We start from the raw sequence: 230,686 nt of genomic DNA on the forward strand, positions 1-230,686 counted from the left end.
ATCGACAAAGGTGTGAACTTCATCACCACCAATGAACCTGAACAACTTTTCGAGCTTTTGAAATAATGTTTGATAATATGGAGGATAAATACTTTCTCCTTTTGAATGAGGTGGTTGTATTCCGAAAATAATGGCTGCGCCAAACAACATGACAGAGCCAGCTGCTGCTGGCTTTGTCATCCCATCCGTTTCTCGGAAAAAGGTCCCATGGGTATATATCACGGCCATTGACCCACAATGAGTTTCATCAATTCAGTTAAATCCGGGCTTTTTTCCAAAAAGAAATCCGCACCTCCTTCTATTACCTTCTGAATTTTCATGGCATCCGTGATCCCTGAAAATGCAATAATGGCAGTGCCAGGCCAATTTTCTTTTAATATCCCAACCGAATCAAAACCAGACATCACCGGCATTTCAAGGTCAGTGATAATAATATCCGGAGCTCTGCTGGCTTTCCGCATTTTCTCAATACAATCCAGGCCGTCAATCGCTTCAAAAACAACGTCAATTTTATTGCGGATCAGGGTTTGCCTGATCAGAATTCTTACCATAGGATTGTCGTCTACGATACCGACTTGAGGAGAGGAGGGGGATAAATTCATTGGACTTCATTTAGGGTTAGCAAAATTGTTCAATTCCAGTCTCCGTATCTTTTGAGCCAACTGGACAAAGTGCTGGATTTCTTAAAACCGAGCTTGTTCGAAATTTCCTTGAGCGTAAATTGTTTATTGTTCAGCAGGCTTATGGCATAAGCTACCTGAAGCTGGCGATAGTAGAGCAATGGTGTGGTATGGTAAATCTGCTTAAAACATGTCTTGAACTTGGTAGGTGACATGTTAAACTCATAGGCCAGGGACGCAATCCCCGGAAATTTATCCAGCAAGTTCCTTTCAAATTTTAATACCACTTTCGCCATCGCTTCGACGTCGTCTTTTAGCAAATGGTTACTTTTCTGCCCCCGGAACGGCCCCCGGAAAAACGAGTCGGCAATATTGTATACACAGGAGCTGAGAGAAAAAAAATAGGTACATTCATTCTGAGAGTATTTAAATAAACTGTGTAACCTCTCCAGAGCCAGTTTCTCCTGCGGTGTCGGATCTTTTATAAAGATCGGTTTATGTTTGTAGAGTACCGTCCACACATTGCAGTCCATCAGAAAGGTATTAGACAGATTCAGCGTGTTTTTCAAATATTTCTCCGAAAAAACAAATCGAAAATGCCTGATACTATCAGACTTGCTTACGTAGATTTCGTAGGAACTTGTGGGGCCCGAGAAAATGGCAGCCTGCTTTCGCCAGGATATACTTTTGTCGATGGCATAACCAGTGGTTGCGGTAGAAATGTAAAAATTAATGGCGAAGTATTTGTTGGAGCCGCTTTTGGGCTGAATGCAGAAACATTTGTCAATATTTTCCCTGGATTCTATCAGGAAAACCCAAAATCCGTTACTGATTTTCTCACTAAAAACCTCAGAGTAGTCATATTGCGCATCCGAGTTAGATCGAATCCCATGCCTTGGATAGGGCAAAGGTTCCAGCAGCTGCCGCACATATTGCTGTGGCTCAAACCTTTTAATAGGCACTTTTTTAAATTTGGTATTCATTTAATCATTCAAATGGTATTCAGGAGGGCCAACTCTGGCTATTATTCACAACCAAAAGCTATATTGGTGCAATAGTAGTGTATTTAATGAACTTAATAGGACAAAAAAAGTACCTGAAAAGACAAAGTTATTTGGCTGTTTCAGCAGTGAAATTCTGTAATATTTCATACGTCCGGCAGCTGCCATGCTACCCGTTTCCGCCGCTGGCTGTGACCAATTTCATTTACGGAATTACCTCCACCCGTAATCACCAGCCTGATTCCGAAGGTTGTCCACAGCAGCCCAATGGTGCATCTCCAGCCCAGTTCCTTACGGGATATGCTATACGGCATCGTTTTGTTTAAATAATGACCTGTGCAGGTGGAAAGCAACCCTGCCCCTTTTACCGATAGCCAGCCCAAAGAATGGCGTGAGGTCACTAGTTTATTTCATGATCTCCTTGATTCTATCAGGCCAGTGGATTGCGCCAGGATGTGAGGTGAGGTATGACGGCCTTTTTTGCATTTCAGATTCCTGGGTCTGTAAATGGGTTATTTCGGGAAAGGCGCCCGGATCATATTCCGCAAGACGCATCAACTTTATTGCAAAAACATCGGCTTCCTGCTCGTCATCAAGTCCATAACGCATCTTGGCGAGGCTGGCGATATATGCTTCTGTTTCCGAAGCGGTATCATTCTCTTTTGCCAAGCTGTCGGTATCAGCGCCCCCTTGTATCAGGTTCCATTCCGACAACCGCTCCCCGGCATGCCTGCCGATCACATGACCGATTTCATGCCCGAGAACGACGGCCAGTTGATCATCCGTTTTGAGCTTACCGAGCAATCCCGCAGTGATAAAAATCTGACCGCCCGGGAGAGCAAAAGCATTGATGGTACTGCTATCTGCGAGTATGTGAAAATCAAACTTGAATGGTAATAGGCTCGGCCTTGCCCTCGCCACAAGTTTGTTCCCCACCGATTTCACCCTTTTCCGGATCGCTTCATCCGGATGCAAACCTCCGAACGAAGCTGCCATTTGCGGAGCTGCATGCAGGCCCTTTCGGACTTCCTCCTGAGGTGTTAACGCAATGTACTGCTTTCGGCCAGTGGCAGGATTTACCAGCCTCCTACCTGAATACCATTGCAAAACTGCAAATACCACCCCCGCAAAAAGCAACAGACCAACCAGTCTTCGTATTTTGATATTATCCGATTTTGGCCAGTTCCAGTTTACCATTACTTTCCTGCCAGGCTTTAATGACCTGTGTAAGCTGTTTGTACTCAATCAGAAAACCATCATGACCATACAGTGAATCAATTTCCTGGAAACTTGCATCCGGGATGTGCCGGGCTAGAAACTGCTGCTCGGACAACGGAAATAACAGATCGGACTTGATGCCCAGCACCAGTGTTTTGGCTTTCACCAAACCAAGCGCATGCACGATCCCTCCCCGGTTACGCCCCACATTGTGCGAGTCCATGATTTTGGAGAGTACCCAATAGGAAAAAGCATTAAATCTTTTGACAAACTTATCTCCCTGGTACTGCTGATAGGACGACGCACGGAAATCATCTATCTGGTCAGGATTGTCCCGGGCCTGGGTAAAGTTGTAGGTATCATAATTGCGGTACGAAAGCAAGGCAATGGAACGTGCTGCCCGCATACCCATTGCTCCGGCAGTATCGGAATCTTCCTGAAAACTAGGGTCTGCCTCAATGGCCATTCTTTGCGACTCATTAAAAGCAACTCCCCAGGGAGAATGCACGGCGTTGGTGGCGATCAGGATAAGCTCTTCAAAAAGATCGGGTACTTCTACTGCCCATTCCAGTGCTTGCTGTCCTCCCAGTGAACCTCCGATACAGATTTTAATTCTGTTAATCGCCAGTTCCTGGCGTAATATTTCCAGAGCGCCCACCACGTCCTTAACGGTTATTACCGGAAAATCGCGGTGGTAGGCTTTGTTCGTCCTGGGGTTAACCGATAGCGGCCCTGTAGAACCATAAGCCGATCCCAACACGTTGGCGCAGACAATAAAGTGTTTTGCCGGATCAAAATATTTCCCCTCACCTACCAGCCCGTCCCACCATTCTGCCACATTGGAACTGCCCGTTAATGCATGACATACCCACACAATGTTATCATCCGCCTCATTCCGTGTTCCGTAAGTCGTATAGCTAAGTTCAAAGCCGTTAAGCTCACGTCCGAGTTCGAGCGCATAAGGATAGGGATACCTGAATATTTTTTGTTCTGCCTGCATATTTGCAAAAGCACTGGTTAAAATGTCAAATTAAATAAGAACCATCAGTCAGCGGATACCTCAGCATGCCAACAAGAAAAACCTCATCACGAGACGGAAATGTTCGTAAAAGTGACAGGTACGCAGCTAAAGCCTTACGGCTTACGGAATCATAAAATAAATTCATTTTTCGAATTGAGTTTATATCTCCTAATTGCTTAGGTGGGAATTAGCACCTTTCTCCAATGCGGTAGCAGGTTGCCAGAGGTTCGTAGAGCCCATTCTCTCGCCTCTTCTTTATAAATCAATTACTAAACAGTGCAGCAATTGACTTGATGGTACAATATTAAGGCTGGAAGCCCGAATATGCAAATATTAGTTAAAATCCGGAAAAGAATTTGCCAGAGTGTTTATCTTTGTCGCAATCTCACCACAATATATGGCTCAACATTATCGGTTCGACAGAGAAAAGGCATCGCGCCGGCCAGGTATCACTCCCCTTAAGGATGCGATAGATCAGATGCTCGAGCGTTACCACATCCGCAACCGGTTCGATCAGTCCTATGTCGTAGCACATTGGGATAAAATAATGGGAACCGCCATTGCATCCCGTACAAATAAGGTTTACATCCGGGACCGGACACTCTTTTTACAGATAGAATCGGCACCATTAAGAAATGAACTGGCCAGGGCAAAATCCAAAATCATCGAACTCATCAACCGGGAAATGAAATCGGACCTGGTTGAGGACGTGATTTTTATCTGAACTGCTGTCACGATGGCCTGTGGCTGGCAATTGCCTAATCGTTTTATCCATCCTATGACTCCAATAATAACCCCTCCCTATTTAAAACCAGGTGATTCCATCGGAATTATTGCGCCTGCCAGTGTGGTTCAGTACCAGGACCTGTTACCGGGAATTAAAATACTACAGGACTGGGGACTCAACGTTGTGGAAGGCTTTACACTTAAAACCTCCCACAACCAGTTTGCCGCCACCGACCAGGAACGCTTACAGGATTTCCAAACCATGCTCGATAATGAAAGCCTGAGTGCCATTATAGCCGCAAGAGGCGGATATGGCTGTTCCAGGATCGTGGATGAGCTGGACTTTTCCTCCTTCATCAAAAAACCGAAGTGGATCGTCGGATTCAGTGACCTTACCGTCATTTTGTCCAGAACTTTTTTGCTCGGCTATCAAAGTGTTCATGGCCCGATGGTAAAATCCATGACATTGGACGGCGCGGAAAATGCGGCTGACACTTTACGAAAAATATTGTTCGGGGAGGCTGTTCATTATAAAATTGAAGGGAGCGAACAAAACAGAAACGGAACCGCCCAAGGGCAGGTAGTTGGTGGAAATCTTTGTCTGCTGGCTCACATGATCGGCACGGGGACGGATATTGATACCAAAGGGAAAATTCTGTTCATTGAAGATGTGAATGAATACCTGTACAACCTCGACAGAATGATGATACAGCTGAAACGCTCAGGAAAGCTGAGCCACTTGGCTGGGCTGGTCATAGGCCAGTTTACAGATGTGAAGGATAATGCAGCCCCTGCTTTCGGTAAAAATATAGAAGAAATCATCCACGAGCATGTTGCGGAATTTAGCTATCCCGTATGTTATAATTTCCCGGCAGGGCATGTCGCCGACAACCAGCCGCTGGTGATTGGGGCGGAGGTCTCTCTGGAGGTTTCTGCAGAGATAGTTTCTCTCAATTTTTTGCCTGACGTAAACCATGCAGTTCAAATCTGATCACCATGCATTATTTCGAGGATAAAGTAGTATGGATCACCGGTGCTTCCTCTGGCATAGGAGAAGCTATGGCCCTGGCATTTGCCAAAGAAAATGCCAGGCTGGTACTTACGTCCAGGAGGCCCGAAGAACTGGAAAGAGTAAAAAAACTAACGGGCCTGCCCGACTCTTCCGTGCTGATTCTTCCAATGGACGTCACCCAGTATGACAAAGCAGTGCCCGCCGCCGAAACAATCGTTGCCCATTTCGGAAGGATAGACGTGATGGTGCACAACGCCGGTGTAAGCCAGCGCTCTTACATCCGGGATACCGATTTCGAGGTGTACCAAAAAATAATGAATGTAGATTTTTTCAGTACCGTTGCCATTACAAAAGCCGTGCTGCCCTATATGACCGCCCAACGAAGCGGGCAGTTTATTGTTATCAGCAGTGTGGCGGGGAAAATCGGCACCATCATGCGGTCGGGATATAATGCAGCCAAGCATGCGCTGCACGGGTTTTATGATGCTCTCCGGGCAGAGGGGTACCAGGATAACATCAGGGTTACCACTGTTTGCCCGGGCTACATCAGAACCAACATTTCGGTTAATGCCCTGGACCAGTCTGGAGGGAAATTCGGCAAAATGGACACCAACCAGGCCAATGGTATTCCGGCAGAGGAATGTGCCAGCAAAATTCTTCTGGCTGTTAAAAAGAATAAAAAGGAAATTTACATCGGCGGATTTAAAGAAGTTGCCGCAATTTATCTGAAACGTTTCTTTCCAGACCTGCTTTTTGATCAGGTAAGGAAAAACATTCCTGAATAAGCATTTAAGAATTAAATACAGTACCTTTCCAGCTATCCACCTGTTGCAAAATGTCATTCATTTCATAAACGGGTATCATTGTCTGTTAAACCCGCTCTTTTAAATGAATTGGTACGAAGAAGAAATACAATACTTGGAAGCATGTAAAAATAAGCTGACTTTTGATCCCCAGATTATTTTCTACGGAAGCTCATCCATCCGGTTGTGGACAACACTTTATGACGATTTCGTAGCGTATCTGCCGCTTAACCTCGGTTTCGGAGGATCAACGCTGGATGCCTGTACATGGTTTTTCGAAAGGATGTTACTCCCCTATCATCCAGCCCATCTTGTACTGTATGCCGGTGACAACGATTTAGGGGATGGCAGAAATCCGGACGAGGTCTGTTTATTCTTTTGCCGGTTTGTGGAGAAATTCAGACAATCGTTTCCCCACACTTCGCTAACATATATTTCTGTAAAGCCCAGCCCTGCACGGTGGCCAATTAACGGGCAAATTATGCAGACCAATAAACTTATAGCCGGGAAGATAGCAGAACTGGGCACACCCTATTATTTTCTGAACGTATATGACCTGATGGTGGAAAATAACGGGACACCCAAACCCGAATTGTATGAAGCCGACGGGCTGCACATGAACGCAAATGGTTACGCAATATGGAAGGAACTGACGTTGAACCATTTCCGTGAAAATTTAAAAATAAGATAATACCGCCTTTAAATCCATTCAGCCATTTTACCTGTTCTTTGCTTAAGAATGAGAAGAGTATATAACAAATGGTTTAGTGAATCACTCTCCAAGGAAATGGAGCTGCTGGTTTTCGGTTATTCGGGCACTCCCGTGCTCTTTTTCCCACCCCGCACCGGTCGTTTTTATGACTATGAAAACTGGGGGGTAATTGCAGCGCTGCAAAACAAAATAGAAAGGGGGTATATACAGGTTTACTGCGTGGACAGCAACGATATCGAAAGCTTTTACGCCGCAACCCATCCCGCTGAAAAAATTTCAAGGCACCTGCAGTATGAAAAGTACATTGTTGAGGAGGTGCTGCCTTACATCAGGGACAGAAACCCCTCGTCTTTCACCATATCGGCAGGCTGTAGCCTCGGGGGATATCACGCCCTCAATATTGCCCTGAAGCATCCGCTGGAGTTTACCAAGATCGTATCCATGAGTGCACGCTACGACCTCTCTCTGTCGAGCAGCACGTTTCCCAATCTGTTCGACGGCTATTACGATGAGAATATATATTACAACATGCCGAGCATGTACCTACCCAATCTTGTAGACGAAATTATACTGGAAAGTTTACGCAGAATGGATATCACTCTGGTGATCGGCAAAGAAGACCCTTTTCTTCCCAATAACATGCACCTTTCGCAATGCCTCTCTGACAAGAAAATTGATCACAATTTGTTCATTTGGGATGAAGAGGCGCATAGGCCCAGATACTGGCGTAAAATGGTGCCGATTTACTTATAATTGCATGGCAGCCGACGATTAATAACCGTAAATTACTGCCATTTCCCTGATATCGCCAGTAGCCTCCTTATCCCAGTTAACGGCATCCACCCGCTTGATATAGACAATATGCCCCCCCAGGGAAGCTGCGTTTCTTTTCACCCTGTCCATTTCTTTCCGGCTGCCGCCTTTTCTTCCATGAAAATCAGAATTACTGCCTAACGAGGAAGCAACCTCTCCTCTTTTTTTCAACCCCGTCACATCCAATGGATTAAAAGTGACTACCACTTTTTCCCAGTCTCCTTCTCCCCTGACATCCACCTTAGCAGATACCATTTCTACCATACCCGCCTGGTATATGATCCGTTCCACCTCCGGCTTTCCAACCGTTCTGATTCCTTCCACTCCCGGCTCTGAATACGCCACGCCACTTTCGGTCAGGTAGTTTACTTTCACTTTCAATTTTTCGCCATTATGCTTCACGATGATATCCTGTGCCCAAACCTGAACGGCGCACAAAAAGAGTAAAATTAAAGCCCCTAAAATTTTTTCCATAGAAACGTTACTACCAAAAGAAATACAAATAAAGCATAAAAAGTCTCGTAGTACAGATTCTATACTCTTTTATAATTACTTTGAAAAATTAATCCATTTTTCAAGAGCAAACACACTGATTTAAAGAGTCTTACCAAATAATAATTGTTCAGGAATTATATTTTTCTACCTGAATCTTTGTTTACATTTGCATCAAATTCGTTCAAACCCTCGTTTTTATAAAATCTTTAATGGAAAAAGTAATAGTAAAAATTCTCAAAATAATCCTAGCATCTATCTTATTTATAGCAGGCATTCTTACTTCCATTTTACTATCCCCTTTCATCTTTTTTTCCTGGCTCTCAAAGGTGCTGAACAGCCATGAAAACCTACCGGAAGGAGAGGATGAAAGGTCGCTGGAATAACTTGAAGTATGCTGGCCCCCGTATTATCATGGCAAAGACACTCGCCTGCGCATCACGCCGGAGGGATTCGCTTTAGCTATTCCAATGGAAAACGGGCAACCGTGCAGCATGGATTTGCATCTCACCGGTAACAGAAGAAAGGCCCCCGGAGGGGTAATAATGAGAGCGCAACAATACCCCGTTATCCTGAATCAGGGTTCGAGCCGAGACAGAAAGCGTTCATAAACGGAGCCTTTCACGCCGAGAAACTGATTCGCTTCTTCCTCGGAATAAACGACCTTTCCCATCTCGTAAAAGTCAGGATATTTATTATAGGGATAAGGTTCAAATTTAATCCGTGCCGGGAACAGAGCATGGGTGACGACGTTCTCCTGTAAGGCTCTTTTAACGTGCATCACCGGAACGACTGACCCAAGAATAAAAAGACCAATGATCGGGTAAGAAATTTTGTGTTTGTACCAGCCGGGCTGTTGACTGATCCATGCTGAGAACTTATTGACCACAAAGAGCGATAGAATAACCATCAGCGGTACGCTGCCTCTGAGGAACCAGTCGTTCCATCTGCCCATCCGGAACAGAGAAACCGCTATCAGCATCACAAAAATGCCGCATATGAGTACGGCATAGGGTCCTTTATGCAGCTTTAGGCGAATTATAATGGTAAGAAGTATCAGGACATCCACCAAGACTCCAAAAAAATACTGGTACGCTATCTCCTTGAAGGGTGCAAATTTCCAGACAAAACCGTTGACAACGGAGCCTCCGCCAGAAAGAAAAAAGAAGAATGTGGGAATGAAGATAATACCCGGAAAGATAATCTGCCGTAAAACCTGAAAACTGATAAATGATTTTATCCGGCTCAGATAATGATAGGCGAGAATACCCGAAAAGATCAAAACCAAAATTACTGACGGGAATATACCCCATGTAAAAATGGAAATTATAAAAAGAAAACTACGCTCCGGCCTTTTTTCAAAAACAAGATCATTAAAAAGGACTGAACAAACAATAATTACCGGAATCAGCTGATTGGGAGCCCATTGTGCCTGATATAACACCGGCCAGAGTTCTATAAAAAAAGGAGGAACCTGGTAATCAAGACCGGCTACCTGTATGAAAATCACTTTGAGCAAATGACCTATGCCACCAAGAGACATAAACAGGGCAACGGCGAAAAAGGAGCGCAAAGAAATAATATATAGCCAGCACATTCCAAGGAAAAAGCCTAATAATGCCCATATGAACAATGCCTCGTCAGATACATGTCCGAGCATTTTGGAGAGCAACGCAGGAGCCAGAAAAAAACCGAAATAGTGACAGGCCAGCCTGCCATTCTCCTGAAAAACAACCGGCCAGGAGTGGCTGAACAGGGTATAATATTTGGAATTGTGCGCCCAATAGTCTAGGATCTGAAAACAATAACCACCTATCCCCGAATAGGCTGTAAGAAACAGGGCGAGTATTCCCAAGGTCAACAATTCTTTCCCTGATAACTTTTTTGCGTCATCCTTCAAACCTCCCTGCGTATTAATATATGCCGCATAGATAAGTCCCACAGCCAGAATGACTGCAAGCGGAAACCTGAACCACCCCAGATAAAAGATCAGATTGGGTAATAACAAATATCCCAGGCTAAGATTTCGGAGTACAATTCTGGACATAGATTTAACCTTTTAATCATATAATTCTCCCAACTTATTCTTACCGATCATACGAGGGTTAAATTTTAACTAATTCTACAACAAAGTACTACAATTTAACTTTAATTTTTCTACAAATCATAAAATTTTACCTGTCCAACAACTAACTATGCCGCCTCTTATGAAACTAAGCATAGTCTTTCTAATCCGGCTGGTTTTTCTCAAGAATTTATTTACCGGGACACGGACCTTTAAAGACAAAATTGTGACAAAATAGGAAATCGCATAGTAATACCTGGCACGCAGTTTCTTTTGTTAAAAGATATAACCTTGAATCTTAATGAACCGAAGAAAATTTATTGCGCTTAGCACAGTTTCTACGTGCACTTTTTCGATGACCCGTTTTTCGAGTAAAACGTTGCAATCTGACCCAGGGAAAATTCCGGGTTGGCTCGTTGAATTAATTAAGACTAACGACAAAGGGCTGGAATCCCTGCTTGGCTACCAGATCACCGACCAGACGGATATAAATTTCGGGGGCGTCAAAGATTATCAGGATATCCTTAATCCGCACAGCACAGCAGCGATTATACAGGCAGGTGCTTGTTCTCTTTTCTCGGATTCCTCTGAATTCTACAATTCGGCACGAGTTATAGATGCCCTGGCAGCAGCAGCAGGCTATCTCGTAAAAACCCAGCACAGCGACGGGACGATAGACCTTCTTTCTACCAATTTTCATTCCACACCAGATACCGGCTTCCTTGTAAAAAGGCTGTCCAACTCCTATTCCCTTTTAAGCAAAGCGAACCCTCCGGGTGTGGAAAAGATATTAGTACCTTTAAAAAAATTCCTTCAAAAAGGTGGCGAAGCGCTCATTTCAGGCGGAATACATACCCCCAACCACAGATGGGTGGTTTCTGCTGCACTTACCAAACTCAACGGCTTATGGCCCGACCCACGTTACGTGGAACGCGCCGAACAATGGCTGGGAGAACATCTGGATATTGATGCGGACGGCCAGTTTAATGAAAAAAGTACATTTATCTATTCGCCCCTCACCGACCGCCTGCTGATCACCATAGCCAAAGGATTAAACAAACCGGAAATTTTTGATGCCGTAAGGAAAAATCTCAGCATGACTATGTTCTACATGCACCCTAATGGAGAAATCGTTACGGAAGCTTCGGGGAGACAGGATAAAGCCATTGTAGGCACGCTCGAAAACTACTATTACCCTTACAGGTATATGGCACTCAAAGACGGAAATGGGGAATTTGCTGCCATGTGCAAACGCATTGAGGAAACTGCTGGCCAGAAAATAAGAGGTTCGCTGGATTATCTGCTGGACGACCACACACTCTGGAGGCCGCTTCCTGCGAGCAAGGCTTTGCCCGTTAGTTATGCCAAACCGTTTCCAAACTCGGGCCTGGTTCGGATTCGGAGGAATAACTGGGATTCCACCATTATTGCCAAAAACGCGGTGTGGCTGACATATATGAACGGGAGTGCCGTGTTACAGGGTATCCGGTTTGCATCTTCATTTTTTGGAAAAGGTCAGTTTAAATCAGAAAAAATCAACGAAGAAGGAAACAGGTGGGTACTCACCCAAAAACTGGAAGGGCCCTATTACCAGCCATATCCGAAAGCCTCCATTTCACCTGATGGCGACTGGGAAAAAATGCCACGAGAAAACCGTCCCCAGAGCGAAATACAGGTGCTCGAAACCACTGTTACCATCCGCGAAATGGACAAAGGGCTGGAAATAGAGATATCCTCCAAAGGAACGGACCGCGTACCGGTTGCCATTGAACTTATTTTCAGGCAAGGCGGAGTATTAGCGGGGGTTGTAAAAGCTGATCCCGACAAAGATCAGTGGCTTTTAAAGGAGGGCACAGGTACGTACACATCAGGTTCGGACACGATCACTTTTGGACCGGGAACTGCACTTCATAAAAATATAGCCCTGCGCGGATCGCTTCCGGCCATGGACGCACCAACCGTTTATCTTACGGGTTTTACCCCTTTTCAGCATACTTTGAAAATTTCCTGAGATACTTAATTCTCCCGGGGTTACCTGCCCCGGGAGAAAATGCAGGCAAATCCTCCCGTTGCAGCTAAAATCATCTTATATGCCTGATTATCAAATAGAATTATTCATTTCAATTTGTTAAATTTGATATTGTAACGCTATTTGATACAAAACAAACCGGTGCTGATGATGAAAAGATTGTTATTGCTGCTCCTGGTTTCAATGCCTTTTGCGGGTGTTGCCAATTTTTTACTGATCCCCATGGATCATTCCCAGACCAATCATTTAAAAGCATACGGGCTCGCATATATATTGCTAAAAGAAGAAGTTGATGTGGATTGGCTGCTTAACTACCGCGGAGGGAGTTTTATGGTCCGGTATACCAAAACAGCTGAAAGGGAATGTAAACTGAGGGCGATATCCTACGAGGTATTGTCAGATGCCGCCGGAGGGGAAATTACCAGTGGGATCGAGCATCCCAATGTGAATATGAGCACCGTAAAACTTCACAAAGCCGCAAAAATTGCAGTTTACTCCCCTATTAAGATCAGCCCGTCGGAGTTCGAGAATACCGATGCGGTGTTATTGGTCCTAAAATACGCCGAAATCCCGTTTGACGTTATTTATGATGAAGAGATACTTAAAGGGGAATTACCTAAATACGACTGGCTGCACCTGCATCATGAGGATTTCACCGGGCAGTTTGGCCGCAATCTCAGAAGAACAACCGAGGTCGATATCAAAGCACAGGAAGCCATTGCCAACCGGCACGGGTTCAGGAAAGTTTCTCAGATGAAACTGGCCGTAGCCAAAGCTATCAAAGCGTTTTGTGCGGGGGGCGGTTTCTTGTTTGCGATGTGCTCAGGTGCAGAAACTTTTGACATTGCCCTGGCGGCCGAGGGAATAGATATTGTGGAGAATCTGGATGGGGACGGTGTGGATCCTCAGGCCCAGTCCAAGCTGGACTTTAATAAAACTTTTGCATTTCATAATTTCAAATTACAACTGGACGAATACGACGGAATGGCCTTTTCCAACATCAATTCTTCCGCAGGAGGCAGATTCTGGGATGGTGGAAACGAAGACTTTTTTTCCATTTTTGACTTTTCAGCCAAATGGGACGTCATACCAAGTATGCTGGTACAGAATCATGAACACCTGATCCGCGAATTTTTTGGACAAACCACCGCATTTTCAAAACAGACCGTCAAACCGAACGTCCTGATCATGGGTAATAGTAACCGCTCCGACCGTTACATTTATGGCGAACTCGGGCGCGGGCAATGGACGTTTTACGGGGGACACGATCCCGAAGGACGGGGGGGCGGTGGAAGGAGGATGCCCACCGACCTGAATCTTTACCCGAATTCTCCTGGTTACCGGCTTATCCTAAACAATGTTCTATTTCCGTCGGCAAGGAAGAAAAAGCGTAAGACCTAAAAGCAAAAGCGCGGATGCAGTACCCACGCTTTTGCATTCGGTTTCTCTTATTTCACCACCGGAATAGCAAAGAATAAACTCAGCTGAATGACACTGTTTTTAAAATCAGGCGATGTAAAAGCGGAATTATCGAAATCACCTACTTTGGAAAATCCTGCCACATACCTGGCCCCTACACCCAGACCGAAACCAGACTGGTAACCTATTCCAAATGCGCCTGCCAGGTCAAGGTTTTTTGCAAAATGGTCAATGGTTTGATCAGGAATATCTTCTGAAGTTCTGAAACCTGCTTGCGGGCCAGCCTCTATGTAAAAGCCCCCGTTGGCTCTTAGCTTGAACATAACAGGTAACGTTACGTAGGAAGTTTTGTATTTGGCCTTGTCGACCCCGCCATCAATTTTTGCACCTTGTGTGGAGAAAAGCACCTCGGGCTGAATCGAGAAGTTTTTACCGATCCCAAAATTAAGCAAGCCCCCCAGGTGAAAGCCAACCAAGGCGTCAGACTCAATATCCTTACCCGTATAGTTACTTATATTAACACCTGCTTTGGGACCAAAACTAAAAGATTGACCGTAGGAAATAGAACCAACAGCGCAAAGCACCAGAATTAAACAAAGCTTTCTCATAAAAAGTAATCATTAAAAATACTCAGGAAAATACCCTTGAATAATTCAAATAAAAAACCATGCCATTTTCTGTGCGTCTTGTTAAAGTTTAAAATAGAGGAAACTGCTCCGCGGGAGAACAAACACACAAATGACTAACTATGAGTATTTTATAAAAAATAAATGAAAAATCTGGTTTTATAGATCAAGCCACAGTCCAGTAAGTAAAGCCATGGCCGCCAGCATAAATAACAATAATAAAACCGGCCAGATGAACCTGATCCATGCCTTCATGCCCACCCCTGCCAAGGCCAATGAAGGTAAAATGAGGCCAGTTGGGGTAATAAATCCCATAATCCCCATTCCCAGCAGATAACTGTTTACAATTTCACGCCCGGGTATGCCTGCAACAATCGCCAATGATCCCAGGATGGGCATGGTCATAACGGCCATGCCAGAGGAAGACGGAATAATAACCGTCAGCAATATATAAATCAGCAATAGCCCAATGATAAACAGAGCAGGATGAACATCCTGAATAGCAGTGGAGGCCCAATGTAACACCGATCCGCTGATGTTTCCCGCGTCCAGAACAACTGTAACACCACGGGCCGCACCTATCACAAAAGCTACCCCCAGCAGGCTTTCAGCTCCCTCGATAAACTTTTCGATAAATAAACGCTCGCTCATCCTTTGTACCACAGCAACCAGAACCGAAGCCACTAAAAACAGTGCGGACATTTCCAGCAGCCACCAGTCCAGCGCAACCACACCGATAATGAGCAGCACAAATGTTGCGGCAAATATAAAAAGTAACCCGGCCGTTTTACCTTTTAAGGGTACCATAGCAATACCATTCCCATCCGCGATGGATGATCGACCCTCGTCGGCCGTCACATAAGAAGCATGTGGATTACGCCTCACCTTTTGCGCATACCACATGACATAACCAATATAAATTACCGAGGAAACCAGAAGCATGGCAAGTCTGCCGTACAACCCGTCTGTCCAGCTGATACCCGCCGCGTTGGACGCGATAATGGTTGAAAAAGGATTGGAAAAAGAAGACAGATAGCCCAGCGTATTTCCTCCATGAATAACCGCAACGGGAATAAGAAGGTCGTACCCGGCTGCCAGAAAAAGCGGAATCAGAATCGGGTAAAACACCAGTGATTCCTCCGCCATACCATAGGAAGAGCCTCCAAGCGCAAAGAGGAATGTCAGCACAACAATGAGCCAGGATTCCCGTCCTTTCATGCCGGCAGATAGTTTTGCTATGCCTGCCTCCATGGCGCCGGTAGCATAAAATACCTGGATAAAAGAACCGATAATCAGAATAAAGAGAATGACATCGACCGTTTCATAAATACCCTTCAACGGAGCCTGAACGACATCAATAACCGACTGGCCGTTTTGAAGTAATGGATGAAAACTTCCTGGAATAGAGACAGGCTTTTTAATTGCTCCGTTCAGAAACTTATCCGCCTTCACCATGATTCCCAGACTGTCCAGTATGTGCTGTGTGGCCGGGAGTTTCGTTTCTTCACTGCCAGAAATCACAAAAGCATTGTTCTGGTAACTTAGGGATTCAAATTTACCTGCGGGCATCAGCCAGGTTGCAATCGCAGCCAGAACGGTAACCGCCATCAGAATGGTTAGAGGGGTAGGTAGCTTTATAAGAGAGGGCATAACCGCTGATGTGTTAATATTTCGGACCAAGGTACTTTATATTCTAAATCTCAGGATTTCCCTTTTCATAGTTACTATAAACCGCAAAAGTTTTTGTGATCATTTTAAAGTAATTTCAGCTGTTATCCGTCTGCCGAAAGGAGTTACTCTTTTAGATTAAAATATTGTCAGAAAAAAAACCAAATATAGTCCAGACCGTTAAGAGCTACGGCAAGCAGCTTCTTGGCTTTATCCGTAGCAGGGTAAATTCCGACGAAGATGCTGAGGATATCCTTCAGGATGTTTGGTATCAGCTCAGCAGCCTGCCCGAAGTGGAGGCTATTGAGCAAATGAGCAGCTGGCTGTACCGGGTGGCCCGCAACCGGATTGTGGACAAATACCGCAAACAAAAGCCTGATTCGCTGGAAGAATATACCTACGAAGACGATGATGGCGAACTATATATTAAAGATATTCTGCTTGCCGACGATCTTACGCCGGAAACGGTTTATTTGAAGGAGCTTTTCTGGGAACAGCTGACGGTTGCGCTGGATGAACTTCCTGAAAACCAGCGGCAGATTTTCGTATGGAATGAACTGGAAGATCAGACGTTTCAGGAAATTGCTGACAGGACCGGCGAAAATATTAAAACACTTATTTCCCGGAAACGTTATGCTGTCCGGTATCTAAGACAAAGACTTGAAACAGTGTACCAGGAGTTTGTAAACTATTAACTTTGTGAATTATGAAACCACGGCAAGGATATAGAAGAAATTTCAGGGCATTTCCATTGTTTTTTATAGCGGCACTGCTTGCGCTAGGCGCCATTGTAAGGCTTTTGTGGAATGCCGTTTTACCTGCTATTGCCCCCGTCAACTCTATCTCCTATTGGCAGGCCGTAGGATTACTGGCATTATGCCGGATTTTGTTTGGCAACTTCGGAAACAGGATGGGACCGGGTGCAGGCTGGCGAGGCGGCCCATGGCAAAGGGACAGGCTTGGCGGTGACCATCCCGGATTTGGCGGTGCCCGGTGGAGGAAAAAATGGATGACCATGAGCGACGAGGAACGTAAAAAATTTCGCGAAGAAATAAGGGACAGATGCAGAAAGAGACCGGAGTAAAATAATGCCAACCAAAAAAAGATACTTGTTAAAGTAATTTTCAAGACTAAACGTCAGCTAAACTGTACATCCGGCATGTGCAGTTTTTTTTGTTTTAACTCAAACTTTCAAGCCATGATATTCCTTATTCTGCGATCAATAGGTAGCGGTATTCTGGGCGGTGTTTTACTGTTTGCGGCTTCCCTTTTATTTTCAAGGCTTTTCTTTTTCCTCCTCTTCACCGGACTCGCCTTCTGGTTTGTCACGGGACGGCCCAACACACGAAGGGATAACTACGTTCCTCTGCAATCCAAAAGATATGATGCAGGCTCTGAAAGAAAAAGTTTGAACATCGTACCTTTCAATCCACCGGTAAAAATTAAGCTATGAACAAAAGATCCCGATTTTTCCTAAGCCTGGGCATTGCCCTGATGACTGCCCTTACTCTTCATTTTACAGTGGGGGACAAATTCCGTGATGAACTGGGACGCCCCCTCTATCACGGCTGTAACGGTTATCTGAATGCCGAAAGGCACCGCAGCCAATATCCTGTGCAACGCATCCAACCTATTACAAAAAAGGTAAGATCGTTGTGATACCAAGGGCACATGATCCCGACTAAAGAATGATAGCTTCGAACGCAGCAAACAAGCTTATAAGTCTCTGATCCAGTCTGCAGGCAGCAAATTTGCAAAGCGATCATTCCCCAGGTCTCCGGCTATTTCAAACCCCATTGGCATGGATACCCAGCCCTGCGGAGTAATTACTATATAACCTCGCGGCATAGTGATCTGGGTATAGCCATAAGGCATATCGGGATAGGGCGACTTCCCTTGCTTCTTCATGTTAAAAATCTCTAGCTGGGTGTAAGAAACGACCAACCGTTCGGTAGGCAATTCCCCCGGCTGTACCAGGCGAAACCCACGGGTTTCTTCAATGCGGTTGTGAATGTGGTGGGAAATACTGTTATAGCCGTTAGGACTTCTTACGGTTTTAAACATACGCATGGAATCCGGAATGGCCTGATATACCTTGAATCCGTTTTCCGTCAGACTGTCGGACACCATGCTGGCCAGCAGATGTTTAAGCGATCCCTGGTATGCCAGTTTCTGATTGGCCCGCCACAGTTTCTTCTGTATCTCATCCTTTGGAACAAGTAACTCAAAACGTGTTGATCCGCCGTAGTATAATTTGCCTGCATAATAATCAAAATCATCCAGATCCTGATGAATGCGATACCCCAGCGCATAGTTTTCGATGATCAGCGGGTTGTTGGTCTGCGCACTCAAATGGCCATCGTCTTCCATGGAAATGCGCAGTACTTCGGGGTTTACTATTTTACACTGTTTACTGAACTTGCTGTTCCCTAACAATTCCCTTGTGATGATTTTCAGGTATTTCTCCCGCTTTTTATTTTTTTTCGCATACACCACTGCTTCTCCAAGCTGCATACCTTCCCGCATTTTAAAAACAATGGTTTTGTTTCCGGCCTGTTCAAACCTCAATGTTTGTTTGATTGTTTCGTATCCCAGAAAAGAAACCGCTATTTCAATTGTTCCGAGGGGCAGATTGGGCAGTTTGTAATTTCCGTTCACGTCTGCATTGGTACCAATGGATGAATTATTTACAAATACATTTGCAAAGGGCAACGGCTGCCCGCTTTTCTCATCCGTTACTCTACCTGACAGTGTAACCGTGGTTTGCTGCGCACGGGATACTACCGATAGAAACAATAACAGAGCCCATAAAGCATATTGCGCACTCCTTTTTGTTTTTCCGCTCATTCCTTGCGCATTACTGTGTGACATGCTCACCAAAATACTTACTTCCAACGATGATAGATAAGGTCTTATATTCAAAAACTAAATTACCATGCGTTTTCATTACTTGTTGCAAATGAAGCTAATCTTTTGAAAAATGTTCATAAAAAAAGGTTGAAACGTTATCGGGAGATAACCATTTCAACCTTTCCCTTATCCCTGAAAGATACGATTATTTGAGATTCAGCTCTGAACCAATTCCCTTCACTTTATCTTTGAGTCCTGCATATACCTGGTCAAAATCTTCATTGTTGATCAGTTCCGCTCTGACACCCACATAAAATTTAATCTTCGGCTCAGTTCCCGAAGGGCGGCAGGTAAATTTAGTACCATCCTCCGTAAAGAACTGAAGTACGTTGGACGGCTCAATACCCATTTCACCCGAAGGTATCTTTTTGGTTTCATGGGTCCCAAAATCGGTGGACGTGAGGGCTTTGTAGTCATCCATTCGGATCACCGGCGAGCCCGCCAGGGTTTTAGGTGGATTAGCCCGAAAATCCGCCATCATCTGCTGTATTTCATCCGCCCCTGCTTTTCCTTTTTTAGTCAGAGAGATCAGTCCTTCATAATAGAACCCGAACTGCTTGTAAATCTCCATCAGCATATCAAAAAGGCTCAGTCCTTTGTCTTTTGCGTAAGCTGTAAGTTCGGCGATCATAGCACAGGAGGCTATCGCATCCTTGTCCCGCACGGCATCGCCGATCAGGTATCCGTAACTTTCTTCCCCTCCGCCAATAAACTGCTCCACGCCCTCCTTCTCTCTGATCACCTGAGCGATGTACTTGAAACCTGTCAGCGTATTGTAGCATTTTACGTCATAGGCGGCCGCCATCCGATCAATCAGATCCGTTGTTACAATGGTTTTACAAACGAACTGGGTACCGGTCAGCTTTCCGGCATCTTTCCATGCATTCAGCAGATAGTAAATCAGCACACTTGCGGTTTGATTGCCATTCAGTAATTGAATTTCACCATGATGGTTTTTAACAGCAATCCCTACCCTGTCTGCATCGGGATCGGTACCCATCACCAGATCCGCATCTATTTCTTTGGCCTTGTTCACTGCAATAGACATCGCTTCGCTTTCTTCCGGATTCGGGTAAACCACGGTAGGAAACTGCCCGTTGCCGTCTGGTTCCGCCTGTTCAGCAATGACTGTCACCGACTCAAAACCCATTTTCCCCAGTAACTTCGGAACCAGCGTTACCCCTGTTCCGTGCAAAGGCGTATAAACGATTTTCAGATCCTTCTGGCGTGCGATGGCCTCTTTGGAGATCGAAAGTGAGAGGATATGCGCCAGGTATTTTTCGTCTACCTCTGCCCCTATCTTAAATATTTTTGAAGGATCACCTTCAAATTTGATATCATCAATGGACTGAATTGCATTTACTTCATCAATGATATTGACGTCATGCGGTGCAACCACCTGTGATCCATCGTCCCAGTAGGCTTTATAGCCGTTGTATTCCTTGGGGTTGTGTGAAGCCGTAACCACCACCCCACTTTTGCAGCCCAGCAGCCGAATAGCAAAGGACAACTCAGGTGTAGGGCGTAAAGCCTCAAAAAGATATACCGTAATACCATTGGAAGAAAAGATATCAGCAATAATGCCAGCAAATTCATCAGATTTAATCCGGCTGTCGTAGGCAATGGCTACCTTTTTCTCTTCATTCGGGAAAGCTTTGTTGAGATAATTTGCCAGTCCCTGCGTAGCAGTACCAACGGTATATCGGTTCATGCGGTTAGAACCCACACCAATCAGCCCGCGAAGTCCTCCTGTTCCAAATTCAAGATCTTTGTAAAATGAGTCCGTCAATTCTGTTTCATTGGCGTCGTCAATTAATTTCTGAATGTATTGTTTGGTATCAATATCATAATCGCCATTAAGCCAGCTATTTACTTTTTCTAATACATTGGGTTCTAATTTTGTTGTCATACTTGTAGCGTAAAATTGGTTTAGAGTAAGTGCTATTATTAAGAAGTCCCTTTTCGATCCACAAAACCATACCAGGTTATGTTTCAAAAAGGGACTAAAGATTAAGTGCTTAATCCGTTAGCAGCATAAATGTAAAAATATACTGTAATTATTTACTTATTTTCAGTTCTTCTTTTGCAAAATCTTTGGCGGATTCTTTCGCCGTTTTACGGATAAGCTCGGCAATCAGACCCGTCCAGCCGGTCTGGTGGCTCGCGCCGCATCCTCTGCCGTTGTCGCCGTGAAAGTATTCATAAAATAAAACGTGGTCTTTGAAATTCGGGTCTTTCTGCATTTTAGCATCATGACCATAAACAGCACGGTTTCCATCACTGTCCTTTTTAAAGATATCGATCAACCGGCTGGCGATCCCAACGGCCGCATCTTTAATGGTGGCCATGTTGCCCGAATTGGTGGGGTACTCTACGGTAAAATCTTCTCCATAATAATTATGAAACTTCATGAGAGAATCGAATATCAGGTAATTCAAAGGAAACCAGATGGGCCCGCGCCAGTTGGAATTCCCGCCCATGATATCCGTGAGCGCCTCGGCAGGGGTATAATCCACCTGAAGCACTTCCCCGTTGATATAAAATTTATATGGGTTTTCCTCATGAAATTTGGACAATGCCCTTACGCCATATCCCGAAAGGAATTCGGATTCATCCAGCATTCTTTTCAGGATCATTTTCATCCGGTGACCTCTCAGGATAGAAAGTAACCGGTTCTCCCCCTTGCCGGATTCAAACCAGCGGGATATCAGGCGGGCCAGATCAGGCCGGTTAGCAAGTACCCATTCCACCCGGCGCTTGAAAACCGGAAGCTTATCAAGATTCTGAGGATCAAGCAATTCCACAGCAAACAAAGGTATCAGGCCGACTATAGAACGAACCTTTAAGAGGATACTCTGGCCGTTCGGGATATGTATCACATCGTAATAGAACTGATCTTCCTCGTCCCACAGGCTGATCGAAGAATTTTTTCCGCCAATGGATTCCATTGCACCTGCTATGTGCAGGAAATGTTCAAAGAATTTGGAAGCCATATCCTGGTAAACCGGATGTACCAACGCTATCTCGACAGATATCCGGAGCATGTTAAGGGTATACATGGCCATCCAGCCGGTAGCATCGGCTTGCTGTAATTTCCCTCCGAAGGGCATCGGCGTCGACCGGTCGAAAACACCGATATTATCAAGCCCCAGGAAACCTCCGCTGAAAATATTATTGCCGGTATCATCTTTCTGGTTAACCCACCAGGTGAAGTTCAGCAGGAGTTTATGGAATATTTTTTCAAGAAATTCCACATCTCCCACGCCATTGTTCTGCTCTCTGTCTATCTCATATACTTTCCAGGTAGCCCAGCCGTGAACCGGAGGATTGACATCGGAGAAGTTCCATTCGTATGCAGGTATCTGCCCATTGGGATGCATGTAATATTCCCGCAAAAGTATTTCCAGCTGGCGTTTGGCAAAATCTGCATCCACACGCGCAAGCGGAACGCAATGGAATGCCAGGTCCCACGCCGCAAACCACGGGTACTCCCACTTATCAGGCATGGAAATAAGATTGGCCGCATACAGATGTTTCCATCCCGAGTTCCTCCCCCACTTTCGTCCCTGGTTCGGGCCGGGCTGGGCAGGGTCACCTTTCAGCCATTCATAAACATTATAATAGTAAAACTGCTTGCTCCAGAGCATCCCCGCATACGACTGCCTGGAAATGGACCGAAGATCCGGATCGGCAACATCTTTGTGCAGATCATCATAAAACTCGTCTGCTTCCCGTATCCTTTTGTTAAACAAATCTTCAAAACCACCAAAGGGCTCAGAAATGGTATGATTCACAAAACGCATCCTGAATGTCACCGTTTCGCCCGCCTTAACGGTTCGGGTAAACCGGGCAGAGGCCTTTGTACCAATACCATTTGGATTGATGGTGTTGCTTTTGCCTTCGCTGATCACGTAATCATTAATCCCATCCTTGGGATATGCCGTACTGTTTGCGGTGCCGTATAGTTTCTTGAAATTTGTTTCGTTTTCACAGAAAAGCAGTTCGTCTGCTTCTTCCAGATACAGGTTATACTTGCCGTGTTTTCGGTGCGTAAGTTCAATCAGACGATTCGAAATGCCGTTCATCATCGGTTTGTAGTTGAACGACTCATAACCCCACGACCACGTATTACGGAAAAGGATGGTCGGTAAAACCGTAATCGGTGCATCCTTAGGTCCCCTGTTGATGACAGTAACCTTCATCATGATATCCTCCTGATCAGCCTTGGCGTGCTCTATGAAAATATCAAAGTATTCGTCATTATCAAAAACACCGGTATCTGTTATTTCATATTCTGCATCCTGCTTGCCTCTCCGCTGGTTTTCTTGCCTGAGCTGTTCGTAGGGAAAGGGTTGCTGCGGATATTTATAAAGCATTTTTGTGTAGGAATGCGTAGGAGTACTATCCAGATAGTAGTACATTTCCTTTACATCTTCCCCATGGTTAGACTCTCTGTTCGTCAAGCCAAAAATCCGCTCTTTCAGCAATTTATCCTGATGATTCCAGAAAGCAAAAGAAAGACAAATGTGCTGTTTATTATCTGAAAAACCTGCGATGCCGTCTTCTCCCCAACGATAGGTTTTAGAATAGGCCATTTCATGCGTGATGTAGTTCCAGGCATCTCCGTTTCCGCTATAATCCTCCCGGACAGTACCCCACTGGCGTTCCGACAAATAAGGTCCCCATTTTTTCCAGCCTTTATTTTCCTTCTGCAGGCTTAGCCTTACTTTTTCCGCGCCTTGTGCCATTTAATTTGCTGATTTTTGTAGTGCTATGAATTAAAGTAAAAATACATGAACGGGCCTGGGCTTTTGCTGCCTGCTGCGATGACCTCAAAATGGAAATTAATAAAAAAGAGCTTTTGAAAGCTCTCTTTTATTAATAATAATACAATAATTATTAATTATCCACTTTCACTACAATCCAATCATTGATGGATGCAATTGACTCCTTGTTCTCAAATTCATGTACAGCATAATCCACGGTACCTGCATAAAAACCAGTGATTTCTTCCGCCCTTTTGGCCGTTTCAACCAGTACTTCATTTCGATTACCGTGAAGTAATACTTCGATATCAGAGATAAATTCTTTAAACATAGCGGGGTTGGGAAGTTTATAATATTTCCCGTCCGCTCCATGCAGTACTGCAACAGGTTTCACCTCTCCGCTTGCATTAAGCTGGCCATATTTTCGCCGCGCGGCAATGTATTCTGCATCACTCGCTCCAAAAAGAATACCCACTTCCGGTTTCGGACTGCTGCGTTTTTCCACTATTTTTTGGTCCAGCTTAGCTAGTAATTGCCTCAAAGCCCAGGTATTTTTACCAAGCCTGATCCTTTCGCGTAACGACTGCCTTACCAGATAAGTAAGTGCCTGCGTTACATTGAGACCTATTTCGGCCATTTGCTTGAAGATGAAGGAAGTTGGAGACATGCCCGGAATCGTATTCGGGTCATGCAGCAAAATAGTACCGTCCGGTGTCAGAAAGCCGTCGATGCGCACGCAGGCCGTAATGCCAAGCTGTTGAAATACACTTGCAATCATGTCCTGAATTTCCCGGTTTTTTTCAGCAGTAGTATCTACCGGGATACGTTTTCTGCTCGCTCCGGGTTTGTATTTGGCATTAAAGTCAAAAACCTCCACCATTTTGATCACCTCACTGGGAGGCAAGGCAAGCGGCTTGCCGTTATCAAACTGTATGCACCCGCAGGAAAACTCCTGCCCGGAAACGAACTCCTCAATCAGCACCTGGTCTTCGGCATTACTGCTGCTCAGAATAATATCCTGCAAACCTTTCTCAAAGTATTCATCCAGTGTTGCGATAAGTTGTGATGGATGATAAACGGATTCCTCCCCATTTACCACCACTGGAAAGCCTATCCCTTCATCCAGATTGGCCATGCGCTGTGCCCATACTTTCTTTTCTTCAGCGTCCATCAACTGCCACTGCTCCGCAGAAAGCTCAGTCTGAAAAAAGCATTGATTAACGGCCGCTACAAATGCTTCGGGTGAATCTTCCTTGACAATGGCAACACCAATGGACGAACCCTGGTGCGGTGCTTTGATCACCAACGGAAGGCCCAGGTGTTTTTTGAGTACCTGAAACAATATGCCATATTCCGAAGGTATCCACTGACTATACCGAAGTGTCCAGCTTTTTTTCTGCTGTCCGTTGACCAATGCGATCATGTCATTCTGAAGTATCTTATCTATCCCGACGGCAGAACCCATCAGACCGGGGCCACTGTACGGGATGCGGTACCACTCCAGAAGGCCCTGTATGGCACCATCCTCACAGTCGGGACCGTGCATGGCAAGAAAGGCGAAATCAAAATAGGACTTAAAATCCGAAGGCGACAGCAAAGTACCTATACTTTCGGGGATTGGCTCACGGCCAAGCTCTGGTAACGATTCAATATAAACTTTGAAACTTCCGGTCGTGTTGGCCTGTGCGGGGTAAAAGTCCCTGATCTCATTCCTGTACATAAGATCGGGAACCAGTTTTATAAACCTGCCGAAACTGTCTACAAAAATGGGTATGGGCTCGAAGAGAGATTTGTCAAGATATTCAAAAGCGGTTTTACCGCCTGCGAAAGATATTTCACGTTCACGGGAAGGGCCTCCAAAAAAAATTCCGATACGCATATATAAATGGTGTAATTGATTCACGTCAAATGATAGTCGCAATATAAGGTACTATTTGAGACGAACCAATTACATCGGAGAAGGCTTACAAAATTTAATCCTGGAAGAATGTTTTGATGTAAAGATATCTTCGGGACGCGAAATTGCCGGTTTTAACCAGTATTACGAAGCGAGCGCCGGAACGTTTTGTGCTACTACTTTATTGACAGAAGGAACGGCCTTACGGATAGATTCTTCCAGACCTGCCCTGAAAGTCATGGCACTCATGGGACAGCTTTGGCAAGACCCCTGCAATTCCAATACCACGGTCAGATCATCGGTAAGGTCCACTAATTTAACATCTCCTCCGTCTGCCAGCAGATAGGGACGTACCGATTCGAGCGCCTGCTCTATTAATTCAATTGTTTTTTCTTTTGACTCCATTTTAAAAGATATTCTATTCGCTAATATGCAAGAATTTATTCTTAAAATCAAATATAAGTACCCAAATGTAGGTTAAGAATCCATTTCCACAACCTGCGTTTTAACTTTTTCTGCATTTCTGATGGCCACCTGCCGGGCAAGGGCTTCGGATGCATTTCTGAAGGCATCGTTAACCATTTCGTTCTGATTCATGAACGCGGGACGCCCGTCATCACCTGCTTCCCGGATACCCTGCACCAAAGGTACTTGTCCCAGCAACGGAACGTCAAACTTATCTGCCAGCAGCTGCCCTCCACCTTTTCCAAAGATATGATACTGGTGGTCGGGTAATTCTTCCGGCGTAAACCAGGCCATATTTTCCACTACTCCCAGTACAGGGACATTGATCTGCGGCTGTCTGAACATCGAAAGGCCTTTGATGGCATCAGCCAGGGCAACTTTCTGCGGGGTTGTCACAATCACCGCACCCGCCACAGGTACTGTTTGTACCAGGGTAATATGTATGTCACTGGTTCCAGGAGGAAGGTCAATCAAAAGGTAATCCAGATCACCCCAGTCTGTATCTGCAAAAAACTGTTTCAGTGCCTGGCTTGCCATGGGACCGCGCCACACTACAGCACTTTCCGGCGGAGTGAGAAAGCCAATAGACATCAATTTAATGCCGTACTGCCGAATGGGATTGATAAGATTTTTACCATTTTTTGGTGTAATAGTGGGCTGCATATGCTCCACTCCAAACATCACAGGTATTGAAGGGCCAAATATATCTGCATCAATAATGCCCACTTTGGCTCCGGACCGATGTAAGGCCATGGCCAGATTGGCCGTAACGGTGGATTTCCCTACGCCCCCCTTCCCGGAAGCAACCGCTATCACATTTTTTACTCCGGGCAACAGCGGACCCGTTTGTCTGGATGTGGTCACGTTGGCCGTCAGATTAATGATAACCTCTATATCAGGACTAATCAGGTCATGGATGGCTGCCACACAATTCCTTCTTATTAATTCTTTGAGCGGACAAGCTGGGGTTGTTAATACCACTGTAAATCTGACCTGATTAACGCCTATTTCAACGTCCTGAATCATACCCAGCGTCACAAGGTCTTTCTTAAGATCGGGCTCCTCAACTGTACTGAGCGCCTGTAAAACTTTTTCTTTATTGACTGTAAACTCTCCCATTTTCAAATTTTAAATCCGCCCATTCTGCTACTTTCCGGTAAGATACTGCCTCGGAATACCTGGATCAGCATTTTCCTTCCTGATTTGTTTTAACACCAAAAAAACGCAATGAGTTTAACCCGACACGGGAAATTCCTCAATTCTTCGGTTCACCTCGGCTATTTCCCGGGAGACATCAGCATCAGCCGAAATAGAAACCAGCTTTTGTTTAATAGACAACAGCAATTTATACTGACTTGGGGTATTACCATACTGAGGCCGGTGGTCAAGCATTTGCCGGATGCTTTCCCATTCCTGTATAAATCTCTGCACCTCAATATCCAGATAGGTTTTCGTAAAAGTGCGGAAGATATGGTCTTCTGCCAATTTGTTAGGATGAATAAGATCCTCCTTGTAATAACGATAATCTCTCAGTTCATCCACCATGATCTCGTAAGCAGGGAAATATTCGATATGCCTGAACTTCTCGGAAAGCCGGTGACATACCAGTCTTAAAGTCGACTTACTTACCTGGTTCAGTGGCAGGGTATCCCTGGTGTGCCGTACCGGGCTGACGGTCAGGATAATCTTCAAATCCCTGTTAACAGAAAGTAATTTAAAAACCAGCTGTTCAAAAGGGATGAGTATCTGATCCGGATGTAAAAGTTCCTTTAAAAACCGTTCGGCAGGTACTTTATGACAGTTCCCGATCAGCTGATTAACAGCCCGGTGGCGGTAGGCATAGGCGGTTCCAAGGGTGATCACCAAAACTTTTGCACTTCTGAGAAAATCTCCCGTTTCTCTGAACCTTCCCGAAATCTCAGCATCAAGCGAGGCACGTGTTGTACTCCATAAAGAAGAATGAAAGTCGTGATGAAGCCATATCTTGTCCTGAGTCTCAATATACAAGGATTGATCCGGCACTTTATTGCCCAGTGCGCTATCCAGAATTTTGATGATCGCCAAGGGATTAAAAACCGTTCCGAAAGGGTTATTCATCACCCGAAATTTATTTTCCGAAAGCTGGCTGCCAATTACATCCGCAAAGCAGGAGCCAATGGTCAGTATACCTGTCCCTAAGTTTATTTTCCAGTTTGCAGGAACTGTATTTACTTCGGTAAAGATGGGTAATGCTTTCATGAGGTAATATGATTAATCAGCCCACAAAGGTATCCTTGTTAATATCTACATCGTAAGACCATCTACAAAATTTTGCACCCCTTTTACGCTTTAATATGTTTCAAATATTTACTTGTATTTTTACGTTACATTTTTATTTACCTTGAAATCAATACCGATGAAAAAGTCATTTCTGCCCTTGTTTCTGAGTACTGTCACCATTTTCCCGGCCTGCTCGCAGGATAACAGCAAACTTACCACCAGGGAATTTCTTTTTTCCGATAAACCTGTCTGGCAAGATGAATTTGATTATCAGGGTGTGCCGGATCCAAAAAAATGGAGCTACGACCTGGGAGATCATGGCTGGGGAAATAACGAGCTCGAGAATTATACCAACCTGAAAGAAAATGCGCGTGTGGAGGGCGGTTTGCTGATCATAGAAGCAAAAAGGGAAAAATCAGGCAAGCGCGATTACAGTTCTGCCAGGATACATACAAAAGGCAAAGGTGATTTCCTCTACGGAAAAATGGAGATCCGCGCAAAACTTCCGAAAGGAGTTGGCACCTGGCCGGCAATATGGATGTTGGCTAGCGAAAGCAATTATGGAAACAAAGGCTGGCCTGATAACGGGGAAATAGATATCATGGAACACGTTGGTTTTGACCAGAACCGAGTCCATGGTAATATCCATACCAAAGCCTTCAACCACGCCATTAAAACAAACAAAGGTAACAACACAATAGTCGACAACGTCTCTTCCGAATTTCATATTTATTCCTGTGAATGGACGCCAGACCGCATTACCATGCTGGTGGACGGGAAAGAATTCTTTTCTTTCAAAAAGGAACCGGGTTATGGCTGGGCCGAATGGCCCTTTGACAAACCGGAGCATTTGATACTGAACATAGCCGTAGGCGGCAACTGGGGAGGCCAGAAAGGGGTTGACGAAAGTATTTTCCCTCAGAAAATGGAGGTGGATTATGTCAGGGTTTTTCCGCTCGTTACGAAAAAGTAACTTTGAAATTCGCGTGCAGGGAGGTAACTTGCGCCCATGGATCATTTTGTAGTATCGGCCAGAAAATACCGTCCCGTTACCTTCGACTCGGTTGTAGGGCAGTCGCACATCACCACTACTTTAAAAAATGCAATACGTACCAATCACCTGGCGCAGGCCTTTCTTTTCTGCGGACCCAGGGGGGTTGGTAAAACAACCTGTGCCCGGATTCTGGCAAAAACCATTAATTGCCAGAACCTCGGAGAAGATGTGGAAGCCTGCGGAGAATGTGAGTCCTGCGTCAGCTTTCAGAACAACGCATCCTTCAATATCCACGAACTGGATGCTGCTTCTAACAATTCGGTGGAAGATATCCGCAATCTGATCGACCAGGTAAGATATCCTCCCCAAACAGGGAAATACAAGATCTATATTATTGATGAGGTTCACATGTTATCGCAGGCGGCCTTCAATGCCTTCCTGAAAACACTGGAGGAACCACCGGGTTATGCGATTTTTATCCTGGCAACGACCGAAAAACATAAAATTCTGCCCACGATACTTTCGCGTTGTCAGATATTCGATTTTAACAGGATACAGCCCAGGGATATTGCAGGGCACCTGGAGAATATCGCATCCAAAGAAGGAATAGATGCAGACAAGGAAGCCCTGGAACTCATTGGCCAGAAAGCTGATGGCGGGCTGCGGGATGCTCTTTCGATGTTTGACCTGAATGTGACATTTTCTACCGACAGCAGACTTACCTACGCTGCTGTACTGGAAAACCTGCATATCCTGGATTACGACTACTACTTCAAAGTGACGGATGCGTTATCAGCAGGAAGTATTTCAAAATCGCTCGTGCTGTTTGACGAGATTTTAAGAAAAGGATTCGACGGCCATCTTTTTGTGGTTGGCCTGCTCGAGCATTTCCGGAACCTGCTCGTATGTAAGGACGCCATCACGGTTTCTTTGCTACAGGTGTCGGAATCGGCGGAACGTAAGTATCTGGAGCAATCCAGGAATGCCGATATGAGTTTTCTGCTATCGGCCCTGAGTATTACCAGCCAATGTGACATCCACTACAAAGCGGCCAAAAACCAGCGGCTGCACGTAGAACTGTGCCTGATGAAACTGGCCAATCTCCCAAATGTCCTTCAGCTTAATTCCCTTGCAGCCGTTGATGAAACGGCAAAAAAAAAAGTTGAGCCCGAACTAAAAACACCTCATACGGACACGTCAATCACTACCGAGGTTAAATCCATCGCCCCTGAGCCAGTTGCTTCCGTTGCTGTCCGCACCGCCCCGGCAACGGAAACCAGCCCGGTGAAACCAACCCGCTTAAAGAGTACCCAACTCATCCCTTCCCTACCGGTAGCTTATCAGCCCGCACAGGAAAGTGTGAAGGTACCTGCGGACACAATTGTAAATAGCAATCCGCCGAAAACCGTACTGGAAGAACTCACCCTGGAAAAACTTCAGATGGCCTGGTATGAATTTGCCGAACGCCGCCGTCAGCAGTATAATTCTACAACAGAAGAAATTACGCTGAGGAAGGAGTTTAAACTGGCCGACAATATTATCGAAATTGTACTGGACAACGATCACCAGCTTGATGCGATCCAAAGCATGCGGTATGATCTGTTGGGTTTTCTGAAGTCCCGTTTCAATGTCGCAAAACTGGAGATCAATGCCCGCGTAGCGCCGCAGGAAGTAAACCGGATGCCCTACACTCCAGCCGAAAAGTTCAACTACATGGCAGAAAAAAATCCCCATTTACTAAATCTAAAACAGGCACTCGGGCTGGATGTAGATTTCTGACAATAACCATCGGGTGACAAAACTGTTCAGGAATTATTCCTTTGCTGCTCCCTAAAAAATTCGTGGAGTTTCAGTACCTGGGGTATCAGCGGCACCCTGCCATCATTGTTGATTTTGAAATCGGCAATGCGGCCCCGTTCCTCGTCGGATACCTGCCGCTCCATAATAGCCAGGATATCCTGTTCCGTACGGTTGTCCCGTTTCAGGATTCTTTGTATCCGGATATCTGCCGGAGCCTCAACCACTACTACGAAATCCAGCGCATTGTCCTCACTGGCGGCTTTCATGATAGCGGCTTCTTTGATCAGATACAGGCTGTCGGAATGATTCTCCATCCAAAGCAGGGTATCCTGCATGACGGCCGGGTGAATAATGCCGTTGAGTTTTGTAAGCAATTCCTGATCATTGAAAACCTTTGAGGAAACATAAGCACGGTCATATTGTCCCCGTGCGTCGTATGCCTTCTCACCCAGCAATGCTATCACCTTGTTTCTGATCCCGGGATCATGGTTGGTGAGCCATTTGGCCCTGGTATCGGCTTCATACACCGGGATACCCAGGCAGCTGAATATTCTGCATACGAGGCTCTTGCCAGAACCTATGCCTCCGGTAATACCAACCCGTACCGGTAGTGTGCTCGGTGCTGACATTGGAATATTATTGAGAAATGGCGTTCAGATACTGGGCAACCTCGAAACTGACGTAAACATCGCGGTGGCTTACCTCCACCATAGGGGATACCGGAAGCGGAATAGGTAAACTCTCATCAAAATTATTCTGGATCTTGGGCGTCGGAATGGAAACGCGGATGGTATCCGGGTAGGATTGTATCAGAGAAACAGGCCCGTCAACGGAAATCAGGGAAGGTGATACGTTTATGATACTGGATATTACGTACCCCTCTCGCATATTGATACCGAGGCTATCCACTCTAATCGGAATGATTTTCCTGATCTTTCTTTCAAAGCTCAGTTCGAAGGTATCTGCCACCACGTAATTCACCTTCAGATTGGGGAAAAGTTCGGTGATCTGATCCGTGAGCGTGGTGGAATTTATAAAACTGGCCTTGTTCGGATTTCTCACTTTGTAAGTAACCGGCTGGGCGTTGAAATTGAGCCATGATTTCTGCAAAAGACTCCAGCCGTCTCCTGATACATTTACAGAAATCCGTTTAGGCAAAGTCTGCAGGGGTACAAATGCGGAGTAGTCATACTCTATCCTCAACGGATAACTCAGTTTGATGGAGTAGTTATCCTTGTTAAGGACATTCATTAACCAAAAAAACGTAGCCGCTAAAAAACAACCTATAAAGGTTTTTATTTTACTTTTTCCTGATGGAACTTCACTCACAGCTCGTCAATAGTTAGTTCTTGAAAAAACTGATGAAGCCTTCTTAACACCGGCTTCATCAGCCAAACACCTTATGCGGCAATGGTACGGGCCACCGCCGACTTATCAATTGTCAGTTTCACTCCTTTGTCCAGTTCCAAAGTTACGGTTGCGTCTTCCACCGTATAAACCCTGGCATGAATTCCACCTATGGTCACTACGTTATCACCTTTCTTAAGATTATTGATAAGCTCCTTTTGCTCCTTCTGTTTTTTCTGCTGCGGACGTATCATGAAAAAATAAAATACTCCGATGATACCCACCCACATCACAACCTGATAAATCATGGCCTGAGAGCCACCTGATGTTGCCTGAGCTAATAAAGAAATTTTCATCACTGACGATAGATAAGGATAATTTGAAATTTAAAAATCTGTGTCCGGAACCTGATCACTACTTCTTCGCCTCAGGCTTTGGAGCAGCGTTTACAATCCCCCGGAGTCTTAATTCCGAATAAGCAGGTTCAGTGTTTGCGTATACGGTAATGGTTTTAACCTGTGGTCCCGACTTGTTCTTGCTGTCGAACCGCACCTTTATGCTGCCGGTAGCTTTTGCTTCGATTGGCTCACGGGGCCATTCGGGCGTGGTACACCCGCAGGAGGAGGTGATATTGTTGAGTATGAGCGGGTACTCTCCGTCATTTCTGAACCTGAAAGTATGCTCCACCACGGCACCTTCAGCTATGGTACCAAAGTCATAGGAGGCACTGTCGAGCAAGGTTAAAACAGGTAACTTATCATTCACTTCTTTGTCTCCTCCTTTCTTGTCTTTATCAGAAGCACAGGAGGATATCAGTATGATTGATCCAAAAATTAATAAGATAGCCGCTACTCTTTTCATAGTACTGTTCAGAATTATCAGTTTGCCTGGCCTTTGATCTGTGCCATCAGGCGATCCACGTCTTCCAGCAATTTTTCTGCCTTTTCACGGGCATCGTTCACTACGCGTTCTCCTTCCGTGCGGGCGTCGCTGTCGGGCTGGTCTTTCTTATCTACAAGATCGGCAATTACTTCAGAAAGCTTTTCCCTGTATTTGGACAAACGGTAGGTCAGCTGAGTGCGCAACACCTCACCTCTGTCGGGTGCGTAAAGTATTCCCAGTGCAGCACCGGTGGCGATTCCTGTCAGAAAAGCGATTAAATTATTGGTACTTTTACTCATGACCTTTTAATTATTATTGCCAGCAGCAGCCGCGCTGGCATGATTAAAATTAATTTATGTCAAATTTATAAAAAACCATTCCATAGTTATACCCTTTTGACATTACCTTTTCAGTATTACTATTTATTGTCTATCAGGCCTCGTCCGCTTTTCCGGATGATACCTTCTTTCATAAGTTTCACCGATAGCACATCCAGAACTCCGTTCACAAACTTTCCGCTTTTTGGCGTACTGTACCTCTTCGCAATTTCAATGAATTCATTAATCGTCACTTTCACGGGAATACCCGGGAAATGGATCAGTTCGGCAAGCGCGGTTTTCAGAATGATCAGATCAACCAATGCTACACGTTCGAGTTCCCAGTTTTTCAGCTGATCTTCCAGATATAGATCATATTTGTCACTTTCCTCGATCACCACATTAAACAGCTCTTCCACAAAAGCACGGTCCTCATCCCAGTCTTTTGTCAGCGGTGCCAGCTGAAAAGTATCTGCATGATCCGCCGATTTCAGCGTTTTGATGGCCAGGCTTCTGATCAGTTCGTTATGATCGTCCCAGTACAAATCGCGCTGCTCGAAAAACTCTAGCGGAACTTCATGCTTCAACAGGATCTGCCGCAAAATATGCTGAACCATCAGTTGGTCTTCTTCCTCCGTATGACTGGTTTGTTTGCAATAAGCTTCATAATCGGCATCTTTTCTGAGCCCTTCACGATAAGTTTTGCGAACCACCGCCATATCATTGCTCCAGTTAATGCCACTCCGGATAATTTCTTCCTGTAAGGTTTTATTTTCTTTCAGGATCGTAACCACCCTGTTCGTATCCAGTCCGGAATCTTTCGGAAAAGGTGCTTCGGGGTCCTCATAAGTCCGTTGCCTGTCAATCTGCGCCTGATAAGCCACTTCAATCAATAACGACAAAACTCTGACAAAATCTGTATTGATCAGCTCGGTTTCATTCAAAACGCGGCGTAGCATTTTTTCTCTATCGGAAAGCGTCTGCCTTTTGTAAGTTTCAAAGACCTGCCGGGCAACCTTAAGTACTTCCGCCGGGACTTCCTCATCTTCGCTGGGTTTGCCGGTTTTGATCAGTTCGTCGAAAGTCAGCACGGCCAGTTTTTTCATCCCCGCAAGCTTGGGGCGGTTCTGAGGCTCCATGGAGTTAAGATCCGGGGCAAATGCCTCATCAATACGATCAATCCCCAGCAAACGGTTGGCGTCGGCCGCTAACTGACTGGCATACAGCGCTTGTACAGCCTTTGTTCTTAATAATCTTCTATTCAGCATAAGCCGCAATACTAATTGGATAATAGGTACAGTAAATCAAAGAACGTGTCTGCATGTGGTGCAAGGTTTTGAATTTACCTTACCGCTTTAATTTAAAATTGACCGCAAAATTAGACTATTTTGTTCACAAACGGAAAAATGACCTCCTAGGTTTTAATTTTGTAACGTGCCGGGCGGGGAAATCCTTGCTTTGTCACGAATCAAAAAGCGCATTTGCGACGTTAAAACAGAAAGAAGGGGCTGATTGAACCGATTCCCCGAAAATTGTATTTAACTATGTACCTGTCCAAAATATAAACCTTATTGCGTGAAAGCATTAAAGTACCTCAACCAGTACTTATGGAAATATAAGTGGTACCTGATCCTGGGAACACTTTTCACGATTATTTCCAATTTGTTCGGTATTATCCCTGCCCAGCTGGTGCGTTACGCCCTCGACCTGGTGATTGAGACGGTGGATATCTATTACCTTTTCAACGGAACCGGCCTGCAAAGCCAGATGTACGACATCTTCGCTTTCAGTATTTTGCTTTACGGACTGCTGATCCTGGGAATGGCGCTATTGAAGGGAATTTTCCTTTTTCTGGTGCGTCAGACCATCATCGTTATGTCACGCCATATTGAGTTTGATCTTAAAAACGATGTTTATCGCCATTATCAGACGCTTCCCACCAGCTTTTTCCGCAAACATAATACGGGTGATCTGATGGCCCGGATTTCGGAGGATGTCAGCAATGTCAGGATGTACGTAGGACCAGCATTGATGTACGGCATCAACCTGATCGTCCTTTTCTTCCTAGTGATATCTTATATGCTGACTGTGAGTACCAAACTGACAGCCTATGTTCTGCTACCGCTGCCGGTTCTGTCTGTGAGTGTTTATGTGGTGAACAACATGATCATGAAACGTTCCCAGGAAATTCAGAAACAGTTGTCGGGGCTTTCAACGTATGTGCAGGAAGCATTTTCGGGGATCAGGGTAATTAAATCCTTTGTCCAGGAAAAACATTCGTTTGACAATTTTGAAAAAGAAGCTGAGAATTTCAAGCGGAAATCCCTGAAACTTACCCGGGTCGATTCTTTTTTCTACCCAATTATTCTTTTACTGATCGGATTGAGCAATATCCTGATCATTTACATTGGCGGACAGGAAATCATTAACGGGAACCTTACGCCGGGTAACATCACCGAGTTTATTTTATATGTAAACATCCTTACCTGGCCCGTAATGGCTCTTGGCTGGACCACCAGCCAGATCCAGCGAGCGGCCTCTTCTCAGGCACGGATCAATGAATTCCTGAACGAAAAGACCACGCTGGTTTCTGAAAAAAACCTCATCAAAAGCTTGGAAGGTGGTATTACTTTCAGAAACATCGGATTTATCTATCCCGATTCCGGCATCCAGGCTCTGAAGCATTTTGATCTGGAAGTAAAACAGGGCGAATCGGTAGCGATATTAGGTACCACTGGCTCAGGAAAAAGCACACTGGCTCATTTGTTATGCCGCCTGTATGATCCTACCTCAGGCGAAATTCTGATCGATGGTATCCCATTAAAAGATTATGATGTACATGCCTACCGCCGCCAGATCGGCTATGTTCCGCAGGACGTTTTCCTGTTTTCCGACAGTATCCGGAACAACGTGCGGTTTGGCAGCAGTGATATGCCCATGGAAAGAATTGAGCAGGCCGTAAAAGATGCTGATCTTTACAGGAACATTCAGGACTTCCCCCAGGGTTTTGATACCGTACTGGGTGAACGAGGGATCACTTTATCAGGCGGGCAGAAACAGCGTCTTTCCATTGCGAGGGCGATTGCCCGTGATCCGAGGATACTGATCCTGGACGATTGCCTCTCCGCTGTAGACACGCATACTGAAAACATCATTCTTAATAACCTGAAGCGTATCATGGATCATCGCACTTCGGTGATCATTTCACACCGGGTATCCTCTGCAAAACTGGCAGATACCATTGTAGTACTGTCTGATGGAGCCATCATTGAAAAAGGTACCCACGCCGAACTAATGGGCAACAACGGGGCCTACCGCGAACTTTATGAAAAACAGCTGGTAGCAGAAGAAATATAGGTAAATGAAGGGCTTGATAATATCCCTGAAATACATGTAGATGTAGCCAAAAAACCGCTTTCGGGAAGCGGTTTTTTTGGCTGGTAACTTGCTAATATTTATTACATCGCTCCCACCGTCCGTTGGATGAACTGCGTCAGGTCGGTACCTGTAAGGAGCCCCTGCGACAGCAGAGCCAGATCATACACCTGTTTGGCAAGCGTTTTCTGGTCTTCCGCATTCTCAGCATGCAGAATACGGCTGATCAGTGGGTGATTTGCGTTCAGAGAAACGGTATACATCAGCGGCATATCCCCAAACATTGACTTTTGTCCCGAGGTAGCCTGCATATCCGTCATACGGCGCATAAATTCAGGGAAGGTAATTACCACGGGAAGCTCATCCACAGGCATAGCTTCTACCTGCACATGGGCACTCTTGCTTCCTGCCACTTCTTCAAACAGCTTTTTGACTGTATCCTGATCTTCGGTTGAAAGTACACTTTCCAGTGCTACTTCCTTCTCAATGAGCTTATCCAGCGTGTCAGCGTCAACACGTTTCACAGAAATCTTTTCCAGTTTTTGTTCCAGCGCATTGATGAAATGAGAATCAATCACACTTGACAGTGAAAGGACATCATAACTTCTCTTCCTGGCCGACTGCACAAAGGCATCCTGCTTCTTCTCGTCGGAGGTGTAGAGCCAAACCTGCGTATCGTTTTTGTCTGTCTGATTTGCCTTTACAAACTCGCGGTATTCTTCGAAAGTAAAGTACTTGCCGTCCACGTTTTTCAGCAAACAGAAATCTTTGGCTTTTTCATAAAACTTATCATCGCTGATGATGCCGTACTTCACAAAAAGGCCTATATCGTCAAATTTCTTTTCGAATCCTTCGCGGTCGTTCCTGAAAATTTCCGAAAGTTTGTCTCCCACTTTCCGGGTGATGTACCCATTGATTTTTTTCACGTTACCGTCGGCCTGCAGATAACTTCTGGATACGTTCAAAGGAATGTCGGGGGAGTCGATCACACCGTGCAGCAACTGAAGGAAATCAGGAACAATGTCCTTTACCTCATCGGTGATAAATACCTGGCGGCTGTAAAGCTGGATTTTTTCCCTTTGTCCCTGAAAGTCGTTTTTCAGTTTAGGGAAATATAAAACCCCTGTCAGGTTAAATGGATAGTCAACGTTCAGATGTATCCAGAACAACGGATCTTCCGAGTAGGGATGCAGCTCTTTGTAGAAAGCAAGATAATCTTCATCCTTCAGATCTGAAGGACTTTTGGTCCAGATGGGATTCGTATTGTTGATGATCTTCTCTTCAAATTCGATCTGGATCGGCAGAAACTTACCGTATTTTTCAAGAATTCCTTTCAGCCTATACGATTCCAGGAATTCCTCCGAATCCTCAGCAATATGCAAAATGATATCACTACCTCTCTCCTCTTTCTCGACAGACGACAATTCATATTCCGTTGAACCGTCACAGATCCACCTTACCGCTTCCGATCCTTCCTTGTAGGATTTGGTAATGATTTCTACATTGCTTGCAACCATATAGGCGGAATAAAAACCAAGCCCGAAGTGACCGATAATCTTTCCGTCCTCCCCTTTGTCTTTATACTTTTCAACAAATTCGGTAGCGCCCGAGAAAGCGATCTGGTTAATATATTTTTTGATCTCATCGGCCGTCATACCAATTCCGTTATCACTGATGGTGATGGTTTTGGCATCTTTGTCCAGTTTCACAACCACTTTCAGCTCTCCGAGTTCTCCGTTATACTCGCCGTAGGAGGCAAGTTTCTTAATTTTCTGAGAAGCATCTACGGCGTTTGAAACCAATTCTCTAAGAAATATTTCGTGGTCCGAGTAAAGGAATTTTTTGATAATAGGAAAAATATTTTCCGTGTGAATGCTAAGGCTTCCTTTTTCCTGAATCACTGACTCCATAATGATGAATAGTTTTAGATTTATATTGATTATTATATTTCCGTTGCAATACGGCTCTCAAATTTGCGTTCCAATAGCAATTTGTCCAGCATCCGACTGACACATTGTCATTAAAAATGAAGCGCCCGGGTAACTTGGTATCTGTATTGCTTTTTATTAATATTGCGCTTGTGCCCATCGCTTAAAATTCGAAACACTAACAATCAACATGAACCGAGTAAAAAAACTAATAGCCGGAATCATATTATTTTCAGGGGTGACTGCCTGCACCACTATGAATTCAGTACCATTATCAAACTATACCGTTTTCACAGAAGACCTGAGGAGAGACCTTGAAGCGGCGAATATTCCGTTAAGTAAAGTACAGTTCTTCAACGACAAACCCATTACCATCCGCCGTGAAGTGTCTGACCCTAACGACATCAAGGTAAACCCCGAAGGACAGATCACCATGAGCAACGGCAAAAGCATACAGACGATCAACGTATTGCCCTTTACGCCGGGGGTTTCGCTGTCGTCGGATCCGGCATCTATCCACGTTTCATGGGACGATACCCAGCAGGATACCAAAGGAATGAAGTTTAACCTGAGCGGACAGCATTATTTTATCGATGTATTGTCCAACAATAAGTTTCAGTATAAAACCTGGGTTTTTGACCTGCAGTCGGGTAACGGAACACGCCTGTTTGTAAAGAAAGATCTGCTGAAACAGGTGAAAAATTCGAGAGAGACTTTAAAAGGACGTAAGGTGGGCGAATAACCTGCACCCGATAAGATTTTAATCAAAAATAGCTTCCTGTTCGGGGAAGCTATTTTTGATTAAAGCATACTCATTCAGTTCAAATTAAACTGATGTTCTTTCCCACCTTTGCCGCCAGGGTGTTTGATGATCTGAGCGCTCTGTATGACAGCCAGAATGATCAGCCCGATTACCACCGCCATGGAAATCTGGAATAGCAGAATATTATCTACATTCGCTATATCGCTCTTTGATTCTTTGATCAGTTCCTGCCCCACGCTGGACTGTATCGTTGTCAGCTCATTCAGATTCATGATGGTACTCTGAAAGGTACTCGCGCCAGCTCCTTCGAATAGCTTTTTCCCTTCTTCATAATGACCCGAGGTATAAAAATTCAATATCATCTTCTCTAAAAGTGCATATTCGTTCATCCGGTTTTTAAGAGCTACAAGGCTCTTTGCTTCCTGATCGACGAGGTAAGTACCTTCAAAGGATGTAACCAGAGAATCTATTTTCGCATTATGATGCTGCAGGCGTTCCTTCAGATCTCCGACGGGCATATCCTGTCCGGAAAGCAGATATCTTTCCAGAGTTAAACGTTTCCCGTATAAATTCTCGGTCATGTAAATAATGGTGGTGGTAGGCAACAGCCGGTCCTGATAAATCGAAGAAAACGATTTGTTGATCCCTTTAATATTCTGGCGGGACACCAGCGTACCTAAAATAATTGCCAGCATAATACCCGTTAACAGGAATGCTGCTTTTAACTTTTGCTGAATTACAAATGACCATTTCATCATATCACACGATCTTTAACATACTGACACCTGAGCTATGTTAAATATATGCAATCAAAAGGTATCCACCGAATATTTATTTGTAAATCAAAAACAAACGAGACTCACCGTCGCCGGAAGCCTCGCTGTTGGATCAAGGGTTTATTAGGAAGCTCTTACTTTTGCTCTCCGCCTACCACATCGGTATTGTTTACAGATTTGGTTTTCTTGCGGGGTGCATCAAAACTCATTTTCCCGATTGAATAATTAAATGTTATTTTAAAATTCCTGTTGTACAGCTGGTTTACGCCTGTCTGATTAAACTGTTCGGATTTCAGATTGGAGGTAAGGCGTACTCCTTTGCCCAAAAAGTTTTCAGCGCCAAAACCAATGCTTCCTTTTTTATTAGGAAAGTCCTTCTTGAATCCCAGTGAATACATATAGAATCCGGTACGGTTACCTTGCAGCTGAATCTCTTTGCCGCGGTAAAAGCCAAAGGCCTGAAGGCCCCAGCCTTGTTTCAGGGAAATTTGAGACATAATCCTTCCCCCGTAATTCCATCCTGAATTGTTCGCAGGTACCGAAGTGCCGTCCGCTCCGGTAGTTTGCCCTTCCAGATAGGAGTGTAATACATCCAGACTTCCGTTCACTGTCCATTTCGGAGTAAGGTAAACATTGGCAAAAACATTAAAACCGTACGCCTGCTGTTTACCGACATTATCATAAGTCGTAAGAATAGCCCCGGCGAGGGTATCTACCGTGGTTCTGATCTGTGTAATGGAGTTGTTGGTCTGCCGCGCAAAAGCCGATACGTTCACATAGGTTTTCTTGATGTTGGTACTCAGCCCCAGTTCAAAATTATCGGTCAGTTCGGGGCTCAGGGCAGGATTACCCATGCTGATGCTCTGCGGATTAGACAGGTTCACATTGGGGTTGAGCTGCTGAATTCCCGGCCGTTGGATCCTTCGGTTGTAGGCAGCTTTGAGCGTAGAAGCGCCAAAAGTTTTTGAGACATTGATACTGGGTACCAGATTACCGTAATCGGGTATACTTACCGAACCCTTTTCTCCCAGGTCCGCCACAATCCCGGTATACTCGTAACGTGTACCCAGTTTGAATGTGTACTTTTTAAGGGTTGTAAGCGTGTAGGAAACATATCCTGCGCCTACGTTCTGGTTATAGTTCAGCGCCCCGGCAGGATTGTTCGGATCCAGGACAAAATTGCCTGATTCTCCGGCCAACAGGTATCTATAGTCGCTGTTCACTGTCCTGAAAATCCCCTTGGCTCCGAATTCGATCAGCTGATTCTTCCCAATGGGGGTTTGATAATCCGTTTGCAGGGTAAATTCTGAATTGTAATTTTTATTCTCGTTTTTGATCTGACTGGAAACAGCGCCGCTTTCATTCAAAAGGTCGGTATTGAAATTGTTGGTGAGTCCCGTACGGCTGTATAAAGTAGATATGCTCCATTCCTGCTGTGGCTTAAAAGTGCGGATATAATCCACATTAAAATCCACCGTTCCGGAAAGATCCTTGCGGTCTACCTTACGCTGGGTGGTGGCATCAAACACGTTGTTGCTATACTGATCTATGGAAAGGTTTTGTTTTTGGATAAAATTCCGGGTTCCATATCTCAACCCGGCAGAGAGTGCCTGGTTTTTACCCAGATCGTAATCCCAGCCCAAAGCGTATTGCCCGAAAAGCCCCCGGTCTCTGGCTGTTGAACGCTGGTGTGTCTGAGAAGCGTTAAGACCCGAAAAAGTGGTCTGATCCAGAACACTTTCAGCTTTATTATAAAAGGCACGTCCGAAGCCTCCCAGGGTGAAACCCATTTTCCCCTTCCGATAACTGCCGTTGAGCCCCAGGTTGGTACCTCTGTTTCCAACGCCAGAGTCGACATTCAAAGTAAGTCCCTGCAGGTTATTCTTTTTTGTAATGATATTGATGATCCCTCCCGAACCTTCCGCGTCATACTTCGCAGAGGGGGATGTGATCACCTCCACCGACTTGATCATGTCGGCCGGTATTTGTTTCAGCGCATCCGCAACATTGCTGGCAATAATAGTAGAGGGCTTGTTGTTAATCAGTACGCGGATGTTGGAACTCCCACGCAACGATACATTACCATCCAGATCAACGGATAACATCGGTACCTTTCTGAGCAGATCAGCCGCATCCCCACCTTTGGAGGTAATATCTTTTTCCGCATTGTAAACCAGCCTGTCCACTTTCTCTTCCACCATGGATTTTTCGCCCGTGATCGTTACTTCCTGAAGGGTCTGCACATTTGCCGCAAGCCGAATATTGCCCAGCTCAACATCCTTTCCCTTTTCTACTTTAATGTTATTGACCGTTTTATCTTTGAAGCCAATAAAAGAAATGAGAAGACGATAGCTTCCGGGCGCGATTTTGGTCATGGAAAATTTCCCGTTCTCATCGGCTACCGTTCCGTCAACCGCTTTGTTATCTGCCATGGTAAATAGCGCAATACTGGCAAACTCCACTCCTTTGGACAATGTAGAATCGATAATTGCTCCCGAAATTCTGGAATTTCCTTTTGAGGTGGTCGCACCAACGGTTACCGGCACATTCCCAGGCGCTTGGGCAAATCCTTCCGCATGACACAGTAAGGATGAAAGAAAAACAAAGACACCGACTTTAATACTCGAATGATTTTTCATGGTTCTTAAAATAAAATAAAGAAGGGAGGTGATGAAGGTACCTTTTCCAGGGCCGAATTCCCTATGCAAATAACCTACATGCATTTCTAATATTTTTTAATAATAGACAAGCGTGACGTTTTCATCTGCCAATTGCCCCTTAAGTACAGACCAGTAGGATGGAGAGAAATGGAAAGAGCTTGCTCACCAGACGAAAACTCTTCCCTAACGACCGGCTCTCTGGCACAACTGTTGCATATCCTTCAGGATTTGTAGTTACTTTTAGCAATTATTAAAACAAAACTCCTGTTCAGCAGCGCAAGGATACTATTTTTATGAATGAGGTTACTATAGATTTCAGCAAGGTTCACCAGATCAAAATTTTTGGAGTAACAGTAATGGAACCGTCCACGGTCCTTTCAAGCCTGGCCATGACCGTCGTTTGTTTATACGCTTTTATCCACCTCAACCGGCTCGGCCGGGCACATAGAATGTACAAGCAGATCCAGTACTTTTTTCTTTTTATGGGAATTGCTACGGCTATTGGCGGGGTACTGGGTCACGGATTTTTGTATGTCACAGGAATGAGGGGAAAAATACCAGGCTGGTTTGCCAGTATGATTGCCGTGGCCTTATTTGAACGTGCGGCCATCTGGCATATCAAGCCTCTGCTTGCCAGGAAAAGCGGATTGTTTCTGGGCTGGCTTAACTATGCTGAACTTTTCATATTTTTCGTACTGACCTTTATAACATTGAATTTTGTGGTCGTAGAAGTCCACGCGTTCTACGGGCTTTTCCTCATGCTGTTTCTGATAGAACTTTACGTATACAAAAAAAAGCGGGACCCCGGAAGCCCGTATATTTTTATTGCTACCGCTCTGGGAGCCGTTTCAGCAGGTCTTCATGCGCTGAAATTCAGCTTTGGCCCCTGGTTTAATTATAATGACATCAGCCACATCAGTATGGGAGCTTCCATCTGGTATTATTATCAGGGTGCACGGCATATGACTTTTTACGGTGAAGAAATGGCGGAAATCGAGGAAATAAAACAGGAGCTGGACATAACGGACTAAACAAGAAATGGGTTCATAGCCTACCCGACCGTGAACCCATTTCCTTGTCTAAATCAGCCTGTAGAATTATTTATTGGGCTGTGGCGTGTAACGCAAATAAGGTTTCACAATTTTCAGGCCCTTTGTGAATTTTTTCTGTGCATCCTCGGTACTAACCGCCGGAACTACAATGACATCTTCTCCTTCTTTCCAGTCTGCCGGTGTAGCAACCGAATAGTTAGCCGTTAACTGAAGAGAATCAATAACCCGCAGGATCTCGTTAAAATTACGTCCGGTGGAAGCAGGATAAGTCAGCGTAAGTTTTATTTTCTTATCCGGCCCGATCACAAAAACCGACCTTACCGTTGCTTTTTCGCTTGCATTGGGATGGATCATGTCATACAGTAAAGCCACTTTTCGGCCTTCATCTGCAATGATCGGGAAATTAACCTCCGTATCACTTACTTCATTGATATCCGGAATCCAACGGTTGTGAGAATCAAGATCATCCACACTCACCGCCAGTACCTTCACATTACGTTTCTCGAATTCACCTTTCAGCAAAGCTGTTTTTCCCAATTCTGTGGTACATACCGGCGTAAAATCGGCTGGATGTGAAAACAGTAACCCCCAGCTGTCTCCCAACCATTCATGAAATTTTATTTGTCCCTTGGTGGTATTTGCTTCAAAATCGGGGGCGATATCTCCTAATCTTAGTGACATGACTCATGTTTTTTAGTGAATGAAAATAATTAATCTATTAAGCTTATAGACTTAACACAAAGTTAAATAATTTGTTCCATTCGGGGTCAAATTATTATTTAGATCATCGGAAGGATAAACTGTCCTAAAGCCCCGAAAAATACCCCTGATTTCCCTTTTTAACCGCATTTTAAGTTGTCTTTAATTGCGTTTTAATTGTACCGTGCATCCTTTGATACATAATTTCAGGTTAGAAATTATCCCTTCCTTACAACAAGAACATAACAACCTGGTAGCCAATACAAAAAAGTGATTATACATTAAGATATACTTCCTCAAAAACCTTTCCAATTTGTAAAATGGAAGCAAAAAACCAAATGTTCGATGAGCGGGAAGTGTTGCACAGGTTAAAACACTACCTGCCTGCTCAGGCCCCTTTAAAGGACTTTGTACATCACAATACGCTACAGGCATTTCAGGTTTCTAAATTTCATGACGGGATCCGCCAGGCCTCCCAAATATTCGGATACAAAGTTTCTCCTTCACTGGAAGAATACCGTTCCTTTTTTAATGCAAAGAAAATCAGCCCGGATATACTTGAGAAAATAATCATTGCACAAAAAGGCTTTAAAAATGCCGCCGTCTGGCGGGATAAAGCTTTATTAAAAAAATTCGATGATACATCTGTACCCCGCGTAGGCAGGGTGAAGGCAAACTGGAAAAAGCAGTATCACATCGACCTGGATGCGCAGGTACATCCGATCCTTTTCAGGATACTCTGCAGTTATCTTGACCAGGGTATTGCTGTCTGGAGTTTTCCCGCCAACGGCAATGGATTACTGGCCTCTCTGCGTGAGATGGAGAAAGGCAGTTTCAGCAGTATTTTCAAAACACGCCGCGCCCGGAACCTGCTGCTCAGCGAAGATACCGCACTGACAGAACTCCTGGCAATGCTGGTGGGTGAGGCGGCACTTTACGAACATTATCTTTTTGACCAGCAATTTGCACATCAGGGATGGTCAGGCATGGTTTCCACGCTGGAAGACCGGCACGAAACTTTGCTTATACGCAAAAAGATCAGTTTGTATGAGCTCGTCTTACTGGAATGTCTGCTCGAAATTGATGCACTTGATCATTCTTTCGGTAAAAACTGGCAGCCGCTGGTTTCACGTATGGACTCAAAGCCTTCAGAACTTTTTGCGGCTGTACCTGAAACCGAACTGAATGAGGTACTGAAAATTTTACAGGAAGCGTTGGAATGGACCTATTACGACTGTGTTTTGGCTGCAATCCAAAAACCCAGAATTGAAAAAAGGCCCGTAGCAGGCAAAAGCTTTCAGGCAATGTTTTGCATTGACGACCGCGAGGGTTCATTGCGCCAGTATCTGGAGTTTACGGATGATCATTGCGAAACATTTGGAACCCCGGGATTTTTCGGAGTTGAGTTTTACTACCAGCCTGCCGACGGGAATTTTTACACCAAAGTATGCCCGGAGCCCATAACACCCAGGTACCTGATCAAAGAAGTAGGTGCGATCAGAAAAAAATCTACTAATGTACATTTCAGCAAGCTACCCTTTTCGTTCCATAGTGGCTGGTCAATCTCTCAAACCCTTGGGTACTGGTCGGCATTCAAGCTTGCCGCCAATATTTTCAAGCCATCGGCAACGACTGCTGTGGCATCGTCTTTCACACACATGGACCGGTTCTCCAGACTTACGATAGAAAACCAGAGTACAGAACATGTTGAAAACGGCCTTCAGATCGGATTCACGGTGGAAGAAATGGCAACGCGTGTGGAAAACCTGTTAAGAAGCATTGGACTGCTGAAAGACTTCGCTCCCATCGTTTATGTGATCGGACACGGGTCCAGCAGTGTCAACAATCCTCATTATGCAGCCTATGAATGCGGGGATTGCTCAGGAAGAGCGGGGTCGGTCAATGCACGCGTACTGTCGCACATGGCGAACCATCACGGCGTAAGGAACATTTTAAATACCCGGGGAATCGGTATACCCTCCACAACACAGTTTGTTGGCGGCTTGCATGATACTACCCGCGACGAAATCGTATTTTACGAGGAAGCAGCTCTCTCACCCGCTAACTTCGACCGGCACGATAAAAATATTTCGGTATTTGACAAAGCGCTTGACCTCAATGCAAAAGAAAGGTCCCGTCGTTTCCAATCGGTTGATACCAGCCAGTCTGCTGAAAACGTTCATGACAAAATCCGTCTGCGCTCAATCTCGCTATTCGAACCCCGCCCGGAACTAAACCATGCGACCAACGCACTTTGCATTATTGGCCGACGTGAGCTGTCAAAAAATGTATTTCTGGACAGAAGAGCATTTATAAACTCTTACGATTACGCCATTGACCCGGAAGGAAAATACCTTTTTGATATTATTAAAACAGCCGTGCCCGTTTGCGGAGGTATCAATCTTGAATACTATTTTTCGCGGGTTGATAACCAGAAACTTGGGGCCGGTACCAAACTGCCGCACAATGTGATGGGGTTGTTCGGCATAGCCAATGGCTATGAGGGCGACCTGAGGCCGGGCCTCCACAGCCAGATGATCGAAATCCATGACCCACTGAGAATGCTCTTTATTGCAGAACATTTCCCGGATGTATTACTGGATACCATTCAGCGGCTGGATACAACTTATGAATGGTTTATCAACGAATGGGTACACCTGGTGGCGGTTCATCCTGAAACCCAGGAGCTATTTGAATTTAAGGAAGGTGCTTTTTATCCATACAAGTCTTACACTGACACGATAGAAGCTGATTTTGACCTTTCAGACCTGTTTATTACACATCCGGATAACCTCCCGGCCTATTCACTTCATTAAAAAATCAGCCCTTGTCAAACCCATTCACCAAAGACGCACTTTTTTCTGGTGAATGGCTGCCAAAGGACCACTCTGAATACCTTAAGCATGATATTGATTATTGAACTCCTTATCGTTCTTCCGTTGCTGGGGTTTTTCCTGAGTATGCTGGTACCTTCCCAAAAAGAAGGCCTGGTCTCTCGGGTAACTTTTGTTACGGTAGGGATTCATATGATCATTTCCATGTTTTTTCTGGTTTACTGGTTATTACATAGCAGGCCAGTATTGGATGAAAAAGCTCTCCTTCTGTTCAAATCCGGTACCTTCGAATTCTTTATCGATTTCCATTTTGATAACGTAACCGCCACTTACCTCCTTGTGGGCTCCTTCCTTACCTTCCTGGTTGCCCAGTACAGCAGACATTACCTCCACAGGGAAAAAGGATACAAGCACTTTTTTAACACGATACTTTTCTTCTATACCGGCTATATTATCGTGATTTTTTCGGGAAATCTTGAAACACTTTTTATTGGCTGGGAGATGTTGGGCGTTTCGTCGTTCCTCCTCATCGCATTCTACCGCGAGCGTTATCTTCCCGTCAAAAATGCCATAAAGGTTTTCTCCATTTACAGGCTCAGCGACCTGGGGCTTCTTCTGGCCATGTGGGCGAGCCATCATTTTTGGCATGAAAACATTACTTTTCTAAAAATGGGAGGCTATGGGGTTTCGCACAAACATTTGCTTACACACAGCCACATCGGCCTTTTTATATCTCTTATGTTCCTGGTTGCAGCCGCTGCGAAATCTGCCCAGCTTCCCTTTTCATCCTGGCTGCCAAGAGCTATGGAAGGGCCAACGCCGTCCACGGCCATTTTTTATGGCTCGCTGTCCGTCCACTTGGGGGTATTTCTTTTATTAAGGACATTTCACTTCTGGGAGCATCAGTTGCCGGTCCGGATACTCGTCCTGATGCTGGGGCTGGTTACCGCAGTCATCGTTACGGGAATAGCCCGGGTGCAGGCATCCGTTAAAAGTCAGATCGCCTATGCTTCCATTGCACAGATAGGTCTGATATTCATGGAGATAGCCTTAGGTTTACAAAACCTTGCGCTGTTCCATTTTGCGGGTAACGCATTTTTAAGAACCTATCAGTTATTAGCGTCCCCGTCTGTGGTAAGTTACCTCATCCGGGAACAATTCTATAGTTTTTCTCCAAAGGCCGCGACCATTGAAACTTCATTTCCTAAAAGGCTCCGGCACACCCTGTATATATTGTGTCTCAAAGAATGGAACCTGGATTCCTTCCAGTTCCGCTATTTTTGGAACCCTCTCAAAACGGCGGGCAAGAAGCTCCGTTTTCTGACATTCAAGCGGGTGATCATCATCTTCATCCCCGTCTGTCTTGCAGTCCTGTTCTGGACTTATAACCAAGCAGCCATACCTCCACAGATCAAAGCTTACCTGCCCGTCACGTTTTCATTCATAGGACTGCTAATGGTCCTGAAATCCTTTACTGAAAGACTCAGCAGCAGAATAAGCTGGCTGCTGGTCATCATCAATCACTTCTGGGTAGCGCTGTCCGTTCTTGTTAATGAAAATGTTGGATTTGAACCGATGTACCTCTACTTGAGCGGGGTGGTTGTTTCCGGTATACTGGGTTATTTATGTCTCAACAGATTATACACACTAGAAAGAGATATTAGCCTGGACCAGTTTCATGGGCATTCTTATAAACATCCGAAAATGGCCCTGGTATTCCTGCTTTGCTGCCTGGGGCTTTCGGGTTTCCCGATCACTCCTACTTTCATAGGAGAAGCTCTGCTTTTTAGCTATATCCGTGAAGACCAAATCGTACTGGCATCTTTGACGGCATTAAGCCTCATTACGGACGGACTCGCCATCCTCAGAATATATGCCCGGGTGTTTCTGGGGCCGCCTGTTAAATCATTAGACGGAATGGCCTACCGGTCGTCTTAAAGATAAGTTAACCTGTTCATATTTAGTAAAATTAGAAATCGCCCGGTAATCTGAAACCGGGTGGTTTTTTGTATTTCAGCCCTTTCCTTTTCAGCTTCATCAAATAATTTTGCCGTAATTCTGCCAAAATGATTAATTTAATGAGTTAGAAATTTACATTAAAGTACCGGCCATCATGAACCTGCAGCTTCCTGTTTACCTGGATAACAACGCAACCACTCCTATGGATCCGCGCGTGCTGGAAGAGATGCTGCCCTATTTTACGCTGAAATTTGGAAATGCGGCCAGCCGTTCGCATACCTATGGATGGGAAGCGGAGGAAGCCGTTGAAGTGGCCCGTGAAAGAATCGGCGAGCTGATAGGGGCCCGTCCGCAGGAAATCATTTTTACCTCTGGAGCAACGGAAGGGGTGAACCTCGCGCTAAAAGGAGTACTGGAAAATACGCTTACCGGCAAACATATCATTACCTGCGAAACCGAACATAAGGCCGTTCTGGATACCTGTCAACATCTTGAAAAACATGGTTACGAAGTCACACGGCTGCCGGTAAAACCAGATGGTGTAATTGACACGGACGAACTGCAAAAATCGATTCGAAAGGATACGGTTCTGATCTCCGTTATGTATGCCAATAATGAAACGGGTGTGGTTCAGCCGGTATCTGAAATTGGTACCATTGCCAAAAAGCACAGGATCTTGTTTTTCACGGATGCTACCCAGGCCATTGGCAAGATACCCGTTGATGTCCGAGACGATAACATTGATATACTGAGTTTCAGCGGACATAAAATTTATGGACCAAAAGGTGTGGGTGCTTTGTATGTAAGAAGAAAAAACCCGGCTGTTTCACTCACCGCTCAGATCGATGGCGGCGGGCATCAGCGCGGAATGAGGAGCGGCACGCTGAATGTTCCCGGTATCGTCGGCCTCGGAAAAGCCGCTGAATTATGCATGCAGGAAATGGATCAGGAATATCACAAGCTCCGTGCATTCCGGGACATATTTGAAAACAAAATGCTTGATCTTGGAAATGTAACGGTTAACAGCCAGGATGCTGCCCGGCTGCCTCATTGTCTGAATATTTCCTTTGGCGGAATTGATGGCGAAAAACTGATGATGCAGGCGAACAGGGATCTGGCGTTTTCCCAAAGTTCGGCCTGCACTTCCGCTACACTGGAACCCAGCTACGTACTGAAAGCAATGGGACTGGAAGACGGGATGATCCATAACTCGTTTCGTTTCAGCTTCGGACGTTTTACCACAGACGAACAGGTAGATTATGCCATCCGGATCATAGCCCAACTGGTCACACAGCACAGGAACGAAATGACCAGCAACCTGACCGGCAATTCCGTATTTTTCTAACTATTGATTGACTATTTCCGGTTGCCCGAGTAATATATGAAAGAGATCCGCGATATTATAAAAGCTTACGAAACTGCCTTGCTGGAAGGCAAACGAATGGCGCTAGCCACTGTGGTACATGTAGAAGGATCGTCTTACAGGCGGCCCGGTGCCCGTATGCTTGTGACAGACGACGGCCAGCTGACAGGCGCCATCAGCGGCGGCTGCCTGGAAGGTGATGCCCTGCGAAAAGCTCTGCTGGCCATATCCCAGCAAAAAAACAAACTGGTGACCTACGACACAACCGAAGACGATGACACCGCGCTTGGTGTGCAGCTCGGCTGTAATGGTATTGTCCATATCCTCTTTGAGCCGATCAGGCCAGAAGAGAAACATCATCCGCTTGAGTTACTGAAAAAAGTGCTGGCTCAAAGGCAAAATTCCGTATTGATTACCCTTTTCTCTCTCAATGGCAGAAACAACGAACAGCCAGGCACCTGTTTTTTGTATCAGGAAAAAGATGATGTCATCACCACGACACCGGAAAAGCAGCATTTCAGCTCCTCGTTCAGCCGACTGAAAAACGAAGCATTTGAAAAAAATGATTCATTTTTCCAAACCATCAATATTGACAATCAGAACATTACTTCATTTGTTGAGTTTCTTCCTCCTGCACCTTCTCTGATAATAGCAGGTGCAGGAAATGATACCATACCGCTCACACAAATGGCTTCCATACTCGGCTGGGACGTAACTGTGGTGGATGGCCGGGCGGGCCACGCCACCAGGCAACGTTTTCCGGCAGCGAACCAGGTCATCATTTCCAGGGCGAGTGATGTACTGAATGATATCGTCCCCGACTCCCGTACCTTTTTCGTACTGATGACCCATAACTATAATTACGACCTGGCACTGTTAAAAACACTGATACCAATTGACGACTGTCCGTATATAGGTACCCTCGGCCCGAAAAAGAAGCTGGAAAAAATGTATGACGATCTGTTAAAACAGGGAATTTCCGTAACGGAAATTCAGAAGAGTAAAGTCTTCGGGCCCGTTGGACTTGATATTGGAGCCGAAACTTCTGAAGAAATTGCGTTGTCGGTACTGGCAGAAATAAAAGCTGTGCTTCAGGGAAAAAGGGGGATATCATTGCGGGAAAAAAATGAGCCGATCCACAGCCGTTCAAGCCAAACGGTGCAATACTCGAAATCCGTAGAAGAAAGCTTCCTCTGCGCCATCCAGTCCGAGCAGTTTTGAATATGAAAACGGTACCGTCGACAGGGATTGTCATCCTGGCTGCAGGCAGTTCATCCCGATTAGGTGAGCCAAAACAATTATTACAGTACCGGGGCAAAAGTCTGATCAGGCAGGTAACAGAATCCGCCTTAATGGCTATCGGGTCGCCGGTCGTTGTGGTCACCGGTTGTTATCAAAAAGAAATATTAGAGGTCCTGGAACCGCTTCCGATATTCCCCATCCGGAACGATGCCTGGCAGGAAGGAATGGCCTCTTCGATCCGGACAGGATTGGAAGAATTGTTCCGGTTATTCCCTTCCATTCAACAGGTTATCCTCGCCGTAAGCGACCAGCCTTTTGTAACGGCAGAGCTGTTGACGGCTCTGATAACGAAGGCCATTGAAAATGACAACGGCATCATTGCCAGTTATTACGATGATACCGCAGGAACGCCGGTTCTCTTCAAAAAAAAATATTTTGCCAGCCTGATGTCCCTGGAAGGTGCACAAGGTGCTAAAAAAATCCTGAAACAGTTTAAAAATGACATCACATATCTCTCCTTCCCAGCGGGAGGAACCGATATTGATACCCAGGTTGATTATCAGAACCTGATCAATGGGATACCTCAGTAACCCGGAAGAAATCATCCCCGCTCCCTCGCTGCGGTGTTACCGGAGATCAAATCATGAGTCTAATAGGACCGTCAGGCCGTGCTTTCAAACATGATGACAACGAGGTTAAATTAAATCCGATCTGACGCCCGAAATTGATTTTAATCCACTGATAATCAAAAGTATAATAGATCGGTTTAAGCTGTTACCGCACCGGCAGCCCGGCGTTAATGTAAAATGACATACACTATAAACGATTTATTCATGATGCTGGGTGAAAAAATACGGGACATTCGTACATTAAAAAGACTTTCTCAGGAAAATATGGCGGATTTGCCCGGCATTGCCACCACGGCATACGGCGATATTGAGCGGAACAAAACCGAGCTTTCCTTTCAATGTCTTCTGCAAATTGCAGGTATCTTAGAAGTAGATATTAGCTGTATCCTGTCATTTGGTGAGGAGATTCCCCATCTTTTTCCCCGGCCCGCAACCAAAGCTCGCCACTACAACAGAAAAGAACTCCTCTTTGCCCTTGAAAACCAAAAACTGGAAATTGAGAAACTTCTGGCAGCTATTGCACAGCTCAAAGCAAAAAAAGAAAAAACCGAACTTGAGCTTAAATACCTGATGGAGAAATTAGACCTCGCCCTACTAAGCATCCGAACAGTTACACGCTCACCTGACATATACCAGGATTATCACCACTTGCATGTTGCCGCCGGCAGCCATTCCTGCCTGTTTCCCCAATCAGCTTTCCAGGAAAAGGTTAAAAAAAAATTAAAATATGTCAATCAACCGATTTGCTATTTTTCATTATTCCGGCGCGATATATCTTTGGATCAATAACCCATCTCTAACAAAAAATTATGAAACGATTGTCTGAGTTCTTCTCTCGTGAGAAGATCATTCTGGGCGTCTATATCCTGCTGAGTATCGTCGTCGGTATACAGCACTATAAAGGAGGGCCTGCCAAATTCAACAATTTCCAGATTTTCAGGGCAGCGTTCGGCCACCTTGTTTCACACCAAAATCTTCACCTGGAATACCCCAAGGAGTATTTTGATCTTTTTCTCTACCACCCCTCTTTTTGCATTTTTTTCGCACCGTTTTCTTTGCTGCCATTACCCGTCAGTCTCATGCTCTGGCTGGTCTGCTGCTCTGCCGCCCTTTTCTATGCCATCCGGAGCCTGCCGCTTGCCCATCATCGTAAGGTATTTTTCTGGTGGTTCATTCTCTTTGAACTGGTGACATCCCTGCATAGCCAGCAAACCAACCCACTCATTGCAGCGTTTGGCTTGCTATGCTTTACATTTCTTGAAAAAGGCAAAACCCGCTGGGCGGCATTATTCCCACTGCTGGCCTTCTGCATCAAAGGTTATGGGCTCATATACGCAGCAATGTTTTTATTTTACCCGCGTAAAGGACAGTATATAGGTTATTCGATACTTTGGGCCGCAGCACTGGCGCTGCTGCCGTTGCCGTTCACCGGCACAGACCATTTCTTACAAGTTTACCGCGACTGGTATACGATCCTGATCGAGGATCACCAGGTAAACTACGGATTTTCAATCATGGGTTTACTCAAAGTGTGGTTCCCTGCCTTCTCCCCGGGCGACGTCACAGAAGTTCAACTGGCTGGGGTGGTTTTGTTTGGGATTACATGGCTTTTGTGCCTTTACCGAAAACAATACCTGACGCTGGAACAACGGCTGCTGCTCCTTGCCTATGCGTCGTTGTGGGTGATCGTGTTCAACCACGCAGCGGAATCGCCTACGTACGTAATAGCCATTCCCGGCGTAGTGCTCTTTCATATTGTGAACCGCGAAAGGCTGAACCCGTGGTCGACTGTACTAATCGTGCTGGTGTTCCTCTTTTGCATCCTGGCTCCTACCGACGTTTATCCGCCTTCCCTCCGCCGGAATTTTTTCCAACCGTATCTTATCAAAGTGATCCCTTGCGTGCTGGTTTGGACTGTTTTACAAATACAATTATTGCTTCCTCATCATGAAAACTGAAAAACAGGTAACAATCAGCATTGTGTTGCCCTGCTACAACCCTGCACCTGGCTGGAGCCGGATATTGCAAACCTGCATCTGCGAACTAGAAGAGAAGCTCCCTGATGTAACAATCGAGTATATTGTTTCTAACGATGGCTCCACAGGTCTGGACAGTAACGAGGTAGATCATTTGCTGACACTCCAGAATGTAATATTTCAGGACAACGCGGTGAATGAAGGAAAAGGATCAGCAATCCGCAAGGGTACGCTGGTGGCCCAGGGTGACATTATCATATATACGGATATTGACTTTCCCTTCGGTACTGACCCTGTCGTTGAAATGGCTCAAATATTTGAACAAAACCCTGACTGCTGGTTTGTGTATGGAAACCGTAACAGCGAATATTTCCGTAATCTGCCTCTTAAAAGGAAACTGTTTTCGAAAGGATTACAACTGATGAACCGTATTTTCCTTAACAAACATATTACAGATACACAGGCTGGCATCAAAGGCTTGCGGCGTGAGGTGCTGCCAGAGGTACAGGATACCAAAACAAACACCTTTGTATTTGAAGTGGAGCTAATACGAAAGTTAATACGGAAGGGAATAGGCATCGACAAAGTAAATGTTTCGGCCAAACCTTCTATTGTTTTTACCGATTTCAGTATGAAGGTGCTTTTTCGGGAAGCGGTTAATTTTGCACGTATTACTATTTTGAGTGGGCTATGGAGCGATCTTTAGTAATGCTGACTTTTGACCTCGAAGAATTTGACATTCCGGAGGAGTATGGCCAGAAGGTATCTGAAAAAGCTCAGATGGAGGTAACACTTGACGGAATGTACCGCCTTCTGGCAATACTGGATATGCATGACATCCGTGTGACATTTTTCACAACGGGCCATTTCGCGAAACAAAATCCGGAACTTATCCGGAGGCTTGCCAGCAGACACGAGATTGCCTCACATGCGCTTTACCACTCTCCGGCACACGCATTTGAAGAGAAGGACATTCTGCATGCACGTGGCATTTTGGAAGAAATAAGCGGACAAATAGTGAAAGGATTCAGGATGCCCAGGCTGGCACCGTTTAACAGGGATGTGTTGCGCAAATGGGGTTTCCGGTACGACTCTTCCCTTAATCCGACCTGGTTACCAGGACGCTATAACCTGCTGAAAGAAAACCCCCTTCCTTCTGTTACCGATGGGCTGATCGAACTTCCCTGCTCTGTTACCCCATGGTTACGGTTTCCGCTTTTCTGGCTGTCGCTTAAGAACCTTCCTGCTGGTATATATGCCTGGCTTTGTGTGTTTACCCTCAAAAAGCGTAAAAATCTGATGCTCTATTTCCATCCCTGGGAATTTGCCAACCTCAGGGAATACCAACTCCCCGGTTATGTCAAAAACCCGGATGGTGACCGGCTGGCCTCGAAACTCAACAAGCTTATTTACGAACTTAAAAAACGAAACGCTACTTTTGTAACATGTGATACGTATTGCGACCATTGGGAACAAAACAAAAAGCCGGTTGTGTGACAAAGAGGATTTCTTCATACCATACGAGGGAACAATATCCCTTTTACAAATGCTGAGTTTGTAGAATAGATCATACCGGAAAGACCACCACTTACCAGAAGCGACAAACTGGTGACCTGTTTAAACTGGCAGAGCCCTACCCGGATCCTTGAATCTCAGGATCTCAAATTCGGGTAAGGCTCTGTGGCCGGTTAACAACTTTCGGCCATATCGGCTGATGCAATCAGTTATGGTTTAATTTACCCAGTCCGGGTTTTGCAGAAGTACCCCGTCCGAATTATCTATTTCTATTTGTGGCAAAGGCTGGTAATAGTTTTTCGGTCTCACCCATTTTGTCCTTCCTATGTCGGCGGGATACACTTTTTCCGGCTTCAGCAAAAACGTTGTAAGATCGTATATGCCCGCCTTATCCCAACGCAGCAGGTTCTGATACCTGAAATTCTCACCTGCCAGTTCCACTCTGCTTTCGTGTATCAGCGCCTGGATATCTGCGCCTGCCACCGGACCAATACCAGCCCTTTTGCGCAAAGCATTAATCTCCGCATCTCCGGCACCTTTTCCATTAAGGCGAATCTTTGCCTCAGCTACTAAAAGATATGTTTCCCCGGCCCTAAGGAAAGGAATATTGAGCCCGTGATTAAAGGTTTCCGGTGTTACCCAATCCATGTATTTAAAATAACTGTGACCGGTGTTAGATAACCCCGGGATATGCACAACCTTCACGCCGGCCTGATTCACGGATTCTCCGTCCGACACGATCGTAGTTGTTTTACGTTTATCTCCTGCTTCAAACTCTTTCACCAGGTCGGTCATTGGCTCGTTAAAGCCATACATGCCCCAGGGACGCGGACCACGATGCTTGGAGAGTAATTCCTGGTTAATCCACGACATATCATTCATCATCAGAAAAAGATTTTCCTCAATATTCTCGTTGCCGGTTCTGAAAAGGGTCAGGTAATCGCTGGCGAGTGCGTAGTTATCAATCACGTTTTTGCCAACCGTAATTGCCTTGTTCAGATTTTCGCTATCCGCATAACTCTTTGCCAAATGCATGTAAACGGAAGTCATCAGTGCCCATGCCGCACCTTTGCCTACGCTGCCCGCAATGTTGTGCAGCGGCAGCAAGCCTACAGCTGTGTTCAGATCCTCAAGAATGAATTTCGCCAGCACTTCAGGCGACTCACACTTGGGCAGGTTGTATTCATTATTCAAAACATGCTCTTCCTTGATGATAGGCACCTGTCCATGAATAAGATACAATCTGTAATAGGCATAAGCCCGCAGAAAATAAGCTTGCCCCATAATAGAATTATACGAATCGTCACTGATAGCACCTGCTGCTTTCACCTTTGGTCCGTTGATAATTACACCATTAGCGCGGCTGATCACCTCGTATTTATACTGATACGTATCTTTTATTTTAGCGTTAGAAGGGTCTGTATTATAGGTTTCGATCTCTTCGTCTTCGGCATGGTCGCCAGCTCGCCAGTGATCATCACTCTGGTTATCGAAAAACAAATCATCCATACCCAGTGCCCTTGTGGCCCATGGCCCATATACGCCCGCAATCGCGTCGCGCAAATCCGCTTCGGTTTGCCAATAATCCTCGTCGGTACGGCTGCCTACCAACTGCTGATCGAGGATACTGTCACAGGAAAAAAACAGTAGCCCGATTACTACCAATACTGTATATTTTTTCATTTTAAATATGGCTTTATAGTTTTTAAAATGTGATATCTACCCCAAATACAAGGCTCTTGGACTGGGGTGTGTTGTTCAGGATCACACCACGATTCAGGTTATCGCTTCCACTTTCTTCCGGGTCTACACCATCGAATTTTGTAAACGTCAGCAGGTTACGACCAGACAGATAAAGTCTTAGTCTGGAAATACCAATCACTTTAGACGCAGGCTCAGGAAATGTATACCCCAGCGTGGCATCTTTCATTCGCACGTAATCTCCGTTTTTAAGCCCGAGTTCTGAAACCCGGTAATTGTTATTGGCACGAATGGTGGACATTCTGGGATATTTGTTAGTTGAGCCCTCACCAGTCCACCGCTCATAAGACACCGCATCCATATTACCGCTCTGGGTTGGGTCAATCCCGCGCACCATCATGGCGTCATAAACCTGGTGCCCCAAAGAGCCGCTGAATACAGTGGAAAGATTGAAACCATTGTAACTTACACCCAAATTAAACCCAAGAAGCATTTTTGGGTTGGGGTTTCCAATCTTCACCCTGTCCTTCTCATCCACAATATGGTCCCCATTAAGGTCTACAAAACGAACGTCTCCCGGCGTAATGTACACTTTACGAGGATCTTCCGAAATATTGGGGTCGCTGTTTACTGCTGCCTGATTCTGATATATCCCGTCCGTTTTCCAACCATAAAATGTACCCACAGCCTGGCCCTGATAGGTCCTGTTGTATTCATTGGATGAAATATATTTGGCTTCACCATACAGCTTGGTTACCTCATTCTGCAGAAAGGTCAGGTTCAGGCCCAGGTCAAAATTAACCTTTCCAACCTGACCGCTGTATGAAGGTTCAATCTCAAGTCCGTAATTACGCATTTCACCGGCGTTAAAATCTGGAATAGACACCGTTCCGGACGCCAGAAGGCTTGGAAGCGGTATCAGCATATTCTTGGTTCTTTTATCGAAATATGCTACGTCCATGTTCAGTTTGTTATTGAACAATCCCAGTTCAAGCAGGACGTTCAGCGAACTGGTTGTCTCCCAGGTAATATTTGCGTTGGCAAACGAAGCAAGCCTGGTTCCAGTCAGGTTGGTACCTCCCAGCACATACTTAACATCTTTCTGGTATACGTTCAGGTACTGGAATGCATCTACATTCTGGTTCCCGAGCTGTCCCCAGCCGACATTCAGTTTCATGTTGGATATCAAATCGTTGTCTCTCAGGAAACTTTCGTTTGATATACGCCATCCTGCGGAAATAGAAGGGAAATAACCCCACCTTTTCCCCTCCGCGAATCTGGAAGAGCCATCCGCCCTAAAGATACCGGAGACATAGTATTTATCCTTAAAACTATAGGTACCCCTGAAGAAAGCCGAGGCAAGTCCGGTGGAGGGATACTCACTGCCTTCTACTCTGGTACTTGCCGCATTGGACATCACCAACTGGCTATTGATGGTGGAGGCAAACCCCATACCCACCATCCTGTTCCAATTGCTGTTGTCAATCTGGCCTGAAACACCTAAAGTTACCCCGATGTGGTGCTCACCAACCGACTTGTCGTAATTGGCAAAAACCTCTCCCAACTTCGTCGTAGCTTCATAATTATTATCTTCCAGGGTTGGTGCAGACTCACTTCTGGATTGTTCCGGTGTAATGTTCTGAAATCTGTCGTTACCCGAAGTCGTCCGCTGATAGGAGGCTCTTGCACTCAAAGTGAGGGCTTTGGTCACATCAAAATCTACCTTGGTTGTTACAATAGTTCTGATTTCGTTGGTATACCACCATTCTTCCCTGGCCTTATATACAGGATTCCACATGTCACCAAGCTGCGTACTGGCTTTGCCGGAACCATAGCTACCATCGTCGTATTTCACAGGGATAGCGGGCATATAGCGGTAGGCCGAATAGATGGTCGTAGAAGTACCGGAGCTCCCGAGATCGTCCTGTACGATACGGTTTTTCTTGCTTGAAATCCTTACATTTTCCTCTATCCGTAAACGATTCGATATTTTCTGGGTGCTTCTGAGGGAAAGGCCAAGGCGCTTCATATCTGTTGTGATGAGTGTCCCCTCTTCATCTCTGTAGAAAACATTGGCGTTAATGGTTGCATTGTCGGAACCTCCGCCAATATTTACGTTGTAATCGGTAAATAATCCGGTGCGGAACATTGCATCCTGCCATTCGGTGCGGGTTTTGTTGTAATATTCGTCGGCCCAGGGTGAGTTCTGGTCTATGGGGAGGCCATCCATCACATAACGCTCACGTTTAAGCTCGTAGAGTTTTTCCGCATTAAGGACAGGATATTTTTTAATCAGCGAGTTAATCCCTGTCGACGCATTTAACCTTACCGTCGTTTTTTGATTGAACCCTGCTTTTTTAGAAGTAACCAACACAACCCCATTGGCTGCACGCGTACCATAAATAGCACCGGATGCAGCATCTTTCAAGATCTCGATCGACTCGATTTCGGCTGGTGCCAGTTGTCCGAGTATATCCGAACTTACCGGCACACCGTCCAACACAATCAGCGGCTGGGTATTGTTAATCGTACCTACACCCCGAATCCTAATGCTCGGCGTTTTTCCGGGGAGTCCGGAAGATACAAACTCAACGCCGGAAGCCCTGCCCTGCAATGATAATGCGACATTTGATGCAGTTGACGTTTCGATATCCTTGCCATCTATTTTTGCAATGGAAGAGGTTATTTCACTTTTTTTCTGCGTGCCATATCCTACCACCACCACACCTCCCAGCATGGTGGCGTCGGCTATCAACGTAATTGTTAATTTACTTTCATCTTTGATAGTGACCTCCTGGGTCTGCATTCCGATAAAAGATATCACCAGAACATTCCCAACTTCTGCCTGAATTGAAAAATTGCCGTCAGCATCGCTGACCACCCCTCTGGAAGTACCCTGTAACACAACACTGGCTCCTGGAAGCGGCGCATTGGTGTGGTCTACAACAGTTCCTGTTATGTTGAGTAAAATAGTTTCAGACGTACGCCTGGTTCCTGGAAAGGTTGAGCCTGCCTGAAGGGATAGGCTTGTCAGCGCACAAAAAATCAGAAAAAATGATCGTATCCCAAACTTTAATTTCTGCCCGTTTGTAAATTTAATTACCATTTTCTTTACATTTTAGATGAGTTGAATTTTCTTTAAAAAGCACATTCTGTGTTTGCATCATAGTTTCTTAGGTTTAGAGTTAAATAAATTCATTTTATAATTGTTTGTATAAAATAGAAAATCGAAAACGCAGAATAACTACTCTAATTAAAAATGAACTTCTAAAAATTAACATTTTGATAATATTGCTAAGCGAGATGCTGTTGTAGCAGCTTACGATATTCACCGGTCCTAAGTACGCGAAGTCAAGGGATTATCTATCTGTTCAGATATACCTGAACGGTAATAAAATTCGAAAAAAGACGTAGATATTCTTTCAGAAATTCTTCTTCCAAAGGATATGGTTCATTCAAAAAGAGAAGGCAAACAACTTGAAATCCCAAATAAGAATCAATTAAATCACTGAATATCAAAAATATAATAAATAAACACATTATAAAATCGATAAATCTGTTGAGAATTTCGAAAAGCAGGTTATTGCTCAGGTATTATGATCATACCGTATCCAGCCGGCGTCAATAAAAATTTTACTGCTCCCCACTAGGTGTAATTTATTTTCAGAAAATCCAGAAAATAATAATATTATGAAAATTTAAACTTATGCTGAAAGACAGGTACCTCCTAAGTTGAATGGTAGGGTACGGCCAAGAATTTTATAATCAAAAACACTTAAGGTACTGCCCGCCTTAATTTCTTTCTAAGCGGGATTTTTAAATCCGGAATTACACCATTTCTGATTCATAAATTTCTCTCTCCCTCAAAAGTGCAAAACCAAAAACTTATCTTTTTCAGATATGAAATTTCAGATCTTTTCTTACCACAATGCTGACCTGATTTCACCCATTCCCTTCCACCGCCTCTTGACAGGATACTTCTCTGAACTGGTACCATCTCTGAAATACAAAAGCCATCCAAAAGAAAAAGTGCGGACATTTTTTTAGCGCCGTGCAAATAATAATTTTTACCTGGCGAAACCATTTATCAACTCGTTTTAATCCTTACACTCACACATGAAGAAGCCTCAAGTCCGGCATTCTTTTTAATCGCTTTTTTCGGTCAACCTCTTGCGTCAAAACTTTTTCCTGATCAAAATTTGCAAACCTCATTTTAAAAACATACGTTTGTAGTGTACTATCATACTAGAACACTAAACCATTAAGCTATGATCCGCCTGAATAATGTCTCCTTTGGATATAGTAAGCATCAGAAATTGTTTGAGAACCTGTCCATGCAGCTTGAGCCAGGCCATATTTACGGTTTGTTGGGGAAAAATGGTGCAGGAAAGTCCAGCCTGCTGCGCAACATAGCAGGGTTGCTGTTCCCCACGAGCGGTAAAATTGATGTAAATGGTTTTGAGCCCTTGAAAAGGCTTCCTGCTTTCCTCCAGGATATATATTTTATGCCGGAGGAAATTTACCTTCCGTCTATTTCTATTCATAAATATCTGGAAACGCTGGCACCCTTTTATCCCAAATTTGACGAACATCAGTTTTTCAGGCACATGAAGGATTTTGATATGCCGGAAGGAAATAAACTTACCGGCATGTCATTTGGGCAGAAGAAAAAAGTAATTACAGCATTTGCCCTGGCCACCAATACCAAAGTCCTGATCATGGACGAGCCTACGAATGGACTGGATATCCCTTCCAAAAGTCAGTTCCGAAAGATTGTCTCCACAGCTCTTGACCCTCAGCGAACTATTCTGATATCTACCCACCAGGTACGTGATCTTGACAATCTGATCGACAGCATTATCATTCTGGAAAACAGCCAGATACTCATTCAGCATAGCCTCGATGCAGTGGCCGAACGCCTTCACTTCGGAACGCTGGCTCATGTAGACAATGACGCACGTGTACTTTATTCGGAACCGTCACTGCGTGGATACAAAGCGGTTTCTGAAAACTACGACCAGGAAGAAAGCCGCGTTGATCTGGAACAGTTGTTCCACGCTGTGATGGAAAATACGGGACGTATCCGACAAATTTTCAGCTAACGCTTATGAGAATACTATGGCTGCTCCTGATGGTGCTGGTTACGCTGCTCTGCCGCACGCTCCCGATTATCAATCCCATTCTTCCATTTTAAATAATACGTAATGAATCAGATATTCAGTTTTCACCGTTTCGTGCTGTTGATAAGGCTCGATATTTCAGAAAAAGGCAAGAATTACCTGTTAATGGGTAGCTTATTAACCAGCCTGCTGATCTTGCTGACATTCCCCATCCTGTTATCAAAAGAGCATAGTGAGATTCTTTATCTTTTACATCCGCTTGCGCTTTTTATGCTTGTGATTTTTGGTGGAAGCCTGTATACCAATACCGCTTTCAACCAATACTCCTCTCCCGAAACCGGTATCTCGGCATTGATGATCCCGGCTTCCCGGCTTGAAAAATACCTCACCGCCTTACTTACCAATTTACTTTTCACCATTCCGTTTTTGCTACTTTTTCTCAAACTGCATTACTTTACAATTGGCCTGGCAAACAAAAATATTCCGGCAGATATGCTCGGGTATCAACCTATCCCCTATCCGCTCCTGCAATATTTCATATCGATCCATATCATTGTTCAGGCGGCGGTATTTTTAGGTTCTATTTATTTCAGAAAACTTTCTTATATCAAAACGGCCGGGATTCTACTCGCTGCAGTAACAGTTATTTTTTTTAGCAATTGGGTATTTGCGTATTCTGTGACCAATCATCCGACCAACATCGTAACATTTCCATTTTCCGCCTGGCGTATCTGGTATGCCCATTCAGGCCGAAGTTATTATGTAGACCTCCCGAAAAATATACAATATGCAGTTTATTCTTTTCCGGTATTGTTTCTGCTGGCCTGCTGGTACATAGCCTTCGTTCGGCTTCAAGAAAAAGAAATTTAATTCAGCTTAATGATGGAATTTAAAGATAAACAATCCATATATCTCCAGATCGCCGATTATATCTGTGAGCAGATCCTGCTCGGAAAATGGCCACCTGGTGAAAGGATACCTTCAGTCAGAGACCTAGCCGGGATGCTGGAGGTTAACCCCAATACGGTTATGCGTACCTATGATTTTTTACAGGGTAAAGATATTATTTTTAACAAACGGGGAATTGGTTATTCAGCGGCTGAAAACGCCAACGAACTCATACTTTCCTACCGGCGTGAACGCTTCCTGGAAAGTGAACTCCCTGAATTTTTCAGAACGCTGTACCTGCTTAACGTCAGCATGGAAGAGTTGCAGACCAGGTATCATTCATTCATTAACGAGGCGTATCCTACCACTCATTAATCTGTTCAAATCATGAAAAAAAGTAATAAATTAATTATTTCGTTGTTTGCCTTTTCATTACTGGCGATTATCGGCTCGGGGTTTTCACTTCAATCACAATTCAACAAAATTAACATCAATGATCCTTATCATGGGTATACCCGCCAGGCCCTGAAGCCCTTCAAATATGTAAAGTTATCCGGAGACCCGTTTGGCCTGGTACAGATCAACCCTGGAAAAACCTATGAACTTAGGACGATACATACCCGCAATTATACCGACAACCCGCAGGTAACCCAGGAAATAAAGGGAGATACGCTGATGGTAAACTTTACAAAGGATAGTAACAAAATGGCTTTTCGAAAAGAAACCGGCTTTCGTAATATCCCCTACATCTATATTACCGCACCTGCCTTGTCGGGCGTGCAAGCTGATAAGGTTACAAGTGTGCTGAAAGGCTGGAAAAACGCAGTTTTCCGGATAAAACAAACAGGTGACGGAATGCTATTAAAGGACAATCATTTTGAGAAGCTGACAGTTGACATTGAAGCAGGAGGTTATGTTCAAATTACCGATGACAATCATATCGGGGTCACTGCTATCTCCGCAAGGGATTCCAGCAGCCTGGTTGCAGAAAAGAATATTTTCAAATCGTTCAGTCTGAAAATTGACAGTACCGCACATGCCGATCTGCCCGGCAATCTGCTCCTTAGGACTTCCGGCCTGTAGTACATCCGTTAGCCATGAAACTCTTCAAACCAGCTTCACTCAAATTCACCATAAATTATCGCCATAAATTCCGGGGATTGGTACCTTTGTGTCCTTATTAATATCGGAATTACTGTGATTGAAAATACATCCGGGCCCATTGACACCAAGGCCGCATATCTTTTGACGGACAGTCGCCAATTATCCTTCCCGGAACAAAGCATTTTTTTTGCCATTAAAGGTGACAGGCACGACGGTCATCAGTTTTTACCTGAATTATACCACAAAGGCGTCAGGGAATTTGTAGTGGAAACGGCCGGTTTTACCGGTAAAACACGCGAGCTGGCCGAAACCTGGGCAGACGCCAGAATATGGCTGACGCCGTCCAGTATCCGCGCCCTTCAGAAAACCGTTGGCGAACACCGCAGGAGGTTCAATATTGACGTAGTGGGCATTGCCGGAAGTAACGGTAAAACCATTGTAAAAGAATGGCTCAGCCAACTGATGGCGCCAGGGCAGCGGGTAATCGCCAGCCCTAAAAGTTACAATTCCCAGATAGGCGTCCCGCTGTCGGTCTGGAACATGGCGCCAGAACATACGCTGGCCATATTTGAGGCAGGAGTGTCCAGAGCACATGAAATGGAATACCTCCAGCCCGTCGTGCAACCTACCATTGGTATTTTCACGAACATCGGTTCGGCGCACGATGATGGGTTCAGGAGCCGGAAGCAAAAAATCACCGAGAAACTCCGGTTATTTACCAAAGCTCGTAAACTGATATACCGGAAAAATTACACGGAGGTAGACGAGGAAATTAAGCTGATCCTGAAACCGGTTAATCCTTTTCTAAAAACCATTAGCTGGGGAACTTCCCAGTCAGGAGCCGACATACAGGTTGTTTTTAGTCCTCAAAAAGACAAGACCTTCATCGCACTGGCGGGTATACTGGGCGATCATCGTTTTGAAACGGCGTTCAGGGACGAAGCCTCACTCGAAAACCTGGCTCATTGCGTGGTGTTTATGCTCGACTGGGGACTAACGGACGTAGCCATTCAGGAACGCATTCAAATGCTCCGCCCGGTATCCATGCGCCTGGAGCTGAAAGAGGGTATCAACAGAAATTATATCATTGACGACGCCTACAATAACGATATACAGGGTGTTACCATGGCGCTCAACTTCCTGGCTCAGCAGGAACAGCGTACGCAACGGACGGTGATCCTCTCGGACATACTCCATTCCGGGCAGCCTGCTCCTGAATTTTATGGAACCATCTCAAAGATACTGAAAGAAAAAAACATTCACAGACTGGTGGGTATTGGCCCTGAAATGCTGAAACAAGCCGCCCTTTTTGACATTCCGCAACAAGATTTTTTCCCGGACACTGACAGTTTCCTCAAAGAATTCCCCTTTGCCACTTTGTCCGACAATCTGATCCTCGTCAAAGGAGCAAGGCCATTCTCTTTTGAAAAAATTGTACATCGTCTGCAGCAAAAAGTGCATGGGACTGTGTTTGAGATCAACCTGGATGCGCTGACCCACAACCTCAATTATTACCGTAACAAGGCAGGAACCAACACTAAGATTATGGCCATGGTAAAAGCCTTTGCTTATGGCAGCGGAAGTGCCGAGGTGGCAGGTTTGCTGCAGTTCCACAGGGTCGACTACCTTGGTGTGGCGTATACCGATGAAGGAGTCGTACTCCGGCAAAGTGGTATCAGCCTGCCTATTATGGTCATGAATGCTTCAACAGCCACGTTTGACCTCCTTTGGCAGTATAAACTGGAACCCGAAATATTCAGCCGCCGGATTCTTACCGACTGGATCAATTACCTCACTGAAAAAAACGAACCATCCCAGGCTCCGGCCATCCACTTAAAACTAGATACCGGCATGCACAGGCTGGGGTTTGTGGCAGACGATTATCCCTGGCTTAAGGATACCCTCCAGGCGAATCCCTCCCTGCGGGTTGCAACAATTTTCACGCATCTGGTGGGAGCCGATGAAGGTGTTCATAATGAATTTTCCAGAAAGCAGTATGCGGCTTTTATAACCGCCGCCGAATTCCTGGAAAATATACTAGGCTATCAAGTGATCAAACATATCTTAAACTCAGCGGGCATTGTCCGTTTTCCCGAGTATCGCCTGGATATGGTCCGGCTGGGGATAGGGTTATACGGTGTAGAAGCTACGCAGCAGGAACAACATCTTTTGCAGCCGGTTGGCAAACTGAAAACCGTGATATCCCAGATCAAATACCTGCCTGCTGGGGAAACAGTGGGCTATAGCCGGAATGGTCAGCTGGAACAGGACGCTGCCATTGCTACCCTCGCCATCGGATACGCCGATGGCTACGACCGGGGCCTGGGCAATGGCGTCGGGCAGGTTTGGGTAAATGGCAGACTTTGCCCTACGGTTGGGAACATTTGTATGGACATGACCATGGTGGATGTTACCGGCGCCAATGCAGAAGAAGGAGATGAGGTGATCGTGTTTGGCCCCGAAGTACCCATCACGGAAATGGCGAAGAAAATCAACACAATTCCGTACGAGATACTAACGGGGATCGGAGAGCGGGTGAAAAGGATTTTTTACAAAGAGTAAAAGATGGCGCTATGGAAACAGAACCCCCATAGCGCTATGGAAAAGCTACTGTTCTGACTCCGCCGGAGACGATTGCTCCTCCGGATGAATATTGATATTGGCGTTACAATCCTGAACCATCGATGCCCTGTCTTCAAAAAGTTTTGTAACCATCACCTGTTCAAGTGTGACGTCATAAAAAGCCTGATGGATATTGAGGGCACCCTCTCCTTCCTTCACCTCACATTTGATATAGGTACCATCTTCCTGCATTTCATAGGCATTCACATTATCCTGCAGGCTGTAATAAAGAATATGAATAGCTTCCTGCCTTACACGGGGATCCACCAGCTTGAACAGAGACTCAATCCGTTTATCAAAGCTTCTGACCATGGCATCGGCACTGCCGCCGTAAACGAGCGGATTGCCGTTCTGATGAAAATAAAAAATGCGGGAGTGTTCAAGAAAATCGCCTACGAGCGAGCGAACCGTGATATTTTCACTTAATCCTGCCCTGCCTGGCCGAAGACAGCACATACCCCTTACAATCAGTTTCACCGGCACACCGGCCTGCGATGCATTGTAAAGAGCCCGGATTGTATCCCGGTCTTCCAGTGAGTTAATTTTGATACAGATACCACTTGGCAGACCGGCTTTTGCATTTTCAGCTTCCTGCCCAATCAGCTCCAGTAATTTGGCCCGCATGTACCTTGGAGCGGTGATCAGATTCTGGTATTCGGTTGGAATAGAATGCCCGGTAATAACATTAAAAAACTCCGAGATGTCGTGGGTATATGCCTCATTCGTGGTCAGCAGTCCGGTATCGGTGTAAAGCCGGGAAGTATCCTCATTGTAATTACCGCTCGACAAGTGGGCATAACGCAACACCTTATTCCCTTCATTTCGGACAATGAGCAACAGCTTCGTGTGCGTTTTCAGCAAGCCAATTCCGTAGATTACAAAACACCCGGCTTTTTGTAATCGCTGGGCCTCTTTGATGTTATTCTCTTCATCAAACCTTGCTTTAACCTCAAACAGAACGGCAACGCTTTTCCCATTTTCGGCAGCATGTAACAAGGCCTCTGTCACACGGGAATTTTTAGCAAGTCTGTAAATCGTCAGTTTGATAGACAACACCTTGGGATCCTCAGCCGCCTGTTCAAGCAACTGAAGAACCGGTTCAAAATTATTGTAGGGATGATGCAGGAGAATATCCCGCTCTTTCATTGCTTCAAAAATATCCGGGATTCTTTCACGTTCAAGGCCCAGCGGCGGCACGGGAGGGTGTGTCGGGGGGATCTGACCCTTGAACTCCGGATGGCGGATGATACTCCACAGCGCCGTATAGTCAATCAGCCCCCGGATCTCAAAAATATTATAATCGTCAACTTCCCAGCGCTTTTTGATCAGGCTGAGGAGTTCGGGATCAAAACCGGGCTCTACGGCTGCCTGCACCACCCTGCCCAATCTGCGGCTTTTGATTTTCTGTTTTATTTCATCAATAAAATCAGACTCCATATCGTCACTTTCTTCCAGAGAAAAATCTCCATTCCGAATAATCCTGAAAAGATTGGTGGAAACGATATCCACATTCCGGTACAACTTGTGAATATATACCCTAACGATTTGTTCAATGGGTAGGAAAAGGATTTCTTCCTCGCGCTCAATCACATAAAAACGCGGAAGATTAAGTGGCAGCTGTACGAAAGAGAGTTTTCTGTTGTCTTCCGAGCTTGTACCTTTCACCTGGGTGATCACACCCAAAACCAGCACTTTCCCCAATAACACCGGAAATGCATGTGTATAGTCAAAAAGCATCGGAGTGAGCATTGGATAAACGGTACGCTCGAAATACTCCTCCACATTTTCTTTCTCCTTGTTGCTAATATCTTCCAACCCAACGATTCTGAAACCATGACGGTTGAAAAGCGGTACAAGCTGCCCGGTAAAGCATTCATCCTGGCGCCGTACAAAATCCTGAGATTCCTTCATCAGCAGCTTCCTGAACGGCACCTCCCGCAATCCGGAATAGTCCATTCTTTCTTTGCCGAAATCAAGATAATTGTACAGGCTCCCTACCCGGATGGTGAAGAATTCATCCAGGTTGGAAGAGGTAATGGCAAGAAATTTAAGCCGGTCGAAAAGATTACGGTTGGCATTCTCCGCCTGGTCTAAAACGCGGTCGTTAAATTTAAGCCAGCTCAGATCCCGGCTGATCAGCTCGCTCTGTTGCACCAGCGTATTTGCTTTCTCAACAGAACTCAACATTTTCGACTCCTCCATGACTGACTCTTCCTTGTTATTTTTAAAAAAGGAAAACAAATTAGAGAATCTACCTCTTTTATCGCTTTTATATGTGGTATTGGAAGACTCGGACATAATTCAAACTAAAATACTGAATGTAACGATGATTAGTGTGAGGATTTAAAATTTAACGAATTACAACATCTATTGTTTTCGAAAAATGTCCCTTTTGTTACCATTGTGTAAATAAAAACAAACGGATGACTGCTGGTTACAGTCATCCGTTTGTTTTAGATCAACCGACGACTATCGCCCTACACGTCAACTCTGGCATATTTGGCATTTTTCTCAATAAAATCCCGGCGTGGTGCAACCTCGTCGCCCATCAGCATTGAGAACAAATGATCTGCCTCTGCTGCCGACTCAATGGAAACCTGCTTGAGACTTCTCTTATCAGGATTCATGGTAGTATCCCACAACTGCTCGGCGTTCATCTCCCCTAAACCTTTATATCGCTGCACATTCACTGATTCCTCCTTCCCGTTTGCGATTTCCTGCACCGCTGCCTCACGCTGTGCTTCGGTCCAGCAATACCTTTCTTCACGACCCTTTTTCACCAGGTATAGCGGTGGTTGGGCAATGTAGATATACCCATGATCGATGAGTATCTTCATATAACGGAAGAAGAAAGTCAGGATCAGGGTCCTGATGTGGCTTCCGTCAATATCCGCATCCGTCATGATCACAATTTTATGGTATCTCAGCTTATCAATGTTCAGCGCTCTTTCGTCCCCATCCTTACCTATCTGCACACCAAGTGCCGTAAACATGTTTTTTATCTCCTCGTTCTCATAAATCCGATACTCCTGCGCTTTTTCCACGTTAAGGATTTTACCTCTTAACGGGAGTATAGCCTGATAGGCCCGGTTACGGCCCTGTTTGGCAGTTCCTCCTGCCGAGTCCCCTTCTACCAGGTACAATTCGCAGATGGACGGATCGGTTTCCGAGCAATCGGAAAGTTTTCCTGGAAGGCCGGTTCCGGTCATTACGTTTTTACGCTGTACCATTTCCCTGGCTTTCTTTGCCGCAATACGTGCTTTGGCGGCAAGAATCACCTTGTCTATGATCACCCTTGCTTCTTTTGGGTGTTCGTCCAGATAGGTATCCAGCATTTCGGCCACCACCTGGCTCACCACACTCACCACTTCCGAATTCCCCAATTTGGTTTTGGTTTGTCCTTCAAACTGTGGCTCGGCAACTTTTACTGAAATAACGGCTGTAAGCCCCTCACGGAAATCGTCCCCGCTGATTTCGATTTTTTCCTTCGCAAGCACACCCGACTTCTCCGCATAGTTTTTCAGAGTACGTGTTAAGGCCGCGCGGAAACCTTGCACGTGGGTACCTCCTTCAACGGTATTAATATTATTGACGTAGGAAAAAACATTTTCACCATACGATGTATTGTACATCATAGCAATTTCCACCGGCACCACCCCCTTGGTATTTTCCATGTAAATAGGCTCCGGTATCAAAGGCTGACGGGTACCTTCCAGATAAAGAACAAACTCGTTAAGCCCTATTTCCGAATGGAATTCCTCCCCGCGGAATGCTCCTGTTTCATCCTCCTCACGTTTATCGCTTAATGTGATCCTGATTCCCTTGTTCAGATAAGACAATTCGCGCAACCTTGTGGCCACGGTTTCATATTTGAACTCCGTTACCGAGAATATGGTAGCATCTGGCTTAAAATGAATGAAGGTTCCGGTTTTTTCAGAATCCCCAATAACGCGTACCGGATATAACGGCTTACCTTCACTGTATTCCTGTTCAAATATTTTTCCTTCCCGGTGAATTTCTACACGAAGATGGATCGAAAGCGCATTTACGCAGGAAACCCCCACCCCGTGCAAACCTCCGGAAACTTTATATGTATCTTTATCAAATTTACCCCCAGCGTGCAGTACGGTTAATACTACTTCAAGTGCAGACTTCTTTTCTTTGGCCATCATCCCCGTTGGGATACCCCGGCCGTTATCCTGCACTGTGATGGAGTTATTTTTTTCAATTGTGACATTAATCGTGTCACAATATCCTGCCATTGCTTCATCTATGGAGTTATCTACAACCTCCCAAATCAAATGGTGAACTCCCTTAAATCCTGTATCACCGATGTACATCGCCGGACGTTTACGTACGGCCTCTAAACCTTCAAGAACCTGGATGTTATCTGCTGAATATGAATTTACTTCAAGCACTGTTTCGTTTGACATATAGTTTGTTTTACTCTATAATTTTTACAGCCTTTTGAACGCCGTTTATGAAGTGTAAAGATACTACTTTTTACCAAGGATTCTATCCTTAGAATCCCTTTTAACCCTACTTTATGAATACTTTATCAAACAAAAAGACGTTCTCTTACCAGAACTTACAAAAGCCCGCCAAACTCCCCTGTTTCACAAAGCCTCCAAAACCCTGTTCTTTAACACATGGAAGCCATCCATTTTCCCAGCGCCAGCAGCACCTACATCAGCCGATGGCCTGCGCCACAAAAAGCCCAACCGCATTCACATTCCTACCGACCTACAAATCAACCCATTAAATCAAAAAAATATCCCTACTGACGCTTGCCCCGAAACGCTAACGATACTTCATCCACCCTTCGAAGTACAGAGATCATTCCAATATATAACTTGTGCCGGTCTGCCGGAGAGACTTATCCAGCCTGTAGAATTTTTTGTCCCCATTCGCTTCAATGTCCATTACAGCAAGTTCATAAACACCTGGTTTCAGATCATCCTTCCTCAGGGTTACATGGAAGCCATTTTTATAATAAAAGCCTGTTGTCAGCAGCACCTTCCTGGACTCTACTTTTGCATTCCCCCCCATCAGGTAGCAAATCCCGCTGGTATCACGGAGAACCAGAAAACGGTCCGTCAGAAATCCTTTCCGCTCAGGAAACTTCAGGCTTGAAACAAAGGATAAATTGATAAAACCATTATTCTGAAAATCCTTCAATTTCCAGACTTCAACAAATATTTCAGAATCAGTATCCGGTCTTTGGCTTACCGTGTACATAGAATCAAGCTCATGCCTGTTTACCACTGGAGGCGGTAGTTTAAAAATCCCCTTTTCATAGGCCGGAAACAAATAAAAAGCTCCATACTGTGTAATGGTTTTTTCAACCGAGAACATATCGCTGTGGTCCTCCCAGTTGTATACATCAGCCAGATAAACCATACGTTTGTTTGCAACAATATGGGTATGCATGTAATAGGAATAGCTCCAGTAAAAAACGCTTAGCAGCAACAGGGTATAGAAGACACCTTTTTTTCTAAAAACGGCAAAATAGTCAAGCAGAAGCACATAGCAAATAATAGTAGCGAGGGAGGTGTATATCTGAAACCGGCTGGCAATGGTACTACCCATCCAGGACCGAAAAACAGCGATGACCAAACTTGTAATGAAAATAAAAACAAAAAAGGTAAGCAGTTCGACGGTACCAGGCTTTATTACCACCTCCCGGTTAAAGTACACGCCGGCAACGCGGACCACGAGAAATAAAATGAATGCTACCATAACCGCCCCCAATACGGCAGACCAGAACTCGGGAGCAGCCCACATAGACACGGAAGAACCAATAAAGCCGAACAAGGAATAGATAAAGGTAAGTATATTGGTTGGCAGATGCACCGCCTGTCCTGATTCATAGCCAATAAGGTATATACCTAACGCAAGAAACATGACCGCAGCTGTAATGGCCGCTTTCCAGAATTTTTTGTAGCAAAGAAAAAAGAAAATAATGGCCGGAAACGACAAAATTCCGTTGCCATGGCTAAACGTAGCAAGAAAACAGCAAAGTAAAGCGGCTGCAAAAGCTACACGCCTGCCGCGGGATACCAACATAATGGCTGTAACGGTGAAGGCTGTAAGATAGGAGTGCTGAAGCCCATTGAGTGCCCAACCTGATACATCATGAAAAAGTGGTTGAAAAAAAAGGAAAAACGCAGGCAGGAGATAGTACAATGGCATTCCCGTTTTTTTGAACTGCAGGTAAATGAAATAAAAAATGTAAACGATATTTAAAGAAACTAAAAGAATATAGAATCTGAAGTTCAGATGACCGGTGAGGAGATAATCGACAAAAGCAATCAGTCTGGAAACGACGGGCTTATGATCGTTAAATGTCCTGAACAATTCTTTTACAAATCCCCAGAGACCTATTTCTCCGCGAGAAACACCGTCCACAAACTGAATGAGCAAAAAATCATCCTGAAAGGGAAAATTGACTGAAAAGTAAAAGTTGTATAACAGAAAAATGAAGATAACAGCTGCAATGGTAATCCAGATAACAAATCGAGGCATGAGGTACTAGTCTTAACAATAAATTTTCGGATCAAATAATATTCAGTAATTACACAGTTCTCCTTTGCACTAACATAAAAATCTAAAACCCTATGTTCTATAACCAGAACAAAATAATCATTACAAAGCTAAAAATTGTTTCTGGGAGTGTTTTTACCAATAGCTAATATACAAAAAGGGTGCCTGCATGAAACAGGCACCCTCAAAACTGGTAATTTTCTAGTTTATTTTTCCATCGGATATTCCTTCAGAAGCTGGTCCGGAGAATAAAAATCCATTTTAGCCGCAGAAGCTGCTCTTACTTTCTTTACTTTTTCAGGAAGGATAGCTGGCGCCTGATTTCCAAAAGAATTTCTCACATAGGTCAGTACGGCGGCAACCTCGGTATCATTCAACAAGCCAGCAAATGGCGTCATAGGTACCTGGCCGGGATACTTTTTACCCACTACTTCAATAGGCCCGAGCAAGCCCTTTAAGGCAATTTTTATCAGACGGTCTTCATTGCCCGTCACCCATTTGGTACCTGTTAAAGGCGGAAAGCCTGATGCAGTAAGTCCTTTGCCATCGGGCTGATGACAGGTTGCGCAATATCCTTCCTTGGCGTAAATTTCTTTACCGGTGTTATAGAGTTCAAGCTCCTTTCCTTTCAGTGTGGATTTGACCACCCGCTCTTTTTCCCTTTTCACATTTTCTCCTTTCAAATGTGCCACTGCGGTTTCATGGGCGTGGATCATCCATTCGTCCAGCGGCTTTTTGGCAGCCTCCGCCAGGATCGGAAGGCCTTTTTCTTTCCCAATCCATGAGGCAGCCACGATCGCATCAAGCCTTACCCTGCTATTTTCATCTTTTACGGCCTGCATCAGCAAATCAGCCTGGTCTGCCACCTGGTGACCCGTGTAACGTACTACCTGCACGGCAGCAGCCCTTGCGTGATAATCTTTTGCTTTAAGTACCTGGCGCAACAAAGGCTGATCCACCTTATTCATCCCCCAGCTGACCCACAGTCCCTCAAGTAAATGGTGTTCATATCTCGGGTCATTTTTATCCAGTCCGGCCACCCACTTTTTCAGCTTGGTAAGTACCTGGTTTACGTCTCTTCCCCTCAGTTCCCTACGGGTTCTGTACCGGGTACGGTATTCGGGCAGCTTAAGATTTTCAAAAAGCTCTTCAATACTAGCCCCATCTATTTTCGCAGGTTTCACCAACGGTCTGGAAGGATAGGTGATACGGTAAACACGGCCGTGAGAGTGGTCACGCAGGGGATCCCTGGCGTTGTGTTGCATGTGCCCGATCAGGATGTTGTGCCAGTCAATAAGATAAAGGGAGCCATCCGGGGCAAATTCCATATCCACAGGCCTGAAATTCCTGTCTTCACTTACCAGCAGATCCTGGCGGTGTCTGCTCTTGTAGCCCGTACCGTCATCCACAAGGGTATGCTCTTTGGTCCCCAAAAATCCAATGGTGTTATTGATCAGGAAATCACCCTGGAGTTCATCGGGGAAATGGCGACTGGAAACAAACTCCAGACCCGAAGTGGGCCGTACCTTGTGTGCTTCCTCAATGAGCTGTTCAGACTTATGAGTAGCTTGCCCGTACCTGGGCAGAACAGATCCTGGCATCATCCAGCGGACATCAGGACCGGAGGTTTCGGCAAAAAATGGCTGACCCCAGTCATCAAATGCGATACCCCATGGATTGGGAATTGAGAGCTGAGCGGTACGTTCCAGCTTGTGCAACTGAGGCGCATACCTGTAAAACCCGCCGTTGGTTGCCCGTACCGGGCCATAGGAAGTTTCCACATTCGTATGCAGAAACACCCCTTCACCTGAGTAAATCGCTCCCGACGGGTCCACCGTAAATGCATGGCTGTTGTGGTGTGTATCATGGTCGTCAAAACCACTCAGGAGTATCTCCTTTTTGTCAGCTTTATCATCTCCATCTGTATCCGTTAATAACACAAGATTGGTTCCCTGAGAAACGTATACGCCTTCGGCAGCTATTTCAAATCCAACCGGAAGATGCAGGTGATCTGCAAAGACGGTTTGTTTGTCAGCTTTGCCATCATTATTGGTATCCTCCAGAATGATGATTTTGTCATTTGGCTTGGAATCTCCCGGTTTGTAATGCGGATAGCTTGGCATGGTAGCAATCCATAACCGACCTTTGTTATCAAAAGACATCTGCATGGGTTTGGCAAGATCTGAGAACTCCTCTTCGGATGCAAAAAGCTCAATTTTATAACCTTCCGGCATTTTCAATTTTTTGAGGGCATCCTGTCCATAAAGATATTCCAGACTTCCGTTTTTCTCCGGGTTGAAATTGGTTTTTACGGGAGGAAGCGGAGTGGTATGTTTATCCGCTATGGAGAGATCCAGCTTTTCTCCTTTGGAAGCTGCCAGCCAGATGGCCGTATCACGGATGGCCGTAAGCTCCCGTATCTTTTGAATTTCAGCAGGATAGTTATCCTGCCCAAAAGGATTGTATCGGCGTCCATACACATGCACACCGTTGGGTACCTTGATATCGTTGTGCCACATCCAGTTTTTTTCAAGTACTGCCGCGTCGACCAGCCCTCTGTTTGCCTCCGCCTTGGGGGTTACTTTACCGAAGAGCTGGTCGGCCAGCAATATCCCAAGTTTTTTATATCCTTCTTCGTTAAGCTGTGAACCGTCAATCGTCAGGTACTCTTTGGTATCGGCATACCATTTCTTTGAAGGTGTGAAAGCATCCACAAACAATACGTTGTTCTGGGCTGCCACTTCTTTCATCGCTTTGGTATAAAGGGCAAGGTTTATATTTTCCTTTTTCCCGTCTGGCAGATCATATTTTGCGGTAAGATCCTCAAAAGCGATCGGGGATACGATGGCAAGCTGCGGGGCCGTACTTCCATTGTATTTCTGACTGAGCGTGTATTTGATAAACGCGTCAAGTTCAGCTTTATAATTGGCCAGCCCGGCAGGTCCCTGAAAAGATTCATTATAACCAAAAAAGGCAACAATCACGTCGGTTTTAAGGCGGGTCAGCCATTGGTCAGGATATTCAAAATGACCTTCGCTGGCAGAGTTATTGGCATACTCGGTCTGAAATTTTTCGGCCCCTGGGAATGCCCACGGCGAATTACGGCTGGCATGGGGCCTGAATCCCGGGGTATCGCCTCCATCGCACATATTTCGGATGAAAAGAGAGCGATCCGGATATCTCACCTGCATTTCGGTTTCAAACGAACCGTAGTTCATCATCCTGGATCCGAGGTTATTACCTAACAATACAATACGGGACCCATTACCAATTTTCAGTCCGCCGGGTTCACTGGACTGAAAAGCACTGAATGCAATAATCGTTAGTCCGACAACGATGATTAAGAGGTTAAGGCTGATTCTTCCGGGTTTAGTCATTTTGATTTTTTTATAATTTTCGCCAGATATTCTAGTAACACTTTATATTCAATGCGGCGCGCTATTTTGCCTCGCGGTACGGAACTTCAATATTAAGTTTCCCTTTCCATGTTTTCGGAATTTTCAATCCCAAATCCCAGTGAATGGCATTAATCACCAGCCTTTGGAAGGATTCCTCACGGAAGTCTTCTGGATGGCCAAGAGTGGTCATGAATACCTTTCCTCCAAAAGAATTGGTACCCGTCCATGCCACAGGGTTCTCGATGGCCTCTTTATCGGGATTAACCGACTTCCCCATGAGCAGCCAGGTTGAACCTTTTACCGGATAATCGGGAAGTACCCTGTATAACCATGAGCGTGCATGGAAAGGACCTACGCCGGTGAGGATCGGATTTTTGGCTTCACCAGGAATAACGGAAACATCGGTACTGCTGCTGTGGCCGTAATGCGTATGTTTGGCGGCTCCACCCCAGCCCGGAGGCGAATTCAATGCAAACTCCCCGAACGCATTCCACTTCTCACTTTCATGTCCTTTGGGGAAATTGAATGCATGGGTGGTGGTCCGAAAGCCCATGACCGGTTTGCCAGTTTTCAGATAGGCTTCAATATGCGCCAGCTGGTCGGGTGGGAGTTGGCGCCACCTCAGATAAAAAACCGCAAGATCGGCATCCTTCAGGGCTTCAAGGCCGGGGATATTTTTTTCACTGTTATGATCAGGATAGGCTTTGAGTACTATAGTTCTCATTCCATAGTTTTTTTCAAGTTCCTTGGCAATGAGCGGCAGGGTTTCTTCACCACTGTATTCGTGGTCTCCGGTTACAAAAACCACCAAAGGTTTCTTTGCCAGCTTCCTGGGCGGGGTTCCGGAATAGGAACTAGCCCCGGTCAGCATCAGGGAAAGGACCAAGGCTAAAAATTTACATTTCATGATTTCTGGATTAACTTCTGGGCTGGTAATATGAAAAAACGAACTTCCTCAGAATAGTGAAGTCAATCATGGCTGCTTTCTACCTGTAATTGCAGGCAGAAATAAGATTGGCTTATTCTGGATTAATGACAAGACTTTTTTATCCAAATTTTCCCTTATCAAGTACTATCCTGAATAAGTCAGCATGAACCTGTCATCACCACTCATTTTGAGCCTGACTCGGGCCAGATCAAGCTGGCTAATTGAATTTCAAACCCAGTGTCAGAGAGGCGCGTGAAAGGTCTTCGAAGCGATCTGAGGAAAAAGTTATTACTTCAGTAGTGCCCCCCACTTCCCTTTTTAATTTATAAGAGGAGCTCAGAAAACATTGTCCAGACAGGCTAACGGCGCATTTTTTACCAATACGCTGTTCCAAACCTATGGATATTCCCCAGGCCATGGTGTTGGCGGAGAGCCGTGTATCCACTCCATCGACAACTGCATTGTTTCTGAAAGGCTGGTACCCAAGCCAAAAACCTGTCAGTACGGAAGTCTTCTGAAATTTCAAAGGCGCACGGTAAAGCAGACCGGACCCGAGAAAACTGATCATGATATTGTCTTTATTCCGGGCGTCGCGGGTTCCTGTACTGAAATAAGTATCGTACCTCCATCCTATCCCTATTTTCCGGCATGGAAAATAACCGGCATCCAGACCAAAGGATACTCCAGACCTGAGTTTTTTATGATAATTGAGCGCTGCTTTGCTCATTCCAATGCGGGAGCGGTTGAGCCGGTATCCTAAACCACCGTAAAATCCAAATTGCCATTTCGGAAGTTTTTTCCAGGAAAGCAGCGTATCCGCCAATGTAGTGCCATGCAGAGGAATTTCTACTTTTACGGGATGGGCTTCAACCATTTTTGTTGTATCATGTACCATGGTATTGCTTTTCTGAGTGTAGTACCCGGGTGCCAGGGTGCTGATCTCGCCCTTTTTAAGTTCCTGAACGGAGTCAGGTTTGCTAGCTAAAAAAAAACGAACGAGTTCCGTTGTTTGCTCCAATATACTACAATTGATTGAATCCTGTCGGACCGTCACGATCAGATCCTGTGAAAAGGCATGAGCGGTCGAAAGAAAAAATAGGACAATGAGCGTAAAACAGTTCTTCACGTATTCCAGCATTCCATGGTTGAATATAGGCTCAAAGATAAAAGAATATCATTGCCAGGTTATATCCGTTTACCAGGAAATTGCTTGCAAACAAACACAACACGTATCTTTTTTCATTTTTTGCAGGATAATAACAAACATCCTCAGCCTCGGGGAGACCCCGTTCACGGAGCCGCCGGAAGCAAAAAAAAGATATGTCCATTTTAACAATTAATATTATTCATACTTACGCCACGCTCCGATGACGGCCCCGTTTACCCCATAAACCAATATGCTGGAGCCTCCGTTGATTACTGACAGCAGCAGCGGTTTCATTGCAAACATATCTTTAACAGTACCTTCAAAACCAATAAAAACAGTCCCGATGAGTACCCCGGTAATGAATCCCGAAAGCATGGAACGGACAGGTATTTTGGTATACAACCAAGCTAGGGTATACATGGAAAACGATGTGGAGACGATACTGGCAAGGTAGGGCACCGGGCTGGATGCCGATTTGACCTGCTCAGGCGAAAGACCGCTCAGGCTTACCCAAATTTCGGAGAAGGCATTATACCACAAAGCAGGTATGACCTGGCCAAGCACCACACACACCACAACAGCCCACAAATTGACAGCTTGTTTTCTCATTTCAGAACGATTATCGCGTTATAAAAAAGAACCAGTGAGAGCCAAATATAATGTATTTATGAATGGGTGGTATTTTTTCAAACAGGTTTAACAAAATCTATATTCCGTTTCAGCCCCTGGTATTTGGATCGTTTCACCGGCGATTTCCTGAAAACTTCCCGGAAAACTTCTTCTGTGATTTCTTCCCAATCTGATTTCGTAAAGCCAGCCAGTTGCTCCGACAACGAAAACGCATTGGTCTTATGCGGTGTGGCAAAGCGGTTCCACGGACACACATCCTGGCATATATCACACCCGAATATCCAGTTATTGAATTTTCCTTTGACCTCTTCCGGAATCGCCTCTTTCAGTTCAATGGTAAAATAACTGATACACTTGCTCCCATCCACAACGTAGGGTTCTGCTATGGCGTCGGTAGGGCACGCATCTACACAGCGGGTGCAGGTACCGCAGTAATCCTGGATCTCCCTGTCGGGTTCCAGATCAAGGTCACAGATAATTTCCCCTATAAAAAAGAAACTACCCATATCTCTGTTCAATAAATTGGAATGCTTCCCCACCCAGCCGAGCCCGCTCCTGGCCGCCCATACCTTATCCATCACGGGAGCAGAATCTACAAAAATCCGCCCGGAAACCTCCCCAATCTCTTCCTGGATCAGGATGAGTAATTGCGCCAGTTTTTCTTTCAGGACATAATGATAGTCAGTCCCGTAAGCATATTTGGATATTTTCAGATCGTCGGCACCTTCCGCAAGTTTTTCTTCCGGGTAATAATTCAGGAGAACCGAAATAACACTTTTTGCCCCATCTACCAGCCGGGTGGGGTCAAGGCGTTTGTCAAAATGATTAGCCATGTACCCCATAGCCCCATGGCGGTTCTGGTTCAGCCAGTTCTCCAGCCTTGGAGCCTCTTTTTCAAGGAATTCCGCTTTTGAAATACCACAGAAATCAAAGCCTGCCTCGGCAGCTTTCACCTTCACAACCGCACTCCTTTCCTGGCGTATTATATCCGCTGTAGTCATGCTCCAAAGTTACAAATTGCTCTTTAAAATGTCATCTTGTCAGTTTTTTAACTTCTGGCAAAGTAATTTAGCAGGCAGAAACATATTAATATGTTATCAAAATTGTGGTGAATTATGCCGGAAAATACAGAATACAACCTCGATAAAGAGGAACTGAACGAAGATACTGACAAGATTACCAGCGAGGGGGAAATAATAGACGCCGAATTTGCGACGGCGGAAGAAGAAGCTCCACAGGAAAAAAATACGGACGAGAGCCACAAAGCCGAAGTGGCAGAGCTGAAAGAGAAATATTTAAGGCTCTATGCCGACTTCGAAAACTTCCGCAGAAGAACTGCCAAAGAAAAACTTGAGATGATTTCCGGTGCAGGAGCCGAAATGATGAAAGCAGTACTTCCTGTAGTAGACGACTTTGAGAGAGCAAAAGTTTCTTTTGATTCCTCTACAGACATAGATGCGTTACGGGAAGGTGTGGACTTAATTTACACCAAACTCTTGAAAACACTGGAATCAAAAGGACTGAAAGCCATGGCGTCAAAAGGAGAAAGTTTTGATGCAGATCTGCATGAATCCATTGCCCAGTTCCCTGCCCCTTCGGATGATCTGAAAGGAAAAGTGATTGACGAGATCGAAAAAGGATACTATCTCAACGACAAGGTAATCCGTTACGCCAAGGTAATCGTTGGTTCGTAAGAAAAAATTATGGCAATAGGTTTATGCCTGGGGCTAATGAGAAGTTCAGTAACAATTTGCCTGCCGGGGTGATCCGGCGGGCAATCATAATAATATCAAAACTAAATGCATGATGTAATGATGACCACTCATCATTAATTTTTCATGATGACAGATTACTTCGTTACATTATACATTTGATCATATTACAATGGCTAAGAAAAGAGATTTTTACGAGGTGTTGGGTGTAGACCGCGGGGCTTCGGCTGACGAAATAAAGAAGGCTTACAGAAAACTTGCTATCAAATTTCACCCTGACAAAAATCCTGATGACCCATCGGCTGAGGATAAATTCAAGGAAGCAGCCGAGGCATATAGTATACTGAGCGATGAAAGCAAACGTCAGAGATATGATCAGTATGGTCATGCCGGTGTGAGTGGTGCAGGCGGTGGGGGAGCTGGCGGGTTCAGCGGCGGATTTTCAATGGATGATATCTTCTCTCAATTTGGAGATATCTTCGGAGACAGCAGCCCTTTCGGAGACATTTTCGGACGCGGCGGAGGTGGTGGCGGACGCCGCATGAAGAAGGGCTCAGACCTCCGCATTAAGCTTAAGCTGAATCTGGAAGAAATCGCCAATGGGGTTGAGAAAAAAATAAAAGTAAAACGCCACGTTACCTGCAACACTTGTGGCGGAAACGGTGCCAAAAACGGAACATCACTTACCAACTGCGGCAGCTGTAACGGTACGGGTCAGGTTAGGAAAGTAGTGAGCACCATGCTTGGGCAAATGGTATCTACCAGTACCTGCCCCACTTGTAACGGGGATGGTAAAATCATCAGTGAAAGATGTGACTCCTGTGCAGGAGAAGGTCGTTTATTACAGGACGACCTGATCACCCTGAATATTCCCGGAGGGGTTGCCGAAGGTATGCAGCTCTCCATGTCTTCAAAGGGGAACGTACCTCCCCGTGGCGGCATAGCAGGTGATCTGCTCATTGTGATCGAGGAAGAGGAAGACAGCCAGCTGAAGCGTGATGGCAATAATGTGGTATTTGATATGCACCTCAGCTTTATAGATGCAACGCTGGGAACGTCTACCGAAATACCCACTATTGACGGGAAAGCCCGCATTACCATTGACGCCGGAACACAGGCCGGGAAAATTTTAAGGCTGAAAGGAAAAGGAATCAAGGATATTAACGGATATGGAAAAGGGGATCAGCTGGTACATATCAATGTATGGACTCCTCAGCAACTTACCTCGGATGAGCGGCAAACGCTGGAATCACTACGGCACTCACCGAACTTCCAACCCAAACCGGGTAAAAACGAAAAGGGATTTTTTGACAAAATGAAAGATTTCTTCCACTGATGATCCCAGACTATACGAGCCGCTTTTCACAAGGCGGCTCTTTTTTTGTCACAGGCTCTGTTCCATCATACTGCGTTTGTTAACTTGCCCTTGATATAACCTGTTCATCAATAATGGTATCCCAAATATGAAAATCATCAAAAAATTCCGTTCCGGATGTATGCTCCTTTCCGGCATGCTGTTTTCTCTCCCTATGTTATACGGCCAAAATCAGACAGAAAAAGATGTTGTGACCTTTGCTACCTACAACGTAAGTATGGAAGCGCAGAACTACGTAAAAAGTAAAGACATCACGTTATCGGAACAAATTTTGGTGAACGAACTTGCCAAAGGCACCAATGAACAAATCCGCAACATCGCCTCCATTATCCAGACCGTAAGACCTGACGTTATTTTACTGAATGAATTTGATTACATCCAGGACCCAAAGTCCGGTATCCTGCAATTTATAGAGGGGTATCTGAATCAGGGACAAAACGGCAAACAGGGTATCGACTATCCCTATTATTATTACACCACCGTAAACACGGGCCAGCCGAGCCCATTTGACCTGGATAACAATGGCAAGTCCGAGAAATTTGGGTCGGACGCCTGGGGCTTCGGTCTTTTCCCAGGACAATACGGAATGGTACTCCTGTCAAAATTCCCCATCCTGACCGACCAGGTACGTACCTTCCAGCACTTTAAATGGAAAGATATGCCAGGAGCACTGCAGACAAAAAAAGCAGATGGTACCGACTGGTATTCACCTGAGGCCTGGAACCAGTTTCCGCTTTCTTCCAAATCTCACTGGGATATACCTGTCGGGATAGGGAAGAAGGTAATACATATACTGGCAAGCCATCCCACCCCACCCACTTTTGACGGTGCCGAGGATCGTAACGGCAAACGGAATCACGATGAGATCCGGTTTTGGCAGGATTACATCCACCCGGCAAAAAGCAGTTATATTTATGACGATAAGGGAAAAACCGGTGGACTGGCAGAAAAAACAAGGTTCGTGATCCTGGGTGATCAAAACGCCTCACCGGATGAAGGAAATGCCATCTCCTCAGGAATCCGATCCTTACTGGCAGATTCTAAAATTAATGCAGAAAATAGTCCCGCTAGCACGGGCGGGGCGCAGCATTCGGCCAACAACGTATTTGCCAAAAACCATACTGCTTTCTGGCGGATGCGTGCCGATTACGTTCTTCCCTCCCGATGGGGATTTAAAGTCCGGGAAAGCGGGGTTTTCTGGCCTGCCAAGGGAGAACCGATGGCTGAGCTGGTTGAGAAACGGGAAGCCAGTTCGGATCACCGCATGGTATGGGTAAAAGTGGCACTAACCGACTAACAGGCAACAGTCCATAAATGAAAAAGTGCCGGAAGCATCATTTGCTCCGGCACTTTTTCATTTACATGTATCTTTCCAATCGCGAACCGCTATTCCTTTTTACTCACCTCCGTACATGTTAAAAGCGGCAAGGTGTTTCTGGAAGATGGCCTCATACTTTTTGGCCGCCGCTTCCTGTTTAGCTTCCCTGCTTTCCTGAACGATGGTCTGTAAAATGTATAGATGAATCCGGAATTCCCCTCTTTTGGTAGTATTGTGATCTCTGGACCAGGTCAGCATTTCGTCTGCTCTGCTGGCCATAACTTCAGATATTTCCAAAGCACGTTTGGTTTCACCCATGTCAAACAACGGACCAATGAAACTGGCCGAAATCTGGTCATAAGGTATGCTCTTGTCCGGCATGACAGCCAGCGCCTTGTCTACTACTTTCTTAGCATCCGCCTTCCTGCCTTCCGAAATAAGCTGCCCGGCAAGTTTCAGGAATGCAATACGCGCCGTGTAGACCGGTGAACCCAGGTAAGTTGCATCATAATAAACTTTTGGGTTATCCAGCTCTCTCCAGAACATCTTGTTCATCATATTGCTGTACATCACATTCGAATTGATATAGCCGTCGGTTGCTCCGGGCACTTTCACAGGAAGCAGACGGTACGCATACCCTTCCAGCTGCATGAATTCCTTTAGATTCAGGTAACTTGAGCCGCCCAGGGTTGACGAAAAGTAAATAGGGCGCTTCCATTCGTTGGTTGAAATGATATCAAGCATGATCAGGTCAGACTTGTAAAGGTTGCCCTTCCCGATTGTCCAGCTGATAGAATCGCTTACAAACGGCAGCAGCTCAGGTTTGATGATATTCATCTTCTTGACGGCGTCCGTATTGACGGATAGAAGCAGTACCGAGGATGGAAGTATGGAGGTCATGTCACCACCAACCAGGGGAACCTGAATCGCCTTGTTTTCCTGTTTTACCAGCTCCAGGTACTCTTTCAGGTTAATGCCACTCTTTACGCTTTCTACTTCGTAAAACGGAACGTAATCATTTTTCCCGAATGCGTAATTATTCTTTTCCAGAGAGATCGGCAAAGCCTCGGACTCATAGGTCTTTCGTTTCATCTGGTCGATATACCAGTCGGTTCCGAGCAGGCTCAGGTTACAAACCCTTACGTCAGTGCGGAAACCTTCTACCTCCTGTACATACCACAGAGGGAAAGTATCGTTATCACCACCCGTAAAAAGTATAGCATTGGGTGCACAGGAATTCAGAAGATTCTTGGCAAAATCAACCGAATGGTACCGGTGATTGCGGTTATGGTTATCCCATCCTTTCAGCCCCATAATGGCCGGAACAACAAGTCCGATTGCCGTGGCGACTCCTGCACTGACGGTGTCTGTGAAGAACTTGCGGAGACCATCAGCAACAGCTACCACCCCCATGCCGATCCAGATACAGAAAATATAAAACGATCCTACATAGATATAGTCCCTTTCACGGGGTTCGGTCGGCGGAGAATTAAGGTAAACCACCAGGGCCACACCAGTCAGCAAAAATAAAAGACCTAATACGAGTAAATCCTTCTGGCGTTTGAAAAACTGGACCACCACCCCGAGCAAACCCAGGATAAAAGGCAGCATAAAAAAGTTGTCGTGTGCTTTGTTATTCTCGATTGGCTCCGGAAATTTCTTGAACGCATCCACCGGAAGCAGGTTGCCCGCACCTTCCTCGTCACTTTCTCTTCCCACAAAGTTCCAGAGGAAATACCGCCAGTACATGTGCCCGATCTGGTACGAAAACATGAATTTCAGGTTATGCGCCATCGTAGGCTTTTCACCTTCTCTCAGCCCCGTGAGCTGGTAATATAGCTGTGCATGCCCCGGCTGTGTACTGTACATCCGTGGCAGCAGCATGCTACTGCCTGGTTCGTATTTGTATTCGGTGCGGTAGTCATAAATGGCGTATTTTCCATTCAGCTTACGGTACATGGGTGCCCCACGCTCCTGGTCAACCGGACTGGATACAAACGAAGGGCCGTATAATAAAGGCCGGCTGCCATATTGTTCCCGTTTAAGATACGACACAAAACTCAGTACATCGTCCGGATTGTTCTCATTGATCGGCGGATTGTATTCCGCTCTTACCAGCACCAGTAAATAACTGGCATAACCTACCAGCACAAATGCAAGTGACAGCAGGCCTGTATTGAGCAGTACCTTTTGTTTTTGATGAGAATACCTGATTCCCCAGGCCAACAGTCCCAGGAACAATATGATAAAGAAGATCACACCCGACTTATAAGGAAGCCCCAGGCTATTGACGAAGAAAATCTCAAATTTCCCGGCAACACTCGGAAGCCCGGGGATAATACCCGAGTTGATAATACCCAGGATAACTAAACCTCCAATAAAAGCGAAAGCTCCTCCCCAAAATGAATGCTTGTTATATTTCTTGAAATAATAAACCAATGCAAGTGCGGGAATGGTAACGAGGTTCAGCAAGTGAACACCTATGGAAAGACCCACCAGATAGGCAATAAAAATCAGCCAGCGATTTTCAAAAGCAGGGTCTTCAATTTTTTCCCATTTGAAAACAGCCCAGATCACAATGGCTGTAAAAAATGAAGACATACCATAAACCTCCGCTTCCACGGCAGAAAACCAGAACGAGTCGGACCAGGTGTATGCCAATGCGCCAACTACTCCTGAGCCGATCAGCAGGATGATATCTCCGGTTGTAAGTTCTTCATCTCTTTTGCCTATGAACTTACGAACCAATAGTGTTATGGTCCAGAACAGGAACAGGATGGTTAGCGCGCTGCTCAAAACCGAGACCATGTTGATCCAGTACGCCACGTTAGTGAGGTCTCCGAAGGCAAATAATGAAAACAATCTGCCTATCAAAAGAAAAAATGGCGCCCCCGGCGGGTGCGGAACCTGCAGTTTAAATGCACAGGCAATGAACTCACCGCAATCCCAGAAACTGGCCGTGCGTTCAACAGTCAATGCATAGGTGATGAATGAAATCGCGAAAACAATCCAACCCGCAAGGTTGTTGGAACGGTTGAAACGGGTCATTTTAAGTATTGTAAGATGTAAAATGGAACAGAGGATAAACGGTAATTCCCAACCTCCTGTGAATACACATAACTATGGTTCGCCCAAAATTAGCAAAATAACCTCAACCACAAGGTTCAGGTTATCTTAAAAAGTGTTAATTGACCAGAAAAGACGTTGTAAAGCTGTTAAGTCTGACCATGTGATGGTCTGGAAATCGGAGGAGAGAGAGGATAACGGAAGATGGAGAATGAAACTGCCGGTCGCTACTTATAGAATATCCACTTGGCTAATTCTTTGTAAGTTACCTTTTTACCGTACATCAGAATTCCAACCCTGTAAATCCTGGCCGCTATCCAGATGGTTCCCGCAAAACCCATTACAAGCAATACCATCGAAAGTATTAATTCCCAGGCGGGCACACCAAACGGGATACGCACCATCATGACGATCGGTGAAGTAAAAGGAATAATGGATGTCCAGAACGCCAGGCCGCCATCGGGATCCCTGAGCACAAACTGGGCAAATACGAATGAAAAGATAATGGGCATGGTGATGGGAAACATAAACTGCTGTGTATCCGCATCATTATCCACAGCGGCGCCAACTGCTCCAAAAAGAGCACTATAAAGCAAATATCCACCGATAAAATAGAATAGGAAAGTACCGATAATCAGCGGGATATTAAGGCTGTTCACTGCTTTCATTACTTCGGCCACAGGATTATCCACACCGCCCGCCTGCTGCACAGCCATTTCAGCACTTTTCACTTTATCCATTCCCTGCACCATCACTTTGGAATTTTCGGGCACCCGTTTCGCAATCAGGCTGGACGAGACACTGCTGATCGCAATGGTGAGCAATATCCATAACGAAAACTGGGTAAGCCCCACCAGCGCCACACCGATGATCTTGCCCATCATCAGCTGAAAGGGTTTCACCGATGAGATGATGACTTCCACAATCCTGTTGGTTTTCTCTTCCGTAATGCCACGCATTACCTGGGTTCCATAGATCAGTACGGAAAGGTAAATCAAAAATCCGCAGATCACTCCAATGGCGGTGGCAGCGCCCGAACTGCTCGTTTTTTCGCCTTCATCACTCAGGCTGATGGTTTCCGAACTTACGTTCACGCGGGAATCTTCCAGAATTTTATGCGTAATTCCCGCCCGCGACAATTTTATGTTCTCAATTTCCCGCTCTATCGTCTTTTCAATATCTCCTTTGAGCTCCATGCTCACATTTTTAGCAGCATAAATCCGCACACCTTTAGGTTCCCGGATCACCTCCCGGGGAATGTATACCAGTGCGTTTGCACCACTTTTCTGAAAATTTGATTTTGCCGAATTAATCGTACTGCTGAGGTATTTGAATTTTATAGCTTCGGAATCCTTAAATTCATTTTTAAAAAGTCCGCTTTCATCAATAACCTGCACCGTTTTGGTATCCACAGAGCCCATCGCAATCCATATCACTGCGGCATAAAATCCGGCAAAAAGCAAGGGGCCCAGAAATGTCATAATCAGAAATGACTTTTTCTTAACCCGTACCAGATATTCTCTTCTGATGACTAAAAATATATTACGCATGCATTTGTCTGATTAATTTTAAGATATCAATTTTACCAAAGTAATAATTGCTTTACGCTTCCGGAACTTCGTTTACAGCCTTCATAAAAATCTCACTCATCGTCGGAATATTTTCTCCGAATGACCGTATTTCAACCTTGTTCACCAGATGTTTCAGCAAATCATTTGAGGTAACCCCTTCCGACAAATGGATATCTGTGCGGTAATAATTACTTTCGAGTTCCCTGGTTTTCCTGACCGTATACCAGGGCTCCGAATCATCTATAATACCTCTGTATTCAACAAAATAGGTATTCGTTTTAAAATCCTCTTTAATTTGCAGTTTCGGCCCGTCCAGCACCTTTTTCGACTTGTGTATCAATGCAATATGATCACAGAGCTCTTCCACAGTTTCCATCCGGTGTGTTGAAAAAATAATGGTACTGCCTTTTTGTTTCAGCTCAAGAATTTCGTCCCGGATCAGATTGGCGTTGATAGGGTCAAACCCTGAAAACGGCTCATCCAGAATAATGAGGTCAGGCTCATGCAAAACTGTAGAGACGAACTGCACCTTCTGCTGCATCCCTTTAGAAAGATCCGATACCGTTTTATCCCACCAACTCTTAATGTCAAATTTCACAAACCATACCTTGAGTTTTTCCATGGCTTCTTTTTGCGACAAACCTTTGAGCTGTGCCAGGTACAGAAGCTGCTCACCCACCTTCATTTTTTTATACAGGCCGCGTTCCTCCGGCAAATATCCTATTCTTGAAATATGACTTTCGTTCAGCAGCTTACCATCAAACAATATCTGTCCCTGGTCCGGTCCTGTGATCTGATTGACAATACGGATCAGCGAGGTTTTACCGGCTCCGTTTGGTCCCAAAAGACCAAAAATACACCCTTTGGGAACCTGAATACTTACATCATCCAGAGCCCGGTGGCTTGCATAGTCCTTTGTAATATGCTGAATATCAATAATGTTCATAGGCTGATTATGAAGAGCAAAACTAAAATTTCCCACTTTCAGATAACCCCGATGAAAGGTAAAAGTGAGAATAAACCTCAATGGAGCTCAAAGATGCAAAGTATCTCATATTTTCCAAATGCCAGAAATGATAAATAACCCGATTCCAGAGATAAGCGGTATATGGAAGCAGTTTAGCGGAGGACAGTATTTGATCCACCTGTTCTGGAAACGATTACTTGACTAGCGAAATTCCGTTTTTTTTAAATAACCCGTGGAAATAAGCTAAAAGGAGCTGTAGCAAAAAAAGGTTGCCTCCGGCACACAACCCGTGCCAAAGACAACCTCTTCGTCTTAGTATATCTCAAATATATTTCTCCCTGATCTGAAAAAGGATCCAGAAGCCGATCAGGCCACCTATGATAAACGAAAGGATCTGAAGCTGGATCAGGCTGCTTACCAGGCTGATCAGCATAGCATAGTAAATCAGATTCCACCCCGCTCTTTTCCTTGCCCTCAGCGGACTGAACGCCATCAGGTAAAGTATAATAGTTACCACTGCGATGATGATACCAAAATAAAAGTAAAAACCACCGCCGTAGGCAGTAGCTCCTAATCCGATTGCAGCTCCTCCCAAACCTGCTGCGGTAAGCAGCCCGATCAGCCCCAGTATGGAGAAAATCAGCATCAGATAAGGCCCATACTGAACCAGTACTTCTTTCACATTGTCGGGAAAAGCAGGAAATTTCTCAAGAAAAATCGGTTCGAGTTCTTTTTCTAATATTAGTTTAGGCTCCATGTACTGTAAGTATTTGAGTTTGAATTAAAAATTTCTGAAAGCTATGGAAATTGCCCTGAACTTTCAATTTTACACCCTGCCTTACACTAATTATCGGGTCTTTACTTATCCATCGGCTGGATATTGAGTACCAATATGTTAATCCTCAGGATAAGGTACGTAAATAAATCCCGAGAATTCACCAATCAGCGCAAAGAGACAGCAGTATTCGTCAGGCTCTTTGTAATTCTCCTTAAAAAGCAAAACCGACTCCTCTCCGATCAGTTTACGTCCCACAAATTCTTCCATATAAGAAGCACGGTACTCATAACGATTCCCGAGTTCACCGGGGCCGATCAGCAGAAGGCCCAGATCCACGTCACCATTGGCTATCACAAATACCGGGTTTTCTGAAAATTTTCTCTGACGTATCTGATAAGAAGCCTCCTTCAGCTGGTCCGAAACTTTCACAAAATCTGCGGACACCAGGCCCATAATTTTGATGTTCAGCTCCGGAGAGTTGGCATCGTCCATCAGGGCATTTTCATTACTATTGTTAATCATACTGTTATTTTAAACTGTCAGCCGCTGGGTATTAGCTCTTTTTATTAATACTGTTAAAGTCCGGCAGGAAATGCTCACATTCTGGCTGCCATCAGCAACGCAAGATCTTTGTAACGCATATTAAAACTCCGTGCAATATGCGAGTTTGTCAGTGTACCCTTGTGCGCGTATACCCCTTTCATAAACCACCGATTGGCGTAAATCATTTCTTCTATGCCACCAATGGTACCTGTTCTTAACAAAAAAGGCAGAAAAACGTTGCTCAGTGCTGTACTTGCCGTGTGCGACACCCGGGACGGGATGTTGGGTACGCAGTAGTGGATCACATCGTTGTACTTAAAAACAGGGTCTTTGTGTGTGGTCATCCGGGAAGTTTCAAAAGAGCCGCCCTGATCAATACTCACGTCGATTACCACCGATCCGGGTTTCATCTGATCAATCATCTCGCGGCTTACCACCATGGGACTGAAAGAATTCTCCGCACGCATCGTACCGATCACCACGTCTGCCCGGCTGATGGCTTCGGACAACGTATCCGAGTCGATGATGGAGGTGTACAGGTTCTGCCCGACGGCATATTTCAATCTTTGTAACCTGTATATATGTTTATCAAAAACCTTTACATCGGCACCCACTCCCAGGGCCGCCCGGGTTGCGAATTCGGCAACGGTACCTGCACCCAGTATCACAATTTTTGTTGGAGGTACTCCTGTAATTCCACCGAGTATCACCCCTCTGCCACCATTGGAATTGGAGAGATATTCCGCCGCGATCAGCAGCACCGTGCTGCCGGCAATCTCTCCCATGGCACGGATAATCGGCTTCCCTCCTACCTTGTCCTCAATAAGCTCATAGCCGATGCCGGTTATTTTTGCTTCGTTCAATTTTTCAAAATATTTCTTCTCAAGAGAAGGCAGGTTCAAAGCGGAGATTACGGTGGTTCCGGCTTTGACGTGCACAAATTCCTCCTCCACCAATGGCTCCACTTTAAGGATCAGATTGGCCTGATACACCTCTTTTGGACTGTGCACAATACGCGCACCCGCTTCGCTGTAGTCATGGTCCGAGAGGTTTGCCCCGTTACCTGCACCACTTTCTACCCACACCTCATGACCATTACGAACCAGTATTCCAACAGCGTCCGGCGTAAGCCCGATCCGGCTTTCCTGCAACGATACCTCCCGCGGCAATCCGATGTGCAATGAGTTCTGATCCTTCTTTACTGCCACCATGGATTCCTGAGGATACAAAACCGACTGTTTTGCAAGTTCTTCAAAACCGGTTATCTGTTGCTGCGCCATTTTTAAATAATAAGTATCGGATGATTTATGATGTGTAGTTTCCTTAAAACTGTTCCATAGATGTTGTCTGTACTTTCCGTTAACCGATCCTTTGGGCTTCCAGAAGCCTTTCACCGTTTTGGAGCAAATGAAGATTAATAAGCAAATACCGCTGCGGCCAAAGTGATTCAATATTTTCCGGCCATTCGACAAAACAAAAATGCCCCGAGTCAAAATACTCTTCTATTCCTATATCCAGTGCCTCCGTCTCGTCCTTGATACGATAAAAGTCGAAATGATAAACAATTTCTTTTTCAGGACCGCTGTATTCGTTCACCAAAGCAAAAGTGGGACTATGAACCAGCGTTGTAATTCCAAGATTTTGACAGAGTGTTTTGATGATCGTCGTCTTCCCGGCCCCCATCTGCCCTTGAAAAAGCCAGACATGATAATCCTTACCCCATGCCATTAAACCTTCACAAACGGCATCCAGATCTGTCAGTTCTTTGAAGCGAAAGGTTGCGGGTGTTAAGTTCATGATACAAAAATACCATATTTTGGAAACAGTAAACACTTTTTGGAAACCTCATTTCTACCGGCATCCATACAAAGGGCATACAATAATCCTGCCATGACTTTTCCGCAGGCAGAATGCAGGAAAATCATGGCAGGAAAATAGGTGTATGATGTACATTATAAGTAGCCTCCAGAGAACCGCCATCAACCACTTGCCTTCCCTCCGGAAACGGTTAAACCCTCCATTCCTTTTTCATATCGCGGCCCAGAAGTTTGTCCGCTTCTTTGTCATTTACAAATTTCTCCTTTGCCGGATCCCACTTAAGTGAACGCTGAAGCTGATACGCAATATTCCCAAGGTTACAAACAGAAGCCGTCCGGTGACCTGTCTCCACGTCACAGATGGGTGCCTTCCGGGTTCGGATGGCGTTCAGGAAATCTTTATAATGACTATCACTTACATACACACCATCCTGGGTATCTGTGAATACTTTGTCTTTCATTGTTTCCGGTGTTACTTTCAGGTCGCCGCGGGCCACCCAAACCTCCCCGTCCGAACCCACAAAATGACAATGCTGCTTTCCTTCTACCGGCCTGTGAATCACCTCAACCCCATTGGCATATTTATAAACCAGCCCTTTGCCCGGTTCCGAGTAAATCAGCTCTTCAGGCCCGCTGTTATCCATGTTCAGTCCCCACTGGGCAATGTCAAACATGTGCGCGCCCCAGTCTGTCATACCGCCACCTCCAAATTCACGGTAATCTCTCCATTTGGGCCAGAAGGTGGCGTCCATTGCGGGTGCCAGTTCGTTGTTATAGGGTCTGGAAACCGTGTTGGGCCCCATCCACATATCCCAGTTCAGCCCCTGCGGCTTCACTTCTTCCTGAAGGTTCCAGGCTTTTGGCGGCCCGCCCACGTTGACGTACACCTTCTGCACCTTGCCTATGATGCCATTTCTTACCAACTGAACTGCCTGCCTGAATTCCTTTGCCGACCGCTGCATGCTTCCCGTTTGAAAAACACGGTTATGTTTCCGGGTTGCATTCACCATAGCCCTTCCTTCCTTAACCGTGAGGGATAACGGCTTTTCACAATAAATATCCTTTCCTGCCTCGGCAGCACGGACGGCCATGGCCGCATGCCAGTGATCCGGCGAGGCGATGACCACGGCATCAATATCCTTCCGGGCTAACAACTCCCGGAAATCAGCAATACCCACTGCTGATTTATAATTACCTTGCCCTATTTTGTCGGCATACCATTTGTTGGTGGCGTTCACGAAAGTATCCAGTTTTACGGCATATACATCCGATGCCGCCACAATCTGGGTTTCGTTGGTATCCAGAAACCGGTTTTTCAGCCCCCCGCTCTGGCGTCCGCACCCTATAAATCCTAATGTAATTTTGTCACTGGGTGCTAAAAAACCCTTTCCCCCCAAAACATGCCTAGGCACAATGTAAAACGACGCAAGGGCAGCGCCGGATTTCAAAAAATCACGTCTGTTAAAATTTTTGGCAGATTCCATTGTCATAAAACAGTAGTTTTAATGTAAAAACAGCATTACTAATAAAGAGTAGCAGGCAAGTTTTTACCCCTTTTTTGCATTTTAAATTGCCGAAATTGTATTGCATATCTCATTTCTCCTAAATAATACTATGCTTTCAACACTTTCCAGACGAGACTTTCTGATCAGATCGGTGGCCGCCGGAGCTGCGCTTCCGCTCATGGCGGAAGAATCATTTTCAGCTTCCAAACCAGCTCCAGACGGGATGCCCAAGGTCCATATTTTCTCCAAACACCTGCAATTCCTGAATTACAAGGAGATGGCTGAAGTGGCCAGAGAGCTGGGTTTTGATGGTATCGATCTGACCGTAAGACCGAAGGGACATGTACTGCCGGAACGTGTTGAAACAGATTTACCTCTGGCTGTTGAGGCGATGAAAAAAGTGGGATTCTCTCCCGCTCTTTTTTGCACCGCCGTGGAAGATGCTCAGAATGCTGTGGATAAAAAGCTGCTTGAAACTGCGGCTTCCCTGGGTTTTAAATATTACCGCATGAACTGGTACCGGTATGGCACCGAGAAAACCATGCCTGCCTATATTGATGAATTCCGGGACAAAGTGACCGGGTTGAGCCACCTCAACAAAAAACTGGGCATAACGGGCTGTTACCAGAACCATGCGGGCCGTATGGTAGGTGCATCACTCTGGGAGATCTGGGCGATGCTGCAAAAAGCAGATCCCGCGCACATGGGTTCTCAGTATGATATCCGCCATGCCACACTAGAGGGTAACCTTTCCTGGCAAACCGGCTTTGAATTGATTCAGCCCCATATTAAAACCCTCGTAATGAAAGACTGCGTTTTTGAAAAAAACAATGGAAAATGGGCTGCTAAAAGTGTTCCGCTCGGTCAGGGTATGGTAGATTTCAAAACCTATTTCAAGTTGCTGAAAACTTACAAAGTTGATGTACCGGTATGTCTTCACCTGGAATATCCGCTTGGCGGAGCCGATCAGGGAGCCTTTAAAATTACGGTTGAAAATAAAGTAGTGTTTGATGCAATGAGGCGGGATTTACAAAAATTAAAAGAACTTTGGGCTGAGGCCTGACATCTGATTATACTTAGCTGAAACGATTACAGGCAAATGTCGTACAAACTTATTCTGGCCTTATCACTACTGATAATCACCGGTTTCTCCTTTATCAGAATAGCTGATCAGAAAGATTGGCCGGAATATAATGGTGATGGAGCAAGAAGCCATTACTCAACGCTGGATCAGATCAATACCCAAAACGTGGGGAAGCTGAAAATCGCCTGGACTTATGCCTCCGGCGGTGCGGACACCGTGGGGAGCCGCACCCAGATCCAGTGCAACCCGATCATTATCAACGGAATTCTTTACGGAGTATCTGCGGATATTCAGGCATTTGCCCTGGACGCAGCCACCGGCAGGGAAATATGGAAAACCGAAGTTACCGACAACAGTGGTACCCTCAGCCGCGGTGTTACCCATTGGGAAGACGGAGACGACAAACGAATCTTTTTTGGTGCAGGAAAGTGGCTCAACGCACTGGACGCCAGAACAGGAAAACTGATTGAAAGCTTTGGAGAAAATGGCCGCATCAATCTGCTGAATGACATTCAGCGACCTGGTTCGGACGAATATATTAAAGCCAATACCCCCAACACGATCTATAAAAACCTGATCATCACCGGGGCACGGGTAAATGAAAACGAAACTTCTCTGCTTGGGGATATCCGGGCTTTTGATACACGTACGGGTCGAAAAATCTGGACTTTTCATACCATTCCTGCCAAAGGAGAGGCCGGGTATGAAACCTGGGCGCAGGGAAACCCACGTGCCCATATAGGAGGGGCTAATGCCTGGGCAGGTATGGCCATAGACCGCCAGCGGGGAATCGTGTACATACCAACGGGCTCTGCCGCGTATGATTTCTACGGAGGAAACCGGCTGGGAAATAATCTGTATGCAAACTGTTTACTGGCCCTGGATGCAGCAACGGGTAAAAAACTATGGCATTACCAACTGGTACACCATGATATCTGGGACCGCGACCCTCCCTCGCCTCCCAATCTTCTGACCATCACCCACAAGGGCAAGGCCATTGATGTGGTATCACTTGTCACCAAACAGGGCCATATTTTTGTGTTTGACAGGGTAACAGGTAAACCCGTATTCCCGATCACTGAAAGGCCTTTCTCTTCCGCCGGAGCAGTACCTGGTGAAAAACCAAGCCCCACACAGCCCATTCCCACATTACCTGTCCCTTTCACGCGCCAGGGTTTCACAGAAAAGGACCTGAGCCCTTTTGTAGCCGACCGGGATTCCATTGTGAAGATCATCCGGAAGTCGAAATCCGGGTCACCTTATATCCCGATCGGTTTCGACAGAACCATTTTCTTTCCCGGGACCGATGGAGGCGCGCAATGGGGCGGCGCTGCAACGGATCCGGAAGGTATAATCTACATTCCAGCCAAGGAAATACCGGTGTATACCTCTCTGATAAAAAAACAGGAAACCAAAGGCAAAGAGCTGACAGGAAATAAATTGTATCAGCTTTATTGTGCTGCCTGCCATGGCGCCGACCGTATGGGCAATCATGACGGATCCTACCCTTCCCTTGCGGGCATCAGCAAACGGCTTACCGAACCACAAATCCGGGATCTGCTTGCCAAAGGCCGTGGCATGATGCCTTCGTTTACGCACATCTCGGAGGCCGAAAGAAAAGGCATCATTGATTTCATATCTGATAAACAAAGCAGCCAGGCCGTCAGCGTTTCGGCCAAAAGCGAAGTACCTTACCAGCATACGGGTTATAACCGGTGGTACGACAGCAACGGTTACCCCATCAGCCAGCCTCCATGGGGCACACTCACGGCTGTTGATATGAATACCGGCCAGCGGCGCTGGCAGATCCCGCTTGGAGAATATCCCGAACTTACAAAAAAAGGTATACCACCAACGGGTACGGATAATTATGGCGGTCCGCTGGTGACCGGCGGCGGCCTCATTTTTATTGCTGCCAGCCGCGATGAACAATTCAGAGTTATTGATAAAAAAACCGGGCGAATCTTATGGAGTACCCGACTTCCCGCTGCGGGTTATGCTTCGCCAAGTACATATATGCTCAACGGGAAACAGTATGTGGTCATAGCCTGCGGTGGAGGGAAACTCAATACCAAATCCGGCGACAAGTACCTGGCATTTTGTCTGGATTAGATGGACAAATAGCATCGCAGAACCTAATTCCGTTGCGAGACGTATTATTCAAATAACTTGAAGCGGGCGCGTTGTAAAACCATAGCGCACCGCTAATTTTGTCATTGGATATATATGACTATGCAAAAAATAGACCTTTTTTCGAGACCCGACCTTTCCCTGTTTTTTGAATCCAGGCGGGAAGATATTATTCGATATATCAAAGCGCTTCCTGATAAACATTTTGGCAATGATCAACTGGAAGAAGAAACCAAAAAGATCAGAAAAGAATACCTCGTCAGAATGCCGGAGCTGGATTTTGGAAATCGGAAAAGAACCGAATCCGCCGATGCCCGGGGTACACGAATGGAGATACCTTATTCCGGATCCGCCGATCTGCTCGCTTATAGTCCTTCTCAAACCAGCGACCATCAGCTGACTGATTATTTCGATGACGATGAAGAAATGTTGCTCATCAAAGAAATACCACTTTCAACTGAAAATATAACCGCTTATTTCGATGAACAGCTTGCCCTGATTCAGAAGAAGCATAAAGAACTGTCAACCATTGTTTGGGAAGAAACAGACAACCTGAGTGATCTCATCGACTCGGAAATTAAAAAAAGGTCCAGGAAAATCCGTGATAATAGAGATTTCCTGGACGGCCTTGCCAGCTGATGGAAAATCTGAGCATTTTCCATCAGAAAAATCATATTATTTGTCAGCCACAGGCAGCGCCGGAAGAACCGGATGATCGGTTTTGAACTCTTTCCCGAGCAACTTGGCAATGGTAGCTGCAATTTGTCCCTGATAGAACTGGACTTTGTTTTTGCTCTCTCCTTCTGCATTTATGGCAGGGCCTATGGCCGCAATCCAGATTTCTCCGGAGCCTGGTATTTCAGTCCCATGGTGTTTCCATTCGCCACCTTTTGCCTGTCCGCGGCCATGATCTGTGGTAATGATCAACGTGGTTTTGTTGGCATATTGCTTGCTGGACTGGATATATTCCCATATCTGACGGATCCAGGCATCCGATTTTTTTGCAGCATCCAGGTACAGATCGTACACGCCTGCATGGGCAAATTCGTCGGTATCCCCCAGCGCAAAATGTATTAATCTTGGCTTATTAACCTTCATATATTCAAAAGCGATGTTAAAAGTAGCTGCATCCAGCCGCTCGCCGCCATGAAAAAGATCGGGTACTTCATGTTGTAATTTATTGAAAATGACCTGATTTGGAGTCAACTTACCTTCTACATCCTTAAAACCATCGTTGACCGGAAAACCGCATCGCTGCGCGTTGTAGATGGAAGAAAAAACATCCCAGGAGCCAAATACTGCCGTTTTTCCTTTAAAATCGGGCAGTTTGTTGAGATACTCAAAAACCGTTTCGTTTTTATTCGGGATTTTGTCATTTGAGTTGACGGCCGTATCAGGATATCCCGTAGCGATTTCATTGTAACCTGGATATGAAAACCAGTAAGGGTTGGCATTGTTTACATGATTTTCAAATTTGCGGTTGCCCAGTAAAAGGCCTTCTTTGGATAGCACCGTCCAAAAAAACGGCATCAGCCTGCTCCTTCTTTCCGTGGCTGTTGGTGCCCAAAAACGGTTCTGCACATAAGTTTTATTATATGCCGCTGCGCTGTCGAAAGTCAAAAGGCTGTCTGCGCCACCGAAAACTTCCTGCCAGCGTAATCCGTCCATGGTTACCAATACCACATTTTCGGAAATCCGGGTTTGTGAGAAACCTGCGCCGGAAATGCAGCTCCAGAAAACAATAAGTAAGAGTTTTTTCATCGTTAAATTAAGTTTAGACAATCCCAGTATATTTCCAAAGACAACTCCCGGGTACCGGCACTCAATTTAGTCAATTAAGCCATGCATCGGAGGAATTCAGAGGAACATCTTTTTATTTTACAAACCTTCCGAACCATACATTTGACCGGAGATATTCATATTCTTTCAAATTACAGTATGGCCAGAAATAAGCCGTTTGATTTATATACTCCATCTTTTGTAATGGACAACCAACGTAAAACCAGTCTGACCTGTACCGGGCCGCCGCATCGCTAGTATTTGAACTCTTGCCGCAATGCACATATCCCGTACCTTTGTAAGTAACAACATCCTGGACTCTATTTTTCAACTAATTTAATACTATGTCTTCCAGAATTCTCAATGTAGGTTTAATAGGTTTCGGATTATCCGGCCGTTATTTCCATTCCCCGTTCCTGTCGGTCAATCCACGTTTCAAACTTAAAAAAGTTGTGGAGAGAAGCAAAAATGAAGCGCAGGAATTTGACCCCGACATCGAAAACGCACGTTCTGTGGATGAACTTCTGAGTGATAAGTCGGTGGATCTTGTTTTTATCTGCACGCCCAATGACACCCATTTTCAGTATGCCATGGATGCGCTGGAAAATGACAAACATGTGGTTATTGAAAAACCGTTTGCCAATACTGAAGCAGAAGCCCGGCAGCTTGTTGCACTTGCGGAAAAGAAAGGATTGGTACTCACAGCTTATCAGAACCGTCGCTGGGACTCAGACTTCCTGACGATCAAAAAGCTGATGAACGAAGGCAAGTTGGGTGATATCATTGAATACGAATGCCGCTATGACCGTTATCGTCCCGTTGCGCAGGCCGCTAATTCATGGAAGGAGCAGCCTGGCGTCGGATATGGCAACATCTATAACCTGGGTCCGCACCTGCTTGACCAGGCACTGGTTTTGTTTGGCACGCCCGAATCCGTAACTGCAGATATCCGCACGGTACGCCCGGGAAGTGTTATTGACGATTATTTCGATGTAAGGCTTACCTATGCCGACAAGCTGGTGATCGTCAAGTCGAGCCTGATGGTTTATGGAAATTTCCTGCGATATAACCTCCATGGCACCAAAGGTTCCTTTATCAAGGGCGGCCTGGATCCTCAGGAAGAAACATTGCGCAAGGATATTTTGCCCAATGTGCAACCTTGGGGCGTTGAACCCGAGGACCGATGGGGCAAACTGTACAGCGACGATTTCACAGGTGTTATCCCGAGCGAAGCCGGTGATTATATGCCATTCTATGACAATGTTTACGAGGCGATTGTGGAAGGTACCGAGCTGGCCGTGAAGCCTTCGGAAATCCTGAGAACAACCCGCGTCATTGATCTTGCTCTGGAAAGCAGCCGAGATAAAAAGGTCATGACTTATTAAAATTATCGGTGGCACGGCTGCGTCACCTCGCCCAATGGGGCTATGTTGCCTCAGCCGTGCCACCGATCCACCCGGACTCCCCCAAAACTGACCAAAGTCACAATTTTTTCCGTCCGTCGTCATCTTTCCTGGTGGCTTTTTCCGGCAATTTTGAACCGATATTCAAACTGAGTGTCAGATTCATTTCATCTTTTGCTCTAGGAAACCAGCAACACCATCAAAGACCAGCCCCAGCCATGGAAACTGACGAATATATATTGCCGGACAAAACGCAAACCTCACACCATTGCTATCACTGCGGTGAAGAAATAAAGGAGGAGGTCATCACTTTGGACGAACATCAGTTTTGCTGCCAGGGCTGTTCTTTGGTTTATGATGTTTTAAAAGAAAACGACCTTTGCCGTTATTACACCATTGATGGCTCCAATGGCAACTCCCCGGACGGATCCTACTTCCAGGGTAAATATGATTACCTCGATTTGCCCGAAATCTCAGCCAAAATACTTGAGTTCAGTGATGGGAAATTATCCCGGGTCAACTGGTATATCCCCAAAATGCATTGCAGTTCGTGTATCTGGCTGCTGGAACAGTTGCACAGGCTCAACCCTGCCATCCGGAGTTCCGTTGTTAATTTCCCGGAAAAAAAGGTCAGGATTACCTTTGACGCTACCAGTGTACAGCTAAGCCAGCTCGCCGCACTCATTACAAGTATCGGATACGAACCCTACCTCAGCCTGAACGACATTGAAGGCAAACAGCTCAGCCGATGGAACAGGACCCGCTTGTATAAAATAGGAATTGCTGGCTTTGCCTTTGGGAATATCATGATGATGAGTTTTCCTGAATACTTCCATTTAGGAAAAAATGGTACCGACCACCAGCTGAAAATGATGTTCAGCGTGCTGAATATTGCATTGAGTATCCCGGTATTTTTTTATTGTGCTGCCGACTTTTTCAAATCTGCCTGGACCGCCCTGAAAGCCAGGTACTTTAATATTGAAGCCCCTATTGCACTGGCCCTGAGCTGTGTTTTCCTGACCAGCCTTTACCAGGTCGCCACCGGAACCGGCCCGGGTTATTTTGATTCGCTGGCAGGTGCTGTCTTTTTTATGCTGATCGGCCGGTATTTTCAGGATAAAACCTATGCTGGTATATCCTTTAACCGCGACTACAAATCGTATTTCCCTGTTGCCATTTCGGTACTAAAAGACGGACAGGAACAACGGACACCCATTACAGAGCTAAAACAAAATGATCGGATGCTGGTTCGTAACGAGGAGCTTATACCGGCAGATTCGGTTTTGTGCAGCCCGAGAGCCATGATCAATTACAGCTTTGTTTCCGGCGAAGCAGAACCTGTATTAAGGCAGAAAGGAGATACCATTTATGCCGGCGGAAAACAGAACGGCCCTTCCATTGAGCTGGAAGTATTACGCCCTGTGGCCCAGGGATATCTTACGCAACTATGGAATAATGATACTTTCACCAAAGAAAAGGAGGATCAGCAGCAGACACTGGCAGCACGCATCAACAGGTATTTTTCGGCAGCGGTACTGTCACTGGCTGTAATTACCTTTCTTGTCTGGCTTTTGATTGCACAGAAACCAGAAACAGCCTTTAACGCTTTCACTACCATTTTGCTAGTGGCATGCCCGTGTGCTCTGTTGTTGTCTTCTACGTTCACCAATGGCAACCTGCTCGGCCTCTTTGGAAAACACCGTTTTTATCCCAAAAACGCGCATGCCATTGAAAGGCTATCGCATATCAACACCATCGTATTTGACAAAACCGGTACCATTACGCTCGGAGATGAAGCGGAGGTAAATTATGTGGGAAGAGAGTTGTCAGACACTGAATTGGTAATGATAAAAACGATAGCTTCCCAATCTTCACATCCCCTCAGCCGGACCCTGGCGAAAAGCTTGCCGCACGTCCAGGCCAGCAAACGGGTCCTGAGTGAATATGAAGAAACCGGAGGTGCGGGAATTAAAGCATTATGGGGAAAGACCGAGGTAAAGCTGGGTTCGGCCAGGTGGGTGGGAGCAGATACTGACAAACTCCCGGGAACCAACTCCCTGGTGTATGTATCCATTGACGGCCAGGTTCCGGGATATTTTACATTTAAAAGTAAATATCGCCCCGAACTCGCGGAAACAATCAGTGTATTACAAAAATCGGGATATGAAACTTACTTGTTATCAGGTGATAAACCAACGGATAAAGAATTCCTGAAAACCATTTTTCAGGACGAAACCAGAATTTTTTTCGAACAGAAGCCCGAAGAAAAGCTTAGGTTCATTGAACAGCTTCAAAAAAACAGGAATGCCAGGGTACTCATGGTAGGCGACGGGCTGAATGATGCCGGGGCGCTTAAACAAAGTGACGTCGGCCTTGCCGTATCCGATGATATCAACAATTTCTCTCCTTCCTGCGATGCCATCGTGGAAGGCGCACAATTAGCTGCCCTGCCCGGTTATATCAATCTGGCAAGATCCGGGCAACGTACCATTAAGATCAGCTTTGCCATTTCGCTGTTGTACAATGCCATAGGTGTTTCCTTCGCCGTTGCCGGAAAACTGTCTCCGGTGATCGCGGCCATACTGATGCCCGTCAGTTCTATTTCTATTGTTGCATTTACGACGCTCGCCACCAACCTTGCCGCGCGCAAATGGATAAAAAACTGACCAATGTCATATTTGAACACAGGTAGTTATCATGCGCCGGAGCAACTTCGGACAGTAGTTTTGAACCATCAAACAATCCAAGAAAATCACTAGCTATGAGTGCCTTATATCTGTTAATCCTGGCCAGCCTGCTTGTGGCACTGGGATTCCTGGGAGCCTTTATCTGGTCTGTTAAAAAAGGGCATTTTGATGATGACTACACTCCGTCTGTCCGCATTTTACTGGACGACAAAGAGTAGTTGTCCTTTTTGACCTCCTTCCTGTCCACCATTCCAATCATACCTATTACCCATATTTATTCACCATTCTTTCTCAATATTATGTCTAACATTCCCCATCCCAATATCGCATCGGTAGAGCTGGATGAGTTCGAGTATGACAACAAGATCGTCCGGGATTTTGCAATTGCCACGATTTTGTTCGGTCTGATCGGTATGCTCGTTGGATTACTGGCAGCGTTTCAGCTGGTTTTCCCCAACCTCAATTTCGACCTCCCCTACACCACTTTCAGCCGCATCAGGCCACTGCATACCAACGCCGTTATTTTTGCCTTTGTGGGCAACGGCTTTTTTACAGGTCTCTATTACTCAGTACCCCGGGTACTCCGCACACCTGTGTGGAGCCCAGTGTTGAGCCGTTTTCACTTCTGGGCCTGGCAGCTGATCATCCTCGGTGCAGCCATCACCTTACCTATGGGTTTTACTTCATCCAAGGAATATGCGGAGCTTGAATGGCCCTTTGACATTGCCATTGCAGTTGTTTGGGTTTCTGCCCTTGTTAATCTGATCATGACCACTATTAACCGCCGGGTGGAACACATTTATGCAGCTGTGTGGTTTTACATTGCTTCATTTGTAACAGTGGCTATGCTTCATGTGGTTAACAGCATAGAACTGCCCATTTCTTTCCTGAAAAGTTATCCGGTTTACGCTGGCGTGCAGGATGCGCTCGTGCAGTGGTGGTACGGACATAATGCAGTCGCATTTTTTCTGACCACCCCCTATCTCGGGCTGATGTACTATTTTCTCCCGAAAGCTGCCAACAGGCCCATTTACTCCTACCGCCTGTCCATTGTTCACTTCTGGGCATTGATATTTATCTATATCTGGGCTGGGCCACACCATTTGCTTTACACTGCACTTCCCGAATGGGCACAAACACTCGGTACCATATTTTCAATTATGCTGATCGCGCCTTCCTGGGGAGGTATGATGAACGGGCTGATGACGCTGCGCGGGGCCTGGGATAAAGTGCGGGAAGACGTGGTGCTAAAATTTATGGTGGTTGCAATTACCGCGTACGGTATGGCCACTTTTGAAGGCCCCATGCTTTCGCTAAAAAATGTAAACGCTATTGCACACTACACCGACTGGATTGTCGCACACGTTCACGTAGGTGCGCTGGGCTGGAACGGCTTCCTTACTTTTGGAATACTGTATTGGCTTTTCCCACGCCTATATAACCGACCGTTATATTCTCAGAAAGCTGCCAACTTTCACTTCTGGATCGGTACGTTAGGTATCCTGTTTTACACCATTCCTATGTATTGGGCCGGTTGGGTACAAAGTTCGATGTGGAAAGAATTCACGCAGGAAGGCTTGCTCAAATACCCCAACTTCCTCGAAACTGTTACGCAGCTAGCCCCGCTATATTTTATGCGCAGTGTGGGAGGTACCCTTTACCTGATTGGTTTTGTGGTGATGATCTATAACCTGTGGATGACTGCCCTGAACGGCAAACTTGTTGCGACGGAAACCGCCAAGGCTATGCCGCTGAGCGCAATCTGGCAGGCGTCCAAAAGTGAATACTGGCACCGTCGCTTTCTGGAACGTAAACCGATGGCACTTACAATTTTCTCTCTGATCGCCGTAGCCATTGGTGGTATGATTGAAATGATTCCTACGTTTTTGGTAGAGTCCAATATTCCAACCATTGCCAGCGTGAAACCCTATACTCCGCTCGAACTCCAGGGAAGGGACATCTACGTACGGGAAGGCTGTTATGTGTGCCATACGCAAATGATCCGTCCGTTCCGCTCCGAAATCGAAAGATACGGCGACTACTCCAAATCAGGAGAGTTTGTATACGACCACCCTCACCAATGGGGTTCAAAACGCACCGGTCCGGACCTGCACCGTCTCGGAGGCAAATATCCCGACTCGTGGCATTACAATCACATGGAAGACCCTACTACCATGTCGCCCGGTTCCATTATGCCAAGATATGGCTGGTTATTGGAAGATGACCTGGATACAACCACCACAGGAGCGAAAATCAGAGCGATGCAGCAACTGGGCGTCCCCTACGAAGAAGGATATGACAAAATTGCCAATGTACAGTTGCATAAGCAGGCCAAGGAAATCCAGGCAAGGCTGAAACAGAGTGGAATAAAAACCAGCGAAGACAAGGAGATCATTGCACTCATTGCCTATCTGCAGCGGCTCGGAACCGACATAAAAGCTGAGAAAAACTAGCATCCGGATGAAGGTATCTATCCAGGTATCTTCATCCCGCTCAAAAATACAGACCTATCATTTCATTATTAAGGTATTATGAAATTCAGAAATTATTTAGAAAGCATAGCGGGAGTGGGGATCTTCCCACTCGTCTCGCTGATCATATTTTTTGTCTTTTTTCTCCTGCTGCTGGTTTATGTGATCGGGATTGATAAAAAGAGCCTGAACAATATGAAGAATATTCCGCTTAATGACGGAAGCATCAGAAAAACCGTATTATCTCTTGTGTTCCTTTTCATCGGCACCATCCCGGCCTGGGCACAGGAACCGGAAAAAGGAAGAGCCATCACCGGAACCGACCTCCTACTTTATGCCCTGCTGGCGATCCTGGTTTTTCTCATTCTCCTGGTTTCAATATTATTGTTTGAAGCCCTGGCCATTCTGAAACAGTACAATACCAAATCCACCTCCGGGGCAGCGTCCCAATCTCTGTTCAGCAGCAACTGGTGGAATAAATTCCGGGGTATTAACGTCGCGCTCGGAGAGGAAGACAAGCTCCTCATTCAGGGACACGATTACGATGGTATTCATGAACTGGACAACCGGATGCCGCCATGGCTGCAGTCCCTCTTTATAATGACCATCATTTTCGGAGTTGTGTATGGTATCTACTATTTCGGCGGTATCGGAGATATGCAGATAGCCGAACTAGACAAGGAAATTGCACAGGCAGAAACTGAAAAGAAAATTTATATGGAAAAAGTAGGCGCCAGCATGGATGAAAATACCGTTACCATCCTGACCGACGCCGCAGGACTTGGCCAGGGAAAAACCATTTTCACCGAAAAATGCGCTGCTTGTCACGGGCCAGAAGCCGGTGGCGCGGTAGGCCCCAACCTCACCGACGCATACTGGCTGCATGGTGGCGGTATCAAAAATGTCTTTAAAGTAATTAAGTATGGCGTACCCGAAAAAGGCATGATCTCATGGGAAAAACAGCTGTCTCCAACGGATATCCGGAAAGTGGCCAGTTATGTTTTGTCTTTGAAAGGAACCAAACCTGCCAATCCTAAAGAGCCACAGGGAGAGCTGGTGGCGGATGAGAATGTGGCTGTGAAGTAAAGGCTGTTAGCTGTTAGAGCAAATCTGACCTTTACCTAAGCTACTCTTTTATTACGCTTTTTTGAAAGGCATTGTGATTACAAAAGCCGTTTACCAACGGCACATACTATGAATACTTCAAACACTTCCCTTTTTGAACCCGACGACACCTTCCGCGATCATTTCAGCGCGGTGAATGAGGATGGAAAAAGGAACTGGTTTTATCCCCAGAAACCCAGCGGCAAATGGCATAACCGAAGAGTATGGTTTACGATCCTGATTCTGACGTTGCTTTTTGTTACCCCGTTTCTGAAATTAAACGGCCAACCCCTGCTGCTGCTGAATGTGATTGACCGGAAATTCATCATTTTCGGACTGTTCATAGGGCCGCAGGACTACTGGCTTTTCGGGCTTACGATGTTATCCTTTATGTTATTCATCGTACTCTTCACCACTATTTTCGGAAGGCTGTGGTGTGGCTGGGCCTGTCCTCAGACGGTGTTTATGGAAATGGTTTTCAGAAAAATCGAGTATGCCATCGAAGGAGACGCCGGCAAACAAAAACTGTTAAACAAAGCCCCCTGGACTTCTGACAAAATATTAAAGAAGGGGTTGAAATACACTGTGTTTCTGACGGTTTCCTTTCTGATCGCCAACCTGCTGTTGTCTTATGTCCTGGGTGTGGACGAGCTCGCGAAAATTATCCGGGAACCTATTCAGGAACATTTACCGCTTTTTACGGGAATCGTAATTTTCACCCTGGTATTTTATTTCAATTTTGCCTGGCTGCGCGACCAGGCCTGTACCGTGGTGTGCCCATACGGGCGCCTTCAGGGGGTACTGATGGACCGAAATTCCATTGTGGTTGCCTATGATTACAAAAGAGGGGAACCCAGGGAAAAGCTGCACAAGGGGCAAAGCCGCAGTGCCGGTGACTGCATCAGTTGCTTTCAATGCGTAAATGTATGTCCCACCGGGATCGACATCCGCAATGGTACCCAAATGGAATGTGTAAACTGCACGGCATGTATTGACGCCTGCGACAACATCATGGACAAAATCGGGTTTGATAAAGGGCTCATCCGATATACCTCTGAAAATGCGATTGTAAACGGAACCAATAAGCTGATCACCAAAAGGGTAATAGCCTATATTGCGGTACTGGTATTGCTCTGGTCTGTACTGGCCTATACCATCGCAGTCAGGACAGATACGCAAACCACCCTGTTCAGGGCACCGGGAAGCCAGTACATTGAAAACAACGACGGTACGGTAAGCAATCTGTATACGTTCAAAATTTTCAACAAGACCAACCGTCTTGTGCATCCTGAAATCCGCATTGAAGCGGCTGGCGGAAGACTACAGTTTGCCGGAAATCCCGATCTCACGCTGGAAGGTGCAGGGATGTCCGAAGGTACCGTCTTTATCATCATGCCAAAAAGCCAGCTAAAAAAACGAAAAACAAAACTGCAGTTATCGGTATATCAGGGAAATCAGAAACTCGAAACTTTTGAAACCACGTTTGTGGCGCCGGAAGAATAACACAGTAGAAAAAATATTAAGCAAACGTATCAGATGAAAACTTTAAAACTAAACTGGGGAGCGGGTATCGCAGTTCTTTACATGGGATTTGTGGCGATGATCGTCCTGCTGGTAGTGATGAGCATGCGCCAGAAAATTGATCTGGTTACGGATGAATATTATGCAGAGGAGCTACTGTTTCAGGGCAAAATTGACAAAATCAAAAGAGCCAAAGCATTATCCGAACCTTTAAAATGGGAGTTAACCGACGATGCCATCGTGATTCGGTACCCCGGTAATTTAGCAGCAAACACGTTGTCAGGCTCTGTCAGGTTATACTGTGCCTCCGACAACAAAAAGGACAGAAGTTTTGCCGTCAACGCTGAAAACCACCTGCAGGTTATCCCGCTCAGCAGCATTCCCGAAGGCCGCTTCGCACTTCAGATCGACTGGAAACAGGGAGAAAATCTTTATTGGGATGAAGGTGTCGTTGTAATTAAGCCGTAATACGGGCCAGTAACCCGCCAATTCTGATGAATTCTTCACTTCCCTTACTGGCTTTATCCATGGGGCTTCTCAGCAGCTTCCATTGTATCGGCATGTGCGGTCCTATTGCCCTTGCGCTACCGGTTCATCGGGGGAATAAATTTCAGCAGTTTGCCGGGCTGACTGCCTACAACACCGGTCGGGCCATAACCTATTCCGCATTGGGCATCCTCACGGGAACCCTGGCTACCTCACTGGTCTGGATCGGCTATTTCAGGTACATGTCGGTGGGTGCCGGGGTACTTCTCCTCTGCTACGTTCTGTATTCTTCCCGCCTCGAAAAGCATTTCAACCCGCCATTGTTCTGGCAAAAACAGATCAATCGCCTTAAAAGCGGTATGAAAGCAATGCTGGGCAGTAAATCATTTGGCGGCTGGTTTCTATTGGGAAGCCTCAACGGACTGCTTCCATGTGGAATGGTATATCTGGCGCTCGTCAGCTCCATGGCGACCGGAAGTATCTCCGGCTCCGCCACTTTTATGCTGCTCTTTGGGGTAGGTACATGGCCTATGATGATGCTGACCGGATATTTTAAAAATCTGATAACACCCGCCCTTCGCACCCGGATGCGGCGCTTAGTCCCTGTCATGCTCTCCGTGGCGGGTATCTGGCTGGTAGTAAGAGGCCTGGCCATTGAATACCCCACCACCACAAAAAACAACAGCATACCTGTTTGTCATTCCTCGGCGGCTGAAATCGGGAATAAGTAAGTTTTTTTCGTGACGAAGGTCATGTTTTAACCGCACTTACATTTCTAGTTTTGGGTAAATATCTCATGCATCAAAATATTTATTCTTATGGATAAGGATTTGTTGTTTAAATACAATACCCCCGGACCGCGATACACCAGCTATCCAACGGTACCCTATTGGCAGAAAACACCCCCGACCGAACAAAAGTGGAAAGAGCTTGTGCAGGATGCTTTTCTGATGTCCAACCAAAAAGAAGGTATCAGTTTATATATTCATTTGCCTTTCTGCGAAAGCCTGTGTACCTATTGCGGCTGTAACACCAGAATTACCATTAACCATGCAGTGGAAAAAAAGTACATCAACGCCCTTCTTAAAGAATGGAAAATGTACTTAGCCGTCTTTGGTGATGAAAAACCCATTATCCGGGAACTACACCTGGGAGGTGGTACCCCAACATTCTTCAGCCCTGAAAATCTTAAAATATTAATAAACAACCTCTTAAAGGATTGCAAAATACATCCCGACGCGCAATTCGGTTTTGAGGCCCACCCCGGAAACACAACCGACGAACATTTGCAGGCGCTGTATGAAGTCGGTTTTCGGAGGATCAGTATCGGCGTGCAGGACTTCAATCCGATTGTACTGGCAGTAATCAACCGACATCAGACATTTGAGCAAGTGAGTCATCTGACTTCCAAGGCCAGGGAAATCGGGTATGATTCGGTCAACTATGACATTGTTTATGGCTTGCCCATGCAGAAAAGCTGTTACATGATGGAAACCATGATGAAAGTAGTACGTCTGCGCCCTGACAGGATCGCCTTTTACAGTTACGCTCACGTTCCGTGGATCAAACCCGGCCAGAGAAGTTATACCGAAAAAGACCTGCCTGATGCCGACAAAAAAATGGCCATATACGAAACAGGGAGAAATGCGCTGGAAATGGCAGGTTACAAAGACATTGGTATGGACCATTTTGCGCTGGAAACGGACGGCCTTTACCGGGCCAATCAAAACGGGAAACTGCACCGGAATTTTATGGGATATACCGATACACACACGCAATTACTCATCGGACTTGGGGCGTCGTCCATCAGCGATACCTGGTGGGGATATGTCCAGAACGAAAAGAAGATTGAGGATTACTACCAACAGATTGAAGAAGGCCTTCTCCCCATTGCCCGCGGACACGAGCTTACCCGGGAAGACCTGATTATCAGAAAACACATCTTGCGCCTGATGACGCAAATGGAAACCTCATGGAGTAACCCAAATGAAGTATGCGAAGATTTTTACAGGGGACTTCAGAGACTGGATGAACTCGAATTTGACGAACTGATAACCATGGAACCCTATCATCTGAAAATTACAGAAAAAGGGAAGGCCTTTATACGAAACGTATGTATGGCATTTGACGCCAGGCTCTGGGCAGACCTACCGCAGACCAGTCTCTTCAGCCAAACGGTTTAAAAAAATTCAGCAGTAAAAAAATCTTTTCCGACGGTATCTGAACCTGTTTACCCGTGATTCCTGACACCAGACCTGTTGTGCCCCAGCCTTTAATATTTGCTACCTTCAACTATGTCCTTTAACTTGGTATGTTTGAAACGTTATTATTAAAACATACGAAAGAAATGACACGGCATATTGAAATGCTGGACGCCCTGTTTAAGCATGCAACAGAGGGAATTGTGGTAGTGAACAAAGACGGGGTCATTGTAATGCTCAACCCTAAAGCCAAGGAGTTGTTTGGTTATTCGGATAAGGAACTCATCGGAAGGAAAATAGAAACGCTCATTCCCCAGAGGCTCGCCGGGCACCACGTACATTACAGGGATACCTATTTCGAATCGCCGAAGGCACGCGGGATGGGCCATGCAATGGACCTGTTCGCCAGAAGAAGCGACGGTACCGAATTCCCGGTTGAAGTAAGCCTTAGCCCTTTCACAACCAGCGAAGGGGAGTTTGTTGTAAGTTTTGTGATTGATATTACCGACCGGAAGAAACAGGAGAACAGGATCAGGGAAGCCAATCAGGAAATACAAAAATTAAACGAAGAACTGGAGGAACGTGTGGTACAACGTACCGAAGAACTTGCCAAAGCAATTAGAAAAGTGGAACAATCGCAGGAAGAGGTAATGCGTGCCCTGAAAAAAGAACGGGAACTGAACAATATGAAGAGCCAGTTTGTTACCATTGCCTCACATGAGTTCAGGACACCGCTGGCTACCATCCTCTCATCAGCGTCTCTCATCGGCAGGTATTCAAGGAGTGAGGAAGAAGACAAGCGGCAGAAACACGTATTAAGGATTAAATCAGCCGTTACCAACCTCACCGAAATCCTGAACGACTTCCTGTCCATTGGCAAGCTGGAAGAAGGCAGGGTGCACAGTGTACCCGTAGCAACTGACCTGCTCGAATTTTGCGGAGGACTCACTGAGGAAATAAAAGCACTATGTAAGGAAAGCCAGCAGATCGAATTCATTTACAAGGGTTTAAGTGAAGTATGGCTCGACAAGCAACTCCTGCGTAATGTACTTTTCAATCTGCTTTCCAATGCGATCAAATACTCGGAATCCGGCAAAAAAATCTTTTTCAGGGTTCAGTCCAGCGCAACATCCGTGAACATTGAAGTCGAGGATCAGGGCATTGGCATACCGGAGGCCGATCAGACGCACATTTTCGACCGCTTTTACAGAGCCAAAAATGCCGGAAATGCGCAAGGGACAGGTCTGGGCTTAAACATTGTGCAAAATTACGTGGAGCTGATGACAGGCCAGATATCCTTCAAAAGTGAGATTGGAAAGGGAACCACTTTTTCTATTCACATTCCCAATCAGGTACCCTCCGAATCCAAAGACAGTGCCATTTAAATTGTTACGGTCATTTACTAAAAATCAAACCCGGCTTAACGCTCTTACCATTGGAAACCAAGAAAATTCTATTAATTGAAGATAACCCCGAAATGCGGGAAAACACAGCTGAGATTCTTGAGCTGGCCAACTATAAAGTCCTGACGGCTCAAAACGGAAAAGAAGGCTTACAGCTTGCGCATCAGGAAGATCCGGACCTGATCATCTGTGATATTATGATGCCCGAACTGGACGGATACGGGGTCCTCCACATGCTTGGCAAAGACGACCTGACGGCCGGTATCCCTTTTGTTTTCCTGACCGCCAAAGCAGAGAAAGATGATTACCGCAAGGGCATGACAATGGGTGCGGACGACTACCTCACCAAGCCTTATGACGACGTAGAGCTTTTGAACGCTGTGGAAATGCGGCTAAAAAAAAGTGAAAGACTTAAAAAAAAATTCGATCGTACAGCAGAGGGCCTGGAAGATTTCATCAAGGAAGTAAAGTCATTTGACCTGCTTGCCAAGCTGGCGGAAGATAAAAAAATAAAAACCCTGAAGAAGAAAGAAACGGTCTATACCGAAGGGAGTTATCCCTCCAATATCTTTTTTCTCCAAAAGGGAAAAGTGAAAGCGTACAAGTCTAACGACAGCGGCAAGGAATATATCACTGACCTGTACAAGGAGGGAGATTTTTTCGGGTATCTGGACCTTTTGCAGGGAGAGTCCTACCAGGAAACCGCTATAACGCTTGAGAATTCCGAAGTGGCCATGATACCCAAAGAGGACTTTTTCAATCTTTTGCAGGGCAACAGGGAGGTATCTTCCAAATTCATCAAAATGCTGTCCAACGAAATTAAAGATCGTGAAGAGAGGCTCCTTCAGCTGGCGTACAATTCGGTCCGGAAAAGGGTTGCCCAGGCACTGGTAATGCTCGTACAACGGTATCAGGAAGATCGTCAGAAGCCGTTTTCAATGTCCATCACGCGGGAGGATATTGCGTCCATGGCAGGTACGGCCACAGAAACCGTGATCCGCACGTTGTCAGACTTTAAAGATGAAAAACTTGTGGATATGAAAGGAAGCCTGATCACCGTAATGGAATACGACAAGCTAGCCCGGATGCGGAATTAGACGGCAGGCAGTTTTTGGTATGCTGTACTGCCTGCTAAAAAGTGCATACGGCCTACCCTTTCCTAAGATACTGAACCATTAGTTTTCCGGCCCGCTGCGATGCCCCCTTCCCTCCTACCTTCCGGTGAAGTTCGGCATAATCGCGAAGCAAGGTATCCCGTTTTGCGCCCCCCGGCAAAATCGATCTCAGCTCAGACACCAGATTCTCTTCATTCAGCTCATCCTGAATGAGTTCTCTTACTACCTCCCGGTCCATGATCAGGTTCACCAGCGAAATAAACCGTACCCGGATCAGCCATTTGGCAATGCGGTAGGAAATGGCACTTGTTTTGTAGCAAACTACTTCGGGTACATTCAGCAGTGCCGTTTCAAGCGTGGCCGTACCCGATTTCACAAGCGCTGCGTCAGCAACGGACAACAGGTCATACGTAGCCTCGTAAACGATACCTGCCCTCCCATCCTTAAGGTACTCCTCGTACAAAGAAGCCGGAAGATTTTTCACCCCTGCAATCACAAACCGGTATTCCGGGAAATGCGGCTGCACTCCCAGCATCAGGTTCAGCATATTGACAACCTCCTGTTTCCGGCTTCCGGGTAACAAGGCGATAACAGGCCTGGAACTATCTCCGAGATACTTTTCACGGAAAATAGGATCGGCGTTAAATTCCTCAATGGCATCCATCAAAGGATTTCCCACATAGTCAACGGGGTAGTGGTACTGTTTGTAAAAATCAATCTCGAATGGGAAGATCACAAACATGCGGTCTACATCCTGTTTGATTTTCAAGGCCCTTTTCTGGTTCCAGGCCCACACTTTGGGAGAGATATAATAAAAAACCCTGATACCGCTTTTCTTTCCAAAAGAAGCAATCCTGAGGTTAAAACCAGGGTAATCGATCAAAATGATCACTGCAGGCTCATAAGCCCGAATATCTTGTTTACATTTTTTCAGAAACCCACTTATTTTCCTGATATTCAGGACCACCTCCAAAAAACCCATGAAAGCCGTATCCTGATAGTGCGTCACCAGTTCCATTCCTTCGGCCACCATCATATCTCCTCCCCATCCCCTGAACACCGCTTCAGGGTCACTCTCTTTAATACCCTTGATCAGATTCGAACCGTGTAAATCGCCCGAACGTTCGCCGGCAATCAGATAGTATTTCATTTTAGCTGCTGCGCAAAGCGGTTAGGTGGGGATTGCAATTATTCTCCGTAGTATTCTACAAAATTCTTGGGAGTTTCTACCAGTTTAATGTAGTGAAGCCTGGCATGAGGGGCAGCTTCCGCGATGGCTGGTTCCAGGATTTTCCATATTTCATAAACAAAAATTTCACAGGAAGCCATTTTACCAGCCATAAAATCAACGTCCAGATTCAGGTTTTTGTGGTCCACCTTGTCAATGATCCTTTTCTTCACAATATCACCCAGTACTTTAAGATCAATCACAAAGCCCGTGTCCGCATCGGGTATCCCTTTCACAGTTACAATCAATTCAAAATTGTGCCCGTGCCAGTTATTATTGGCACACGGACCAAACACCTCCTGGTTCTTCTCCTCAGACCAGGATGGATTGAATAACCTGTGTGCCGCATTAAAATGCTCTTTTCTAGTTACGTAAATCATAAAACTTTCCTTCACTCAAAAAATTGAATACAAAATTACACCTTGTATTGGTAGTTTTGCGATTATTCAGCGTATTAAGTATATTATTAAAAAATATTTTTTAACAAACAACAACAGGTTATTGACCGGCCATTGGAATTTATGCACTTGATAATCAAATCATTAAACATAGCACTCCAATCATCCCGATCATAACCGATTGATATAAAAAAAGCCATTATGATTATTGTAACAGGTGCTGCCGGATTTATCGGAAGCGGGCTTATCAGCCAGCTCAATAAAGAAGGTTTTAAAAGTATTATTGCCGTTGATGATTTTTCTAAAATCGAAAAAGCTGAAAATCTGGAAGGCAAAATTATTCAGGAAAAAGTCGAGAGAACAGAACTTTTTAACTGGATCGACGCAAATTACCGCGACGTAGAGTTTATTTTTCACATAGGCGCCAGAACGGATACTACCGAATTCAGCAAGGAGATTTTTGACGAGCTGAACGTCAACTTTTCCAAAGATATCTGGCACAAATGTGTAGCATATCAGATTCCGCTCGTATATGCTTCTTCCGCCGCAACCTACGGACTGGGCGAACTTGGGTACGACGACAATGAGGCTACCATCCCCCAGCTGAAACCGCTGAACCCTTACGGTGACTCCAAAAACGATTTCGATATCTGGGCGCTGGAGCAGGAGAAAAAACCGCTCTTCTGGGTGGGACTTAAATTCTTTAATGTTTACGGGCCAAACGAATATCACAAAGGCCGGATGGCGTCAGTTATATTCCATGCCTACAACCAGATTAAGGCAACGGAAAAAATGAAGCTTTTCCGTTCGCACAATCCCGAGTACAAGGATGGCGAGCAAATGCGGGATTTCATCTACGTGAAAGATCTCATCAACGTCTGCATATTCTTCATGCATCATCGTAAAAATTCGGGTATCTACAACCTCGGAAGCGGAAAGGCCCGTACCTTCAAGGATCTGGTTACCAACACTTTCCTTGCAATGGGCAAAACGCCGGATATATCCTTTGTGGACACCCCGGAGGATATCCGCGACAAGTACCAATATTTCACCGAAGCCAATATGGCCAAGCTGAAATCAATTGGCTACCAACAGCCGTTCCATACTTTGGAAGAAGGCGTTGAAGATTACGTAAAAAATTATCTGAGTACGCACAGCTATTTATAGCATAAAGGATAAGCCGCCGATTCCGCCTCAGCAGGACTTATTTCCAGATACATCCTTTTTTTGAATGAATAAGCGTAAATGCTGACATAACTTATGATATTCGTCATAAGTTTGTCAGCATTTTTCCATATTTTTGGGGTTCTTATTAAACTCAATATCGTTTCCCGGTGTTACCCTACAGTGATACAGCGCGATAATCATTAGACTATGAGCAAAGAAGAAGAATTGTTGGAAGAGATCACCAGTTCGGAATATAAATATGGTTTTGTAACTGATATTGAAGCAGACGAAGCCCCTCCGGGACTGAGTGATGATATAGTCCGTTTCATTTCGGCCAAGAAAAACGAACCCGAATGGATGCTGCAATGGCGGCTGAAAGCCTATCATTACTGGCTTACGCTGGCAGAACCGAAGTGGCCGAATGTTCACTACCCCGAAATTGATTTTCAGGCTATAAAGTACTACTCTGCGCCTAAAAAGAAAAAGGCCGTTGACAGTATCGAAGATATTGATCCTGAATTACGTAATACTTTCGAGCGGCTGGGTATATCCCTCAATGAGCAAAAAAGGATTTCCGGAATAGCAGTAGATGCTGTAATGGATTCAGAGTCGGTGTTTACCACCTTTAAAGGAACGCTGAAGGAAAAGGGAATTATTTTCTGTTCTATCAGCGAAGCCATCCGGGAACATCCCGACCTTGTAAAAAAATACCTGGGCTCCGTTGTCCCGGCGCGCGATAACTTTTATGCCGCGCTTAACTCGGCTGTATTCTCGGACGGATCTTTCGTATATATTCCAAAGGGAGTACGCTGCCCCATGGAACTTTCTACTTATTTCCGTATCAACGCGGCAGGGACAGGCCAGTTTGAACGGACACTGATTGTAGCCGACACTGATAGCCATGTGAGTTATCTGGAAGGATGTACTGCTCCCATGCGTGACGAAAACCAGCTGCATGCAGCAGTAGTTGAAATTTTCGCCCATGAAAATGCCAATGTGAAGTATTCTACCGTGCAAAACTGGTATCCTGGCGACAAAGAAGGAAAAGGCGGGATTTATAATTTCGTTACAAAACGCGGGATCTGCGACGGCGCCAACTCCAAGATTTCCTGGACACAGGTGGAAACGGGCTCTGCCATCACCTGGAAATATCCCTCGGTGATTCTGAAGGGCGACAATTCAATCGGTGAGTTTTATTCGGTTGCGGTTACCAACAACATGCAGCAGGCTGACACAGGCACCAAAATGATCCATATAGGCAAGAACACGAAAAGTCGTATTGTATCTAAAGGTATTTCTGCCGGTAAAAGCCAGAATTCGTACCGCGGTCTCGTTGAGGTGTTTAAACGCGCCGATAAAGCCAGAAACTTCTCACAATGTGATTCTCTGCTACTGGGTGATAAATGTGGTGCGCATACCTTCCCTTATATTGAGGTAAGCAACCCAACCGCCACCGTGGAACACGAAGCCACTACTTCAAAAATTGGAGAAGACATACTTTTCTATTGTAACCAAAGAGGTATTCCTACGGAACAGGCTGTGGCGCTGATCGTTAACGGATATGCAAAAGAGGTGCTCAATCAGCTTCCCATGGAGTTTGCCGTAGAAGCACAGAAGCTGCTTGAGATCAGCCTTGAAGGCAGTGTAGGATAGGATAAGATACAGGAGGTAAAAATCCAGTAACTGTCCTGACATTTTACAGCACGGTTTAAGCTGAAATCGATTTTATAAGTGAAAAGCCTTTGATTCGTCAAGGGCTTTTTGTATTTTATTGGTTTCCATCATTGCAACAAACACCAAACCTTCATGACCCACGTTCCTCAATTAATCGTTGACCTTTCACTTATTCTTGCAATGGCGGGTATTATAACCCTCATTTTCAAGAAGTTGAAACAACCGGTGGTACTTGGGTATATACTTGCAGGCCTCATCGTGGGCCCCAACTTTTCAGTATTTCCCACCATCACTGACATCAAAACCATAGAGATATGGGCAGAAATAGGCGTTATCTTTCTTTTGTTCAATCTTGGACTGGAATTCAGTTTCAAAAAGCTGGTCAAGGTCGGCAGTACCGCTGCTATTACCGGCCTTTTTGAAGTTGGACTGATGCTGGTAACCGGCTTCGTTACCGGGCAGCTTTTAGGCTGGACCAAAACGGATAGCTTATTTCTCGGTGGCATTATTGCCATATCTTCCACTACCATTATTTTCAGAGCGTTTGAAGAACTGGGACTCAAAACGCAGCAGTTCACCAAAGTTGTTTTCGGAATATTGGTCATTGAAGATCTGACAGCCGTTTTACTCATGGTATTGCTGTCCACGCTTTCCATCAGCCAGCAGTTTGCAGGTATGGAATTACTTCAGTCCATCCTGAAACTCTTCTTTTTTCTGATCATTTGGTTTTTAGGCGGGATCTTTATTTTCCCCACGCTCCTGCGCCGTTACAGAAAGCTGATGAACGACGAAAGCGTCCTGATCACCTCCATCGCCTTATGCTTCGGTATGGTCCTTCTGGTAACGCAGGCTGGTTTTTCCGCTGCGCTCGGGGCTTTTATCATGGGTTCAATACTGGCAGAAACGACACATGCCGAGAAAATTGAACACTTGCTCAAGCCTGTTAAAGATTTGTTCGGTGCAATTTTCTTTATTTCAGTAGGTATGCTCATCAACCCGGCATTACTGGTAGAATATGCGCTCCCCACGGCCATCCTTGTTTTTGTGGTGATATTGGGAAAAACGCTGTACGTCACCCTAGGGGCGCTGATATCAGGCCAGCCGCTCAAAAAATCGATGCAGGCGGGTATGAGCTTATCGCAGATAGGTGAATTCTCGTTTATTATTGCCAACCTGGGCTTATCTCTGAAAGTCACCAGCAACTTCCTCTACCCGATCGCCGTTGGGGTTTCCGTACTCACTACGTTTACCACGCCTTACATGATGCGGGCGTCGGAACCACTATACGACTGGCTGAGTAAAATGCTGCCTGAGAGATGGAAAGTGTATCTGAACCGGTACAGTACCAGCACCGAAACTATCGTAAAAACAACACACTGGAATGAGATCCTGAAATCCTACGCGCAAACTGTGCTGCTCAATTCCGTTGTGGTGATCGGCGTCACGCTGTTGTGTTCTCGTCAGCTGGCCGACCTGCTTCATGCCCGGGTTCCGGAAAACTATCTGACCAATTCAGTCATGGCATTTATCACTTTCCTGCTGGTCGCCCCTTTCCTCTGGGCATTGGTTTTTAAACGATCGAACCGCAAAGCATATTCCGCCCTATGGCTTAACCGGAAATTCAGCCGGGGACCGCTTCTGTTGCTCGAACTTTCAAGGGTACTCATTGCCATTCTCTTAATGGGATACCTGCTGAGTTGTTTTTTTGCAACACCCACTGCACTTTCAGTAGCCGGTGGTATAATGGCCATATCCTTTCTTGTGTTTTACCAAAGGCTGCAAAATTTTTACAACAAAATCGAAGATCGTTTTCTTCAGAATTTGAACGCGCGGGAGCTGGAAGGCAGTGGTAAGTCAAAGCGAATTTTGCTCCCATGGGATGCGCATTTCGCATTTCTGGAAGTAAGCCCGGACTCAACCCTGATCGGTAAAAACTTACAGGAACTTGCTATCCGCGAAAAATTCGGAATCAACGTAGTACTGATAGAAAGAGGCAGCAAAACGATACACCTCCCCCGGCCAACGGAAGTACTGTATCCCTATGACCGCATTGAGGTAATCGGTACCGACGCCCAGCTTGAAACTTTCCGAGGCCATGTGGAGGTAAGTGCGAACGGAGATGTTTACCTGGCACCTGTGGACGATATCGTGCTTGAAAAAATAGAAATTAAAAGCGACTCAAGAATTCATGGGCAGACCATCCGTGCCAGCCAGATCAGGGAAAAAACGCATTGCATGATCGTTGGTCTTGAACGGAACGGAGAACGTATACTTAATCCTGATTCCAATATGATCATCGAAAAGCAGGATATTCTGTGGATAGCCGGAAAAAGGGATCTGATTAAAGAATTCCTCAAAAACAAACCTCAGACAGACGAACTGGAAGTTTTGGCCGAAGGTTGATGGGGGGGAGTTAAAAGTAGGCAGTTTAGAGTGGGCAGTAGGCGCAGTTGGTAGCGCTGTGAACTGTGAACTCAGGTGATTTTTAGTTCAAAGTGGGTAGTTCAGAGTGGGCAGTAGGCGGAGTTGGTAGCGCTGTGAACTTTGAACTCAAAACTGTGAACTCAGATGATTTTTAGTTCAAAGTGGGCAGTTCAGAGTGGGCAGTCGGCGCAGTTGGTAGCGCTGTGAACTTTGAACTCAAAACTTTGAACTCAGATGATTTTGAGTTCAAAGTAGGCAGTTCAAAGTAGGCAGTAGGCGGAGTTGGTAGCGCTGTGAACTGTTAACTCAAAACTGTGAACTCAGGAAGCAGGCCTTGTAAACCACCCGTATGTACAGCCACAATAGTGGTGCCAGGTACAAAATAATGCTGCAAAATGAGCTCATAAAGCCCGAAAAACATCTTGCCGGTATATACCTGTTCCAGCTGTATGCCATGCTTTTGTTTAAATGTATTGATAAACGTGATCAGTTCAGGTTTCCATTTCCCGTATCCGCCAAAATGATACCCGGTTTGCAAAATCAGCTTTTCCGGATACACGGAATTTCCAGCCAGCGCAAGGATATCGTCCCTCAGAAAATCGCCTCCTTTTAATGCAGAAAAGGCAATTACCTTTTCATGCACACTTAAAATTCCGGCAGAGGTACCACCCGTACCTGCTGCAACGGCATAATAATCCGGCGAATGTCCAAGTTGAGCGGAGACTTCCATCACCATTTCATTTACTCCTTTTAAAGCCAATGGAGAAGTACCTCCTTCGGGGATAATAAAAGGCTCATCCCATTTCTTACTTACATCACGCAAATATTCGGCCTCACTCCTTTGCCGGTATTCCTGGCGGGAAACAAATTGCAGCACCATACCCTGTTCCCGACAGAAAGCCAGCGTTGGGCTGACTTCCCGGATGGTATGTTCTTCCCCCCTCACTATACCAATGGTCGACAAGCCCAAAATCCGGCCTGCGGCGGCAACTGCAAACAAATGATTGGAAAATACTCCTCCGAAAGTGAGTATGGCCCTGCTGTTTGTTTGCCGGGCTGCCAGCAAGTTATATTTTAGCTTCCGCCATTTATTACCCGAAACCAGCGGATGTATTAAATCATCACGTTTCACAAAAAGCCTGATCCGCGCATTTTTGATAATATCATCAGAAATTTCCTGCAAGGGTGTCGGCAAAGAGGCAGTAAGTAAATCCACTTAATTTAATAATTTTACTGATCAGAAAGGTAGTACCGACTATCATGTGAAGGTACCCCTTTTCCAAACTTATTTGATCTTTTGATGTCTGCTGAGAATATTGAAATTGCTTCCGAAGAAGACGACCTGTTTGAACATTACCGTATTGTAGCCGACAAAGGCCAGAGCCCGATGCGCCTGGATAAGTTCCTGAGCCTTCACGTAGCCAATGCTTCCCGCACAAAAATACAAAACGGAATTGAGGCCGAAGCTGTAAAAGTAAATGGCCTTCCAACAAAGGCAAGTTACAAGATCAAACCCGCAGATGTGATCACCCTGTCTCTTCCCGAACCGCCACGGGATACAGAGATCATTCCAGAAGACATACCACTTGACATTATTTACGAAGATGATGTTTTGCTGATCGTCAACAAGCCAACCGGTATGGTGGTACATCCTGCGTTTGGCAACTGGACCGGTACGCTGATAAACGCCCTGGTCCATCATTTTCAGCAACTTCCCACGGGCAGAAACGGAGAAGGACGGCCTGGTCTGGTTCACCGGATCGACAAAGATACCTCGGGCCTGCTGGTGATCGCAAAAACGGAATTTGCGATGTCGTTTCTCGCCCGGCAATTCTTTGATCACACCATCGAAAGAACCTATATGGCCTTGATTTGGGGCGAACCGCAAGAAGAAAAGGGGACAATTACGGGTAATATCGGAAGGAGCGCCAAAGATCGGCGTGTGATGGATATCTTTCCTGATGGCTCTCAGGGAAAACATGCCGTTACCCACTACGAAACGGTCCAATCCTACAGGTATGTATCCTTGGTGAAGTGCAACCTGGAAACCGGTCGCACGCATCAGATACGCGCACATATGCGGCACATTGGGCACCCGATTTTTAACGACAATATGTATGGAGGTGATAAAATCCTGAGAGGCATTTCCAGCGGCAGTTACAAAACCATGGTACAAAATTGTTTCAGTTTGTTACCCGGGCAGGCGTTGCATGCGAAGTCTCTTGGCTTTATTCACCCTACCACCAAAGAGTGGATACAATTCGATACCGATCTGCCTGCAAACTTCCGGCATATACTGGATAAATGGGAGACGTTCGTAAACTATCAGCAAAATATATAGTAAATTTCGCAGGATTCGATGTTTAATAAAAAACTCCACTATGAATATAACCACCCGCCAAGGAACAGCCGAAGATATCACAGCCGTTTTTGAACTTGTAAAAGAGCTTGCCATTTACGAAAAGGCACTCAATCAGGTAACGAATAATGTGGATAAAATGACCCGGGATTACCATCAGAAACTCTATGATTTCTTTGTGGCCGAAGTGGATGGGAAAATCATCGGGCTGTCGCTTTATTACTTCCGCTATTCAACCTGGAAAGGAAAAAGACTCTATATGGAGGATATCATCGTAACGGAGGAAATGAGGGGTAATGGCATTGGTAAAATCCTTTTCGATGCTACCGTTTCAGCAGCAAAAAAATCCGGCTGTTCCGGTATGATGTGGCAGGTACTGGACTGGAATACTTCTGCTGTTGGCTTTTACCGAAAATACGGCACCAATTTTGATAATGAATGGATTAACTGCAATCTGGACTTTTAGTATAGGCCATAACCGCGATGATCTTTATTACATCAACAATTTACTTAAGAAGGTCAGGCCTTCTGGCTTTTGTTCTTGAAACTGACTGCTCGTAACGCCATTCTTCTATTTTAGCTTCATGCCCCGAGAGCAATATTTCCGGCACCTTATGGCCTTCAAAATCCGCAGGCCTGGAGTATACCGGTGGTGCCAGAAGGTTATCCTGAAAAGAATCAGTCAGGGCAGAAGTTTCGTCGTTAAGTACACCCGGAATCAGCCTGATGATGGCATCTGCCAAAACTGCCGCTGCAAGCTCCCCGCCAGACAGCACATAGTCGCCAATACTTATTTCTCTCGTGACAAACAAATCCCTTACACGCTGATCCACCCCTTTATAATGACCGCATAGGAGGATAAGATTCCCCTTCAGGGACAGTTGGTTGACAATTTTCTGGTTCATCTGTTCGCCGTCCGGTGTGAGATAAATAACCTCATCATAAACCCGCTCGGCCTGCAGTGCCCGTATACACCTGGCAATAGGCTCTATCTGCAGCACCATGCCCGCGCCTCCTCCAAAAGCATAATCGTCTATGGTCCGGTGTTTATTGACTGAGTAATCTCTGATGTCAGTAATCACAACCTCCGCATGACCAGCCTGCTGCGCCCTTTTTAAGATAGAATGCGCAAAGAAGCTGTCCAGTAAATCGGGAACACAAGTGATAATATCAATCCTCATCATCAGGATTATTTTCGGATGCTGGGTCCAGGTACACTTCAAGCAAGCCATCAGGTAACCTGACGTGAAGTTTTTTGTTTTCCTTATCCGCTTTTAAAACAATGTCCTCAGCCGTGGGTATCAATACCTCCGCCCCTTTGTACAACATCGAAATAAGATCCTGACCGTTGAGGGAATATACTTCCTGTACCATTCCGAGCGCTCCATTGCTTTCATCTACTACCTGAAACCCCTTAATGTCATGATAATAAAAAGCGTCTCCGTCCAGCTCCTCTAGAGATTCAAGAGGAAGATACAGCGAACTTCCCACAAGCGCCTGTGCTTTTTCGATCGTATTAATATCTTCAAAAGTAACAATTGCGTTGCTTTGTTTCTGAAGATTAAGGCTTTCTATAAAATACGGCACCAGTTCCCCTTTTATTTCGACAAATACGGATTCAAGATCCTCGTAGTCATCGGGATAATCTACATCGAGGTAAATAACCACATTACCGGAAGTTCCGTGGGTTCGGACAATATAGCCAAGCAGGTAACAATTTTCCTGAGTCACTGTAATAGCGGTTTAAAAATCTGCCTTAAACAAATATGAGTCTGACGGAAACCGGCAGACCCATACTGATGGAAATTTCTTTCCTGAATAATTATGCTGCAGGTTCTTCCTCAGGAGCTGAACCCTCAGTTTCCGCAGGAGCTTCTTCAGCAACCTCCTCTTCCGCAACTTCCGCTACGGGAGGTGCGTTTTTCTTAGCAATGGCTTCTGCACGAGCCTCATTTACCTGGCGTTCTGCGGCAAGCTTAGCTTCCTTATCTGCCTGTTGTTTCTGAGCCAGCGTTCCGGCTGCTGATTCTTTACGATCGGCTTTTGAGCCTTTCCATTCTTCGAAACGAGCATCAGCAACTTCCTGGGTGATTGCACCTTTTAATACGCCTATCTGCAAGTGCTTGCGCAACATTACACCTTCATGCTGAAGGATGGAACGGGTGGTATCCGTTGGCTGAGCACCTTTCAATAACCAATCGACAGCTTTTGCTGATTCCAGCACAATAGATGCAGGATTGGTTCCAGGGTTATAACTACCCAATTTTTCGATGAAGCGACCATCACGTGGTGCTCTGGCATCTGCGACAACAATATCGTAAATCGCTTTCTTTTTGCGTCCCCGACGCGCTAACCTAATTTTAACTGCCATTTTTGAAAATAATTTGCGGGATCTCGTCCCTTTTTTAAATAGGGTGCAAATGTACAGTTTTTTCCGTAAAAACCTGTACATCATCTACAAAAGATTGAAATCCCCTATTGCGGCAATTCCACAGGCTTTTCCTCTGTTACGCTTTTCACCCACCGCAAGCCTTTTATCAACAGGTTCCTGCCTTCCTCAACACCATGCTTCATGATAATTTTTTCTGCGACAAAAGGCGCTACCACATTAAACGGGACCGGCAATCTCCGCAGAATCGTCTGCCCGAGTACCGTACTCAGCCCTAGTTCAAGCCCTTTCCCTGCGGGACCTTCGGGACCCGCGTAAAACAAATCCCGTGCATAAGAGAAGGCATTTCTCAATGGTGGGTTCACTTTTTCCGATAATCTGACAGGCGCTTTCATTGATGAATTTTATAATGGTTTTTAGTCTGCAACGGGTGTAATTTTGTTTTCTAACGATAGGAGTTTACCTCCTCAGCTACCTCGTTTACTTTGAAGGCAGCTTTATCTGCATATTCCTGCCCTTTATTTTTTAATTCACTGGCAGCTTGGTCAGCCTTTGCTTTACTTTTTTCCAGGGCGTCCAGCAGTTCGCTGGCAAGGCTGTTTGTTTTCCTTTTGATTTTTTTCCTTGTCTTATCTCCGTCCTCAGGAGCAAATAACAATCCTATCACCGCTCCCACAGCCGCAGCTGTTACAATTCCCCAAAATGCTTTGTTGTTCATAATCTTAAATGTTTAAGTACTATGTTGATACAACGCTTAAGTCCAAAACCCGTTCCATTAAAAGCTACATTCTGCATTAAAAATATAATTTATTGATTAACAGAAAATTAATTGCAAAATCTATGACTTTTTCATATCCCGCCGGTCCCCATTTCTGCCGATATAAGGGAGAACATTCCACAGTTTGCACGCCCACTCCTATTCCGGCAAGGGTTTGTACCCGCGCAGCACTTGGCAAGGTTGTTGTAATTTTTGGAGCAATGAATAAATCTTTCGGACTTACCAGGATACCAGGCCCTCTTCTCTGAATTCACATCAACCACGTAAAAGCTGTCATGAATATTGTAATTATTGAAGATGAACAAGATTTAGGAGTACTGATGCGCAATTTTCTGGTGAGAAGGCTGAATATAAAACTCCCTGACAAAACAATTAAAATTGCAACATCTATCTCGGAAGGGATGCATTTTATAAAGGAAATGAAACCAGACTGGATTTTTCTGGACAATAATCTGCCTGATGGTAAGGGTATTAATGAAATTACGTATATTAAATCGATGACAGGCGAAAAGACAGTAAAAGTGGTGATGATGAGTGCAATGACCAACCTTAAGGAAGAAGCATTCCGTAACGGTGCGGATTACTTTCTTGACAAACCTATCAGTTTCGTTGAAGTTTCCAGAATCATTGGTAGCCCAGCCTGATACCGCAGAAGTCAAAAAGCCAAGTTCCACGATTAGAGAAAAATAATCATCAAAAAGTAGCGCTTCAGTGAAAGCTCGTGGAGAGTTTTACACACGCCAGGCACCTCAACCTTGGCCTCATCCCAGGCTCAGCCGAATATTTATCAGTACAGACTTACCTAAATACGGGACATTTGGTTCCAGACTTACTCTTCACGCCTGGCATTTTTACTTTCTGCGACCGGTACCTGCTGGTTCTGAGTTTTTTGTGATCTGTCTTTTCTTTTTCGTACGGCACCAGTTTGAAATCATATTCAGGAATGAAATAATCCTCCCGATATTCCGCTACCGGCAGTGGCATGAAATGACGTCCCGGAAACGATAACCTGTCGTAAACATAATCATACAAGTAAATGGTCACGAATCCATCTCTGCTGTACTTTAAGCTGATATCCGAAAAGGGGCCATCGTCACCGGAAGAAGCGACGAGTTTCATCATTTCTTTCTGTTTTCCTTTCACAAGGACATTCATATTATACTGAAATACGCGGTGTAAAGAATCCATCTTGATGGCTACCCCCAGATAGTACTTCGCATCCTTTATTCTATCGATCCCGGCATACATGACGGCGGTATTGTTCAGGGCGCTTTTATCCTGATAACTCTGATAACTCAATTTTGCCTCATCATATTTTTCCCAATACCGGTAGACATTTCCCTGGTTAACGTTATAGAGTTTCCTGGCTGGTGCGGTATCCATCGCTTTCCGGAAATCCTCGTATGCGCCATCATAACGGGCGTTAGCCTCATTCACCTGATGCGCCTGCTCGTGCCTGTTACCAATATACGCCTGTACAATCCCGTGATTGTTGTGCAGGAAAGATAACTGGGGCTGCTCTTTCACCAAACTGTCAAAAAGAGACATGGAACGATCGAGCTGATCGTTCTCCAGCAGCACTATACCCCAACCATTCTGCGCATTGATATTCCGCGGATTTAACGCCACCGCTTTCCTGAATACCTGAAAGCCCTTTTTATACATATCAAAATGTAAGAGGAGATTCCCGTAATTACTCCACATGAGGTCATCATTCTGATGGTAGCGCAAAGCGTTGGCAAGGTACTGCCCGGCTTCTGCAAATCTCTTTTCTTCTATCAGAATATTACTCATTCCGGCCAGCGCCTCGTATCGGGTGGGATCCAGGTGGATCGCTTTTTCAAAATCGGCAGCAGCATCCTTGGTTTTTCCAAGATAATATTCCGAATAAGCCTTGGTTACGAAAAGGTCCGCATAAAATTTATTGTCCGCGTCCATCGCTTTTTCAGCTGTTTTAAAATCCTGCAGGGCCAGATCATATTTTTTCATACCAAAATAAGCCACCGCACGTCCCAGATAAGCAGGCAGGAAACTGGAGTCTTTTTTCAGGACTTTGTCAAACATATTAAAGGCGAACTGATACTCATGTCTGGAAAGATGCACATTCCCAAATCCGCAGATCAGCGAAGGGCTTTCCCTTTTTAACGTCGAACTGAGCTTGTAATACCGCTGCGCTTCTCCAAACTGCATCAGTCCGTAATAAGAATGGGCAAGCCCCAGGTAGGCATCTCCTCGGAAAACCCGGTCACCGCTTTCCAGATAGGTTTCGAAAACAGCCTTCGCGTTAGCAAACTGATTGAGAGATAACAGTGCGTTAGCATAACGGATCTGCGCTTTCGGATGCTTCCGGGCCACTTTTTCAAAGTCTTTAACAGCCTTTTTCTGATTTCCCATTTTCATCAAAATATCCCCTCGCTGTAGACGATAGGCCACAATTTCGTCTTTTTGCTTAACAGCAGCTGATAATTCATCTGCTGCTTCTTCCCATCGTCCGTTGAATTTATGCACGAGACCTAGATTGTAATTCCACTTACCTGCTGTATTGCGGGCGCTGTTGCCCATTGCAAATGCAGCAGCCTCCTGATATTTTTTTTCTCTTCCGAAGGAATAAAGGATGTTCAGATTTGCATGAGCGCCCGCGCCCCCTTCCCACTCCTTTCGCGCCTGCTGATATTTCCCTCCCAATAAGCTCAAAAGCCCCCTGTTATTCATCATCAGGTCCTGCTGCTCCGATGATATGTCAAGACTTTCCATAATACGCAGGCCTTTATGATAACTGCCCGAGAGCGCCAGGATAACGGCTTCGTTGTTCATCCTCCGGACGGAATCTGAGGGCTGGAAATGTTCGTTATGGTATTTGAGATAGGCAGACTGAAGTTCATGTAATTTTCTCTGATAGGCATCTTCCCGCATCAGTAAAGGATTATTTTCCTCGAAGACCTGATTAAAAAGGGGTAGAATCTCCTTCACCAGCCGCTGGCACTCGTTAAAGTCCTGAGCCAAAGCAGGCTGTACCATCACTGTGAACAGCAAGGGCATAAACTTCCGCAAGAACCGCCTGTAGATTTCTAGGATCATCAAAAATTATTATAGCACTATTGCTAACTTACTATGAATGAATGATATTATCAAATCCAGTCACTAGCAAAAATACAAATTATTGAATATCTTTGACTTATGTTTATCTAACGGCTGCTAAATTTATTTAACGTGCTGGCCCTCCATTACGCTGCTACTCGTACTTCGTGCCGATCTTTCATGATATCATTAATTTCCAGAAATATTTCAGATTGATACGCCATTTTCAGTTTTTGTTTCCCAATATTCAGCTTCTTTTACCTTCATATCACAGCACTGAGAAGACATGCCGGAACAATTGATAAAATTTGGATTATCCTGCTCCTTGGTCTGCCTCATGCTGGTAACAGCTTTTCATAAAAAAACGGATATTGGTGTCGCGCAAGGCATGTCCTTTTTTCGTACCGATTCAAAGATTTTCGCCCGGAGTATTGTTGCCTTGGGTACCGTTCTGGAGCAGGTCGACTCAAAAGAACCCGAAACAATTGTAAAGGCAAAAAATGCGCTTCTTGCCAGCAGGATCGCCTACAAACGTATTGAGGCTATGTAGTATGACAGTTTGCCGGAAATTCATAAGCCCGTAACTCTGAAATTCATTACAGGGCCTGCAACCGCGTCAGACCGGCAAGGTAACGGTCTGACCGGCACCGGCAAATATTTTTTCTTCGTGCACAACCACAGTAATATCCGTTTCAGAAATATTATCGACAAAAATGGCTTCTTTGGTCACCCGGATCCTCAAAAGAGCACCTCTGAAACCGATCCTGAAAGAATACGACGTCCACTGGTCCGGAATATAGGGAGCCAGCGACAGGAGCCCGTCTTTCACGCGCTGCCCGGCAAACCCCTTCACTACGCTCATCCAGGTGCCTGCCATAGAAGTTATGTGCAGGCCATCTTCCGTATCATTGTTATAATCGTCAATATCCAGGCGTGCCGTTCTTACGTACATTTCATACGCCTTGTCTTTCAGTCCTATTTTTGCCGCCAGGATCGCATGCACGCAGGGTGACAACGAAGATTCATGGACGGTCATGGGTTCGTAAAACTCAAAATTACGCCTGATCTCATCCACTGTAAAATCATCTTCGAACAGATAAAGCCCCTGCAGAACGTCCGCCTGTTTGATAAAACAGGAACGGAGTATCCTATCCCACGACCACTTCTGGTTGATAGGCCGGTGATCCGCAATGTCATCAACCGTCAGAATTTCTTTATCCAGAAAACCCTGCTGCTGAAGGTATACCCCGCGGGTCCCGTCAAAAGGATAATACATATTTTCAATAATATGCTTCCAGTCGCCCATTTCTCTATTCAGGTCAAAATGGGTAGTCAATATGATTTCGTTGAGACGGGTTCCGTCCGTGATCCAGAGCTTATTGATAATTTCCAGTGTATAACGCAAAGTCCAGCAGGCGATGTAATTGGTATACCAGTTGTTATTGACGTTATTTTCATATTCATTAGGCCCGGTAACACCCAGCATCACATATTTCCCTTTATCGGCCGACCAGGTGATCCGCTGTTTCCAGAACCGTGAGATACCGATCAGTACTTCCAGCCCGAACTCTGAAAGATACGTTTCGTCACCCGTGTATCTGGTATAATCATAGATCGCAAATGCAATGGCACCGTTACGGTGTATCTCTTCAAAAGTGATTTCCCATTCGTTATGACATTCTTCACCATTCATGGTCACCATCGGGTAAAGTGCCGCGCCGTTTGAAAAACCCAATTTTTCAGCATTCTCTATGGCTTTCCCCAAGTGTTTGTACCGATATACCAGCAGGTTCCTCGCCACTTTTTGCTCTGAGGTGGAGAGGTAAAACGGAATACAGTATGCTTCAGTATCCCAATAAGTACTGCCTCCATACTTTTCCCCCGTGAACCCTTTTGGACCTATATTTAGCCTTTCGTCCTCCCCGGTATAGGTCTGCTGTAAATGGAAAATGTTAAAGCGGATGCCCTGTTGCGCGGCAATATCGCCTTCAATGGTGATATCATTTTTTTCCCATTTTTCGGCCCAGGCCTTACGGTGTGCAGCAAACAGTTTTTCAAAACCCGTCTGACAAAGCATTTTAATATATTCCTTACTGGCCGGCAGCAGCCCGTCCGAAGTATAATTGGCCGACGATAAGTTAACGCCGTACTTATAGATCACCAGTTCCTGCCCTTCCCTTACGTCGATCATCACGGTACCGGCAACATATTTTTCACGCTTCACGGGAAGCGACTGATAGTCCGTCTTCAGGTCATTGATCCGGATATCGAATGCCATGCCTGTAGCAACCTTGAACTGTTCTACGCCATAGGGGTTTGCCTTGGTTTCCAGGATGAGATATCCTTCGGAAAAACTTGTTTCTTTTTGGATTTCGTTCCAGAATGTCTCATCATAATTGGAATCCCTGTTACGGATATTCCCGTCGAGGTAAGGAGTTACGGTGATTACATCGTCAAAATCCAGCGGGGTAATGCTGTAACGGATCGCGCCCGACTCGTCGTGGGCCATGCTGCAGAAACGTTTCGAATGAATCTTCACTTTTCTTCCCCCGGGCAGGGTTACGGTTGCAGTTCTTTCCAGATAACCTTCCTTCATGTTCAGCACCCGCCGGAAATCCTCTACGCTTCCCGTATGCAGGTCGAGCACTTCATCGCCAATTTTAATATCAATACCCACCCAGTTACAGGCATTTAGCACTTTGGCAAAATAATTGGGATATCCGTTTTTCCACCAGCCCACGCGCGTTTTATCGGGAAAATATACGCCGGCTACATAGTTCCCCAGGAGTGTTTTGCCCGAAAAGGTCTCTTCAAAATTACCGCGCTGCCCCATTCGGCCATTCCCCAGGCTCATGAGGCTTTCTGTTATTTCGTTATGCCCGGCATGAAATCCGTTTTCAACGATGCACCATTCATCGTGCGTTATATAATTTTTCATTTTGTAGTAGTCAGCTTTGGGTTAACAAAATTTCATTTAAATCAGGCCAAGCTGGCTGCGAAGGTCCGTCAGACTGAAATTCTCAAATCCTGGAATAACAATGTCGGCTACCGTCAACACAGTCCTTTCGCCGATACCCACTGCCAGCATACCGCCAGCCTTAGCTGCCTGAACCCCCGCCACTGCGTCCTCAAACACCACCGTAGCGGCAGGTTCAGCATTCAAATCCCTGGCTCCCAAGAGGAACACTTCGGGATCTGGCTTGCCTTTGGTAATCCGGTTCCCATCGACGATGGTTTCGAAGTAATCCAGCATATCGAGCCCCTGCAGGATCAGCCGTGCATTTTTGCTCGCTGACCCTAACCCTATCCGGATAGCATCCGCTTGTAACTCATCCAGAAAAGCCCTCACGCCAGGCAGTGCATCTTCCGGTTTCATTTGCTGGCACAGTTCCAGATACCTTGCATTTTTGATTGTTGCCCTGGCTATCTTCTCCTCTTCACTCAAAGTAACATGGCCGATCGCCAGAATAATATCCAGGGATTCCATCCGGCTGATCCCCTTAAGAAGTTCATTTTGCTCGGGAGTCAAATCAAAACCAAGGTCCTGCGCCAGCTCACGCCATGCAATGTAATGGTATTTGGCTGTGTCCACGATTACTCCGTCCAAATCAAAAAGGCACGCTTGTATTGCAGGCATATTATTTCAAATTTAATATCTTGCAAAATAGTAAAAGAAGAACAAAAAGCTAGAATCTGGCCCCGGAGGAACCTGTTATATTCACCATGAGCCCTCTAAACAGTAACATATCACCTTGTTTCTCTTTCACTTACATCACTTTTATTACATGACGAAACTCAACTATGTCTGCTTCCAAGAACGACAAGCTAGTTATATATCAGATATTCACCAGACTTTTTGGCAACCGGAATACCACCAACAAGGTATATGGGACGATTGATGAAAACGGTTCGGGAAAATTTAACGACATCACCGACGCTGCACTGACCTCCATCAAGGATTTAGGTGTAACACATCTTTGGTATACGGGCATCCTTGAGCATGCCACCCTGAGCGACTATAGCGCATTTGGTATCACACCCGACCATCCGCTGATCGTGAAAGGTATTGCCGGGTCGCCTTATGCGGTTAAGGATTACTATGATGTTGATCCGGACCTGGCCGAAAATGTCCCCAACCGCATGCAGGAATTTGAAGCACTGGTGAAACGTACTCAAAATCACAATCTCAAGGTAATCATTGACTTCATCCCCAACCACGTTGCCCGCCAGTACCATTCGGATTGCAGGCCGGACGGGATAGATGACTTTGGTGAAAAGGACGATACAGGCATCACTTTTAGCCCCCAGAATAACTTCTATTACATTCCCAATCAAGACTTTATTGTTCCGGAAGGGCATAAACCTCCAGTAACTGTAACCGGCCCCTACCTGGAAAGACCTGCCAAAGCAACCGGTAACGACGTTTTTCAGGCGCAGCCCAGCCAGTATGACTGGTATGAAACAATCAAGCTGAATTATGGCGTGGATTACCTCAGCAACGGAAACCGGTACTTTGACCCGATACCTTCCACCTGGCTGAAAATGTATGATATCCTTGCGTTCTGGGTAAATAAAGGGATCGACGGTTTCAGATGTGATATGGCGGAAATGGTCCCTGTAGAATTTTGGGGCTGGGTAATCAGGAAGATCAAAACCCTCAACCCGGACATAATCTTTATCGCTGAGATTTATAACCCGTATGAATATCACAACTATATTACCAACGGCCTGTTTGATTATTTATATGACAAGGTAGGCCTTTATAATTCTCTGAGAAAACTGGTGGAGGGCTACGGAACCGTGGAAGATATCACACGCATCTGGCAGCAGGAATCGGGTGATATCAGCAGGAACATGCTGCGTTTTCTGGAAAATCATGATGAGCAGCGGATTGCCTCAAGATATTTTGCCGGAGATCCCTGGCTGGTGGTTCCGGCAATAACGCTGAGTGCAACGCTTCATACGGGTCCGTTTATGCTGTACTTCGGCCAGGAGCTGGGGGTTGATCCCAATATTTCGGAAGGGTTTCAGGGAGAGGATGGCCGCACTACTATTTTTGACTACTGGGGGATACCCGAAATGCAGCAATGGATCAACGTTGGCCAATTTGACACGGAAATAATGGACGCTGATAAAAAAGCGCTACGTGATTTCTATCAAAAGCTGAACCGGTTTATAACCGAAAATGAAGCTGTGGCAGATGGAGAATTTTATGATCTTCAGTATGTAAACATCGATGGCCAAAGTCCTAACTACGATAAAACCAGGATATACAGTTATCTTCGGTACACTGGAAATCAAAAACTTTTATTCGTATATAATTTTGACAGGAACCGTTATTTTGAAACCAACGTCCGGATACCGCAGGGTGCCTGGACAGATACCCTTGGCCTGAAAAGTACCAGTTTCTACAAGCTTAAACCAGTTTTTCCGCTGTTCAGCCCGATGCCATCGGTTAAAGCGGACGTCATTACTTCAACGGGAATCCAGTTAACCTTGCCGCCGGTCTCAGCTCAGGTATTCGAAATTATCGGGGAATAACAGCAGGAATATTCAAATTCCTTTTAGGATATTAAAGACATCGGCAGGCTAGCCCGGGTTAAAATGCCTACATTCAATTCTGAAAATAGCTGAAGAGTAGTGAGGGTTAGTTAAAATGGTCCGTAACTAATTATAGAAGTAAGTGATGGAAACATTCCCCATCAGCCTGGTCCAGGAAGTTGCTAAAGTTAATCTCAGCCTATGAAAAGTACCTTTTTACCCAACCGTATTGACTATCCGGGTAAGTTCATAGAACTGGTCAGAAACCGGTGGAAAGAAAAGGAAAACAGCGGACAGCCATTCGAAGAAGTGTTTCAGCAAATATATCTGGACCGGCGTGAGAAGGACCTGATTGCCGAACAGATCCTGTCCGTCCTGTTCTCAACCAAATTTGTTTCCCTGCTTACCGAATCCGAGATAGGTTCCAACAGAGGCTTTTTCTCCGACTTGTCCGAAAGGATGAGTTACAAGTTTTTGCCTCCAATTAACGAGCCCGACGAACTCAGGACCCAGTTTGGGCAGCTTTTTTCTGACAAGAAGGATTACCGCTGGGTGAAAGCCATTCCGGATGAAAACTGGGCAGCGTTCCTGGATACCCTTTTCCCGCATATTCAGGCGCCTATCAGAAATTATATTGAAAAGGAATTGCTCAATGCGATACTGATTCTGGCACAGCGGGCTACCAATCTTGGCATTGAACCAGAAATTGTTTCAAAACTTCCCCGTGTAGATGACCTGGACTCCCCCTTCCTGGGATTAAACCGCGAAGTGATCTTATATGTGGAAAACACGCTGAACAATCCGGATTATTCAGCAAAAGACAAAGACAACGACTACCGGCATATCCTGGTCATGATCAGCCAGTGTAACAGCCAGGTACTGCAGATCTACCGCCACAAAGACCAGTTCGGTATCAGCCTCCAGCTCACCTATCTGATGCGGCAACTGGAACAATACCTGAAAAGGCTTACGCAGCTCCTCGATCTTTTACAAACCAGTGAAAAAAGCAGGCAATGGATCATCATCACGCAGTTGCTAAAGGAGTTTGTTTATGCAGAGAATACAAAATACAGTATCAGAAAGCACGTCAATACCAACCTGCAGCTGCTCACTTTCAAGGTGATTGAGAATACTTCCAAAACCGGCGAGCACTATATCGCAGCAGACAGGAATGACTACTGGAAACTTTTCCGGAAGGCGGTGGGCGGCGGAATCATCGTTGCTTTTTTATGCTGCAATAAAACGCGGCTTTATTTTCAGCATTTCCCAATCTTTTGGGAAGCGTTTTTTTACAGCCTCAATTATTCCCTGGGATTCATGCTAATCCATATTCTTGGATTTACGCTGGCAACAAAACAGCCCGCCATGACCGCATCCACTATTGCAGCCAACCTCAGCAACAACGGAGAAAATCCGAACTGGCTTCAAAAAACTACGCTGTTGCTCATCCGCCTGATCCGTAGCCAGTTCATTTCGCTGGTTGGCAATGCAATCATTGCCTTTCCCGTAGCTTTTGGTTTTGGATGGCTTTATTTTTTCACCTTCGGATACCACATAGCCGATCCCGCCAAAGCGCTACGGCTCATTCGCGAACTGAATATATGGGAGAGCCTTGCCATTCCTCATGCAGCTATTGCAGGGGTATACCTGATGGTGTCGGGACTGATTTCCGGCTATTACGAAAACAAATGGATCTATAACAAATACTCCCTCCGGATCAGAAAACATCCGCGGCTGATCCGTTTACTGGGCCATCAAAAACTGGACAAAACTGCCCGTTATCTGGAGAGCAACATAGGTGGACTTGCCGGCAATTTTTTTCTGGGGTTATTCCTGGGCTCAACCAGTGCAGTCGGCTTCACCATTGGGGTACCTTTGGATATCAGGCACATCACCTTTGCCTCCGGAAATTTCGGAATTGCCGTAGCCAGCCTTCAAAACAATATCACAACTGAATTATGGGTTAATTCAATCATTGGTATCTGCGCCATCGGGATGATGAATGTGCTGGTAAGTTTTGGCCTGAGTATAGTTTTTGCACTAAATTCACGCAGTGTCGGATTCAGAGAGGTGAAGAGCCTGGTTGCCAATTTGTCCTGGCAGTTTTTCAATAATGGTACAGCCTTCTTTTTCCCCGTTGGTGCGAAGGAAGAAGAAGAAACAACCAATACCTGACGTAATCAATACTAAAATAGCAGTTTATAGAAATGACCATTAAATTTGCGAAAAGATTTACAGATATCCGGTAGCGACTGAATCAGACCTGGCACCTTGACTTACATTTAAATTACTAACAAACCGATAATATGCCCTTTCTACTTTATTTTCAGCACACCGGTAGCTCTTATTAACCTGACACTAATCCAGGAGATACCGGCGATCCTATTACACGTTTTCTGACATGCCATTTACCACTTCCGAAATTACAACGTTTATGAAAAAATCTGCAAGGCCGGCATCTTCCGTGATCCGTTTGGCTCTGATCCCGCTATGTTGGCTTCTTTCACTAACGATCCAGGCACAATCCGGCATTCACCGGCTTTTTGAGCAAAAAATGGACTTACCCGAAAGCGGCAGTATTGGTACCCAGATGCTGAGAATGAGTGAAACATTTCTGGGAGTTCCCTATGTTGCGGCTACGCTGGAAGGAAACCCAACGGAAAAACTGGTCTGTAAATTTGATGGACTCGACTGTACCACGCTGGTGGAAAGTTCGGTTGCACTGGCCGTAGCAAAGATGGAAAACCCGACATTTGAAGGCTACAAAAATGAATTGACCAACCTAAGATACCGCAACGGAGACATTGACGGCTACGCTTCACGGCTACATTATTTTCTGGATTGGCTGTACGAGAATGAAAAAAGAGGCCGTATGGAGGATATCACCGCAAAACTTGGCGGTGTACCCTACCGTAAAGAAATCAATTTCATGAGTAACCATGCCAATCTATATCCGGCGCTGGCACCCACCGAAGTTTGGGAAAAAATAAAAGAACAGGAAAACGAGATCAACAAAAGAGAACACAGCTACATCCCGAAAACCGAAATCCAGAAAGCGGAACCCATTATGAAAAACGGTGATATCGTAGCGTTTACATCGTCCATTGCCGGACTGGACGTGAACCACATGGGGGTAATAACCAAGATAGGCAACAGGGCCTATCTGCTTCATGCCTCCCTGGCTGACAAAAAAGTGATCTTATCCAAATTACCACTGGCCGAGTACGTGGCGTCTGTACCCAAACATACCGGGATTATTGTGGCCCGCTTGTCAGAACCAAAAACGCATGAATGATTTTCTGGAATTACTGGATTATAAAAATACACCCTGGCTAACCATCCTGCTGGCTGGCCTGCTAGGTATTTTCATCAGTTTCGCCGTTATTCAATTTATCCGTATCACAGCCAGTAAAAAGGACTGGACAATCATAAAAGCGGTTCGTCAGAACCTGACCAACGTCTTGTATTTCTTTATTCCGCTGGTAATGGTTACGATTGTCACCAATACCTATTCCAGGCAGCATGCAGCCTACGGATGGACCCACGGTATCAGCAAAATCTGCCTGATTGCGGTAAGTACCTGGCTTGCCGTCCGCATCATCATCATTATTGAAAAATTACTGATCGATGATCTGGATTTTGAAACTCCGGATAATAACCAGGCCCGGCGATTATTTACCAAAATCAAGTTTATCAAGCGTATCGTAGTGATCCTGGTCATACTGGTGGGGGTTTCCATATTGCTTCTGAGCTTTGAGAGCGTCCGTCAGTATGGTGTCGGAATACTTACTTCGGCTGGTATTGCGAGTGTGATCATCGGATTTGCCGCGCAAAAATCGTTGTCGAACCTCCTCGCAGGTATCCAGATCGCCTTTACGCAGCCTATCAAAATTGATGACGTCGTGATTGTGGAGGGAGAATGGGGAAGAATTGAGGAAATCAACCTCACGTATGTTGTGGTGAATATATGGGACCTCCGCAGGCTGGTGCTGCCCATTACTTACTTTGTGGATAAGCCCTTCCAGAACTGGACGCGCAATGAAAGCAATTTATTAGGGGTTGCCTTTTTTCATCTCAATTACGATACCCCGGTTCAGAAACTAAGGGACAAGCTGGAAGAAATCCTTCAGAATACGCCGCTCTGGGATGGAAGGTCCTGGGCACTTCAGGTAACCGATACCCAGGAACAATATATGATTGTGAGAGCTCTGATGTCTGCCCGTAGCTCGGCCCAGGCTTTTGACCTTCGCTGCCTTGTCAGGGAACAGCTGATCGAATTTATTGTCAGGGAAATCCCCTCCGCTTTGCCAAGCTACCGGATACAGGGTGTGGATAAACCCATCATCTGAACAAAAAAATTGGTTTCCGGAAGCCGAAAACCAATTTCTCCTTACTACTCACCTAACTCAATTTAATAATTACCATCGTGCTAACTACTCATTAACACCTGACTATTATTACCCCCTCGCACTAACTCATTACTGTTACGCGTTGGCTCTTGCTGGATGCCCGAGTATACTCCGGCATTGCCATTTAACATTCAATATTTTAATTACCCTTCCCATCATTATATTCCGTGTAATGCTTCGGCAAACCTTTGTAAATCAACAAAAAACTTCCTTTTCCAGGCCATGAAAAGGCACAGAAAGATTCAACAACGTCATCCCCGTTACGGATGAACTGTTGCTGATACAAATGACATGGAAAAGGGTTAAAGTGAAATTAACACAGTATTAAAATGCTGTTAAAAAGGGGGGAAGCGTAAAGTAAATGTTGTACCAACGCCTAACCTGGAGTCTACCTCTATGCTGGCACCCTGCATGGTGATGATCCGCTTAGTCAGTGCCAGGCCTATTCCGTAGCCGGACTTGCTCATGGTAGAGGCGCTGCGGTAGAATGTATCAAAAATATAGGGCAATTCGGTATCAGCAATGCCGCTTCCGGTATCTTTGAAATAAATACTGATCAGGTTCTTGTCGATCTCAAGATAAACGTTCACAGACCGGTTATCCGAATACTTGCACGCATTATCCATCAGATTGATAAAGGCAGTACGCAGGAGGCTTTCATCGCCATACCGTTTAAGCTGCTCCTCGTTATCGGGGATCTTGTCGTAATGAATATGAACGTTGTAGCTGGTATTTTTTTGCTGCACAAATGCCTTCGCCTGCCAGAGTACCTCGTCCACACGGATTTTTGAAAACGTTACTTTAAAAGCTTCCTCCTCCGTCCGGGCAAGCTCCAGCAACCTGCTGACCAGCTCGTTCATTTCCTTTACCTCTCCCAAAATCCCTTTCAGAGCCTCCTGATAACTGGATGCAGACCGCTCTTTCATCAGGGTAACTTCCACCTCGCTCATGATCAGGGCAAGGGGCGTTCTTAATTCGTGCGAGGCGTGGGAGACAAAATTCTTCTGGGCCACAAAAGCAATTTCAAGCCGGTGGAGCATGGAATTAAATGTTTCCGCCAGCAATGCGAGTTCGTCCTTTTCTCTCCCCACCAGTACCTTCTGATGCAGGTTACCGGCTGATATCTTATTCACCTGGCTAATGATGTCCGCCACAGGCTTGATGGCATCATTGGCAAACTGCCAGCCCGCAACTCCCACCAGCACCAGTGATAACAGCCAGCCAATTATCAAAATTTCCCGGAGTCTTTCCAACTGGCTAAGACCTGGAAGATCTTTTGCCGTAGCAACAATCACCCAGGGCTTTCGGTGGTCCTGCAGAATATGACGGATGATAATAACCTCCTTTTTCCCGAATTTAGTATGTATTTCTTTTCCCGACCGTACCTCATTCAGTGTTGATAAAGGCAGGGAAAACGCCTCTTTGCTGGTATTAAAAATGATGGAATCGGCTCCATCATAGAGGGTGATCTCTTCGTTGAGAACTACCGTATTATTCTCTTTTTCAATTTTCTGAATTTCCTCCCCGCTGATCCCGTGCCCGGCTTCCACCAGTTGGGCAATGGTTTGCCCGCGCTCATTAAGGAAAGAATAAAACTGCTTTTCTCTGTACTGGTCGTAGAAAAAATAAATAGCCAGGCAGAACAGTGCCATGATGGAACCCACCAGCATGGTAAATAGCAGTGTGAGGCGGGCCTTTATGTTCATTCTTCTTTAAAAATATATCCCATACCTACCACCGTGTGGATCAGCTTATTAGGATAATCCTTATCTACCTTTTTTCGCAGAAAGTTAATATAAACATCAATCACATTGGTACCGGTATCGAAGCGGATATCCCATACCTGCTCTGCGATGTCCACACGGGAAACAACACGGCCACGGTTGCGCATCAGGTATTCCAGCAGTGCAAATTCCTTGGCGGTCAGATCGATACGGTTGCCTCCTCTTCTTGCCACTTTCTCATCCAGATTCAGTTCAAGATCTGCAAGCGCCAGTACCTGGCTCGACTGCTCCCTGTTGCTGTTACGCTGGGATAAAACTTTGATCCTGGCTATTAATTCCCTGAATTCGAACGGCTTGACCAGGTAATCATCTGCGCCGGCTTCAAAACCGTCCAGCTTGTCGTCGATGGTTCCCAGGGCAGTCAGAAACAATATGGGAGTGGTGAGACCGTCGTTCCTGAGATGTTTCGCCAGGTCGTAACCATTGAGTAATGGAAGATTAACATCCAGAATGATGACGTCAAAACGAAAATTAGACGCTATTTTCTTGCCTACCTGGCCATCATAGGCCAGCTCAACTTCCCAGGATTGTTCTTCCAGGCCCCGTTTTAAAAACCCGGCAAGCTTGGGCTCATCCTCTACAACAAGTATTTTCATCTTGGAGTAATTAATGGTTTAGTATCTAAATTTTGTCAGGCCATTGAAAAAGAAGATTCGGAGTCAATCTTTCCAAGAACTCTCAAATGTTGCACAGATTTGGGACTTTTCATAAAAAAAAGCCATCCCGAAAATCGAATGGCCCTGCTGGAAATACTTTATTGTAAAAACCACCCGATCAGTAAAAGTCATTATCCCCGCTAAAATCACCATGATCATCGTATGCGCCGTAGTCATCCTCGTCAGCAGGCATTGATTTTAGTGCTTTTTTGATCAGCCCCACCTGCCCTGCGTGGTAAATATCGTGCTGTATTACACCATGTATCAATGTATAGTAGGAATAATCCCGGCCGGGCACAAAGTCCTCCAGGAACATATCGCTCTCAATTTTTTCAAGTTCCGAGATCAACTCCTCCTGTGAGAGGCTAAGTTCCATCTGGATTGCCTCCCATTCAAACTCATCCACCACAGGAAACTTCTTCCAATCCTTATCCTGTGTTTTAATATCAAACTCCGCATCACCCTGTATTTTCCTGACAGCAAAAATCCGCCAGGTGGTCATATGGTAAACAATTTCTGCGATGGAGTGTGTGTTAGTACTCAGCCTTTTCTCGGCCATTTTGGGGGTTACATCTCTTAACGCTTCCACTACCGAAGGGCCATACCAGGCCTCTTCACTTTCATAGGTGTCGTTGAGTAAATCAATAATTCTGAGAACTTCGTCTTTTGTTTCCATATCTGGTTTTCCGGTACTGGGCGCTAAATTACATCTTTGGTTCAAAGAAAACATTCCGGTGATTCTCCTTATTTACAAGTTATTTCCGTAGCACAACTTTTTAAACGGTAATTACAACCAATTCGACAGACCCGCCGTCCTTACAGCAGAGATATTTTAATAAAATCCATGCGGATCATAGCCCTAAATAAAATGTTCAATTTTTAATTTCGTTAATATTATCAGTATTGACTTCATCTTATGAATATGCTTAGAAAAACCTCATTCGTACTAATTTTAGCAGGAGCCACTTTTTTCTCCTGCTCAAAGGACCCCATCAGTGATTTGTCTACCGAAGAAACACTGGTGTATATTACCAATAAAGACAATCAGGCCGACTACAAACAGTATAAAACATTCAGTGTTGTTGATTCCGTCCTTGTTATAGAAGACAACCGTGTTACCCCCTCTCTGGATAACCTGGACAGAAGCCTGCTGGAAGGGATCATCGACAACATGGAAAAGATGGGATATCAGTACGTCAGCCCCGATAAAAATCCTGATGTGGGTATCACGGCTTCCTGGATTACCAACAATTACCTGAATGTTGTTTCGCAGCCCATCTCATCTTACTGGGGCGGATACTACGGTGGGTATGGGTATGGCTACCCGAGTTATTATTCCTACTATCAGACAAGCGAAAGCTACTGGCTGGTCTCTATGCTGGATTTCAAAAATCCGGATACGGCCAATAAAACTTTCCGGGTAATCTGGGACGCGCAGATCAGGGGCGCAGGCGTTGGGAGTTCACAGTATGTTACCAAAATGGTGGACTCAATCTTTGGCCAGTCGCAGTATTTAAAAATTAACTGATCCTCTCCCAAAGGGATCCTCTTACAAAAGCAATCAGCACAATGAAAAAAATCATAATTGCCGCACTCCTGGGCGTTGTATGTCAGTCGGTTTCTCTTGCACAGGAAAAACCAAAGCTGTACACGCTTCCCTCGCCCTTTGAAAGATACAGCCATTACCTCGCTACCGCCCGGTTCACCGGTGCCGTTCCGCTCGGAAGTTTTTCATCTGGCTACATTGATAAAACCTCGTTCCAGAACTATTCCATTTCCATAGAATGGGTACTCCGTAACGCAGTTTCAGTGGGAGGCGAACTCGGGTCTTCCTATTTCAACCAGAGGGTACCCCGTGCGCTGTATCAAAACGGCGACGAGACCATATCTGCCGTTCAAACCCGTACCTTGTCGCAATACCCGATTCAGGCATTCGTGAATTATCACTTTCTGGGCAAAAACGCTATGATACAACCCTATGTTCAGTTAAGCGGAGGGGCCAGTATTCTGGACTACACGGTGTATTACGGCAGCCTTGCCGACCAGCAGCAAAAAGTCAGGCCCACTTACGGAATTGGTTTAGGATCCAAATTCCTGTTCAAAAAAGACGGCGCCTGGGGTGCGGACGTACGCGTAAAATATTCCGGCACTTCTTTTAAATATGACTATATTGATGGCGGGATTTCATCACTGGATGCTTCCATAGGTATCTTCTACCGCTGGTGGTAGGCCGCATGTTTTACCAGGAACCATTTTAAAGAGCCACAGTTGTCGAAAAAGAACATTTTGTCAAAAACCACAATCATCTGGATAAGCTCCGTCCTCGTTTTGTTAGCGGGAACGGGGTTTTGGTTATGGGGCCGTTTTGGTCCTTCCACACACATTGTATATGCAGAAAAAGCAACGGATCTTCCCATTGCAATTACTATTGATTCTGCCTCCCATTCCTGTGATCTTACAGTAAGGAGGTACAGGCAGATTGGCAAAGAACTGCAGTTTGAACTGGCCGCAAATGCCGGCGGGCTTGCGCCATACGATGTGGAGATTTTCCAGAACGGCAGTTCACAGCAATTTAAAGGTATACCGCATCGATACGGTACCTGGCTTTCGATACCTGAAACTGCTTTGAAATCGGGAGAGGCACAAATAAAAGTGACCAGCCTGGGACTTAGCGGATGTGTCACCAGCGCCTCTTTTCAATATAACGCCGGAAAAAATGACGAAATCCTTGCTCAGGATAAATGGATAAGACAGGGAAGCAAGGATAACTGGTTGGATGTAAGGCCTGTTGTAAAAAATGGCCGGATATTTCTGAAGGACTTTGGAAATTATAACGACGGCCGGACCAAGGTTGTCATGATAGACGGTATAGCGGTTAAAGCGTTGGAAAATGGGATTGAAGTTAAACCTGGATACCTCTATTCGGTAACGGCCCGTTGGATTGACGCCCCTTATAATGACTGGTGGAATAAAATGCGGAACCGCTCAGTTCGTCAGCAAAATATATGGGTTGGCCGACTGTTCAGCGACAAGAACGAGGAAGCTAACGGACTTACCAGGATTGGCATACCTGAATGGTTTTCACCATCGAAAGCCACCAATGTGGAATTTGATACAAAATTCCCCGAATTCCAGCCCATTGAGGGAAAACTGGTGATGCAGTACCGGCTTAACGACTATGTTCCCGATAAAAACTATTTCAATAGAGGAATAAGATACCTGCACAGCGGCGACGAAAATCTACCGGCCATGCGTCAGCACTGGACCGCAACGCCCAATACGTTCAGTGACAGAGATGAAAAATGGTTTGCGTCCCTGTCTCAGCAGGAGGTGGAGGCCCTGCCAGGAATACCCGATTTTGCCGTTTATGCTTTTGACTTCGAGTTCTGGAGCCAGCGGTATCCGCCCGAGGTCTTGCAAAGGCTGATATGGTTCACCAGGAAGCTCAAAAGGGATCATCCCAATACCCTCATTTTTGACTACTGGGGTGGCGGAGCTTACCTGAATCCGCATATTAACACCCTGGGAAGTAAGAAGCCGATGGATTTCGTAAAAGATTATGAAAACCCGTTGCCCAATACCACCAATTTTGACCCGCTGCCCAATGGTGACAGTTTCAGAAACCTGTTTGGCATCACCCCTATTGATGTATATCCCAAAGCCATGTTTGGAAAGGATGAAAACGGGAATACACCTAACAACTTTGTATTACTCTCCGCCATTCACTCTTTGCGGATCAACAAGCTGATCCCCTTCCAGAAAAATAACAAATCCATTTTTTATGCCTGGAACAGGTATATGCCGCTGTACGACGACCCCATTGTTCCATGGCATCTGCGCACCACCAACCCGAAGGGTGAGCTAGTCATGAACCAGCTGGAAATGATGCCCGCAAGCCAGGCATTGTCGATGTCACTATTCTCTCTTATCCTGTTTGACGGATACTATCTGTGGCATGACGGTGGCCGAAGCGGAAATGATCCCAACGGATACTGGATTCCCGAAAAAGGACAGAGCTTTGGATATGACTGGTTTCCTGATGACGGCAAAAGTGACATCAGTGCTCTAAAAAAACAAGTACCCAACGGTCCAACCACTCCCGGCTACTGGGATTTCCCCACCGAATTTTACGCACTAGGTAATTGGATGGCCAAACAGACGGAAGATATCTTAACCGGCGGTACCAATGTGGATCTGGCTTATGAAAAAGATAACGCCTGGGTTACGCCCAGAAAGGAGCAGGTGCTGCTGGCAATGGATGGAAAAGATCCGTTCATAACCGCTGTGGTGAATGAAAAAAAAATAGCTGTACTCGCAGTTGACTCCTTTCAGCAGCCTAATGCCACACGCAAGGTAAAGATTCGCCTGCCGGACCATACCGAAACTTACATCACACTTTACGGCAACTGGCCGTCGCTGTACCGGGGTACCATGCGGTAAAGCCTGGGTATCCCACCTCAGATGTAGATGCGGAATGCCCAGGCGTACGGTCAGGATACTCTGACGTAGCTGCCAAGCCATTTTAAATGGCTTCCATATATGTGCATTATTTCCTTAACAGGCTCGTCTTCGATATGCCCCAGGAATTCAACCAGGAACCAGGTTCTGAAAGCAGACTCTCCGCGCAAAGGACGGCTTTCGATCTTAGTCAGGTTAATGCCCCGGTCGTTAAATTCTTTCAAAAACTCATACAATACGCCTGGCCGGTTGGTATTAGGTAAATTAGCAATGATCGTGGTTTTATCCGCATTGCTTTTTGCATTCAGGATATCTTTGGCAAGAATCAGAAAGCGCGTTTTGTTCTGATCGCTGTCTTCAATATTTTCAAATAAAATAGGAACACCAAAAAGCCGCGCAGAGATTGAGGAGCAAACTGCGGCCGAATCAGGCTCTTCGGATGCCAGCTTGGCCGCTTTAGATGTAGAATCAACCGGAATGATCTCCACCCCCAGGCCATCAAGATATTCACTGAGAAACTTACCGCACTGCCGGAAAGCAATATCCTTAGAATAAATACGCTTAATATGTTTAAGTGAGTCGGCCTGTGATGCAAAAGCGAAGTGGACAGGTAAAAGTAGCTCCGCCACGATCGTCAGATTTTTCTCTCGCAAAAAATCCACAGTTTCTACTACAATCCCTTCCTGATTATTTTCGATGGGTACCACCCCGAATTTTGCCCGGCCGGTTTCCACACTTTCAAATACCGAGTGAATGGTGGGAAGCACGAGGTATTCACTCATGGCACCGAAACGTCCTTCGGCCGCCTGGTGCGTAAAGCTGCCTTCGGGCCCCAGAAAAGATACCCGCTCGGGCAATTCCATATTTCTTGACACGGCAAAGATTTCGAAGAAAATGGCGTCAATAGCCTGCCGCGTTAACAGCCCGGAATTTTTCTTCTCCAGCCTTTCCAAAATCTGCTTCTCCCGCTCGGGGCGGTAAATAATTGAATTGGACGAACGTTTCAGTTCGCCCACCTGATGCACCAGCTCCATACGTTCATTAAGGATGTCCAGGAGCTGGTCATCTAATGCGTCAATCCGGTTTCTTAAATCTTCTAATTTCACAAAAAATATTTATAATGAATAAAATGAAGGGCTACTTACATGACGTTATACCGCCATTGCAAGTTCCTCTATATTCTTTTCTACTTTGAGATTATCAATAATGAACCGCTGCCTTTCAGGTGTATTTTTGCCCATGAAATAGGTCAGCAGCTTTTGAATAGATGTTTCTTTCTGTAGAATAATGGGTTCCAGGTGCATGTCTTCCCCTATGAATTTACCAAACTCCTCCGGAGATATCTCCCCTAATCCTTTAAAACGCGTTATTTCCGGTTTACTACCCAATTTATTTATTGCCGCCTGTTTTTCTTCTTCTGAATAACAGTATATGGTTTCCTTCTTGTTTCTGACGCGGAAAAGCGGAGTTTCCAGGACATAAAGGTGTCCGTTACGAACCACGTCCGGGAAAAACTGTAAAAAGAATGTCATCAGCAACAGCCTGATGTGCATACCATCCACATCCGCATCGGTAGCGATCACGATCCGGTGAAATCTCAGGTTTTCAACACCATTTTCTATGTCAAGCGCATGCTGTAGGAGGTTAAACTCTTCGTTTTCGTAAACGATCTTTTTATTTAGCCCAAAACAATTCAATGGCTTACCCCTCAGGCTGAATACAGCCTGTGTCTGAATGTTCCTCGATTTGGTGATAGAGCCGCTCGCAGAGTCCCCCTCCGTTATGAACAAGGTACTTTCATATCGCAGGTCATTTTTCAAATCGGTCAGATGCAGACGGCAATCCCGCAGTTTTTTGTTGTGCAGATTTGCCTTTTTGGCCCTGTCGTTGGCCAGTTTCTTAATACCCGCAAGTTCCTTCCGCTCACGTTCCGACTGCTCTATCCGTTTCTTAATCGCATCCCGCGTTTCAGGGTGCATGTGCAGATAATTATCGAGCCGCTCCTTTATGAAATCATTCACAAAGGTTCTGACCGTGGGGCTGTTAGGATCCGGAGTAACAGTATTTGAACCTAGTTTTGTTTTAGTCTGCGACTCAAAAACAGGCTCCTGGATCCGTACCGCTATGGCTGCAATGATGGATGAACGAACATCCTCGGGTGCATAATCCTTGCCATAATGCTCTCTCACCGCGCGCACCACAGATTCCCGGAACGCCGCAAGGTGTGTTCCTCCCTGGGTGGTATACTGTCCGTTGACAAACGAATAGTACTCCTCGCCATACTGGTTTCCGTGTGTCATGGCAAACTCAATATCCTCTCCTTTTAAGTGGATGATCGGATACCGGATCGACTCCTCATCTGATTTGCTCTGAAGAAGGTCCAGTAACCCGTTTTGGGAAATATATTTCTGTCCATTGAAATTAATTGTCAGCCCGGCGTTCAGGTAACAGTAATTCCAGATCATATTATTCAAAAACTGAGGTATGTACCTGAAATTCTTGAAAATAGTAGCATCCGGTTCAAAAACAATGTGGGTACCATTCCGTTGGCTGGTCGGATCCTCTCCGGATTCATTCACCAGTACGCCCTGCTGAAATTCAGCATTTTTTGATTTTCCGTCCCTGTATGAGCTTACCTTAAAATAATTGGAAAGTGCATTCACCGCCTTGGTACCGACACCGTTGAGCCCTACCGATTTCTGAAAAGCGCCGGAATCGTATTTCCCTCCGGTATTGATTTTTGAAACACAGTCCACCACCTTTCCTAAAGGGATACCCCGGCCATAATCCCGAACCTCCACCCGGTGCTCTGATATTTTTATTTCGATGGTTTTCCCATTTCCCATCATGTGTTCATCAATGGAATTATCCACTATCTCCTTGACCAATACATAAATTCCATCGTCGATAGAAGCGCCGTCCCCCAGTTTACCGATGTACATCCCAGGCCGCAGACGGATGTGCTCCTTCCAGTCCAGTGACTTTATACTACCCTCATCGTACTGAACGTTAGTCGTGTTCTCCATAATTATAATTCAATCGCGTGTCGTTTTTTTTATTCGGGGATATTTTTTGGCAAGAACTTGACATTAATACATCAAGAGTACTAACTTTGCAATACAAAGTACTTTTTAACCGATTAATAGAAATTCTTTAAAAATAGGAAAAATCTAATTTACTTTGCTCCAAATATGAAAACCAAAACTCCGTTGCCTCCGTCCTGAAAAATCAAAAATAGTAAGTCTATCAATGGTTTTAATGAATTCATAGAATTTCCTGGTACAATAATACTTTATATGAACAGATTTAAGTTGGCAAAAAATTGTAAATATCTTCTACCCTATTTACTTAGCCTTGTTATCACAATACCAGCCTTGTCTCAGGTAGTTGCACCCAGTGCCCCGGCACCGTCTTCCGCAGGAACTTCCACTCAAGGGTCGGCAGGAGCCAATTCAGGAACTCAGCAAGGAAACAATTCTCCGCAAAATGCCAACCTGCAAAGTAATCCCCAGGGCAACAATGCTAAAATATCGGATGCCAAAAATGCAGCCAACGCTGATACCCAGACCCAGGATGGAGGGGATCAGAGCAAGCAGAACCAGAAAACCTCAGCCACACTTTCTCCCGAGGAACAGGCAAAACTCCAACTGAGAAGCAAGATCTACGGGTACTCTATTTTTGCAGACAAAAACTTTAATCCGATACCTGATTTTCAGATTGTTACGCCATTAAATTATGTAGTGGGCCCTGGGGATCAGCTGAATGTATACCTCTATAACTACGCCGAAGCTACTTACGAGCTACTGGTGAACCGCGACGGTTTTATTACCATACCCCGGGTAGGGAATGTTTATGTTGCCGGACGGACAATTGAGGAAGTCAGAAAAATATTGATAGACAAATTCGCCAAATTCACACCCGGACTGCTCGGAACGGGAGGCGAAACCGCAAAAACCAAATTAATGGTGACGCTCGGCGAAACCCGTACCGTGAAAGTGTTTGTCACCGGTGAGGTGATCAATCCGGGCGCCTACGAAATATCATCTATGGCCTCAGCCTTTAATGCTCTTTACCTGGCAGGCGGGCCAAACGAGATCGGATCATTCCGTGATGTGCGGGTAGTACGCGGCGGTAAAACGGTATCTCATCTGGACATCTATGACTTTTTATCTAACGGTAAAATTGACGGAGATATCAGGGTGCAGGACAATGATAACATTATTGTAGGCTACTATCTGAAACGCGTTGAGGTAGCAGGACAGGTGAAACGCCCAGGCCTTTTTGAATTGAAAACGGAGGAAAAATTGGGTGATGCGCTTCAGTATGCCGGTGGCTTTGCCGACAAAGCATACCGTGGCCGTGTCAAAATCCAACGGATCACCTCTAGAGAGCGCAGGATTATTGATATCCCCGAAGAAGAATACAAAACTTTCGAAATGGCTACCGGTGATTCGGTAAGTGTGGAAACAATTCTGGACCGGTTTGACAACATCGTGACCATTGAAGGCGCTGTAATGCGGCCGGGTAACTATGCGCTCGAAAACAGCCCTTCCCTTAAAAAGCTCATCGATAATGCTCAGGGTTTACGGGAGGACGCCTTTGTAGGGCGGATTAATGTCCTGCGTACCCGAACGGACCTCACCATTGAAAACATCTCACTGAATTACTCCGATATACTCAACAACACAGTGCCTGATCTGATGCTCGCAAGACTTGACCAGATCATTGTTCCTTCTAAATTCGAAATGGCGCAGTCGTCGTATATCAGCGTGGAAGGAGAGGTAAATAACCCCAAAGTTGGTGAGAATGAAGGGAAGTTTGCCTACACCGCCAACATGACCCTGGAAGACGCATTATTACTGGCGGGCGGACTGAAAGAATCAGCCTATTCAACGGAAGTGGAAGTAGTAAGGCGCAAACGTAACAGTATCGCCGGAGCTGCAAATGCCCAGATCGCCGAAGTTTTCAAATTTGATGTCAACCGGGATCTCACCCTGAACAGCAAGGAAAGTAACTTTGTACTTTACCCGTTTGATCAGATCATCGTCAGGAAATCACCTAATTACGTGGAGCAGCAGTCTGTTTTTGTAGAAGGTGAAGTACTGGTGAGTGGGCCCTTCAGCATTATAAACAAGAACGACAAGATCAGTGACATCATTAAAAGAGCAGGCGGCCTCACCGAACTGGCTTACCCGGAAGGAGCTACTCTTTTAAGAAGAACAGTTGTAAAAAGCCTGGTAGAACCTACCAACTTCGAGGCTGAAGAAATGACGGAAAAAAGCATTAAAAAAGGAACCATCATCGGCGATCAGGCTAATGTTAAGGAAGAATCAATCGGTATAAAGCTGAAGAGCATACTGCGGAATCCCGGCTCGTTTGAAGACCTGGTGGTTCAGGAAGGAGATATCATCCGAATTCCGAAAAGACTCGAAACCGTACAGGTCAATGGTCAGGTGCTTTATCCAACCACGGTTAAATACGGAAAAGGACTTACTTTCATCGATTACATATCACAATCGGGCGGTTTCACAACCACTTCATTGAGAAAAAGCTCTTATGTTAAATATCCGAACGGTAATATTGACAGAACCCGCAGATTTATGTTCTTCAACGTATATCCCAAGGTAGAACCAGGTTCAGAAATTACGGTACCTACCAGGGCTGCTCCTTCGCTGACCCCGCAGGCGGCGATCCAGACAACCACCTCGGTACTGGGTTCTATCATGTCTCTGATTCTGGCTGTTCTTGCTTTCCGATCTATCAATTAATGACCATGTCTCAAAACACACCACAAGTTCCTGACGACCAACTGACACCCCGTGATGTCATTGAGAAGTTCATTGATATCAAAAATGCCCTGGTCAAAAACTGGAAAGCGCTGATTATCATCCCGCTCATTGGCTTTGGCATAGGCTATGCGCTGGATCTGTATCTGAAAGTACCCAACAAATACGAAGCAGAAGTAGTTTTTAACCTTGGTGGCGGGAGCCAGAGCAGCAGCTTTGGTGATATGGCTGGCTTGCTTGGCCTGGGAAATGCTCCTGATGCAAATATATTTACCGGAGAGAACTTCTTCTATTTCGTAAAATCAAGACCAGTACTGGAACGTAACCTGATGAAGGAAGTGGACCTGCATGGTAAAAAAATACTGCTTGCCAATTTCTATATTGATTCAAGCGGGATTAAGGAAGACGACTGGAAAGACAACCCTGAACGTCTTAAATTCCACTTCACCGAGCGTAATCCCGAAAAGTTCACCCGTGAAGCCCGCATCGTATTAAACGAACTGGTGACCAGAACAGCATCAGAAACTGACATAGCCACACTGGACCGCAAATCATCCTTTATTGCCTTGTCCACTCAAATGGAAAACGAGAATCTGGCAGGCCTTTGGGTGACACATCTATTGGAAACCGTGGAAGAAATGTACACGGAAAACCAGACCCAGAAAACAAGAAAAACCCTTCGTTTGTTGCAAGGGCGTGCCGATTCCCTCGCCAGAGTACTGGGAAAAACGGAACATCAACTGGCCAGACAGATGGATTACAGCGAACAGATCATTTATCCTGAGGCAAAAATAGCTACCAACAGTACTGAGCGGAAGTCATCCTTCCTTCAGACGTTGTACTACGAAGCCATGTCAAGTGTCGAAAAAATGCGTGTCTCGCTCGTGAGGGAAGCTCCGTTGTTCACCAAAATTGAAGATATCAAAGTTCCGCTGGATGTAAAGGCCGAAAGTAAAACCCGTGCCAAAATCGGTGTATTGGCAGGTATTATGATCGCGCTGGTATTCATCTATTTCAAGACAGTCTTCTCTTCGGTGCCTAAGAAAGAAAATATATAAATATTATATGCAACACTCTATTACAATAAAAGCAGGAGGTTCTGAGAAAGATTACTGGAAAGACTTGTGGCTCAACAAGCAGCTTTTATGGATTTTATCCAAAAGAGATATCTCGGTAAGATACAAACAAACCCTGTTGGGAGTGGCATGGAGTGTGCTGCGTCCGTTGATGACCATGACCGTCATGGTTTTTGTATTCAGTTACCTGGCAAAAATCAAGAGCGACCCGGGGGTTCCTTATCCGCTAATGGTATTGAGCGGGCTTACGATCTGGACATTTTTTGCAAACACGTTTACTCAGATCAGCAACAGTATACTCATTAACTCGAATCTTGTTTCAAAGGTATACTTTCCCCGGCTTCTGATGCCGCTCAGCTCCATTGCTGTGGGCTTTGTTGACTTCATTATTACTTTCGCTATATTTTTGCTGCTCTGCCTTTTTTTTCAGCATCCGCTTAGTTACAACATTATTTTTCTTCCGGTATTCGTATTGCTGACGTTTATCACTTCCTTAGGTTTTGGACTGTTTTTTGCTGTTCTTAATGTGAAATTCAGAGATATCGGCCAGTTGATACCCTTCATGGTACAGGTTGGTATGTATGCATGCCCGGTTGCTTACAGCAGCACGCTGGCAAAAGGTACCTGGTTTGAGAAGTATTACAATCTTAATCCCCTGGTAGGAATCATTGACGGTTTCAGGTGGTGCCTTCTTGGAAACAAAGCCTATTTTAACACAGACAGCCTGTATTCGACCACAATTATTTCGCTGATAATTCTCTTCCTGGCTTTAATTTATTTCCGTAAAAAGGAAAATACTTTCGTGGATCATATCTGATAATAGTTATTTTTGTACATGGCTGTAATCGTAGCTGAAAATATCAGTAAAAAATATATAATCGATCACCAACAAAAACGTGGTGCGACGAATCTCAAGGATATTGTCTCTGAGAAGATAGACAAATTGTTCTCATCTAAGAATGGCACAAACACCTTTGCTGAAAAAGAAGAGTTTTGGGCTTTACGTGATGTAAACTTCAGTATCGACAAGGGTGACAGGATTGGTATCGTTGGCCACAATGGTGCAGGAAAATCCACGCTTCTCAAAATACTGAGCCGCATTACTGAACCCACTACCGGAGAGATCAGAATCGACGGGCGCATTGCAAGCCTTCTCGAAGTTGGTACAGGTTTTCACCCTGAACTCACCGGGAGGGAAAATATCTTTCTCAACGGCGCGATCCTCGGTATGGCAAAAAGCGAGATCAAACATTCGTTCGACGCCATTGTTGATTTCGCCGGAGTTGAAAAATTTCTGGATACACCTGTAAAAAGATATTCTTCCGGGATGTATGTACGCCTGGGTTTTGCCATAGCTGCACATTTGAACCCTGAGATTCTGATCGTCGATGAAGTGCTCGCGGTTGGGGATACCGAGTTTCAGAAGAAATGCCTTGGCAAAATGCGGGACGTGTCGGAAAGCGGCAGGACGTTGCTTTTTGTGAGCCATAACCTGACCGCCATTCAGGCCTTGTGCAACAAATCCTTTTATTTCGAACGCGGCAATCTGATCGACCAGGGAGAAACCTCACAGATTGTCACCAAATATCTCAGCAAGGTTTCCCACAAGTCACTGGAAAAACACTGGGAAAATATGGATGATGCACCTGGAAATGACCAGGTACGCATCAAAAGTTTCAAACTTTTCCCTGAGTATCAGGATAATCTGTCGCATATTGATGTCAGGACGCCGATTAACTTTCAGTTCGAATTCTGGAACATGGAAGAAGGTGCAAACCTGAACCTGAGTATGCATTTGTATACTTTCACGGGGGAGTGTATCTTTAATGTGGGTACGCAATCCGGGACCTTTGGCAGAGGTATCGTAACGGGTGTCTGTGAAATACCGGGGAATTTTCTTAATGACGGCTCCTATGTAGTTTCTATGATGATCGTAAAGGACACCAGCACAGTACTTTACAACATGGAAGAAGCACTTGTTTTTGATATTGAAGATTACCGAGAAAATGTAACCTGGTATGGCAAATGGCCTGGCTATATTCGTCCCCAACTCAATTTTTCCATTCGTCAATCTGAACATGTAGTGAATGATTAATGTCACTAAAACCTTTTTACCAGATCAGGAACAGTATATTCAGTATGTTCGTGAGATCTGGGACAGAGGCTACTTAACCAATAACGGCCCTGTACTGAAACAGCTTGAAGCCGAATTAAGAGAGTATCTGAATATAGATCAGTTATATTTTTGTACCAACGGGACCATTGTACTTCAGATTGCCATCAAAGCTCTTCAGTTAAAGGGTGAAATTATCACAACGCCTTTTTCGTACTGTGCGACTTCCAATGCAATTCTTTGGGAAAACTGTGTTCCGGTATTTGTAGATATAGACGCCTCGACACTCAACATCAATCCGGATTTAATTGAAGATGCCATTACACCGGCCACCAGTGCTATTCTGGCAACGCATGTGTATGGTAATCCCTGTGAAATTGAGAAAATTGAAGAAATAGCCAAACGGCATCATCTTAAGGTAATTTACGACGCAGCACATGCCTTCGGAGTGAAGTATAAAAACCGTTCTTTACTTTCTTATGGCGATTTGAGTACCTGCAGTTTTCATTCTACCAAAGTATTTCATACTATTGAAGGCGGCATGCTGGTATCCAACCATCCCGAACTGCATGAAAAACTTCATCTGCTCCGGGCATTCGGACATCAGGGCGACGAGCTTTATTTATATGCGGGTATTAACGGCAAAAATTCAGAATTCCATGCTGCCATGGGACTGTGCATGCTTCCTCATGTAAAAGATATTATTGAAGCCCGGAAGGAGATTTTCTCCTGGTACGACAGTATGCTGAACTGGGATAACCTTTCCAGGCCAACGCTGCATCCGGAAATTGAATATAACTATTCGTATTATCCTGTTCTCCTGCCATCAGAAGCGCATCTTAAAGGCTTACTGGAAGTGCTTGCCAAAGAGGAGATTATTCCTCGAAGGTATTTTTATCCTTCACTCAATACACTCTCTTTCATGCCGGTTAAATACAGCTGCCCGGTTTCTGAGGATGTATCCCTCCGGGTGATAAGCCTGCCACTTTTTGTTGGCCTCTCCTATTCCGATACACAGCGGATCTGTAATATTATCAACGATTTTTTATCGCCATAATCTTATGGTAGTTCTGTACTGGCTTTCTTTTATTGCATTTCTTTATTGCATTGGTTACGTTTCGGGGAAAATTGCCCAGCCGTCACTCAGTGAATGGATCATTGTTTCCTTTGTTCTTTTTACCGGGAGTGTGATTCCAACCGGTTTTATCCTTTCAGCACTTGACCTGACGGCCAGCACGGCCAGCTGGATCACCGGCAATTTTTTAATGCTCGGAATCCATTGGCGTTTGTGGGCCTTCCTCAATCCGGGTCAAACCACATACAGGATTTCGGACGTAGCAAAAAACAGGTTACAGACGTTCCGGTTATGGACCCGGGAGTTATCCCCCTACCTGAAATTTCTCTTTATTCTGCTTTTTGGAACCCTGGCCATTGTCGGGATAACAAACCTCATCCTTGTGTTATTTACCGTACCCAATGAGTGGGACAGTATGACGGGGCATTTGAACCGCGCCGTGAGATATATCCAGCGGGGAACCATGGAACATTTTGGTGGTACCAACTGGAACATGGATACCTACCCTAAAAGCCCGACCACCATTCATATCTACACTTACCTGATCAGTGGCAAAATTGAAAACGCGTTTAAGTTTCTCCACCATTCGGCCTATTATGTAACGCTTGTAGCCGTTTTTGGAATCGCGCAGAGAATAGGACGTAACCTGTCCGCCAGTTTGTTTTGTGCGCTGTCGTATGCCCTGTTCCTGGATTTCCTGATGCAGGCCATCACCACAGAAACCGACATCGTGCTGACAGCCTATCTCAGCTGCCTGTTATACTTTCTGTTCACTTATTTCGCCGCCAAGAACAGCAAATACCTGTATCTTTCCGGAATGGTTTTCGGTATTGTATTTGGCCATAAGGTAACTTTCGCATTGCTGCTGCCATCGGTTTTCGTGGTGATGTTGTACACGGTTTTTCTGGCTCCCACGTTTTCTGTCTTTTTCGGAAGGTTCATCAAACTTGCAGCTGCTATCTTGCTGGCCATGCTGGTTTATACTTTCCCTACCGGATATATCAGGAATATTCAGGTATTCGGGCATCCGATTGGACCGCCTACATCATTGAAACATCAATCCATTGAAAGAGCCGGGCCTTTGTCCAATCTGTTCGAACAAGGCAGCCGTAACGTAGTGCGGTATGGTTATGACTTCTTTAATCTGGATGGCATCCGGAATGCACAATGGGGATATGACCTTAATACCCTGGTGCGCAAACCTATTGTGAAGCTGGAAGACAAGCTGCACATGCGGCTGGACGAAGAAACCGATTTTTCAATTGTTCCCTTCACATTTCAGCGTCGGTTTGATTTTTACAATGCCAATCCTTACTGGGGCGTTTTCGGTTTTGCACTGATCCTGCCTTTGATATTGCTTGTATTCTTCAGAGTTCTCTGGTCCAGGGTACACTGGTTTCTGGCACTGGCTTTTGTCCTGCATTTTGCAGCCATTTCCTACTCGGCGCCCTATGATCCTTTCAAAGGCAGGTATTTCATAGAGACAGGGATTTTCGGAGTACTTTTTCTACTCCTGCTGTTTTCCAATCACCGCCTGTCCATTATCAAGCCCCGGCGCAAAATATGGAAGGGATATGTGGCCCTCATCGTATCGGCTGCCTGCGTATCTGCCGTGATGTCGGTGTTCCTTAACATCCGTTGTCTGCCTTTTGCGGCTTACGGCCATGAATCTGCTCTAAAAATGGACCGGATAGCATTTCAGACCTTTGCCCGGCCGGATATCACAAAGGCCTACGTTACTTTTGACTCACTCGTTCCGCAGGATGCTACCGTGGCGCTTGCTACCATAAACGATGATTTCGAATATCCGCTTTATGGTAAAAAACTAAGCAGGAAACTGATATCCATTAACCCCTTTGAACAAGGCCTGAAGCCCATACCCAAAGAGGCGGATTATCTTTTCTATGACAAAAGTGTGGTGAACGATACCAGCAAAATCAAAGCACTGCCGACAGACATACGCCTGGGTTCGGACACCACCATGACCAACCTGATCGTAAAAGGTGAAGATTACTATCTTCGCAAACTCAAATGAGCAATTTCTCCGGTATTCCCGAAAATAAAAAACAGCGATGACAATTGGTATCATGCAGCCCTATATATTCCCCTATATAGGTTATTTCCAGCTAATCAGAGCGGTTGACAAATTTGTGATCTATGATGACGTCAACTTCATTAACAAGGGCTGGATCAACAGAAACAGGATACTGGTATCGGGTGAGGCGCATCTGTTCACCATTCCGCTGAAAGACGCCAGCCAGAACAAGCTGATCAGGGAAGTGGAGCTTGCCAGAGATACTTCCTGGAAAAAAAAGTTTTTGAAAACCCTCCAGCAGTCGTACCAAAAGGCCCCTAATTATCCAAAGGTTTTTCCGCTACTGGAAGAAATCGTACATTTAGAAGCGGAAACGATTGCAGAGCTGACCGTATATGCCCTGATAAAGTTATGTAACTATATGGACCTCAAAACGGAAATCATTCCGTCATCGTCCGTTTATAACAATACATCTCTGAAAGCACAGGAACGTATACTAGATATTTGCAGGCAGGAAAATGCAACCGGTTATATCAATGCGATCGGTGGCATGGAATTATATGACAAGCAGAAGTTCGGAGAAGCGGGTATCAGGCTGGAGTTTATCAAAAGTCTGCCTGTAAGTTATCCTCAATTCAAAAATGCTTTCGTACCTTGGCTTTCCGTAATTGATATTTTGATGTTTAATGAACAGGAAAATATTACCCGCTTTTTAGATCAATACGAACTTTTATAAAGATGGCCAAAGTTATCATTTTTGGAGTACTGGATACCGCCGAGCTTGCACACTATTATCTTCGGCACGATACGGAGCATGAGGTTGTAGCTTTTGCCGTAAACCGGGAATATATCCGGGAAGATTCATTCAAGGGGTTGCCAGTAGTGGCTTTTGAAGACGTAGAGACCCTTTTCCCCCCTGCCGGTTATTCCTTTTTCGCTCCGATGACCGGACGTAATATGAACCGCAACAGGGAGGCTATTTACAATCAGGCCAAGGCAAAGGGATATCAGTTTATCTCCTACGTCAGTTCCAAGGCAACTACTTTTGAAAACAAGATCGGCGATAACTGCTTCATACTGGAAGACAATACCATTCAGCCTTTCACTACCATCGGTAATAATGTTGTGATGTGGAGCGGCAATCATATCGGGCATCATGGTACCATCCATGACCACGTGTTTTTTACTTCCCATGTAGTACTTTCCGGGCATTGTAATGTTGAATCCTACTCCTTTTTTGGGGTAAACGCAACCATCCGGGATTATACCCACATTGCACAGGGAACCCTGGCCGGCATGGCCTCCGCCATTACAAAAGAGACAGAAGAATGGGGGATTTACATTGGCAATCCCGCCAAAAAAGTTCCTGGTAAAAAAAGTTACGAGGCTTACTGACAGACTGTCCGCAGGAAATAATTGAACAAGAAATAATTTTCGGGTGAATGACGCAGAAGAAGATACTATTTATCAGCCACGATGCCAACAGAGCAGGTAGCCAGTTGTTGCTGTTGCAGCTATTGAGGCTATTAAAGGATAAAGAGATTCCAATGCATCTTTTGTTATGTAACGGAGGAGAACTTGAAAGTGATTTCGAAGAGGTGGTAAGTACAACACGGCTTTATCACGACGGCAGCCCTGCTTCCAGCCAACAGCTTACCGGTAAGATTTTAAAAAAAGTCAATCTTTATAAATTATACGAAGAAAGGTTTGCTCAGAAAGAGAATGAACGGATCGTGGCCGAACTGGAAAGTGAGAACATAGGCCTTGTTTTCGTTAATTCAATTGCCAATGCGGAAGTTTATTACAGCTTCCTGTCCTTTCTCCACCATTTGCCGGTTGTGCTTTTTGTCCACGAACTGGCCATGTCCGTGAAGATATACACGCACGAAAAACATCTGAATTTCTTACTCAGGAAAACCGACCACCTGATCGCCGTTTCCAGGGCCGTGGCCAATTTCTATGTAAAAAAATACGACTTCCCGATACAGCACGTCAGCACTTTCACGCTGATTGACCATGAGCATATTGACAGAAAGCTGAGGGAAGTACAAGGCGACCTTTTAGAAAAAACATACCGTATTCCTCAGGATGCTATTATCATAGGGGGCTGTGGCAATGCCGAATGGCGGAAAGGCAATGACGTTTTCAACTGGATTGCGCGCCGCGTTATACAAAAAACAGCCCCTCTCCCGGTTTACTTTGTCTGGGTTGGGGCGGGTCCTCAGCACGAGATTTACGAACTCATCGAAAGCGATGTACGGCTCATGGGACTTTCGGAAAGAATTATCCTGATTCCGCCAACGCCCAAAGCCCTGGACTATATCAACCGCTTTGATGTGCTGCTGTTAAGTTCGCGGGAAGATCCCTATCCGCTGGTCGTACTGGAAGCTGCGTTGCAGGAAATACCTATTGTATGCTTTCAGGATGCAGGCGGCGCACCGGAACTGATAGAAGCAGATGCCGGATTTGTCGTTCCTTTTCTGGATATAGACGCTGCGGCCGATGCCGTTATCCAATTGATCCTGGATCCTGCGATGCGGGAAGCTATGGGGCAAAAAGCCCGTAAAAAAGTATTGGAAAGACACAACACTGCTAAAAGTGTTGGTAATATCGAAGCCATCATTCAAAAGTATTTACCCTTACAGGTTTCGGAACAGCAGAATCAATGACTATTGCTTTTACCATTTGCTCCATCAACTACCTTGCGCAGGCGAGGACACTGGGTGATTCTCTAAAAAAAACGAATCCTGACATACTCTTTTTCGTTGGCCTGGTGGATAAACTGGAAGGTGTAAAATTTGAAAGTGCATATACCCCGGAATACCCGATGATCGAGATTGACAAAATCGATATAGAGGAATTTCAGGAAATGGCCGACCGCTACAACATTACCGAACTCAATACAGCTGTAAAGCCTTTTTACTTTACTTATTTCTTTAAAAATTATCCCGACGCACAAAACGTCATCTATTTCGATCCGGATATCATTGTTTTTCAGCCGATTACTGAAATGCTGAACAACCTTACCAAACATGAGGCCGTCCTTACTCCGCATATCAACACGGAAATTACAGACCGGCTCAAACCCAATGAACTGCATCATCTGAACACTGGTATTTACAACCTGGGCTTTGTGGCTTTCAGAAGAAGCGCGGCAAACCTTGCCTACATCCGCTGGTGGGAAGAAAAGCTGCGGTATGAATGTTATATTGACCTTTGCAACGGCCTTTTTACGGATCAGAACTGGATGAATTTCCTGCCGGTCTTTGTAGATAATGTCCACATCGAGCGCAACCCGGGTTACAATGCGGCCTATTGGAATATTCATGAAAGAAAATTCTTATACAGCGAAAATACCCATCTGGTAAATGGGAAACATCCGCTCATATTCTTTCATTACAGTGGTTATGATCCCGAAAAACCGGACGTTTTGTCCAAATATCAGGACCGTTTCGAGCTTTCCGAAAGGAAAGATCTGACAGACCTTTTCAGGTTGTACAAGGATTCGCTGATCCGCAACGGCAACGCTTATTACCGGAATTTCCGTTGTTCCTATATTAAGCCAACCAAACTGCTGAGGTATCAGCGGGTCAGAAAATGGGCAAAAAAACCATTTGAATTTGCCATTAATCAGTTACGGACCATTTGATGAAAGAGCTTGTAACTGTTGTAGTACCGGTTATAAACCCCATACTTACGCCACTGGAAGAAATGGCGCTGCATCATAGTCTGGATGTGCTTAAAAATCATCCTGTTATTTTTTTAAGCTATGAAGGCGCAGACCTCTCCGTTATAAGGGAGTACTGGAGTCACCTGGATATTATCCATTTCCCGGAACGTTACTTTCATTCCCGCAAGGCGTTTTCGCCCCTCCTGCTGATGGAGGAGTTTTACGAGCGTTTCAACTGGGCGGACTACCTGCTGGTTCATGAACTAAACAGCTGGATTGTTAAAGATGAACTTAATTACTGGTGTAACCAGGGTTATGATTTTCTGAAAGCGGCTCCTGTTTTTGAAAATAAAAAAAGCAAAGCTTCCCTGACCAATCCATTTTCCAGAATAAAGGGGCTGTCCGAAGAGCAAAAAACTGTACTCGGGAACAGTTATGATCAGAATGGGTTCATGCTATGTTACATCGAGCGAATGTATGATATGCTGAAGAACAACAGCAAACAGGCATACAAATACCGTCATACGGAAACGTTGCCTAACGCTGATGCCCTGTTCTGGGATCTGGAGCCCAACCGTTTTATGCCGAAACTTCGTAAACCTACCGAAATTGTTCAGAATTTCTTTGCCCGTCATATTACCCATCTTGAAGACCTCAAGTCTTTAAAAACCAGTCAGTTGCCATTTGCAATTACTGGTATTACTTCCATTAAAGGAATTACCTCAGAGATTGCCCGGGAGCTACCCTATTATCCCTGAGGAAGTTAAGATATACTATGAATATTATATATACAGTTTGTAACCGTTCGTCCTTACCACACGCACTGGCATTGGGGGCGTCAGTGATGGAACATCAGCCCGGCGATATCTTCTATATCGGCTGGGTAGATAACCGCCCCGTACCGCATCTGCCCGAACAGTACAGGATCATACCGGTTACCGACCTGGCCATTCCGCTGTGGCAGCAAATGACGGAGCAGTACTACGATTTTGAATTACTACCCGCCTGCAGGCCATGGTTTGCCAAAAAGATTATGGAACTGAATCCACATTGCAACAGATTGACGTTTTTTGCCCCAACTGTTTTGTTGCTTAACTCAGTGGAATCCGTTATCGGCAGGCAGGCCGAAATGACGCTTACACCTCATATTACCAGCCCGCTGCGCAAATCTGCTCCGCTGGAAGATAAACGAATACTGAACATCGGAATGTTTCATGCAGGTTCATGGAGTATCCGAAAAAGCACGCAGACACTTGATTTTCTGAACTGGTGGGCGGTAAGAACGCTGGACAGGGCTAAATATGATTTATGCGACGGTATGTGCCTGGACCAGCTTTGGCTTAACTTTGGCCCTGTCAGAATTCACAATTGGGAAAAAGTAAGTGAGCCCAGCTGGCATTACGGCTTACACCGCCTGCCCAACCACCCGCTTGAAGCTGCCAATGGGCAGTTCTCCGTGGGTGGAAATACGTTGCTGAGTGTTGACTTCGCCGGGCTTCTCTTTTTTGATCCCATCTGGTCCGATTATGCAGGAATGGCCAGGAGAAGTATCGCTTTTCAAGAACTAGTATCCTATTACCGGACCTTACTTGCAGCAGCAGGGCCGGAGGCAACTCCCAAAGGTACACCGGGCTATGGGCAGATTCCGGAGATTAAAGCCGGAAGAATTTTGAGAAACAAACTCGCTGCAAAACTAAGCGATATCACCGAATTCATCGATCAATACCAAATCTGAATTAACACACGAAAGCAAGCATGAGTTTTCTTCAGCAAAATACGGATAGTCTGCGCAAATTCCTGTCAGCGGACCAAATGCTGCCGCCAGGGCAACATAACACGTCGGGGTATCCCCGGCTCACGGTTATAACACCCTCCTACAACCAGGCCGACTTTCTGGAAAGAACCATAAAAAGCGTGCTCAACCAGCAATATCCCAATCTGGAGTATATCATCATCGACGGCGGGTCCACCGACCATAGTGTTGATATCATTAGAAAATATGAAAAGTACCTGAGCTACTGGGTTTCCGAAAAAGACAAAGGACAGGTACATGCCATTAACAAAGCGCTGCAAAAGGCAACCGGGGAGTATATTTCCTTCCAGAATTCGGACGATGTCTATTTCCCGGGTACGCTGAAACGTTTTGGAGAAGCCGCTTTGAAAAAAGCAGACGACATACTCTTTGGAGACCTGTATATGATCACCGTAACCGACGAAGTGACCGAACTTTTAAAAACAACTTCTTACAGCCTGGACAGTCAGATCCTGGAAGGTATGCAGATTCATAACCAGTCACTGTTTTTTAAGAAGTCCCTCGTGGATAAATTCGGTCTTTTTGACGAATCATACCGCTTCGCTTTCGACTACGAATTCATTACCCGCTACACCGCCGACCAAACTGCCACAGTAAGAAAAGTGGACGGTCTTGCCGGAGCGTTGCGGGTGCATGCGGATGCCAAGTCCTCCACCATTGCAACGGTGGGAAAAGACGAGCACGAGCAGATACAAAAATTGTATATTTCGAGGTTAAATATCCCTTCCATCAGCAAATTAAGGTATCTTTGGTGCAGGTTTAGGAAAATTGCCTATTTCATTGGCAGGTTAGATTTTAAATACATAGGTTACAGGTTATCCAGATGAATTGGAATCTTTTTAACATATACAGCAATTTCAACTACCTCCGATATTCCCTCGGAATTATGATGATGCTCAACGGGTTTCCGCTGATCTTCTTTATCAGGGATACGCTAAAAATTGGTCCGGCTAGCAGTGCTTTCACAGCCGTTTTTATGATCGTCGCGTTGCTGCTGATGACCCCGTCTCATTTGTTCAAACGATATTACAAACCTAATACCATACTTTTCAATCTGGGTGTTGGATTTCTGGCCATTTCGTTTTACTATTTTCTGTTTATAAATTTTCAGGGAAAGGCAGTGGCCGACTATGGTACTTATATGTTCATCGGGGCTTTTCTTTTCCTTCTTTTGCACATTCCAAACGATGTCAAGGATACGCTTCTTGCCGTCATTTTTGTTGTTTCACTTTTTTGCAATCTTACGCTGGTCTATTCCCTTCTGACCGACCCCAACTGGTCGCCGGGAATGCGGGCTGCCGTAAGTTTTTCAAATGAAGGAGCCCAACCCGGCGGAAATCCACACATCACTGCCCGCAATGGCGTGATCTGCATGGTAAGTGCTATCATTCTGCTGAACAACTCTACCGGTGTTTTCACAAGGGTTTTCCTTTTCTTTTCAGCTCTTTTCAGCCTGGGCGTTGTGGTGATGTCTCTTGCCAAATCAAGTTACCTGGGTACAGGACTTATGCTGGGGGCCTTTTTTGTTTTCCGATTCAAAGCCCGTAATATTCTCACTTCCATTGGGGGTATTTTCAAGTTCAGCAATATGATAATCCTGATCATCATCCTCATTGGGATCAATTACTTCCTGAACCGGTATGGTGATATCTTCAACCTGCTGCTGGGTTACTGGGACGTTTTCGAGAACAGGATCATGGATGTGATCTTCACCTCCACAGGTGTAAAACTCACGGATGAAGCTGATGTCGATTACTCCGCCATGGGCCGCGTAAGTGGTTTTGCGATGTTTGTCAAAACTTTTTTTTCATGGAATGTCTTCCTTGGGATGGGTTATAAATACGATTATCTGGACGTACCCATACTTGAATCATTCGTGAATCATGGCATATTGGGTTTTGTATTCTTTGCTTCTTTCAATATTTTTCTAGCCATTTATGCATTGCGGGAGGTAAAAAACCCAACCAATCCGTTGACTACTTTTCTTGCTTATTTGTTTATATCCATGTCGGTACTGCTGGCAACGGGTGGACGGCCCTATGACATTGTGTTTTGGTTTCCGTATGCGGTGATGATCCGATTCCTGGGTATCCGATATACCGACAGCATGAAATTTAAGCCCAAAACCGATCCTATTGCAGTGGCGTCACCTGCCAGCTAATCCAAAATCTGAATCACGATACCGGAACCCCCAGGACGATCCCGGCAGCATATAACATACATGAAAAGTAGAGTGGAACAATTAGATGGCCTTAGAGGAATTTTCTCCGTACTGGTCATTGCGCATCATCATAATGCATTCAAGTCTTCCATTTTCTACGACAATTTCTTTGTGATCAACTCCAGTCTTTTTGTTGATTTTTTCTTTGTCCTGAGCGGCTTTGTGATTGCCATCAATTACAACGACAGGATACATACCTCCTCGGATTTTTTACAATTCCTCAAAAAACGCTTTATCCGATTATATCCCCTGCTCTTTTTTACGGAAATCATTTTTCTGATATCCAATCTGCTAGGAGATCACAGCTCACTTAAAAATGTCAGCACGTCCAGTTATTCCTACTATTTCCGGACCGTGGTGGATACCATTACTTTCATGGGTTCAACACCTGTTTTTGGCGGGTGGATCGGACTGAATTACCCTGCCTGGTCCATCTCCGCAGAGATGATCTCGTATATCATCTTCGGTCTGGTAGTCCTGCTGGTTCCGAGATACAAGTATCCTGCCTTCGCCTTGCTGATCCTGCTGTCCGTAATATTCATCTTTGGTTACGGCGATTACATGCTGGCTTACGACTACGGATTCATCAGAGGGTTACTCTGTTTCTGTGTGGGTATTTTTACATTTCAAATTCATTCCCGAAAACAGTACCACTTATCCTGGGCCGAAATCCCCTTTCTGGTACTCTTGGTCACCATGATGTATTTCACCCATCACTGGGAGCTCAATTTATGGCGCCTGGTTTTCCCCGTTATCTTCTCGGCAGGTATCATCATTTTTGCCAATTCCCTAGGGCCCGTCACCCGGATGCTGTCCAGCCGCCCGTTTCAGTATCTGGGCAAAATTTCATATTCCATTTACCTGAACCACGCAATTGTATTAATACTGATCAACATCTTGTTGTTCAGGTACCTGAAATTACCGACTTCCGAGACAATGATCTTTCTCTCTCTGATCACTTCAATTGCCCTCACTATTTTCTATTCCAATTTCACTTATGAGCTGATCGAAAAAAAGTTTGGGAATTATCTCAGGAAACGCTGGAACTGAAATCTGATGGCCGACCCGCCTGTTTTTTACGCACAAATTCCTGTCTGGCAAACCTTTTTAAATAAGGAAAGGTTATCAGTATGTATCTAATCTGTTAGAAATCATGTCGACATTCAAAGAGCTTATCAATAGTAATAAACCGGTTTTGGTGGATTTCTTTGCGGAATGGTGTGGCCCTTGTAAAATGATGAAACCCATCCTGGAAGATGTCAAAGCCGAACTGGGTGAGGTAGCAACCATTATAAAAGTGGATATTGATAAAAATCCTGCTGCGGCTCAGGCCTATAAAATTCAGGGAGTGCCTACCCTGATCGTTTTTAAACATGGCAAACCCATGTGGAGACAATCCGGGGTGGTGCAGGCGGATCAGTTAAAATCGGTAATCAAAAAATATTCATAAAACCTGTAAGCGCTCATTTAATGCCCCCCAGACCAAATTCGGAAGTACTAAAGGATACTGATTTTTCGGTTTCTGACTTACCTGCAAGTGAGTTCGAACAGTTCGAGTTTCGGAATTGCATTTTTACCAACGTGGCAGGAACGGTGTTTACCGATTGTATTTTTACCGACTGCAACCTGAGCAATGCTGTTTTTTCCAACTGCAAATTAAATGGCGTTACTTTCCGGAATTGTAAGCTGACTGGTGTAAATTTTTCGGCGACCAAAGACTTCGGCTTTCTGCTGAATTTTGAAAACTGCATTCTTGACTATAGTATTTTTGATCACAAAAAACTTAACAAAAGCATTTTCAGCAATTGTAAAATCCATGGAGCCGACTTCACGCAGGCGGATCTTTCCAAATGCAAATTTTACAATTGTGATTTCTGGGACGCCATTTTTGTGAACAGCAATCTTGCTGGTGTTGATTTCACCACCAGCAAGAATTTCACCATTGACCCTACAGCCAACAATGTCAGAAAGGCTAAATTTCTATCATCAGATCTGGCGGGCCTGCTGACAAAATTTGATATTATTATTAAATAAAGGCATTTGTCTGCCTTTTAATTTGATAGAGGTACCCGGGGTTAATATCCATTCTGATCAGGGAATAAGCACTACAGAATGTTTTTTTAATGAGTACCAACAGCGGGTCTGCCCGCCTTTAATTTTACTGTTAACCGAACCAAAATATTCCTTTTCACTATGTCAGAACAGGTATTTACCAAAACATTATTTACAGGGAATGAAGTACTGAAAAATCAGTTGATTACCATTGAAAAAGGTACGATCATCCAATTGGAAAATGCGGTTCCTGACGGAAGGGTTAAAATGTATTTCAATCTTTCGGCGGGTCTTTTTGACAGCCATGTTAACGGGGGCGAACGACATCACTTTACGCAAAAAGCCGATGAAGAGACAATTGATGACATCTATCAGTCGAGCGTGCATACTGGAGCCGCCTATGTTCTGCCAACCCTCATCACTTCGTCCACAGAAAATATCCTGAAAGGTATTGAAGCCACCAGAAATTACATCGCAAAAAATCCTGGTACCGGCGTGCTGGGTATGCATCTGGAGGGCCCGTTTCTTAATCCCGCCAAACGAGGGGCGCATCTGAAAGAATTTGTACGCAAACCTTCCGATGCCGAACTTACGGAAATTATTGATCACGGGAAAGGTATTATAAAACTGATTACCATTGCTCCGGAAATGTTCAGAGAGGATCAGCTGCTGATGCTGCTCGAATCCGGGATTACTGTTTCTGCCGGGCATTCCAACGCAACTTACGAAGAAGCGCAGGCAGCTTTCGGGCATGGTATTAACCTGGTAACACATCTCTACAACGCCATGTCGGCGTTTCAGCACCGCGAACCTGGCCTCGTAGGCGCCACGTTTGACAACCCCTATGTTTACGCTCCTATTATCATCGACGGCATCCATTGCGACTATGGCGCAGCAAGCGTAGCTTACAAAATCAAAAAAGACAGACTATTCCTGATCTCCGACGCTTTGTTTTTAGGAGAAAAAGTAACCGAATTCAAATGGGGTGGATTTGACGCCTCCCTTAAAAACGGCCGGTATACCAATTCCGAAGGTAACCTGGCTGGTGCCACTATCTCGCTAGCCGACGCTGTCAGAAATGCTGTAAAAAAGGTGGGGATTCCTTTGCAGGAAGCGATTGAAATGGCCACACTCCGCCCTGCCAAAGCGTTAAATATGGCAGATAAAATCGGAAAGGTAGCTGTGGGATATCCGGCCGCTTTTACCAGTTTTGATGATGACCTCGGCAGGTTTGAAGTGGTCAGGTTTTAGTATCTCCGCTTTTTTATAACAACAAAAGCCCTCCTGATTTTAGCTCCTGCCAGGTGTCGGAGTGCAGAAGGGGGTCAAAGTCTCCCAGGTTCTGGTTTTGATAATCCGCGCGGAGTTCCTCCAGAGACATGGGCTGGTGATACCCGATTACTAACCGGGGCATGACCTCAACCAGCCAGGCTCCTCGTTCGGGTGTTGTTTCAACCGCCCATTCTTTCTTTTTGTCAAAAAACACGAGTTCGGCCACCTGCTGCGTAATACTGCCGCTGGCCTCTTCAAACAAGGAAAGCTCGGGCAGGCTTCCCAGCCAGATAACAAAGGCGTTCGGGCGCAGGGTTTCCTCACTTTTGTCGGCTATACTCCTTTCAATATATCTTTTGGGAACGGTGGTCCTGGGGACCTTAAAATCAAACCAGCGCGCCAGTGGAAAATCCAGACAAACACCATGCATATAATTAAACAGCGACTTTCTTAGTCCCTCCGCGAAAAGATCATGGTCTGCTCCCAAAGGATCCTCATGTTCAAGATCGTTATTGGCAAAAGCACCGGGGCCGGGTCCCAGTTTCATTACATCAAATGCCTCTGGATGAAGTCCAACAGGGCTATGGGCAGTCATAGCGAAGCGGTGCCAGAAACCCGACTGGACCGCTCCCTGTTCGAAGAGCTGGCGCACCATTTCCAGCGAATCTATGGTTTCCTGAGCGGTTTGCGTAGGAAAACCATACATCAGATACGCATGTACCATTATACCCGCCTTTGTAAAGGCATCTGCAACACGTGCCACCTGGGCAACAGTGACTCCCTTTTTCATACGCTCCAGCAAACGGTCTGAGGCTACCTCAAGCCCGCCGGAGATAGCAATACAACCGGACGCTTTCAGCAACAAGCAAATATCAGTAGTGAAGTTTTTTTCGAACCTGATATTCGTCCACCAGACTAACGTAAGCTTCCTTCTGATGATTTCAAGCGCAAGATCCCTCAGCAGTGCAGGTGGTGCGGCTTCGTCCACAAAATGAAAACCGTTCTGCTGGGTTTGCTCAATAATTTCCTCAATCCTGTCGCATAGTAACGCTGCGGTCATCGGTTCGTAACGCTTGATATAGTCCAGTGATATATCACAAAATGAGCACTTTCCCCAATAGCAGCCATGTGCCAGCGTAAGCTTGTTCCAACGGCCGTCGCTCCATAACCGGTGCATAGGGTTCACGATCTCGATAACCGAAAGGTAATCATTGAGTGGCAGGTCGCTGTAATCCGGTGTGCCGGTGTCGCGCTGGGGAACATCTCTTTCTATGGCACCGTTGAAATAAATCACTTCGCCATTTACTAAAGTATATACCCGCTTAAGTCTCTCAAGATCCCGTTCTCCATCCAGGTATTCCAGCAAAGTGAGCAACGGTGCCTCTCCATCATCCAGACAAACGAAATCGATGTAATTAAAAACGCGGGGTTCTTTCAGAGCGCGCAGCTCGGTATTGGCAAAGCCGCCACCCATCACCACTCTTACCTCCGGATATTTCTTCTTGAGGTACTGCCCGCATTTAAATCCACCATACAGGTTTCCCGGAAAAGGCACCGAAATACATACGATATCCGGCTGGTACTTTGCGATTTTTGTCTGAAGCACACTGACCAGCATTTCAGACAGCAGGGTATCCGGCTTTTCAAGTGCTTCTTCCATTTCGTCGAAATGCGTAGCGGAGCGTCCAAGTCTCTCGGCGTAACGGCTGAATCCAAAGTGCGGATCAATCGCTTCCTGAATAAGATCCCCGAGGTCTTCCAGATACAGCGTTGCCAGATGCCTGGCTTTGTCATGAATGCCCATCGTCCCGAACGCCCAGTCCATATCTTCCAGCATCCTGAACCGGCCCGCCTCCGGAAGATAACTCCGGTCACAGATACTATGCGCAAGAGTCGGATTCCTGTTTTTCAAAAACCTGATCACCGGATCAATTGTGGTGATATATTCCTCCCGAAGCGCATAAACCCTGAAACTGTTTTCGGTGAGTTCGGCGTCCGAATTTTCCAGCAGGGTAAACATCTGCTTTAAACCCTTTGAAGAAAATAATTCCAGAATGACATCAATCCCCAGATCCGCCTGATAAGACTCCCTGCCCAGCGTATTCAGGAAGCCCTTGAGATAGGCCGTAGCGGGATACGGGGTATTGAGCTGTGTAAACGGTGGTGTGACGAGCAGGATTTTCTTTTTCAAGAGATAGTTGATTTTCTTCAGCACAAAGGTACAGGTTTTAAAAAATTAATAGATGGGATAGCCCCTAACCCTCGAAATCAGATTATATTTGAACAGCTCTTACCGATCACCCATCCAATTATGAAACTGCTGCTTTCGCTCTGCTTGTACGTTTTCCTATCCGGACCATTGTCTGCACAAATATCACAAAAAGAGATTATTTATGGGCATAAGGATGGTATGGCACTCACCTGCCAGGTTTTAACACCTGAAAAAAGTAACTACAGGGGGATCATTTTTGTGGTCAGCGCTGGCTGGCAATCATTGTATGGTGCCATTCCAACCTATGTGAAATTATCGGACCCCTTTCTGAAAAAAGGGTATACGGTATTTCTGGTGCAACATGGCTCCGCTCCGCAATATACCGTTGCCGACGCCTTGGCTGATCTGCGAACGGCAGTCAGGTTTATACGATTCCGTGCATCTGATTACAATATCCACCCCGACAAAATCGGAATAACCGGAAGTTCCGCAGGCGGGCATCTGGCCCTGTGCATAGCCATGGATCATGGCTCATCCTCCACGCAGGCCCATGAGCCTTTATCCCAAGTTTCCGCAAAAGTACAGGCCGTTGCTTGTCTTTATCCTCTTACTGATTTTATAAACTTTGGTAAAATGGATTTTAACCCTTTTCTGGATAAAAAATACCTTATCCAGACCAACAGGGCAGCGGCCTTCGACTTTAAGGAATGGAGTGAAACGGAAAAGAAACCGGTTTCTATTTTGAGCAGGCCGGTTATTGAAAAGATATTAAGAGACTTGTCGCCAGCCCTTCATGTATCACCTTCGGCTCCGCCTACGCTGATCATCCATGGTGATGCCGATACCAGCATACCATTGCAGCAATCCAGGCAGATGATAGAACGGCTGAAACTCGCCGGTGTACCCAGTGAACTGGTGATCAAAAAAGGAGCCGGACATGGGTGGGATGATGAGGAGCCAGAGATGACCGCTTTTGCAGACTGGTTTGATAAGTATTTGAAATAAGAAAGGGCAGGATTGCCAAAACCATAGCTAAGCCCTATACCTTTTCCAAAATGAAACAGCATTAAGGCTCTTTCCTGGAAATAATTACTGACTCCAGTACATATTTTCTTTCCATCGATTCCCCGTCGTCAAACCTGAAGTTGACGCTTGGCTTAGCCGGATTGGCATAATGAAGTATGTTTTCCAATATTACCCTGTGATCCTTTACGGTTATGTTCCCGCCTTCTTTAAGAATACTCAGGTTAAAAGTTCCACTGTTCATATTGAGCGTCAGTATAACGGTATGAGAAACACCAGGAGGTACATTTCCGATGAGCTCACTCTCGCTTGTTGCAAAATCCCTTACCAGACGTACGTCTCCGTTGTCACCGATATACATACGCGCAATGGTGCCTGCAGAGCCATCGGCATAATCAATGGCTAGTTCTCCCCCCATTCCCGAATGGACAGCCGTATAGGTAAACCAAAGTGTTTCTGCAAAATTGGTAGATATTCCCCGGAAAGACAGCCACTGGTTGTGGGCAGTAAGCCCGGAAGCAGGTGACATGTTAAACTGAAGTGCCTTACTTCCAGAAGCCGGAGCTACAATCCGAAGGCGCGGCTCCAGTTCTGGAAAATAAGAGATCATATCCCCATCCGGTGTACCGGGAATGTCCTTGGCCGGTAAGCTGCCGATTACTTCACTTTCAAAATTGGAAGTCAGAATCGCATTGGTTTTACAGGAAAAAAATAACAAGACTATTCCGATTACCATCAGGCTTATTTCAACTTTTTTCATGGCAAATTTCTGGTTGATTATTTCAACCAAAAGTATAACGGCCAAAGGAAATTTTTAAGCGTAGACCTACCTGATTTTCAGACCGGGGAAATTTACGTATTGCCCAGAATTTTACCTGGTACAGTAGGGCGAATTTAAATCAAACACATTATTCGCCCAGACTTTCCCAATCTGTTGTTTCATGAAGAAAAACATTGTAATCCACAAAGCCATGGATACCGTCTGCCCAGCCCTTCTCACTATGCTGCCAGAAGAGTACGTGGGCATCGCTTGCGAGATCGTTCAGATGGGTGCGGGAATACCCGGCCAGCCACAGGGGATATTCATCAAAATTGCCTGCAATGTATTTTTTATAGTAATGCTCATTGACATAAATGATAGGTTTTACACCATAATGCCGTTCTATGAGGCTTAGCCAGTTGCGAACTCCCTTGATGATGATATCATCCGGTTTCCCGGCGCTTACTTCCAGGTCCAGCACGGGCGGCAAATCTCCTGGCTGCATGTCCACCTGAGCTATAAAATTAGCCACCTGCCTGTCGGACATGACCCTGGGATTATAAAAATGATAGGCTCCCCTTCGCATTCCTACCCGTTTTGCTTCGGCCCAGTTACGTTTGAACTGTCGATCGAGGTGTGTGGCACCTTCCGTTGCTTTGATGTACACAAAGTCGATCCCCGCCTTTTCCGAACGCGCATTTTTCAGTTTATCCCAATTGATCCTTGCATTGTGATGAGACACATCGATACCATGCACTGCATACCTGAGAGGCAGTTTGATCCCGAATTTGCTGACAAACTCCCACTGGTTCTCATCTGTTGCATCACGATACCAGATAATCGCACCGATCAGGACGACAATTCCGGCAATGATGGCCCAACCCTTGGCAGGAAGAGGTTTTAAATATTTACTTTTTGCAGTTTTGGATGTGCCTGTTCTTTTACGTGCCATGCTGCCGCAAAAATACAAAAAATACTAAGCATGTGCCTTCCCAAATATACTCGTATAGAATGCCTGACAAATTTCACCCCGCAACACCGGCGAATCGGTACTCCGGTTATCGTATAACCAGGAGGTATCGTGCCCCAGGGACACATCCGATTTTAAAAAATCCGCTATACTGACAGTTTCACCCGAATAGGTTGAGGAAGCCCGGTTTGTCCCCGCTGTTTCCTGAAACAACTTCGCCCATCTGGTAAGTACTACCCCGGTAACGGGTTGGTGCAGATCCGAGAGATAGGAATCAAAAAAGCCTTTACTTCCCCAGAACTGAGCGGCCAGGGCTGCCTTATCTTTCAAATCCAGGTCCTCAAAATAGGTAAGGATCTGTCCGTTTGCGAGCAATTGTTTTTGCAATTCAGAAACAGAAACTTCACGGGGAACCACTTTGTTTTTTATGGCGATGGCCGCAGCAGTACCGGCTGCTTGTCCGATCCCCATCCAGAGAGGTTCCATCCTCAATGTGGAATAGGCAGCATGGGTAGTTGAAGCGGCCACAGGAACAATAATCCCATTGATCTTTTCGGGTAACAGGGCTCGGTATGGTATCTGGTACGGAGAAATCGGCAGCATCCCGATGTATCCCTCCAGTACCTTCTTGTCGGGTGACGGTTCTTTAGATGCCGGAAAACTGTCAATCGGAAATTCACCGGCTATGATACTGTCGTCAAAAATAGTGGTACGTCCCTTGCCCTCCTGTAAGGTCACGTCATTTTCTGTCAGCGTGTAAACTCCCTTCAAACGTCTTGCTTCCCGCACATACAACTGCCATGGAAAATGGTTGTTATCCTTAAATTCATCCTTTGCCAAATGGTACTGATTGGCCATTTTACGGTGCTCCGCAGGCACCTCCTCATCATTTTGTATAAAATACAACAATCCCAAAGCCAGCGCTCTGTGCCGGGCAAATATTTTCTCCCTTTGTTTCCATCCCGCTTCCACATAATCAGCGTTTTCTTCCGGAAAAGGAAAACCAAGTGGCCGGGGATTGGTGTTCACATCAAACTTGCGATTAGGGATTTCGGCGAATGAAAAAACCCGCAACATGGTATCAAAATGGGCCTTGTAGTAACCATGTCCTTCTTTGTATACTTTCGGCCCGCTAAGCCGGCCTTCTTTAAGATCATCAAAATATTTCAGATAGTTTTTCCGGTCGTAACCCAATGGCGGTTCCTTCATCACATAGCTGTTTGCAGGGTCATCCGTAAAACACAGGCGATAAGTATACGCCGGGATTTTTTTGTCCGCGGCTCCGGTACTTCCGGCCAGGAATTTATTTTCGTTGTAATCAAAAAATATCCTTCCTGCATGTACTTCATTGAATTCGTCTTTGCCTTCACGCCCTAGCCGGTAGGCGGCGCCTGCCAGCGCATACAAATCTCCCTCGTAGGTAGCGTCAATAAATACCTGTGCCTTTAATTTCAGGGAATCGTTATCCGAACGATGAGAAAAAACTGCCTCTTTGATCTGATCTGCTTCGGTAACAGCCTTTTCAATCTGGTAATTTAACCTCAGTGAAATGTTTTTTTCACGGGCAATCATGGTATTAAAAACCTTCTCCGCTACGGAGGGCTCATAATAATAGCCCTGCCTGCATTTTTTCACATTTTCAGAATCAGCACCGTATGTATCTGTATAGTACCTCAGAATATTTTCAGTAAACTCCCTGAAGAGTCCGATAATCGCATCTTTGTTTTCAATGTCGCTTTTGCCCAAGCCACTTGTCGACAAACCTCCGATGTGGTTATGGTATTCTACCAGAATCACTTTGGCACCGGAACGTGCCGCAGCAATGGCCGCCATTATTCCGGCGGGGCTCCCTCCTACCACCACTACATCCGCACTGTCTTCTGTAACAGCGTTTGTACAAGCTGCCAGGTCAACCGTTGAAACGAGGGTACCCAAGGCACCCAGTTTTATAAAGTATCTTCTTTTCATTTTTATCTGCTATTGGCTATCCACCTGTGTCTGCCCTGGTATTACCGCGTGCGCCCCAGTGCTAATCTACTTTTGCGGTATCATTTTTAAACCATCAAGATCCGACAAGCGCACTTTCATCACCTCAACAGTTTGCTTGCCCCCTGCAAAAGCGATCAGCAGGTTGCCCTCATGCTCAATCACATGCGGATAATCCACATGCCGGCCGCCTACGAGATAATACATTTTGTTAAATACGAGCCCGTCATCGCTGACGGATAATACCAAGGGATCTCGTTTCTTTGGATTGGCATTGGACACCATCACGTAACGGCCATCTTTCAGGCGGGTACTGCTGAATTTGGAACGGGCATCAGGGAAATTCGTTTTTACCGGAGCACTCCAGCTTTTCCCGTTGTCAGCAGAAAACGAGCGATAAATGTAACCGCTACCCTTGTTGTCACGAAACAGCGCCACCAGATTATTGTCGGGCAGCAGCCACCAGCACGGCTCCTCGGCTGCCAGCTCGCTGGCCGTGCCCAGTACCGGAACCGATTTCCATTCTGTGATCTTATTCACTCCTCCTACCAGAAATTCAACTCCTGATTCGGTGTAATCAAATTTCCTGCGGGACATCATCCACTCCCCGGTAGCTATTTTTTCGGGAGCAAAGTTATTGATCGCGTCATCGTGGATAACGCCTATATCTTCCCACCTGTCTTGTGTTTCATTATAACGAAAAGCTCTCAGTTCCAGGCTAGGACCAAAAAAACCTTCGGCTTCATCCAGCGACGCCAACGCCAGAAACTCATTGTCCCGCACCCAGAACCCGCGTGCTATGTAGCGGAATCCCCTGTTGGTCCGTGTTCCGTAAAGGTTAGGCCGCTCGCCTCCCTGCGGCATGGGTGTCAAATAAGCCGAAGTACTCCATGTTATGCCGTCCTTGCTGGTAGCATACTTCACCCTTTGCCCTACCCTGTCTTCCACTCCGGGGCCATCACTCCACATGGCCCAGTATTTACCCTTGTGATGTATGAGATAGTTATGCTGGTTCACTCCCATTTGGCTACGAACATCACTGATGACATTATGTTCTCCGGGTACCCTGGGAAGTTTGTCATAATCTATTTTATGCGTGTCGGCGGGCAGCCAGTCTCCCGTTAGCATCAGCGAAGAGGACGCATTCTTAACCGGGTGCGGAGGGGCGGCCGGTAGCTGTTTCTTTTGCGCATTGGCTAAAATGGCAGCCATTCCAAAAACCGAGGCCAGGGATACACTTCTGCGATTATTCCAAAGATATTGTATGAATTCAATGAGCTTCATTTTACTGATTTTTTTGATTAGGGGGTAAAACGGATTTGTTAGCTGAGCGTTATAGGTTCTTTATCATTTTATTCCGAAAAATTGCCGGGCATTTTTCCTGTATATTTTGTCCATCACTTCTCTGGGAAGTTTGAGCCCGCTTACCTGCATCTCCTTGTCCCCAACTTTAAGCTTTTCAATGATCAGGGAATCCGTTGCCAGATATGCCCAGTCAGTTTTCCATTTTTTCAATAGAATGTCTAGTGTAGCCTTACTTTCACTGTTCTGGTGGTCAATGGTAGTGTCAGAACCATACATCACCCTGTCCTGGTATCGGATCAGAAACCGGCGGACACGGTCCTTATCCTGCGCCGACTGGTACTGCAGATGGTCCATTCTGGCGGCAACGTCCACCATCATCCGGGGGTACCTGTCAAGATCCAGTGCAATCTCCTCCACGCTCCACTCCAGGCTTGCCAGGTGAGTACCTACATATTTAAGTCTCGGATGGCGGTTCAGGAGATTTCGGCGCGCCATGATCTGCTGTTCATAAGTAGGCGCTTCAGGGTGTTTATACATGTGATACTCCGGGTGCCGCGTGTAATAACGCTTATCTGCCGGCAGGGTGATTTCATTTTCGGGCAGCCAGCAATTTTTCGGTTCACCCAAATGCCCCATTACCGGAACACCTTTTTTCTCAAGATAACTAAATATGGGCGCCAGAGCGGGATCATCAATCATTACAAAACGGCCCTGATCATTTTTCAAAACCATACCAATGTTTTTCCATACCTTAAATCCCAGTGCTCCCGCCTGCAGATTAGTATCAATATAGGCAATGGTATCTTTTATAAATGATTTTTGACCAAATTTATCAACCGGAAAAGTGCCGAGGAAATCCATCTGGCCTGGATAACGCTGCTTCATGGTTTTAACCACCTCAAACTGTTCTTTCAGTGGGAAGCCCGCATCCACATTAACGGAAACCAGGTGAAACTTCATGGATAGGGCCAGGTCTGGAAAAGCATTATTGGGTACATCCAGGTGGAAATGAGTGTCAATTTTGGGTACCTTCGCAAAATCTTCCGCTGAATAATAGCCTGCTTCGGGCAGCGGCAGCCGGTCAAGCCCATACAAGGCCAGTCCCAGGGCTGAATTTTTTAAAAATAGTCTTCTGGTAATGGTCATAAGTCTTTTGCAAGCCAGGATATTTCGCTCAGCAAGTTTCCGCCGAGCATACTGGTAGTACTTAAATTTGCCCGGATAGGACGTCTTATGACGAACTGATTTACAAAATATAAGCGTGCAAATGATGAATATAAGGACATGAATCCGTTTTGAAATATTGAAAAAATAATTATGTTCCAACTATTCTACCGAAATCTAATTTTCCAAAAAAGTTGATCAACCAACAGATTCTGCTATACTTTGCATAAAAAACAACTATGGACCCTGCATTGCTGAATGAAGTCCCATCGCTCGATCTGGCAGACTTCACGTCCGGAAATCCGGCTCAGAAAGAACAGTTCGTGGCCGATCTGGGCGCAGCTTTTACCAATATCGGTTTTGTTGCCGTCAAGAATCACGGCCTGTCAGAGGAACTCAGAAATAAACTTTATGATGTAGTAAAAGCATTTTTCTCCTTGCCCGAATCCGAAAAAAGAAAATTTGAGTTTCCGGAGCTCTTTGGACAGCGGGGATATATCAGCAAAGGAAGAGAAACAGCAAAAGGCTTTAAAGTAGCCGACCTGAAAGAATTTTACCATGTGGGGCAGCCCGAACCGGTTGGCCAAATGCCTGGAAACATATTTCCGGAAGAGCCCGCCGACTTTAAGAAATATACGCTGGAAGTGTATCAGACTTTTGAGAATACAGGTAAAACACTCCTGCGCGCCATTGCCATATTCCTCCACCTGCCCGAGGATTATTTTGAAGACAAGGTTAAAAACGGCGACAGCCTGTTGCGTGCACTGCATTATTTCCCGATAGAAAATCCAGATCTGGTACCGGAAGGAGCCGTACGAGCGGCTGCCCACGGCGACATTAACCTGATCACCCTGCTGATGGGCGCCAGTGCGGAGGGCCTTGAAGTGCTGCGCCGCGACGGCCAGTGGATTGCGATCACCGCCCTGCCCGAGCAAATTGTGGTTAACGTGGGAGATATGCTGGACCGGCTCACCAACCATAAACTCAAGTCTACAATACACCGGGTGGTGAATCCGCCTCGTGAAAAAATGGGAACTTCAAGGTATTCGATCCCATTTTTCATGCACCCTAGGGCCGATATGGATCTGACATGCCTACCAGGCTGCGTAACAGCCGAATATCCCAAACTTTACACCGATATGACAGCGGGTGAGTTCCTGGATGAAAGACTGCGGGAACTGGGCCTGAAAAAATAAGAACGAATTGCGCGTAGCCGAACGTGACTTTTACGGGGTGTCAGGTAACAATTTTAAAACTGATCACCCATCCGATCATTCTATGCTGGTTATTTATGACTAACTTCTCATTTGGTTCACTAATTATCCAAATCCTCCATTGAGTAATCCTGTTCGTCGTTTCCGGTATCTGATTTACCTGCTGGACATACTCTTGCTGTCGTTTACGGCATTTGGAGGGCCACAGGTACATCTGATGATGATGATCGAACGCCTGGTTCATAAAAGAAGATATGTTACCGAAGAAGAACTGCTGGAATTACAGGCGCTTTGCCAGGTACTACCGGGCCCCAGTTCAACGCAAACCGTTACGGCACTGGGACTGAAAATAGGCGGACAGCCCCTGGCCTATCTCACGCTGATCGTGTGGTCTCTGCCGGCCATGATATTCATGTGCCTCGCCGCAATAGGCATTCATTACATGGAACAGAAACAGATCTCGCTCTCGTTTACCCGTTTCGTGGGACCTATGGCGGTGGCATTTCTGTTATTCGGCGGGTACAGTATCGCCCGGAAAGTTATCCGCAACCGCCAGGACTGGTTACTGCTCACCATCTCTCTTATTCTGGCGTATCTGTATCCTTCGCCTTATATGACCCCTGTGCTTATCGTTTCAGGAGGCGTACTCTCCTCTCTCAAGTACAGGCAGCTGGAAGAACTGGAAAGGGGCCCGATACGCATCTCATGGCGGCCTATCATCTTCTGGATCTCGGTACTGATCAGCGCCGCTGTTGTGGGAAAGATTACCAATTTGCTGCCGGTGCGTTTATTCGAAAACTTTTACCGTAACGGCAGCCTTGTTTTTGGAGGCGGACAAGTACTGATCCCTATACTTTATAACGAGTTTGTAGAGTTTAAAAACTATCTCACCAATCAGGAATTCCTGTCGGGCATGGCGCTTACGCAGATCGTCCCCGGGCCGGTTTTCTCCATCGCCACTTTTGTTGGCAGTATGTCCATGCAGGAGTATGGCGTGACGGGTATCATTCTGGGTGGTTTTGTAGCAACGGCCGGTATATTTTTACCAGGTACTTTTTTTATTTTCTTCGCTTATCCTTTTTGGGACCAGTTGAAAAGATACCGCGGGGTACGTGCGTCGCTGGCCGGTATTCATGCCACAAGCTGCGGGCTTACCCTTGCTGCCGGGATCACACTTTTCGAACCGATGGTTCTGCAATGGCAGCCTTTACTTACCGTTTTAGGAACACTTCTGCTGCTTTTTTTTACCAGAGTACCCTCCTATGTGATAATTTTGGGAGGGTTAATTTTGGGATTGTTCTTCCATTAAAGTTAATATATCCCCGAATTAGGTCTTGTCAATTGCAATAACCGGTTTGTTTTCCAAACTTTGAAAGCGTGTTTCCGTTATCCAGATCTCATGAAAAAAACTGTATTATTATTTCTGCTCGTTTTTACCAGTTTCATCCATCGTATTCAGGCGCAAATAACGACTCCCCCAGGCTTTCTGCACCAAAACCGGAAATGGGTGGATTCAGTATTTGCCAGCCTCACACCCGACGAGCGAATTGCACAGCTCATTATGGTGGCGGCGGTTTCGGATGTAAAAAGGGCTGTAATAGACCCAAAAACGAGTAATTCGGCCTATGTTGAAAAACTTATCCGGGAGAATAAAATCGGTGGAATCGTGTTTTTCCAGGGAGGACCGGTTCCTCAGGCAAGGCTTACCAATTATTTTCAGTCGATATCCAAAACGCCCCTGCTGGTTGCCATGGATGCGGAGTTCGGGCTGGCCATGCGAATTGACAGTACGGTGAGATATCCTTACCAGATGACGCTGGGGGCCATTCAGGGCAATAACGAGCTGATTTACAATATGGGCGCTCAGCTGGCACGCCAGGCAAAACGTTTGGGCGTTCATATCAATTTTGCTCCCGTGGCTGATGTTAACAATAACCCGGACAACCCGGTGATCAGCTTCCGGTCTTTCGGTGAGAATAAATATAAGGTAGCCGAAAAAGCAGTAGCGTACATGCGGGGTATGCAGGATAACGGCCTGCTGACCAGCGCCAAGCACTTCCCGGGCCATGGCGATACCGGGGTAGATTCGCACTATGACCTTCCGTTGATACCCCATTCTAAGCAACGGCTGGATTCTTTGGAACTATATCCCTTCAGAGTACTGATGAATAACGGGCTGAGCGGTGTGATGATCGCTCACCTGAGTATACCTTCCCTTGACAAAACGCCCAACCTCCCATCTACACTTTCCAAACCCATCGTGTCTGATTTACTGAAACACGAAATGGGTTTTGAGGGGCTGATCTATTCCGATGCAATGAATATGAAGGGTGTTACCAAGTATTTCCCGGATGGCAAGGCAGATGCTATGGGACTGGAAGCCGGAATGGATATCCTGGAGTTTACAGAAGATGTAAATAAATCCATCGCTGAAATAAAAAAAAGTATAGCAGAGGGCAGGATCAGCCAGGCTGAAATAGATTTCCGCTGTAGAAAAGTTTTAGAGGCCAAAGCATGGGCGGGATTGAACAGATACGAACCCGTAAAACTGGAAAACCTCTATGAAGACCTTAATCCGAAAGAAGCTGAGTTGTCCAACCGCCTGCTGACCGAAAAAGCGCTTACCATTCTGAAAAACGACAACGACCTCTTGCCGCTCAGGGAACTGGATACGCTGAGAATTGCGTCCATTTCCGTCGGCGCCGATACCGTTACTACGTTTCAGAAAACGCTTGAACTTTATACCACGGTGGATCATTTCAGTATACCTGCCAAGCCAACTGAAGAACAGCTCACCGCCCTGCGAAACAAACTTGGACAATACAATTTGTTATTGGTGGGTGTGCACCTGGGAAGTATCTCTCCCAGGACCAGCTATGGCCTCACAGAGCCCATGAATGCCATTTTGCAGGAGTTAATGACAACCAACAAAGCGGTTGTATCCGTATTCGGGAATCCCTATTCGCTGAACAAAATCCAGCATACCGAACAAGCCAGAGCACTGATCATGGCCTACCAGCTTACGCCGTTTACGCAGGATCTTTCGGCACAGCTCATTTTCGGGGCGATACCTGCGAAAGGCAAATTGCCCGTAACCGTTAACAGCAGATATGGCTATGGACTTGGGATTGAAACACCGGCACTGGACCGTCTGAAATATACGATCCCTGAAGAGCTAGGCCTCGACTCTAAGATTATCACTTTTAAAATAGATTCCATTGCCAACATGGCGGTCGACAAAAAAGCGACGCCAGGCTGTGTGGTACAGCTTGCCAAAGACGGAAAGGTGTTTTTCAGAAAGGCTTATGGCAAGCATACCTATGAAGGAAATGCCCCGGTAAAACTGACGGATCTGTACGACCTTGCCTCGGTGACCAAAATTACGGCTTCAACCCTGGCCCTGATGAGCCTGTACGACCAGAAAAAATTTGACCTGGACGCCACTATGAAAGATTATCTGCCGGATTTCAAAAACTCCAACAAAGCAGATCTTCAATGGAGAAGGGTGCTTACACACAGCGCGAGGCTCAAGGCGTTTATCGTATTTTGGAAAGAAGCCAAAAACCCTGACGGGAGCTGGAAAAAGAAAACTTTCAGCACGAAAAAATCAGCACGTTATCCGATATCGGTGGTGGGTGACAGCCTTTTTATCCATAAAAAATATGCCAAAAAACTTTTCAAAGGCATCCGGGACTCTCCTCTCAACAAGGATGAAGGCTATGTTTACAGCGACCTTTCTTTCATCCTCTATCCGCAAATTGTAAAACGCCTGACCGGCGAGGATTTTGAGGATTACCTTAAAAATCATTACTATCATAAACTCGGCGCCAATACGCTCACTTTCAATCCCAGAAGATTTTACAAGCTGGAAGAAATTGTGCCCACCGAACGTGACACTTTTTTCCGGATGGCGCAGCTCCACGGACAAGTTCATGATGAAGCGGCTGCCATGCTGGGAGGACTGAGCGGACACGCCGGCCTTTTCGGATCAGCCAATGATGTGATGAAAGTATGGCAGATGTACCTGCAGAAAGGTTACTACGGAGGCCAGCAACTGCTATCGCAGGATGCACTGATTGAATTCACAAGGTACCAGTACCCGGAAATGGGCAGCAGGCGCGGAATTGGTTTTGACAAACCCACTTTCAAATATTCGGGCAATGCACCCCGGTATGCAAGTCCGTCCAGTTTTGGACATACCGGCTATACCGGGATCATGACCTGGGCAGATCCCGCCTGGAAACTCAATTATGTATTCCTTTCCAACAGGGTTTATCCTACCCGTGAGAATAATAAGATTTCGCAAATGAACATCCGGACAGGGATTATGGATGTGGTATACAAAGAACTTTTAAAGAAATAATTCATAGCCCCCGCAGTAACACCGGGGGCTCTTTCACTCAACAGACATGAAATTTCTCCTTGGCGTTTTTATCGTTCTTTCTGCTTCTTCCTATGCCCAGAATGTTTCTCCGGCTGCTTTGGGAAAACATATCAGATACCTCGCTTCTGATAAGATGAAAGGCAGGGGCACAGGCAGTAAGGAAAATACGCTGGCCGCCAAATATGTGGCCGGTCAGTTCCAAAAACTGAAACTAAAACCATTGGGTACCGAGGGGTATTTTCAGCCATTCACCGCAAAGGTCAGAAGGGTCGTAGTACCAGATAGCCTGAGGCCCGCCAGAAATGTTATCGGTTTTCTGGATAATGGTGCGGAATATACCGTTATCATCGGTGCCCATTTTGACCATCTGGGCTTGGGCAGGCAGGGCAGCTCCAAGGATGAACATCCAGAAGGAAAAATTCATAACGGTGCCGACGATAACGCTTCCGGCGTGGCTGGTCTGCTGGAACTGGCCCGGCATTTCTCCACCAATGCCACAAAGGAACCCTACAACTTCCTGTTCATTGGTTTTGCAGCAGAGGAACTCGGACTCCTGGGCTCCAGACATTTTGTTAACAATCCTACAATACCACTTGCTTCTGTCAATTTTATGTCGAACATGGACATGATCGGCAGGTATAATGCCGACCGCGGTGTGGGAATCGGTGGCTATGGAACGAGTGATCAGTGGCCTGAGGTATTCAGGGACGTCAAAGGGGATGTCAAGTTTTTCACGGACCGCGCCGGCAACGGCGGCTCCGATCATGGCTCCTTTTATGCCAAAAATATACCCGTCCTCTTCTTCCATACCGGTGGCCACGATGATTACCATAAGCCCGGTGATGATCCTGAAAAAGTAGATACAAAGGCCGCTGCCGGAATACTGGAGATAGAGATCAAACTCATCGAAAACGCCATGAAACTTCCGAAACTTAATTTTACGGAGGTGAAGAACTGATTGGCACCGATAGTTTAACATCCCAGGTTTCAGCCTGCTTTCTTCTCCAAACCGTTAACGTACATTCCATACTAAATCCTGGCGATGGGAGGCCTGACTTATCCCGGCAAAGGATAAATTTGATCCGCTCCATCCTTTTCTCGTATAAGGCATTCTCCACCATACTGATAATTGGTTTGCAGGTGCTGAAATATCAAAAAGATTAAAACAAAGCATAATTCAGGGACCTCTTTGGCGCGGTTTTTATGGGATAAATGTCGTGATCAGGATCGGAAATTACCGGTGAATACCAATAAAACCGGGTAAACGCCGTTAAAAAATCGTTAATACTAAAAAAAGTCAGTGTTTTGATTGGATTCGTTTCAGCCTCACCCTCCTACGGACAAGCATACTATTCCCCAGAAGATCTGTACGGATCGTTGTTTGCGGATGTCCAGAACGGGTATATCTTTTCAGATTCAAAAACATTTGCTGATTGTATACCCCTTTTTGATCCCGTTTATATCATTGAACAATATCATCGTGAAAAAGAGCGGGAAGGATTCAGTCTTTCCGATTTCGTATCGGCGCATTTCCGGGTTCCCGAAAAAATAAAATCCGATTTTATACCTGATCGGCAGGAAAGTGCGGAGCAGCATGTAAAAAGATTATGGCCCGTGCTGATGCGTCGACCGGAAAATCAGGAACAAGGAGGTTCACTCATTCCGCTGCCCCACTGTTATGTTGTCCCCGGAGGCAGATTCAGGGAAATATATTACTGGGATAGCTACTTCACCATGCTCGGCCTGAGGGAAAGCGGGCGCGTGGATCTGATCGAAAGCATGGTAAACAACTTTGCTTTTTTGATCAACAGTTTTGGATTTATTCCCACCGCCAACCGTACTTATTATCTTAGCAGGTCGCAGCCGCCGTTTTTCTCACTGATGGTACAGTTATACAGTGAAATGGAAGGCAAAAAAGTCCTCAAGACCTATCTGCCCCAGCTAAAAAAAGAGTACGACTACTGGATGGATACCGGCAATAGTACCGCCGAGCCATTCACAGGATACCGCCGTGTGGTGTACCTGCCTGACGGCGCAGTCCTGAACCGCTACTGGGACGACAAAGCTACGCCGAGGCCAGAAGCATACCGCGAGGACATAGAGCTTGCGCTGGAGGCCCAGGAACAGCATGGTACCAGCCCCGATGAACTTTACAGACATATCAGGGCGGCCGCAGAATCAGGCTGGGATTTCAGCAGCCGCTGGTTTGGGGATGAGTCCGACTTTTCCACCATCAAAACAACCGACATTATTCCGGTTGACCTGAACTGCCTGATGTATCACCTCGAAAAAACGCTGGCAGAAGCATACCGGTTGAAAGATAACCCTGAAATGCAGCAGATCTTTGAAGACAAGGCCAATGCCCGCTGTCAGGCCATTCAGAAATATTTCTGGAATGAAGACCGTCATTTTTTTATGGATTACGACTTCAAAAAACAAGCAAACACGGATTCCATCTCCCTGGCAGGGTCCTACCCTCTGTTTTTCAAACTGGCGTCCAAGCCTCAGTCACATTACATCAGAGCCTATCTCCGCCTGAATTTCCTTAAGTCCGGGGGACTTCTAACAACCAATGTCAAGTCGGGCCAGCAATGGGATGCTCCAAACGGATGGGCGCCTTTACAATGGATTGCTTACAAGGGGCTTAGGAATTACAATTTTCACCGGACAGCCAACGAATTGAGTGTAGAATGGCTGGGACTCATTGAGAAAGAATTTAAACACAGCGGAAAAATGCTCGAGAAATACAACGTATCCGACACGAACCTCATTGCCGGTGGTGGGGAATACGAGATTCAGGAAGGTTTTGGCTGGACCAACGGCGTATATCTGCGGATGAAAAACCGAAAGCGCTAAAAGATTCCGTCGAATCGTTCAATCAGGATATTATTATCGGATTCTAATGTGTATCTTAAAATTTTCCATACTTACCTTCAATTAATCGCAATTTTTTTTAATACCTTGGAGTTCTCTTAATCTCTGGCAAATTCATGAAACTACCGTTATACCAAGTCGATGCTTTTACAAATCAAATTTTTGCGGGAAACCCAGCTGCCATCGTTCCGCTCAATGAATGGATCTCCGATGAACTAATGGTGAACATCGCTGCAGAGAATAACCTGGCGGAAACAGCTTTTTACGTTCCCTCGGAAAACGGCTTTGATATCCGCTGGTTTACCCCCTCTGTGGAAGTGGATTTATGCGGACACGCAACACTGGCAACCGCGTTTGTGATATTTAATATACAAGGTTATGAGGGAGATCTCATCCGGTTCAATTCCAGAAGCGGAGAACTGACGGTGACAAGAAATGAAGACTGGCTCACCCTCAACTTCCCCGTTGATTCCTACCATATTGCAGTTCCGCCACCAGCACTGGTGGAAGGACTCAAATCAGGTACTGTTCAGGAAGTCTATAAAGGAAAAACCGATTATATGGTAGTACTTGACTCCGAAGCCGAGGTCCGTGACCTGGAAATGGATATTATTATCTTATCAACCATTCCGGCACGGGGTATCATCGTCACGGCGCCCGGCGAAGACGTGGATTTCGTATCGCGGTTTTTTGCCCCCCAGTCGGGTATTGATGAAGATCCCGTGACAGGTTCGGCACATACAACACTAATACCCTATTGGGCAGAAAAACTCTCAAAGACGACACTTACAGCGAAACAATTATCCAAAAGAGGTGGATTCCTGCAATGCGAGCTGGTTAATGACCGTGTGAATATCGGAGGCCAGGGAAGGTTATACCTACAGGGAGAACTGGAAATCTGATCAATCCGGAATAAATTACCTGAACGTTAGTATAGGACTACTAACGTTTCAGTTTTGCCCGCTGGCCGGTATAAAGTCCTCCAATGACTAGTACCGTTCCGCACAATGTAAACAGGGTAACGGGCTCATCCATCAGCCACCAGGCAAAGATGAACCCGAACAATGGGCACAGAAAAAGCCACAATGACGCTTTTACGGTATCAATCCTAAGGAGGTAAAACCAGCAGATCAGCCCGATGATCGAAACAGCAAGGCTCAGCCACAAAACCGAAACCCAAAATTGAAAATCCCAGCTGGTTTCATTAAAATCTGCCAGGCTAAGCGTAAAGGGAAGCAGAAAAACCCCGCCAAGCAATACCTGCCACCCGTTGATCAGCAGATTGGATAACTCCCATTTTACGGTACTGTAATAAACGCTGGCTGCAGAAACAGAAACCATACTCAAAAGCAAAACAGCGATTCCCTCCGGACGTGTGATACTTCCCTGCAGCAGTGGATAGGTTGCAATTCCAATACCCGTCATCCCCAGTAAAATAGCCAGCCAATCGGTCGGCAAAGTGGGCCTTTTCAACCACCACGACGACAGCAATACAATAATGAGCGGGTTGGTAGAAACAGCCAGGCTTCCTATCCCGGCAGCTGTATATTTCATGGCATACACGTACAAGCCCAGGTACAGCGTTGTATTAAGAAAACCAAAAAGAGAGAGCTGGAGCAATTCTTTTCTGCCTGGCAAACGGACCGTCTCGTTACGTACGAATCCATAGGTAATCCCCAGCAGTAAAATTCCCGCTATAAAAAACCGGATATTGGCCAGAATTAGAGGAGGAGCCGATTGAACACCAAATTTGGTAGCCACGGAAGCCGAGGCCCAGAGAATTGAAAATAAAATACCGATACTGAAATTCTTCACTGCAAAACGAATTATAAAGCAAAAATAAACGAAGTGGTTCCCGTTCGCCCTACGTTTTTCATATTTTTGAAGATGATTAACAAGATAACTGCAAAATACTTACTTACGATTTGTTTCCTCATCGGTCTGCAATACCTCTGTAATGCGCAAAAGCAATGGACCTATGATTTCAATAATGGATTTTCTCCTATAGAAAAAAACGGCCCGCAACTTAAAAAGCTGGGCCAGCCCGGACAACTGGTCAGAGAAAAAATACCTGGTAACGAAGAGGTCAGCAGGACGGTCTACCAGTTTGAAGCCAACAGTGGCCTTCAGTTCAATAATTCTGAGGCAGGCGGGTTTCTGAATAAATCCTTTACTGTGGAAATTTACTTCAAAATGACTATGCTTGACAGTTGGAAACGGGTGCTTGATTTCAAAAACAGAAAAAGCGATTATGGCAGTTACATTTATGACGGCAAACTGAACTTTTACGACTATGCCATGAGCGAAAAGGCACCGGTAAAAGCCAATCACTACGTCCACTACGTTTACTCCCGTGACTTCGACACCAAAATGATAAAGATGTATATCAACGGGCAGTCGAAGGTAGAATTCAAAGACCCAGGCACTGAAGGCATGCTGGATGCCGACCAGGTACTTAACTTTTTTCAGGACGACCTGGTCGCCAACCATGAATCCAGTGCTGGCTCCGTGGCTCTCATCAGGGTCTACGACCGGGTGATGACTCCGGTTTTTATCCGCAGAAGTTATTTTAGCATCATCAAATCACCTCAGCCGGAAGAGGAGCCCATTACTGAAGAACAGCCCGCTGAACCGGCCAAAACAGAACCGGCTCCCCCTGCCCCTTCACGGATGCTGGCCAGCGTGAGCGGAAAAGTATATGATGGCAGAAATCTGAGACCGGTTAATGACGCTGACATTTTGGTTAGGAAGTTGAATGATAATGCGGTGGTGGCTCAGACAAAAACAGTTAATGGGGCTTATTTTCTTGAACTTCAGCCTTACGAGCGGTACAGAATATCCGCCGTTGCTAACGGCTTTCAAACCAAAAGTATTGCCGTAAAAACCACCAGCAGGCATGAAGAAATCAAATCACTGATCAGCCTGGCTCCTGAAACCTATGTACGCCCGCTTGCAACTCTGTTGTTCCTCCAGAGTGATGAAAATCTGGATGAAGCCGCAAAAAGTACGCTGGATTCTATGGCCGGATACTTTCTGCAGAATCCATCCTTAAAAATCGTGATTAAAGGGCATACCGACAACGTTGGTGATTTTGAAAAAAATCTTAAACTATCCAATCTCAGGGTCAATTCGGCCAGAAACTACCTGATCGGGAAAGGAATTGCCGCTGAAAGAATAAAAGGAAACGGATATGGCTCTTCCCGGCCAGAAACCGCAAATCAATCTGAAACGAAAAGAAAATACAACAGAAGGGTAGAGATATGGGCAGAGCCGGAAAAAAGATAAAGCCATCTCACTGAGATGGCTTTATACTGACTATTCCTAAACCCTTAACCTTTTCTTATCTTTATTTGATTTTTGAATTACAACCTGACATAAGAAACTGGTACTTTAACGATAGAAGCCGCTTCTAAGTTCTCTGCTGTCAATTTATTCAAATCAAAGTTTTTTACAAATCTTATTGCTGAAGCTGTTTTTGAAAGATTATCTCTCCATTGCAAAGCCTCTTTGCTGTTCACTTTCTCCAGCTCATTACCCAATTGAGCAACTGCAGCATTAAAAGTATTAATCTCTTCCACTCCCAAGCCCCTCACCTTTGACGGTGATTCACCATACAAAGTCACTACACGCTCTATTATACTCCAATTGCCCTGTTTAATAAATTCTGGTACCGTTTGAGACACATACGCTGCAAACTCAACTTCGGATGTTTTGGAAATTAGAGTTCCGTCCAATTTTTCTGTCCCTTGCAAACCACCTGCAACCGATGGCCTCGTAATAGTTAGAACAAGAATTCCAAATACTGCTGCAAATATAAAACTATTTTTGATTGTTTTCATGGTTTAATTCAATTTTTATTTCTTCCTTTTGTTATGCAAAGATTGCCCCAAGTTTCGAAATTACAAAATGAACTAAAATCATCAAACAGAATATTATTTTGAATAAAATCCCATTTTTGGCCTAAAATAAACAATAAATGAAAACAAAAACTTACACAATCCAAATAATATTTCAATTATCATTTAACAATCAAAAGAAACATTCGACTTAAAATAGTTATATTTTCTTTAAAAAGTACAATCATTGGTTATAATTGTTCATTGTCATCTGTATCCCCAAAGTACAAAACGATACAACCATATCAACGGCCTGATCCAAAAATATGGGGAGTTCAGCCATCTCTTCACCGGAAAAGGGCTTTAAAACATAATCTACCTGCCTTCCCCTCGGAAAATTGTTGCCAATTCCGAACCTAAGCCTGGGATACTCCGAAGAAGCCAATAATTCCTCAATATTCTTCAATCCGTTGTGCCCTCCATGGCTTCCCTTTGGTTTTATTCTCACCGTACCGTAAGGCAACTGAAGCTCGTCCACCACTACCAGCAGATTTTCCTTTGGTATCTTGAACTGATCCATATAATAGCGGATTGCCTTACCGCTCAGATTCATGTAGGTGGTTGGCTTGATAAAATAAATCTGCCGCCCCTTGTATTTCCATTCCGCGACGAAAGCCAGTTTTTCAAATGAAAACTTAAAATCGTTTTGTGCCGCAAGCCGGTCCAGCACCATAAAACCAATATTGTGCCTTGTGAATGCATACTCCGGACCGATATTTCCCAATCCAGCAATAAGATACTTCATCTGATTATAAAAAATTAGTAAAAAAGAAATGCCTGTCAACCTCATACCTATGGGTTTGAACAATTATAGATCAGGTATTGGCAGGAAAAATTTTTGATTTCATATTTGTGAGCTTAATTTAGGCTAAAATTCAGGGAAATAACAATATGCCCCAAAAACGATTATTACTAAGTAGCCCTTTGCTGGAAATCATGACGAGCCGTCTTTGCCAGCAACTTATTGAGAACCATCAGGATTTCGAAAATTCTGTTGTAATGGGCCTGCAGCCCCGTGGAATTTATTTTGCCGAACGCATCGTTGCCGAACTGAGAGTAAAGACCGGGAAGGCAATTTTACTGGGGCATCTGGACGCTACCTTCTACCGCGATGATTTCCGCCGGAGAGATTCCCCTCTGCTCCCTAACAAAACCAACGTTCCTTTTCTTATTGAAGGCAAGAGAGTAATTTTAATTGATGATGTACTGGCCAGCGGACGTATGGTCAGAGCTGCGCTGGACGCCATGACTGCCTTTGGAAGGCCCAAAATGATTGAACTGCTGGTACTGATCGACAGGCGTTACAACCGAGAATTACCAATTGAACCCGACTACGTAGGCATGAAAGTAAGTACCCTTGAAAGCCAGAGAGTGCAGGTGGAATGGAAAGAGCAGGGCTTTGAAGCCGACCACATCTGGATGGTAGATTAGCGCTTACCTTGGTCGTGAAGTTTCTTCTGCATTCAGCGTTTTCCCAATATCACTCGTATTATAAGTGAGCTTATTGATGTAAAAAACCTCACGCCCCTGCCCCATCAGTGACGTACCCAGCCGCTGCATGCCATAAGCAAGAAAATACTGACCATACCACGGCGACAGATAGCCATCCTCGTTGTTTAACACCGTTTCTTTTTCAGACTTCGGATTTATTTTAAATTTTTCACCTTCCACTACTACCTTGTTCCTGCGGATTACTTCCGTGTGAATATCTCCATCCTGTGGGTATGCCAGTATAAAATAATCCTCCACCGGAGTTACCTGAACCATCTCCTGCAGATCAAAACTGGTAAGGTCTTTGATGGTAATACAGTTATCCCAGATCAGCTTCCCATTACGATCAAACCCGCAGACAATGGCGTGCGTATATTTGTATCCCTCCAAAGCCCTCGGAATATACTGCCTGGAAATATTACCCGAAATAACAGGCATACTATTTTTCTGGTTCGGATAATAGACTTCCGCTACCAGCACAATTTCATTTTCCATCTGAATGAGCTCATGAACCAGAAGGCGGTATCGGAACCTGTTTTCTTTACCCAGGCTTTTCCTTTTACCGATCCTCTCCATCATCCGCTGGCGCCTTTTAGGCTTCATATAATTGAAGAAATTCTGAAGTTCAGAAAACTCAATAAACTGAGGGTCATCCGGTTCATTATCCTTTACATGGGTGACATATAACCCCTGTGAATATTGCGTACAGCCCACTGAATAATTGCCGATCAGATAGGAATCATCCGGATTCAGGGGGACGATCTGCCCCGAAATAAAACTGTTCCGCGGATCGCTCAGGGAAGTCTTTTTAAGAAGTTTTCCATCATAATTATATGTCTTGATTTCAAAAACGCAGTTCTTCTTACGATAAGCGTAGGTGATGACGTTGATATAACCATCCACTTCATTAATATCCACATTGTTTATTTCGGTATTCCTCTCATACAACCCCGGCAATACACGGGTGGTATGATCAAAAAAGGAATGAACCAATACCACGGGCCGCGAACGGTAATATCCTGCAATAAGAGCCTTGCTTCCGATCACCTTAAACTGCTGCACATCCACCCCGGCAAGCAGGTTACCTTTGTAAACATCAAGGGCACCATCATTGAAATTGAGCTGCAAGAACAGAAAATGATCCGAATCGGGCTGCGCAAAAAGCCAGTATCCCAGATGCTCCCCCTGGTAGGCCATCACCGGTACATACCGGAAGTCCAGCTTGTAACTCACCCTCCAGACCGCATTCAGAGTAGTGTCATATTTTACAAAATGCCAGTTTTCGTTACGGCTCGAATACTCATCGCCCCTTGTAAGCGTCAAAACACCCTTTTCGCCGAGTGGAAAAACCTCAAATTGCTCAGAACCAGACGATGATGAAGGAATCTCAAGCCGGTTAGTCTGCAGCAATTGAGCATATACCCTGTCCGGCTGCAGGTAAAACGTTCCAAGCAGAAATAAAAAAATATAAAACAAAAATCTATTATTCATAACTTCCTTGCGCCGGGGTGTAAGTCGGTTCGATATTTACCCTAATTTTGCATCAAAAAGAGTAACATCCTTATCAATTTAAAAAAATATTTTCATTCCAATAAAAACTTAGAGAAATGTAACACGTTTTCTCTATGACCTTCTGATTTTACCTGAATATTTCATGACGATTGAAGCCATATTAAAAGAAGACATTCGAAAAGCAATCCTAAAACATTTCGAAAATACGGTTGATGAAGTCGTATTACAACCTACAAAAAAAGAATTTGAGGGGTTTTACACATTCGTAACGTTTCCTCTGACCAAAACAATACGAAAGGCACCAGCGGAAATCGGACAGATCATCGGGAAGGACCTGGAGGAATTTTCCTCCGTTGTTTCACAATGCAATGTGGTACAAGGCTTTCTCAATATAAGCCTTAAGGATAGTGTCTGGCTTTCGCTTTTCACAGACATAGCATCGGATACCGCATTTGGCACTTTCCCTTCCAATGGCGAATCTGTGATGGTGGAATTTTCATCCCCCAACACCAACAAACCGCTGCATCTGGGGCACCTTCGTAACGATTTCCTGGGCGATTCTCTTTCCAGAATACTGACAGCCAACGGTTACGATGTCGTAAAAACATGCCTGGTTAATGACAGAGGCATTCATATATGTAAATCCATGCTGGCCTATCAGGAACTGGGCAATGGAGAAACACCGGAAAGTTCAGGCCTGAAGGGGGACCACCTGGCGGGTAAATACTATGTCAAATTTGATGTAGAATACAAAAAACAGATCAATGAACTTCTTCTTAATGGCCTCAGCCCGGAGGAAGCTGCAAAAAAAGCACCCTGGATGCTGGAAGCGCAAAAGTTGCTCCTGCTTTGGGAGCAGGGAGACCCTGAAACGGTGGCACTCTGGCAACAAATGAATAGCTGGGTATATGCCGGCTTTGACCAAACTTACAATAAAATAGGGGTTTCTTTTGACAAAACTTACTATGAATCAAACACTTACCTTTCAGGAAAAGATATCATAGAAGAGGGCTTGCAAAAAAATATCTTTTTCAAAAAGCCTGACAATTCTGTCTGGATCGATCTGACAGAAGAAGGACTGGACGAAAAACTGGTACTGCGGGGAGACGGGACCTCCGTTTATATCACCCAGGATCTGGGCACGACGGAACTGAAATACAGCGACTTCCACAACAACCGTTATTTATGGGTGGTGGGTAATGAGCAGGATTATCACTTCAAGGTTCTGTTTGCGATCCTGAAACGCCTGGGAAGGCCTTATGCTGCGGAGTGCCACCACATCAGCTACGGAATGGTGGATCTCCCTTCGGGCAAGATGAAAAGCCGCGAAGGAACCGTTGTAGATGCCGACGACCTGGTGGATCAAATGATCCAGACAGCAACAAACCGCACCCAGGAATTAGGAAAAATAGATGATTTTGAAAGTGACGAGGCCTTAAAACTCTATAATCAGCTCGCGCTGGGCGCTCTGAAATACTTCCTTCTTAAAGTTGACCCCAAGAAACGGATGCTTTTCAATCCCGAAGAATCCATTGATTTCCAAGGACATACCGGCCCGTTTATTCAATACACCTATGCAAGAATAAGATCCATTGCCCGAAAGGCTGAATTATCACAGATCAAAGCATCCATTCCGGGCAACTCCTATCAAATGCATCCTGCGGAGCGGGAACTGATTTACTTTTTGTTGCAATACCCGCAGAAGATTCAGGCTGCTGCAGATGAGTTTGCACCTTCCATCATTTCACTTTATGCTTTTGAACTTGCCAAGGTATATAACCAGTTTTATGCCGAAGTATCCATTTTTGCAGATCCCAACCCCGAAGCGGTTAGTTTTCGGATCGAATTATCCAGGGTTGTTGCGGAAACAATTTACAAGGCTTTAGGGTTATTAGGCATAGAAGTTCCTGAACGGATGTGAGAGGGTTTGGTTGTTGCTTATGTTGAAAATTCCAGGAAAAGCGTTTGTTACTCAGTTATCAATATAATATTGACAATACCTGTTCAAGCAAGAATAACTTAACCGATAACCAATTGAATTATGGACCTATTTAAATCAGTTTTGATTATGATTACGTCACTCATCGGCTTCCTTTTTGCCGACAAAAGTGCTACGCTCACACGCCCAGCAGACACTGTTGCTGTTAAACAAACACTATACGATTTCAAGGTTAAGTCCCTTGTAGGAAGCAAAACCGTGGACCTGAGCAAATACAAAGGCAAAAAAGTGGTGGTGATGAATGTCGCTTCCAAATGCGGCTTCACCAAACAATATGCCGACTGGGAGAAATTCTACAAAGACCATGGCGACAAGGTGGTTGTCCTTGGATTCCCCTCCAACGATTTTAAGGGACAGGAACCGGGCAGCAGTGAAGAAATTGCAACGTTCTGCTCAAAAACGTATGGAGTAACATTCCCGATGTTTGAAAAAGTGGAAGTAATTGGCGACAACAAGGCTCCGCTTTACAAATGGCTTACAACCAAAGATCTTAACGGCTGGAACGACCAGGTGCCAAGCTGGAACTTCTGCAAATACGTGGTCAATGAAAAAGGAGAACTTACCCATTTCTTTGCTTCCAAAGTGTTACCTACTGATCCCGAATTTTTGAAATCCGTAGGACTTTAAAATATAAAAATGGCGGTATGTAACTTATACCGCCATTTTCTTTTATTATATGAAGGCAGCCGGAAGCTTTCCCGGTTGTCTATTTACCATTTCTGCGTCAAACATGAAACCCTGGATTGAAGCTGCCCGTCCCAGAACTTTACCTCTTTCATTATCCTGTATCCTGATGGGTTGCTTTTTAGCGGCAGCTAATGGCAAATTCAGCTGGCCTGTGGCCTTGCTCAGCGTGCTCACAACTATTTTTCTTCAGGTACTTTCCAATTTTGCCAACGACTACGGCGATGCCGTGAACGGAAAAGACACCGAATTGCGGCAAGGCCCGAAAAGGGCCGTGCATGCGGGACAAATCACCGCCTCAGCGATGCTGAAAGCGATAATCCTGTTTGCCCTGTTCTCCTTCATTTCAGGTATATCATTGCTTACTATTGCGCTTCGCAATGCGCCTGCCAATACCTTTTGGGTATTCCTTGGAATAGGAATTGCATGTATTATTGCCGCCATCACTTACACGGCGGGCAAAAGACCCTACGGTTATGTAGGGCTGGGCGATCTTTCGGTACTGATTTTTTTCGGCTGGGTCGGCGTAATTGGCAGCAGTTATCTGCATACGCTGATCTGGAACTGGGACCTGATCCTGCCTGCAACAAGCTGCGGACTGTTTGCGGTTGGCGTACTGAATATCAACAATATCAGAGACATTGAGTCGGACAAAGCCACAGGAAAAAATTCCATTCCGGTTAGGCTGGGTCGCAAAAAAGCCGTGGTATACCACTGGCTCATTTTACTGACCGGCATGGCGTGTGTGCTCATCTACACCGTCCAGCATTTCTCAGGTTACACCAGCTTCATTTTCTTGCTGAGTTTTCCCCTTTTTATCCGCAACGGTATGGCGGTCAGCAAGCTTACCGACGCTCGTGAACTTGATCCCTATCTGAAACAGATGGCATTATCCACGTTATTCTTTGTTATTCTGTTTGGTTTGGGGACAATATTATAGCATTATCTGATAAGCGGTTTCATTGCCTCGCCCAAAATTGAGTATCCTTTTGCATTGGGGTGCAAGCCATCTGAAAACATACTTTCGTCAATTTTACCATCTTTCAAAAAAACTTTGCCCGGATCAATAAACCCTACGTCTTTTTGTCCGGCCAGTATCATCAGTTTTTCATTGAGGTCCGCCACACGCTCCTCCTGGCTACGCCTCGGATAAATACCCACCATAAAGATCCGGGCTTTGGATTGTCTGTTTTTAATGGCTTCAATCAGCAGATCCCAGCCTTTAAGTATCTCATCGTCGGTGTTTAAATGCAGGTTATTGGTACCAATATTTACCACGATCCGCTCGGCGTTATAGCCATCCAGTTCTCCATGATAAACCCTCCATAAAACGTTCTCAATTCTGTCCCAGCCGTATGCCATGTTTAAAACATTCTTTTCTCCAAAGGTCTTTCCCCATGAATCCTGGCCCACAGCTCTGGGACCTTTAGGAAGCCCGCCCCAGAAATGAGTGATTGAATTCCCAATCACAACTGTTTTGGGGGAACCCGTTCTGGCCACATCCAGTATGGCTTTGTGCCTGGCTTCCCAGTCGTAATTATACAATTCTCTTAGTTGAACAATCGGCTTTGTTGTAGAGACCCTACCATCTGGTTCTTTTAAAATAACCCTGAGGTTTTTCTCATAGCCCTGCGCATATCGCATCATGCCCAGGTCCGACGGATGTATACCGTCCACCATCGTTTCAATATCCTGATCAAATTCCTGCTTACCGATCAGGTAAATATTTGAAGTGCCATCCTGTTTCAGTTCAGCAAATGCTTTGCGGGTTATTTCATTGATATCCTTGTAATATTTCCGGTTTGTCGCGTTTATGGCGTCGTCGGTATACCCTGCATGTTCCGCCAGGACAATGGGTGTCTGAGGCCGTTTTTGTCTGAGCGTTTTCACGCTGGACAGTATCAGATTCCTCACATCTTCCAGCGTATGCTTTGTATCCGGCCTGACCGTCAGATTGGGCAAGCAATCCAGAATATATACTTTGGCATCAATTTCCCCAATCATCTCTATGAGTTCAGGTTCAAGACGGCCATTACCTGAAAAGCCGAGGTTGATCAGCGGGCGGTCCAGTTTGCGGCCCAATATGGCAGTCCAGGCCATGCCCGGCCTCGAAGCGCAGGCTCCCTGCGCAATAGATGTCCCGTAAACGACAATAGGCTTTTCCTGGCGCACAGTCAAAGGATTGAAAGCTGCTCCCTGCGGCACACCTATCTGTAACCATTTTACCTCATTGTAAAGGGGCAAAAACAAACGGTACTCTCTTCCCAGCTTGTGGTAGCCGTCGTTTGGTTCCAGATTACGGAAATTGTACACAATGGTATCTCCAAAAGCATATTTACCAGCCGCCCACCGCCATTCTCCATCACTTGAGATGGCATAGAGGTCTACGCCACTCACACCTGTAGCAGGCATATGGGGAAAACCATGTTTCCCTCCCACGGCGTATCTGATCTTAATCTCATTTGCATTGGACCTGAACCTGATCATGAGACCAGCAGCCTGTTTGGACAAACCCCACACCTGGTCTCTCACTTTATCCCTGGCGCGTGCGGGAAGGCGGTCGTAAGGGTCTGCCAGCTCTTTCGGCCAGGCCTGTCCTTCAATTACAGGAGCGGAAGCCGAGGTAGGGTCCCACCAGCTATACTGTACTTCCTGCCCGAAACAATAGCCGCCCAGCAGCTCCAAACTGATGATAAAGAGTAAAAACCGGTTTCTCATAAACAAAAATAAAGGGCACCGATGCCTCTCAGCAAAAGTGCCCTTTCCAACGTTTTTTACTACTATTTATTCAGTTATTTTATCAGAACTCCGTCTGCAATAAATGTAAGCTCTTCTTTTGGCTCCGTTATTTTTGCCACCTCCTCTTTACTTTTCCCCGCATCCAGGGCGTAATGCTGAAGATGTTCTACCGAAACCGTTTTCTTCTGGGCTTCTCCCTCAAACACCACTGTTTTTCCGGCAATATCCTTTGGGACAAAAAAAGCGTAATCCTTAAACATCACCCGCATGGATTCGCCATTATCCATTTTCACTTTCATCCAGCAACCTTTTACCTGGCAAACAGACTCCACAGTACCTGAAACTTTGGCTTCCATGATTTCCTTTTCACCCATTTTAGCAGGAAGATCACTTACCTTTATAGCCTTCCTGTCGTTGATTTCCTTTCCAAAATGTGCATTGCTCTGCGCCTTTACAACCATTACGGATAACACCAGCAGTACTATAACAACCTGTTTCATAACAATCGAAAGTTTATGATTTTTCAAACTTAACAAATTCGCGATCAGGCGGATAACAATAGACTAAAACCCTCCGTGTCCATTATTCCACCACTTCCAGCCAGCCTTTGCAGTGATGCCCGTCAGGGGTATCCACCACATAAAAATAGGTCCCATTGGCAATTCCTTTCCCCCAGTCGCTTTTATAATCCACAGATTTATAAACCTGTTTCCCCCATCTGTTAAATATTTCCAGGGTGGAACCGGCCACCGGCACCACAAACCTATCATTCTTTCCATCCCCGTTGGGTGTTATGACATTGGCTAGCTCAAAGGCTGGTTGTGCGATCAGTTTTTTTGATACCGACAAGGCGCAGCCCGCTGCACTATAGGCTGTCAGGGTAATGGTATACGTTCCGGGATTACCAAAAACATGATTTTCTACGTGCTGGGTGGTGAAGGTATCTCCGCTCCCCAGATCCCATTCAAACCGCTGCGCATTGCGGGTGTTATTGGAAATACTATACTGAAAGGCTTCGTTACATGAGCCTCCGGACTGGCTTATTTCAAACGATGGCTCAAAAGAACGGTCCACGTTCACCGTGATTTCCCTTAGCGGCCTGCACCCGTCAGTATAGATACCTTCCACAACGTAGGTGGTCGTTTGCGTGGGTGTAACCGTGACCGAGCTTCCTGTCGTCGCGGGGAATGATCCATTTGGTTTCCAGCGATACTCTGACGCGTCCCCTGTCACCGACAATATTACCGGGGCGCCCGGGCATACACTAACGTCCGGCATTTCTATAAAGTCCTGCTTTTTGTTTACTGTAATTTTCACATTACCTGTAAACTTGCATCCGCTGGCATTACTGATTTCCACGGAAAAGGTTTGGGTCTCCTTCATGACCATGGACGGATTTGCCGTCAGAGGATTTTCCATTCCTTCGGCCGGAGTCCATTTATACTGCGTACCTCCGGAAGCCCACAATTGTACTTTGGTATTCTCGCAGACCGTTGTATCCGGCAGGATTTTCGCAGACAGGGTTTCTACGACGATCGTCTTTTGGGCAATATCAATCCGTTTGCAGCTCAGCCTGTTGTATGCTTTGAGGGTGACTGTATACTGCCCCGGGGTGCGGAATACATAAGCGGCCTCATCAGCCTCTCGTGAAATGGTACTTCCGTTCACCTCCCATATATAGTCAATCCCTCCTTCACTCATATTAACAAATGATAGAGAAAGCGGCGCACATCCGCGTGTGACATCCTTCTGGCTTCCAGCATAAACATCGAAATCCGCCTTCAGGCGATCGATATCAATCTTAAACGCTGCATTATTGCAATTGGAGCTCCGGTTGGTCCTGGACCATGCCTGGGGCGTAACAGGAAACCGGCTGCCACCACAGGCGCAGGTGGCATGGTATATCTCCCCATTTTTATTGAAACGGCTGGTTCCCCCATCCACATGGTCTCCCTGTTCTGTTCCGGAACGGTCGCTGCTTCCAAAAAAGGTAGCATATAACAGCGACTTCGCTCCTTCTTCCAGAATTGCGACATAAAAATTATTGCCGGTGGTGATTCTCTGAAGTGCATCGGAAGTCACGGGCAAACCATTGGTGGTACTTTCCAGATTGTTATCCGTACCCGAATTCACATTACCACCCCAGCCAGCTATATAAATATTACCACATTCATTCACCAGAAACGCCGTAGGGGAAATATCTGGTGTTCCTTTTCCAGATCCGATCACCGTGGAGAAAACAGATCTGGAAAGCGAAGGGTCAAGGGCGTGAATAAATTGACCGCTGTTCGTATTGCTGTATACACCGGTACTTACAGGATATTTCCCCGCAGATAATCCGTAAACATATACATTCAGTGAAGCATCCAGGTCCACCAGATATCCCGCATCTGCCTCGGCCGTTCCCAGGTAGGTTAGTCCTGCGAGTGCACCGCCACTAAACCGTGCAACAAACGCATCTTCCGCCCCGCTGATCCTGGGCTGCAATGCCTGGGTATGGGTAGCCAGGTTGGTACTCTGGGTGATGCCCGTCACATAGATATCGCCCCCTGCCGTTTCCTTCACAGAAAACCCCGCATCCAACTGATTCCCTCCCAGGTAGGTACTCCATAACAAAGTACTGAGATCCTGTGAAAATTTTGCAACCACAGCATCCTGTCTCCCGCCTAAAATATTTGACACCGGATTTTTAAGCGGAAAGTTGCCAGAATTGGTCGAGCTGGTTAACAGTACATTATTGTCTTTGTCCACCACCACCTCTCCCCGGAAGCTGTCTCCGTAATTTTTGATCTTTACGGCGCTGCTGGTACATACACCATCATTTCCGGAACCACCCAGGTAGGTCGAAGCGGTGAGCTGTTTCCCGTCTGCACTTAATTTTGACAAAAAGATATCACTTCCATTCCCCAGCGGCAATCCGCTCAGTGGCTCCGTGCCCGTACCCCCGCCAAAGTTTTTTTGAAAAGCGGTACCCGTTACCGGAAAATCCCTTGATGATGTTGTCCCCAAAATCACCAGTTCATTTTTGTTATTGACAATCAGGCTGGTTGGCAAATCGGTACTGGCTCCTCCGAGGTAAGTTGCGTAAAGCAACTCACTGCCGTCGGGACTGAACTTCATGATGGCAACGTCTACCATCCCGTCAAATCTGATCTGATATGCCCCAACGGAAACCGGGAAACCGGTGCCAAATACTGTCCCGCCGGTAAACAGGTTACCTTCCGAGTCATACGTTGCCGTATGCCCCCAGTTGTCTGGAACAGAACCCGAATAGGTTGAAAAAATAAGTTCGGGATCAATGATCAAAGTTTGAGATTTGTCGTATCCCTTCGGGAAGCCGAAATGTATGGACTGATCCTTATCCTGGACAAAATGGGAAGGTACTTCAACTGCTTTTTTCTGGATTGTCTGAAAAGAATAGGGTTTTTCTTCTCCAAACTTATTGATTGGCGTTTTTACCTCAAGCTGCCCCTTTTCGTTAACGTTTACCTGGTCGGCTCCTGAATATTTAAGATTGATCCGGGAAACATCGGCACCCGGTTTCACTACAAATTCATATTTTAACGAAAACTGATGCCAGTATACCCTCAGATTGATGCCCTCGTAAATATTCTCATATAGTACTTCTTCGAATCCCTGGACATTGCCAGTCCATTTGCGTTGGTCTGCTCCCAGAAAATAATTGTGGCGCGTGACGACAGGACTTACCGGGGTATGTTTTACGGATGTCTGTGCATTTATAAAATTCACCTCAACACCATGTGCTTTCAGCAGGTAAGGTTCCTGCTTTCTTGCAGCAGGCTGGCTGTCTGTGGTTTTCCCTCGGCCATGGCGTGCCGTAACTTCACTTGCATCGTAAAATACGTAAACTATTGCATGATTTTTCAAAAAGAGAAATCCTCCCGGGATATCGGCCCTGAACAGTATCTCTGAATCCCACTGCCCCATATTCCGGACAAACGACATTCCTCCTCCCCTCGCCAGACAAGGAATGAATACAAGGAAAATCAATGAAAGTATCCGTAGAGTTTTCCCCATGATATACGCGTCCGTGATTTATTATTTGAACGCTGAAACCGATATGATATTTTCACAAAATTCATATTCCTGCTCCACATTGGAGCCCAGCAGAAGTAGCTGACCACTGGTGCTGCCTACAACGTGGTCCAGATACCATCGGATCCCTGTCACATCCAGGTTGGTGGTGGGCTCATCCAGAAAAATAACCGGTACGTCGGAAGTAAAAGCGAGCCCCAGCTTAACACGTTGTTTCATTCCAGAGGAAAAATGCCTTATCATTTTGTTTCTGGCGTGGGACAATTCCGTGAAATCTTCAAAATCAGGAGACGACATCCCATTTTTGAGTACCTTAAACTGTCGGTGAAAATCAACGAGTTCTCTTAACGTAAACTCCTCAATCAGTTCGAGATAGGGTGCCGCAATCACCAGATTTTTATACCACTGATCAATTTCCAGGATTTTTCCGCTACTGCTTAGGTACTCTATTTTACCCTCGGAAACAGGCATCATGCCGGTCAGCAATTGCAGCAGGGTTGACTTCCCACTGCCGTTTGGCCCGACAAAGGTATACGACCTCCCTTTTTCCAGCTTAAAGGAAGCACGCCGGATAATCCATTCCCGGACAAACTTCTTACCAATATTTTCGACGTTGATCTGCAATTTGAAAAAGTTAATTTTAACCTGTCGGCTATTTGGAATAATGATCCCACACCAGACGTGAAACCTTTGCTGTCACCAGATCCCTGTTTTTTTCATCCATCCTTGTATCGGATATGTAAATCACCACAGCAATGTTTTTGCCATTGGGCAGCTGCATGATACCGACATCGTTTGTGGCGGCCAATAGCCCTTCATTTGTCCCGGAAGTTCCCGTTTTATGTCCTACAATGGCATCCTTGGGCAACAATCCTTTAATTCGCCCGGGGCCGGTAGAAGTTTCCACCATCCGTTTCCAGAGAAATTCCGTACTGGTTCGGGAGAGCTTTTTTGCCTCATGAAATATCTCAAGCAACCTGAGCATAGCTGCCGGATAGCAGTAGTTGGTATACTGTACATCCCAATGTCTTGCCATTTCTTCTTCCGTGGCAACAATGGCAATGCCTTTCACGCCCAATTTTTTAATATAACTATCCACCACACGGGTACCTCCAACCAGCCTGAAAAGTATATCACATCCATTATTATCACTTTGGGAGACCGTATAACCAAGTAATTCGGCTATGGTCACATCCGCGTTTCCCTCCGGATACTTCACCCGCAACGGGCTCCAGGTATTGGGAAGCAGGTCCTGTTTGGTTATACGAATCTTTTGATCCAGTTGCAATTTTCCTTTATCCACCTGGTCCAGCACGGCCATTGCAAGCGGAAATTTGAAAATACTTTGCATCGGAAATTTATGATCCCGGCCGAACAGCAGGGTTTCTTTTGTTGAAAGGTCCATGATCCCGATACCTACCTCTCCATCGGCCCCTTTGATCGCTGTTTCGATTTCAGCTTTCAGTTTATCTTTCTGAGCGTAGGAACATGTACCTGCCACGATCATCATGGCCAGCAGCACATACCCCATTCCCGTCCGGTATTTTAAGCGCATAGCTATTCTTCAATTGTAAGTCTTACCAGTTCAATGCGCGTATCCTGCATAGAAACCACCTGAAATTCGTATGGGGGTATGGTGAGCGTTTCATTTACTTCCGGCAAGTCGCCGTAGTACTGAATGAGCATACCTGCCAGTGTGTCATAATCTCCTTCCGGGAGTTCCCAGCCATATTTTTCGTTGAGGTAATCTATTTCGTGCCGGGCACTCAGGATAAAGGAGTTGTCGGCTACCTGCCTTTCGGTCCAGTCTTCTGTAGAATCGTATTCATCCTGAATTTCCCCAAAAATCTGTTCAACAACATCTTCCACACTTACCAGGCCCGAGGTACCTCCAAATTCGTCCACCACCAGTGCAATACTCCTGCGTTCTTCCAGGAACCGAAGCATGAGATCACTCGCAGGCATAGCTTCCGGAACAATCAGTATGGGTGTAATAATGTTGGTGATCTCCTTCGGTTTTTTAAATAATGACAGGGCATGACAGTAGCCAAGCACGTCGTCTACGGATTCACGGTGGATGATGATTTTGGAATGGCCGCTTGTCAGAAAGGCCTTTCGAAGGTCCTCGATGCTGGCATTGACATTGAGCGCCGAGATCTCCGTACGCGGAATCATGCAGTCTCTGATCCTTAAATCCTTAAAATCCAATGCATTGATAAACATTCTCTCTTCAATGCTATGGTCATCAAAATCGGGATCATCGGCAGAAACGGCGTCATCACGTAGCGACGCCGATAGTATATTTTCCTTTACAAAGGGTTCGACCACCCAATAGAGGGGTGTCATTGCCCATTCGGCAAATCTTACAGGAAAGGTCCCCAGATCAAGTACTTTTGGAAAGGCCCTTCCTATCTTGATCCATGAAGCATAACTACATACCCATAAAACTGCCAGACCGACGAAAAGTACCAGCACAACCCAGCCCTCGTCTACCTGAAAATATTCCTTGATAACCGGAGAGACAAAAACAACGGCGTAAAAACTGCCCAGCGCAACCACCAGCAGCCTGACCATCCGGAGCATCCGGCGCCAGTAAAGCGTCTGCGAAACTTCTTCGGTTTTCTCATGCCTGAGTGAGTACCTGTCCATGGATATGTCCAGCAATACCGACCTTACCGCGCCGTAGTATCCCGCCAGTACGAAAAAAACAAAAGTGAGAGTCAATATCAGAATATTCATTTTCGGGTGGTTTTCCTGGCAGTTGGTCTGCTGGTTTGCTTGGAAGTTATATCCTTTTGCGCCTCTATCCCCGTTTTCAGGCGGCTGAACTGAAACAAAAGCAAGGAGGTAACACTTAATAACAACAGCCAGTAACTGTTAAGCATTCCGGCCCTGCGGTATTCCAAAATCCAGACAACCAAAAAGCCTATGGCAGCTGCAAACAATAATGTACGAACTAATTTCCTAGTCATTCAGCAATGATTCTTTTTATTTTAACCCTGGCAACAGGCAGCCCCTCCTTCTTTTCACACGACGCCCCAAAAACCACTTTGATTCAAAGATAAGCACTATAGACATACCTTAGTGAAATTCGGAAGAAACGTTCTGGCACCAGAGAATATCGGGCCCGAAACTGCTTCCTTTTCTTTAAAATAGCTAACTTGCAGGTCTTACAATTCTTCTTCGAAAGAAGAAAAGAATCGTACAATTATTTCCTGAAATATACTACTTTTTACTATGAGCGAAACCACAAAACGCTTTGCACCTGGTGTTGTAACCGGTGACGGGGTGAGCGAAATCTTCCGCCATGCCAACGAAAATAATTACGCCCTTCCGGCTGTTAATGTAGTTGGTACCAACTCTGTGAACGCAGTATTGGAAACTGCAAAGGCTGTTAACAGCCCGGTTATTATTCAGTTCTCCAACGGGGGCGCCATCTTTTATGCCGGAAAGAGTCTTTCCAATGCAAATCAACAGGCTGCCATTGCGGGTGGTATATCTGGCGCTCACCATGTTCACCAGATGGCTGCATTGTACGGAGTACCTGTCATATTACATACCGACCATTGTGCTAAAAAACTGCTTCCCTGGATAGACGGCCTGCTGGAAGCGGGTGAAAAATATTTCGATCAGTACGGCAAACCGCTTTACAGTTCGCATATGCTTGACCTGTCTGAAGAGCCGATTGAGGAAAATATTGAAACATGCGCCAAATACTTTGAACGCATGGCCAAAATTGGCATGACGCTTGAAATTGAACTGGGTGTAACCGGCGGAGAAGAAGACGGCGTGGATAACAGTGATGTGGACAGTTCAAAGCTTTACACGCAGCCTGAAGAAGTAGCTTATGCTTATGAAGAACTGAGCAAAATCTCTCCGAACTTTACTATAGCAGCAGCTTTTGGAAACGTACATGGCGTGTACAAGCCAGGTAATGTAAAACTTGAGCCGAAGATCCTCCGTAATTCTCAAAATTATATTCAGGAGAAGTTCGGAACGGGCGAACTTCCTGTAAACTTCGTATTCCATGGCGGATCAGGATCTTCACGGGAAGAAATCCGTGAGGCAATTGAATATGGTGCGATCAAAATGAATATCGACACCGATATGCAATGGTCAACCTGGGAAGGAATTCTTAAATATTACAAAGATAAGGAAGGATACCTGCAGGCACAGCTGGGCAATCCTGAAGGGCCGGATTCTCCAAACAAAAAATATTACGATCCGCGCGTGTGGCTGAGAAAAGGGGAAGAGTCTATGATCCAGCGACTGAAAGTTGCTTTTGAAGATCTTAACTGTATCAATCAGCTAGGCTAATCGCTGTTCCGGTGAGTAGCTAAGCATATATTTCTCAAACTAAATATCCCAGTAACCATGTGTTTCTGGGATATTTTACTTTTATAAACAAACCTGGTCAGACCACGGTAGCTCTTGTTTTTAGGGATCGAAAAGAAACGACGACCTGAAGCGTTAGTATAGATCGAAATAAAACTCTGTGTTAAATAGTACAAGATGAGAAAAATACTTCCGGTGCTTTGTCTGGCACTCTCAGCGCTTGCGGCGACAGCGCAAAATGATCGTTGGCAACAGCGCGCGAAATATCAGATGGAGATTGATTTTGACGCTTCCAAACATCAGTATCGAGGTACTCAGAAACTGCTTTATACCAACAATTCTCCTGACACACTTACCAAAGTTTTCTATCACCTGTACCTGAATGCATTTCAGCCGGGAAGCCAGATGGATGTGCGCTCCCGTACCATCAGTGATCCGGATCCACGGGTGAGAGACCGGATTTCCAAGTTATCGCCCACGGAGATCGGTTACGAAAAAGTCATTTCCCTTAAACAAAACGGGAAGCTTTTGAAATACGAAGTTGTTGGTACTATTCTTGAAGTAACACTTAACGAAAAGATTCTTCCTAAAACCCAGCACACCTTCGATATGGAATTTGAAGCCCAGGTTCCTGTTCAGATACGCAGGACCGGCCGTAATAACCTGGAAGGTATTGACTATTCCATGGCACAGTGGTATCCCAAAATGAGCGAATACGACTACGAAGGATGGCATGCAAATCCGTATATAGGCAGGGAATTTTATGGTATCTGGGGTGATTTTGATGTAAAAATAACCCTTGATGCGTCCTATGTACTGGCAGCTACCGGGTACCTGCAGAATCCTGAAAAAATTGGCCATGGTTATTCAAGAAAAGAGGTAAAACACAAAGCAGGCGAAAAGCTCACCTGGCATTTTGTTGCACCAGAAGTACATGACTTTGTATGGGCCGCTGACAGGGACTTTAAGCATGATGTGGTAAAAGTGGACGAAAACCTGGATCTGCATTTTTTCTATCAGGCAGACACGCTTGCCGATCACTGGAAACAGATGGAACCTTTGGCAGTGAAAACTTTCCGGATCATGAATGAAAAGTTCGGCAGGTATCCTTACAAACAGTACTCCGTTGTTCAGGGAGGAGACGGCGGCATGGAATATCCGATGGCTACCCTGATCACCGGACATCAAAGCTTTGGAGGACTGGTAAGTGCTATGGTACACGAATCGATCCACAGCTGGTTTCAGGGAATACTGGCTACCAACGAATCAAAATACTCCTGGATGGACGAAGGGTTTGATACCTACGCCCAAAACATCATCATGAGCGAATTGTTCCCGTCCAAATCGGACCCTCAGCGAGCGAGTACCACAAGTTACCGTAATCTCGTAAAGTCCGGCCTGGAAGAACCCCTTACCACACATGCCGACCATTACCATACAAACAGGGCATACAGCATAGCAAGTTACAACAAGGGTGCGGTTTTTATAAACCAGCTGGGCTACATTATCGGGAATGACAAACTTGAAACCAGCATGAAACGGTATTATAATGAATGGAAATTCAAACATCCCAATCCCACCGATTTCAAGCGCATTGTGGAGAAAGTTTCGGGGCTGGAGCTGGACTGGTACTGGGAAAATTTTGTAGGAACTACCAAAACCATTGATTATGGTATCAAAGAAGTGGTAACCACAGCAAGTAAAACCGACATTGTTCTGGAAAGAATTGGCCAGATCCCTATGCCGCTGGATGTAGTGGTAAGTTACAAGGATGGGTCACAGGAGAATTTCTATATTCCTCTGGAGATCATGCGTGGAGAAAAAAGTGAAAAAATGTATTCCAAAACCAGTGTTTTGACGGACTGGGGATGGACCTATCCTGAATATTCATTTAGCATCCCAAGACCGCTATCGGAAATTGCTTCGATCATGATCGATCCTAGCCAGCGGATGGCCGATGTTGATCTGGACAATAACACATATCCCTCACTTCGCAGGAAATTGCCCAGGCTTCAGGGGGAGCTGATAAAATAACGGAGGGATGGCGGTAATCATGGGCCAGAAGATGATTACCGTCTACGGTTTCCGGTTTGCAAAGCCGTGCCTATCCTGAACCCGATGCTCTGGAAATGTACACCGTGAAATTGTCCTACCAACTCGAGCCTGCCTATACGCAGTACGTCATCAAACCCATATACGAGTTCGGTATAATGTTTGATTGTAGGAGCGCTCAGGTAATGCACCTGCAGTGTTTCCTTTACCCCGGTAAGCCTGATCACCTCAATTCTGGTAAATAGGAAGCGTTGCAAGGTCCACAACACATGCGCCTCCGCAAACCAGGAAGCAGTGCTGTATTGATAATAAGGCAGCATGCGGAAATGAGCCAGGGGATCACTCATCTGGAAGAAGAACTCATTTCCCATAAAATGTTTATAATCAATAAAATAAATATTCTTCTTCCCCAAAAATCCGCCTCCCGAAGTGAGATAACTGAGCGTACTTCTCGGCCCCAGATCAAATTCCTGACTGACCCCTCCCTGCAATAAAGAATAATCCACATCTCCCAAAGCCGGCAGACCAACCTTGTAATTCAGGTTGAAAGCCGGGCCCTTGTTACGCAGATACCTCTTATCACCATTCCTGATGATATACCTCCGCCAGGGCCTTAGGGTGGTATTGAACGTCAGAACTGTGGCATGATGTACGGGGAATCCTGTATTTGCCAGTTCATCGTTCAGCGGGCGGTTGGGGGTGTAATCGAAGTTCCGCCAGAAAAAAAGCGATTTCGCATTCTCAAAATTGAATAACTCCTTCCTGCGCTGGTATTCGATGCCGGCAGTGAAATTTACAATGTCACTGATATTACGGAGGGTATACTCTCCCTTGATAAACTGGTTCTGATAAAGTTTCATCAGGCTCCTGTCAAATATCCTTCCTGCCAGGCTGTTCGGAAAAGGCAGAATGGGGTTATCCTGATTAATCTGGCTCGCCAGTTCCCCGCCGGTTACAGTCATACTCCAGTTTTTACCGCCTCTTTTTACCTCCAGCGTCCCGTACAAACGATCTCTGCCAAAAGAATACCGGATAAAAGGGCTCAGACTAAAATACTCTGATTTCCCCCACTCCTTTCTCCATTCTGTGAGAATACCCAGTGCATTTGCCTCCACAGAATTATATCCAACCGAAAAAACCGGACTTTTGAAATAAAAATAATTCCTGTTTCCCAGTGCATACGTATTGCCCAAAAACAGGTGCTTGAATTTGAAATAAACGGAATCGGGGCGCGACTTTTCATGCGTCGCTTCCTTCACCACTTTAATGCTATCCTGTATTTGATAACCCTTCACTTCCAGTTCTGTGAGTGGGATGGGCCTCAGGGCAGTCCAGTAAGAGGTATCACGTTTGTTTGCCATAGAATCAATCACGATGGAATCCTGGCGGACCATCCGCTTGCTGACAGGGTTTTTGGATTCTTTGCGCTGCTCTTTTTCGTAGGCCTTCGTGAGTTTTCGGAAATTTTTGGTAGAAAACTGTTTCTGTTCCCGGATGAGCGCATCCAGTTTTTCCTTTCTGTTTTTTTCAGCAACTTCGCCCTCCTTCTTATGATCGTTGATCACCACTCCTTCCTTTAGATTCGGATCAACGTCCAGCTTTTGATAGGTTACAGAAACCAGATATTTAAATTCTCCGGCAAACCCCAGATATCCCCCTTTGAGCCTGAATTGCTGATTAACAGGTATCCATACATCCTGAACCGGGCTGAATATCTGTTTGGCCCAAATATCCAGGCCGCTCGTTGTTGTCTGCAGATCATAGCTGTGGATTGCCCAGCGATCTTCCAGGATGTACAAACTCCCCTTAAAAACACCCTCACCATAGGCCTTTGGAATTACTTTTATTTTGTTGACAATCTGCCCCTGATCTTCAAAATAACCTTCATACTCAAAGCGGTAATAACTAAAAGCCTTGGGCGAAAGCGGGGTAACGGTACCGGCTACAACCGGGCTGTAAAGACTGGCAAGTATGTATTCGTTGGGCGAGGGAATACTATTGTCCAGGCTGTTTCGTGTAGAAAGTACTTTCTGATTATAGGTACCTGGCCGCCGATAGGCCACTTCCGAAACGCTTTCATTCAAAAATGCTTTTCCTTCTTCAATGCCCTGCTTTTTAAGACGTTTTTCAAGCAGATACGGAATTTTGGTGGCAATGGCCGAAGCACGGGAGTATACCTTCGCCGAATAGCTTCGTACCTGTAGCTGGTGAAAACGTGCTTTGGCAATGGCCTTCCGCATGATACTATAGGCAGGATCTTCCTTTTGATTGCCTACTGTTGCCTCTCCCAGGTTAAGCGCCTGTTCTTCCAGCACCACATTTAATTCTGTGAAACCCGCGCCCACTGTCACTGACTTCGTAACCGTCCTGAATCCCAGGTATTGAAAAACAATATCGTATTTACCCTCAGCAAGGGTAAACTCGTAATAACCTTCCTCATTAGCCATCGTTCCGTTCGTGGTTGCCTTCACGGAGATTCCCGCATACGGTAATTTTTCTCCCTTTTGCGTTGTGACATGTCCCTTAATTCCTCCGGCATAACTTAGAAAACCCAGGAAAAGAAGGGAGAAGGATAGGATGGCAAACCGCATATAGGTGATAATTGCTGATATCAAACGTTAAGTGGTATAAAGCTGTTGAGATGCTGCTTTTACCTGTAATCCAAGATGATGCCAGCAATGTAATAAAAAAGCCGGGATATTGCCCTTTACGCAAATATCCCGGCTTTTGATACGGTAATCCGTATCTGAACTATATTTTATATACTAATCTTTCCATTCAGCGATACCTGTTCGTCGAAACGGATACAAATCCATGGAGGTCGGCGGCGCATTATCTCAGCACTTAACTGATTACGTATGGGCATTAGGTTCCACAGACACAGAGCTGAGTGTGTTTAGTTACACTCCCCTTCGGGTGTACAGGATGCTCCTTCGGCGTAGGCAATCACAGGGCTGGGATTTTTCAGTTCCCATTCTCCGAAAGATTTTTCCAGGGCTCCCAAAAAGGTTTCGGGTTGCTGGGCACCAGATACCGCGTATTTTCTGTCCAGCACAAAAAACGGGACACCACGTGCACCCACTTGCTGAGCTTCATAGACATCCTTCCTGACTGCTTCGGCAAATTTATTGCTGCCAAGTACCTCACGGATCTCATCACCATCCAATCCGATTTGCTCCCCAAGATTCACCAGTGTTTCATGATCAGCGGTGTTTTTCCCGTCGGTAAAATACGCTTTGAACAACTGTTCCTCCGCAGCATCACCCTTTCCCTTTGTTTTTGCAAACTGGACAAACCGGTGCGCATCAAAAGAATTAGCCACTACTGCTTTATCCATATTGTATTCCAGACCCACTTCACCTGCAATCCTGGTCACATGATTGTTCGCCTCTTCGGCATATTCACGCGTCCAGCCCTTTACTTCCGCGAGGTAGTCATTGATACTTTTACCTGGCTCGGTTTTCATGGCGGGATTCAGCTGAAAACTCTTCCACTCAATCTCAATGTGCTCTTTTCCTGGAAACCGGTCCAGCGCACTTTCAAATTTCCTTTTTCCTATATAACAAAAGGGACACATTACGTCGCTCCATATCTCAATTTTCATCTTTTCCATATCTCTGTAGCTTTCCGGTGCTTTGAATTGATCTTCATCCATAAAATTAAAAGCTGATGAAAAGTTCCTCCTGAGGGCGCCTTACTTTTTTAGCACCGGCCAGATGGTCATTTGCACTATCGCGGTATCCGAGCGTCAACAGTACTACGCTGCGTAACCCCTTTTCCTTCAGCCCTAAAATTTCGTCCAGTTTCGCGTTATTGAAGCCTTCCATTGGGGTAGCGTCAACTCCTTCCACCGCCGCAGCCACCAGGCCATGCCCCAGGGCGATGTAAGCCTGACGGGCCGACCAGTTAAAATTAACCTCTTCGGACCGTCCCAGGATCCCCCCGAGCGCTTTCTGAAACTGAGCCAGAGATTCCACAGAGATATCCCTCGTTTTGGCTATTAATCCTATATAATCCGAAATACTCTCAGAGGTGACTTTTTCCCAGGCCGCAAACACCAGCAAATGCGACGACTCTTTTACCTGTGGCTGTGCTGCTGCTTCGGCAAAAATTTTATTTTTCAATTCCGGATCACCTACCACAATTATATTATAAGGCTGCAGACCCATTGACGACGGTGCCAATTGGATGGCTTCAAGGATGGTATCCAGTTTTTCAGAAGGTATAGGAGTACCTGTCATCCGCTTGGCCGCGTAACGCCAGTTCAGTTTTTCTATTAGTTCGCTCATTTTTTTATTCCATTTAATAAATCATGTGCAAACTTAATTAAATATACTATATATTTGTAAGTACTATAACAATGTATAGCACTTACAATAAATATAGCAACTGATTTACAGATAATTATAAAAACCATGGAGCATCCAATTCAGGAAAAGAACTACAGTACCTGTTCCAAACACATGCTGCCGGTGCATGACGCCCTTGAGGTACTGAACGGCAAATGGAAACTGCCTATTATTATTTCCCTTATGTTCGGAAATAAACGTTTTTCTCAGATCGCCCGCGAAATCCCCAACATCACCGACAAAATGCTTTCGAAAGAATTGAGGGACCTGGAAACAAATGAACTGGTGAAGCGGACCGTTTATGATTCCATCCCAGTGGTGGTGGAATACACCCTCACACCCTACGGGCATACCCTGGAACCGGTTATTGAAGTATTGCGCAAGTGGGGAGCCGACCACCGGCACCGGATTATGGGCGAGAAAGTTGTTTCAGAATCACCGGTACTTCAGGATTAGGGCCTGATCGCTATAAAGTGTGAAGGATTATCCACAAGATCGGAATATTATTTCTTAAAAAAACCCTGTAGAAAAGCCGTATCTGGTCGTTTTAAGCCAATCCATGTATTTGGCACACAATTGGTATCTATCCAGACATCATTGATTGTTAAACATTTAACTTTTGTCAATTATGCTTAGATGGACCGTAATATTTTTGATAATCGCTATAATCGCCGGTATACTTGGTTTTGGGGGTATCGCAGCGGGCGCGGCAGGAATTGCTAAAATACTTTTCTTTGTATTTTTGGTATTATTTGTTTTAAGTTTATTGAGCCGTGGTGTCGGGCGATCCTGACGCTACTAAAAGTATATTAAAACGAAATAAGGAGCGGATGGCTTATGCATCCCGCTCCTTATTTCGTTTATCAGTATATCCTTCTTAAACTATTCCCACTCAATGGTAGCAGGCGGTTTTGAAGAAATATCATAAACCACTCTGTTTACACCTTTCACACGGTTGATGATATCATTGGAAACCTCAGCCAGGAAGTCGTAGGGAAGGTGCGCCCAATCCGCCGTCATACCATCCACAGAGGTCACAGCGCGTAAGGCCACCACACTTTCATAAGTACGTTCATCTCCCATCACACCCACACTCTGTACAGGCAACAACATGGCACCCGCCTGCCATACCTCTTTATACAAATCCCATTTTTTTAGCCCGCCGATAAAAATAGCATCCACCTGCTGGAGAATTTCCACTTTTTCTGCGGTAATATCCCCCAGGATCCGGATCGCAAGACCAGGGCCGGGGAAAGGATGGCGTCCAAGTATATTTTCTGAAATACCAAGGGTACGTCCAACCGCACGCACTTCGTCTTTAAAAAGTGTATTAAGTGGCTCTACTACTTTCAATTTCATGAAATCAGGCAGTCCTCCCACATTGTGATGGGACTTGATGGTCGCCGAAGGCCCTTTCACAGAAACAGATTCGATTACATCAGGATAAATAGTACCTTGTCCCAGCCACTTTACCTCCTCAATCAGATGCGCTTCCTGGTCAAAGATCTCAATAAATGACCTTCCTATTGCCTTCCTTTTTTCCTCAGGATCCGTCAGGTTATTCAAAGCGGCGTAGAAATGATCCTTCGCATCTACTCCTTTGATATTGAGGCCCATATCCTGATAAGAGTGAAGTACTTCTTCATACTCGTTTTTCCTCAGCAAGCCATTGTCTACAAAAATACAGAAGAGGTTCACGCCTATCGCCTGATGTACCAGCGTTGCCGCAACGGTGGAGTCAACCCCGCCTGAAAGGGCCATCACCACCCTATCGTTACCGAGCTTATGACGCAGATGAGATACTGTTTGCTCGACAAAAGACTCCGAAGTCCAATCCTGCTTACATCCGCAAATACCTACTACAAAATTATGCATCAGCGTTTTGCCCTCCGTAGAATGCGTAACCTCTGGATGGAACTGAATACCATAGGTGAGTTCATCGGCAATTTTGAACGCTGCTACTTTCACCGATTCAGTTGAAGCAATGATCCTGAAATTATCGGGAATATCCACGATGGTATCGCCATGCGACATCCAAACCTGAGAAGAAGGAGACAGGTCTGCCAGCAGGGAAGAATCTCTATCCCCGATTTCGAGACGAGCCCGGCCATATTCACGATGTTTGGAAGGCTGCACCTCCCCGCCCAGCATATGGGCCATGAGCTGTGCTCCGTAACAAACTCCGAGAACAGGGACAATCCTTCTGAATTTATCAAAATCGATCTTTGGAGCATCTTCATCCCGCACCGAACAGGGGCTTCCGGACAAGATCACTCCTTTGACGTTGGGCGTAAGATCAGGGAAATTATTATAAGGATGAATTTCACAATAAACATTAAGCTCACGAATGCGACGAGCTATTAACTGCGTGTACTGTGAACCAAAATCAAGAATAAGAATCTGTTCTGTCATGTATATGCTATCTAAAACGCAAAGGTAGACAGATTGCCCGAAACGAAAAAAAGTATGTAAAGATTAACAGCGTATTACGAAATACTTATCAGAAAAAGAGTTGCCAAGGCAGCTGATTTTAAAACTAAATTTTGGTTTGAGTATAATAAATTCTATCTTTGATCAAATTTTATAATTTAAAAGTTAATATGAATCAAGGAACAGTTAAATTCTTCAATGACTCAAAAGGATATGGGTTCATTAAAGACACAGAAACAGGACAGGATTATTTCGTACACATCTCAGGTCTTGTTGACGAAGTTCGCGAAAACGATGAGGTCACTTTCGACCTACAAGAAGGACGCAAAGGACTAAACGCCGTGAATGTTAAGCTTGCATAACCGTAACTTAATATAAATGTAACGAAGTAAAGGCCCCACCTAGGTGGGGCCTTTACTTTTTCGGGAAAGCCCTCCCACAACCTTCCGGCAACAGAAAAGGGTCGACTTTCCGGATCAACCCTTTTCTGCAAATATCTGCCTGGTAATCAGATCGCCTCCAGAATTCTTTCTATAGCAACCTTGTACCCGATTTTTTCTTTCAGTTCACTGATCGCCACCCGCTCCTGTTCCATCGAGTCCCGGTGGCGGATCGTTACGGTGTCGTCTTCCATGGTCTGGTAATCAATAACAACGCAGAAGGGGGTACCGATAAGGTCCTGCCGTGTGTAGCGTTTACCAATGGCTGCTCCATCATCGTAAGTGGTACGGAAAGAAGATTTAAGCGAATTTGCCACAGCCTGCGCTTTTTCTGCCAGTCCATCCTTCTTTACGAGCGGCAACACTGCAACTTTAAAAGGAGCGAGTGCGGGATGTAATTTCAGGTAAGTACGCTGTTTGGCATTTTCACCTTCACCCACCGTTTCGTTGGTATATGCGTTACAGAAGGCCGCCAGGAAAAGGCGGTCGGCGCCTACGGAAGTTTCAACAACATAAGGGATATAATTTCCATACGGCTTCCCATTTTCGTCAAGATCGGCATCAAAGTACTGCTGCTTTTTCTTAGATAATTCCTGGTGGTTTCTGAGGTCAAAATCGGTACGAGAATGGATCCCTTCTATTTCCCTGAATCCGAAAGGGAACTGAAATTCAATATCAACGGCAGCATTGGCATAATGCGCCAGCTTTTCGTGATCATGAAATTTCAGCTTTTCAGCTGGCAGACCAATCGCTTTATGAAACTTCATCCTGGCCTCCTTCCATGAATCATACCAGGCCATTTCGGTACCAGGGCGTATAAAAAACTGCATTTCCATTTGTTCAAACTCCCGCATACGGAAGGTAAACTGGCGGGCCACAATCTCATTCCGGAAAGCCTTTCCTATTTGCGCAATACCAAAAGGAATTTTCATCCTGCCGCTTTTCTGCACATTCAGGAAATTCACAAATATTCCTTGTGCCGTCTCCGGACGCAGGTAGATCAGGCTGGAGTCATCCGCAACCGAACCCACCTGAGTACTGAACATCAGGTTAAACTGCCGAACTTCTGTCCAGTTCGCAGTCCCGGAAACAGGGCATTTTATATTTTCACTGATAATCAGTTCCCTTACACCCGCCAAATCCTCAGCACTCAGCAACCTTCCCATTTCAGCAAGCAGCGCCTGGGCCTTTTCGGACTGGCCTTCGGCTTCATATTGTTCCGCTTTGCCTTCCAGCAGCTGATCCGCGCGATAACGTTTTTTAGAATCCTTGTTATCGATCATCGGGTCATTAAAACCATCCACATGGCCGGAAGCCTTCCACGTAAGCGGGTGCATAAAAATAGCCGCGTCAATACCCACGATGTTGTCGTGAAGCTGCGTCATGGCTTTCCACCATGCTGTTTTCAGGTTATTTTTAAGTTCAACGCCATTCTGTCCGTAGTCATAAACAGCTTGCAGACCGTCATATATCTCAGAAGAGGGAAATACAAAACCGTATTCTTTAGCATGCCCTACAATGTCTTGAAGGGAAGTAGCAGGTGCCTGGCTCATTCTATTTGTTTAAAATCAATTAAAAACTATTGTTCATCATTCCAAAATCAGGAATCGGGCAAAATTAGGGATTTTGCTGTCAATGCGTATTCATGTGGATGAAATTTGTGCACCGGTAAAATTCTGTAACTCATAATTATCTGTTCAAAATCTGGAAACTTAATCTCTGCCGCTACGTCCTAGCATCACACCTTACCATTTTCCTGATGTTTAGACGTATCCTTGACCAGCTGCAGGATTTTTTGGGAATATCCCGCAAACAAGCCAGAGGAGCTGCACTGATGATGATCATCACCCTGCTGATTGTGTGGTTTCCTTTCATTTTTCGCCGGCTCATCCTACCACATTTTCCCGTCGCAACAGCGCCGGTACCTACCCGCATGCTGGACAGTGTCGCCACATTGATGGATCAAGAACAGCCGGATTTTGAAGAAAAAAACAATAAAAACAATTACAAAGGGAATTACAGCAAAACGCCTGTACGTCCACAGCGTCTTTTTAAATTCGATCCTAACCGGGCCAGTATTGCAGAGTTAGAGGAACTCGGGATTGCTCCTTTCCTCGCAAAACGGATTGAAAAGTACCGAAGTAAAGGAGGCCGGTTTCGCAAAAAAGAAGATTTGCTGCATATATACGACTTCCCGTCGGACCTGTATCAGCAGCTGGAAGGTTATATTATTTTACCTGAATCTTTTAAAAAATTCAGCCGGAAGGATTCCTCTCAGGAGCGGCTTCCAAAATCATATCCTGCCAACGACCACTACAACAACCTGCCAAAAGCAAATCGTTTCCCAGCCAGGACTGCCTTGGTGCCTTTTGATATCAACAAAGCCGATACGACTGAACTGATCCGGCTTCGCGGAATCGGAAGCAAGCTGGCAATCCGGATCATCAGGTTCAGGGACGGACTGGGGGGCTTTCATTCTCCGGAACAGTACCCCGAAATTTTTGGAATTGATTCCCTGGCACTAACAGAACTCAACCGCTACGCCAAGGTACTGAGCCCTATTACAAGGATCAAAATCAATACTGCAGACTTGGAACGGTTAACGGCACACTCCTATCTCCGCAACAAAAAACTTGCTGGCGTGATCATCAATTACAGAAACCAGCATGGGCCCTACCAATCCATTGACGACCTGAGGAAGACCGGGGTACTGGACGAAAAGACTCTTCATAAGATAGGCCCATACCTTGAGTTTTAAAACCACTTACTGACGGAACGCAATCTGAAACCCTCAGCTTATTAAAAATTAGGCTTCAGCAGATATTTGGAATAAAAATTGTCGATCACTTTCACCGCCTCATCCGGTGTATCTACCAGGCTGATCAGTTTTAAGTCTTCGGGGTTTATATTTTTTTCCGTAAGCATCACATTCTTGATCCAGTCGATCAGCCCGGCCCAGAAGGAAGTACCTACCATAACAATCGGGAAACGACCGATTTTTTTGGTTTGTATCAAAGTCATCGCTTCAAAGAGTTCATCGAGCGTTCCAAAGCCGCCGGGCATCACAATAAAGCCCTGTGAGTATTTAACGAACATTACCTTCCTGACAAAGAAGAAATCAAAGTTGATGCTTTTGTCCTGATCAATATAGATGTTGCTGTGCTGTTCAAAAGGGAGTTTTATATTGAGACCGACGGATTTCCCTCCCTGCTCAAAAGCACCTTTGTTCCCTGCCTCCATAATACCCGGACCTCCGCCAGTGATCACACCGTAACCATGTCTGACGAGCTTTGCCGCTATTTCCTCTGCCGTTTTGTAATAAGGGTTATCTGGCTTGGTACGGGCAGAGCCGAAAATGGTTACGCAAGGGCCTATTTTAGCTAACTTATCAAACCCCTCCACAAATTCGGCCATTACCTTAAATACAACCCAGGAATCTGCACTTTTTATTTCATTCCAGTTTCTATCCTCAAAAGCTTCTTTTATTCGTTTTTCATCTTCCGGAACCGCCGGATTCAGAAGGGATACATCGGTCAGCTGGCTATCAGTATGTTTTATTTCTTCACTCATACTTATTGAAATTCGATTTAGTTGTTGAATTGCTACTAAATTTGCTGGTCTTTATGATAGAAACTATTTAACTATCCTAACCATTCATTTATTTGAAGGTGGGTACAATTAACAAAAAAGTAATGAGAAAAATTGCAATCGGTTCGGACCATGCGGGCTTTCCCTACAAAGAACCCATTAAGGAATGGCTGGCCGCTAACGACTTTGAAGTAGTTGATTTTGGAACCCATAGCGCGGATCCGGCGGATTATGCCGACTTCGCACATCCGGTTGCTTCGGCAGTTGAAAGTGGTGAATTTGAAAAGGGAGTACTCCTTTGCGGCAGCGGACAAGGCGTTTGTATGACTGCCAATAAACATCAGGGTATTCGGGCGGCGCTTGTCTGGGATCCGCAACTTGCCCCACTGGCCCGCCAGCATAACGACGCCAACGTAGTTTGCTTTCCTGTTCGCTTTATTTCCCTGGAAACCGCCCTTGAAAGTTTAAGACTCTTTCTGAGCACCGAATTTGAAGGCGGAAGGCATCAGACAAGGGTAAATAAAATGTCCTGCGCTTAATAAATATCCCGTGGGAAGATTACCATAAGTCTTCCTTCGGGTTCATTCCAGCCCTCCCGGCTAATCAGTTGCGCCGGTATATCCCTTTCCAGGCACTGGGAGTATATTGCCTTTTTAAGGCCGGAACTCTTTCCAGTAGCTTCGGCATAACATCCGACTTGTCGATCACATAATCGGGCGGATCTTTTCTGAAATTATCATAAACGTGGATCACGCTGTCAAAATTATCCAGATTTTCCAGGTCATAACTGGCCAGCTCCCAGTTCAGGTAAGGCGTGGCCGTGTAATTATTCAGGTATTCGCCGGTATGCTGGCCCAGCACCAGAATTCGTTTATTATGGATTTCCGCAGGAAGAGATGCCGGCTTTGCCCTGAGATTCTCGAGCCTGCCAGCAGAAACACCGGGAATCAGGCCCCTTAAACCCTGAAGCTGCATAATAATGATAATTCCGCCCATGAACATAAACAGTACCTCGTCGGCCCAGCTTTTCTTCTTAAAACTCTGGAAATAATGGGTGGCAAAAAAAGAGGCCGGCGGTATGAAAACAACAAACTGCATGGGGGCCAGGTACTGCATCAGTGGAATGGTAAAAACCGCAACGATAAACCATAATGCCATCACCTGCTGGATACGGGTTTGATAGTTCACGAAACGGATGGATGTAAAAATGCGCATAAAGCCCATCACCCCAAAACTTAGCGGCAGGAACAAGGATACCAGCAGAGAAGAAAAATCATTAAGATTGTATTGTTTCACCTGAAAAACGGAAGTCAGCAGGTTGCGGTTAAGGCTTTCAACACCATCGTTCAGATAAAAAAACAGTACCACCATCAACAGTGGAAACAAGGAACCGAAAAGCCCCAGCAAGTGATGCCTGATGGTTGCGCCCGTGTAAAACAACAGAGCAAGCAAAGCCCAGGCCATAAAAAGAGACGCCGGAAGGTAAAACAGAGTAGCAATTCCGATATAAAGGCCCATCTCAAAAACCTGCGCGGATACTTCTCTTCTGATGAGGATTTTTACCATGGAGCCAAAAGCAAACAGCAAAAAAGTATTGGCCAGCAACATGGGCGACAAAGTGCCCAAGTCAAACGAAATATTAAGAAAGAGTGCATAAAGAGCTCCCGGAACATAGGTACGTTCCGGAAAAACATCTCTTGAATGAATCACAAAATTGAAATACAGTATCTGCACGATACACACCAGCCCCGCCACAAGCTGGTAAGCCAGCTGCGACCGGCCAAAAAGGGAATCCACCAGCCAGTAGGTCAGCCCGGAAAAGGGGCTGACATTATCCCAGACATCTTTATAAAGCATAAAACCATGACCCATTTGCTCCCCTACAAGCATCCAGCTTAATTCAGGAATGAGCAATGGTGCGCCTCCCAAAAAAAATGGAAGCCGGAGAAGCAAAAAGAACACAATCAAACTAATGGTTTGATATCGTGCATTAACCCGGAAAAAACTAAGCAAGACGAGTAAGTTTTGTAGCTGATATCAATAACTTTCACGAAATTACAATTCCATGCCCTACAAAAACAAAATAAGTACGGATATTTGTGGTTATTTTAATAGGTGATGCGGAAACAACGGTTAGCCAGAAATATCACCATTCAGACACTGATCAGATGGAATCGAAAAGACAACAAAAGGTAGGGAGGCAGATACAGAAAGATCTTGGGGAGATATTCCAGAAAGATGCGCAGCATCTGACAAGCGGCTCTTTTATTACCATAACTGCTGTGAGAGTTACCCCTGATTTGGGCATAGCGCGTGCCTACCTCAGTTTTTTACCCGATAAAAACAAAAATTTCCTTCTTCAGAACATACAGGAAAATACCCGTTTTATCCGAACCAAACTTGGAGAAAGAGTTCGGCATCAGCTGAGAATTGTACCACATCTGCAGTTCTACCTGGACGATACCGCAGAGTACGCCGCTAAAATGGATCTTTTGTTTTCAGACCTGGTCATTCCACCTGCTTCTGCCGAAGAAGATGAAGACACAAATTCATAAAAGGTTGCAGCTAAAATGAACCTTTCTTACCGAATTGCCGTACGGTACTTTTTTTCCAGGAACAAACGTAGTTTTATCAGCCTGATCGCCAGAATCGCGATGGCGGGTGTTGCGGTGGGAACCATGGCGCTGGTAGTTGTACTGTCGGTATTTAATGGTATGGAAGACCTTAACCGAAGTATTTTCAGAACTTTTGATGCGGATGTTACCATCACACCTCTGGCCGGGAAGCGTTTTAAAGTTTCGGCGCCTTTGTTAAGAAGTATTCAAGGCGTTGAAGGAGTGAAACTGGTTACGCAGGTAATTGAAGATAACGCCCTGGCGCATTATGCAGGGCAGCAGACAATCATCAAACTGAAAGGGGTTGACAGCACCTATGCGGAAAGAAATCAGCTGGATACTGCCATTATTGAGGGATCCATGCAGCTTTATGGTCCCAATGGCACACCGTATGCCATCATTTCAGAAGGAATCCGGAATGCACTTTCGATATCGTTACAGGATATTATCATTCCGCTTGAATTGTGGTATCCGAAAAGTAATACTAGAGCCATCAACCTTAACTCTACCGACGCTTTTAACCAGATCGCGGTGAGGCCTGGTGGTGTATTTTTTATCGAAACCCGTTATGATGATTATGTAATTGTGCCCATCAAGGTTGCAGAAGCACTGCTTGGCTATCATTCCGAAAGATCTTCTCTGGAGATACAGATCAAGCCTGGTTATACCGAGGCCGGAGTCAGCCAGCGGATTTCAAGTGTACTTGGAGCAAAATTCATAGTCAAGGACAGGGATTCTATGAACGCCGATCTGCTGAGGGCTATAGGTGTGGAAAAACTTTTTGTCACGATAACTCTGTCGTTCATTATTTTAGTGGCCGGAATCAACATTTTCTTTTCGCTGAGTATGCTGGCGATTGAGAAAAAGAAAGATATTATGATGCTGTATACCATGGGGGCCACCCCCTTGCTGGTAAAAAAAATATTTCTGACCGAAGGCGCAATTGTAGCTTTCACAGGAGCCGGTTTCGGGATACTGAGCGGTATAGCGATCTGCTGGGCTCAAATACAGTTCGGGTTGGTATCTATGGGAATGGTTTCCTCTCTGGTGGATGCCTATCCGGTGAAATTAATCTGGAATGATATATTTATGGCAGGTGCCATTATCGTTATGATAACCCTTGCCGTTTCTTACGTTCCGGCCCAGCGTGCCGCAAAGCCCGCGGAACCAGGCCGATTATGATATTGAATTACTGGTTTTTGACCAGAAGAATTTTAGACCAAAATCTGAATATATGTCCAAACGGGTAGCGGATATGACCTATACGATCAACTATATTACGATAAGAACTTTCATTTTTATAATTCTGGGTTTTCTTTTTGCAGGTCAGGCCAGCATTGCTGCCGGCAAAACAGCTATGCCTGATACCGTTTATCGGAGAAACCCCGGCATGAGAACTCCGAAAGGCCCCTACCGCCCGGAAAGGCCCAAAAAGAACGACCTGATCTACACCCGCCTTGATGTGAGCTTTGACTGGGTAAGGCAGCAGGTTCCGGCTTCGGCAATCATAAAGTTCAAACCCCATTTTTATCCCCAGAACACCATTGAACTTGACGCCAAAAGCTTTGACATCAAAGGAGTTGTTTTGCTGGATACGCTCTCAAATCTTGGGAATGCCAGCAGCAGAGACATTGCCCGGAAAACAATCAAAAAGCTTGAATATACCTACAACAAACGGAAACTGACCGTAAAGCTGGATCGGAGTTATACCAGAAAAGATACCGTCTGTATCAAAATCGAGTACATCGCAAAACCCAACGAAGTAAAAGGCAATGCGCAAAACGGCCACAGCGAAAAGGGACTTTACTTCATCAATGCCGACGGTATGGACGAGGGAAAACCAAAGCAGATATGGACGCAGGGAGAAACAGAGGGAAGTTCGTGCTGGTTTCCTACCATTGATGCGCCAAACCAGAAATTCACCCAGGATTTCTATATAACGGTGGATAGCACATACAAAACTTTGTCAAACGGATTGCTCATCTCGCAGGAAAAGGACGAAAAGGGATTCCGTACCGACCACTGGAAACAATCACTGCCGCATGCACCTTACCTTGCCATGATGGCCGTAGGTGACTTTGCCGTAGCTAGAGACATGATGCCCAACGGCCTGGAGCTGAGCTACTACGTGGAACCAAAATATGGAGCGGATGCCCATGCAATATTTGGCCGTACGCCAGAAATGATCGGGTTCTTTTCCAATGTTTTCGGGGTTGATTATCCATGGGAAAAATATGCACAAATTGCCGTAAGAGACTTTGTTGCCGGGGCCATGGAAAATACCACCGCTACCGTACACGAGGAAGGCGTACAGAATGATACCCGGTCGCTCGTTGACGGAAACTCTGATGCGGTTATTGCCCACGAACTGGCGCATCATTGGTTCGGCGATTATGTAACTGCAGAAGAATGGGGGCAGCTACCGCTCAATGAGTCATTTGCCAATTATGCGGAGTACCTCTGGAGCGAATACAATAACGGCCGGGACGAAGCCGACTGGGGAAATCTTCAGGAGATGAAACAGTATCTGGCTGAGTCGGAAACGAAAAAGGTACCCATGATCCGGTATTTTTACAAGGATGCCGAAGATATGTTCGATAGCCATTCTTATGCCAAGGGCGGCAGGATACTATACATGCTCAGGGCTTATACCGGTGAAGAAGCTTTTTACGCTGCGCTGAAATCTTACCTGAAAAGCCATGCTTTCGGTACAGCCGAAATAGATGATCTCAGAATGGCCTTTGAAAAAGTGACGGGTGAGGACCTCAACTGGTTTTTTGACCAATGGTTTCACCGTCCGGGGCATCCGGTCCTGGCTGTGAACCAGGAATACTCTTTCGCAACCAACAAGGTTTCACTTAAGATCCGGCAGACACAGGATACGCTGGCCACAACCGTATATCGACTGCCCCTTAAAGTGGATATCTGGATTGCAGGAAAAAAAACCAGGCATGACCTGCTGATCGATAAGGCCAGCCATACATTTGAATTCCCGGCTGCGCAGAAACCAGACCTTATTCTGGTAGATGCCGAAGCCCAGCTTTTGGGTAGCATTGAACACGAAAAGGACAAGAAAGAAATGCTGTTCCAATACCTGCATGCCGATCGTTTCCTGCCAAAATATGAAGCGCTGGCGCAGCTGGAAGGAAAGCTGGCCGACAGCACCGTTCGCAACGTACTGGTGCAGGCCATGAACGACCCCTTTTGGAAATTAAGGCAAATGGCCATTTCCAATTTTGCAGAATATGACGGAGAGGGTTTTGCTGCCATTGAAAAAATCATACAAAGCCGTGCCCGAATTGACGAACACCCTCAGGTACGGGCGGAAGCCATCATCACCCTGGCTTCTTATGGCGACAATAACAGCGATCTTATTTTCCGGGAATCCCTGGCCGATACTTCTTACCAGGTGGTGTCTGTAGCCCTGGACAAATACCTGCTCGGGCAGGCAAACGATGTGAACGAAGTAGCGGCCCGATTTGAAAATTCGCCCAACGATGCAATCGTGACATCCGTGGCCAATTACTACGCCGGCCTGGCACAACCCGACAGATTCGAGTGGTTTCTTGAAAAAATGAAGCGAATGAAGCCTACCGAAAAATATAATTTCTTACAGGTTTTCGGGAAATACCTCATCAAGTCAAAGCAGGATATTCAGCGCAAAAGTATCCCGATCCTGGAAGGAATGGCAAGGAATAACCCCGCATACTTCGTCCGTTTCGGAGCGTTTCAGGCCCTTGGTTTGCTGACAGATATTCCGGGAGTGGCCGCTCTGAGGAAAGATATCCGGTCCAAAGAAACGGAACCCAAGTTAAAAGAAATGTACAGCCAGTTTGGGGAACTCTAAAGGACAGAAGCCACGACCGTCGCTGACTCAGTGCGGGTCAAGGTAATAATCCAGGTTTTCTTTGGTAATAATATCCAGCGGAAGAAATTTAATCGGCTGTATTTCTTTGTGAAAAACCAGGTGATTGGCCAACTGATGAATGCCCCAATATCCCTGCCCATGCGGATTCTGGTTGATCAGGAAATCTATGGTATTGGCTTCCAGATATTGCTGATTCCTTTCAAGCAAATCATAACCTACCAGCTTTACGTTGGTAATCTGCCGTGCATCCAGGTAGGCAGCTACCTCAAAAGCCTTGGAATTGGTAACATACACCGCCCGCAGGTCCGCATTTTTTTTCAGTACCACATCCAGTTCAGCGAAAAGCGTTGTGATGTGCTTAAAATTAAACTCCTGCCGGATGATGTGATAGCCCCTGGCTCCTTTTTCCATTTCGAAGTACCCCTTGAATCCTTCTTCCTTAGAAATAAGATGAGCAGAGTTGGGAATATCTTCATTGATATGTGCAATTAATATGGTGCATGGAAAGGGCAGTCCGTAATTCAGTATTTTAGCAGCCAGAAAACCGCTTCGATAGGAATCCTGCCCAATGTAACAAAGCGGACTCACGTTTTCGATCTGTGTATTAAACAGTACAAATGGTATTTCCCTCTGTTTCCATTCATCAAAAAATGGAAGTGCTTCTTTATAAAAAATAGGAGCAACCAGTATACCATCGGGCCTGTCTGCTGTTACCTCCCCTGCTTTTGAAATAAAGGATCCTACATCATACGGGTCAAAAATAAACTGTGTAACCGAAACACCATACTGCCTCAGTTCCTTCTCAGCCTTTTCCAGACCGTGTTTCGGGGATGCCCAGTAAGGATCCGTAGCCGGGTCCGGAATGAGTGCTGCCAGGCTGTATGACTTTTGAGATTTGAGAGATCTTGCGATGAGGTTGGGCTCATAATTCATCTCTTTAATGATGCCGAGTATCCGTTCCCTTACATCGTCAGCCACTCTGCCCCGGTTATGTAAAACCCTGTCCACAGTACCTTTTGAGGTCCCTGCACGTTCAGCTATATCTTTTATTCTAACAATCTGCTTTTTCACAACGTGGATTTAAATGCTAAGGTCAGAAAAACGAGGCCAACGGCTGTACCCCTAGGAATTGTTTCAAAAGGAGCGCCAATATAACGACAACTGTCCGATATACACTTTTGGTATCGTTTTTTATTCTGACGCCACCGAAGCCTCTTTGCCACTAAAAACAGCGTAAAATCACTGAAACAGAAGCAAGAAAAAGTTGTTTTTATTCAATAACCACCTGCACCTCGTCATCATCCACATAAGAAGCACAGGTTAAAATCCACCCTTCAGCCAGATCCTTGTCTGTCAGTACCTCATTAAATGCCATATGAAGTTTTCCGCTTCTCAGGATTCCGGCACAGGTAGCACAGCGTCCGCCTTTACAACTGTAAGGGAGCCGGATGCCTGCACGCAGCGCTGCGTCCAGTATGGTGGTATGCGCAGGAACAGGCAGTGCAAACGCTTTCCCACGGAAGGTAAGGTTAATATTATGCGGTTCGGAATGAGGCGGAGCCGGAGGCAGTTCACTGATCACGAAATTCTCCTTCCTGATCTGCTCTCGCGAAAAGCCCATGTAGAGCAGCGTTATTTCCACAGAACGCATCAGTTCAAAAGGGCCGCAGATAAATATGCTTGCGTCGGAAGGCTCAAACCTCAGGTTTTGAGAAATAAACTGCACGAGCCGCATGTTATTGATCCTGCCCTGGATACCCGTCCAGTGGTGGTCGGGCTGGCTGTGAATATGTATGATCTTCAGACGGTCGTCGTATCTTTTTTCCCATGCCTGCAATTCTTCACGAAACAGCGTGCTGTTTTCATTTTTGTTGGCAAATATCAGCGTGACATACGTGTGCTGGTCCCGCGTTAGTGTTTCCTTCAGGAGTGCAAACAACGGGGTAATGCCACTCCCCGCCCCAATCAGAATGATATCAGAAGGCCTATTGTTCAGGTGGACTTCCAGTACAAACCTGCCGGCGGCCGGCAGCACCGTAAAAATATATCCAACATCAACCGAATCAATCCAGAACCGCGAAGCCTCCCCATTTGCAACCCGTTTGATGGTGATCATAGGGAAAAGATCAACATTCGGAGCAGAGCTGAACGAGTAGGATCTGCGTACTTCACGGCCGTTCAAATTTAAAAGAAAGGTCAGAAACTGCCCCGCACGGTATTGCAAAGGATGACCATCCGTTCGTTCAAAAACAAAAGTTTTAGTATCGTAACGCTCGCTCCTGATTTCCTTGACCCTTATCGTAATTGTTTCTTCTGTCATTACGCATCATACCGGTTAAGTCAGTAATGGTTTGTCCGCATGTTTGTCGCGCAACTTGTGAAGTATCACGTATTCTGCAAGTAACGTCAGACAGTGCGCTTCGCAAGTCCAGTACATGTGAAACAATCTGCTGTTTGCTATCCGGTATAAAACCGGATGCTCGTAGGCCGTCAGCAATCCGGCGATAAAAAAATAAAATCCTTTAAAATCCCGA

190 protein-coding genes, 1 pseudogene and 1 riboswitch (2 of these 192 cut by a window edge) are annotated in these 230,686 nt (G+C 45.5%); of the genes and pseudogenes, 103 read left to right on the forward strand and 88 right to left on the reverse strand.

The window, feature by feature from the left end:
- On the forward strand, nucleotides 1-66 hold the 3' end of the coding sequence (locus KOE27_RS15460) for a glycerophosphodiester phosphodiesterase (RefSeq protein ID WP_229252781.1). 714 nt of this gene lie to the left of the window's left edge; only the last 66 of its 780 coding nucleotides appear in the window; its start codon lies off the left edge, out of view; the stop codon is at nucleotides 64-66.
- A 152-nt stretch (nucleotides 67-218) separates the two neighbouring features.
- On the opposite strand, the gene KOE27_RS15465 is transcribed toward KOE27_RS15460, so the two are convergent.
- The 5 genes from KOE27_RS15465 to KOE27_RS15485 form a co-directional block, all read right to left on the reverse strand.
- Nucleotides 219-602: a response regulator gene (locus tag KOE27_RS15465; RefSeq protein ID WP_215239759.1), complete on the reverse strand. Its 384-nt coding sequence runs from the start codon at nucleotides 600-602 to the stop codon at nucleotides 219-221.
- A gap of 29 nt (nucleotides 603-631) precedes the next feature.
- Nucleotides 632-1,603 carry a helix-turn-helix domain-containing protein gene (locus tag KOE27_RS15470; protein ID WP_215239760.1) on the reverse strand — a complete coding sequence of 324 codons (972 nt, stop codon included), beginning with the start codon at nucleotides 1,601-1,603 and terminating at the stop codon, nucleotides 632-634.
- 164 nt (nucleotides 1,604-1,767) lie between these two features.
- Nucleotides 1,768-1,935, reverse strand: a complete 168-nt coding sequence (locus KOE27_RS15475) for a hypothetical protein (RefSeq protein WP_215239761.1) — start codon at nucleotides 1,933-1,935, stop codon at nucleotides 1,768-1,770.
- Nucleotides 1,936-2,026: 91 nt separating this feature from the next.
- Nucleotides 2,027-2,818 (reverse strand): M48 family metalloprotease, encoded by a 792-nt coding sequence (locus KOE27_RS15480; RefSeq protein WP_215239762.1) that lies wholly within the window; start codon nucleotides 2,816-2,818, stop codon nucleotides 2,027-2,029.
- Nucleotides 2,787-3,839 carry a homoserine O-acetyltransferase family protein gene (locus tag KOE27_RS15485; protein WP_215239763.1) on the reverse strand — a complete coding sequence of 351 codons (1,053 nt, stop codon included), beginning with the start codon at nucleotides 3,837-3,839 and terminating at the stop codon, nucleotides 2,787-2,789. The genes KOE27_RS15480 and KOE27_RS15485 overlap by 32 nt, the downstream gene beginning before the upstream one ends.
- 177 nt (nucleotides 3,840-4,016) lie before the next feature.
- Nucleotides 4,017-4,124: riboswitch (SAM riboswitch) on the reverse strand.
- Between the two features lie 133 nt (nucleotides 4,125-4,257).
- On the opposite strand from KOE27_RS15485, the gene KOE27_RS15490 reads away from it, so the two are divergent.
- The 5 genes from KOE27_RS15490 (at nucleotide 4,258) to KOE27_RS15510 (ending at nucleotide 7,866) form a co-directional block, all read left to right on the forward strand.
- Nucleotides 4,258-4,584, forward strand: a complete 327-nt coding sequence (locus KOE27_RS15490) for a DUF721 domain-containing protein (protein WP_215239764.1) — start codon at nucleotides 4,258-4,260, stop codon at nucleotides 4,582-4,584.
- Between the two features lie 54 nt (nucleotides 4,585-4,638).
- Nucleotides 4,639-5,577: a S66 peptidase family protein gene (locus KOE27_RS15495; RefSeq protein ID WP_215239765.1), complete on the forward strand. Its 939-nt coding sequence runs from the start codon at nucleotides 4,639-4,641 to the stop codon at nucleotides 5,575-5,577.
- Between the two features lie 5 nt (nucleotides 5,578-5,582).
- Nucleotides 5,583-6,383 carry an SDR family oxidoreductase gene (locus KOE27_RS15500; protein WP_215239766.1) on the forward strand — a complete coding sequence of 267 codons (801 nt, stop codon included), beginning with the start codon at nucleotides 5,583-5,585 and terminating at the stop codon, nucleotides 6,381-6,383.
- Between the two features lie 103 nt (nucleotides 6,384-6,486).
- Nucleotides 6,487-7,092: a GDSL-type esterase/lipase family protein gene (locus tag KOE27_RS15505; RefSeq protein WP_215239767.1), complete on the forward strand. Its 606-nt coding sequence runs from the start codon at nucleotides 6,487-6,489 to the stop codon at nucleotides 7,090-7,092.
- Between the two features lie 48 nt (nucleotides 7,093-7,140).
- Nucleotides 7,141-7,866: an esterase family protein gene (locus KOE27_RS15510; RefSeq protein ID WP_215239768.1), complete on the forward strand. Its 726-nt coding sequence runs from the start codon at nucleotides 7,141-7,143 to the stop codon at nucleotides 7,864-7,866.
- A gap of 18 nt (nucleotides 7,867-7,884) precedes the next feature.
- On the opposite strand, the gene KOE27_RS15515 is transcribed toward KOE27_RS15510, so the two are convergent.
- The gene (locus KOE27_RS15515) at nucleotides 7,885-8,400 is read right to left on the reverse strand and encodes a hypothetical protein (protein WP_215239769.1); all 516 of its coding nucleotides are present in this window, start codon (nucleotides 8,398-8,400) and stop codon (nucleotides 7,885-7,887) included.
- Nucleotides 8,401-8,630: 230 nt separating this feature from the next.
- On the opposite strand from KOE27_RS15515, the gene KOE27_RS15520 reads away from it, so the two are divergent.
- Nucleotides 8,631-8,804 (forward strand): hypothetical protein, encoded by a 174-nt coding sequence (locus KOE27_RS15520; RefSeq protein WP_215239770.1) that lies wholly within the window; start codon nucleotides 8,631-8,633, stop codon nucleotides 8,802-8,804.
- A gap of 191 nt (nucleotides 8,805-8,995) precedes the next feature.
- Here KOE27_RS15520 and KOE27_RS15525 read toward each other — a convergent pair whose 3' ends face one another.
- Nucleotides 8,996-10,465, reverse strand: a complete 1,470-nt coding sequence (locus KOE27_RS15525; protein WP_215239771.1) for a hypothetical protein — start codon at nucleotides 10,463-10,465, stop codon at nucleotides 8,996-8,998.
- A 319-nt stretch (nucleotides 10,466-10,784) separates the two neighbouring features.
- Here KOE27_RS15525 and KOE27_RS15530 point away from each other — a divergent pair, with 319 nt between their 5' ends.
- Nucleotides 10,785-12,494, forward strand: a complete 1,710-nt coding sequence (locus KOE27_RS15530) for a hypothetical protein (protein WP_215239772.1) — start codon at nucleotides 10,785-10,787, stop codon at nucleotides 12,492-12,494.
- 168 nt (nucleotides 12,495-12,662) lie between these two features.
- Nucleotides 12,663-13,913 carry an asparagine synthetase B gene (locus KOE27_RS15535; protein WP_406566868.1) on the forward strand — a complete coding sequence of 417 codons (1,251 nt, stop codon included), beginning with the start codon at nucleotides 12,663-12,665 and terminating at the stop codon, nucleotides 13,911-13,913.
- Nucleotides 13,914-13,960: 47 nt separating this feature from the next.
- On the opposite strand, the gene KOE27_RS15540 is transcribed toward KOE27_RS15535, so the two are convergent.
- The gene (locus tag KOE27_RS15540) at nucleotides 13,961-14,539 is read right to left on the reverse strand and encodes a porin family protein (RefSeq protein ID WP_215239774.1); all 579 of its coding nucleotides are present in this window, start codon (nucleotides 14,537-14,539) and stop codon (nucleotides 13,961-13,963) included.
- 177 nt (nucleotides 14,540-14,716) lie between these two features.
- Entirely contained in the window at nucleotides 14,717-16,207 is a 1,491-nt protein-coding gene (locus KOE27_RS15545) for a YfcC family protein (protein ID WP_215239775.1), read from the reverse strand.
- Between the two features lie 164 nt (nucleotides 16,208-16,371).
- On the opposite strand from KOE27_RS15545, the gene KOE27_RS15550 reads away from it, so the two are divergent.
- From KOE27_RS15550 to KOE27_RS15565, 4 genes are all read left to right on the forward strand, one after another.
- Complete coding sequence (locus KOE27_RS15550; protein WP_215239776.1) at nucleotides 16,372-16,920, forward strand: RNA polymerase sigma factor; 549 nt, start codon at nucleotides 16,372-16,374, stop codon at nucleotides 16,918-16,920.
- A gap of 11 nt (nucleotides 16,921-16,931) precedes the next feature.
- Nucleotides 16,932-17,309, forward strand: coding sequence for a hypothetical protein (locus tag KOE27_RS15555; RefSeq protein WP_215239777.1), 378 nt, complete (start codon nucleotides 16,932-16,934; stop codon nucleotides 17,307-17,309).
- Between the two features lie 114 nt (nucleotides 17,310-17,423).
- Entirely contained in the window at nucleotides 17,424-17,678 is a 255-nt protein-coding gene (locus KOE27_RS15560; RefSeq protein WP_215239778.1) for a hypothetical protein, read from the forward strand.
- Nucleotides 17,675-17,884: a hypothetical protein gene (locus KOE27_RS15565; RefSeq protein ID WP_215239779.1), complete on the forward strand. Its 210-nt coding sequence runs from the start codon at nucleotides 17,675-17,677 to the stop codon at nucleotides 17,882-17,884. The genes KOE27_RS15560 and KOE27_RS15565 overlap by 4 nt, the downstream gene beginning before the upstream one ends.
- 57 nt (nucleotides 17,885-17,941) lie before the next feature.
- Here the strand turns inward: KOE27_RS15565 and KOE27_RS15570 are convergent, their stop codons facing one another.
- The 7 genes from KOE27_RS15570 to KOE27_RS15600 form a co-directional block, all read right to left on the reverse strand.
- Nucleotides 17,942-19,096, reverse strand: a complete 1,155-nt coding sequence (locus KOE27_RS15570; RefSeq protein ID WP_229252782.1) for a carboxypeptidase-like regulatory domain-containing protein — start codon at nucleotides 19,094-19,096, stop codon at nucleotides 17,942-17,944.
- Between the two features lie 184 nt (nucleotides 19,097-19,280).
- On the reverse strand, nucleotides 19,281-21,044 hold the full coding sequence (locus tag KOE27_RS15575; RefSeq protein WP_215239780.1) for a phospho-sugar mutase: 1,764 nt from the start codon (nucleotides 21,042-21,044) through the stop codon (nucleotides 19,281-19,283).
- 148 nt (nucleotides 21,045-21,192) lie between these two features.
- The gene (locus KOE27_RS15580) at nucleotides 21,193-23,883 is read right to left on the reverse strand and encodes an MGH1-like glycoside hydrolase domain-containing protein (protein WP_215239781.1); all 2,691 of its coding nucleotides are present in this window, start codon (nucleotides 23,881-23,883) and stop codon (nucleotides 21,193-21,195) included.
- 151 nt (nucleotides 23,884-24,034) lie between these two features.
- Nucleotides 24,035-25,780, reverse strand: coding sequence for a D-alanine--D-alanine ligase family protein (locus KOE27_RS15585; RefSeq protein ID WP_215239782.1), 1,746 nt, complete (start codon nucleotides 25,778-25,780; stop codon nucleotides 24,035-24,037).
- 162 nt (nucleotides 25,781-25,942) lie between these two features.
- Entirely contained in the window at nucleotides 25,943-26,203 is a 261-nt protein-coding gene (locus KOE27_RS15590; protein ID WP_215239783.1) for a NifU family protein, read from the reverse strand.
- A 72-nt stretch (nucleotides 26,204-26,275) separates the two neighbouring features.
- Complete coding sequence (locus KOE27_RS15595; protein WP_215239784.1) at nucleotides 26,276-27,382, reverse strand: Mrp/NBP35 family ATP-binding protein; 1,107 nt, start codon at nucleotides 27,380-27,382, stop codon at nucleotides 26,276-26,278.
- A gap of 114 nt (nucleotides 27,383-27,496) precedes the next feature.
- Complete coding sequence (locus KOE27_RS15600) at nucleotides 27,497-28,501, reverse strand: GSCFA domain-containing protein (RefSeq protein WP_215239785.1); 1,005 nt, start codon at nucleotides 28,499-28,501, stop codon at nucleotides 27,497-27,499.
- Nucleotides 28,502-28,658: 157 nt separating this feature from the next.
- Between KOE27_RS15600 and KOE27_RS15605 the strand changes: the two genes are divergently transcribed.
- Together KOE27_RS15605 and KOE27_RS15610 are read left to right on the forward strand one after the other, a co-directional pair.
- The gene (locus KOE27_RS15605) at nucleotides 28,659-29,495 is read left to right on the forward strand and encodes a glycoside hydrolase family 16 protein (protein WP_215239786.1); all 837 of its coding nucleotides are present in this window, start codon (nucleotides 28,659-28,661) and stop codon (nucleotides 29,493-29,495) included.
- Between the two features lie 36 nt (nucleotides 29,496-29,531).
- A complete protein-coding gene (locus KOE27_RS15610; RefSeq protein WP_215239787.1) occupies nucleotides 29,532-31,295 on the forward strand; it encodes a DNA polymerase III subunit gamma/tau in 1,764 nt (587 codons plus the stop codon).
- Between the two features lie 26 nt (nucleotides 31,296-31,321).
- Here KOE27_RS15610 and coaE read toward each other — a convergent pair whose 3' ends face one another.
- The 6 genes from coaE to nusB form a co-directional block, all read right to left on the reverse strand.
- Entirely contained in the window at nucleotides 31,322-31,945 is a 624-nt protein-coding gene (gene coaE / locus KOE27_RS15615) for a dephospho-CoA kinase (RefSeq protein WP_215239788.1), read from the reverse strand.
- A 7-nt stretch (nucleotides 31,946-31,952) separates the two neighbouring features.
- Complete coding sequence (locus tag KOE27_RS15620; protein ID WP_215239789.1) at nucleotides 31,953-32,567, reverse strand: YbbR-like domain-containing protein; 615 nt, start codon at nucleotides 32,565-32,567, stop codon at nucleotides 31,953-31,955.
- A gap of 149 nt (nucleotides 32,568-32,716) precedes the next feature.
- Nucleotides 32,717-33,019 (reverse strand): preprotein translocase subunit YajC, encoded by a 303-nt coding sequence (yajC, locus tag KOE27_RS15625; protein WP_215239790.1) that lies wholly within the window; start codon nucleotides 33,017-33,019, stop codon nucleotides 32,717-32,719.
- 58 nt (nucleotides 33,020-33,077) lie between these two features.
- Nucleotides 33,078-33,524: a DUF1573 domain-containing protein gene (locus tag KOE27_RS15630; RefSeq protein WP_215239791.1), complete on the reverse strand. Its 447-nt coding sequence runs from the start codon at nucleotides 33,522-33,524 to the stop codon at nucleotides 33,078-33,080.
- Between the two features lie 17 nt (nucleotides 33,525-33,541).
- The gene (locus KOE27_RS15635) at nucleotides 33,542-33,844 is read right to left on the reverse strand and encodes a YtxH domain-containing protein (RefSeq protein WP_215239792.1); all 303 of its coding nucleotides are present in this window, start codon (nucleotides 33,842-33,844) and stop codon (nucleotides 33,542-33,544) included.
- 119 nt (nucleotides 33,845-33,963) lie between these two features.
- Nucleotides 33,964-35,130: a transcription antitermination factor NusB gene (gene nusB / locus KOE27_RS15640; protein WP_215239793.1), complete on the reverse strand. Its 1,167-nt coding sequence runs from the start codon at nucleotides 35,128-35,130 to the stop codon at nucleotides 33,964-33,966.
- Between the two features lie 307 nt (nucleotides 35,131-35,437).
- Between nusB and KOE27_RS15645 the strand changes: the two genes are divergently transcribed.
- Nucleotides 35,438-37,219 (forward strand): ABC transporter ATP-binding protein, encoded by a 1,782-nt coding sequence (locus KOE27_RS15645; RefSeq protein ID WP_215239794.1) that lies wholly within the window; start codon nucleotides 35,438-35,440, stop codon nucleotides 37,217-37,219.
- A 101-nt stretch (nucleotides 37,220-37,320) separates the two neighbouring features.
- On the opposite strand, the gene htpG is transcribed toward KOE27_RS15645, so the two are convergent.
- A complete protein-coding gene (gene htpG, locus KOE27_RS15650) occupies nucleotides 37,321-39,147 on the reverse strand; it encodes a molecular chaperone HtpG (RefSeq protein ID WP_215239795.1) in 1,827 nt (608 codons plus the stop codon).
- Between the two features lie 274 nt (nucleotides 39,148-39,421).
- Between htpG and KOE27_RS15655 the strand changes: the two genes are divergently transcribed.
- On the forward strand, nucleotides 39,422-39,907 hold the full coding sequence (locus KOE27_RS15655) for a hypothetical protein (protein WP_229252783.1): 486 nt from the start codon (nucleotides 39,422-39,424) through the stop codon (nucleotides 39,905-39,907).
- A 74-nt stretch (nucleotides 39,908-39,981) separates the two neighbouring features.
- Here KOE27_RS15655 and KOE27_RS15660 read toward each other — a convergent pair whose 3' ends face one another.
- Both KOE27_RS15660 and KOE27_RS15665 read right to left on the reverse strand, forming a co-directional pair.
- Entirely contained in the window at nucleotides 39,982-40,686 is a 705-nt protein-coding gene (locus tag KOE27_RS15660) for an MCP four helix bundle domain-containing protein (RefSeq protein WP_229252784.1), read from the reverse strand.
- Nucleotides 40,687-40,838: 152 nt separating this feature from the next.
- Nucleotides 40,839-43,343, reverse strand: a complete 2,505-nt coding sequence (locus tag KOE27_RS15665) for a TonB-dependent receptor domain-containing protein (protein ID WP_215241625.1) — start codon at nucleotides 43,341-43,343, stop codon at nucleotides 40,839-40,841.
- 314 nt (nucleotides 43,344-43,657) lie between these two features.
- Between KOE27_RS15665 and KOE27_RS15670 the strand changes: the two genes are divergently transcribed.
- Nucleotides 43,658-44,395, forward strand: coding sequence for a DUF6962 family protein (locus tag KOE27_RS15670; protein WP_215239797.1), 738 nt, complete (start codon nucleotides 43,658-43,660; stop codon nucleotides 44,393-44,395).
- A 66-nt stretch (nucleotides 44,396-44,461) separates the two neighbouring features.
- Here KOE27_RS15670 and KOE27_RS15675 read toward each other — a convergent pair whose 3' ends face one another.
- Nucleotides 44,462-45,097, reverse strand: coding sequence for a peroxiredoxin (locus tag KOE27_RS15675; protein ID WP_215239798.1), 636 nt, complete (start codon nucleotides 45,095-45,097; stop codon nucleotides 44,462-44,464).
- A gap of 338 nt (nucleotides 45,098-45,435) precedes the next feature.
- Between KOE27_RS15675 and KOE27_RS15680 the strand changes: the two genes are divergently transcribed.
- The 9 genes from KOE27_RS15680 (at nucleotide 45,436) to KOE27_RS15720 (ending at nucleotide 56,615) form a co-directional block, all read left to right on the forward strand.
- Nucleotides 45,436-47,931 carry a YbcC family protein gene (locus KOE27_RS15680; RefSeq protein ID WP_215239799.1) on the forward strand — a complete coding sequence of 832 codons (2,496 nt, stop codon included), beginning with the start codon at nucleotides 45,436-45,438 and terminating at the stop codon, nucleotides 47,929-47,931.
- Nucleotides 47,932-48,018: 87 nt separating this feature from the next.
- Nucleotides 48,019-49,887: a proton-conducting transporter transmembrane domain-containing protein gene (locus KOE27_RS15685; RefSeq protein WP_215239800.1), complete on the forward strand. Its 1,869-nt coding sequence runs from the start codon at nucleotides 48,019-48,021 to the stop codon at nucleotides 49,885-49,887.
- A 181-nt stretch (nucleotides 49,888-50,068) separates the two neighbouring features.
- Entirely contained in the window at nucleotides 50,069-51,253 is a 1,185-nt protein-coding gene (locus KOE27_RS15690) for a cysteine desulfurase family protein (RefSeq protein WP_215241626.1), read from the forward strand.
- A gap of 36 nt (nucleotides 51,254-51,289) precedes the next feature.
- Nucleotides 51,290-52,492 (forward strand): XdhC family protein, encoded by a 1,203-nt coding sequence (locus KOE27_RS15695; protein WP_215239801.1) that lies wholly within the window; start codon nucleotides 51,290-51,292, stop codon nucleotides 52,490-52,492.
- A gap of 2 nt (nucleotides 52,493-52,494) precedes the next feature.
- Nucleotides 52,495-53,103: a nucleotidyltransferase family protein gene (locus KOE27_RS15700; protein ID WP_215239802.1), complete on the forward strand. Its 609-nt coding sequence runs from the start codon at nucleotides 52,495-52,497 to the stop codon at nucleotides 53,101-53,103.
- A 216-nt stretch (nucleotides 53,104-53,319) separates the two neighbouring features.
- Complete coding sequence (locus tag KOE27_RS15705) at nucleotides 53,320-53,931, forward strand: helix-turn-helix domain-containing protein (RefSeq protein WP_215239803.1); 612 nt, start codon at nucleotides 53,320-53,322, stop codon at nucleotides 53,929-53,931.
- Between the two features lie 20 nt (nucleotides 53,932-53,951).
- Nucleotides 53,952-55,100: a glycosyltransferase family 87 protein gene (locus tag KOE27_RS15710; RefSeq protein ID WP_215239804.1), complete on the forward strand. Its 1,149-nt coding sequence runs from the start codon at nucleotides 53,952-53,954 to the stop codon at nucleotides 55,098-55,100.
- The gene (locus KOE27_RS15715; protein WP_215239805.1) at nucleotides 55,090-55,824 is read left to right on the forward strand and encodes a glycosyltransferase family 2 protein; all 735 of its coding nucleotides are present in this window, start codon (nucleotides 55,090-55,092) and stop codon (nucleotides 55,822-55,824) included. The genes KOE27_RS15710 and KOE27_RS15715 overlap by 11 nt, the downstream gene beginning before the upstream one ends.
- Nucleotides 55,809-56,615, forward strand: a complete 807-nt coding sequence (locus tag KOE27_RS15720; RefSeq protein ID WP_215239806.1) for a polysaccharide deacetylase family protein — start codon at nucleotides 55,809-55,811, stop codon at nucleotides 56,613-56,615. The genes KOE27_RS15715 and KOE27_RS15720 overlap by 16 nt, the downstream gene beginning before the upstream one ends.
- 234 nt (nucleotides 56,616-56,849) lie before the next feature.
- On the opposite strand, the gene KOE27_RS15725 is transcribed toward KOE27_RS15720, so the two are convergent.
- Nucleotides 56,850-58,316, reverse strand: a complete 1,467-nt coding sequence (locus KOE27_RS15725; RefSeq protein WP_215239807.1) for a RagB/SusD family nutrient uptake outer membrane protein — start codon at nucleotides 58,314-58,316, stop codon at nucleotides 56,850-56,852.
- A 22-nt stretch (nucleotides 58,317-58,338) separates the two neighbouring features.
- The gene (locus tag KOE27_RS15730; protein ID WP_215239808.1) at nucleotides 58,339-61,440 is read right to left on the reverse strand and encodes a SusC/RagA family TonB-linked outer membrane protein; all 3,102 of its coding nucleotides are present in this window, start codon (nucleotides 61,438-61,440) and stop codon (nucleotides 58,339-58,341) included.
- Between the two features lie 1,162 nt (nucleotides 61,441-62,602).
- Here KOE27_RS15730 and KOE27_RS15735 point away from each other — a divergent pair.
- The 5 genes from KOE27_RS15735 (at nucleotide 62,603) to KOE27_RS15755 (ending at nucleotide 68,008) form a co-directional block, all read left to right on the forward strand.
- A complete protein-coding gene (locus KOE27_RS15735) occupies nucleotides 62,603-63,436 on the forward strand; it encodes an ABC transporter ATP-binding protein (RefSeq protein ID WP_215239809.1) in 834 nt (277 codons plus the stop codon).
- 102 nt (nucleotides 63,437-63,538) lie between these two features.
- A complete protein-coding gene (locus KOE27_RS15740) occupies nucleotides 63,539-64,324 on the forward strand; it encodes a hypothetical protein (RefSeq protein WP_215239810.1) in 786 nt (261 codons plus the stop codon).
- Nucleotides 64,325-64,336: 12 nt separating this feature from the next.
- The gene (locus KOE27_RS15745) at nucleotides 64,337-64,717 is read left to right on the forward strand and encodes a GntR family transcriptional regulator (protein ID WP_215241627.1); all 381 of its coding nucleotides are present in this window, start codon (nucleotides 64,337-64,339) and stop codon (nucleotides 64,715-64,717) included.
- Between the two features lie 12 nt (nucleotides 64,718-64,729).
- On the forward strand, nucleotides 64,730-65,425 hold the full coding sequence (locus tag KOE27_RS15750) for a hypothetical protein (protein WP_215239811.1): 696 nt from the start codon (nucleotides 64,730-64,732) through the stop codon (nucleotides 65,423-65,425).
- 114 nt (nucleotides 65,426-65,539) lie between these two features.
- Nucleotides 65,540-68,008, forward strand: a complete 2,469-nt coding sequence (locus tag KOE27_RS15755) for a bifunctional UDP-N-acetylmuramoyl-tripeptide:D-alanyl-D-alanine ligase/alanine racemase (RefSeq protein WP_406566854.1) — start codon at nucleotides 65,540-65,542, stop codon at nucleotides 68,006-68,008.
- 45 nt (nucleotides 68,009-68,053) lie between these two features.
- Here the strand turns inward: KOE27_RS15755 and ppk1 are convergent, their stop codons facing one another.
- From ppk1 to queG, 8 genes are all read right to left on the reverse strand, one after another.
- A complete protein-coding gene (gene ppk1, locus KOE27_RS15760; protein WP_215239812.1) occupies nucleotides 68,054-70,366 on the reverse strand; it encodes a polyphosphate kinase 1 in 2,313 nt (770 codons plus the stop codon).
- A gap of 179 nt (nucleotides 70,367-70,545) precedes the next feature.
- On the reverse strand, nucleotides 70,546-72,501 hold the full coding sequence (gene gyrB / locus KOE27_RS15765) for a DNA topoisomerase (ATP-hydrolyzing) subunit B (RefSeq protein ID WP_215239813.1): 1,956 nt from the start codon (nucleotides 72,499-72,501) through the stop codon (nucleotides 70,546-70,548).
- Nucleotides 72,502-72,904: 403 nt separating this feature from the next.
- Entirely contained in the window at nucleotides 72,905-74,593 is a 1,689-nt protein-coding gene (locus KOE27_RS15770; protein ID WP_215239814.1) for a hypothetical protein, read from the reverse strand.
- Nucleotides 74,594-74,817: 224 nt separating this feature from the next.
- Nucleotides 74,818-77,988: a PVC-type heme-binding CxxCH protein gene (locus tag KOE27_RS15775; protein ID WP_215239815.1), complete on the reverse strand. Its 3,171-nt coding sequence runs from the start codon at nucleotides 77,986-77,988 to the stop codon at nucleotides 74,818-74,820.
- Between the two features lie 61 nt (nucleotides 77,989-78,049).
- A complete protein-coding gene (locus KOE27_RS15780; RefSeq protein ID WP_229252971.1) occupies nucleotides 78,050-78,880 on the reverse strand; it encodes a ThuA domain-containing protein in 831 nt (276 codons plus the stop codon).
- A 274-nt stretch (nucleotides 78,881-79,154) separates the two neighbouring features.
- The gene (locus KOE27_RS15785) at nucleotides 79,155-80,075 is read right to left on the reverse strand and encodes a hypothetical protein (protein WP_215239817.1); all 921 of its coding nucleotides are present in this window, start codon (nucleotides 80,073-80,075) and stop codon (nucleotides 79,155-79,157) included.
- Nucleotides 80,076-80,279: 204 nt separating this feature from the next.
- Nucleotides 80,280-80,693: a DUF1761 domain-containing protein gene (locus tag KOE27_RS15790; protein WP_215239818.1), complete on the reverse strand. Its 414-nt coding sequence runs from the start codon at nucleotides 80,691-80,693 to the stop codon at nucleotides 80,280-80,282.
- Between the two features lie 77 nt (nucleotides 80,694-80,770).
- Nucleotides 80,771-81,715: a tRNA epoxyqueuosine(34) reductase QueG gene (gene queG / locus KOE27_RS15795; protein WP_215239819.1), complete on the reverse strand. Its 945-nt coding sequence runs from the start codon at nucleotides 81,713-81,715 to the stop codon at nucleotides 80,771-80,773.
- Between the two features lie 114 nt (nucleotides 81,716-81,829).
- On the opposite strand from queG, the gene KOE27_RS15800 reads away from it, so the two are divergent.
- From KOE27_RS15800 to KOE27_RS15810, 3 genes are all read left to right on the forward strand, one after another.
- On the forward strand, nucleotides 81,830-82,408 hold the full coding sequence (locus KOE27_RS15800) for a nucleotide exchange factor GrpE (RefSeq protein WP_215239820.1): 579 nt from the start codon (nucleotides 81,830-81,832) through the stop codon (nucleotides 82,406-82,408).
- Between the two features lie 190 nt (nucleotides 82,409-82,598).
- Nucleotides 82,599-83,762, forward strand: a complete 1,164-nt coding sequence (dnaJ, locus tag KOE27_RS15805) for a molecular chaperone DnaJ (RefSeq protein ID WP_215239821.1) — start codon at nucleotides 82,599-82,601, stop codon at nucleotides 83,760-83,762.
- A gap of 127 nt (nucleotides 83,763-83,889) precedes the next feature.
- Nucleotides 83,890-85,098, forward strand: coding sequence for an endonuclease/exonuclease/phosphatase family protein (locus KOE27_RS15810; protein ID WP_215239822.1), 1,209 nt, complete (start codon nucleotides 83,890-83,892; stop codon nucleotides 85,096-85,098).
- Between the two features lie 99 nt (nucleotides 85,099-85,197).
- On the opposite strand, the gene KOE27_RS15815 is transcribed toward KOE27_RS15810, so the two are convergent.
- The 8 genes from KOE27_RS15815 to KOE27_RS15850 all read right to left on the reverse strand — a co-directional run bounded on the left by KOE27_RS15815 (nucleotide 85,198) and on the right by KOE27_RS15850 (nucleotide 95,345).
- Nucleotides 85,198-88,167 carry a glycosyltransferase family 117 protein gene (locus KOE27_RS15815; RefSeq protein ID WP_215239823.1) on the reverse strand — a complete coding sequence of 990 codons (2,970 nt, stop codon included), beginning with the start codon at nucleotides 88,165-88,167 and terminating at the stop codon, nucleotides 85,198-85,200.
- A 245-nt stretch (nucleotides 88,168-88,412) separates the two neighbouring features.
- Entirely contained in the window at nucleotides 88,413-89,735 is a 1,323-nt protein-coding gene (locus KOE27_RS15820; protein ID WP_215239824.1) for an ABC transporter permease, read from the reverse strand.
- A gap of 52 nt (nucleotides 89,736-89,787) precedes the next feature.
- The gene (locus tag KOE27_RS15825) at nucleotides 89,788-90,702 is read right to left on the reverse strand and encodes an ABC transporter ATP-binding protein (protein ID WP_215239825.1); all 915 of its coding nucleotides are present in this window, start codon (nucleotides 90,700-90,702) and stop codon (nucleotides 89,788-89,790) included.
- Nucleotides 90,703-91,045: 343 nt separating this feature from the next.
- Nucleotides 91,046-91,480, reverse strand: coding sequence for a hypothetical protein (locus KOE27_RS15830; protein ID WP_215239826.1), 435 nt, complete (start codon nucleotides 91,478-91,480; stop codon nucleotides 91,046-91,048).
- Between the two features lie 138 nt (nucleotides 91,481-91,618).
- Complete coding sequence (locus tag KOE27_RS15835; RefSeq protein WP_215239827.1) at nucleotides 91,619-92,023, reverse strand: hypothetical protein; 405 nt, start codon at nucleotides 92,021-92,023, stop codon at nucleotides 91,619-91,621.
- Nucleotides 92,024-92,097: 74 nt separating this feature from the next.
- Nucleotides 92,098-93,324: an alanine dehydrogenase gene (locus KOE27_RS15840; protein WP_215239828.1), complete on the reverse strand. Its 1,227-nt coding sequence runs from the start codon at nucleotides 93,322-93,324 to the stop codon at nucleotides 92,098-92,100.
- Between the two features lie 79 nt (nucleotides 93,325-93,403).
- Complete coding sequence (gene tsaE, locus KOE27_RS15845; protein ID WP_215239829.1) at nucleotides 93,404-93,841, reverse strand: tRNA (adenosine(37)-N6)-threonylcarbamoyltransferase complex ATPase subunit type 1 TsaE; 438 nt, start codon at nucleotides 93,839-93,841, stop codon at nucleotides 93,404-93,406.
- A gap of 211 nt (nucleotides 93,842-94,052) precedes the next feature.
- On the reverse strand, nucleotides 94,053-95,345 hold the full coding sequence (locus KOE27_RS15850; RefSeq protein ID WP_406566869.1) for a Gfo/Idh/MocA family protein: 1,293 nt from the start codon (nucleotides 95,343-95,345) through the stop codon (nucleotides 94,053-94,055).
- 130 nt (nucleotides 95,346-95,475) lie between these two features.
- Here KOE27_RS15850 and KOE27_RS15855 point away from each other — a divergent pair, with 130 nt between their 5' ends.
- From KOE27_RS15855 to KOE27_RS15865, 3 genes are all read left to right on the forward strand, one after another.
- A complete protein-coding gene (locus KOE27_RS15855) occupies nucleotides 95,476-96,429 on the forward strand; it encodes a sugar phosphate isomerase/epimerase family protein (protein ID WP_215239831.1) in 954 nt (317 codons plus the stop codon).
- Between the two features lie 36 nt (nucleotides 96,430-96,465).
- The gene (locus KOE27_RS15860) at nucleotides 96,466-98,562 is read left to right on the forward strand and encodes an outer membrane protein assembly factor BamB family protein (RefSeq protein WP_215239832.1); all 2,097 of its coding nucleotides are present in this window, start codon (nucleotides 96,466-96,468) and stop codon (nucleotides 98,560-98,562) included.
- 120 nt (nucleotides 98,563-98,682) lie between these two features.
- Nucleotides 98,683-99,219 (forward strand): hypothetical protein, encoded by a 537-nt coding sequence (locus tag KOE27_RS15865; protein WP_215239833.1) that lies wholly within the window; start codon nucleotides 98,683-98,685, stop codon nucleotides 99,217-99,219.
- Nucleotides 99,220-99,255: 36 nt separating this feature from the next.
- On the opposite strand, the gene KOE27_RS15870 is transcribed toward KOE27_RS15865, so the two are convergent.
- Nucleotides 99,256-100,341, reverse strand: coding sequence for an alkaline phosphatase family protein (locus KOE27_RS15870; RefSeq protein ID WP_215239834.1), 1,086 nt, complete (start codon nucleotides 100,339-100,341; stop codon nucleotides 99,256-99,258).
- 362 nt (nucleotides 100,342-100,703) lie between these two features.
- On the opposite strand from KOE27_RS15870, the gene KOE27_RS15875 reads away from it, so the two are divergent.
- The 11 genes from KOE27_RS15875 to KOE27_RS15925 all read left to right on the forward strand — a co-directional run bounded on the left by KOE27_RS15875 (nucleotide 100,704) and on the right by KOE27_RS15925 (nucleotide 114,732).
- Nucleotides 100,704-101,744 (forward strand): Gfo/Idh/MocA family oxidoreductase, encoded by a 1,041-nt coding sequence (locus KOE27_RS15875; protein WP_215239835.1) that lies wholly within the window; start codon nucleotides 100,704-100,706, stop codon nucleotides 101,742-101,744.
- A gap of 236 nt (nucleotides 101,745-101,980) precedes the next feature.
- Nucleotides 101,981-104,428 (forward strand): heavy metal translocating P-type ATPase, encoded by a 2,448-nt coding sequence (locus tag KOE27_RS15880; protein WP_215239836.1) that lies wholly within the window; start codon nucleotides 101,981-101,983, stop codon nucleotides 104,426-104,428.
- A gap of 95 nt (nucleotides 104,429-104,523) precedes the next feature.
- On the forward strand, nucleotides 104,524-104,667 hold the full coding sequence (gene ccoS, locus KOE27_RS15885) for a cbb3-type cytochrome oxidase assembly protein CcoS (protein WP_215239837.1): 144 nt from the start codon (nucleotides 104,524-104,526) through the stop codon (nucleotides 104,665-104,667).
- Between the two features lie 81 nt (nucleotides 104,668-104,748).
- A complete protein-coding gene (ccoN, locus tag KOE27_RS15890; RefSeq protein ID WP_215239838.1) occupies nucleotides 104,749-106,902 on the forward strand; it encodes a cytochrome-c oxidase, cbb3-type subunit I in 2,154 nt (717 codons plus the stop codon).
- A gap of 78 nt (nucleotides 106,903-106,980) precedes the next feature.
- Nucleotides 106,981-108,006 (forward strand): cbb3-type cytochrome c oxidase N-terminal domain-containing protein, encoded by a 1,026-nt coding sequence (locus KOE27_RS15895; protein WP_215239839.1) that lies wholly within the window; start codon nucleotides 106,981-106,983, stop codon nucleotides 108,004-108,006.
- 108 nt (nucleotides 108,007-108,114) lie between these two features.
- Nucleotides 108,115-109,527 (forward strand): cytochrome c oxidase accessory protein CcoG, encoded by a 1,413-nt coding sequence (gene ccoG, locus KOE27_RS15900; RefSeq protein ID WP_215239840.1) that lies wholly within the window; start codon nucleotides 108,115-108,117, stop codon nucleotides 109,525-109,527.
- A gap of 33 nt (nucleotides 109,528-109,560) precedes the next feature.
- Nucleotides 109,561-110,013: a FixH family protein gene (locus KOE27_RS15905; RefSeq protein ID WP_215239841.1), complete on the forward strand. Its 453-nt coding sequence runs from the start codon at nucleotides 109,561-109,563 to the stop codon at nucleotides 110,011-110,013.
- A gap of 26 nt (nucleotides 110,014-110,039) precedes the next feature.
- Nucleotides 110,040-110,762 carry a sulfite exporter TauE/SafE family protein gene (locus KOE27_RS15910; protein ID WP_229252787.1) on the forward strand — a complete coding sequence of 241 codons (723 nt, stop codon included), beginning with the start codon at nucleotides 110,040-110,042 and terminating at the stop codon, nucleotides 110,760-110,762.
- 87 nt (nucleotides 110,763-110,849) lie between these two features.
- Nucleotides 110,850-112,214 (forward strand): oxygen-independent coproporphyrinogen III oxidase, encoded by a 1,365-nt coding sequence (gene hemN / locus KOE27_RS15915; RefSeq protein ID WP_215239842.1) that lies wholly within the window; start codon nucleotides 110,850-110,852, stop codon nucleotides 112,212-112,214.
- Nucleotides 112,215-112,378: 164 nt separating this feature from the next.
- Entirely contained in the window at nucleotides 112,379-113,617 is a 1,239-nt protein-coding gene (locus tag KOE27_RS15920) for a PAS domain-containing sensor histidine kinase (RefSeq protein WP_229252788.1), read from the forward strand.
- A 50-nt stretch (nucleotides 113,618-113,667) separates the two neighbouring features.
- Nucleotides 113,668-114,732 carry a response regulator gene (locus KOE27_RS15925; protein WP_215239844.1) on the forward strand — a complete coding sequence of 355 codons (1,065 nt, stop codon included), beginning with the start codon at nucleotides 113,668-113,670 and terminating at the stop codon, nucleotides 114,730-114,732.
- Between the two features lie 52 nt (nucleotides 114,733-114,784).
- On the opposite strand, the gene lpxB is transcribed toward KOE27_RS15925, so the two are convergent.
- Together lpxB and KOE27_RS15935 are read right to left on the reverse strand one after the other, a co-directional pair.
- Nucleotides 114,785-115,900 (reverse strand): lipid-A-disaccharide synthase, encoded by a 1,116-nt coding sequence (lpxB, locus tag KOE27_RS15930; RefSeq protein WP_215239845.1) that lies wholly within the window; start codon nucleotides 115,898-115,900, stop codon nucleotides 114,785-114,787.
- A 38-nt stretch (nucleotides 115,901-115,938) separates the two neighbouring features.
- On the reverse strand, nucleotides 115,939-116,358 hold the full coding sequence (locus KOE27_RS15935; protein WP_215239846.1) for a 6-pyruvoyl trahydropterin synthase family protein: 420 nt from the start codon (nucleotides 116,356-116,358) through the stop codon (nucleotides 115,939-115,941).
- A gap of 219 nt (nucleotides 116,359-116,577) precedes the next feature.
- Here KOE27_RS15935 and rfaD point away from each other — a divergent pair, with 219 nt between their 5' ends.
- The 3 genes from rfaD (at nucleotide 116,578) to KOE27_RS15950 (ending at nucleotide 121,620) form a co-directional block, all read left to right on the forward strand.
- Nucleotides 116,578-117,543: an ADP-glyceromanno-heptose 6-epimerase gene (rfaD, locus tag KOE27_RS15940; RefSeq protein WP_215239847.1), complete on the forward strand. Its 966-nt coding sequence runs from the start codon at nucleotides 116,578-116,580 to the stop codon at nucleotides 117,541-117,543.
- A 207-nt stretch (nucleotides 117,544-117,750) separates the two neighbouring features.
- Nucleotides 117,751-119,196, forward strand: coding sequence for a Fe-S cluster assembly protein SufB (gene sufB, locus KOE27_RS15945; RefSeq protein WP_215239848.1), 1,446 nt, complete (start codon nucleotides 117,751-117,753; stop codon nucleotides 119,194-119,196).
- A gap of 153 nt (nucleotides 119,197-119,349) precedes the next feature.
- Nucleotides 119,350-121,620 carry a cation:proton antiporter gene (locus tag KOE27_RS15950; protein ID WP_215239849.1) on the forward strand — a complete coding sequence of 757 codons (2,271 nt, stop codon included), beginning with the start codon at nucleotides 119,350-119,352 and terminating at the stop codon, nucleotides 121,618-121,620.
- A gap of 322 nt (nucleotides 121,621-121,942) precedes the next feature.
- Here the strand turns inward: KOE27_RS15950 and KOE27_RS15955 are convergent, their stop codons facing one another.
- Nucleotides 121,943-122,857: a 1-aminocyclopropane-1-carboxylate deaminase/D-cysteine desulfhydrase gene (locus KOE27_RS15955; RefSeq protein ID WP_229252789.1), complete on the reverse strand. Its 915-nt coding sequence runs from the start codon at nucleotides 122,855-122,857 to the stop codon at nucleotides 121,943-121,945.
- Between the two features lie 84 nt (nucleotides 122,858-122,941).
- Between KOE27_RS15955 and KOE27_RS15960 the strand changes: the two genes are divergently transcribed.
- Entirely contained in the window at nucleotides 122,942-123,982 is a 1,041-nt protein-coding gene (locus KOE27_RS15960) for an RluA family pseudouridine synthase (RefSeq protein WP_215239850.1), read from the forward strand.
- A 40-nt stretch (nucleotides 123,983-124,022) separates the two neighbouring features.
- Nucleotides 124,023-124,466, forward strand: a complete 444-nt coding sequence (locus KOE27_RS15965) for a GNAT family N-acetyltransferase (protein WP_215239851.1) — start codon at nucleotides 124,023-124,025, stop codon at nucleotides 124,464-124,466.
- 40 nt (nucleotides 124,467-124,506) lie between these two features.
- Here the strand turns inward: KOE27_RS15965 and trmD are convergent, their stop codons facing one another.
- From trmD to KOE27_RS15990, 5 genes are all read right to left on the reverse strand, one after another.
- Nucleotides 124,507-125,181, reverse strand: coding sequence for a tRNA (guanosine(37)-N1)-methyltransferase TrmD (gene trmD / locus KOE27_RS15970; RefSeq protein WP_215241631.1), 675 nt, complete (start codon nucleotides 125,179-125,181; stop codon nucleotides 124,507-124,509).
- Nucleotides 125,171-125,731 carry a ribosome maturation factor RimM gene (rimM, locus tag KOE27_RS15975; RefSeq protein ID WP_215239852.1) on the reverse strand — a complete coding sequence of 187 codons (561 nt, stop codon included), beginning with the start codon at nucleotides 125,729-125,731 and terminating at the stop codon, nucleotides 125,171-125,173. The genes trmD and rimM overlap by 11 nt, the downstream gene beginning before the upstream one ends.
- Before the next feature lie 91 nt (nucleotides 125,732-125,822).
- Nucleotides 125,823-126,371, reverse strand: coding sequence for a 30S ribosomal protein S16 (locus KOE27_RS15980; protein WP_215239853.1), 549 nt, complete (start codon nucleotides 126,369-126,371; stop codon nucleotides 125,823-125,825).
- A gap of 104 nt (nucleotides 126,372-126,475) precedes the next feature.
- The gene (locus KOE27_RS15985) at nucleotides 126,476-126,784 is read right to left on the reverse strand and encodes a hypothetical protein (protein WP_215239854.1); all 309 of its coding nucleotides are present in this window, start codon (nucleotides 126,782-126,784) and stop codon (nucleotides 126,476-126,478) included.
- A gap of 50 nt (nucleotides 126,785-126,834) precedes the next feature.
- Complete coding sequence (locus KOE27_RS15990; RefSeq protein ID WP_215239855.1) at nucleotides 126,835-127,107, reverse strand: YtxH domain-containing protein; 273 nt, start codon at nucleotides 127,105-127,107, stop codon at nucleotides 126,835-126,837.
- A 335-nt stretch (nucleotides 127,108-127,442) separates the two neighbouring features.
- Between KOE27_RS15990 and KOE27_RS15995 the strand changes: the two genes are divergently transcribed.
- A complete protein-coding gene (locus KOE27_RS15995) occupies nucleotides 127,443-127,811 on the forward strand; it encodes a response regulator (protein ID WP_215239856.1) in 369 nt (122 codons plus the stop codon).
- Between the two features lie 154 nt (nucleotides 127,812-127,965).
- Here KOE27_RS15995 and KOE27_RS16000 read toward each other — a convergent pair whose 3' ends face one another.
- Entirely contained in the window at nucleotides 127,966-130,245 is a 2,280-nt protein-coding gene (locus KOE27_RS16000; RefSeq protein ID WP_215239857.1) for a tetratricopeptide repeat protein, read from the reverse strand.
- 286 nt (nucleotides 130,246-130,531) lie between these two features.
- On the opposite strand from KOE27_RS16000, the gene KOE27_RS16005 reads away from it, so the two are divergent.
- Nucleotides 130,532-130,795: a hypothetical protein gene (locus tag KOE27_RS16005; RefSeq protein WP_215239858.1), complete on the forward strand. Its 264-nt coding sequence runs from the start codon at nucleotides 130,532-130,534 to the stop codon at nucleotides 130,793-130,795.
- Nucleotides 130,796-130,861: 66 nt separating this feature from the next.
- On the opposite strand, the gene KOE27_RS16010 is transcribed toward KOE27_RS16005, so the two are convergent.
- Together KOE27_RS16010 and pgmB are read right to left on the reverse strand one after the other, a co-directional pair.
- Nucleotides 130,862-133,183, reverse strand: coding sequence for a glycoside hydrolase family 65 protein (locus tag KOE27_RS16010; protein WP_215239859.1), 2,322 nt, complete (start codon nucleotides 133,181-133,183; stop codon nucleotides 130,862-130,864).
- Between the two features lie 36 nt (nucleotides 133,184-133,219).
- Nucleotides 133,220-133,882 (reverse strand): beta-phosphoglucomutase, encoded by a 663-nt coding sequence (gene pgmB / locus KOE27_RS16015; RefSeq protein WP_215239860.1) that lies wholly within the window; start codon nucleotides 133,880-133,882, stop codon nucleotides 133,220-133,222.
- Between the two features lie 164 nt (nucleotides 133,883-134,046).
- Here pgmB and KOE27_RS16020 point away from each other — a divergent pair, with 164 nt between their 5' ends.
- From KOE27_RS16020 to KOE27_RS16035, 4 genes are all read left to right on the forward strand, one after another.
- Nucleotides 134,047-135,786: an alpha-amylase family protein gene (locus tag KOE27_RS16020; protein WP_215239861.1), complete on the forward strand. Its 1,740-nt coding sequence runs from the start codon at nucleotides 134,047-134,049 to the stop codon at nucleotides 135,784-135,786.
- A gap of 201 nt (nucleotides 135,787-135,987) precedes the next feature.
- Nucleotides 135,988-137,961 (forward strand): site-specific recombinase, encoded by a 1,974-nt coding sequence (locus KOE27_RS16025; RefSeq protein WP_215239862.1) that lies wholly within the window; start codon nucleotides 135,988-135,990, stop codon nucleotides 137,959-137,961.
- A 259-nt stretch (nucleotides 137,962-138,220) separates the two neighbouring features.
- Nucleotides 138,221-139,081: an N-acetylmuramoyl-L-alanine amidase-like domain-containing protein gene (locus tag KOE27_RS16030; RefSeq protein WP_215239863.1), complete on the forward strand. Its 861-nt coding sequence runs from the start codon at nucleotides 138,221-138,223 to the stop codon at nucleotides 139,079-139,081.
- Complete coding sequence (locus tag KOE27_RS16035) at nucleotides 139,074-140,135, forward strand: mechanosensitive ion channel family protein (protein ID WP_215239864.1); 1,062 nt, start codon at nucleotides 139,074-139,076, stop codon at nucleotides 140,133-140,135. Before KOE27_RS16030 ends, KOE27_RS16035 begins: the two co-directional genes overlap by 8 nt.
- Nucleotides 140,136-140,530: 395 nt before the next feature.
- On the opposite strand, the gene KOE27_RS16040 is transcribed toward KOE27_RS16035, so the two are convergent.
- The 3 genes from KOE27_RS16040 to KOE27_RS16050 all read right to left on the reverse strand — a co-directional run bounded on the left by KOE27_RS16040 (nucleotide 140,531) and on the right by KOE27_RS16050 (nucleotide 143,311).
- Entirely contained in the window at nucleotides 140,531-141,901 is a 1,371-nt protein-coding gene (locus tag KOE27_RS16040) for a sensor histidine kinase (RefSeq protein ID WP_215239865.1), read from the reverse strand.
- Entirely contained in the window at nucleotides 141,898-142,575 is a 678-nt protein-coding gene (locus KOE27_RS16045; protein WP_215239866.1) for a response regulator, read from the reverse strand. Before KOE27_RS16045 ends, KOE27_RS16040 begins: the two co-directional genes overlap by 4 nt.
- A gap of 178 nt (nucleotides 142,576-142,753) precedes the next feature.
- Nucleotides 142,754-143,311, reverse strand: a complete 558-nt coding sequence (locus KOE27_RS16050) for a DinB family protein (protein WP_215239867.1) — start codon at nucleotides 143,309-143,311, stop codon at nucleotides 142,754-142,756.
- 246 nt (nucleotides 143,312-143,557) lie between these two features.
- Between KOE27_RS16050 and KOE27_RS16055 the strand changes: the two genes are divergently transcribed.
- Genes KOE27_RS16055 through KOE27_RS16065 form a run of 3 tightly spaced genes read left to right on the forward strand, consistent with a single transcriptional unit; the run spans nucleotide 143,558 to nucleotide 147,075 of the window.
- Nucleotides 143,558-144,163: a DUF4136 domain-containing protein gene (locus KOE27_RS16055; RefSeq protein WP_215239868.1), complete on the forward strand. Its 606-nt coding sequence runs from the start codon at nucleotides 143,558-143,560 to the stop codon at nucleotides 144,161-144,163.
- Between the two features lie 41 nt (nucleotides 144,164-144,204).
- A complete protein-coding gene (locus KOE27_RS16060; protein WP_215239869.1) occupies nucleotides 144,205-144,864 on the forward strand; it encodes a porin family protein in 660 nt (219 codons plus the stop codon).
- A gap of 57 nt (nucleotides 144,865-144,921) precedes the next feature.
- Complete coding sequence (locus KOE27_RS16065; protein ID WP_215239870.1) at nucleotides 144,922-147,075, forward strand: hypothetical protein; 2,154 nt, start codon at nucleotides 144,922-144,924, stop codon at nucleotides 147,073-147,075.
- Between the two features lie 50 nt (nucleotides 147,076-147,125).
- Here KOE27_RS16065 and pheA read toward each other — a convergent pair whose 3' ends face one another.
- Together pheA and KOE27_RS16075 are read right to left on the reverse strand one after the other, a co-directional pair.
- Nucleotides 147,126-148,199 (reverse strand): prephenate dehydratase, encoded by a 1,074-nt coding sequence (gene pheA / locus KOE27_RS16070; protein WP_215239871.1) that lies wholly within the window; start codon nucleotides 148,197-148,199, stop codon nucleotides 147,126-147,128.
- A gap of 45 nt (nucleotides 148,200-148,244) precedes the next feature.
- The gene (locus KOE27_RS16075) at nucleotides 148,245-150,119 is read right to left on the reverse strand and encodes a DNA topoisomerase IV subunit B (protein ID WP_215239872.1); all 1,875 of its coding nucleotides are present in this window, start codon (nucleotides 150,117-150,119) and stop codon (nucleotides 148,245-148,247) included.
- A gap of 348 nt (nucleotides 150,120-150,467) precedes the next feature.
- Here KOE27_RS16075 and KOE27_RS16080 point away from each other — a divergent pair, with 348 nt between their 5' ends.
- From KOE27_RS16080 to nagA, 18 genes are all read left to right on the forward strand, one after another.
- A complete protein-coding gene (locus KOE27_RS16080) occupies nucleotides 150,468-152,861 on the forward strand; it encodes a polysaccharide biosynthesis/export family protein (RefSeq protein WP_229252790.1) in 2,394 nt (797 codons plus the stop codon).
- Between the two features lie 5 nt (nucleotides 152,862-152,866).
- Nucleotides 152,867-153,937: a hypothetical protein gene (locus tag KOE27_RS16085; protein ID WP_215239874.1), complete on the forward strand. Its 1,071-nt coding sequence runs from the start codon at nucleotides 152,867-152,869 to the stop codon at nucleotides 153,935-153,937.
- 7 nt (nucleotides 153,938-153,944) lie between these two features.
- Entirely contained in the window at nucleotides 153,945-154,772 is an 828-nt protein-coding gene (locus KOE27_RS16090; protein ID WP_215239875.1) for an ABC transporter permease, read from the forward strand.
- Between the two features lie 18 nt (nucleotides 154,773-154,790).
- Nucleotides 154,791-156,050, forward strand: coding sequence for an ABC transporter ATP-binding protein (locus KOE27_RS16095; protein ID WP_215239876.1), 1,260 nt, complete (start codon nucleotides 154,791-154,793; stop codon nucleotides 156,048-156,050).
- Nucleotides 156,043-157,125, forward strand: a complete 1,083-nt coding sequence (locus KOE27_RS16100) for a DegT/DnrJ/EryC1/StrS family aminotransferase (RefSeq protein ID WP_215239877.1) — start codon at nucleotides 156,043-156,045, stop codon at nucleotides 157,123-157,125. Before KOE27_RS16095 ends, KOE27_RS16100 begins: the two co-directional genes overlap by 8 nt.
- A 4-nt stretch (nucleotides 157,126-157,129) precedes the next feature.
- Entirely contained in the window at nucleotides 157,130-159,178 is a 2,049-nt protein-coding gene (locus KOE27_RS16105; protein ID WP_215239878.1) for a glycosyltransferase family 39 protein, read from the forward strand.
- Nucleotides 159,179-159,215: 37 nt separating this feature from the next.
- The gene (locus KOE27_RS16110; RefSeq protein WP_215239879.1) at nucleotides 159,216-159,914 is read left to right on the forward strand and encodes a WbqC family protein; all 699 of its coding nucleotides are present in this window, start codon (nucleotides 159,216-159,218) and stop codon (nucleotides 159,912-159,914) included.
- A gap of 2 nt (nucleotides 159,915-159,916) precedes the next feature.
- Nucleotides 159,917-160,573 (forward strand): acetyltransferase, encoded by a 657-nt coding sequence (locus tag KOE27_RS16115; protein WP_215239880.1) that lies wholly within the window; start codon nucleotides 159,917-159,919, stop codon nucleotides 160,571-160,573.
- Between the two features lie 47 nt (nucleotides 160,574-160,620).
- Complete coding sequence (locus tag KOE27_RS16120) at nucleotides 160,621-161,847, forward strand: glycosyltransferase family 4 protein (RefSeq protein WP_215239881.1); 1,227 nt, start codon at nucleotides 160,621-160,623, stop codon at nucleotides 161,845-161,847.
- A complete protein-coding gene (locus tag KOE27_RS16125; RefSeq protein WP_215239882.1) occupies nucleotides 161,844-162,827 on the forward strand; it encodes a glycosyltransferase family protein in 984 nt (327 codons plus the stop codon). Before KOE27_RS16120 ends, KOE27_RS16125 begins: the two co-directional genes overlap by 4 nt.
- Nucleotides 162,827-163,606: a DUF5672 family protein gene (locus tag KOE27_RS16130; RefSeq protein WP_215239883.1), complete on the forward strand. Its 780-nt coding sequence runs from the start codon at nucleotides 162,827-162,829 to the stop codon at nucleotides 163,604-163,606. Before KOE27_RS16125 ends, KOE27_RS16130 begins: the two co-directional genes overlap by 1 nt.
- 17 nt (nucleotides 163,607-163,623) lie before the next feature.
- Nucleotides 163,624-164,583 (forward strand): hypothetical protein, encoded by a 960-nt coding sequence (locus KOE27_RS16135; RefSeq protein ID WP_215239884.1) that lies wholly within the window; start codon nucleotides 163,624-163,626, stop codon nucleotides 164,581-164,583.
- 20 nt (nucleotides 164,584-164,603) lie between these two features.
- The gene (locus tag KOE27_RS16140; protein WP_215239885.1) at nucleotides 164,604-165,488 is read left to right on the forward strand and encodes a glycosyltransferase family 2 protein; all 885 of its coding nucleotides are present in this window, start codon (nucleotides 164,604-164,606) and stop codon (nucleotides 165,486-165,488) included.
- The gene (locus KOE27_RS16145) at nucleotides 165,485-166,822 is read left to right on the forward strand and encodes a hypothetical protein (protein WP_215239886.1); all 1,338 of its coding nucleotides are present in this window, start codon (nucleotides 165,485-165,487) and stop codon (nucleotides 166,820-166,822) included. The genes KOE27_RS16140 and KOE27_RS16145 overlap by 4 nt, the downstream gene beginning before the upstream one ends.
- A gap of 60 nt (nucleotides 166,823-166,882) precedes the next feature.
- Entirely contained in the window at nucleotides 166,883-167,932 is a 1,050-nt protein-coding gene (locus KOE27_RS16150) for an acyltransferase family protein (protein ID WP_215239887.1), read from the forward strand.
- 103 nt (nucleotides 167,933-168,035) lie between these two features.
- The gene (gene trxA / locus KOE27_RS16155; RefSeq protein ID WP_215239888.1) at nucleotides 168,036-168,332 is read left to right on the forward strand and encodes a thioredoxin; all 297 of its coding nucleotides are present in this window, start codon (nucleotides 168,036-168,038) and stop codon (nucleotides 168,330-168,332) included.
- Between the two features lie 20 nt (nucleotides 168,333-168,352).
- Nucleotides 168,353-168,916 (forward strand): pentapeptide repeat-containing protein, encoded by a 564-nt coding sequence (locus KOE27_RS16160; protein WP_215239889.1) that lies wholly within the window; start codon nucleotides 168,353-168,355, stop codon nucleotides 168,914-168,916.
- Between the two features lie 159 nt (nucleotides 168,917-169,075).
- Nucleotides 169,076-170,185 carry an N-acetylglucosamine-6-phosphate deacetylase gene (gene nagA, locus KOE27_RS16165; protein WP_215239890.1) on the forward strand — a complete coding sequence of 370 codons (1,110 nt, stop codon included), beginning with the start codon at nucleotides 169,076-169,078 and terminating at the stop codon, nucleotides 170,183-170,185.
- A 13-nt stretch (nucleotides 170,186-170,198) separates the two neighbouring features.
- Here the strand turns inward: nagA and KOE27_RS16170 are convergent, their stop codons facing one another.
- Nucleotides 170,199-172,397, reverse strand: a complete 2,199-nt coding sequence (locus tag KOE27_RS16170) for a B12-binding domain-containing radical SAM protein (protein ID WP_215241632.1) — start codon at nucleotides 172,395-172,397, stop codon at nucleotides 170,199-170,201.
- Nucleotides 172,398-172,517: 120 nt separating this feature from the next.
- Between KOE27_RS16170 and KOE27_RS16175 the strand changes: the two genes are divergently transcribed.
- Entirely contained in the window at nucleotides 172,518-173,423 is a 906-nt protein-coding gene (locus KOE27_RS16175; protein ID WP_215239891.1) for an alpha/beta hydrolase, read from the forward strand.
- A gap of 61 nt (nucleotides 173,424-173,484) precedes the next feature.
- On the opposite strand, the gene KOE27_RS16180 is transcribed toward KOE27_RS16175, so the two are convergent.
- The 5 genes from KOE27_RS16180 to KOE27_RS16200 all read right to left on the reverse strand — a co-directional run bounded on the left by KOE27_RS16180 (nucleotide 173,485) and on the right by KOE27_RS16200 (nucleotide 179,608).
- Nucleotides 173,485-174,201: a hypothetical protein gene (locus KOE27_RS16180; protein WP_215239892.1), complete on the reverse strand. Its 717-nt coding sequence runs from the start codon at nucleotides 174,199-174,201 to the stop codon at nucleotides 173,485-173,487.
- Between the two features lie 148 nt (nucleotides 174,202-174,349).
- Complete coding sequence (locus KOE27_RS16185; RefSeq protein ID WP_215239893.1) at nucleotides 174,350-175,153, reverse strand: glycoside hydrolase family 25 protein; 804 nt, start codon at nucleotides 175,151-175,153, stop codon at nucleotides 174,350-174,352.
- Between the two features lie 24 nt (nucleotides 175,154-175,177).
- Nucleotides 175,178-177,139: an FAD-dependent oxidoreductase gene (locus KOE27_RS16190; protein WP_215239894.1), complete on the reverse strand. Its 1,962-nt coding sequence runs from the start codon at nucleotides 177,137-177,139 to the stop codon at nucleotides 175,178-175,180.
- A gap of 66 nt (nucleotides 177,140-177,205) precedes the next feature.
- Nucleotides 177,206-178,441: an exo-alpha-sialidase gene (locus KOE27_RS16195; protein ID WP_229252791.1), complete on the reverse strand. Its 1,236-nt coding sequence runs from the start codon at nucleotides 178,439-178,441 to the stop codon at nucleotides 177,206-177,208.
- A 63-nt stretch (nucleotides 178,442-178,504) separates the two neighbouring features.
- A complete protein-coding gene (locus KOE27_RS16200) occupies nucleotides 178,505-179,608 on the reverse strand; it encodes an amidohydrolase family protein (protein ID WP_215239895.1) in 1,104 nt (367 codons plus the stop codon).
- 257 nt (nucleotides 179,609-179,865) lie between these two features.
- Between KOE27_RS16200 and KOE27_RS16205 the strand changes: the two genes are divergently transcribed.
- From KOE27_RS16205 to KOE27_RS16230, 6 genes and pseudogenes are all read left to right on the forward strand, one after another.
- Entirely contained in the window at nucleotides 179,866-180,822 is a 957-nt protein-coding gene (locus KOE27_RS16205; protein ID WP_215239896.1) for an isopenicillin N synthase family dioxygenase, read from the forward strand.
- A gap of 139 nt (nucleotides 180,823-180,961) precedes the next feature.
- A complete protein-coding gene (chrA, locus tag KOE27_RS16210) occupies nucleotides 180,962-182,149 on the forward strand; it encodes a chromate efflux transporter (RefSeq protein WP_229252792.1) in 1,188 nt (395 codons plus the stop codon).
- A gap of 90 nt (nucleotides 182,150-182,239) precedes the next feature.
- Nucleotides 182,240-185,203 carry a glycoside hydrolase family 3 N-terminal domain-containing protein gene (locus KOE27_RS16215; RefSeq protein WP_215239897.1) on the forward strand — a complete coding sequence of 988 codons (2,964 nt, stop codon included), beginning with the start codon at nucleotides 182,240-182,242 and terminating at the stop codon, nucleotides 185,201-185,203.
- A gap of 46 nt (nucleotides 185,204-185,249) precedes the next feature.
- A complete protein-coding gene (locus KOE27_RS16220; RefSeq protein ID WP_215239898.1) occupies nucleotides 185,250-186,182 on the forward strand; it encodes a M20/M25/M40 family metallo-hydrolase in 933 nt (310 codons plus the stop codon).
- A 320-nt stretch (nucleotides 186,183-186,502) separates the two neighbouring features.
- Nucleotides 186,503-188,080 (forward strand): annotated as a pseudogene (gene treA, locus KOE27_RS16225) (alpha,alpha-trehalase TreA); the annotation flags it as partial.
- Nucleotides 188,081-188,214: 134 nt separating this feature from the next.
- Nucleotides 188,215-189,000, forward strand: a complete 786-nt coding sequence (locus KOE27_RS16230; RefSeq protein WP_215239899.1) for a PhzF family phenazine biosynthesis protein — start codon at nucleotides 188,215-188,217, stop codon at nucleotides 188,998-189,000.
- Nucleotides 189,001-189,040: 40 nt separating this feature from the next.
- Here the strand turns inward: KOE27_RS16230 and KOE27_RS16235 are convergent, their stop codons facing one another.
- On the reverse strand, nucleotides 189,041-189,913 hold the full coding sequence (locus KOE27_RS16235) for a DMT family transporter (protein WP_215239900.1): 873 nt from the start codon (nucleotides 189,911-189,913) through the stop codon (nucleotides 189,041-189,043).
- Between the two features lie 72 nt (nucleotides 189,914-189,985).
- Between KOE27_RS16235 and KOE27_RS16240 the strand changes: the two genes are divergently transcribed.
- Nucleotides 189,986-191,383 carry an OmpA family protein gene (locus KOE27_RS16240; protein WP_215239901.1) on the forward strand — a complete coding sequence of 466 codons (1,398 nt, stop codon included), beginning with the start codon at nucleotides 189,986-189,988 and terminating at the stop codon, nucleotides 191,381-191,383.
- Between the two features lie 77 nt (nucleotides 191,384-191,460).
- On the opposite strand, the gene KOE27_RS16245 is transcribed toward KOE27_RS16240, so the two are convergent.
- Together KOE27_RS16245 and pth are read right to left on the reverse strand one after the other, a co-directional pair.
- Nucleotides 191,461-191,937 (reverse strand): hypothetical protein, encoded by a 477-nt coding sequence (locus KOE27_RS16245; RefSeq protein ID WP_215239902.1) that lies wholly within the window; start codon nucleotides 191,935-191,937, stop codon nucleotides 191,461-191,463.
- A 241-nt stretch (nucleotides 191,938-192,178) separates the two neighbouring features.
- Complete coding sequence (pth, locus tag KOE27_RS16250) at nucleotides 192,179-192,739, reverse strand: aminoacyl-tRNA hydrolase (RefSeq protein ID WP_215239903.1); 561 nt, start codon at nucleotides 192,737-192,739, stop codon at nucleotides 192,179-192,181.
- A gap of 146 nt (nucleotides 192,740-192,885) precedes the next feature.
- Here pth and pyrR point away from each other — a divergent pair, with 146 nt between their 5' ends.
- Nucleotides 192,886-193,425 carry a bifunctional pyr operon transcriptional regulator/uracil phosphoribosyltransferase PyrR gene (gene pyrR / locus KOE27_RS16255; protein ID WP_215239904.1) on the forward strand — a complete coding sequence of 180 codons (540 nt, stop codon included), beginning with the start codon at nucleotides 192,886-192,888 and terminating at the stop codon, nucleotides 193,423-193,425.
- A gap of 3 nt (nucleotides 193,426-193,428) precedes the next feature.
- Here pyrR and KOE27_RS16260 read toward each other — a convergent pair whose 3' ends face one another.
- Nucleotides 193,429-194,976 carry a hypothetical protein gene (locus KOE27_RS16260; RefSeq protein ID WP_229252794.1) on the reverse strand — a complete coding sequence of 516 codons (1,548 nt, stop codon included), beginning with the start codon at nucleotides 194,974-194,976 and terminating at the stop codon, nucleotides 193,429-193,431.
- A 163-nt stretch (nucleotides 194,977-195,139) separates the two neighbouring features.
- Between KOE27_RS16260 and argS the strand changes: the two genes are divergently transcribed.
- The 3 genes from argS (at nucleotide 195,140) to KOE27_RS16275 (ending at nucleotide 198,620) form a co-directional block, all read left to right on the forward strand.
- Nucleotides 195,140-196,918, forward strand: coding sequence for an arginine--tRNA ligase (gene argS, locus KOE27_RS16265; protein WP_215239905.1), 1,779 nt, complete (start codon nucleotides 195,140-195,142; stop codon nucleotides 196,916-196,918).
- 147 nt (nucleotides 196,919-197,065) lie between these two features.
- Nucleotides 197,066-197,623, forward strand: coding sequence for a glutathione peroxidase (locus tag KOE27_RS16270; protein ID WP_406566855.1), 558 nt, complete (start codon nucleotides 197,066-197,068; stop codon nucleotides 197,621-197,623).
- Between the two features lie 103 nt (nucleotides 197,624-197,726).
- Nucleotides 197,727-198,620 (forward strand): 1,4-dihydroxy-2-naphthoate polyprenyltransferase, encoded by an 894-nt coding sequence (locus KOE27_RS16275; protein ID WP_215239907.1) that lies wholly within the window; start codon nucleotides 197,727-197,729, stop codon nucleotides 198,618-198,620.
- 2 nt (nucleotides 198,621-198,622) lie between these two features.
- Here KOE27_RS16275 and KOE27_RS16280 read toward each other — a convergent pair whose 3' ends face one another.
- The 7 genes from KOE27_RS16280 to KOE27_RS16310 all read right to left on the reverse strand — a co-directional run bounded on the left by KOE27_RS16280 (nucleotide 198,623) and on the right by KOE27_RS16310 (nucleotide 207,447).
- Nucleotides 198,623-200,398 carry an SGNH/GDSL hydrolase family protein gene (locus KOE27_RS16280; RefSeq protein ID WP_215239908.1) on the reverse strand — a complete coding sequence of 592 codons (1,776 nt, stop codon included), beginning with the start codon at nucleotides 200,396-200,398 and terminating at the stop codon, nucleotides 198,623-198,625.
- 74 nt (nucleotides 200,399-200,472) lie between these two features.
- On the reverse strand, nucleotides 200,473-200,919 hold the full coding sequence (locus tag KOE27_RS16285; protein WP_215239909.1) for a DUF4920 domain-containing protein: 447 nt from the start codon (nucleotides 200,917-200,919) through the stop codon (nucleotides 200,473-200,475).
- 82 nt (nucleotides 200,920-201,001) lie between these two features.
- Nucleotides 201,002-204,457, reverse strand: coding sequence for a DUF7948 domain-containing protein (locus KOE27_RS16290; protein WP_215239910.1), 3,456 nt, complete (start codon nucleotides 204,455-204,457; stop codon nucleotides 201,002-201,004).
- 21 nt (nucleotides 204,458-204,478) lie between these two features.
- Complete coding sequence (locus KOE27_RS16295; RefSeq protein ID WP_215239911.1) at nucleotides 204,479-205,099, reverse strand: ABC transporter ATP-binding protein; 621 nt, start codon at nucleotides 205,097-205,099, stop codon at nucleotides 204,479-204,481.
- A gap of 28 nt (nucleotides 205,100-205,127) precedes the next feature.
- Nucleotides 205,128-206,030: a class A beta-lactamase, subclass A2 gene (gene bla, locus KOE27_RS16300; protein ID WP_215239912.1), complete on the reverse strand. Its 903-nt coding sequence runs from the start codon at nucleotides 206,028-206,030 to the stop codon at nucleotides 205,128-205,130.
- A 2-nt stretch (nucleotides 206,031-206,032) separates the two neighbouring features.
- Nucleotides 206,033-207,214, reverse strand: a complete 1,182-nt coding sequence (locus KOE27_RS16305; RefSeq protein WP_215239913.1) for a hemolysin family protein — start codon at nucleotides 207,212-207,214, stop codon at nucleotides 206,033-206,035.
- Nucleotides 207,211-207,447, reverse strand: a complete 237-nt coding sequence (locus KOE27_RS16310) for a hypothetical protein (RefSeq protein ID WP_215239914.1) — start codon at nucleotides 207,445-207,447, stop codon at nucleotides 207,211-207,213. Before KOE27_RS16310 ends, KOE27_RS16305 begins: the two co-directional genes overlap by 4 nt.
- Before the next feature lie 265 nt (nucleotides 207,448-207,712).
- Between KOE27_RS16310 and fbaA the strand changes: the two genes are divergently transcribed.
- Both fbaA and KOE27_RS16320 read left to right on the forward strand, forming a co-directional pair.
- Nucleotides 207,713-208,792: a class II fructose-bisphosphate aldolase gene (fbaA, locus tag KOE27_RS16315; RefSeq protein WP_215239915.1), complete on the forward strand. Its 1,080-nt coding sequence runs from the start codon at nucleotides 207,713-207,715 to the stop codon at nucleotides 208,790-208,792.
- A gap of 195 nt (nucleotides 208,793-208,987) precedes the next feature.
- On the forward strand, nucleotides 208,988-210,844 hold the full coding sequence (locus KOE27_RS16320; RefSeq protein ID WP_215239916.1) for a M1 family metallopeptidase: 1,857 nt from the start codon (nucleotides 208,988-208,990) through the stop codon (nucleotides 210,842-210,844).
- A 35-nt stretch (nucleotides 210,845-210,879) separates the two neighbouring features.
- Here the strand turns inward: KOE27_RS16320 and KOE27_RS16325 are convergent, their stop codons facing one another.
- The 3 genes from KOE27_RS16325 to KOE27_RS16335 all read right to left on the reverse strand — a co-directional run bounded on the left by KOE27_RS16325 (nucleotide 210,880) and on the right by KOE27_RS16335 (nucleotide 215,151).
- Nucleotides 210,880-213,477: a DUF5686 and carboxypeptidase regulatory-like domain-containing protein gene (locus KOE27_RS16325; protein WP_229252795.1), complete on the reverse strand. Its 2,598-nt coding sequence runs from the start codon at nucleotides 213,475-213,477 to the stop codon at nucleotides 210,880-210,882.
- A 281-nt stretch (nucleotides 213,478-213,758) separates the two neighbouring features.
- Nucleotides 213,759-214,466, reverse strand: coding sequence for a DsbA family oxidoreductase (locus KOE27_RS16330; protein ID WP_215241638.1), 708 nt, complete (start codon nucleotides 214,464-214,466; stop codon nucleotides 213,759-213,761).
- 55 nt (nucleotides 214,467-214,521) lie between these two features.
- On the reverse strand, nucleotides 214,522-215,151 hold the full coding sequence (locus KOE27_RS16335; RefSeq protein ID WP_215239917.1) for an NAD(P)H-dependent oxidoreductase: 630 nt from the start codon (nucleotides 215,149-215,151) through the stop codon (nucleotides 214,522-214,524).
- 126 nt (nucleotides 215,152-215,277) lie between these two features.
- Here KOE27_RS16335 and KOE27_RS16340 point away from each other — a divergent pair, with 126 nt between their 5' ends.
- The gene (locus KOE27_RS16340; protein WP_215239918.1) at nucleotides 215,278-215,667 is read left to right on the forward strand and encodes a winged helix-turn-helix transcriptional regulator; all 390 of its coding nucleotides are present in this window, start codon (nucleotides 215,278-215,280) and stop codon (nucleotides 215,665-215,667) included.
- A 172-nt stretch (nucleotides 215,668-215,839) separates the two neighbouring features.
- Nucleotides 215,840-216,004, forward strand: coding sequence for a DUF1328 family protein (locus KOE27_RS16345; protein ID WP_138367535.1), 165 nt, complete (start codon nucleotides 215,840-215,842; stop codon nucleotides 216,002-216,004).
- Nucleotides 216,005-216,093: 89 nt separating this feature from the next.
- Here the strand turns inward: KOE27_RS16345 and guaA are convergent, their stop codons facing one another.
- Nucleotides 216,094-217,623, reverse strand: coding sequence for a glutamine-hydrolyzing GMP synthase (gene guaA / locus KOE27_RS16350; protein WP_215239919.1), 1,530 nt, complete (start codon nucleotides 217,621-217,623; stop codon nucleotides 216,094-216,096).
- 188 nt (nucleotides 217,624-217,811) lie between these two features.
- Here guaA and KOE27_RS16355 point away from each other — a divergent pair, with 188 nt between their 5' ends.
- Entirely contained in the window at nucleotides 217,812-218,003 is a 192-nt protein-coding gene (locus KOE27_RS16355; RefSeq protein WP_215239920.1) for a cold-shock protein, read from the forward strand.
- A gap of 146 nt (nucleotides 218,004-218,149) precedes the next feature.
- On the opposite strand, the gene KOE27_RS16360 is transcribed toward KOE27_RS16355, so the two are convergent.
- Entirely contained in the window at nucleotides 218,150-219,634 is a 1,485-nt protein-coding gene (locus tag KOE27_RS16360; protein ID WP_215239921.1) for a glycine--tRNA ligase, read from the reverse strand.
- A 206-nt stretch (nucleotides 219,635-219,840) separates the two neighbouring features.
- Between KOE27_RS16360 and KOE27_RS16365 the strand changes: the two genes are divergently transcribed.
- Nucleotides 219,841-220,839 (forward strand): helix-hairpin-helix domain-containing protein, encoded by a 999-nt coding sequence (locus KOE27_RS16365; RefSeq protein WP_215239922.1) that lies wholly within the window; start codon nucleotides 219,841-219,843, stop codon nucleotides 220,837-220,839.
- Between the two features lie 41 nt (nucleotides 220,840-220,880).
- On the opposite strand, the gene KOE27_RS16370 is transcribed toward KOE27_RS16365, so the two are convergent.
- Nucleotides 220,881-221,651, reverse strand: coding sequence for an LOG family protein (locus KOE27_RS16370; protein ID WP_215239923.1), 771 nt, complete (start codon nucleotides 221,649-221,651; stop codon nucleotides 220,881-220,883).
- A gap of 122 nt (nucleotides 221,652-221,773) precedes the next feature.
- Between KOE27_RS16370 and rpiB the strand changes: the two genes are divergently transcribed.
- Nucleotides 221,774-222,208, forward strand: coding sequence for a ribose 5-phosphate isomerase B (gene rpiB, locus KOE27_RS16375; RefSeq protein ID WP_215239924.1), 435 nt, complete (start codon nucleotides 221,774-221,776; stop codon nucleotides 222,206-222,208).
- 64 nt (nucleotides 222,209-222,272) lie between these two features.
- Here the strand turns inward: rpiB and KOE27_RS16380 are convergent, their stop codons facing one another.
- Entirely contained in the window at nucleotides 222,273-223,631 is a 1,359-nt protein-coding gene (locus KOE27_RS16380) for a hypothetical protein (RefSeq protein ID WP_406566856.1), read from the reverse strand.
- Between the two features lie 206 nt (nucleotides 223,632-223,837).
- Here KOE27_RS16380 and rbfA point away from each other — a divergent pair, with 206 nt between their 5' ends.
- The 3 genes from rbfA to KOE27_RS16395 are packed head-to-tail and all read left to right on the forward strand — an operon-like array spanning nucleotide 223,838 to nucleotide 228,131.
- Nucleotides 223,838-224,224 (forward strand): 30S ribosome-binding factor RbfA, encoded by a 387-nt coding sequence (gene rbfA, locus KOE27_RS16385; RefSeq protein ID WP_215239926.1) that lies wholly within the window; start codon nucleotides 223,838-223,840, stop codon nucleotides 224,222-224,224.
- A 15-nt stretch (nucleotides 224,225-224,239) separates the two neighbouring features.
- Nucleotides 224,240-225,466, forward strand: coding sequence for an FtsX-like permease family protein (locus KOE27_RS16390; RefSeq protein WP_215239927.1), 1,227 nt, complete (start codon nucleotides 224,240-224,242; stop codon nucleotides 225,464-225,466).
- Between the two features lie 52 nt (nucleotides 225,467-225,518).
- Nucleotides 225,519-228,131: a M1 family metallopeptidase gene (locus KOE27_RS16395; RefSeq protein WP_229252796.1), complete on the forward strand. Its 2,613-nt coding sequence runs from the start codon at nucleotides 225,519-225,521 to the stop codon at nucleotides 228,129-228,131.
- A gap of 27 nt (nucleotides 228,132-228,158) precedes the next feature.
- Here the strand turns inward: KOE27_RS16395 and KOE27_RS16400 are convergent, their stop codons facing one another.
- From KOE27_RS16400 to KOE27_RS16410, 3 genes are all read right to left on the reverse strand, one after another.
- A complete protein-coding gene (locus KOE27_RS16400) occupies nucleotides 228,159-229,223 on the reverse strand; it encodes a LacI family DNA-binding transcriptional regulator (RefSeq protein WP_215239928.1) in 1,065 nt (354 codons plus the stop codon).
- Nucleotides 229,224-229,422: 199 nt separating this feature from the next.
- Nucleotides 229,423-230,472, reverse strand: coding sequence for a ferredoxin--NADP reductase (locus tag KOE27_RS16405; protein WP_215239929.1), 1,050 nt, complete (start codon nucleotides 230,470-230,472; stop codon nucleotides 229,423-229,425).
- 15 nt (nucleotides 230,473-230,487) lie between these two features.
- Nucleotides 230,488-230,686: the end of a hypothetical protein gene (locus tag KOE27_RS16410; RefSeq protein WP_229252797.1), read on the reverse strand. 908 nt of this gene lie beyond the right edge of the window; the window shows 199 of its 1,107 coding nt (coding positions 909-1,107); its start codon lies off the right edge, out of view — the gene reads right to left on this strand; the stop codon is at nucleotides 230,488-230,490.

Origin of the sequence: Dyadobacter sp. CECT 9275 (assembly GCF_907164905.1) — a bacterium.
Classification (GTDB): domain Bacteria; phylum Bacteroidota; class Bacteroidia; order Cytophagales; family Spirosomataceae; genus Dyadobacter; species Dyadobacter helix.

Bases quoted from the DNA above. Each gene is read 5' to 3' on its own strand.
- KOE27_RS15465 (WP_215239759.1), bottom strand. From the start codon at position 602: ATGAATTTATCCCCCTCCTCTCCTCAAGTCGGTATCGTAGACGACAAT.
- KOE27_RS15470 (WP_215239760.1), bottom strand. From the start codon at position 1,603: ATGAATACCAAATTTAAAAAAGTGCCTATTAAAAGGTTTGAGCCACAG.
- KOE27_RS15475 (WP_215239761.1), bottom strand. From the start codon at position 1,935: ATGCCGTATAGCATATCCCGTAAGGAACTGGGCTGGAGATGCACCATT.
- KOE27_RS15480 (WP_215239762.1), bottom strand. From the start codon at position 2,818: ATGGTAAACTGGAACTGGCCAAAATCGGATAATATCAAAATACGAAGA.
- KOE27_RS15485 (WP_215239763.1), bottom strand. From the start codon at position 3,839: ATGCAGGCAGAACAAAAAATATTCAGGTATCCCTATCCTTATGCGCTC.
- KOE27_RS15490 (WP_215239764.1), top strand. From the start codon at position 4,258: ATGGCTCAACATTATCGGTTCGACAGAGAAAAGGCATCGCGCCGGCCA.
- KOE27_RS15495 (WP_215239765.1), top strand. From the start codon at position 4,639: ATGACTCCAATAATAACCCCTCCCTATTTAAAACCAGGTGATTCCATC.
- KOE27_RS15500 (WP_215239766.1), top strand. From the start codon at position 5,583: ATGCATTATTTCGAGGATAAAGTAGTATGGATCACCGGTGCTTCCTCT.
- KOE27_RS15505 (WP_215239767.1), top strand. From the start codon at position 6,487: ATGAATTGGTACGAAGAAGAAATACAATACTTGGAAGCATGTAAAAAT.
- KOE27_RS15510 (WP_215239768.1), top strand. From the start codon at position 7,141: ATGAGAAGAGTATATAACAAATGGTTTAGTGAATCACTCTCCAAGGAA.
- KOE27_RS15515 (WP_215239769.1), bottom strand. From the start codon at position 8,400: ATGGAAAAAATTTTAGGGGCTTTAATTTTACTCTTTTTGTGCGCCGTT.
- KOE27_RS15520 (WP_215239770.1), top strand. From the start codon at position 8,631: ATGGAAAAAGTAATAGTAAAAATTCTCAAAATAATCCTAGCATCTATC.
- KOE27_RS15525 (WP_215239771.1), bottom strand. From the start codon at position 10,465: ATGTCCAGAATTGTACTCCGAAATCTTAGCCTGGGATATTTGTTATTA.
- KOE27_RS15530 (WP_215239772.1), top strand. From the start codon at position 10,785: ATGAACCGAAGAAAATTTATTGCGCTTAGCACAGTTTCTACGTGCACT.
- KOE27_RS15535 (WP_406566868.1), top strand. From the start codon at position 12,663: ATGAAAAGATTGTTATTGCTGCTCCTGGTTTCAATGCCTTTTGCGGGT.
- KOE27_RS15540 (WP_215239774.1), bottom strand. From the start codon at position 14,539: ATGAGAAAGCTTTGTTTAATTCTGGTGCTTTGCGCTGTTGGTTCTATT.
- KOE27_RS15545 (WP_215239775.1), bottom strand. From the start codon at position 16,207: ATGCCCTCTCTTATAAAGCTACCTACCCCTCTAACCATTCTGATGGCG.
- KOE27_RS15555 (WP_215239777.1), top strand. From the start codon at position 16,932: ATGAAACCACGGCAAGGATATAGAAGAAATTTCAGGGCATTTCCATTG.
- KOE27_RS15560 (WP_215239778.1), top strand. From the start codon at position 17,424: ATGATATTCCTTATTCTGCGATCAATAGGTAGCGGTATTCTGGGCGGT.
- KOE27_RS15565 (WP_215239779.1), top strand. From the start codon at position 17,675: ATGAACAAAAGATCCCGATTTTTCCTAAGCCTGGGCATTGCCCTGATG.
- KOE27_RS15570 (WP_229252782.1), bottom strand. From the start codon at position 19,096: ATGTCACACAGTAATGCGCAAGGAATGAGCGGAAAAACAAAAAGGAGT.
- KOE27_RS15575 (WP_215239780.1), bottom strand. From the start codon at position 21,044: ATGACAACAAAATTAGAACCCAATGTATTAGAAAAAGTAAATAGCTGG.
- KOE27_RS15580 (WP_215239781.1), bottom strand. From the start codon at position 23,883: ATGGCACAAGGCGCGGAAAAAGTAAGGCTAAGCCTGCAGAAGGAAAAT.
- KOE27_RS15585 (WP_215239782.1), bottom strand. From the start codon at position 25,780: ATGCGTATCGGAATTTTTTTTGGAGGCCCTTCCCGTGAACGTGAAATA.
- KOE27_RS15590 (WP_215239783.1), bottom strand. From the start codon at position 26,203: ATGGAGTCAAAAGAAAAAACAATTGAATTAATAGAGCAGGCGCTCGAA.
- KOE27_RS15595 (WP_215239784.1), bottom strand. From the start codon at position 27,382: ATGGGAGAGTTTACAGTCAATAAAGAAAAAGTTTTACAGGCGCTCAGT.
- KOE27_RS15600 (WP_215239785.1), bottom strand. From the start codon at position 28,501: ATGAAAGCATTACCCATCTTTACCGAAGTAAATACAGTTCCTGCAAAC.
- KOE27_RS15605 (WP_215239786.1), top strand. From the start codon at position 28,659: ATGAAAAAGTCATTTCTGCCCTTGTTTCTGAGTACTGTCACCATTTTC.
- KOE27_RS15610 (WP_215239787.1), top strand. From the start codon at position 29,532: ATGGATCATTTTGTAGTATCGGCCAGAAAATACCGTCCCGTTACCTTC.
- coaE (WP_215239788.1), bottom strand. From the start codon at position 31,945: ATGTCAGCACCGAGCACACTACCGGTACGGGTTGGTATTACCGGAGGC.
- KOE27_RS15620 (WP_215239789.1), bottom strand. From the start codon at position 32,567: ATGAATGTCCTTAACAAGGATAACTACTCCATCAAACTGAGTTATCCG.
- yajC (WP_215239790.1), bottom strand. From the start codon at position 33,019: ATGAAAATTTCTTTATTAGCTCAGGCAACATCAGGTGGCTCTCAGGCC.
- KOE27_RS15630 (WP_215239791.1), bottom strand. From the start codon at position 33,524: ATGAAAAGAGTAGCGGCTATCTTATTAATTTTTGGATCAATCATACTG.
- KOE27_RS15635 (WP_215239792.1), bottom strand. From the start codon at position 33,844: ATGAGTAAAAGTACCAATAATTTAATCGCTTTTCTGACAGGAATCGCC.
- nusB (WP_215239793.1), bottom strand. From the start codon at position 35,130: ATGCTGAATAGAAGATTATTAAGAACAAAGGCTGTACAAGCGCTGTAT.
- htpG (WP_215239795.1), bottom strand. From the start codon at position 39,147: ATGGAGTCAGTGATTCAGGAAAAAGGAAGCCTTAGCATTCACACGGAA.
- KOE27_RS15655 (WP_229252783.1), top strand. From the start codon at position 39,422: ATGAATTCAGTACCATTATCAAACTATACCGTTTTCACAGAAGACCTG.
- KOE27_RS15660 (WP_229252784.1), bottom strand. From the start codon at position 40,686: ATGATGAAATGGTCATTTGTAATTCAGCAAAAGTTAAAAGCAGCATTC.
- KOE27_RS15665 (WP_215241625.1), bottom strand. From the start codon at position 43,343: ATGAAAAATCATTCGAGTATTAAAGTCGGTGTCTTTGTTTTTCTTTCA.
- KOE27_RS15670 (WP_215239797.1), top strand. From the start codon at position 43,658: ATGAATGAGGTTACTATAGATTTCAGCAAGGTTCACCAGATCAAAATT.
- KOE27_RS15675 (WP_215239798.1), bottom strand. From the start codon at position 45,097: ATGTCACTAAGATTAGGAGATATCGCCCCCGATTTTGAAGCAAATACC.
- KOE27_RS15680 (WP_215239799.1), top strand. From the start codon at position 45,436: ATGGAAGCAAAAAACCAAATGTTCGATGAGCGGGAAGTGTTGCACAGG.
- KOE27_RS15685 (WP_215239800.1), top strand. From the start codon at position 48,019: ATGATATTGATTATTGAACTCCTTATCGTTCTTCCGTTGCTGGGGTTT.
- KOE27_RS15695 (WP_215239801.1), top strand. From the start codon at position 51,290: ATGAAAGAGATCCGCGATATTATAAAAGCTTACGAAACTGCCTTGCTG.
- KOE27_RS15700 (WP_215239802.1), top strand. From the start codon at position 52,495: ATGAAAACGGTACCGTCGACAGGGATTGTCATCCTGGCTGCAGGCAGT.
- KOE27_RS15705 (WP_215239803.1), top strand. From the start codon at position 53,320: ATGACATACACTATAAACGATTTATTCATGATGCTGGGTGAAAAAATA.
- KOE27_RS15710 (WP_215239804.1), top strand. From the start codon at position 53,952: ATGAAACGATTGTCTGAGTTCTTCTCTCGTGAGAAGATCATTCTGGGC.
- KOE27_RS15715 (WP_215239805.1), top strand. From the start codon at position 55,090: ATGAAAACTGAAAAACAGGTAACAATCAGCATTGTGTTGCCCTGCTAC.
- KOE27_RS15720 (WP_215239806.1), top strand. From the start codon at position 55,809: ATGGAGCGATCTTTAGTAATGCTGACTTTTGACCTCGAAGAATTTGAC.
- KOE27_RS15725 (WP_215239807.1), bottom strand. From the start codon at position 58,316: ATGAAAAAATATACAGTATTGGTAGTAATCGGGCTACTGTTTTTTTCC.
- KOE27_RS15730 (WP_215239808.1), bottom strand. From the start codon at position 61,440: ATGGTAATTAAATTTACAAACGGGCAGAAATTAAAGTTTGGGATACGA.
- KOE27_RS15735 (WP_215239809.1), top strand. From the start codon at position 62,603: ATGATCCGCCTGAATAATGTCTCCTTTGGATATAGTAAGCATCAGAAA.
- KOE27_RS15740 (WP_215239810.1), top strand. From the start codon at position 63,539: ATGAATCAGATATTCAGTTTTCACCGTTTCGTGCTGTTGATAAGGCTC.
- KOE27_RS15745 (WP_215241627.1), top strand. From the start codon at position 64,337: ATGGAATTTAAAGATAAACAATCCATATATCTCCAGATCGCCGATTAT.
- KOE27_RS15750 (WP_215239811.1), top strand. From the start codon at position 64,730: ATGAAAAAAAGTAATAAATTAATTATTTCGTTGTTTGCCTTTTCATTA.
- ppk1 (WP_215239812.1), bottom strand. From the start codon at position 70,366: ATGTCCGAGTCTTCCAATACCACATATAAAAGCGATAAAAGAGGTAGA.
- gyrB (WP_215239813.1), bottom strand. From the start codon at position 72,501: ATGTCAAACGAAACAGTGCTTGAAGTAAATTCATATTCAGCAGATAAC.
- KOE27_RS15770 (WP_215239814.1), bottom strand. From the start codon at position 74,593: ATGCCTCGATTTGTTATCTGGATTACCATTGCAGCTGTTATCTTCATT.
- KOE27_RS15775 (WP_215239815.1), bottom strand. From the start codon at position 77,988: ATGACTAAACCCGGAAGAATCAGCCTTAACCTCTTAATCATCGTTGTC.
- KOE27_RS15780 (WP_229252971.1), bottom strand. From the start codon at position 78,880: ATGCTGACCGGGGCTAGTTCCTATTCCGGAACCCCGCCCAGGAAGCTG.
- KOE27_RS15785 (WP_215239817.1), bottom strand. From the start codon at position 80,075: ATGCTGGAATACGTGAAGAACTGTTTTACGCTCATTGTCCTATTTTTT.
- KOE27_RS15790 (WP_215239818.1), bottom strand. From the start codon at position 80,693: ATGAGAAAACAAGCTGTCAATTTGTGGGCTGTTGTGGTGTGTGTGGTG.
- queG (WP_215239819.1), bottom strand. From the start codon at position 81,715: ATGACTACAGCGGATATAATACGCCAGGAAAGGAGTGCGGTTGTGAAG.
- KOE27_RS15800 (WP_215239820.1), top strand. From the start codon at position 81,830: ATGCCGGAAAATACAGAATACAACCTCGATAAAGAGGAACTGAACGAA.
- dnaJ (WP_215239821.1), top strand. From the start codon at position 82,599: ATGGCTAAGAAAAGAGATTTTTACGAGGTGTTGGGTGTAGACCGCGGG.
- KOE27_RS15810 (WP_215239822.1), top strand. From the start codon at position 83,890: ATGAAAATCATCAAAAAATTCCGTTCCGGATGTATGCTCCTTTCCGGC.
- KOE27_RS15815 (WP_215239823.1), bottom strand. From the start codon at position 88,167: ATGACCCGTTTCAACCGTTCCAACAACCTTGCGGGTTGGATTGTTTTC.
- KOE27_RS15820 (WP_215239824.1), bottom strand. From the start codon at position 89,735: ATGCGTAATATATTTTTAGTCATCAGAAGAGAATATCTGGTACGGGTT.
- KOE27_RS15825 (WP_215239825.1), bottom strand. From the start codon at position 90,702: ATGAACATTATTGATATTCAGCATATTACAAAGGACTATGCAAGCCAC.
- KOE27_RS15830 (WP_215239826.1), bottom strand. From the start codon at position 91,480: ATGGAGCCTAAACTAATATTAGAAAAAGAACTCGAACCGATTTTTCTT.
- KOE27_RS15835 (WP_215239827.1), bottom strand. From the start codon at position 92,023: ATGATTAACAATAGTAATGAAAATGCCCTGATGGACGATGCCAACTCT.
- KOE27_RS15840 (WP_215239828.1), bottom strand. From the start codon at position 93,324: ATGGCGCAGCAACAGATAACCGGTTTTGAAGAACTTGCAAAACAGTCG.
- tsaE (WP_215239829.1), bottom strand. From the start codon at position 93,841: ATGAACTTAACACCCGCAACCTTTCGCTTCAAAGAACTGACAGATCTG.
- KOE27_RS15850 (WP_406566869.1), bottom strand. From the start codon at position 95,345: ATGGAATCTGCCAAAAATTTTAACAGACGTGATTTTTTGAAATCCGGC.
- KOE27_RS15855 (WP_215239831.1), top strand. From the start codon at position 95,476: ATGCTTTCAACACTTTCCAGACGAGACTTTCTGATCAGATCGGTGGCC.
- KOE27_RS15860 (WP_215239832.1), top strand. From the start codon at position 96,466: ATGTCGTACAAACTTATTCTGGCCTTATCACTACTGATAATCACCGGT.
- KOE27_RS15865 (WP_215239833.1), top strand. From the start codon at position 98,683: ATGCAAAAAATAGACCTTTTTTCGAGACCCGACCTTTCCCTGTTTTTT.
- KOE27_RS15870 (WP_215239834.1), bottom strand. From the start codon at position 100,341: ATGAAAAAACTCTTACTTATTGTTTTCTGGAGCTGCATTTCCGGCGCA.
- KOE27_RS15875 (WP_215239835.1), top strand. From the start codon at position 100,704: ATGTCTTCCAGAATTCTCAATGTAGGTTTAATAGGTTTCGGATTATCC.
- KOE27_RS15880 (WP_215239836.1), top strand. From the start codon at position 101,981: ATGGAAACTGACGAATATATATTGCCGGACAAAACGCAAACCTCACAC.
- ccoS (WP_215239837.1), top strand. From the start codon at position 104,524: ATGAGTGCCTTATATCTGTTAATCCTGGCCAGCCTGCTTGTGGCACTG.
- ccoN (WP_215239838.1), top strand. From the start codon at position 104,749: ATGTCTAACATTCCCCATCCCAATATCGCATCGGTAGAGCTGGATGAG.
- KOE27_RS15895 (WP_215239839.1), top strand. From the start codon at position 106,981: ATGAAATTCAGAAATTATTTAGAAAGCATAGCGGGAGTGGGGATCTTC.
- ccoG (WP_215239840.1), top strand. From the start codon at position 108,115: ATGAATACTTCAAACACTTCCCTTTTTGAACCCGACGACACCTTCCGC.
- KOE27_RS15905 (WP_215239841.1), top strand. From the start codon at position 109,561: ATGAAAACTTTAAAACTAAACTGGGGAGCGGGTATCGCAGTTCTTTAC.
- KOE27_RS15910 (WP_229252787.1), top strand. From the start codon at position 110,040: ATGAATTCTTCACTTCCCTTACTGGCTTTATCCATGGGGCTTCTCAGC.
- hemN (WP_215239842.1), top strand. From the start codon at position 110,850: ATGGATAAGGATTTGTTGTTTAAATACAATACCCCCGGACCGCGATAC.
- KOE27_RS15920 (WP_229252788.1), top strand. From the start codon at position 112,379: ATGACACGGCATATTGAAATGCTGGACGCCCTGTTTAAGCATGCAACA.
- lpxB (WP_215239845.1), bottom strand. From the start codon at position 115,900: ATGAAATACTATCTGATTGCCGGCGAACGTTCGGGCGATTTACACGGT.
- KOE27_RS15935 (WP_215239846.1), bottom strand. From the start codon at position 116,358: ATGATTTACGTAACTAGAAAAGAGCATTTTAATGCGGCACACAGGTTA.
- rfaD (WP_215239847.1), top strand. From the start codon at position 116,578: ATGATTATTGTAACAGGTGCTGCCGGATTTATCGGAAGCGGGCTTATC.
- sufB (WP_215239848.1), top strand. From the start codon at position 117,751: ATGAGCAAAGAAGAAGAATTGTTGGAAGAGATCACCAGTTCGGAATAT.
- KOE27_RS15950 (WP_215239849.1), top strand. From the start codon at position 119,350: ATGACCCACGTTCCTCAATTAATCGTTGACCTTTCACTTATTCTTGCA.
- KOE27_RS15960 (WP_215239850.1), top strand. From the start codon at position 122,942: ATGTCTGCTGAGAATATTGAAATTGCTTCCGAAGAAGACGACCTGTTT.
- KOE27_RS15965 (WP_215239851.1), top strand. From the start codon at position 124,023: ATGAATATAACCACCCGCCAAGGAACAGCCGAAGATATCACAGCCGTT.
- trmD (WP_215241631.1), bottom strand. From the start codon at position 125,181: ATGAGGATTGATATTATCACTTGTGTTCCCGATTTACTGGACAGCTTC.
- KOE27_RS15980 (WP_215239853.1), bottom strand. From the start codon at position 126,371: ATGGCAGTTAAAATTAGGTTAGCGCGTCGGGGACGCAAAAAGAAAGCG.
- KOE27_RS15985 (WP_215239854.1), bottom strand. From the start codon at position 126,784: ATGAAAGCGCCTGTCAGATTATCGGAAAAAGTGAACCCACCATTGAGA.
- KOE27_RS15990 (WP_215239855.1), bottom strand. From the start codon at position 127,107: ATGAACAACAAAGCATTTTGGGGAATTGTAACAGCTGCGGCTGTGGGA.
- KOE27_RS15995 (WP_215239856.1), top strand. From the start codon at position 127,443: ATGAATATTGTAATTATTGAAGATGAACAAGATTTAGGAGTACTGATG.
- KOE27_RS16000 (WP_215239857.1), bottom strand. From the start codon at position 130,245: ATGATCCTAGAAATCTACAGGCGGTTCTTGCGGAAGTTTATGCCCTTG.
- KOE27_RS16005 (WP_215239858.1), top strand. From the start codon at position 130,532: ATGCCGGAACAATTGATAAAATTTGGATTATCCTGCTCCTTGGTCTGC.
- KOE27_RS16010 (WP_215239859.1), bottom strand. From the start codon at position 133,183: ATGAAAAATTATATAACGCACGATGAATGGTGCATCGTTGAAAACGGA.
- pgmB (WP_215239860.1), bottom strand. From the start codon at position 133,882: ATGCCTGCAATACAAGCGTGCCTTTTTGATTTGGACGGAGTAATCGTG.
- KOE27_RS16020 (WP_215239861.1), top strand. From the start codon at position 134,047: ATGTCTGCTTCCAAGAACGACAAGCTAGTTATATATCAGATATTCACC.
- KOE27_RS16025 (WP_215239862.1), top strand. From the start codon at position 135,988: ATGAAAAGTACCTTTTTACCCAACCGTATTGACTATCCGGGTAAGTTC.
- KOE27_RS16030 (WP_215239863.1), top strand. From the start codon at position 138,221: ATGAAAAAATCTGCAAGGCCGGCATCTTCCGTGATCCGTTTGGCTCTG.
- KOE27_RS16035 (WP_215239864.1), top strand. From the start codon at position 139,074: ATGAATGATTTTCTGGAATTACTGGATTATAAAAATACACCCTGGCTA.
- KOE27_RS16040 (WP_215239865.1), bottom strand. From the start codon at position 141,901: ATGAACATAAAGGCCCGCCTCACACTGCTATTTACCATGCTGGTGGGT.
- KOE27_RS16045 (WP_215239866.1), bottom strand. From the start codon at position 142,575: ATGAAAATACTTGTTGTAGAGGATGAGCCCAAGCTTGCCGGGTTTTTA.
- KOE27_RS16050 (WP_215239867.1), bottom strand. From the start codon at position 143,311: ATGGAAACAAAAGACGAAGTTCTCAGAATTATTGATTTACTCAACGAC.
- KOE27_RS16055 (WP_215239868.1), top strand. From the start codon at position 143,558: ATGCTTAGAAAAACCTCATTCGTACTAATTTTAGCAGGAGCCACTTTT.
- KOE27_RS16060 (WP_215239869.1), top strand. From the start codon at position 144,205: ATGAAAAAAATCATAATTGCCGCACTCCTGGGCGTTGTATGTCAGTCG.
- KOE27_RS16075 (WP_215239872.1), bottom strand. From the start codon at position 150,119: ATGGAGAACACGACTAACGTTCAGTACGATGAGGGTAGTATAAAGTCA.
- KOE27_RS16085 (WP_215239874.1), top strand. From the start codon at position 152,867: ATGTCTCAAAACACACCACAAGTTCCTGACGACCAACTGACACCCCGT.
- KOE27_RS16090 (WP_215239875.1), top strand. From the start codon at position 153,945: ATGCAACACTCTATTACAATAAAAGCAGGAGGTTCTGAGAAAGATTAC.
- KOE27_RS16095 (WP_215239876.1), top strand. From the start codon at position 154,791: ATGGCTGTAATCGTAGCTGAAAATATCAGTAAAAAATATATAATCGAT.
- KOE27_RS16100 (WP_215239877.1), top strand. From the start codon at position 156,043: ATGATTAATGTCACTAAAACCTTTTTACCAGATCAGGAACAGTATATT.
- KOE27_RS16105 (WP_215239878.1), top strand. From the start codon at position 157,130: ATGGTAGTTCTGTACTGGCTTTCTTTTATTGCATTTCTTTATTGCATT.
- KOE27_RS16110 (WP_215239879.1), top strand. From the start codon at position 159,216: ATGACAATTGGTATCATGCAGCCCTATATATTCCCCTATATAGGTTAT.
- KOE27_RS16115 (WP_215239880.1), top strand. From the start codon at position 159,917: ATGGCCAAAGTTATCATTTTTGGAGTACTGGATACCGCCGAGCTTGCA.
- KOE27_RS16120 (WP_215239881.1), top strand. From the start codon at position 160,621: ATGACGCAGAAGAAGATACTATTTATCAGCCACGATGCCAACAGAGCA.
- KOE27_RS16125 (WP_215239882.1), top strand. From the start codon at position 161,844: ATGACTATTGCTTTTACCATTTGCTCCATCAACTACCTTGCGCAGGCG.
- KOE27_RS16130 (WP_215239883.1), top strand. From the start codon at position 162,827: ATGAAAGAGCTTGTAACTGTTGTAGTACCGGTTATAAACCCCATACTT.
- KOE27_RS16135 (WP_215239884.1), top strand. From the start codon at position 163,624: ATGAATATTATATATACAGTTTGTAACCGTTCGTCCTTACCACACGCA.
- KOE27_RS16140 (WP_215239885.1), top strand. From the start codon at position 164,604: ATGAGTTTTCTTCAGCAAAATACGGATAGTCTGCGCAAATTCCTGTCA.
- KOE27_RS16145 (WP_215239886.1), top strand. From the start codon at position 165,485: ATGAATTGGAATCTTTTTAACATATACAGCAATTTCAACTACCTCCGA.
- KOE27_RS16150 (WP_215239887.1), top strand. From the start codon at position 166,883: ATGAAAAGTAGAGTGGAACAATTAGATGGCCTTAGAGGAATTTTCTCC.
- trxA (WP_215239888.1), top strand. From the start codon at position 168,036: ATGTCGACATTCAAAGAGCTTATCAATAGTAATAAACCGGTTTTGGTG.
- KOE27_RS16160 (WP_215239889.1), top strand. From the start codon at position 168,353: ATGCCCCCCAGACCAAATTCGGAAGTACTAAAGGATACTGATTTTTCG.
- nagA (WP_215239890.1), top strand. From the start codon at position 169,076: ATGTCAGAACAGGTATTTACCAAAACATTATTTACAGGGAATGAAGTA.
- KOE27_RS16175 (WP_215239891.1), top strand. From the start codon at position 172,518: ATGAAACTGCTGCTTTCGCTCTGCTTGTACGTTTTCCTATCCGGACCA.
- KOE27_RS16180 (WP_215239892.1), bottom strand. From the start codon at position 174,201: ATGAAAAAAGTTGAAATAAGCCTGATGGTAATCGGAATAGTCTTGTTA.
- KOE27_RS16185 (WP_215239893.1), bottom strand. From the start codon at position 175,153: ATGGCACGTAAAAGAACAGGCACATCCAAAACTGCAAAAAGTAAATAT.
- KOE27_RS16190 (WP_215239894.1), bottom strand. From the start codon at position 177,139: ATGAAAAGAAGATACTTTATAAAACTGGGTGCCTTGGGTACCCTCGTT.
- KOE27_RS16195 (WP_229252791.1), bottom strand. From the start codon at position 178,441: ATGAAGCTCATTGAATTCATACAATATCTTTGGAATAATCGCAGAAGT.
- KOE27_RS16200 (WP_215239895.1), bottom strand. From the start codon at position 179,608: ATGACCATTACCAGAAGACTATTTTTAAAAAATTCAGCCCTGGGACTG.
- KOE27_RS16205 (WP_215239896.1), top strand. From the start codon at position 179,866: ATGGACCCTGCATTGCTGAATGAAGTCCCATCGCTCGATCTGGCAGAC.
- KOE27_RS16215 (WP_215239897.1), top strand. From the start codon at position 182,240: ATGAAAAAAACTGTATTATTATTTCTGCTCGTTTTTACCAGTTTCATC.
- KOE27_RS16220 (WP_215239898.1), top strand. From the start codon at position 185,250: ATGAAATTTCTCCTTGGCGTTTTTATCGTTCTTTCTGCTTCTTCCTAT.
- KOE27_RS16230 (WP_215239899.1), top strand. From the start codon at position 188,215: ATGAAACTACCGTTATACCAAGTCGATGCTTTTACAAATCAAATTTTT.
- KOE27_RS16240 (WP_215239901.1), top strand. From the start codon at position 189,986: ATGATTAACAAGATAACTGCAAAATACTTACTTACGATTTGTTTCCTC.
- KOE27_RS16245 (WP_215239902.1), bottom strand. From the start codon at position 191,937: ATGAAAACAATCAAAAATAGTTTTATATTTGCAGCAGTATTTGGAATT.
- pth (WP_215239903.1), bottom strand. From the start codon at position 192,739: ATGAAGTATCTTATTGCTGGATTGGGAAATATCGGTCCGGAGTATGCA.
- pyrR (WP_215239904.1), top strand. From the start codon at position 192,886: ATGCCCCAAAAACGATTATTACTAAGTAGCCCTTTGCTGGAAATCATG.
- KOE27_RS16260 (WP_229252794.1), bottom strand. From the start codon at position 194,976: ATGAATAATAGATTTTTGTTTTATATTTTTTTATTTCTGCTTGGAACG.
- argS (WP_215239905.1), top strand. From the start codon at position 195,140: ATGACGATTGAAGCCATATTAAAAGAAGACATTCGAAAAGCAATCCTA.
- KOE27_RS16270 (WP_406566855.1), top strand. From the start codon at position 197,066: ATGATTACGTCACTCATCGGCTTCCTTTTTGCCGACAAAAGTGCTACG.
- KOE27_RS16275 (WP_215239907.1), top strand. From the start codon at position 197,727: ATGAAACCCTGGATTGAAGCTGCCCGTCCCAGAACTTTACCTCTTTCA.
- KOE27_RS16280 (WP_215239908.1), bottom strand. From the start codon at position 200,398: ATGAGAAACCGGTTTTTACTCTTTATCATCAGTTTGGAGCTGCTGGGC.
- KOE27_RS16285 (WP_215239909.1), bottom strand. From the start codon at position 200,919: ATGAAACAGGTTGTTATAGTACTGCTGGTGTTATCCGTAATGGTTGTA.
- KOE27_RS16290 (WP_215239910.1), bottom strand. From the start codon at position 204,457: ATGGGGAAAACTCTACGGATACTTTCATTGATTTTCCTTGTATTCATT.
- bla (WP_215239912.1), bottom strand. From the start codon at position 206,030: ATGCGCTTAAAATACCGGACGGGAATGGGGTATGTGCTGCTGGCCATG.
- KOE27_RS16305 (WP_215239913.1), bottom strand. From the start codon at position 207,214: ATGAATATTCTGATATTGACTCTCACTTTTGTTTTTTTCGTACTGGCG.
- KOE27_RS16310 (WP_215239914.1), bottom strand. From the start codon at position 207,447: ATGACTAGGAAATTAGTTCGTACATTATTGTTTGCAGCTGCCATAGGC.
- fbaA (WP_215239915.1), top strand. From the start codon at position 207,713: ATGAGCGAAACCACAAAACGCTTTGCACCTGGTGTTGTAACCGGTGAC.
- KOE27_RS16320 (WP_215239916.1), top strand. From the start codon at position 208,988: ATGAGAAAAATACTTCCGGTGCTTTGTCTGGCACTCTCAGCGCTTGCG.
- KOE27_RS16330 (WP_215241638.1), bottom strand. From the start codon at position 214,466: ATGAAAATTGAGATATGGAGCGACGTAATGTGTCCCTTTTGTTATATA.
- KOE27_RS16335 (WP_215239917.1), bottom strand. From the start codon at position 215,151: ATGAGCGAACTAATAGAAAAACTGAACTGGCGTTACGCGGCCAAGCGG.
- KOE27_RS16340 (WP_215239918.1), top strand. From the start codon at position 215,278: ATGGAGCATCCAATTCAGGAAAAGAACTACAGTACCTGTTCCAAACAC.
- KOE27_RS16345 (WP_138367535.1), top strand. From the start codon at position 215,840: ATGCTTAGATGGACCGTAATATTTTTGATAATCGCTATAATCGCCGGT.
- guaA (WP_215239919.1), bottom strand. From the start codon at position 217,623: ATGACAGAACAGATTCTTATTCTTGATTTTGGTTCACAGTACACGCAG.
- KOE27_RS16355 (WP_215239920.1), top strand. From the start codon at position 217,812: ATGAATCAAGGAACAGTTAAATTCTTCAATGACTCAAAAGGATATGGG.
- KOE27_RS16360 (WP_215239921.1), bottom strand. From the start codon at position 219,634: ATGAGCCAGGCACCTGCTACTTCCCTTCAAGACATTGTAGGGCATGCT.
- KOE27_RS16365 (WP_215239922.1), top strand. From the start codon at position 219,841: ATGTTTAGACGTATCCTTGACCAGCTGCAGGATTTTTTGGGAATATCC.
- KOE27_RS16370 (WP_215239923.1), bottom strand. From the start codon at position 221,651: ATGAGTGAAGAAATAAAACATACTGATAGCCAGCTGACCGATGTATCC.
- rpiB (WP_215239924.1), top strand. From the start codon at position 221,774: ATGAGAAAAATTGCAATCGGTTCGGACCATGCGGGCTTTCCCTACAAA.
- rbfA (WP_215239926.1), top strand. From the start codon at position 223,838: ATGGAATCGAAAAGACAACAAAAGGTAGGGAGGCAGATACAGAAAGAT.
- KOE27_RS16390 (WP_215239927.1), top strand. From the start codon at position 224,240: ATGAACCTTTCTTACCGAATTGCCGTACGGTACTTTTTTTCCAGGAAC.
- KOE27_RS16395 (WP_229252796.1), top strand. From the start codon at position 225,519: ATGTCCAAACGGGTAGCGGATATGACCTATACGATCAACTATATTACG.
- KOE27_RS16405 (WP_215239929.1), bottom strand. From the start codon at position 230,472: ATGACAGAAGAAACAATTACGATAAGGGTCAAGGAAATCAGGAGCGAG.